The 185,655-nt window shown below is 71.1% G+C and carries 172 protein-coding genes, 2 tRNA genes and 2 pseudogenes; 97 read left to right on the forward strand and 79 right to left on the reverse strand.

The window, feature by feature from the left end:
* The first annotated feature begins 602 nt into the window (after window positions 1-602).
* Window positions 603-827 (forward strand): 50S ribosomal protein L31, encoded by a 225-nt coding sequence (rpmE, locus tag E0H26_RS18015; protein ID WP_131305033.1) that lies wholly within the window; start codon window positions 603-605, stop codon window positions 825-827.
* Between the two features lie 93 nt (window positions 828-920).
* Window positions 921-2,009 (forward strand): peptide chain release factor 1, encoded by a 1,089-nt coding sequence (prfA, locus tag E0H26_RS18020; protein WP_131305035.1) that lies wholly within the window; start codon window positions 921-923, stop codon window positions 2,007-2,009.
* 6 nt (window positions 2,010-2,015) lie between these two features.
* Here prfA and E0H26_RS18025 read toward each other — a convergent pair whose 3' ends face one another.
* Window positions 2,016-3,566 (reverse strand): GGDEF domain-containing protein, encoded by a 1,551-nt coding sequence (locus E0H26_RS18025; protein WP_131305037.1) that lies wholly within the window; start codon window positions 3,564-3,566, stop codon window positions 2,016-2,018.
* A gap of 74 nt (window positions 3,567-3,640) precedes the next feature.
* On the opposite strand from E0H26_RS18025, the gene prmC reads away from it, so the two are divergent.
* From prmC to E0H26_RS18045, 4 genes are all read left to right on the forward strand, one after another.
* Window positions 3,641-4,594, forward strand: coding sequence for a peptide chain release factor N(5)-glutamine methyltransferase (gene prmC, locus E0H26_RS18030; RefSeq protein WP_131305039.1), 954 nt, complete (start codon window positions 3,641-3,643; stop codon window positions 4,592-4,594).
* Window positions 4,594-5,238: an L-threonylcarbamoyladenylate synthase gene (locus tag E0H26_RS18035; RefSeq protein WP_131305331.1), complete on the forward strand. Its 645-nt coding sequence runs from the start codon at window positions 4,594-4,596 to the stop codon at window positions 5,236-5,238. The genes prmC and E0H26_RS18035 overlap by 1 nt, the downstream gene beginning before the upstream one ends.
* Window positions 5,239-5,850 carry an arsenate reductase/protein-tyrosine-phosphatase family protein gene (locus E0H26_RS18040; RefSeq protein WP_131305041.1) on the forward strand — a complete coding sequence of 204 codons (612 nt, stop codon included), beginning with the start codon at window positions 5,239-5,241 and terminating at the stop codon, window positions 5,848-5,850.
* A gap of 95 nt (window positions 5,851-5,945) precedes the next feature.
* The gene (locus E0H26_RS18045) at window positions 5,946-8,057 is read left to right on the forward strand and encodes a transglycosylase domain-containing protein (protein ID WP_131305043.1); all 2,112 of its coding nucleotides are present in this window, start codon (window positions 5,946-5,948) and stop codon (window positions 8,055-8,057) included.
* A gap of 58 nt (window positions 8,058-8,115) precedes the next feature.
* On the opposite strand, the gene E0H26_RS18050 is transcribed toward E0H26_RS18045, so the two are convergent.
* Entirely contained in the window at window positions 8,116-9,570 is a 1,455-nt protein-coding gene (locus tag E0H26_RS18050) for an SDR family oxidoreductase (protein ID WP_131305045.1), read from the reverse strand.
* Window positions 9,571-9,605: 35 nt separating this feature from the next.
* On the opposite strand from E0H26_RS18050, the gene E0H26_RS18055 reads away from it, so the two are divergent.
* The 14 genes from E0H26_RS18055 to E0H26_RS18120 all read left to right on the forward strand — a co-directional run bounded on the left by E0H26_RS18055 (window position 9,606) and on the right by E0H26_RS18120 (window position 21,713).
* Window positions 9,606-10,892, forward strand: a complete 1,287-nt coding sequence (locus E0H26_RS18055; protein WP_131305047.1) for a serine hydroxymethyltransferase — start codon at window positions 9,606-9,608, stop codon at window positions 10,890-10,892.
* 104 nt (window positions 10,893-10,996) lie between these two features.
* Window positions 10,997-11,467 carry a hypothetical protein gene (locus E0H26_RS18060; RefSeq protein WP_131305333.1) on the forward strand — a complete coding sequence of 157 codons (471 nt, stop codon included), beginning with the start codon at window positions 10,997-10,999 and terminating at the stop codon, window positions 11,465-11,467.
* A gap of 166 nt (window positions 11,468-11,633) precedes the next feature.
* Window positions 11,634-11,855: a hypothetical protein gene (locus E0H26_RS18065; RefSeq protein ID WP_131305049.1), complete on the forward strand. Its 222-nt coding sequence runs from the start codon at window positions 11,634-11,636 to the stop codon at window positions 11,853-11,855.
* Entirely contained in the window at window positions 11,856-12,677 is an 822-nt protein-coding gene (gene atpB / locus E0H26_RS18070) for a F0F1 ATP synthase subunit A (protein ID WP_131305051.1), read from the forward strand.
* A gap of 93 nt (window positions 12,678-12,770) precedes the next feature.
* The gene (locus tag E0H26_RS18075; protein WP_131305053.1) at window positions 12,771-12,998 is read left to right on the forward strand and encodes an ATP synthase subunit c family protein; all 228 of its coding nucleotides are present in this window, start codon (window positions 12,771-12,773) and stop codon (window positions 12,996-12,998) included.
* A gap of 31 nt (window positions 12,999-13,029) precedes the next feature.
* Window positions 13,030-13,560 (forward strand): F0F1 ATP synthase subunit B, encoded by a 531-nt coding sequence (locus tag E0H26_RS18080; protein WP_131305055.1) that lies wholly within the window; start codon window positions 13,030-13,032, stop codon window positions 13,558-13,560.
* Window positions 13,560-14,381: a F0F1 ATP synthase subunit delta gene (locus E0H26_RS18085; RefSeq protein ID WP_131305057.1), complete on the forward strand. Its 822-nt coding sequence runs from the start codon at window positions 13,560-13,562 to the stop codon at window positions 14,379-14,381. The genes E0H26_RS18080 and E0H26_RS18085 overlap by 1 nt, the downstream gene beginning before the upstream one ends.
* 92 nt (window positions 14,382-14,473) lie before the next feature.
* Complete coding sequence (gene atpA, locus E0H26_RS18090) at window positions 14,474-16,120, forward strand: F0F1 ATP synthase subunit alpha (protein ID WP_131305059.1); 1,647 nt, start codon at window positions 14,474-14,476, stop codon at window positions 16,118-16,120.
* A gap of 9 nt (window positions 16,121-16,129) precedes the next feature.
* A complete protein-coding gene (locus E0H26_RS18095; RefSeq protein ID WP_131305061.1) occupies window positions 16,130-17,068 on the forward strand; it encodes a F0F1 ATP synthase subunit gamma in 939 nt (312 codons plus the stop codon).
* Entirely contained in the window at window positions 17,068-18,504 is a 1,437-nt protein-coding gene (atpD, locus tag E0H26_RS18100) for a F0F1 ATP synthase subunit beta (RefSeq protein WP_131305062.1), read from the forward strand. The genes E0H26_RS18095 and atpD overlap by 1 nt, the downstream gene beginning before the upstream one ends.
* A gap of 222 nt (window positions 18,505-18,726) precedes the next feature.
* Entirely contained in the window at window positions 18,727-19,875 is a 1,149-nt protein-coding gene (locus E0H26_RS18105) for an LCP family protein (RefSeq protein ID WP_131305063.1), read from the forward strand.
* Window positions 19,876-19,965: 90 nt separating this feature from the next.
* A complete protein-coding gene (locus E0H26_RS18110; RefSeq protein WP_131305064.1) occupies window positions 19,966-20,250 on the forward strand; it encodes a F0F1 ATP synthase subunit epsilon in 285 nt (94 codons plus the stop codon).
* A 12-nt stretch (window positions 20,251-20,262) separates the two neighbouring features.
* A complete protein-coding gene (locus tag E0H26_RS18115; RefSeq protein WP_131305065.1) occupies window positions 20,263-20,718 on the forward strand; it encodes a DUF2550 domain-containing protein in 456 nt (151 codons plus the stop codon).
* A 410-nt stretch (window positions 20,719-21,128) separates the two neighbouring features.
* Window positions 21,129-21,713, forward strand: coding sequence for a hypothetical protein (locus E0H26_RS18120; RefSeq protein ID WP_131305066.1), 585 nt, complete (start codon window positions 21,129-21,131; stop codon window positions 21,711-21,713).
* Between the two features lie 344 nt (window positions 21,714-22,057).
* Here the strand turns inward: E0H26_RS18120 and E0H26_RS18125 are convergent, their stop codons facing one another.
* On the reverse strand, window positions 22,058-22,465 hold the full coding sequence (locus tag E0H26_RS18125) for a VOC family protein (RefSeq protein WP_206025219.1): 408 nt from the start codon (window positions 22,463-22,465) through the stop codon (window positions 22,058-22,060).
* Window positions 22,462-23,034, reverse strand: a complete 573-nt coding sequence (locus E0H26_RS18130) for a cob(I)yrinic acid a,c-diamide adenosyltransferase (protein WP_131305069.1) — start codon at window positions 23,032-23,034, stop codon at window positions 22,462-22,464. The genes E0H26_RS18125 and E0H26_RS18130 overlap by 4 nt, the downstream gene beginning before the upstream one ends.
* Between E0H26_RS18130 and murA the strand changes: the two genes are divergently transcribed.
* Window positions 23,033-24,475: a UDP-N-acetylglucosamine 1-carboxyvinyltransferase gene (murA, locus tag E0H26_RS18135; protein ID WP_131305071.1), complete on the forward strand. Its 1,443-nt coding sequence runs from the start codon at window positions 23,033-23,035 to the stop codon at window positions 24,473-24,475. The two genes, E0H26_RS18130 and murA, sit on opposite strands and share 2 nt — an antisense overlap.
* A 73-nt stretch (window positions 24,476-24,548) precedes the next feature.
* On the forward strand, window positions 24,549-25,397 hold the full coding sequence (locus E0H26_RS18140; protein ID WP_131305073.1) for a 3-hydroxyacyl-CoA dehydrogenase family protein: 849 nt from the start codon (window positions 24,549-24,551) through the stop codon (window positions 25,395-25,397).
* 418 nt (window positions 25,398-25,815) lie between these two features.
* On the opposite strand, the gene E0H26_RS18145 is transcribed toward E0H26_RS18140, so the two are convergent.
* The 5 genes from E0H26_RS18145 to E0H26_RS18165 form a co-directional block, all read right to left on the reverse strand.
* Window positions 25,816-26,661 (reverse strand): ABC transporter permease, encoded by an 846-nt coding sequence (locus E0H26_RS18145; protein ID WP_131305075.1) that lies wholly within the window; start codon window positions 26,659-26,661, stop codon window positions 25,816-25,818.
* The gene (locus E0H26_RS18150) at window positions 26,658-27,506 is read right to left on the reverse strand and encodes an ABC transporter ATP-binding protein (protein ID WP_131305077.1); all 849 of its coding nucleotides are present in this window, start codon (window positions 27,504-27,506) and stop codon (window positions 26,658-26,660) included. The genes E0H26_RS18145 and E0H26_RS18150 overlap by 4 nt, the downstream gene beginning before the upstream one ends.
* Before the next feature lie 130 nt (window positions 27,507-27,636).
* Entirely contained in the window at window positions 27,637-27,936 is a 300-nt protein-coding gene (locus E0H26_RS18155; RefSeq protein WP_131305079.1) for a DUF1540 domain-containing protein, read from the reverse strand.
* A gap of 105 nt (window positions 27,937-28,041) precedes the next feature.
* Window positions 28,042-28,968, reverse strand: a complete 927-nt coding sequence (locus E0H26_RS18160) for a polysaccharide deacetylase family protein (protein WP_240742251.1) — start codon at window positions 28,966-28,968, stop codon at window positions 28,042-28,044.
* Window positions 28,969-29,094: 126 nt separating this feature from the next.
* A complete protein-coding gene (locus E0H26_RS18165) occupies window positions 29,095-29,715 on the reverse strand; it encodes a DUF4126 domain-containing protein (RefSeq protein ID WP_131305337.1) in 621 nt (206 codons plus the stop codon).
* Between the two features lie 71 nt (window positions 29,716-29,786).
* On the opposite strand from E0H26_RS18165, the gene nucS reads away from it, so the two are divergent.
* The gene (nucS, locus tag E0H26_RS18170) at window positions 29,787-30,446 is read left to right on the forward strand and encodes an endonuclease NucS (RefSeq protein WP_131305081.1); all 660 of its coding nucleotides are present in this window, start codon (window positions 29,787-29,789) and stop codon (window positions 30,444-30,446) included.
* A 4-nt stretch (window positions 30,447-30,450) separates the two neighbouring features.
* On the opposite strand, the gene E0H26_RS18175 is transcribed toward nucS, so the two are convergent.
* Window positions 30,451-31,038, reverse strand: a complete 588-nt coding sequence (locus E0H26_RS18175; RefSeq protein WP_131305083.1) for a TetR/AcrR family transcriptional regulator — start codon at window positions 31,036-31,038, stop codon at window positions 30,451-30,453.
* Window positions 31,039-31,102: 64 nt separating this feature from the next.
* Here E0H26_RS18175 and E0H26_RS18180 point away from each other — a divergent pair, with 64 nt between their 5' ends.
* The gene (locus E0H26_RS18180; protein ID WP_131305085.1) at window positions 31,103-32,011 is read left to right on the forward strand and encodes an oxidoreductase; all 909 of its coding nucleotides are present in this window, start codon (window positions 31,103-31,105) and stop codon (window positions 32,009-32,011) included.
* Here the strand turns inward: E0H26_RS18180 and E0H26_RS18185 are convergent.
* The gene (locus E0H26_RS18185) at window positions 32,008-33,510 is read right to left on the reverse strand and encodes an aldehyde dehydrogenase family protein (RefSeq protein ID WP_131305087.1); all 1,503 of its coding nucleotides are present in this window, start codon (window positions 33,508-33,510) and stop codon (window positions 32,008-32,010) included. The two genes, E0H26_RS18180 and E0H26_RS18185, sit on opposite strands and share 4 nt — an antisense overlap.
* Before the next feature lie 256 nt (window positions 33,511-33,766).
* Here E0H26_RS18185 and E0H26_RS18190 point away from each other — a divergent pair, with 256 nt between their 5' ends.
* The 4 genes from E0H26_RS18190 (at window position 33,767) to E0H26_RS18205 (ending at window position 37,394) form a co-directional block, all read left to right on the forward strand.
* Complete coding sequence (locus E0H26_RS18190; protein ID WP_131305089.1) at window positions 33,767-34,210, forward strand: FHA domain-containing protein; 444 nt, start codon at window positions 33,767-33,769, stop codon at window positions 34,208-34,210.
* Between the two features lie 139 nt (window positions 34,211-34,349).
* A complete protein-coding gene (locus E0H26_RS18195; protein ID WP_131305091.1) occupies window positions 34,350-35,999 on the forward strand; it encodes a 3-hydroxyacyl-CoA dehydrogenase family protein in 1,650 nt (549 codons plus the stop codon).
* Window positions 36,000-36,160: 161 nt separating this feature from the next.
* The gene (locus E0H26_RS18200) at window positions 36,161-36,487 is read left to right on the forward strand and encodes a hypothetical protein (RefSeq protein WP_131305093.1); all 327 of its coding nucleotides are present in this window, start codon (window positions 36,161-36,163) and stop codon (window positions 36,485-36,487) included.
* 100 nt (window positions 36,488-36,587) lie between these two features.
* Window positions 36,588-37,394, forward strand: coding sequence for an alpha/beta hydrolase (locus E0H26_RS18205; protein WP_131305095.1), 807 nt, complete (start codon window positions 36,588-36,590; stop codon window positions 37,392-37,394).
* A 74-nt stretch (window positions 37,395-37,468) separates the two neighbouring features.
* Here E0H26_RS18205 and E0H26_RS18210 read toward each other — a convergent pair whose 3' ends face one another.
* The 3 genes from E0H26_RS18210 to E0H26_RS18225 all read right to left on the reverse strand — a co-directional run bounded on the left by E0H26_RS18210 (window position 37,469) and on the right by E0H26_RS18225 (window position 40,266).
* Window positions 37,469-38,533, reverse strand: a complete 1,065-nt coding sequence (locus E0H26_RS18210; RefSeq protein WP_131305097.1) for an AI-2E family transporter — start codon at window positions 38,531-38,533, stop codon at window positions 37,469-37,471.
* Window positions 38,534-39,292: 759 nt separating this feature from the next.
* Entirely contained in the window at window positions 39,293-39,475 is a 183-nt protein-coding gene (locus tag E0H26_RS18220; protein WP_131305099.1) for a DUF397 domain-containing protein, read from the reverse strand.
* On the reverse strand, window positions 39,466-40,266 hold the full coding sequence (locus E0H26_RS18225) for a helix-turn-helix domain-containing protein (protein WP_131305101.1): 801 nt from the start codon (window positions 40,264-40,266) through the stop codon (window positions 39,466-39,468). The genes E0H26_RS18220 and E0H26_RS18225 overlap by 10 nt, the downstream gene beginning before the upstream one ends.
* Window positions 40,267-40,930: 664 nt before the next feature.
* Between E0H26_RS18225 and E0H26_RS18230 the strand changes: the two genes are divergently transcribed.
* Entirely contained in the window at window positions 40,931-41,266 is a 336-nt protein-coding gene (locus E0H26_RS18230) for a hypothetical protein (RefSeq protein ID WP_131305103.1), read from the forward strand.
* A 204-nt stretch (window positions 41,267-41,470) separates the two neighbouring features.
* Here E0H26_RS18230 and E0H26_RS18235 read toward each other — a convergent pair whose 3' ends face one another.
* The 3 genes from E0H26_RS18235 to mce form a co-directional block, all read right to left on the reverse strand.
* On the reverse strand, window positions 41,471-43,912 hold the full coding sequence (locus tag E0H26_RS18235) for a hypothetical protein (RefSeq protein ID WP_131305105.1): 2,442 nt from the start codon (window positions 43,910-43,912) through the stop codon (window positions 41,471-41,473).
* Window positions 43,913-44,088: 176 nt separating this feature from the next.
* Window positions 44,089-45,351 (reverse strand): DivIVA domain-containing protein, encoded by a 1,263-nt coding sequence (locus tag E0H26_RS18240; protein WP_131305107.1) that lies wholly within the window; start codon window positions 45,349-45,351, stop codon window positions 44,089-44,091.
* A 381-nt stretch (window positions 45,352-45,732) separates the two neighbouring features.
* Window positions 45,733-46,212 carry a methylmalonyl-CoA epimerase gene (gene mce / locus E0H26_RS18245; RefSeq protein ID WP_131305109.1) on the reverse strand — a complete coding sequence of 160 codons (480 nt, stop codon included), beginning with the start codon at window positions 46,210-46,212 and terminating at the stop codon, window positions 45,733-45,735.
* Between the two features lie 61 nt (window positions 46,213-46,273).
* Between mce and E0H26_RS18250 the strand changes: the two genes are divergently transcribed.
* The 6 genes and pseudogenes from E0H26_RS18250 to E0H26_RS18275 all read left to right on the forward strand — a co-directional run.
* Window positions 46,274-47,473, forward strand: a complete 1,200-nt coding sequence (locus E0H26_RS18250) for an acetyl-CoA C-acetyltransferase (protein WP_131305111.1) — start codon at window positions 46,274-46,276, stop codon at window positions 47,471-47,473.
* Window positions 47,474-47,538: 65 nt separating this feature from the next.
* Entirely contained in the window at window positions 47,539-48,474 is a 936-nt protein-coding gene (gene meaB, locus E0H26_RS18255) for a methylmalonyl Co-A mutase-associated GTPase MeaB (RefSeq protein ID WP_240742259.1), read from the forward strand.
* 566 nt (window positions 48,475-49,040) lie between these two features.
* A complete protein-coding gene (locus E0H26_RS18260) occupies window positions 49,041-49,445 on the forward strand; it encodes an Asp23/Gls24 family envelope stress response protein (RefSeq protein WP_131305115.1) in 405 nt (134 codons plus the stop codon).
* Between the two features lie 103 nt (window positions 49,446-49,548).
* A complete protein-coding gene (locus tag E0H26_RS18265; protein ID WP_131305117.1) occupies window positions 49,549-51,237 on the forward strand; it encodes a coenzyme B12-dependent isobutyryl-CoA mutase large subunit in 1,689 nt (562 codons plus the stop codon).
* 123 nt (window positions 51,238-51,360) lie between these two features.
* Window positions 51,361-52,272: a tetratricopeptide repeat protein gene (locus E0H26_RS18270; protein ID WP_131305119.1), complete on the forward strand. Its 912-nt coding sequence runs from the start codon at window positions 51,361-51,363 to the stop codon at window positions 52,270-52,272.
* A 66-nt stretch (window positions 52,273-52,338) separates the two neighbouring features.
* Window positions 52,339-53,286: pseudogene (locus E0H26_RS18275) on the forward strand (arginase family protein); the annotation flags it as partial.
* 759 nt (window positions 53,287-54,045) lie between these two features.
* Here the strand turns inward: E0H26_RS18275 and E0H26_RS18280 are convergent.
* Window positions 54,046-55,998 carry a penicillin-binding transpeptidase domain-containing protein gene (locus E0H26_RS18280; RefSeq protein ID WP_131305121.1) on the reverse strand — a complete coding sequence of 651 codons (1,953 nt, stop codon included), beginning with the start codon at window positions 55,996-55,998 and terminating at the stop codon, window positions 54,046-54,048.
* Window positions 55,999-56,288: 290 nt separating this feature from the next.
* Between E0H26_RS18280 and E0H26_RS18285 the strand changes: the two genes are divergently transcribed.
* Complete coding sequence (locus E0H26_RS18285) at window positions 56,289-61,343, forward strand: NAD-glutamate dehydrogenase (protein ID WP_131305123.1); 5,055 nt, start codon at window positions 56,289-56,291, stop codon at window positions 61,341-61,343.
* Window positions 61,344-61,432: 89 nt separating this feature from the next.
* On the opposite strand, the gene E0H26_RS18290 is transcribed toward E0H26_RS18285, so the two are convergent.
* Together E0H26_RS18290 and E0H26_RS18295 are read right to left on the reverse strand one after the other, a co-directional pair.
* A complete protein-coding gene (locus tag E0H26_RS18290) occupies window positions 61,433-62,137 on the reverse strand; it encodes a class F sortase (RefSeq protein WP_131305125.1) in 705 nt (234 codons plus the stop codon).
* Between the two features lies 1 nt (window position 62,138).
* On the reverse strand, window positions 62,139-63,179 hold the full coding sequence (locus E0H26_RS18295; RefSeq protein ID WP_131305127.1) for a hypothetical protein: 1,041 nt from the start codon (window positions 63,177-63,179) through the stop codon (window positions 62,139-62,141).
* Between the two features lie 525 nt (window positions 63,180-63,704).
* On the opposite strand from E0H26_RS18295, the gene E0H26_RS18300 reads away from it, so the two are divergent.
* On the forward strand, window positions 63,705-65,486 hold the full coding sequence (locus E0H26_RS18300; RefSeq protein WP_131305129.1) for a glycoside hydrolase family 6 protein: 1,782 nt from the start codon (window positions 63,705-63,707) through the stop codon (window positions 65,484-65,486).
* A 134-nt stretch (window positions 65,487-65,620) separates the two neighbouring features.
* Here E0H26_RS18300 and E0H26_RS18305 read toward each other — a convergent pair whose 3' ends face one another.
* The 3 genes from E0H26_RS18305 to E0H26_RS18315 all read right to left on the reverse strand — a co-directional run bounded on the left by E0H26_RS18305 (window position 65,621) and on the right by E0H26_RS18315 (window position 67,691).
* Entirely contained in the window at window positions 65,621-66,001 is a 381-nt protein-coding gene (locus tag E0H26_RS18305; RefSeq protein ID WP_131305131.1) for a hypothetical protein, read from the reverse strand.
* Between the two features lie 189 nt (window positions 66,002-66,190).
* A complete protein-coding gene (locus E0H26_RS18310) occupies window positions 66,191-67,090 on the reverse strand; it encodes a hypothetical protein (RefSeq protein WP_131305133.1) in 900 nt (299 codons plus the stop codon).
* Between the two features lie 10 nt (window positions 67,091-67,100).
* Window positions 67,101-67,691, reverse strand: coding sequence for a hypothetical protein (locus tag E0H26_RS18315; protein WP_131305135.1), 591 nt, complete (start codon window positions 67,689-67,691; stop codon window positions 67,101-67,103).
* Between the two features lie 386 nt (window positions 67,692-68,077).
* Between E0H26_RS18315 and E0H26_RS18320 the strand changes: the two genes are divergently transcribed.
* The 7 genes from E0H26_RS18320 (at window position 68,078) to E0H26_RS18350 (ending at window position 77,083) form a co-directional block, all read left to right on the forward strand.
* Window positions 68,078-70,966: a sensor histidine kinase gene (locus E0H26_RS18320; RefSeq protein ID WP_131305137.1), complete on the forward strand. Its 2,889-nt coding sequence runs from the start codon at window positions 68,078-68,080 to the stop codon at window positions 70,964-70,966.
* Window positions 70,966-71,385 carry a roadblock/LC7 domain-containing protein gene (locus tag E0H26_RS18325; protein ID WP_206025220.1) on the forward strand — a complete coding sequence of 140 codons (420 nt, stop codon included), beginning with the start codon at window positions 70,966-70,968 and terminating at the stop codon, window positions 71,383-71,385. Before E0H26_RS18320 ends, E0H26_RS18325 begins: the two co-directional genes overlap by 1 nt.
* Entirely contained in the window at window positions 71,375-71,764 is a 390-nt protein-coding gene (locus tag E0H26_RS18330) for a DUF742 domain-containing protein (protein ID WP_131305141.1), read from the forward strand. The genes E0H26_RS18325 and E0H26_RS18330 overlap by 11 nt, the downstream gene beginning before the upstream one ends.
* Window positions 71,745-72,347 carry a GTP-binding protein gene (locus tag E0H26_RS18335; RefSeq protein WP_131305143.1) on the forward strand — a complete coding sequence of 201 codons (603 nt, stop codon included), beginning with the start codon at window positions 71,745-71,747 and terminating at the stop codon, window positions 72,345-72,347. Before E0H26_RS18330 ends, E0H26_RS18335 begins: the two co-directional genes overlap by 20 nt.
* A 95-nt stretch (window positions 72,348-72,442) precedes the next feature.
* Window positions 72,443-73,480 carry a lactonase family protein gene (locus E0H26_RS18340; RefSeq protein WP_131305145.1) on the forward strand — a complete coding sequence of 346 codons (1,038 nt, stop codon included), beginning with the start codon at window positions 72,443-72,445 and terminating at the stop codon, window positions 73,478-73,480.
* 145 nt (window positions 73,481-73,625) lie between these two features.
* A complete protein-coding gene (locus E0H26_RS18345) occupies window positions 73,626-75,389 on the forward strand; it encodes a substrate-binding domain-containing protein (RefSeq protein WP_131305147.1) in 1,764 nt (587 codons plus the stop codon).
* Between the two features lie 206 nt (window positions 75,390-75,595).
* A complete protein-coding gene (locus tag E0H26_RS18350) occupies window positions 75,596-77,083 on the forward strand; it encodes a sugar transferase (protein ID WP_131305149.1) in 1,488 nt (495 codons plus the stop codon).
* Between the two features lie 9 nt (window positions 77,084-77,092).
* On the opposite strand, the gene E0H26_RS18355 is transcribed toward E0H26_RS18350, so the two are convergent.
* On the reverse strand, window positions 77,093-78,220 hold the full coding sequence (locus E0H26_RS18355) for a PP2C family protein-serine/threonine phosphatase (protein WP_131305151.1): 1,128 nt from the start codon (window positions 78,218-78,220) through the stop codon (window positions 77,093-77,095).
* A 93-nt stretch (window positions 78,221-78,313) separates the two neighbouring features.
* Between E0H26_RS18355 and E0H26_RS18360 the strand changes: the two genes are divergently transcribed.
* Entirely contained in the window at window positions 78,314-78,865 is a 552-nt protein-coding gene (locus E0H26_RS18360; protein ID WP_240742252.1) for a MarR family winged helix-turn-helix transcriptional regulator, read from the forward strand.
* Between the two features lie 14 nt (window positions 78,866-78,879).
* Here the strand turns inward: E0H26_RS18360 and E0H26_RS18365 are convergent, their stop codons facing one another.
* Together E0H26_RS18365 and E0H26_RS18370 are read right to left on the reverse strand one after the other, a co-directional pair.
* Window positions 78,880-80,538: a PP2C family protein-serine/threonine phosphatase gene (locus E0H26_RS18365; RefSeq protein ID WP_206025222.1), complete on the reverse strand. Its 1,659-nt coding sequence runs from the start codon at window positions 80,536-80,538 to the stop codon at window positions 78,880-78,882.
* Window positions 80,539-80,681: 143 nt separating this feature from the next.
* Window positions 80,682-81,941 carry an ROK family transcriptional regulator gene (locus tag E0H26_RS18370; protein WP_131305153.1) on the reverse strand — a complete coding sequence of 420 codons (1,260 nt, stop codon included), beginning with the start codon at window positions 81,939-81,941 and terminating at the stop codon, window positions 80,682-80,684.
* Between the two features lie 49 nt (window positions 81,942-81,990).
* On the opposite strand from E0H26_RS18370, the gene xylA reads away from it, so the two are divergent.
* The 3 genes from xylA (at window position 81,991) to E0H26_RS18385 (ending at window position 86,200) form a co-directional block, all read left to right on the forward strand.
* Window positions 81,991-83,178, forward strand: a complete 1,188-nt coding sequence (gene xylA / locus E0H26_RS18375; protein ID WP_131305155.1) for a xylose isomerase — start codon at window positions 81,991-81,993, stop codon at window positions 83,176-83,178.
* 10 nt (window positions 83,179-83,188) lie between these two features.
* The gene (gene xylB / locus E0H26_RS18380) at window positions 83,189-84,607 is read left to right on the forward strand and encodes a xylulokinase (protein WP_131305156.1); all 1,419 of its coding nucleotides are present in this window, start codon (window positions 83,189-83,191) and stop codon (window positions 84,605-84,607) included.
* 168 nt (window positions 84,608-84,775) lie between these two features.
* A complete protein-coding gene (locus E0H26_RS18385; RefSeq protein ID WP_131305158.1) occupies window positions 84,776-86,200 on the forward strand; it encodes an MFS transporter in 1,425 nt (474 codons plus the stop codon).
* A 160-nt stretch (window positions 86,201-86,360) separates the two neighbouring features.
* On the opposite strand, the gene E0H26_RS18390 is transcribed toward E0H26_RS18385, so the two are convergent.
* The 10 genes from E0H26_RS18390 to E0H26_RS18430 form a co-directional block, all read right to left on the reverse strand.
* Window positions 86,361-88,001: a glycoside hydrolase family 13 protein gene (locus E0H26_RS18390; RefSeq protein ID WP_131305160.1), complete on the reverse strand. Its 1,641-nt coding sequence runs from the start codon at window positions 87,999-88,001 to the stop codon at window positions 86,361-86,363.
* Between the two features lie 69 nt (window positions 88,002-88,070).
* On the reverse strand, window positions 88,071-89,105 hold the full coding sequence (locus E0H26_RS18395) for a LacI family DNA-binding transcriptional regulator (protein WP_131305162.1): 1,035 nt from the start codon (window positions 89,103-89,105) through the stop codon (window positions 88,071-88,073).
* Between the two features lie 61 nt (window positions 89,106-89,166).
* Window positions 89,167-90,132 (reverse strand): carbohydrate ABC transporter permease, encoded by a 966-nt coding sequence (locus E0H26_RS18400; protein WP_131305164.1) that lies wholly within the window; start codon window positions 90,130-90,132, stop codon window positions 89,167-89,169.
* A gap of 1 nt (window position 90,133) precedes the next feature.
* Entirely contained in the window at window positions 90,134-91,186 is a 1,053-nt protein-coding gene (locus E0H26_RS18405) for a carbohydrate ABC transporter permease (RefSeq protein WP_131305166.1), read from the reverse strand.
* Between the two features lie 70 nt (window positions 91,187-91,256).
* Window positions 91,257-92,606: an ABC transporter substrate-binding protein gene (locus E0H26_RS18410; RefSeq protein WP_131305168.1), complete on the reverse strand. Its 1,350-nt coding sequence runs from the start codon at window positions 92,604-92,606 to the stop codon at window positions 91,257-91,259.
* A 257-nt stretch (window positions 92,607-92,863) separates the two neighbouring features.
* Entirely contained in the window at window positions 92,864-93,364 is a 501-nt protein-coding gene (locus E0H26_RS18415; protein ID WP_131305170.1) for a TspO/MBR family protein, read from the reverse strand.
* A 186-nt stretch (window positions 93,365-93,550) separates the two neighbouring features.
* Window positions 93,551-93,694: a GPGG-motif small membrane protein gene (locus E0H26_RS29360; protein WP_165521906.1), complete on the reverse strand. Its 144-nt coding sequence runs from the start codon at window positions 93,692-93,694 to the stop codon at window positions 93,551-93,553.
* Entirely contained in the window at window positions 93,685-94,461 is a 777-nt protein-coding gene (locus tag E0H26_RS18420; RefSeq protein WP_131305172.1) for a metallophosphoesterase family protein, read from the reverse strand. Before E0H26_RS18420 ends, E0H26_RS29360 begins: the two co-directional genes overlap by 10 nt.
* 10 nt (window positions 94,462-94,471) lie before the next feature.
* Window positions 94,472-94,747, reverse strand: coding sequence for a hypothetical protein (locus E0H26_RS18425; RefSeq protein WP_131305174.1), 276 nt, complete (start codon window positions 94,745-94,747; stop codon window positions 94,472-94,474).
* Window positions 94,744-95,589, reverse strand: a complete 846-nt coding sequence (locus E0H26_RS18430) for a nucleotidyltransferase family protein (protein ID WP_276320402.1) — start codon at window positions 95,587-95,589, stop codon at window positions 94,744-94,746. Before E0H26_RS18430 ends, E0H26_RS18425 begins: the two co-directional genes overlap by 4 nt.
* Between E0H26_RS18430 and E0H26_RS18435 the strand changes: the two genes are divergently transcribed.
* Window positions 95,525-96,253 (forward strand): dTMP kinase, encoded by a 729-nt coding sequence (locus tag E0H26_RS18435; protein ID WP_131305178.1) that lies wholly within the window; start codon window positions 95,525-95,527, stop codon window positions 96,251-96,253. The genes E0H26_RS18430 and E0H26_RS18435 overlap by 65 nt on opposite strands.
* Here E0H26_RS18435 and E0H26_RS18440 read toward each other — a convergent pair.
* The gene (locus tag E0H26_RS18440; RefSeq protein WP_131305180.1) at window positions 96,238-96,933 is read right to left on the reverse strand and encodes an SDR family NAD(P)-dependent oxidoreductase; all 696 of its coding nucleotides are present in this window, start codon (window positions 96,931-96,933) and stop codon (window positions 96,238-96,240) included. The two genes, E0H26_RS18435 and E0H26_RS18440, sit on opposite strands and share 16 nt — an antisense overlap.
* Before the next feature lie 196 nt (window positions 96,934-97,129).
* Here E0H26_RS18440 and E0H26_RS18445 point away from each other — a divergent pair, with 196 nt between their 5' ends.
* The 3 genes from E0H26_RS18445 to E0H26_RS18460 all read left to right on the forward strand — a co-directional run bounded on the left by E0H26_RS18445 (window position 97,130) and on the right by E0H26_RS18460 (window position 100,398).
* Window positions 97,130-98,044 (forward strand): MurR/RpiR family transcriptional regulator, encoded by a 915-nt coding sequence (locus E0H26_RS18445; RefSeq protein ID WP_131305182.1) that lies wholly within the window; start codon window positions 97,130-97,132, stop codon window positions 98,042-98,044.
* Complete coding sequence (gene murQ / locus E0H26_RS18450) at window positions 98,041-98,997, forward strand: N-acetylmuramic acid 6-phosphate etherase (RefSeq protein WP_131305184.1); 957 nt, start codon at window positions 98,041-98,043, stop codon at window positions 98,995-98,997. The genes E0H26_RS18445 and murQ overlap by 4 nt, the downstream gene beginning before the upstream one ends.
* 411 nt (window positions 98,998-99,408) lie before the next feature.
* Complete coding sequence (locus E0H26_RS18460; protein WP_131305342.1) at window positions 99,409-100,398, forward strand: sigma-70 family RNA polymerase sigma factor; 990 nt, start codon at window positions 99,409-99,411, stop codon at window positions 100,396-100,398.
* A 116-nt stretch (window positions 100,399-100,514) separates the two neighbouring features.
* On the opposite strand, the gene E0H26_RS18465 is transcribed toward E0H26_RS18460, so the two are convergent.
* A complete protein-coding gene (locus tag E0H26_RS18465; RefSeq protein ID WP_131305188.1) occupies window positions 100,515-101,486 on the reverse strand; it encodes a C40 family peptidase in 972 nt (323 codons plus the stop codon).
* Window positions 101,487-101,943: 457 nt separating this feature from the next.
* Between E0H26_RS18465 and E0H26_RS18470 the strand changes: the two genes are divergently transcribed.
* Window positions 101,944-102,474 (forward strand): DUF6232 family protein, encoded by a 531-nt coding sequence (locus E0H26_RS18470; protein ID WP_131305190.1) that lies wholly within the window; start codon window positions 101,944-101,946, stop codon window positions 102,472-102,474.
* Between the two features lie 69 nt (window positions 102,475-102,543).
* Here E0H26_RS18470 and E0H26_RS18475 read toward each other — a convergent pair whose 3' ends face one another.
* Window positions 102,544-102,873, reverse strand: a complete 330-nt coding sequence (locus E0H26_RS18475; protein WP_131305192.1) for a DUF3817 domain-containing protein — start codon at window positions 102,871-102,873, stop codon at window positions 102,544-102,546.
* 25 nt (window positions 102,874-102,898) lie between these two features.
* Window positions 102,899-103,399, reverse strand: coding sequence for a hypothetical protein (locus tag E0H26_RS18480; RefSeq protein ID WP_131305193.1), 501 nt, complete (start codon window positions 103,397-103,399; stop codon window positions 102,899-102,901).
* Window positions 103,400-103,523: 124 nt separating this feature from the next.
* On the opposite strand from E0H26_RS18480, the gene E0H26_RS18485 reads away from it, so the two are divergent.
* From E0H26_RS18485 to E0H26_RS18495, 3 genes are read left to right on the forward strand one after another with little or no spacing between them, the layout of a single operon-like run.
* Window positions 103,524-103,847 carry a DUF6158 family protein gene (locus E0H26_RS18485; RefSeq protein WP_131305195.1) on the forward strand — a complete coding sequence of 108 codons (324 nt, stop codon included), beginning with the start codon at window positions 103,524-103,526 and terminating at the stop codon, window positions 103,845-103,847.
* Entirely contained in the window at window positions 103,847-104,161 is a 315-nt protein-coding gene (locus tag E0H26_RS18490) for a hypothetical protein (protein ID WP_131305197.1), read from the forward strand. Before E0H26_RS18485 ends, E0H26_RS18490 begins: the two co-directional genes overlap by 1 nt.
* A 57-nt stretch (window positions 104,162-104,218) precedes the next feature.
* On the forward strand, window positions 104,219-104,755 hold the full coding sequence (locus tag E0H26_RS18495) for a DUF1360 domain-containing protein (RefSeq protein WP_131305199.1): 537 nt from the start codon (window positions 104,219-104,221) through the stop codon (window positions 104,753-104,755).
* Between the two features lie 63 nt (window positions 104,756-104,818).
* On the opposite strand, the gene E0H26_RS18500 is transcribed toward E0H26_RS18495, so the two are convergent.
* The 3 genes from E0H26_RS18500 to E0H26_RS18510 form a co-directional block, all read right to left on the reverse strand.
* On the reverse strand, window positions 104,819-105,019 hold the full coding sequence (locus tag E0H26_RS18500) for a hypothetical protein (protein WP_131305201.1): 201 nt from the start codon (window positions 105,017-105,019) through the stop codon (window positions 104,819-104,821).
* A gap of 44 nt (window positions 105,020-105,063) precedes the next feature.
* Complete coding sequence (locus tag E0H26_RS18505; RefSeq protein WP_131305344.1) at window positions 105,064-105,306, reverse strand: hypothetical protein; 243 nt, start codon at window positions 105,304-105,306, stop codon at window positions 105,064-105,066.
* Between the two features lie 283 nt (window positions 105,307-105,589).
* Window positions 105,590-106,708 carry a 3-deoxy-7-phosphoheptulonate synthase gene (locus E0H26_RS18510; protein WP_131305203.1) on the reverse strand — a complete coding sequence of 373 codons (1,119 nt, stop codon included), beginning with the start codon at window positions 106,706-106,708 and terminating at the stop codon, window positions 105,590-105,592.
* A gap of 300 nt (window positions 106,709-107,008) precedes the next feature.
* Between E0H26_RS18510 and E0H26_RS18515 the strand changes: the two genes are divergently transcribed.
* The 10 genes from E0H26_RS18515 (at window position 107,009) to E0H26_RS18555 (ending at window position 116,622) form a co-directional block, all read left to right on the forward strand.
* A complete protein-coding gene (locus E0H26_RS18515) occupies window positions 107,009-108,163 on the forward strand; it encodes an alkaline phosphatase PhoX (protein ID WP_131305205.1) in 1,155 nt (384 codons plus the stop codon).
* 104 nt (window positions 108,164-108,267) lie between these two features.
* On the forward strand, window positions 108,268-108,483 hold the full coding sequence (locus E0H26_RS18520) for a hypothetical protein (protein ID WP_131305207.1): 216 nt from the start codon (window positions 108,268-108,270) through the stop codon (window positions 108,481-108,483).
* 151 nt (window positions 108,484-108,634) lie between these two features.
* The gene (locus E0H26_RS18525) at window positions 108,635-109,927 is read left to right on the forward strand and encodes a M16 family metallopeptidase (RefSeq protein WP_131305209.1); all 1,293 of its coding nucleotides are present in this window, start codon (window positions 108,635-108,637) and stop codon (window positions 109,925-109,927) included.
* Window positions 109,924-111,276: a M16 family metallopeptidase gene (locus E0H26_RS18530; protein WP_131305211.1), complete on the forward strand. Its 1,353-nt coding sequence runs from the start codon at window positions 109,924-109,926 to the stop codon at window positions 111,274-111,276. Before E0H26_RS18525 ends, E0H26_RS18530 begins: the two co-directional genes overlap by 4 nt.
* A 13-nt stretch (window positions 111,277-111,289) precedes the next feature.
* Window positions 111,290-111,457 (forward strand): hypothetical protein, encoded by a 168-nt coding sequence (locus E0H26_RS29365; RefSeq protein ID WP_165521907.1) that lies wholly within the window; start codon window positions 111,290-111,292, stop codon window positions 111,455-111,457.
* Between the two features lie 194 nt (window positions 111,458-111,651).
* Entirely contained in the window at window positions 111,652-112,674 is a 1,023-nt protein-coding gene (locus E0H26_RS18535) for an aspartate-semialdehyde dehydrogenase (protein ID WP_131305213.1), read from the forward strand.
* 70 nt (window positions 112,675-112,744) lie between these two features.
* Window positions 112,745-113,161 (forward strand): CBS domain-containing protein, encoded by a 417-nt coding sequence (locus E0H26_RS18540; protein WP_131305214.1) that lies wholly within the window; start codon window positions 112,745-112,747, stop codon window positions 113,159-113,161.
* Between the two features lie 193 nt (window positions 113,162-113,354).
* On the forward strand, window positions 113,355-113,723 hold the full coding sequence (locus E0H26_RS18545) for an SCP2 sterol-binding domain-containing protein (RefSeq protein ID WP_131305216.1): 369 nt from the start codon (window positions 113,355-113,357) through the stop codon (window positions 113,721-113,723).
* Window positions 113,723-115,783: an amylo-alpha-1,6-glucosidase gene (locus tag E0H26_RS18550; protein WP_131305219.1), complete on the forward strand. Its 2,061-nt coding sequence runs from the start codon at window positions 113,723-113,725 to the stop codon at window positions 115,781-115,783. The genes E0H26_RS18545 and E0H26_RS18550 overlap by 1 nt, the downstream gene beginning before the upstream one ends.
* 89 nt (window positions 115,784-115,872) lie before the next feature.
* On the forward strand, window positions 115,873-116,622 hold the full coding sequence (locus tag E0H26_RS18555) for a lysophospholipid acyltransferase family protein (protein ID WP_131305221.1): 750 nt from the start codon (window positions 115,873-115,875) through the stop codon (window positions 116,620-116,622).
* Between the two features lies 1 nt (window position 116,623).
* On the opposite strand, the gene E0H26_RS18560 is transcribed toward E0H26_RS18555, so the two are convergent.
* From E0H26_RS18560 to E0H26_RS18575, 4 genes are all read right to left on the reverse strand, one after another.
* Complete coding sequence (locus E0H26_RS18560; RefSeq protein ID WP_131305222.1) at window positions 116,624-117,325, reverse strand: hypothetical protein; 702 nt, start codon at window positions 117,323-117,325, stop codon at window positions 116,624-116,626.
* 74 nt (window positions 117,326-117,399) lie between these two features.
* Entirely contained in the window at window positions 117,400-118,113 is a 714-nt protein-coding gene (locus tag E0H26_RS18565) for a response regulator transcription factor (protein ID WP_131305225.1), read from the reverse strand.
* Complete coding sequence (locus E0H26_RS18570; RefSeq protein ID WP_240742260.1) at window positions 118,086-119,246, reverse strand: hypothetical protein; 1,161 nt, start codon at window positions 119,244-119,246, stop codon at window positions 118,086-118,088. Before E0H26_RS18570 ends, E0H26_RS18565 begins: the two co-directional genes overlap by 28 nt.
* Window positions 119,247-119,277: 31 nt before the next feature.
* Window positions 119,278-120,456: a sensor histidine kinase gene (locus E0H26_RS18575; protein WP_131305229.1), complete on the reverse strand. Its 1,179-nt coding sequence runs from the start codon at window positions 120,454-120,456 to the stop codon at window positions 119,278-119,280.
* Window positions 120,457-120,790: 334 nt separating this feature from the next.
* Here E0H26_RS18575 and E0H26_RS30335 point away from each other — a divergent pair, with 334 nt between their 5' ends.
* Window positions 120,791-122,284: a PQQ-dependent sugar dehydrogenase gene (locus E0H26_RS30335; protein ID WP_131305232.1), complete on the forward strand. Its 1,494-nt coding sequence runs from the start codon at window positions 120,791-120,793 to the stop codon at window positions 122,282-122,284.
* A 335-nt stretch (window positions 122,285-122,619) separates the two neighbouring features.
* On the opposite strand, the gene E0H26_RS29370 is transcribed toward E0H26_RS30335, so the two are convergent.
* Together E0H26_RS29370 and E0H26_RS18585 are read right to left on the reverse strand one after the other, a co-directional pair.
* Window positions 122,620-122,700: transfer RNA gene (locus tag E0H26_RS29370), tRNA-OTHER, on the reverse strand.
* 462 nt (window positions 122,701-123,162) lie between these two features.
* Window positions 123,163-123,843, reverse strand: a complete 681-nt coding sequence (locus tag E0H26_RS18585; protein ID WP_131305234.1) for a hypothetical protein — start codon at window positions 123,841-123,843, stop codon at window positions 123,163-123,165.
* Window positions 123,844-124,600: 757 nt separating this feature from the next.
* Between E0H26_RS18585 and E0H26_RS18590 the strand changes: the two genes are divergently transcribed.
* Entirely contained in the window at window positions 124,601-125,164 is a 564-nt protein-coding gene (locus E0H26_RS18590) for a hypothetical protein (protein WP_131305236.1), read from the forward strand.
* Between the two features lie 167 nt (window positions 125,165-125,331).
* On the opposite strand, the gene E0H26_RS18595 is transcribed toward E0H26_RS18590, so the two are convergent.
* The 10 genes from E0H26_RS18595 to E0H26_RS18635 all read right to left on the reverse strand — a co-directional run bounded on the left by E0H26_RS18595 (window position 125,332) and on the right by E0H26_RS18635 (window position 132,871).
* The gene (locus tag E0H26_RS18595) at window positions 125,332-127,287 is read right to left on the reverse strand and encodes a DUF3987 domain-containing protein (protein ID WP_131305238.1); all 1,956 of its coding nucleotides are present in this window, start codon (window positions 127,285-127,287) and stop codon (window positions 125,332-125,334) included.
* Window positions 127,288-127,323: 36 nt separating this feature from the next.
* A complete protein-coding gene (locus E0H26_RS18600; RefSeq protein WP_131305240.1) occupies window positions 127,324-127,617 on the reverse strand; it encodes a hypothetical protein in 294 nt (97 codons plus the stop codon).
* Window positions 127,614-127,853 (reverse strand): hypothetical protein, encoded by a 240-nt coding sequence (locus E0H26_RS18605; RefSeq protein ID WP_131305242.1) that lies wholly within the window; start codon window positions 127,851-127,853, stop codon window positions 127,614-127,616. Before E0H26_RS18605 ends, E0H26_RS18600 begins: the two co-directional genes overlap by 4 nt.
* 147 nt (window positions 127,854-128,000) lie before the next feature.
* A complete protein-coding gene (locus E0H26_RS18610) occupies window positions 128,001-130,178 on the reverse strand; it encodes an FtsK/SpoIIIE domain-containing protein (protein ID WP_131305244.1) in 2,178 nt (725 codons plus the stop codon).
* Between the two features lie 96 nt (window positions 130,179-130,274).
* On the reverse strand, window positions 130,275-130,442 hold the full coding sequence (locus tag E0H26_RS29375) for a hypothetical protein (RefSeq protein WP_165521908.1): 168 nt from the start codon (window positions 130,440-130,442) through the stop codon (window positions 130,275-130,277).
* A 27-nt stretch (window positions 130,443-130,469) separates the two neighbouring features.
* On the reverse strand, window positions 130,470-130,934 hold the full coding sequence (locus E0H26_RS18615; protein WP_131305246.1) for a DUF3307 domain-containing protein: 465 nt from the start codon (window positions 130,932-130,934) through the stop codon (window positions 130,470-130,472).
* A gap of 90 nt (window positions 130,935-131,024) precedes the next feature.
* A complete protein-coding gene (locus E0H26_RS18620; RefSeq protein ID WP_131305248.1) occupies window positions 131,025-131,819 on the reverse strand; it encodes an ABC transporter permease in 795 nt (264 codons plus the stop codon).
* Window positions 131,820-131,883: 64 nt separating this feature from the next.
* Window positions 131,884-132,024 (reverse strand): hypothetical protein, encoded by a 141-nt coding sequence (locus E0H26_RS18625; protein ID WP_240742253.1) that lies wholly within the window; start codon window positions 132,022-132,024, stop codon window positions 131,884-131,886.
* A 12-nt stretch (window positions 132,025-132,036) separates the two neighbouring features.
* Window positions 132,037-132,279 (reverse strand): DUF6284 family protein, encoded by a 243-nt coding sequence (locus E0H26_RS18630; protein WP_131305250.1) that lies wholly within the window; start codon window positions 132,277-132,279, stop codon window positions 132,037-132,039.
* Window positions 132,280-132,628: 349 nt separating this feature from the next.
* Complete coding sequence (locus tag E0H26_RS18635) at window positions 132,629-132,871, reverse strand: helix-turn-helix domain-containing protein (protein ID WP_013735510.1); 243 nt, start codon at window positions 132,869-132,871, stop codon at window positions 132,629-132,631.
* Window positions 132,872-133,011: 140 nt separating this feature from the next.
* Here E0H26_RS18635 and E0H26_RS18640 point away from each other — a divergent pair, with 140 nt between their 5' ends.
* Complete coding sequence (locus E0H26_RS18640) at window positions 133,012-134,286, forward strand: hypothetical protein (RefSeq protein ID WP_240742254.1); 1,275 nt, start codon at window positions 133,012-133,014, stop codon at window positions 134,284-134,286.
* On the opposite strand, the gene E0H26_RS18645 is transcribed toward E0H26_RS18640, so the two are convergent.
* The 8 genes from E0H26_RS18645 to E0H26_RS18680 form a co-directional block, all read right to left on the reverse strand.
* Window positions 134,266-135,300 (reverse strand): NAD-dependent epimerase/dehydratase family protein, encoded by a 1,035-nt coding sequence (locus E0H26_RS18645; RefSeq protein WP_131305346.1) that lies wholly within the window; start codon window positions 135,298-135,300, stop codon window positions 134,266-134,268. The two genes, E0H26_RS18640 and E0H26_RS18645, sit on opposite strands and share 21 nt — an antisense overlap.
* Window positions 135,301-135,586: 286 nt before the next feature.
* Window positions 135,587-136,024, reverse strand: a complete 438-nt coding sequence (locus E0H26_RS18650; RefSeq protein ID WP_131305252.1) for a DUF488 domain-containing protein — start codon at window positions 136,022-136,024, stop codon at window positions 135,587-135,589.
* Window positions 136,021-136,644: a DUF488 domain-containing protein gene (locus tag E0H26_RS18655; RefSeq protein WP_131305253.1), complete on the reverse strand. Its 624-nt coding sequence runs from the start codon at window positions 136,642-136,644 to the stop codon at window positions 136,021-136,023. Before E0H26_RS18655 ends, E0H26_RS18650 begins: the two co-directional genes overlap by 4 nt.
* A 1-nt stretch (window position 136,645) precedes the next feature.
* Window positions 136,646-137,341, reverse strand: coding sequence for a dual OB domain-containing protein (locus tag E0H26_RS18660; RefSeq protein ID WP_420812858.1), 696 nt, complete (start codon window positions 137,339-137,341; stop codon window positions 136,646-136,648).
* A gap of 134 nt (window positions 137,342-137,475) precedes the next feature.
* Window positions 137,476-138,963, reverse strand: coding sequence for a tyrosine-type recombinase/integrase (locus E0H26_RS18665; protein ID WP_240742255.1), 1,488 nt, complete (start codon window positions 138,961-138,963; stop codon window positions 137,476-137,478).
* A 68-nt stretch (window positions 138,964-139,031) separates the two neighbouring features.
* Window positions 139,032-139,104, reverse strand: a tRNA-Arg gene (locus tag E0H26_RS18670).
* Window positions 139,105-139,226: 122 nt separating this feature from the next.
* Entirely contained in the window at window positions 139,227-140,294 is a 1,068-nt protein-coding gene (locus E0H26_RS18675; RefSeq protein WP_131305259.1) for an alpha/beta hydrolase, read from the reverse strand.
* A 104-nt stretch (window positions 140,295-140,398) separates the two neighbouring features.
* The gene (locus E0H26_RS18680) at window positions 140,399-140,824 is read right to left on the reverse strand and encodes an HPF/RaiA family ribosome-associated protein (RefSeq protein WP_131305261.1); all 426 of its coding nucleotides are present in this window, start codon (window positions 140,822-140,824) and stop codon (window positions 140,399-140,401) included.
* 335 nt (window positions 140,825-141,159) lie between these two features.
* Between E0H26_RS18680 and E0H26_RS29595 the strand changes: the two genes are divergently transcribed.
* The 4 genes from E0H26_RS29595 (at window position 141,160) to E0H26_RS18700 (ending at window position 145,464) form a co-directional block, all read left to right on the forward strand.
* A complete protein-coding gene (locus E0H26_RS29595) occupies window positions 141,160-141,969 on the forward strand; it encodes a single-stranded DNA-binding protein (protein ID WP_240742256.1) in 810 nt (269 codons plus the stop codon).
* Between the two features lie 178 nt (window positions 141,970-142,147).
* Window positions 142,148-143,188: a cobalamin biosynthesis protein gene (locus E0H26_RS18690; protein WP_131305263.1), complete on the forward strand. Its 1,041-nt coding sequence runs from the start codon at window positions 142,148-142,150 to the stop codon at window positions 143,186-143,188.
* Window positions 143,185-144,723, forward strand: a complete 1,539-nt coding sequence (locus E0H26_RS18695) for a cobyric acid synthase (RefSeq protein WP_131305265.1) — start codon at window positions 143,185-143,187, stop codon at window positions 144,721-144,723. Before E0H26_RS18690 ends, E0H26_RS18695 begins: the two co-directional genes overlap by 4 nt.
* Window positions 144,724-144,885: 162 nt before the next feature.
* Entirely contained in the window at window positions 144,886-145,464 is a 579-nt protein-coding gene (locus E0H26_RS18700) for a hypothetical protein (RefSeq protein ID WP_131305267.1), read from the forward strand.
* A gap of 41 nt (window positions 145,465-145,505) precedes the next feature.
* On the opposite strand, the gene E0H26_RS18705 is transcribed toward E0H26_RS18700, so the two are convergent.
* A complete protein-coding gene (locus E0H26_RS18705; protein ID WP_131305269.1) occupies window positions 145,506-145,907 on the reverse strand; it encodes a rhodanese-like domain-containing protein in 402 nt (133 codons plus the stop codon).
* 6 nt (window positions 145,908-145,913) lie between these two features.
* Between E0H26_RS18705 and E0H26_RS18710 the strand changes: the two are divergent.
* From E0H26_RS18710 to E0H26_RS18725, 4 genes and pseudogenes are all read left to right on the forward strand, one after another.
* Window positions 145,914-146,695 (forward strand): annotated as a pseudogene (locus tag E0H26_RS18710) (uridine kinase family protein); the annotation flags it as partial.
* Window positions 146,688-148,034: a dipeptidase gene (locus E0H26_RS18715; protein WP_206025224.1), complete on the forward strand. Its 1,347-nt coding sequence runs from the start codon at window positions 146,688-146,690 to the stop codon at window positions 148,032-148,034. The pseudogene E0H26_RS18710 and the gene E0H26_RS18715, both read left to right, overlap by 8 nt.
* A gap of 70 nt (window positions 148,035-148,104) precedes the next feature.
* Window positions 148,105-148,311 carry a hypothetical protein gene (locus tag E0H26_RS18720; protein ID WP_131305273.1) on the forward strand — a complete coding sequence of 69 codons (207 nt, stop codon included), beginning with the start codon at window positions 148,105-148,107 and terminating at the stop codon, window positions 148,309-148,311.
* Between the two features lie 47 nt (window positions 148,312-148,358).
* A complete protein-coding gene (locus E0H26_RS18725; protein WP_131305275.1) occupies window positions 148,359-149,966 on the forward strand; it encodes an ATP-dependent DNA ligase in 1,608 nt (535 codons plus the stop codon).
* 23 nt (window positions 149,967-149,989) lie between these two features.
* On the opposite strand, the gene E0H26_RS18730 is transcribed toward E0H26_RS18725, so the two are convergent.
* Entirely contained in the window at window positions 149,990-150,799 is an 810-nt protein-coding gene (locus tag E0H26_RS18730; protein WP_131305277.1) for an SURF1 family cytochrome oxidase biogenesis protein, read from the reverse strand.
* Between the two features lie 215 nt (window positions 150,800-151,014).
* Here E0H26_RS18730 and E0H26_RS18735 point away from each other — a divergent pair, with 215 nt between their 5' ends.
* Window positions 151,015-152,619, forward strand: a complete 1,605-nt coding sequence (locus tag E0H26_RS18735; protein ID WP_131305279.1) for a cobyrinic acid a,c-diamide synthase CobB — start codon at window positions 151,015-151,017, stop codon at window positions 152,617-152,619.
* A 66-nt stretch (window positions 152,620-152,685) separates the two neighbouring features.
* Here E0H26_RS18735 and E0H26_RS18740 read toward each other — a convergent pair whose 3' ends face one another.
* On the reverse strand, window positions 152,686-154,818 hold the full coding sequence (locus tag E0H26_RS18740) for a transglycosylase domain-containing protein (protein WP_131305281.1): 2,133 nt from the start codon (window positions 154,816-154,818) through the stop codon (window positions 152,686-152,688).
* Between the two features lie 121 nt (window positions 154,819-154,939).
* On the opposite strand from E0H26_RS18740, the gene cobC reads away from it, so the two are divergent.
* From cobC to cobA, 3 genes are read left to right on the forward strand one after another with little or no spacing between them, the layout of a single operon-like run.
* Window positions 154,940-156,043, forward strand: a complete 1,104-nt coding sequence (cobC, locus tag E0H26_RS18745) for an Rv2231c family histidinol phosphate aminotransferase CobC (protein WP_131305283.1) — start codon at window positions 154,940-154,942, stop codon at window positions 156,041-156,043.
* The gene (gene cobT / locus E0H26_RS18750) at window positions 156,043-157,143 is read left to right on the forward strand and encodes a nicotinate-nucleotide--dimethylbenzimidazole phosphoribosyltransferase (RefSeq protein WP_131305351.1); all 1,101 of its coding nucleotides are present in this window, start codon (window positions 156,043-156,045) and stop codon (window positions 157,141-157,143) included. Before cobC ends, cobT begins: the two co-directional genes overlap by 1 nt.
* Window positions 157,140-158,381, forward strand: coding sequence for a uroporphyrinogen-III C-methyltransferase (gene cobA, locus E0H26_RS18755; protein ID WP_131305285.1), 1,242 nt, complete (start codon window positions 157,140-157,142; stop codon window positions 158,379-158,381). The genes cobT and cobA overlap by 4 nt, the downstream gene beginning before the upstream one ends.
* 761 nt (window positions 158,382-159,142) lie before the next feature.
* Here cobA and E0H26_RS18760 read toward each other — a convergent pair.
* The 3 genes from E0H26_RS18760 to E0H26_RS18770 form a co-directional block, all read right to left on the reverse strand.
* Window positions 159,143-159,730: a hypothetical protein gene (locus tag E0H26_RS18760; protein ID WP_131305287.1), complete on the reverse strand. Its 588-nt coding sequence runs from the start codon at window positions 159,728-159,730 to the stop codon at window positions 159,143-159,145.
* Window positions 159,731-160,377: 647 nt separating this feature from the next.
* The gene (gene otsB / locus E0H26_RS18765; RefSeq protein ID WP_131305355.1) at window positions 160,378-162,939 is read right to left on the reverse strand and encodes a trehalose-phosphatase; all 2,562 of its coding nucleotides are present in this window, start codon (window positions 162,937-162,939) and stop codon (window positions 160,378-160,380) included.
* A 41-nt stretch (window positions 162,940-162,980) separates the two neighbouring features.
* Window positions 162,981-164,381, reverse strand: a complete 1,401-nt coding sequence (locus E0H26_RS18770; protein ID WP_131305289.1) for an alpha,alpha-trehalose-phosphate synthase (UDP-forming) — start codon at window positions 164,379-164,381, stop codon at window positions 162,981-162,983.
* Window positions 164,382-164,704: 323 nt separating this feature from the next.
* On the opposite strand from E0H26_RS18770, the gene ettA reads away from it, so the two are divergent.
* From ettA to E0H26_RS18790, 4 genes are all read left to right on the forward strand, one after another.
* Window positions 164,705-166,381, forward strand: coding sequence for an energy-dependent translational throttle protein EttA (ettA, locus tag E0H26_RS18775; protein ID WP_131305291.1), 1,677 nt, complete (start codon window positions 164,705-164,707; stop codon window positions 166,379-166,381).
* Between the two features lie 16 nt (window positions 166,382-166,397).
* A complete protein-coding gene (locus tag E0H26_RS18780) occupies window positions 166,398-166,844 on the forward strand; it encodes an acyl-CoA thioesterase (RefSeq protein ID WP_131305293.1) in 447 nt (148 codons plus the stop codon).
* On the forward strand, window positions 166,841-167,557 hold the full coding sequence (locus tag E0H26_RS18785) for a DUF8185 domain-containing protein (protein WP_131305295.1): 717 nt from the start codon (window positions 166,841-166,843) through the stop codon (window positions 167,555-167,557). Before E0H26_RS18780 ends, E0H26_RS18785 begins: the two co-directional genes overlap by 4 nt.
* 131 nt (window positions 167,558-167,688) lie before the next feature.
* Complete coding sequence (locus tag E0H26_RS18790; protein ID WP_131305297.1) at window positions 167,689-168,273, forward strand: type III secretion system chaperone family protein; 585 nt, start codon at window positions 167,689-167,691, stop codon at window positions 168,271-168,273.
* A gap of 59 nt (window positions 168,274-168,332) precedes the next feature.
* On the opposite strand, the gene E0H26_RS18795 is transcribed toward E0H26_RS18790, so the two are convergent.
* The 3 genes from E0H26_RS18795 to E0H26_RS18805 all read right to left on the reverse strand — a co-directional run bounded on the left by E0H26_RS18795 (window position 168,333) and on the right by E0H26_RS18805 (window position 171,475).
* Complete coding sequence (locus tag E0H26_RS18795) at window positions 168,333-168,758, reverse strand: globin (RefSeq protein ID WP_131305299.1); 426 nt, start codon at window positions 168,756-168,758, stop codon at window positions 168,333-168,335.
* Window positions 168,759-168,849: 91 nt separating this feature from the next.
* Entirely contained in the window at window positions 168,850-170,205 is a 1,356-nt protein-coding gene (locus tag E0H26_RS18800) for an MFS transporter (RefSeq protein WP_131305301.1), read from the reverse strand.
* A gap of 223 nt (window positions 170,206-170,428) precedes the next feature.
* Window positions 170,429-171,475, reverse strand: coding sequence for a mechanosensitive ion channel family protein (locus E0H26_RS18805; RefSeq protein WP_240742262.1), 1,047 nt, complete (start codon window positions 171,473-171,475; stop codon window positions 170,429-170,431).
* A 266-nt stretch (window positions 171,476-171,741) separates the two neighbouring features.
* Between E0H26_RS18805 and E0H26_RS18810 the strand changes: the two genes are divergently transcribed.
* Complete coding sequence (locus tag E0H26_RS18810) at window positions 171,742-172,275, forward strand: HNH endonuclease (RefSeq protein ID WP_131305305.1); 534 nt, start codon at window positions 171,742-171,744, stop codon at window positions 172,273-172,275.
* Between the two features lie 34 nt (window positions 172,276-172,309).
* On the opposite strand, the gene E0H26_RS18815 is transcribed toward E0H26_RS18810, so the two are convergent.
* The 3 genes from E0H26_RS18815 to E0H26_RS18825 all read right to left on the reverse strand — a co-directional run bounded on the left by E0H26_RS18815 (window position 172,310) and on the right by E0H26_RS18825 (window position 174,369).
* A complete protein-coding gene (locus tag E0H26_RS18815; protein ID WP_131305307.1) occupies window positions 172,310-173,146 on the reverse strand; it encodes a class F sortase in 837 nt (278 codons plus the stop codon).
* Between the two features lie 13 nt (window positions 173,147-173,159).
* Entirely contained in the window at window positions 173,160-173,690 is a 531-nt protein-coding gene (locus E0H26_RS18820; RefSeq protein ID WP_240742258.1) for a hypothetical protein, read from the reverse strand.
* Window positions 173,691-173,886: 196 nt separating this feature from the next.
* Entirely contained in the window at window positions 173,887-174,369 is a 483-nt protein-coding gene (locus tag E0H26_RS18825; protein ID WP_131305309.1) for an Lrp/AsnC family transcriptional regulator, read from the reverse strand.
* Between the two features lie 147 nt (window positions 174,370-174,516).
* Between E0H26_RS18825 and E0H26_RS18830 the strand changes: the two genes are divergently transcribed.
* The 11 genes from E0H26_RS18830 (at window position 174,517) to E0H26_RS18880 (ending at window position 185,383) form a co-directional block, all read left to right on the forward strand.
* The gene (locus tag E0H26_RS18830) at window positions 174,517-175,416 is read left to right on the forward strand and encodes a tryptophan 2,3-dioxygenase (protein ID WP_131305311.1); all 900 of its coding nucleotides are present in this window, start codon (window positions 174,517-174,519) and stop codon (window positions 175,414-175,416) included.
* Window positions 175,417-175,423: 7 nt separating this feature from the next.
* On the forward strand, window positions 175,424-176,701 hold the full coding sequence (gene kynU, locus E0H26_RS18835) for a kynureninase (protein WP_131305313.1): 1,278 nt from the start codon (window positions 175,424-175,426) through the stop codon (window positions 176,699-176,701).
* A gap of 106 nt (window positions 176,702-176,807) precedes the next feature.
* Complete coding sequence (locus tag E0H26_RS18840) at window positions 176,808-178,142, forward strand: FAD-dependent oxidoreductase (protein WP_131305315.1); 1,335 nt, start codon at window positions 176,808-176,810, stop codon at window positions 178,140-178,142.
* A gap of 20 nt (window positions 178,143-178,162) precedes the next feature.
* Window positions 178,163-179,644, forward strand: coding sequence for a 2-hydroxymuconic semialdehyde dehydrogenase (locus E0H26_RS18845; RefSeq protein WP_131305358.1), 1,482 nt, complete (start codon window positions 178,163-178,165; stop codon window positions 179,642-179,644).
* Window positions 179,641-180,432 (forward strand): 2-keto-4-pentenoate hydratase, encoded by a 792-nt coding sequence (locus E0H26_RS18850; RefSeq protein WP_131305317.1) that lies wholly within the window; start codon window positions 179,641-179,643, stop codon window positions 180,430-180,432. The genes E0H26_RS18845 and E0H26_RS18850 overlap by 4 nt, the downstream gene beginning before the upstream one ends.
* Complete coding sequence (locus E0H26_RS18855; RefSeq protein ID WP_131305319.1) at window positions 180,429-181,352, forward strand: acetaldehyde dehydrogenase (acetylating); 924 nt, start codon at window positions 180,429-180,431, stop codon at window positions 181,350-181,352. Before E0H26_RS18850 ends, E0H26_RS18855 begins: the two co-directional genes overlap by 4 nt.
* The gene (gene dmpG, locus E0H26_RS18860) at window positions 181,349-182,434 is read left to right on the forward strand and encodes a 4-hydroxy-2-oxovalerate aldolase (protein WP_131305321.1); all 1,086 of its coding nucleotides are present in this window, start codon (window positions 181,349-181,351) and stop codon (window positions 182,432-182,434) included. Before E0H26_RS18855 ends, dmpG begins: the two co-directional genes overlap by 4 nt.
* Window positions 182,431-183,204 (forward strand): 2-keto-4-pentenoate hydratase, encoded by a 774-nt coding sequence (locus tag E0H26_RS18865; protein WP_131305323.1) that lies wholly within the window; start codon window positions 182,431-182,433, stop codon window positions 183,202-183,204. Before dmpG ends, E0H26_RS18865 begins: the two co-directional genes overlap by 4 nt.
* Before the next feature lie 213 nt (window positions 183,205-183,417).
* Window positions 183,418-183,849: a RidA family protein gene (locus tag E0H26_RS18870; RefSeq protein WP_131305325.1), complete on the forward strand. Its 432-nt coding sequence runs from the start codon at window positions 183,418-183,420 to the stop codon at window positions 183,847-183,849.
* A complete protein-coding gene (locus E0H26_RS18875; RefSeq protein WP_131305327.1) occupies window positions 183,846-184,370 on the forward strand; it encodes a 3-hydroxyanthranilate 3,4-dioxygenase in 525 nt (174 codons plus the stop codon). Before E0H26_RS18870 ends, E0H26_RS18875 begins: the two co-directional genes overlap by 4 nt.
* A gap of 11 nt (window positions 184,371-184,381) precedes the next feature.
* The gene (locus tag E0H26_RS18880) at window positions 184,382-185,383 is read left to right on the forward strand and encodes an amidohydrolase family protein (protein ID WP_206025226.1); all 1,002 of its coding nucleotides are present in this window, start codon (window positions 184,382-184,384) and stop codon (window positions 185,381-185,383) included.
* Window positions 185,384-185,655 lie beyond the last annotated feature (272 nt).

Here is a 185,655-nt window from a genome sequence, read left to right on the forward strand (position 1 = left end):
CCCGCTACCCCGTCATCCGCAAGAACGCCATCCACAAGGGCAAATAACACCCCACCCCCACACCACCACGAACACACCCACACCACACCGCCAGACCACCCTGCCCACAGAACGGTCAAAACACGAGGAAGGGGGCGCGGCCAACTGGCCGCGCCCCCTTCGCGTGGACGGCTCCCCTCAGCCGACCGCCGAACGTCCCGCCGCCTCCGACCCGTACCCCTGGGGTGTGCGCCCTTTGCTCTGCTTCACCCCACGCAATGAAAACCGGCCGAAACCGATGCGCGGGTTGAAGCAGAGCAAAGGGCGCATGGGGATGGGTATCTCCGCCGAGCGACCGCGCCAGGTCGGGGCAGCGGGCCGGAGGGGCGCGAGACCGGCGGCGCTTTGGGGTGGACGGAGGAATGCTGCGCGCGGGTGGCGGGAATGCGTACGGACGGCCTGATGTTGCTACCGGCGACCAGCTGGTGCGGCCCGATTCCGGGGCACACCGAGCCTCATGGCAGACTGGTCAATCGGCCACCGGTTCCGGTTCACGCCCCATCATCGGCGCGCAGCGGCGTGCCAGGGCGACCCGGCGACCACGACGAGAGGACCGAGGCGACATGAAGCAGAACATCCACCCGGAGTACGTGACCACCGATGTCACCTGCTCCTGCGGCAACACCTTCACCACCCGCAGCACCGCCAAGGGCGGCTCGATCCACGTCGAGACCTGCAGCGCCTGCCACCCGTTCTACACCGGCAAGCAGCGCGTCCTGGACACCGCTGGTCGGGTCGCGAAGTTCCAGCAGAAGTACGCCAAGGTTCAGGCCAAGAAGGCCAAGTAGCTCCTGGTTCGACGCCCGCGTCCGGTTCCCGCCGGGCGCGGGCGTCGTCCGTCTGTTCCGGGTTCTGCCGCCGTCGAAGGAGCGATGCACAGCATGAGCAGCGAGCGCCTGGCCAGTCTCCTCGACGAGTACGCCGAGTTGGAGAAGCGGCTGGCCGACCCCGCCATCCACGCCGACCAGGGCACCGCCCGCCGGGTGGGTCGCCGGTACGCCGAGCTGGTTCCGCTGCACAAGGCCGCCGCCGAGCTGGAGCAGGCCCGGGCGGATCTAACCGCGGCGCGGGAGCTGGCCGCCGAGGATCCGTCCTTCGCGGCCGAGGCGGAGACGATCGCGGCGCAGCTGCCCGCGCTGGAGGAGCGGCTCGCCGAGCTGCTGATCCCGCGCGATCCGCACGACGCCAAGGACGTCATCGTCGAGATCAAGGCCGGCGAGGGTGGCGAGGAGTCCGCCCTGTTCGCCGGTGATCTGCTGCGGATGTACACCCGGTACGCCGAGCGACGGGGCTGGCTCACCGAGGTGATCGACGCCCAGGACTCCGACCTCGGTGGGGTGAAGGACGTCTCGTTGGCGATCAAGAGCAAGGGCGTCCCCGAGGGCGGCAACGGCGTCTGGTCCCGGTTGAAGTGGGAGGGTGGCGTGCACCGGGTGCAGCGGGTCCCGGTCACCGAATCGCAGGGGCGCATCCACACCAGCGCCGCCGGGGTGCTGGTGCTGCCGGAGGCCGAGGAGGTCGACGTCACCATCGACCCCAACGAGCTGCGCATCGACGTCTTCCGCTCGTCCGGGCCCGGCGGCCAGTCGGTGAACACCACCGACTCGGCGGTACGGATCACCCACCTGCCCACCGGCATCGTGGTGTCCTGCCAGAACGAGAAGTCCCAGTTGCAGAACCGGGAACAGGCGATGCGGATCCTGCGGGCCCGGCTGCTCGCCGCCGCGCAGGAGCAGGCCGACGCGGCCGCCTCGGACGCCCGCAAGGCCCAGGTGCGTACGGTCGACCGGTCGGAGCGCATCCGCACCTACAACTTCCCGCAGAACCGGATCACCGATCACCGGATCGGCTACACGGCGTACAACCTCGACCTGGCGCTCGCCGGGGAGCTGGACGGCGTGCTCGACGCGCTCAGCGAGGCCGACCGGGCCGCCCGGCTGGCCGGCGACCCGGAGTTGGCCCGCCGCTGACCCGACTCAGGCGCTACGCGGGCGGACCTTCGCCTGGAGCATCTCGCGGTCGGCCGCCTCGAAGGCGGCGCCGAGGGCGTCCCGCTGACCCGGGCCGCCGGCGCCGACCTCGGCGAAGCCGATGCTGACGCCGACCGGGGTGCCGGGCACCAGCGACTCCCAGTCCTCGGTGCGTACGGCGGCGTCGATGCGGCGGCCCACCTCGGCCGCCTCGGTCATCCCCGCACCCGGCAACACCACCACGAACTCGTCGCCGCCGTAGCGGGCCACGAAGTCGCCCCGGCGCATCACCCGGTTGATCACCCCGGCGACCCGCTGGAGGACCAGGTCCCCCGAGTGGTGCCCGTGCCGGGTGTTCACCGCCTTGAAGCCGTCCAGGTCGCAGACGCCGATCACCACCCGCTCGCCACGGGAGACCACCGACGCGATGTAACGCTCCAACCGGCGCCGGTTCGGTAGCCCGGTCAACGGGTCGGTGAGTGCCTCGCCCTCGAAGCGGGCCGCCTCGCGGCGCATCTCCTCGTGGTCGATGCGGGCCGCGATGCCGTCGATGTAGACGTCGCGGAGCCGGTCGTGGCGCTGGGCGGCGAGCCGGAAGGCCAACCGGTCGGCCCGGTGGGCGCCCGCGTGGTCACCGGCCCGGCCCAGCGCGATGCTGCGCAGCCGGGCCGGTTCGGCGGCACCGAGGGTCTCGGCGGATACCTGGACGGTCTCCAGCCGGGTGACCGCCTCGATCGGCCGGCCGGCGGCGATGGCCAGGCAGACCTGACCGAGTTGGCGCATGTCGCGGGCGCGGGCGCTGTCCGCCCCGTGCCCGAGCAGCCGACCCGGTTCGGCGCCGCCGCCGGTGTCGACGACGTCGCCGAGGGCGGCCCGCCGGGCCCCGGCGTAGCCGTAGGCGGCGAGGCTGCTGGGGCGCAGCCGGTCGGCGTTGCCGGCGGCGATGAACCGGTCGAGGTCGGTGGCGATGTCCCGCAGTACGCGCAGGCAGCCGTCGCCGTCGCCGGTGTGGTCCAGGGCCACCGCGTTACGCAGCCGGATGCCCGGTGCGGCGAAGGTTTCCTCCGGAATCCCGGCGGCGTTGCCGAGTTGCCGGGCGCGTTCGATCGCGCCGAGGGCGTAGCCGTGGAAGCTCAGGTAGGAGTAGGCCATGGCCAGGTCGTGCCAGCCCCAGGCGGTGTCCCGGTCCGGGTCGTCCACCGCGCCCAGGGCCCGCGCGGCCCGCACCAGGTGGGTGACGCAGCGGTCCAGTGCGCCCTGATGGTGTGCGGCCAACGCGGCCAGCGCGTTGAGATGCCCGTGCAGGTAGGGCTCGGCCAGATCGCGTACGGCCGCGGAGGCTTCCTCGATGGCCCGGGTGTACTCGGCCGTCCGGCCCAGGTTGATCAGCGCGGAGAGGCGTTGTACCAGCGCGTCCGCGCGAGCATGCGGGTCACGGGTGGTACGCAACACCCGCTCCAGGATCGCGTACGCCTCCGCGGAGCGGCTCACCTCCTGCAACGCCCGCGCCTTCGTCAGGGCGTCAACCTGGTCCTCGACCCGGTCGAGCCAGCCCACCCGCGACCTCCTGTCGGTGTGTCGCTGGATGCACCTGCTTCTGCACGTGCACCGCGACGACTCATGATTATTGCGTGACCACCGAGCCGCAACACCCGTCCGAAGGGACGAGACGACACCGTCCGTCTCCCGTGGTGGCCGTCGCCACCCGTGACCTGGCCGCCGCCGGGGTGGCGTCGGCCCGGGCGGAGGCGGAACTGCTGGCCGCGTACGTCCTCGGGGTGTCCCGGGGCCGGCTGGCCCTCGCCGACGGCTTCACCGACGGGCAACTCGACAGTTACCGCGCGTTGGTGGACCGGCGGTCGCGGCGCGAGCCACTGCAACACCTCACCGGCACCGCCGGTTTCCGGCACCTGGAGTTGGCGGTCGGGCCGGGCGTCTTCGTACCGCGTCCGGAGACCGAGCTGCTCGCCGGCTGGGGCATCGCACAGGCCCGCGACCTGGCGGGGCCGGAGTTGCTGGTGGTGGACCTGTGCAGCGGGTCCGGGGCGGTCGCGCTGTCGGTGGCCCAGGAGGTGCCGGCCGCCCGGGTGGTGGCGGTGGAACGCTCGCCCGCCGCGTTGACCTGGTTACGGCGCAACGCGGCGGCGCGGGCCGGGGCGGGGGACCGGCCGATCGAGGTGGTCGAGGCGGACGTGACCGATCCGGCCCTGCTGGCGGAGTTGGTGGGCGAGGTCGACGTGCTGCTCTGCAACCCGCCGTACGTGCCGCAGGCGGTCGCCGTACCGCCGGAGGTGGCCGGGCACGATCCGGCAGCGGCGGTGTTCGGTGGGGCGGACGGCCTCGCCGTCATCCGGCCGGTGATCGATCGGGCGGCGGCCCTGCTGCGGCCGGGTGGGGTCCTCGGCGTGGAGCACGACGACACCCACGGCAGCGTGGTGCCGGACCTGCTCGCCGCGGACGGTCGCTACACCGCGATCACCGCGCACCAGGACCTCGCCGGCCGGGCCCGTTTCGCCACCGCGTCCCGCCGAGCGGACCGCCCGGCAGCCGGTACGGCCGGCACGTGGCAGACTGGCTCCTCGTGATGCTCTACGACTGCCGGTCGCTGGCCGACCGGGACCGCGGCATCGCTGCGGCCATCGAAGCGGTCCGCAACGGCGAGTTGGTGGTGCTGCCGACGGACACGGTCTACGGGATCGGCGCGGACGCCTTCACCCCGTACGCGGTCAAGGCGTTGCTGGACGCCAAGGATGCCCCGCACACGCCGCCGCCGGTGCTGATCGGCTCCCGGCACACCCTCGACGGCCTGGTCTACTCGCTGCCTGCGGCGGCGCGGGATCTGGTGGAGGCGTTCTGGCCGGGGGCGTTGACCATCCTGGTGCAGCACTCGGCGAGCCTGCGGTGGGATCTCGGCGACGACAGCGGTGTGGTGGCGGTGCGGATGCCGCTGCATCCGGTGGCGCTGGAGGTGCTGCGGGAGACCGGCCCGATGGCGGTCGCCTCGGCCAACAAGGCCGGCCAGCCGGCCGCGCTCACCGCCGACGAGGCGCGTGACCAACTGGCCTACTCGGTGCGGGCCTACCTGGAGGCGGGGCCGGCCCTGGATCCGGTGCCCAGCACGATCGTCGACCTGACCGGTGACGAACCGGTGCTCGTCCGGGAGGGCGCCATCGGGCTGGCCAAACTGCGCGAAGTGGTGCCGGAACTGCGCGAGAGTCAGGTGGCGTAGGTGCCTCCGTTCACCGTCCTACACGTCTGCATGGGAAACATCTGCCGCTCGCCGATGGCGGAGCGGCTGCTCGTCCTCGCCGTGCGGGAGCGGCTGTCCCGGCGCGACGTCGACCCGGCCCGAGCCGAGGAACTGCTGCACAGTCACAGCGCCGGCACCGGTGGCTGGCACGCCGGTGAGGAGATGAATCCGCCGGCCGCCCGGCAGGTGACCACCCGGGGTGGCAGCACCGCCGGGTTCGCCGCGCGCAAGCTGCGCTCCGATCACATCGACGCGGCGGATCTGGTCCTCACCGCCACCGCCGACCAGCAGGAGTACGTGGTGGCGCTGCGTCCCGACGCCGCGTCGCGCACCTTCGTGCTGGGCGAGTTCGGTCGACTGCTGGCCACGCTGGATCCGGCCGTGCTGCCGTCCGCCGAGGCCACCCCGGAGGGGGTGTACGCCCGTGGGGTGGCGCTGGTCGAGGCGGCCCACTCGGCTCGCCACGGCAACTCCCTGCTGCCCACCGACGACCTCGACGACCCGTGGGGACGCGGCGACCAGTGCTTCACCCGGGTGGCCGACGAGATCGAGGAGACGGTCCAGCCGCTCGCCACGACCCTGCTGCCCTGATCGGTGAATTTCCTCCGGATTTGGAGGAAAAGACGGCAGAAGTGGTGATTGGCGCCATTCTGGGAGGGTCCTGACGGCTCCTGCGGGGAGAGCTGATGACCCGGGCGATCCTGCCGAAAGTGTTCACCGTCCTGTTGGCCGGCACGCTGGCCGGTCTGGCGCTGGCGGTGGCGGCGCTGCCCGCCGCGCTGGTGTACGGCATCGGTTTCTCGGCGCTCTCGGCGCCGTACGCGGACCTGCCCAACACCCTTCGTACGCCACCGACCGCCCAGCGGTCCAACCTGTACGCCAAGGACGGCACCACCCTGATCACCTCCTTCTACCAGGAGGACCGGGTGGACGTACCGCTGGACGAGGTGGCGCCGGTGATGCGTCAGGCGATCATCGCCGCCGAGGACGCCCGCTTCCACGAGCACAGCGGGGTCGACCTGCGCGGCATCGTGCGGGCCTTCACCGTCAACCAGCGCGACGGTGCCACCCGGCAGGGTGCCTCCACGCTGACCATGCAGTACGTGCGCAACGTACTGAGCAACGATCCCCGGCTGAGCGAGGCGCAGCGGGCGGCGGCCACCGAGGTGAGCACCGCCCGCAAGATCCAGGAGATCCGCTACGCGCTCGCCCTGGAACGGGAGCTCACCAAGGACCAGATCCTGACCCGGTACCTCAACATCGCCTACTTCGGTGCCGGCGCGTACGGCATCGCCGCCGCCAGCAAGCGCTACTTCTCGGTCTCTCCGGCCGAGCTGACGCTGGCCCAGGCGGCGCTGCTGGCCGGGCTGGTGCGCTCGCCGAACACCGACGACCCGATCAACGGTGACGCGGACAGCGCGACCGCCCGCCGGGGGTACGTCCTGGACCGGCTGGTCGAGTCGGGCCAGGTCCCGCCCGACGTGGCGGACCGGGCCCGGGCCGAGCCGCTGAACCTGCGCCCCAGCGAGACCCCGAACGACTGCACCGCCGTGCCCGAGGGGCACAACGACTGGGGCTTCTTCTGCGACTGGTTCACCCGGTGGTGGAACGACCAGCAGGCGTTCGGCAGCAGCGTCGACGAGCGGCAGCGCACCCTGCGCCGGGGCGGCTTCACCATCGTCACCTCGCTCGACCCGGCGGTGCAGCGGGCCACCAGCGAGCAGGTACGTGGGGTCTACTCCACCGCGTCCCGGTACGCGATGCCGACCGCGGTCGTGCAACCGGGCACCGGGCGGGTGCTGGCCATGGCGGTGAACCGGACCTACAGCGTGGCGGCGAACCCGCCGGGGCAGAAGAACCACCCGAACACCGTCAACCAGCTCGTCGCCGGTGGCGGCACCATCGTCGGGTACCAGGCCGGTTCCACGTTCAAGCTGTTCACCATGCTGGCCGCGCTGGAGGCCGGGCTGCCGCTGCGTACCGAGTACGACGCCCCCTCGCGGATCGTCACCGACTACCGGGTCAGTGGCGAGGCGAGTTGTGGCGGCTACTGGTGCCCGGAGAACGCCAGCGTGTCGATGAGCGGCGAGCACGACATGTGGACCGCCTTCGGCGAGTCCGTCAACACGTACTTCGTCTGGCTCACCGAGCGGATCGGCGCCGACCGGGTGGTGGAGATGGCCGAGCGGCTCGGCATCGTCCTGCGGGCCGAGGGCGATGCTCAGCTGGCCCGGCACGGCGCACGCGAGTGGGGGCCGTTCACGCTCGGCGTGGCCGCCACCACCCCGCTGGACCTGGCCGGTGCGTACGCCACCGTGGCGGCGGAGGGGACCTGGTGCGCACCCACCCCGATCACCTCGATCACCGATGCCACCGGGCGGCGGGTCAGCGCCGGGCAGCCGGACTGCCGACAGGTGCTCGACGTCGACGTGGCCCGCGCGGCGGCGGACGCGGCCCGCTGCCCGGTCGGCGACCAGTCCATGTACCGCACCTGCGACGGCGGGACGGCCAGCGCGCTGCACCGCCAACTCGGCCGCCCGGTGGGCGGCAAGACCGGCAGTTCCGAGGGGTACGGCACGGAGACCGTGGTGGCCTTCACGCCCCAGTTGGCGGTCGCCGCGATGGCGGCCAACCCGGACGATCCCCGCGACGCGGTGGGGCCCGAGGTGCAGCGCGGGCTGGTGGACTCGGTGGGGGAGATCCTCGCCTTCGCGCTGCGGGGCCAGCCGGCGCGTGACTTCGTGCCGCCCGGCGAGGCGACGGCCCTGCGGGTCACCGGGGAACGCGCCGGCAACTGACCCACCCCGTTAGGAAGGGGCCCTTCCTATGCAAAAGGCGATAACAGGGTGCCCTTCCTTACTCGGCGCGAGCGGCGATGTTGCGGACCATTCCGCCGAAGACCAGCGCGTGGAACGGTGCCACGGCGGCCCAGTACGCGTGCCCGGCGAGGCCGTGCGGCAGGAAGACGGCGCGCTGCCGGTACCGGACCGCGCCGTCGTCGCCGCGCTGCACCCGAAGTTCCAGCCAGGCCCGGCCGGGTAGCCGCATCTCGGCGCGCAGTCGCAGCAACTCGCCCGGCACGATCTCCTCCACCCGCCAGAAGTCCAGCGCCTCGCCCACCCGCAGTTGGTGCGGGTGACGCCGACCCCGGCGTAGTCCCACCCCGCCGACCAGCCGGTCCAGCCAGCCGCGCACCGACCAGGCCAGCGGGAACGAGTACCAGCCGTGCTCGCCGCCGACGCCCTCGATGACCCGCCAGAGCGCCTCCGGTGACGCCGCCACCGCCCGTTCCCGCACGTCGGTGTACGCGGTGCCGCCGCTCCACTCGGGATCGCTGGGCAGCGGCTCGGCAGGGGCGTCCGCCCCGGCCGCGGTCGACCAGCGGGTCTCCACCTGGGCGTCGCGGACCTTGGCCAGGGCCAGCTCGACGGCCCGGTCGAAGCCGGTCGGCCCGCCCGGCGGGTCGGGCAGGTAGGCCGCGATGTCGTGTTCGTGGGCGATCGCCTCGTGGATCAGGCTGGCCACCAGCGGCCGAGCCAGCGCGTTGGGTACCGGGGTGACCAGCCCGACCCAGTACGACGAGAGCGTGGGCGTCAGCGGGCGTACCGGCAGCAGCAGCCGGCGGGGCAGCCCGGCGACCCGGGCGTAGCGCTGCATCATCTCGCCGAAGGTGAGCACGTCCGGGCCGGCGATGTCGAAGCCCCGGTTGACCTCGGCCGGCAGGCCCGCGCTGCCGACCAGGTAGTGCAGCACGTCCCGTACCGCGATCGGCTGGATCCGGTTGCTGACCCAACGCGGGGTGACCATCACCGGCAGCCGCTCGGTCAGGTGGCGCAGCATCTCGAACGACGCCGAGCCGGAACCGATGATCACCGCCGCCCGCAGGACCGCCGTCGGTACCCCGCTGTCCAGCAGGATCCGCCCCACCTCGCGGCGCGAGCGCAGGTGCGCCGACGGGGCCGGGTCGTCCGGCGCGGGCTCCGGCCCGCCCAGGTAGACGATCCGGCGTACGCCGGCCGCCCGGGCCGCCGCCGCGAAGTTCCGGGCGGCCTGCCGGTCGGCGGCCTCGAAGCCGGCCTGCCCGAGCGAGTGCACCAGGTAGTAGGCCACGTCGACGCCGTCGAGCGCGGCGGGCAGCGTCTCCGGCCGGCTCAGGTCCGCCTCGGCGATTTCCACCTGCCCGGCCCAGGGCACGTCGCGTAGCCGCCCGGCCCGCCGGGCCAGGCACCGTACGTCGTGTCCGGCGGCGAGCAGACGGGGCGCCAGGCGCCCACCGATGTAACCCGTCGCGCCGGTGACCAGGCATCTCACGTTCCCCAGTCTGCGGCCCAATAGACTCTGGCGCTGTGGAGACCGCGACAGGCACCTTCTGGGGGCCGGACTTCGAGCAGCTGAGCACCGGCGATCCCGAGATCGCGGAGGTGGTGCTCGGCGAACTCGACCGGCTGCGTACCGGCTTGCAACTGATCGCCAGCGAGAACCTCACCTCACCGGCGGTGCTGGCCGCGCTGGGCTCCACGCTGACCAACAAGTACGCCGAGGGCTACCCGGGACGGCGGTACTACGGCGGCTGCGCGCAGGTGGACCGGGCCGAGGAGATCGGCATCGCCCGGGCGAAGGACCTGTTCGTCGCCGAGCACGCCAACCTCCAGCCGCACTCCGGGGCGAGCGCCAACCTGGCCGCGTACGCCGCGCTGGTGCAGCCGGGTGACACGGTGCTGGCGATGGAACTGCCGCACGGCGGGCACCTGACGCACGGCAGCCGGGTCAACTTCTCCGGCAAGTGGTTCCACACCGTCGGCTACACGGTCCGGCGGGACACCGAGCTGATCGACTACGACGAGGTACGCGACCTCGCCCTGGCCCACCGACCCAAGATGATCATCTGCGGCGCGACGGCGTACCCGCGACTGATCGACTTCGCCCTGTTCCGGGAGATCGCCGACGCGGTCGGCGCGTACCTGATGGTGGACGCGGCGCACTTCATCGGGCTGGTCGCCGGCCAGGCCATCCCGTCGCCGGTGCCGTACGCCGACGTGGTCTGCGCCACCACGCACAAGGTGCTGCGCGGACCCCGCGGCGGCATGATCCTCTGCCGGGAGTCGCTGGCCGAGCGGATCGACAAGGCGGTCTTCCCGTTCACCCAGGGTGGCCCGCTGATGCACGCCGTCGCGGCCAAGGCGGTCGCGTTGCGCGAGGCGGCCCAGCCGGAATACCGGCGCTACGCCGCGCAGGTGGTGGCCAACGCACAGGCGCTGGCCGACGGGCTGGCCGCCGAGGGGATGCGGCCGGTCTCCGGCGGCACCGACACCCACCTGGCGCTGATCGACCTTCAGGAGACCGGGGTGACCGGGGCCGAGGCCGAGGCGCGGTGCGACGCGGCGACCATCACGCTGAACAAGAACGCCATCCCGTACGACCCGCGTAAGCCGATGGTCGCCTCCGGCATCCGGGTGGGCACCCCGAGCGTCACCACCCAGGGCCTGACGGAACCACAGATGCGGCAGGTAGCGGAGTTGATCGCCCGAGCGGTACGCGCCGATCCGGCGGCCCCGGGCGGGGCCGACGAACTGGCCCGGGTCGCCGCCGACGTGGCCGAGCTGGCCGCCGAGTACCCGGCGTACCCCCGATGACCGCCTCCGGCGCCGGTGAGCCCGGCGTACCTCCGGTGCGCCCTGCCGATGACGGTGGGCCCGACGGGCCTCCGGTGAGCGCCGGTGCGTCCGGCGGATCTGCGGTGGGCGCCGCCGGTGGGGCGGCCGGGGTGTTCCCGAAGGCCGCGCCGCGGGCGGGGGAGCCCGGGGCGATCCGGGCCCGGCTGCCGCACCTGCGCCTGCCGCTGCTCGCCTGCGCGGCGCTGGCCGCGGTCGTGGTACCCGGCGCGGCCTGGCTGCGCGGCCCGACCGACGCGGCCGGGGTGGCCGCCGGCATCGTCCTGGTGATCGTCAGCTACCTCATCTCCAGCATCTCGGTGGCCTGGGCCGACGCGGTGGACCCGAAGCTGATCATGTCGGTGGGGTTGGCCACCTACGTGATGAAGGTGGTCATCCTGGGGGTGGTGATGATCGCGGTCGCGGCGACCGGCTGGCCCGGCCTGCCGGCGATGGGGGTGGCGATCATCGCGGCCGTGGTGGTGTGGACCGGAGCCCACCTGACCTGGGCTTTGCGCACGCCCCTGCCCACTGTGCAGCGTTCGGTCGAGCACTGACCGTACGGATGGCGTTTCCCGGGCGTTTCGTCGTCCTGTCTGGCTGGCCGGACAGGAGTACTCTGACCCGAGGCCTACCCGCCGGCACCCGTCGCCCGCACGCTGCTCGCAGTGTGGGGGGTGCCGCACACTCGCGAAACACTCGGCTGATAGTGTTCGCCTCGTCATGGCCGACAACCCACACCACAAGAGCCCCGGCGAGTACTCGTCCAAGGGCGCGGCGGGAGCCGTACTCGGCTACCTGTTCGCCGGCATCGTGGTGTGGGGGTTCCTCGGCTGGTTGGCGGGGGAGTTTCTGGGCCTGCCGACCGGCATCGGGATCGCCGTGGGCATGATGCTCGGCGCAGCCGGAGCGATCTACCTGATCATGAAGAGGCTCAGTGCCTGAGTGCCGGCACGCGCGGGTCTGTCGAGTGCGGAGGATGACACGGTGAGCGGACAGTTGGTCGCCGCAGAGGGCCTTCCCTGGCCCCCCAGAGTCGGAGACTTCTACCCGCCGGATCTCGCCGGCCCGTGGGTCACGAAGTTCACGCTGATGGTCTGGCTGGCCGTCGGGATTCTGATCATCTTCTTCATGGTCGCCTACCGGAACCCGAAGCTGGTGCCGAGCAAGGGCCAGTGGGTGGCGGAGTCGATCTACGGCCTGGTGCGGGACAACATCGCCCGGGAACAGATGGGCAAGGACGGGATCAAGTTCGCCCCGTACTTCACCGTGCTGTTCTGCTTCATCGCGCTGACCAACCTCTTCGGGATCACCCCCGGGTTGCAGATCTCGCCGAACTCGCACATCGCCTTCCCGATCGTGCTCGCCCTGGTCTCCTTCGTGTTGTACATCTACGCGGGCGTCCGCAAGCACGGTCTGGGTCAGTACCTCAAGCAGAGCCTGATCCTGCCGGGCGTGCCGTGGCCGATGCACATCCTGCTGATTCCGATCGAGTTTCTGCAGACGTTCATCGTCCGGCCGTTCACGCTGGCGGTGCGTCTCTTCGCCAACATGTTCGCCGGCCACCTGATCCTGCTGGTCTTCACCGTCGGTGGCTTCGTGATGCTCGCCTCGGACAGCCTCTTCATCCAGGTGTCCTCGGTTGCCGCGTTCCTGATGGCGATCCTGATGGCCTTCTTCGAGGTGCTCGTCTCGCTGCTGCAGGCGTACGTCTTCGTGATCCTGTCCGCCAACTACATCGGCAGCTCGCTGGCAGACGAGCACTGACCCACAGACCCGGCGGGCCGCCCGGCCCGACCAAGCTTCCGGCATGACCGCGTACGCGTGAACCTCACGCGTCTACTAGGAGGAATACCAGCGATGTACGTTACTGCCGCCGTCGAGGGCAGCGTCAACACCATTGGCTACGGCCTCGCCGCCATCGGTGGTGCCATCGGTGTCGCCATCATCTTCTCGGCCTACATCCAGGCCAGCGCCCGCCAGCCGGAGTCGGCCGGCTACAACCGCACCTGGCTGATCCTGGGCTTCGCCATGGCCGAGGCGCTCGCGCTGTTCGGCCTGGTGCTCGCGTTCGCAGTCGGCGGCTGACGCGCCGCACTCCTCGACCCGGAGGTCTGACATGAAACTCGCCGCCGAAGGCGTGGAGCACCACCCGCTCGTGCCGATCTGGCAGGAGCTCGTCATCGGGTCGATCGCCTTCGCCCTGCTCTGCTTCGTCCTGCTGAAGTTCGTCATGCCGCGCATGGAGACGATGTACCAGGCGCGGGTCGACGCGATCGAGGGTGGCCTCAAGCGTGCCGAGGCTGCTCAGGCCGAGGCCAACCAACTGCTGGAGCAGTACCGGGCCCAGCTCGCCGAGGTGCGTACCGAGGCGGCCCAGATTCGGGACGACGCTCGCGCCGACGCCGAGTCGATCCGTACCGAAATCCTGGCCAAGGCCCGGGAGGAGTCCGACCGGATCATCACCGCCGGCCGGGAGTCGCTGGCCGTGGAGCGGCAGACCATCGTGCGCGAGCTGCGCGCGGAGGTCGGTGGCCTCGCGGTCGACCTGGCCAGCCGGATCGTGGGCGAGTCGCTCGCCGACGAGGCCCGCCGTAAGGGCACCGTCGAGCGGTTCCTCACCGATCTTGAGAGCGCGGGGGCCCGCTGATGCAGGCCGCCAGCCGGGAGTCCTACGCCGCCGCCCGCACGCGGCTGGAGGAGTACGTCTCCGGCGCCGAACCGTCGGCGGTCGCCACTACCGGCGCCGAACTGCTCGCCGTGGCGGACCTGCTGCGGCGGGAGGTCCGGCTGCGCCGGGCGCTCTCCGACCCGGCCCGCGAGGGCGCGGATCGGGCCGGGCTGCTGACCTCGGTGCTCTCCGGCAAGGTCGGCGCGGACACGCTCGACCTGCTCGGCACGCTGGTCGCCGGCCGGTGGTCGGCGCCGTCGGAGTTGCTCGACGGTGCCGAGCGCCTCGGCGTACAGGCGCTGCTCGGCAGCGCCGACCGGGCCGGCGAGCTGAGCGAGGTCGAGGACGAGCTGTTCCGCTTCGGCCAGGTGGTCGCCGCGGACCCGCAGCTGTCCAACGCCCTGTCCGACTCGAACGCGCCGGTGGCGCAGCGGGCCGAGCTGGTCGGGATGCTCCTGACGGGCAAGGCCCGGCCGGCGACGGTGCGACTGGTCGAGGCGGGCCTGGCCGGCTTCGGCGGTCGGACGTTCTCCGCCGCGCTGTCCCAGTTGGTGGAGTTGGCGGCCGAGCGGCGTGACCGGCAGGTCGCGTACGTGACCGTCGCGGCACCGCTCACCGAGGACGAGGAACGCCGGCTGGGAGACCAGCTCTCGGCCATCTACGGCCGGGCGGTCGCCGTGAAGCTTACGGTTGACCCGACGATCCTCGGCGGAGCGAGCGTCCGGGTGGGTTCGGACCTGTACGACGGGACGATCCTGCGCCGCCTCAACGAGACCCGTAACGCGCTCGCAAAGCGCTGACCAGCACCCCGCGAAGCGCCCGGAGCAACAGTCGACCCGAGGACCGGTCGGTACTAGGTATCCCGGGCCCCTGATATTTAAGGAAGCAGAGGATGGCCGAGCTGACCATCTCGACGGAGGAGATTCGCGGCGCCCTGGAGCGCTATGTCTCCTCCTACTCGCCCGACGTCTCCCGTGAGGAGGTCGGCACCGTCGCCGACACCGGCGACGGCATCGCCCACGTCGAGGGCCTGCCCTCGACCATGACCAACGAGCTGCTGGAGTTCGAGGACGGCACGCTCGGCGTGGCGCTGAACCTCGACGTCCGGGAGATCGGTGTCGTCGTCCTCGGCGACTACAGCGGCCTTGAGGAGGGGCAGCGCGTCAAGCGCACCGGCCGGGTGCTCTCGGTGCCGGTCGGCGACGCCTTCCTCGGCCGCGTGGTGAACGCGCTCGGCCAGCCGATCGACGGCCTCGGCGAGATCGCCGACGAGGGCTACCGCGAGCTGGAGCTCCAGGCTCCGAACGTGATGGCCCGGCAGTCGGTGTCCGAGCCGCTGCAGACCGGAATCAAGGCCATCGACGCGATGACCCCGATCGGTCGGGGCCAGCGGCAGCTGATCATCGGTGACCGGAAGACCGGCAAGACCACGGTCGCCCTGGACGCCATCCTCAACCAGCGGGAGAACTGGGCCTCCGGCGACCCGAAGAAGCAGGTCCGCTGCATCTACGTCGCGATCGGCCAGAAGGCCTCCACCATCGCCTCCATCAAGGGCCAGCTGGAGGAGGCGGGCGCGATGGAGTACACCACCATCGTCGCCTCCCCGGCGTCGGACCCGGCCGGCTTCAAGTACCTCGCCCCGTACACCGGCTCGTCCATCGGGCAGCACTGGATGTACGGCGGCAAGCACGTTCTGATCGTCTTCGACGACCTGAGCAAGCAGGCCGAGGCGTACCGGGCCGTGTCGCTGCTGCTGCGTCGCCCGCCGGGCCGTGAGGCGTACCCGGGTGACGTCTTCTACCTGCACTCCCGGCTGCTGGAGCGCTGCGCGAAGCTCTCCGACGAGATGGGCGGCGGCTCGATGACCGGCCTGCCGATCATCGAGACGAAGGCCAACGACATCTCGGCCTTCATCCCGACCAACGTCATCTCGATCACCGACGGCCAGATCTTCCTGGAGACGGACCTGTTCAACCAGGGCGTCCGGCCGGCGATCAACGTCGGTACCTCGGTCTCCCGGGTCGGCGGCGCCGCGCAGGTGAAGCCGATGAAGAAGGTCTCCGGTTCGCTGCGGCTGAACCTGGCCCAGTTCCGTGAGCTGGAGGCGTTCGCCGCCTTCGCCTCCGACCTGGACAAGGCCTCCCGGGCCCAGCTCGACCGTGGTGCCCGGCTGGTGGAGCTGCTCAAGCAGCAGAACTACTCGCCGTACCCGGTGCAGGACGAGATCGTCTCGGTCTGGGCCGGCACCGAGGGCAAGCTGGACGACGTCCCGGTCGGCGACGTGCGGCGCTTCGAGACCCAGTTCCTGGAGCACCTGCGGCGCAAGCACAGCGCCACCCTGCAGGCGATCGCGGACAACAAGTGGGACGACGAGATCATCGCCGCCCTCGACGCCGCGGTCACCGAGTTCAAGCAGGGCTTCCTCGGCCGCGAGGACGAGCGCACGGTCAACGAGGCGCCGGCGGAGCCGCTGGAGGGCGAGTCCGAGCACGAGACGGTCACCCGCTACAGCGGCGGTGCTCCGGCCGAGAAGCGTTAGGGTCGGGCCATGGCGGCGCAGGTACGTGTTCTTCGTCAACGCATTCGCTCGGCGAAGGGGATGAAGAAGATCACCAAGGCGATGGAGCTCGTGGCGACGAGCCGGATCGCCAAGGCCCAGGCCCGGGTGGAGGCGTCCCTGCCGTACGCCCGAGCCATCACCGGCGTGCTCACGGCGCTGGCGTCCAACGCGCGGATCGACCACCCGATGCTGACCCCGCGCGAGCGGGTGCGGCGGGCGGGCGTGTTGCTGGTAACCGCCGACCGGGGTCTGGCCGGCGGTTACAGCTCCAACGCCATCAGGACGGCGGAGTCGCTGGTCGCGCGCCTCCAGGCCGACGGCAAGGAGCCGGTGCTCTACGTCATCGGGCGCAAGGGTGTGTCGTTCTACCGCTTCCGCAACCGGCCGATCGAGGCCAGTTGGACGGGCTTCTCGGAGCAGCCGTCGTTCAACGACGCCCGCGAGGTCGGTGAGACGCTGATCAAGGCGTTCGTCGCCGGCGCGGACGACGAAGAGGGCGGTCCGGGGGCGGACGGCGTGCACGGGGTGGACGAGTTGCACATCGTCTACACCGAGTTCAAGTCGCTGATGACCCAGAATCCGGTCACCCGGATCATCGGTCCGTTGCAGGTCGAGGAGCGGCCCCGCTCGGAGGCGGCGCCCGGCGTGCTGCCGGACTACGACTTCGAGCCGGACCCGGAGGCGCTGCTCGACGCGCTGCTGCCGAAGTACATCAACACGCGGATCTACGCGGCGTTGCTGGAGTCGGCGGCCAGCGAGTCGGCGGCCCGTCGGCGGGCGATGAAGAGCGCCACCGACAACGCCGAAGAGATGATCGACAAGTACACGCGTGAGATGAACTCGGCCCGCCAGGCCGGGATCACCCAGGAGATCAGTGAGATCGTCGGCGGCGCTAACGCGCTGGCCGCGTCGGGAAGTGAAGTGTGATGACTGCCCCAGTAGAGACCAAGACGGCCACGGGTCGCGTGGTCCGGGTCATCGGCCCGGTCGTCGACGCCGAGTTCCCGCGCGACGCCATGCCGGACCTGTTCAACGCGCTGCACGTGGACGTGAACCTTTCCGGCGGCGAGAAGACGCTGACCCTGGAGGTCGCCCAGCACCTGGGTGACAACCTGGTCCGGGCGATCTCGATGCAGCCCACCGACGGCCTGATTCGTGGTGCCGAGGTGCGCGACACCGCCTTCCCGATCCGGGTGCCGGTCGGTGACGCGGTCAAGGGCCACGTCTTCAACGCCATCGGCGAGTGCCTCAACCTCACCGAGGGCGAGACCATTCAGGCCGACGACCAGTGGGGCATCCACCGCAAGGCCCCGGCCTTCGCGGACCTGGAGCCGAAGACCGAGATGCTGGAGACCGGCATCAAGGTCATCGACCTGCTCGCCCCGTACGTCAAGGGCGGCAAGATCGGTCTGTTCGGTGGTGCCGGCGTGGGCAAGACGGTGCTCATCCAGGAGATGATCACCCGGGTTGCCCGTAACTTCGGTGGTACCTCGGTCTTCGCCGGCGTGGGTGAGCGCACCCGTGAGGGCAACGACCTCATCCACGAGATGACCGACTCCGGCGTCATCGACAAGACCGCGCTGGTCTTCGGCCAGATGGACGAGCCGCCGGGCACCCGGCTGCGGGTCGCCCTCTCCGCGCTCACCATGGCGGAGTACTTCCGGGACGTGAAGAAGCAGGAGGTGCTGCTCTTCATCGACAACATCTTCCGCTTCACCCAGGCCGGTTCCGAGGTCTCCACCCTGCTCGGCCGGATGCCGAGCGCGGTGGGTTACCAGCCGACCCTGGCCGACGAGATGGGCGAGCTCCAGGAGCGGATCACCTCCGTCCGGGGCCAGGCCATCACCTCGATGCAGGCGATCTACGTGCCGGCGGACGACTACACCGACCCCGCCCCGGCCACCACCTTCGCCCACCTGGACGCGACCACCAACCTGGAGCGGTCGATCTCCGACAAGGGCATCTACCCGGCGGTGGACCCGCTGGCGTCCTCGTCGCGGATCCTGGCCCCCGAGTTCGTCGGCCAGGAGCACTTCCAGGTGGCCAGCGAGGTCAAGCGGATCCTCCAGCGCTACAAGGACCTGCAGGACATCATCGCCATCCTCGGCATCGAGGAGCTCTCCGAGGAAGACAAGATCACGGTCCAGCGGGCCCGGCGGATCGAGCGCTTCCTGTCGCAGAACACCTACGCGGCGGAGCAGTTCACCGGTGTGCCGGGCTCGACGGTCCCGATCAAGGAGACCATCGAGGCGTTCCGGAAGATCAGCGAGGGCGAGTACGACCACTTCCCCGAGCAGGCGTTCTTCATGTGCGGTGGGCTCGACGACCTGGAGAAGAAGGCCGCCGAGCTGATGAAGGGCTGACCGCCCGTCGGTGAGAACGAAATAGGCCGCCCCGGTTAACGCCGGGGCGGCCTTTCGTTCACCTTTGGGACGTACCATCTCCGCTGCCCGGTTTACCGTGGTCGGCGATCGCGGCGTCCCCGAGATACCGTCTAGCCACGCTCATGCGCCGATGAGCGGTGATCGTATTCAACCATTCGGATGCGCGTACCCGTATCCCTGTAGGGGACGCGACGAACGGAGATGCCCGTGGGTAAGGCCGGCAGACGCGGCAAGCGTGGTGGACGGTCGTCCGTCTGGCGTGGGGTGCCGGGCTGGGCCAGGTTCTGCACCATCTTCGGTGTCGTACTGATGATGCTCAGCGGGACGTCGCTGGTCGGCGCCGAGGCGTTGATGGCCCGCTACGAGGGCGCGATCGGCAAGGCGGACCTCTTCGGCGACCAGGCCGCCGGTGCCAGCGAACCCAAGAGCGACATCAAGGGGCCGCTGAACATCCTGCTGGTCGGCATCGACCCGGTCCGGGACGACCGCCCGCCGCTGAGCGACGCCATCATGGTCCTGCACGTGCCGAAGGAGATGGACCGGGCGTACCTCTTCTCGCTGCCACGGGACCTCTACGTCGACATCCCCGCCTTCCCCAAGGCGAACTTCAACGGCACCACCACCAAGCTGAACGCGGCGATGTCGTTCGGCAGCCGGGTGCCCAACGGGAAGCCGGACCCGGCACGCGGCTTCGAACTGCTCGCCCAGACCGTCCAGCAGGTGACCGGGATCGAGCGCTTCGACGCTGGCGCGATCGTCAACTTCTCGGGCTTCCAGAAGATCGTCGACGCCATGGGCGGCGTCACCATGAACATCGAGCGGGAGGTCCGCTCCGAGCACCGCGAGCCGGACGGCACGCACCGCAAGGGCAACCCCAACGGCGAGGGCTACATCGGGCCGCAGGCGGTCTACCCGAAGGGCAAGCAGGAGCTGGAGGGCTGGCAGGCGCTGGACTACGTCCGCCAGCGGTACCCGAAGAACGGCGTACCCGACGGCGACTACGGCCGGCAGCGGCACCAGCAGCAGTTCGTCAAGGCGATGGCCGGCCAGGCGCTCAGCGCCGACGTGGTGACCAACCCGGTGAAGCTGGACCGGGTGCTTCGCGCGGCCGGCGAGTCGTTGATCTTCAGCGGCCGGGGACACAGCGTGATCGACTTCGGCCTGGCGCTCAAGGACATCCGCCCCGGCAACATCCAGATGATCAAGCTGCCGGGTGGTGGCGTCTTCGACAACGGCAGATATCTCGGCGAGCGGTTCGATCCCGAGGTGGAAGACTTCTTCGTGGCGCTGGAGCGGGAACTACTCGACCCGTTCCTCCTCGAACATCCCAAGCTGGTCAACAAGAGCTGACCAGTGGTGTAGGTCTCGGCACCCGCATGAAGAAGACGTCCGGGCCGCGACTAGACTTTCCCCAATCCGCCGCCTCAGCAAGGAGACAGCGTGGCAGAGCAGCTCAACGTCCAGCTCGTGGCCGTCGAGGAAAAGGTCTGGTCCGGCAAGGCCGAAATGGTCAGCGCCCGGACGACCGAAGGTGAGCTGGGTGTGCTGCCGGGGCACGCGCCCCTGCTCGGCCAGCTCGCCGAGCCCGGCCAGGTACGCATCAAGCTTCCCGGTGGCGAGCAGGTCACGTACGACGTGTCCGGCGGCTTCGTCTCGGTGAGCGGGCAGGGCGTCACCGTACTGGCCGAGAGCGCCGCCCCGGCCTCCGCCGCCTCCGGTAACTGAGCCGACCCGCCGATGGAGATCGTGGAAGGGATCGGAATCGGCATCGCCGTGATCCTCGGCGCGATCCTGTTCCTCTTCATCCGGCGGGCACTGGTCACCCGAAGCGGAGGCATCATCCGGCTCAGCGTCCGGACCTCCACCATGCTCGACGGCCGTGGCTGGTCACCCGGTTTCGGCCGGTTCGTCGGTGACGAACTCCGCTGGTACCGGATGTTCAGTTTCGCCGTACGCCCCAAGCGGGTGCTCTCCCGCGAAGGGCTGAACGTGGAGCGACGGCGGCTGCCGGAAGGGCAGGAACGAATGTCCATGCCGGCAGACTGGATCATTCTCCGCTGTACCAGTCGACACGCTCCGGTCGAGATCGCCATGGCACGATCCACCGTCACCGGATTCCTATCCTGGCTTGAGGCCGCCCCTCCGGGGGCGGTCTCGCCACGTGTGGCCTCCCAGGACTGGCCCGCCGCCTGAGATCCCGCTGATCCCCCCTCACCCTCACCTCACCCTCACCTTGTCCGGTCGCGGCCGGTCTGTCCGGTTCGGTGATCGACTCCGTTACGGCGGAACTGCGGTGTCGCGTACGCCCGGATGGCGCCATTACGCCGAAACGGTGCCGATCAACCGCTCGCCTGACCCGGAATGGATGGGTGGCGGGGGTCGTTGAAGACTCGTGAACGGCGGAGGAAGACGCCCGCCGAGTTCGGTGGACGGGGCGGACCCGGAATGATGGTCAGCCCATCGCCGTTACACATGGTCCGGCGCCGCGAAGCGGCCCCTGCCCCGCGCGCTGGACTTCCCTGAACCCTTGAGCGCCTGACGGTGCTTGCGTGCCCGAGCCGACCCCCATCGGCGGGTGCGCCAACCCCCGAATGGAGCTTGTCATGAACACGATCTTCCGTAAGAGCGTGCTTGGTGTTGCTGGTCTGGCCTTCGCCGGTGGCGTGTTCGCCGGTCCGGTCGCCGCCCACGCCGACGTGACCCCGGTCCGGGGTACTGCGGTGGCGGTGCAGGCGGACAAGCCGGACACGAGCAAGTTGATTCCGCATGGTGTGCAGGGCGCCCAGTCCCGCATCGACCTCGACGACGAGCAGGTCGCGAGCGCGAAGGCGATCATCGCGGCGACGAAGAAGGCCGGTATGGACGAGCGTGCCGCCGTGGTCGCGATCGCCACCTCGTTGCAGGAGTCGAAGCTGGAGAACCTGGGCCATTTGGGTGACCGTAACGACCACGACTCGCAGGGCCTGTTCCAGCAGCGCCCGTCGTCGGGTTGGGGCACGGTGGAGCAGATCACCGATCCTGAGTACTCGACCCTGGCGTTCCTGAAGGGCCTGAAGCAGGTCGACGGCTGGCAGGACATGCCGCTGACCGAGGCCGCGCAGACGGTGCAGGTGTCGGCGTACCCCGACCACTACGCCCAGTGGGAGCAGCAGGCCGCTGACCTGGTCGCCCAGTACTGGAACAGCTGACCCGACAGACGTTCCTCTACAGCGGGAGTAAGAAGCGATTGGCCGGCACCCGAACCCGGGGTGCCGGCCAACGCCGTCTCGGCCAACGCCGTCTCGGCCAACGCCGTCTCGGCCAACGCCGTCTCGGCCAACGCCGTCTCGGCCAACGCCGTCTCCGCCCAGCACCCCCAGCCTGCCCTGGGCTCGGCTCCGCCTGGCCCTGCCGTGCGCGGCCGGGCTCTGCTCTGCGCTGCCCTGCCTGCTTGCCCTACGCGAACCTGCGGCCCTGTGCCTTGCCCGGGCCGGGGTGTTAATAGGGGACCCTTCCTCTACCTCAGGCGTTAATAAGGTGCCCTTCCTTGCACCTAACCTGGCGGGTTTGCCGAGGCGACGAGCTCGATCTCGTAGCCGTGGCCGTTCGCCAGGTAGGCCGCGTAGGTGTCGGGGCCACCGGCGTACGGGTGACGGTCCGGAAAGAGCAGTTGCCAGCCGTACGCCGGAGCTTCGGCGACCAGCTGGTCCACGGCGGCGGGTGAGCCGGCGTGGAAGGCCAGGTGGTTGAGCCCGGGTGCGAGTCGGTCGTGGTGCCGGCCGGACAGCGCGGGTGACTCCTCGAAAACCAGGTACGTGGGGCCGAGCCGCCAGGAACGACCAGCCGGCCACTCCTGGTACGGGGTCCAGCCCAGTTTTCCGAGCAGCCAGCCCCAACTGTGCATTGCTGCGCCCAGGTCGGGTACCCAGACCTCCACGTGGTGCAGTGCTCCGACCGTCACCGGCCTCCGCCCGGGACCCACAGCACGTCTCCGTCCGGATTTGCCCTTCTTGACAGGATAAAGAGCAGATCCGAAAGCCGGTTGAGATACTTTGCCGGGAGACGGCTGGTCCGGTCGGGGTCGTGTGCGACGAGGGCCCACGCCGACCGCTCGGCGCGCCGGGCGATCGTCCGCGCCACGTGCAGCAGTGCCGCGCCCGCGGTGCCGCCGGGGAGGATGAAGGAGTCGAGCTTGCTCAGGCGCGCGTTGTATTCGTCGCACCAGCCCTCAAGGCGCTCGACGTACTCCTCCGTCACCCGCAGCGGCGGGTACTTGGGGTCCGGTTCGACCGGCGTGGACAGGTCGGCTCCCACGTCGAACAGGTCGTTCTGGATCTGCCCGAGCACCGAACGCAGGTCGTCGTCGAGCTGTCCCAGGGCGAGTGCCACGCCGATCGCCGCATTGCACTCGTCGACGTCGGCGTACGCCCAGATTCGCGGGTCTGTCTTCGACACCTGCTCGTTGTTGCTCAACCTGGTCATGCCGGCGTCGCCGGCCTTGGTGTAGATGCGCGTGAGGTGGACGGCCATGACGCACAGCCTACGGATACCGGACCTGACCATCCCGACGCGCCCGGAGACGGGTACGGGCTGGTCCGCCGGGGTCGGACCGGGTGACGCGGGCGACCCGGCGGTATCCGACGTCGATGTCATCCGGGTCCACGGCGCGGCCCGACTCGCCGGCACGGTGCACGTGGTCGGCGCGAAGAACTCGGCGCTGAAGTTGATGGCTGCCGCGTTGCTCGCCCCGGGCCGGAGCGTGATCACCAATGTGCCCCGGATTACCGACATCGCCATCATGGGTGAGGTGCTGCGCCGACTCGGCTGCGGCGTACGGTTCGACGCGGACGACCCGGTGGATCCGATGGTCGCGGTCGGTGGGGTGGCCCGGTCCCGCTCGGTCACCATCGACGTACCGGAGCAGCCGGGCGTGGAGGCCGACTACGACCTGGTTCGTCGGCTGCGCGCGTCGATCTGCGTACTCGGCCCGCTGCTGGCTCGGCGTGGGTACGTGCGGGTGGCCCACCCGGGCGGCGACGCGATCGGCTCGCGCGGGCTGGACATGCACATCTCCGGGCTGACCCGGATGGGCGCCGACATTTCCGGTGAGCACGGCTTCGTGATCGCCTCGGCGCCGGACGGCCTGCACGGCGCGGAGATCACCCTGGATTTTCCCAGCGTCGGGGCGACCGAGAACCTGCTCATGGCGGCGGTGCTGGCCGACGGCACCACCGTGATCGAGAACGCGGCCCGTGAGCCGGAGATCGTGGACATCTGCACCATGCTCATCCGGATGGGCGCGCTGATCGACGGTGAGGGTACGTCCACCATCACCGTCACCGGCGTACCCCGGCTGCAACCGGTCCGGCACGCGACGGTGGGGGACCGGATCGTCGCCGGGACCTGGGCCTTCGGTGCGGCGATGACCCGCGGGGACGTCACCGTCACCGGCCTCGACCCGACCTACCTGGAGATCGCGCTGGACAAGGTGGTCGCGGCCGGTGGGCTGGTGGAGACAAGGGCGGACGCCTTCCGGGTACGGATGGACGAGCGGCCCCGTTCGGTCGACGTGGTGACCCTGCCGTATCCGGGCTTCGCCACCGACCTGCTGCCGATGGCGATCGGGATGGCCGCGCTCAGCGACGGCGCCTCCCTGATCACCGAGAACATCTTCGACGGCCGGTTCATGTTCGCCAACGAGATGATGCGACTCGGTGCCGACATCAAGACCGATGGGCACCACGCGGTGGTACGCGGCCGTGAGCGGCTCTCCGGCGCCCCGGTACGCGCCACCGACATCCGGGCCGGCGCCGGGTTGATCATTGCCGGGCTGTGTGCCGACGGGGTGACCGAGGTGTCCCACGTGCACCACGTGGACCGGGGCTACCCCGACTTCGTCGCCGACCTGCGGGCGCTCGGCATCGAGGTGGAGCGGGCCACCGCGCCGGAGGAACCCGAACTGACCATCTGAGCCGCCTTAGCTGTCGTTCAGGCTCGCGACTAGGGTGCAGGCAGACACTCAAATCGCAGCGAGGGAGAGACAGATGGCGGGTCGACTCGCGGTCGTCGGTGCCGGGCTGATGGGCTCGGGGATCGCCCAGGTGGCGGCGCAGGCAGGCTGGCAGGTGACGTTGCGGGACCTGGACGACGCGGCGACCCGGCGCGGCGTGGACGGCATCCGTAAGTCGCTGGAGAGGTTCGCGGAGAAGGGGAAGATCTCCACCGACGACGTCGAGGCGGCGCTCGGACGGATCACCCCCACCACCGAGCTGGAAGCGGCAGCGGACGCGGACATCGTGGTCGAGGCGGTCTTCGAGAAGCTGGAGATCAAGCACGAGGTGTTCCGGGTGCTGGACAAGGTCTGCAAGGCGGACGCGATCCTGGCCACCAACACCTCCGCCATTCCGGTGACCCAGATCGCGGCGGTCACCGAACGGCCCGAGGCGGTCGTCGGCACCCACTTCTTCTCGCCGGTGCCGATGATGAAGCTCTGTGAGTTGGTCCGTGGCTACAAGACCAGCGACGCCACCCTCGACGCGGCCAAGTCGTTCGCTGAGGAGATCGGCAAGACCGTCGTGGTGGTCAACCGGGACATCGCCGGCTTCGTCACCACCCGACTGATCTGCGCCCTGGCCATGGAGGCGGTCAAACTGGTCGAGGCGGGCGTCATCTCCGCCGAGGATCTGGACACCGCCTGCAAGCTCGGCTTCGGGCACGCCATGGGTCCCCTCGCCACCATCGACCTGACCGGCGTCGACGTGCTGCTCAACGCCACCCGCAACATCTACACCGACACCGCCGACGAGAAGTTCTTCCCGCCGGAGCTGCTCCAGCGGATGGCCACCGCCGGCGACCTGGGCCGCAAGACCGGCCAAGGCTTCTACTCCTACTGACGGTGTAAGGAAGGGCACCTTAGAGCGACCGGCAATAGGCCGACGCGTCCTGATAGCCAGCCCGCCACCCTGGGCGGGGAAGATCTTGGTACGAATCTGCCCCTTGAGGGGCGCACTCGTACCAAGATTTCGGATGCCTTGGCGTGGCAGCGAGCCTGCCAGATGGTTGCCTGGGGTCAGTGACGGGCCCCTGGGCATGTGCCGTGTCCGCCTCCGGCCGCTCGACCTCCCGCTGCGTCACCACCACCAATTGCCGGCCGCTCTTACTAACGCCTCGTGCATAGCAAGGGCCCCCTATTAACAACCGGGCGGTGCGTCGGCGCCCGAAGGTGTTAATAAGGTGCCCTTCCTCTACCGCAGGCGTTAATAGGGTGCCCTTCCTTGCACCCAGCCGCGCAGCGTGCGCGGTTGGCGCGGCTCAGCCGTCGCGGCGGGTGGTCCAGCGGAAGGTGGTCAGGCAGAGCACCAGGCCGATCACGCACCAGGCGCCGAGCACCAGGGCGACCCGGGTCAGCTCGAAGGATCCGCCGGGCTCGTTGGCGCCGAAGCTGTCCGGCAGGAAGACGGCCCGGAGCCCCTGGCACATCCACTTGAGCGGGAAGAGGGCCGCCACCTGCTGCATCCAGCTTGGCAGGTTGGTGAAGACGAAGAAGACCCCGGAGATGAACTGGAGCACCAGTGCGATCGGGGTGACCACCGCCGAGCCGCTGCGCGCGGTGCGGGCCAGCGACGAGATGGCGATGCCGCAGAGGGTGCAGGCGGTGATGCCCAGCGCGCTGACCCAGCCGAAGGTGAGCCACGCCGAGGCGGTGCTCGGCAGGTTCAGGTCGAACAGGGCCACGGAGACGGCGAGCAGTAGGGCGGTCATCACCACGCCGATCACCAGCACCATGATCACTTTGCCGGCGAACCAGACCCATTTCGGCATCGGGGTGCCCCGGTAGCGCTTGAGTACGCCCCGGTCCCGCTCGATGGGGATCCAGATGCCGAGGTTCTGGAAGCTGACCGTCATCAGGCCGGTCGCGATCATGCCGGTGATGAAGTACTGCGTGTAGCTCACCCCGTTGCCGAGGTCGCCGTCGAAGATCGAGGCGAAGATCAGCACCATGATGATCGGGAAGCCGAGTGTGAAGACGACCGATTCCCGGCTGCGCAGGAACTGCCGGATCTCCAGTCGCCCCTGGCGCAGGGCGAGGCTGGCCGGCCCCGGCCGGCGGGCTGGCGCGGCGGCGACCGGGGCCGCCGGCTTCGTCGTGGTGGTCATTGGTGTCCGATCATCCGCAGGTAGACGTCCTCAAGGGTGGGCCGGGTGACGGTCAGGCCGGGCACTTCGCCACCGAAACGCGCGGCCAGTTCCGTCACCAGCGCCGTCGGCGTCGCGCTCTGCGCGCTCTCCAGGGTGCCTTCCGGCGTACGCCAGGAGACCGTGGCCAGCGCCTCCTGCCGGTCGCCCAGGCTGTTCGGCGGGGCCACCTCGACCAGCCGGCCACCGGCGATCACGCCGACCCGGTCGGCGAGCGCCTCGGCCTCGTCAAGGTAGTGGGTGGTGAGCACGATGGTGGTGCCGGCCGCGGAGAGGTCACGGATCAGGTCCCAGAATTCGCGTCGCGCCTCCGGGTCGAAGCCGGTGGTCGGCTCGTCGAGAAAGAGCAGTTCGGGACGGCCGATGATGCCGAGGGCGACGTCCAGTCGGCGTTTCTGCCCGCCGGAGAGGGTGTGCGTACGGGCGCGGGCCTTGCCGGCCAGGCCGACGCGCGCGATCACCTTGTCCGGGTCGTCGGCGTCCGGGTAGAAGCCGGCGAAGTGGTGCAGCACCTCGGCGACGGTCAGCTCGTCGAATTCGCCGGTGCCCTGGAGCACGATGCCCACCCGGGCCCGCCAGTGCGGGCTGGCCTCGGTCGGGTCGGCACCGAGTACCCGTACCTCACCGGCGTCGCGGTGTCGGTAGCCTTCCAGGATTTCCACGGTGGTGGTCTTGCCGGCGCCGTTCGGCCCGAGCAGGGCGAACACCTCGCCCCGGTGGACGTCCAGGTCCAGCCCGGCCACCGCGACGGTGTCGCCGTACGCCTTGCGCAGCCCGCGGACGTGGATCGCGACGTCGTCACTCATGCCGTCAAGTGTGCGGCCCGCGGGGGCCGGCTGTCCGCACCGGGGGTGGTGGTCCCCGCCACCCGCCCGAGGTGTTAACAGGGGGCCCTTCCTCTACCGGAGGCGTTAAGAAGGTGCCCTTCCTTCGCGGTCAGCGGTGGCTGTAGGTCATGCAGTCGGCCATGTCGGCGTCGGGGCCGACCCGGATCGCGGGTGCGTGGCACTCCAGTTGCTCGTTGTGCCGGCAGTCGGCGCGCTGGCAGGCGCCCACCTGGGCCTGCTGGCCGTCGGTGCCGGCCCGGACGGCGGGCATCTCGATGAAGGTGTGGCAGTGGGCGTGGTCCATGCTGCCGATCGTGATGGCGAAGGCGTGGCAGTCGCCGGTGTGGTTGTACGCGCAGGCGGCCACCACACACTCCTGAACGCGCGGCATTTCCATTGCTGCGGTCATCGCGACCTCCCATAGGCTTTTGCCTGATTTTAGGCATGTGGGAGTTATGCGCGATCAGGTTCGGATGGATTGGCCGGCCAGCGGCAGCCCGGGTCGGCGGGCAGCCTAGGCCGGCGGGGTGCCGAGCACCTCGGAGAGCAGGGCCGGTTCGAGGCCCCGTTCGGCGAGTCCGGCCAGGATGTGCGGCAACGCCTCGTCGGTCATCGGCGCGTTGGCTTCGGTCACGTGCAGCACGATCACCGACCCGGGGCGTACCCCGTCCAGCACGGCCCGCACGATCGGTTGCCAGGCCGTGGCGAAGGGGTCGCCGCTCACCACGTCGCCGTCGACGACCGTGAGGCCCAGCGGGGCGAGTTCGGTGAGCGCGGTCCGGTCGTGGCAGAGGCCCGGGAAGCGGAAGTACCGGGTCTGCCGCCCGCCGTACGCGCTGACGATGTCGAAGGTACGCGCGACGTCGGCGGTCATCTGTCGCCGGTCGATCCGGGGCAGCCCGTAGCAGTCCGCGGTGAAGGCGAGGTGCCCGTAGGTGTGGTTGGCCAACTCGAAGTGCGCCCCGGCGGCGAGTCGCCGGGTCACCTCCGGGTACTGCTCGACCCACTTGCCGGTGAGGAAGAAGGTGGCGGGGACCTCCTCCCGCTCCAGCCGGTCGATGATCTTCAGATTGGCGTACGACCGCACGGCGCCGCTGCGCAGTTGGCGCCGCATCGCGTCGGTCATGTCCGCGTCGAAGGTGAGCGCCACCTTGTTGCCGCTGCGCGGGCCGTGGTCGAGTACCGGGGGCAGCGTTCCGGGCCGGGTGGCGCCCGGCAGCGCCCCGGCCGACGGGGTGGCGGGCGCACTCGGCGGCGGTACCTCGGGCGCCCCCAGGCCCACCTCCGCCTTGTCGATCGTCGCGGCGGTGCTGGACGGCTGCACCAGGACGGCCGCGCTGTCCCGCTGCTGGAGCGGGTTCACGACGATCAGCAGGGTGACGGCGACGGCGACGGCGGTGAGCGTCGCGACGAGCGAAACGTGGGAAGTCTTCACGGGCACCGGGAGATGATGCCAACCCGCGCGGGGCCGGCAACACCACCGGTCCGGCAGCGCTGGGTAGCGGGTGCGGCGTCGGCGTCGGGCGTACCGTGCCCGGCGAGCGGGCCCGCCGACCCGCCGCCCGGGTCAGACCCGGAAGCCGGCCTCTCGGGCGGCTTGGCGTTCCCGGCGGCGGTCCGCCCGACGACGCAGGAACCAGGGCAGGAAGAGCACGAAGGCGACCAGGAACACCAGCACCAGCACCGGCAGGATGATCGCGACGAGGGACATCAACACGCTGGTGGCGTCCTCGGCGGTGCTCGCCACCGGGGCTCCGACGCCGGCCGTGGCCGCGTTGATGACCGGCCGGGCGGCGGACTTGAGCAGATGGATGGCGAGGGCGATGAACACCCCGACCAGCACCGGCAACCACTGACCCCCGTTGGCGAAGAAGCTGTCGGGGTCGCTCACGGTCACCGTCTCGGCGGCCGAGCCGGCGCCGAACGCCAGGCCGCCCGCGGTCGGCCGGACCACCGTCTGGACCACGTCGTTGACGTGATCCACCACCGGCACCTTGTCCGCGACCATCTCGACGACCAGCAGCACGGCGAGGATGCCCAGCACCCAGCCGTTGCCCAGCCACTGCCAGCCGCCGGGCAGGTCGATCACGCTGGTGTAGCGGGCCAGCACCCCCATCACCAGCAGCGGGATGTACGCGTTCAACCCCGCCGAGGCGGCCAGTCCGGTACCGGTGAGCAATTCGAGCACCATCTCAGCATCGCACCGGCACGCCAGTGGCGCTCGGCGGCGTTGCCCGGTGCCTCCGCTACCCTCGTCGGGTGCGGTTGGTGATTGCGAAGTGCTCGGTGGACTATGTCGGACGGCTCTCGGCTCACCTGCCGCCGGCCACTCGCCTGTTGATGGTCAAGGCGGACGGGTCGGTGTCGATCCACGCCGACGACCGGGCGTACAAGCCGTTGAACTGGATGAGCCCGCCCTGCCGGCTGGAGGAGGCGCCCGGCGTGTGGCGGGTGGTCAACAAGGCCGGCGAGGAGCTGCGGATCACCCTGGAGGAGATCTTCCAGGACACCTCGTACGAGCTGGGTGTCGACCCGGGACTGCGCAAGGACGGCGTCGAGGCGCACCTACAGGAGTTGCTGGCGGCCAACCCGGAGACCTTCGGCGAGGGGTACACCCTGATCCGTCGCGAGTACATGACCGCGATCGGCCCGGTGGACCTGCTCTGCCGGGACGCCAACCAGGGCACCGTCGCGGTCGAGGTGAAGCGTCGCGGTGAGATCGACGGGGTGGAGCAGCTCACCCGGTACCTCGAACTGCTCAACCGCGACCCGCTGCTCGCCCCGGTGACCGGGGTCTTCGCCGCGCAGGAGATCAAGCCGCAGGCCCGGGTGCTCGCCATGGACCGGGGTATCCGCTGCGTGGTGGTGAACTACGACCGGCTGCGCGGCATCGAGCGCGACGAGCTGACCCTGTTCTAGCCGACTACCTGCTGTGCCGCGAGCCCCGGATGAACTGGTCGACCGCAATCGCGGTGATCCCGTCGAGCAGGTGCGGCGCCAGCAGGTTGCCGTTGCTCAGTGCGGCGATGCCGTGCATCGTCGCAAAGAGCACGATCCCCACCCGCTCCGGGTCGCCGGGTTCGAGCACCCCCTCCGCCTGCCCCTGCACGATCAGGTCGTTGAGCAGCCCGAATGGTGCGGCGGCGGCCTCCATCAGCCGCTCGGCGGATTCCCCGTGCTTGCCGGCGAACATCAGCTCCAGCAGCGCGGCGTCCTCGGTGGCGAAGCGTAGGTAGGCCGCTGCCGTGGCATGTAGGCGCGGCGCGAACTCCGCCCCCGCGGCGGTGTGTGCCGCGCGCAGCTGGGCGTCCAGTCGGGCGAACCCGTCCTCGGCCAGGGCATCCAGTAACGCCTGCCGGTCGGGAAAGTGCCGGCGCGGCGCGGCGTGACTGACGCCGGCCTCGCGGGCCAGCTCGCGCAGCGAGAGCTGGTCGACGCCGTGCTGACGCAGGCTGCGTTCGGCGGCGGCGAGCAACGTCGCGCGGAGGTTGCCGTGGTGGTACGAGGACACGAGGTCACCCTAGCCGAGGATGTTGCCGTTGACATCTTTGTAGTCGGCGCCTACATTGTTTTCCATGACAACATTCACGGCAGCGGAACTGCCCGTCATGACCGGCCGCACCGTCGTCATCACCGGAGCCAACAGCGGCATCGGTCGCGCCGCCGCCCACGCCCTCGCCGCCAAGGGCGCCCGCGTCGTGCTCGCTGTTCGTGACCTCGCCAAGGGCCGCGTGGCCGCCGCGACCATGACCGGCGACCTCGACGTACGCCGGCTCGACCTGGCCGACCTCGCCTCGGTCCGGGCGTTCGCCCAGGAGTTCACCGACCCGGTCGACATCCTGATCAACAACGCCGGACTGATGATCCCGCCGCTGGGCCGCACCGCCGACGGGTTCGAGCTTCAGTTCGGCACCAACCACCTCGGGCACTTCGCCCTCACCAACCTGCTGCTGCCGCAGATCCGTGGCCGGGTGGTGACGGTCTCCTCCAACGCGCACCGGACCGGCAGGATCGGCTTCGACGACCTGAACTGGGAACGCCGCCCCTACCGGGCGATGTCCGCGTACGCCCAGTCGAAACTGGCGAATCTGCTCTTCACCGCGGAACTGCAACGCCGCCTCACCGAGGCCGGCTCGACGGTGCTCTCGACCGCCGCGCACCCCGGCCTCGCCGCCACCCACCTCGTCGACCACCTCAGCGCCGAGGGGTCCCTGCGGCGCCGACTCCAGACCCTGCTGCTCACCCCCCTCGCGCAGAGCGAGCAGGACGGCGCGTTGCCCACGCTGTTCGCGGCGGTGGCGGATGTTCCCGCCGGCGGCTACGCCGGTCCGAGCGGCTTGCTACAGGGACGCGGCGCGCCGAAGCTCGTCGGCCGGTCGAAGACCGCGCGGGACGCTGCCCTCGCCCGCCGCCTCTGGACGGTCTCCGAGGAACTGACCGGGGTGGCCTTCCCACTCGGTCAGCCGACGACGTTGACCAGCTAGGGCTTCCGGCCGTACAGCAGCTTCACCGCCTTGACCAGGCGGTCGACGTCGGCCGGGGTCCGCTCGAAGGTGGTGGACGGCAGCGGTGAGCGGGCCCGGCGGCGGGTCACCGCCTTGGCCCGGGCGAACTCCCGCAGCCCGTCCTCGCCGTGGATACGGCCGAAGCCCGACTCGCCGACCCCGCCGAACGGCAGGGTGGACATCCCGGCGAAGGTGAGCGTCGAGTTGACCGAGGCCATGCCGGAGCGCAGTCGCCGCGCGATCGCCACCGCGCGCCGCCGGCCGAAGACCGAACCGCCCAGGCCGTACGGCAGGGCGTTGGCTCGGGTGAGGGCCTCGTCGGCGTCCCGGACCCGGTTGATGGTCACGGTGGGACCGAAGGTCTCCTCGCGTACGGCGGCAGCGTCCTCCGGCACGTCCACCAGCACGGTCGGATGGGCGTATGGCGGGCGTACCGCGTCCGGGCCGCCCAGCGCGGCACGGCCACCCCGGGCCAGCGCGTCGTCGATGTGGCGGCGGATGACGTCGAGCTGGCTCGGCATGGTGATCGGGCCGACATCCGCGCCGTCCGCGCCGACGGTGAGCCGGCCGGCCCGCTCCACCACCTTGTCGACGAAGGCGTCGAAGACCGGCTCCACCGCGTAGACCCGCTCGATGCCGATGCACGTCTGGCCGGCGTTGGTCATCGCGCCCCAGACACACGCCTCGGCGGCGGCGTCCAGGTCGGCGTCGGCGTCCACGATCATCGCGTCCTTGCCGCCCGCCTCCAGCAGCACCGGGGTCAGTGACTCGGCGCAGGTCGCCATGACCTTCTTCGCGGTCGCCGTGGAGCCGGTGAAGGCCAGCTTGTCGACCCCGGCGCGGCACAGCGCGGCACCGGTGTCGCCGAGGCCGTGCACCGCGGTGAAGACCGGCCGCTCCGGCACCACCTCGGCGAAGGTGTCGACCAGCCACTGTCCGGCGACCGGGGTGTACTCGCTCGGCTTGAGGACCACCGTGTTGCCGGCCGCCAACGCGTACGCGGCGGAGCCGATCGGGGTGAAGACGGGATAGTTCCACGGGCCGATGACGCCGACCACTCCGTGCGGTTGGTACTCCAGGTGGGCGGAGAACTCCGCCAGGATGAGCCGGGAACGGACCTTGCGGGGACCGAGCACCCGGCGCGCGTTGCGGGCCGCCCAGTCGACGTGCTCCACCGCGCTGACGATCTCGACGAGGGCGTCGGCGACCGGCTTGCCGCCCTCGACGTGCACCAGTTCCGCCAGCTCCTCCATCCGCTGGGCGAGCAGCCGCCGCCAGCGCAGCAACCGGTCGCGTCGTGCGTCGAAGCCGAGTCCGGCCCACCACTGGCCGGCGGCCCGGGCCTGCTCGACGGCCCGCGCGACGTCGTCGGCGGTGGCGACCGGCAGCCGCCCGGCCTCGTCGCCGGTCGCCGGGTTGGTCGAGATCAGGTGACCGCCCTCGATCACGGGGGTGCCCGGGAGATGCACAGCCGTCATGGCGGGGAGTCTAGACCCGAGACCTACTCGTCGGTAGGGGTGTCGAGTTGGCCTTGAGCTGACCAAACTGGGCGTCGATCACGCCGTCGAATAGGCGGATCCGATTCCGCCGGGTCGCCCGGCGATCAGCGCGAGACAGCGAACACAAAGTGGCCGGGCGGTTACTCGGTGATGACCGGACGGGCGGTGGAGGTGTCCGGGCGGCGATGGCAGGCTGACCAGGGGGTGGCCGCACGGGGTGGAGGTCTGACAGTCCATGGAGGAACATCCGCAACTGCTGCCGCTGCTGACGGTGGCCACCGGCCCGATGCGTGGGGTCGGTTTCCGGCTGCGACACGAGCCGCTGGTGATCGGCCGTGACCCGGCGGTCGACATCGTCGTGCACGATCCGCACCTGAGTCGCCGGCACGCCGAGGTCCGGCTGACCGGGGACGGGGTCTCCCTGGTGGATCTCGGCTCCACGAACGGCACCTGGGTGAACGAACTGCGTACCACCGCGGTCGTCCGGCTCGCCGACGGAGACGTGATCCGGATCGGCCGTACCGAGTTGCGCTTCTTCGATCCCGGCCTGGCGCGGACCGATCCGGTGGGCCTGAGCCTCGGGTTGCCCCGACAGGAGCGGCGCACCACGCTGGTGCTGCCCGTCCCGGCCGGCCCCACGCCAGGCCAGGTCGCGTCCACCCCGGCGGTGGCCCCGTAGCAGGCTGTCCGCGCCCACCCCGCGCCGGCTGGAATTCGCCCCGCGACCGGGCGGCGGCGCGCGGCGTGGCAGACTCGCGCGCATAGCCTTAGCGGCCGTTAAAGTCCGGCCGTACGGAGCGGACAGGGGAGGCCGGTTGATGGCGCGCGAGTTCACCAGTGTGGGCGTGGTGGGGTTGGGCACCATGGGTGCCGGCATCGTCGAGGTGTTCGCCCGCAACGGCATCGACGTGCTGGCCGTGGAGATCTCCGACGCCGCCCTGGACCGCGGGCGGGCCAACCTGACCGGCTCGACCGACCGGGCGGTGGCCCGGGGCAAGCTCGCCGAGGCAGACCGGGACGCCCTGCTCGGCCGGGTCACCTTCGCCGTCGGGCTGTCCGCGCTGCACTCGGTGGACCTGGTGATCGAGGCGGTTCCGGAGCGCCTCGACCTGAAGCAGCGGCTCTTCGCCGAGTTGGACCGGGTGTGCAAGCCGGAGGCGATCCTCGCCACCAACACCTCGTCGCTGAGCGTCACCGAGATCTCGGTGGCGACCGGCCGACCCCAGCAGGTGATCGGCATCCACTTCTTCAACCCGGCGCCGGTGATGAAGCTGGTCGAGGTCGTGCGTACGGTGGTCACCTCCGCCGACGTGGTGGCCGACGTCGAGGCGCTCTGCGTGCGGCTCGGCAAGGTCGACGTGACGATCAACGATCGGGCCGGGTTCATCGCCAACGCCCTGCTGTTCGGGTATCTCAACCACGCGGTCGGCATTTTCGAGGCCCGGTACGCCAGCCGCGAGGACATCGACGCCGCGATGAAGCTCGGGTGCGGTCTGCCGATGGGCCCGCTGGCCCTGATGGACCTGATCGGCCTGGACACCGCGTACGAGATCCTCGACACCATGTACCGGCGTGGCGGGCGAGACCGTCGGCACGCCCCGGTGCCGCTGCTCCGGCAGATGGTCACCGCTGGGCTGCTCGGTCGGAAGTCCGGCCGTGGCTTCTACACCTACGAGCGGCCCGGCTCGGCCAAACTCGTACCGGACGAGCTGTCGCCGGATCCGGCGCAGTCGGCACCCGCCGACGGCGGGCGAGTCATCACCAAGGTCGGCGTGGTCGGCGCCGGGGCGAGGGCCGCCGGCCTCATCGAGGTCTTCACCGCCGCCGGCTACCAGGTCGTGTCGGGCGAGGGGAGCCCCGGCACGCTGGAACAGCTGGCCGACGTCGACCTGGTGATCGAGGCGGTGGCCGAGGACTTGGGCGTCAAGAAGGCCCTCTTCGCCACCCTGGACGAGGTCTGCAAGCCGGGCGTGGTGCTGGCCACCACCACCGCAGCGCTGCCGGTGATCGAGCTGGCGATGGCCACCCAACGCCCGGCCGACGTGGTGGGCCTGCACTTCTTCGACCCGGCCAGGCCGCTGGTGGAGATCGTCCGGACGATCCGTACCTCGGCGGAGACCGCCGACACCGCCCGCGCGGTCGCCGCCGCCCTCGGCAAGACCGGCATAGTCTGCGACGATCGGTCCGGTTTCATCGTCAACGCGCTGTTGTTCCCGTACCTCAACGACGCGGTGCGGATGCTGGAGGCCAACTACTCCAGCACGGACGACATCGACAACGCGATGAAGCTGGGCTGCGGCTACCCGACGGGCCCCTTCGAGCTGCTCGACGCGGTCGGGCTGGACCTGGCGCTGGCCATCCAGCGGGCGCTGTACCTGGAAACGCGGGAGCCCGGACTCGCCCCGGCGCCGCTGCTGGAACAACTCGTCACCGCCACCCGCACCTTCCGCACCCACCCCCGCCCCTAGCCGCACCGGCGGGCTTGCTTGGTGGAGGGGTTGGCGGTGGGGGTGGCGGTGTAAGGAAGGGCACCTTATTAACGCCTCCGGTAGAGGAAGGGCCCCTTGTTAACACCACCGGCGCCACCTCACAGCAGGTGTGCCGCCGGTACGCCCGTACGCTGGATGATGTGAGTCCCCGTCGTAACCGTCCTCGCCGCGACGACGCCGCAGCCCTGGACGCCGAGCGCGCCCGCCACGGCGTCGCGTCGGTGCAGCAGTGGCGCGACGGCGACTGGCAGGTACGCGCGATCAGCGGTGGCGCGTCGGTGAAGACGTACCGCTGCCCCGGTTGTGACCAGGAGATCCGACCTGGCGTGGCGCACCTGGTCGCGTGGCCGGCGGACGGCCGGGGCGACCTGACGGACCGGCGGCACTGGCACAGCGGTTGTTGGCGGGCTCGTGAGCGTCGAGCCCCGGCGGTCCAGCGCGGGCGGAGCGCGCCCCGCCACGGCTGACGTCGGCCCGACCCGGTGTTAATAAGGGGCCCTTCCTCTACCGGAGGCGTTAATAGGGGGCCCTTCCTTACACCGCACCCAGGCAGGGGAGACTGAAGGTATGAGTGCACCCATTCGCGCGTCCTCGATTCTGCCGGGGCACCGGGAGGACATCGAGTTGCACACCGCGGACGGGCTGCGCCTGGTCGGTGAGCTGGCCCGCCCGGTCGACCGGCCACCGGCGGCCACCCTGGTCTGCCTGCACCCGCTGCCCACCCATGGCGGGATGATGGACAGCCACGTGTTCCGCAAGGCGGCCTGGCGGCTGCCCGCGCTGGCCGACGTGGCGGTGCTCAGGTTCAACACGCGCGGCACCAGCAGTGTGCGTGGCACCAGCGAGGGGACGTTCGACTCGGCCGTCGGCGAGCGCTTCGACGTGGCCGCCGCCATCGAGTACGCCGAGTTCCACGAGCTGCCGAACGTCTGGCTGCTCGGCTGGTCGTTCGGCACCGACCTGACCCTCAGGTACGGCTGCGACCCGGCGGTGACCGGCGCGATCCTGCTCTCGCCGCCGCTGCGTTTCTCCGGCCCGGCCGACCTGGCCCAGTGGGCTGAGTCGGGCAAGCCGCTCACCGCGCTGGTGCCGGAGTTCGACGACTATCTCCGCCCCGAGCAGGCCCGTGAGCGGTTCGCGGCGGTGCCGCAGGCCGAGGTGGTCGGCGTACCGGGGGCGAAGCACCTCTGGGTCGGTGACGCCGAGACCGTGCTCGACGAGGTGGTCCGGCGGGTCAACCCGGCGGTGCCGGTGCCGCTGCCGACCACCTGGGACGGCCCGATGGAGACCGGCGACGCCAGCGCGTACGCCGACCGCACGGTGGCCGCGTTCGCCGACGTCCCGGTGACGGGCCCGGAGCAGCGTCAAGCCTGACCGGCCCGGGGCAGCGTCGAGCCTGACCGGCCCGGGGCAGCGTCGGGCCTGACCGGCCCGGAGCGAGTGAGTGGTCAGCGGGCGTCCTGACGGGGGAGTACCACCTCGCGCAGGATCAGTTGGACGGCCGCCACGGTGGGGATGGCGATGAGCGCGCCGATCACGCCCAGCAGGGACACCCCGAGTAGCGCCGCGACCAGCGCGGCGACCTCGTTGACGTGCACCGACCGGCGCATGATCTTGGGGTAGATGAGGTAGTTCTCGATCTGCTGGTAGACGACGAAGAAGACCACGCAGGCGATCCCGATGGACGGGTCGGTCGCGAAGCCGACCAGGCTGACGATCACCGCACCGAGCGTCGCGCCGATCTGCGGGATCAGGTCGGTCACCGCGACGACGACGGCCAGCGCGAACGGGTACGGCAGGCCGAGGACCAGCGCGAACACGAAGGTGGTCGCCCCGGCCAGCACCGCGATGGCGAGCGCGCCGACCATGTACGCGCCGACCTTGGTCAGGATCTCGTCGCCGATGAGCTGCACCCGCTCCCGACGGGAGCCCGGCACCAACGCGTACCCGAGGTCGCGCATCCGGTCGAAGTAGACCAGGAAGTAGATGGTCAGCACCAGCACGGTCAGCACCCGGAAGACCGTGCCGAAGACCAGCTGGGCGCCGCCGAGCACGCCGCCCAACGCCCGGCCGACCACATCCGCGTTGGCCGCCTCCTGGACCCGGCGCGTCAGGTCGAAGCGCACCACGAGGTCGTTGACGGTTTCGTTGCGGCGCAGCGCGTCCAGGTAGCTCGGCACCTGGTCGAGGAACTGCCCGGACTGGGTCACGATCGGCGGTACCAGGGCCAGCACACCGGCGCCGAGCAGCGCCAGCACGGTCAGCGTCACCGTCGCCACCGCGAGCCCGCGCGGCACACCCCAGGAGCGCAGCCGGACCACCGCCGGGTGCAGACCCACCGCGAGGAACAACGCGATGACCACCAGGACCAGGATCCCCGCCGCGTTGCGCAACCCCAGATAGACGGCGTACGCGGACAGTACGCCGAGGGCGCCGGTGAAGCCGACCAGGAAACTGTTGCGCCGCAGCGGGCGCCCCGGAATCCCGAACCTTCCGGCGTCCCCACCCACCATCCGATGTGCCGGAGCGGGCGCCGCCACCGCCCCCGGCGACGCCGGAACGGATTCCGTCGGCGGGTGCGGGGCTGTGGTGGGTGCTGGCTGGTGTGGCGCTGTGGTGGGTGCGGTCGGTTGGTGTGGCGGTGCGGTGGGCCCGGTGGGCTGGTGTGGCGCTGTGGTGGGCTGGTGTGGCGGTGTGGTGGGCGCGGTGGGTTGGTGTGGCGGTGTGGTGGGTGCGGTGGGTTGGTGTGGCGGTGTGGTGGGTGCGGTGGGTTGGTGTGGCGGTGTGGTGGGTGCGGTGGGTTGGTGTGGCGGTGTGGTGGGCGCGGTCGGTTGGTGCGGTGGTGAGGTGGGCCCGGCTGGTTGGTGCGGTGCCAGGGGGGTCGCTTCCGGGGCGCCGGGTGGTACCTCGGGTGCGGTTGTGCCATCGCCCGGCCCGGCCCCGCCGTCCGCCGATCCTGCCCGGGACTGCTTCGGCCTGTCTTGCGCCATCGGTCTCCCCGTTCACGCGCCGACGTGCATCCGTCGGCTGTCCATGCTGGCCCGGCCGGGCTGGTGGTCAAGCGGCCGGGCTGGTGGCCAAGCCCGCTTACCCCGAGGACACCGCAGTGAGCCGGGCTGCTGGCCCGGCCGGGCCAGCGGTCAAGCCCGCTTATCCGGGGGTGCCGCAGTGAGCAGGGCCGGGCTGCTGGCCCGGCCGGGCTGGCGGTCGCTGGTAATGGCCCGCCGCGCCCGGCGCGTCACCGACTCGCGGGGCGGGTGGTCGGAATGTGGTTACCGTCGCTTGACGTGGCCGATGAAGACCTGCCAGGTCTGCGGGGTGAACGCGAGCACCGGGCCCTGCCGGTCCTTGCTGTCGCGGACCGCCACCACGTCGGGCAGGTCGTCGGCCACCTCGACGCAGTCGGTGTTCCCGCTGCGGGTGGCGGTGCGCCAGGTCGCGCCGGTCAGGTCCATGACTTCGCCACTTCCTTGAGGAGTTCGATCGACTGTTGGCGGGACAGTGCCTCGTTGCGCACGGTCTCCCACCGCGCCAACAGGGTAGCCAAATCGGCCTCGCTGTCGGTCGGCCGGGCGGTCAGCTGGGCTTCCTGGCTTGCTACCCAGCCTCCGTCCACGCCTCGCGCCAGAGAGAACGGGCCGGACAGTCCGATGTGTAGCCCGACGCTGAGCGGGATGACGTGGATGCTGATGTTCGGCCGCTCGGCGCAGGCGATCAGATGCTCGACCTGGTGCACCATCAGCCCCTGGAAGCGTTCGTCCCGACGGTGCAGGATGGCCTCGTCGATGACCGCGATGAGCTGGGGCGGGTCCGGGCGGGTGAGGATGCCCTGCCGGTCCAACCGGGCTGCGGCCCGACGCTCCACTTCCTCGTCGCTGAGCAGGTCGTCGCAGCGGATCACCGCGCGGGCGTAACCCTCGGTCTGGAGCAGCGCCGGGATCAGTGTGGGCTGGAAGACCCGGAGCTGGCTGGCCAGGCGTTCGGCGTCCAGCCAGGGCAGGAACCACGAGGGCTGGCCTTCCCGCTCGGCGATCCGCAGCAGCGCCACCAGCAGGTCGCCGGAGCGCAGCACCTCGTCGGCGCGGGCGAGCAACGACCGGTCGTACGGTCGGCTGCCGGTCTCGACGGCGGAGACCATCGACGGTGAGTAGTGCACCAGCTTGCCGAACTCCTCCTGGCTCAGCCCGGCGGCGACGCGCAGCCGGCGTAACTGGGCCCGGATCAGGTCGGCGGTCGATTCCTCCACAGTGCCTCCACAATCGGGTGCCGAATATCGCTCGTCATCCCCTGGTGGTGCATGGGCTGCGCACCCACGTTACGACCAGGCTCGATGCCTTCCGACAGTAGTCGCCCGGTCACCAGACTGTCAGTCATGCCGGGCTCGTCCGCTGCCGGGAAGGGGCGCGGACGGGTCTTGGCCGGGCCGCCCCCCTTTCCCCCGGGCGGGGCGGCCCCTTCCAGCCGCTTTGGGTGCAGTTGTTGTCGCTGGAGCGGCAACAGACGTACCCACAGCTTCCTTCGCGGAGGTCGACGTGCGTGTTCGGTCGTATCGGTGCCCGACGAACGTCCTGCCACTCAGCGCGACCGGTAATAGCCACCCAAGGGCGGGGAGATCTTGGTACGAATGTGCCCCAGGAGGGGCGCACTCGTACCAAGATCTCGGGTGCCATGGCGTGGCAGCGAGGCTGCGCAGAAGGTTGGTCGGGATCAGCGGCGGATCTCTGGACCTGTTACTTCCCAGGCTGCATCCGTCTCCGGCCGCCCGACCTCCCGCTGCGTCACCATCACCAATTGCCGGTCGCTCTTGGGACCCACCGACAGATGCCGCTACTGCTGCGGGCCGAGTACCGCCGGTGCCCGGGGCGGCGGCAGAGCCTGGGCCAGCAGTGGTACTCGAACGGAGGCCGCCCATGATCACGACCCAGCTACCGACGCCGGGCCGTGGCCCCCGGTCCGAGCATCCTCGCGCGGTCGGCGCCGACGCCCCACACACCCCACTGCGCCCGATGTGGTGTTGCCGCGCAGATGGCCAGCCCTGGCCCTGTGCTCAGGCCCGGCTCCTGCTACGGGTCGAGTACGACGGGAACCCGATCGGCCTGTCGATCTACCTCGCCGGCCTGATGTACGAGGCCATGCGCGACCTCTACCGGCTCAACCCGCACGACGGCCCGGAGCCCAAGGCGCTGTTCGAGCGGTTCGTCGCCTGGGGCCCGCGTCGCCGACCGCACCCCGAGCAGACGCCGTGACCCGTCCAACCCAACGGGTGACCCGGCAGCCTGTCTCGCGTCGGCATCTGCCGACGCCGAGCCCGGCGCACCTCACACGCGAGGATCGTCCGGCCCGCACCGAGGCGCGCAAGCTGCCGGCCGGAGGCGCGCCGGGCGGAGGGCGCGTGTCGGCCGGAGGCGCCGGGTGGGCACGTGTCGGGCGGAAGGTCAGTCGGGCGGGGGTCAGTCGGAGGTGCCCCTGCTCGGTGCTGCCTCTCGCTCGGAGCTGACCTTGCTCGGTTTGGCGCTGCGCTCGTCGGTGGTCGGCTTGGTCGGCCGCTTGCCGTTTTCGCCGGTGCTGGTGATCTTGGTCGGGGTGGCGTCCCGGCCGCCCGTGCCGGGGACTGCCGCCACAGTGGGTTCGCCGTCGACGCCCGCGCTCGCGGTGCCGCCGTCGACCGTGGTCGGGTCGGCGGCCGGCTTCGTCGGTGAGGCATCCTCGACCGTGGTGACCGGCTCACCGACCGGCTTCGTCACCGGTCCGACGCCATCGCCGGCCGGGACACCACCGTCGGCGGCGGCGTTGGCCGCAGCGACACCAGAGCTGGCCGCAGCGACACCAGCGTTGGTCGCGGCGACACCAGCGTTGGTCGCGGGGACACCAGCGTTGGTCGCGGCGACACCAGAGTTGGCCGCAGGGACACCAGCGTTGGTCGCGGCGACACCAGAGTTGGCCGCAGGGACACCAGAGCTGGTCGCAGGGACACCGACGTTGTCCATGGCGGGCCGGTGGCCGTTGGTCGTCGTGTCGGCGGGAACGGCGACGGGGCCGCCGCCGTTGGCCGACGGGCCGTCCACGGTACGGGCGACGTCGGCGGGCGTCGGCGCTGCGACGGGTGCGGCCGAGCCGGCGGGGGCCGGTGACGTCGGGCCGGCGGAAGTGGTGGCCGACTCCAGCCGCAGTTCGAGCAGCTTGCGCTGCAACTCGTCGGACTCCTGCCGGGACTTCCAGGTTTCCTGGCGCAGGTCGGCGAGCTGCTGCTGAGCCTTGGCGATCTCCAGCATCACCTGGGCGAGTTGCTGCCGGCCCGCCGCCGCCTCCTGCTGGGTCGCGGCCAGGTGTTGCTGCGTGGTGGCCAGGTGTTGCTGGGTGGTGGCCGCGTACTCCTCGAACTGGCGGCGGGAGGAGGCGACGTACTCGTCGGCCTCGCGGCGGGAGGTGGTGGCGAACTCCTCGGCTTCACGTCGGGTGGTGGTCGCGTACTCCTCGGCCGCGCGGCGCTGCTCGACCGTCTCGGTCTCGGCCTGGCGCAGTAGCTCGCCGGCCTGCTCGTCGGCCCGTGCGCGGACGGCGGCGGCCTCCTCCTCGGCGGCCTGGCGGACCTGGTCCGCGCCCTGCTCGATCTCGTTGCGGCGGGCGGTGTACTCCGACTCCAACTCCGTGCGGCGAGTCTCGAACCCGGACTCCAGCTCGGCGCTGCGGGTGCGGATCTGCTCCTCCAGCTCGGCGGTGCGCGCGTCGATCCGCTGTTCCAGCTCGGCACTGCGCGCCTTGTACTGCTTCTCCAGCGCCTCGCGGCGGCTGGTGAACTCGCGTTCGGCGGTTGCCCTGCGCTGGGCCAGTTCCTTGTCCGCCGCCTCGCGCCGGCCGTTGACCTCCCGCTCCACACCGGCCCGCCAGGCACCCAACTCCTGCTGCGCCTGGGATCGCGCGTGCTGCACGTACCCCTCGGTCTCGGTGCGCATGCGTTGGGCGTACGCCTCGGTCTCGGCCCGGGTGCGCTTGGCCGCCTCGGTGGCCTGGGTGGTCAGCCGCTCGGTCTCCTGGCGGGCCTTGTTGCGGGCGGCCCGCCCGGCCTCGGCGGCGTCGTCGATGATCTGTTTGGCCTCCCGCTGGGCCTTGGCGTGCGTGGCCCGGCCGGCCTCGGTGGCCTGGTCGACCAGGCGCTTGGCCTCCTGCTGGGCCTTGGCGTGCACCTCCTTGGCCGCCTCGCGCAGCTGGGTCGCCTCCTGCTGGGCCTTGGCGTGCACCTCGCGGGCCGCCTCGCGCAGCTTGGTCGCCTCCTGCTGGGCCCGGCTGTGGATCTCCTTGGCGGCGTCCCGTAGCTGCGTGGCCTCCTGCTCGGCCTTGGCCAGCGCCTCCTGGGCGCTCTTGCGCAGCCGGGCGGCCTCCTCCTTCGCCGCCTTGCTGGCCGCCTCCGACTCGGCGCGACGAGCGGCGGCCTGCCGCTCCTCCTCGGCCCGGCGGGCGGCGAGGGCGATCTCGAAGTCCTTGAGCGCCTCGGCCGCCTCGGCCCGGGCCTCGTCGATGATGTGTTCGGCGGCGGCCCGGCGAGCCTCGATCTCCTCGTTCGCGACGGCGAGGATGTCCTCGGCCTGCTCCTCGGCCAGCGCCAGAATCTGCTCGACCCGGGGACCGAGGTGCCGGAACGCGGCCCGGTCGACCACGGCGACCTGCTTGCGTACCGCGGCCAGATCGCGCTGGAGCACCTCGACCTGGCCGGCCAGCTTGTGGATCTGGGCGAAGGCCTGTTCCCGTTCGGCCTCCAGCGCCGCGATCTCGTGCTCCGCACGAGCGACGTACTTCTCGACCTGTCGTTTGTCGTACCCCCGCAGGGCGGACTCGAAGCTGGGCTCCGTGGTCACGTCCCCGCCGAGAGCGAACAGTTCCTCGCCGTGCGACATGCTCCCATCCTCACACGCATCGGGCCCTCCTGGGGCGATACGGACGCCCCGGTTGGGAGCTACTTCACGTGCCCAGGTGGGCGGTCGTCGTAGGGGCCGCGAATGCAGGGCGGCGCGGGGTGTCACCGATCACCCGGTGTCACCCCGCGCCGTGGATCATGCCCCGGTGGTCGTGGTCAGCTGGAGGTTTCCGCGGCCACCTTTTCCTCGGCCCCGTCCGCCGTCTTGGCCGCCGGCTTGTCGGCCGCCGCGGCGTTGTTGGGGACACCCGGAACGATGCCGGCCAGGCCGGAGAGCATCTGACCGAGCTGCGAGGTGACGGCGTCCTTCTGCCGGGTGAGGTCCTCGACCTCGCGGCGGGCGGCCTGGGTGGTCAGCTCCGCCTCGGTGCGGGCCTCGTTGAGCAGGCGCTGGGATTCGGCACGGGCCTCGTTCAGCGTCCGCTCGGCCAGCGCCTTGGCCTTCTCGACCGTCTCGGTCGCGTTGCGCTCCGACTCCACCCGCCGGGCCTCGGCGCGCTGCTCGATCTCCTTGGCCCGATCCTGCGCGGCGCGGGCCCGCTGCTCGGCCTCGCCGACCAGCTTCTGGGTCTGGGCGACCTGAGCGGCGTGCCGCTCCGACTCCTCGCGCTCGGCCTTCTCCCGCCGCTCGGCGAGTTGCAGCTCCAGGGCCTGGAGGTCCTTGTCGCGCTTGTCGCGGGCGTCGGTGAGCAGCTTGGTCGCCTCGGCGCGCTTCTCCTCGGCCTCACGGGCGGCCTTGGCCCGCTGCTGGGTGATCTCCCGCTCGGCGGTGGCCCGCAGGGTGGCCACCTCCCGCTCGACCGTCGACTTCAGCTCGGCGACCTCGTGGGCGGTCACCGTACGCAGCTGCTTGGTCTCCCGGTCGGCGTCGGCGCGCAGCGTGTCGGCCTCGCGGCGGGCCTGCACCCGAACCTCGGCGGCCTCCCGCTCGGCGGTGGTGCGGACGTTGCCGGCCTCCCGCTCGGCGGTGGCCTTCATCGCCGCCGCCTCGGCGCGTGCCTTGTCGGTGATCTCGCGCGCTTCGAGGCGGGCGGCGGAGAGGATGCCCTCCGACTCGCGCTTGGCCTCGTTGCGGTGATCGTTGGCCTGCTCCTCGGCGAGCCGGAGAATCTGCTCCACCCGGGTGCCGAGGCCGGACAGCGTGGGGCGGCTGTTCTCCTCAAGCTGCTTGCTGGTGTCGGTGAGCTTCTGCTCCAGGGCGGTGAGCCGCTGCTCGGACTGGCGGAGCCGGCGCTGCGCGTCGTTGAGCGCCTGCTCGGCGTCGGCGCGGTCCTTGTTGGCCTGACTCAGCGCGGCGTTCAGCCGGCCGATGAAGTCGTCGACCTGGCCGGTGTTGTATCCGCGCAGGCCAACCGTGAAATCGGGCTGCGAGTTCGCGTTATCGAAGAACGCGAGAGGGGAGGACTGCTGCTGGGGCATTGGGACATACTGGCAGACCCCCCGGGGTGCTTCGCAAGAGCGTGCCGCCCTTTGCCGTCCTCATTACATGGTCAACTCGTAGGGTCACCGGAACCCGGTGCCGACGGGCGATCTTGCCAGCTCGGGGACGAGCCCGGCGGCACGGAGCGTGACGTGAAAAGGCGTCGTGGGGTTACGGATCCCCGTGCTTTGTTTCCATCCTGGGCGGTTCCCGCGAATGGGCGCCGGCTCGGGGTGTGGAAAGCCAATGCGGGTCACCGAATGGCCATCGGTGGCTCGTCCGTCAGGCCAGGGTCGGCGGAACCGGTTGATCGTGTTACGTCGGTCGATGAACGTGATCGCATCCGCCGACCCACCGTACGGTGGTCGCCCGCGCTCGGGTCAGGGCTCGTGGTGCGCGGCGGGCTCGACGAGCTCGACCAGGACGCCGCCGGCGTCCTTGGGGTGGACGAAGTTGATCCGTGAACCGGCGGTGCCACGCCGGGGCGCGTCGTACAGCAGCCGCAACCCACGGTCGCGCAGCGCCGCGCAGGCCGCGTCGATGTCAACCACGGTGTACGCCACCTGCTGCACGCCCGGTCCGTTGCGGTCGAGGAACCTGGCGATGGTCGACTCGGGGGTCAGCGGGGCGAGCAGTTGCAGGCAGCCGCCGTCCGTGGTCGGCCCGACCGCCAGCATCGCCTCCCGTACGCCCTGCTCGGTGTTCGTCTCGGTGTGTACGCACCGCATGCCGAACGTCCGCGCGTAGAAGTTGATCGCGGCGTCGAGGTCGGCCACCGCGATCCCGACATGATCGATGCGGAGCAGGCCAAGGTCTGTGACATAGTCGGCAGCGGGCTCGACGGGGGAGTTGTTAGGCATGACGCTAGTCTGACCGAACAATCGTTAAGGCGTACAGGTCGGCACCCCCTCGGAGGCAGGTATGGCTTCGGTGATCGTCAGCGGCGCGCGAACCCCGATGGGGCGCCTGCTCGGCAACCTCAAGGACCTACCGGCGACGAAGCTCGGTGGCATCGCCATCTCCGCCGCGCTGCAACGGGCCGGGGTCGCCCCCGATCAGGTGCAGTACGTGATCATGGGACAGGTGCTCCAGGCCGGCGCCGGGCAGATTCCGGCCCGCCAGGCGGCCGTGGAAGCGGGCATCCCGATGTCCGTACCGGCCCTGAGCATCAACAAGGTCTGCCTCTCCGGCCTGGACGCGATCGCCCTGGCCGACCAGCTCATCCGGGCCGGCGAGTTCGACGTCGTGGTGGCCGGCGGCATGGAGTCGATGACCAACGCCCCGCACCTGCTGCTCGGCCAGCGCGGTGGCTACAAGTACGGCGACGTGACGCTCAAGGACCACATGGCGCTCGACGGGCTGACCGACGCCTGGGACTGCTGCGCGATGGGCGAGTCCACCGAGCGGCACGGCAGTACGCGCGGCATCACCCGGCAGGAGCAGGACGAGTTCGCCGCGGCCAGCCATCAGCGTGCCGCCGCCGCGCAGAAGAACGGCCACTTCGCCGACGAGATCACCCCGGTGGTCATCCCGCAGCGCAAGGGCGACCCGCTGGTGATCAGCGAGGACGAGGGCATCCGGCCGGACACCACCGCCGAGTCCCTGGCCAAGCTCCGCCCGGCCTTCGCGAAGGACGGCACCATCACCGCCGGCAGCTCGTCGCCGATCTCCGACGGCGCCGCCGCGGTGGTCGTGATGAGCAAGGCGAAGGCCAACGAACTCGGCCTGACCTGGCTGGCGGAGATCGGGGCGCACGGTAACGTCGCCGGCCCGGACAATTCCCTGCACTCGCAGCCGTCCAACGCCATCCTGCACGCCCTGCGTAAGGGTGGGCTGACCGTCTCCGATCTCGACCTGATCGAGATCAACGAGGCGTTCGCGCAGGTCGGCATCCAGTCCGCCCGCGACCTCGGGGTCAGCTCGGACAAGGTCAACGTCAACGGCGGCGCGATCGCACTGGGCCACCCGATCGGCATGTCCGGCGCCCGGCTGGTGCTCACCCTCGCGCTGGAACTCAAGCGGCGTGGCGGTGGTACCGGCGCGGCGGCGCTCTGCGGCGGTGGCGGCCAGGGCGACGCCTTGATCATCCACGTCCCGGCCCAGGCCGAGGGCGGTCAGTGAACGATTCGAACGGCAAGGGGCTGGCCGGGGTGACCGGACCGGTGCGCCGTAGTCGGGACGTACCGATGCTGGTGCAGCGGGCTCGGGACGGTGACCCGCGCGCGGTCGCCCGGCTGATCACGCTGGTGGAGTCGGGCGACGAGACGCTGCCCGAGATCGCGGCGGCGCTCGCCCCGTACGGCGGCCAGGCCCAGGTGGTCGGCCTGACCGGCTCGCCCGGGGTGGGCAAGTCGACCACCACCAACGAGTTGGTACGCGCCCTGCGGGCCCGGGGCCGCCGGGTCGGGGTGCTCGCCATCGACCCGTCCAGCCCGTTCACCGGCGGGGCGATCCTCGGTGACCGGGTGCGGATGCAGGACCATGCCACCGACCCGGGCGTCTACATCCGCTCGATGTCCAGCCGGGGGCACCTCGGTGGGCTGTCGGCGGCCACGCCGCAGGCGGTGCGGGTGCTGGAGGGCGCCGGCTGCGACGTGGTGCTGGTGGAGACCGTCGGCGTCGGGCAGGCCGAGGTCGAGGTGGCCTCGCTGGCCGACACCACGCTGGTGCTGCTCGCCCCGGGCATGGGCGACGCGATCCAGGCGGTGAAGGCCGGCATCCTGGAGATCGCCGACATCTTCGTGGTCAACAAGGCCGACCGGGACGGCGCCGACGCGACCGTCCGGGACATCCAGGGCATGATCGCCCTGGGTGAGCGCGGTCCGGGCGAGTGGCGGCCGCAGGTGGTGCGCTCGGTGGCCGCCCGGGGCGAGGGGATCGACGACATCGCGGCGGCGATCGACAAGCACCGTGGCTGGCTGGTCGAGCACGACGAGCTGCGTCGGCGCCGTGAGGCGCGGGCCGCCGCCGAGATCGAGGCCATCGCGCTGGGCGCGCTGCGTGCCCGGATCGGCTCGCTGCGCGACGGTACGCACCTGCCGACGCTCGCCGCCGAGGTGGCCTCCGGTGCCACCGACCCGTACGCCGCCGCCGACACCCTGCTCGCCCAGCTCACCCGCTAGTGTCCTGACTCGCGGATCTTGTTGGTCGGAGAGGTCGGTCGAAGTTCGACGAGTCGTGCAAGGCGTGGCAGCGGGTACCGAGCATGTCGTACCTGGCCCCTTGGTCGCGCCACTGCCCGCGCCGTTGAAGCCGCGTTCGACCTGGCTGCGTTGCTCGTCCACAGCACGGTCCACCATCGCTGGTCGGCCTCCCGGCCAACACCGCCGACCCTAGCCGCGGATCTTGGTTCGGATCGGCCCCCATGGCGGCCGTCTCGTACCAAGATCCGCGAGACAGAACCTAGGCCGCCACAGCGTCCGCCCGGCCCTCACGACGCCAGCGCTCCCCGCCCCCGCCCGCCGTCGGCGTCGATCATGCACTTCTTGCCTGGGCATAAGGTGTGAAAGTGATTCTTCGGCGACCGAAACTGCATGATCAACGGTGTTCAGGGGTTGGCGGCCACGTCGGTCAACCTGGGGCGGTGGAGGGGGTGTGCGGGGTGAGGTGTCCACTGCGGAGGCAGCGGGGCGGCTAGGCTCGCACCGTCCCGCAGCGCGCGGGGGCGGTGGGAGCGCCGGGAGCGAGCATGGACCACGAGATGACGCAGGAGTTGCCGATGACGCCGGACGCGGTGGCGGGTGGTCGTACGCACATCTCCGACGAGGTGGTGGAGAAGATCGCCGTGGCCGCGGCGAAGGCGGTGCCGGGCGTGGTGGAGCTGGGTGGGGACATCGCCCGGTTCTTCAACGCGGTGCTCGACCGCGTCGGGTTGGATCAGGTGGGTGACGCCCGGCGGGGGTGCTCGGCGCACGTCACCAACGACGCGGCGGTGATCAACCTGGTGATCGTCACCGACGCCGGGCACCCGGTGCCGGAGGTGACCGCGGCGGTACGGGCCGCGGTGACCCAGGCGGTGGAGGCGTACGGGCTGCGGGTCGACGAGATCAACATCCGGGTGGACGACGTGGCCATCGAGGGCCCGGCGGTCTGATTCCGGGCAGCTCGGGTTACCCGTCGGTACGAACTTCCTTATCGATCGTTCAGGAAGGGCTCTACACTCGACGTGCAGTCGAGGACTCAGGAGGAGCCCGGAGATGAACGCCGACGAGATCGCTGCCGGACGTGCCCGCTGGCAGGCCCGCTACGATGCCGCGCGCAAGCGGGACGCGGACTTCACCACGCTCTCCGGGCTGCCCGTCGAGCCGGTCTACGGGCCCCCGGAGGGCGTCGCGTACCCGGGGTTCGACCGGATCGGCTGGCCGGGCGAGTTCCCGTACACCCGGGGTCTCTATCCGACCGGCTACCGGGGGCGGACCTGGACCATCCGGCAGTTCGCCGGCTTCGGCAACGCCCGGCAGACCAACGAGCGGTACAAGATGATCCTCGGTGCCGGTGGTGGCGGGCTCTCCGTCGCCTTCGACATGCCCACCCTGATGGGGCGCGACTCCGACGACCCGCAGTCGCTCGGCGAGGTCGGCCACTGCGGGGTGGCGGTGGACAGCGCCGCCGACATGGAGGTGCTCTTCGACGGCATCGACCTGGCCGGGGTCACCACAAGCATGACCATCTCCGGCCCGGCCGTGCCGGTGTTCTGCATGTACCTGGTCGCGGCCGAACGGCAGGGCGCCGACCTGTCGACGCTCGACGGCACCCTGCAGACCGACATCTTCAAGGAGTACATCGCGCAGAAGGAGTGGCTCTTCGACCCCGAGCCGCACCTGCGCCTGATCGGCGACCTGATGGAGTACTGCGCCCGGGAGATCCCGCGCTACAAGCCGCTGTCGGTCTCCGGCTACCACATTCGCGAGGCCGGCTCGACCGCCGCGCAGGAGTTGGCGTACACCCTGGCCGACGGCTTCGGCTACGTCGAGTTGGGGCTCTCGCGTGGGCTGGACGTCAACGTCTTCGCCCCCGGGCTGAGCTTCTTCTTCGACTCGCACGTCGACTTCTTCGAGGAGATCGCCAAGTTCCGCGCCGCCCGCCGGATCTGGGCCCGCTGGCTGCGCGACGTCTACGGCGCCACCAGCGAGAAGGCCCTCTGGCTGCGGTTCCACACGCAGACCGCCGGGGTGTCGCTGACCGCGCAGCAGCCGGTCAACAACGTGGTACGCACCGCCGTCGAGGCGCTCGCCGCGGTGCTCGGCGGCACCAACTCGCTGCACACCAACGCCCTGGACGAGACCCTCGCGCTGCCGACCGACGAGTCCGCCGAGATCGCCCTGCGTACCCAGCAGGTGCTGATGGAGGAGACCGGGGTGGTCAACGTGGCCGACCCGCTGGGCGGCTCGTGGTACGTCGAGGCGCTCACCGACCGGATCGAGGCGGAGGCGGAGGAGATCTTCGCCCGGATCCGCGCGCTCGGCGGCGAGGGCCCGCACGCCATCGGCCCGATGACCTCCGGCATCCTGCGCGGCATCGAGGACGGCTGGTTCACCGGCCAGATCGCCGAGTCGGCCTTCGTCTACCAGCAGGCGCTGGAGAAGGGCGACAAGAAGATCGTCGGGGTCAACTGCCACACCGGCACGGTCGCCAAGGACCTGGAGATCCTGCGCATCTCGCACGAGGTGGAGCTGGAGCAGCGCCGGATGCTCGCCGAGCGCAAGAACGGTCGGGACGAGGCGGCGGTACGGGCGGCGGTCGCCAGGATGGTGGCGGTGAGCCGTACCGGGGAGAACATGATCCCCGCGATGCTCGACGCCGTACGGGCCGAGGCCACCCTCGGCGAGATCTGCGATGCACTGCGCGCGGAATGGGGCGTATACCGCGAGCCCGCCCGGTTCTGACACCCGTCCCGGCGGGCGGCTGGTCAGCCGCCCTGCCGGGCCGGCTGGGCAGGGGTGACGGTGGCAACTGCCCGGGCCGCGGTTGATCTGAGTTCGGCAAATTGCGTGCGAGACTAGATAACCATGAGCGACCCACGGATCACCTCGTCGATCTTCACCCGCGGCGCGGTCGACCTCAGCGCGCTGCGCACCCCCGCACCCAGTCCCACCCCGGCACCGGCCCAGGCCGGCCCGCCTGCCGGCGTACCCGGCGGGGCCGCCGGTGGAGTCACCGTCATCGACGTGACCGAGGCGACGTTCCAGTCGGAGGTGCTGGAGCGCTCGCTGACCACCCCCGTGGTGGTGGACTTCTGGGCCGAGTGGTGCCAGCCCTGCAAGCAGCTCTCCCCGGTGCTGGAGCGGCTGGCGGTGGAGGGCGGCGGCGCCTGGGTGCTCGCCAAGGTGGACGTCGACGCCAACCCGCGGCTCGCGCAGATGTTCCGGGTGCAGGGCATCCCGATGGTGTACGCGGTGGTCGGCGGCCAGCCGGTCGACGCCTTCTCCGGTGTGGTGCCCGAGCCGCAGTTGCGTCAGTGGATCCAGGCGATCCTCAAGGCCGGCGGGGTGACCGTGGCGGCTCCGGAGGATCCCCGGCTCGACGAGGCGGACGACGCCCTGATGGACGGTGACCTGGACGCCGCCGAGCAGGCGTACCGGAAGATCCTGGCCGAGACCCCCAACGACGCCGCGGCGGAGGCGGGCCTCGCCCAGGTCGGCCTCGCCCGCCGGGTCTCCGGCGCCGACCCGCAGGCCGCGCTCGCCGCCGCCGCAGCCGCCCCCGACGACGTCGACGCCCAACTGCTGGCCGCCGACATCGAGGTGCTCAGCGGCCTGGCCGACCAGGCGTACCAACGCCTGGTCGGGCTGGTCCGGCGCACCGCCGGTGACGACCGGGACAAGGCCCGCCAGCACCTCGTCGGCCTGTTCACCATCGCCGGTCCCGAGGACCCCACGGTTGCCGCCGCCCGACGGGCCCTGGCCAGCGCCCTGTTCTGATCTGCCACGCCAGCGCGGGCCGGCGTAGCGCCGGCCCGCCCCGACACCGGAGGACGGGAGCCCACGATGCGCCGGATCGCCGTCCTCGACGCGCCGAGCAACCTCGGCCTGCGGCCACCCACGCCCACCTCGGTGCCGGGCTGTGGGAAGGCCCCCGGGGCACTACGTGACCAGGGCCTGTTGCCCCGGCTCCGGGCCCGCGACGCCGGCTGCCTGACCCCACCCCGGTACGACGCCGGCGACTGGCGTCCGGGCGACGGGGTGTGCCACGCCCGGCAGATCTCCGACTACTCGGTGGCGCTCGCCGACCGCATCGGCGCGATCATCGACCGGGGTGAGTTCCCCGTGGTCCTCGGCGGTGACTGTTCGATCCTGCTCGGCTCGGCCCTGGCCATGCACCGGCTCGGCGAGGCCGTCGGCGGCCGGATCGGCCTGGTCTTCGTCGACGGCCACTCCGACTTCCGGCACCCGGGCAACGCCTCGTACGTGGGCGCGGCGGCCGGCGAGGATCTCGCCCTGGTCACCGGGCGAGGGCAGGCCGACCTGGCGGCCATCGAGGGGCGCCGCCCGTACTTCCGGGACATCGACGTGGTGGTGCTCGGCATCCGCGCCCAGGACGAGTACCGCCTCGACCTCCAGGCCGCCGGGATCATCACCCGGCCGGTGCCGGCGCTACGCGCCGAGGGCGCGGCGCGGACCGCCCAGTGGGCGCACGAGCAACTGGCCGACTGCGCCGGCTACTGGGTACACATCGACGTGGACGTCCTCGACCCGGCCGTGATGCCGGCCGTCGACGCCCCCGACCCGGGCGGCATCGCCTTCGCCGAGCTGGAGATCCTGCTCGCCGGCCTGGTCGACACCCCACACTGCCTCGGCATCGAGCTGACCGTCTTCGACCCCGACTACGACCCGGACGGCGCGTACGCCGCCGAGATCGTCAACACCGTGGTGGCCGGCCTGCGCCCGGTCACCACGCCCGCGCCGGTCCCACCCCGATCACCTGCCGAACGAGCCGACCTGCCCAGCCGCGCCGAACGAGCCGAGTCGGGCGAGCGGGCCGAACGGGTCGAGCTGGGCGGGCGGGGCGAACGGGTTGAGCTGGGCGGGCGGGCCGAGTCGGGTGGGCGGGCTGAGCGGGGCGACCGGGCCGAGTCGGGCGAGCGGGCTGAGCGGGTCGAGCCGGGCCAGCGGGTCGAACGGGTTGAGCGGGTTGAGCGGGGCGAGCGGAATGCGCCGGCACCGCGCCGTACCACCGAACGTGGGGCGGGCCTCACCGTCGTACCGGATCCACGCGACGCCGGCTTCTCCGCCGGACCGGGCCTGCTGCGCCGCCCCGCGACGAACGACCGGGGCACCCGAACGCCCGATGACCGCGACGGGCTCGCCGCGAACGATCGTCCCGGCCCCGACCAAGACGACCAAGCCCCGGTCCCCCTGGACCTCCCCCACCCCCTGGGCAGTCCACCCGCCACCGACGACCCCGCTGCAACCGCCTGACCCGCGTGCCCGTCGGCCTGTGCCCGCGTGCGCTGGATCGCACCGTTCCGGCGGAACGGTGCGATCCAGCGAGACGGATTACCCCCGTTCCGCCGGAACGGTGCCGATCAGCCGGCCAGGCGCGGTCGCGGGGCCAGCCGGACAAGCGGATGGGTGGGCCGGGGCGGACAAGGTGGGCCAGGCGCGGACAAGGCGGGCCTGGACCGGACCTGTGGGCCGGGGCGGACAAGGCGGGCCAGGACCGGAACCCGTGGGCTGGGAGTGGTGGGCGGGTGGTTAGCGGGGGAGGGCGCGGAGGAAGCGTTCGGCGATCGGGATGGCGGTGCGGCTGCCGGAGCCGCCCTTCTCGACGAAGACCGCGAAGGCGACGTCGCCCTGCCAGCCGATGAACCAGGCGTGCGTGTTCTTGGGGTTGTCGTCGTACTCGGCGGTGCCGGTCTTGCCGTGTACCGGCCCGCCCGGTACGTCCTTCAACGCGGTGCCGGTGCCGCTGGTGACCACCGCGCGCATCATCTCGCGTACCGCCGCCACCGCTTCGGGTTTCAGCTCCGGGCCCGGTTCACCCGCCTGCTCGGGGGCCGGGTCGAGGACCAGCTTCGGCGGGGTGAAGGAGCCCTTGGCCACGGCTGCGGTCGCGGCGGCCATGGCCAGCGGGCTGACCACGGTGGTGCCCTGCCCGATCGTGGCGGCGGCCTGCTCGGTGGCACCGCCGCCGGCGGAGACCTTGCCGGTGAAGGCGTCGAGCCCCACCTGCCACTGGCCCTCCAGGCCCAGGCTGCGGCCGGTGGCGGCGAGCCCGTCGGCGCCGAGCTGTGGTGCCAGGGCGGCGAAGGCGGTGTTGCAGGACTTGGCGAAGTCGGTACGGAAGGGGACCTCGCCGAGTGCGAAGTCGTTGGAGTTCTTGAACGACCGGCCGTCCACGACGAGGGTCTTCGGGCAGTCCACGACGGTGTCCGGGGTCACCGCGCCGCGTTCCACCAGGCCCAGTGCGCTGACCATCTTGAACGTGGAGCCCGGCGGCACCTGGGCGGTGAAGGCGAGGTTCTCCCCGGCGGCGCCGGGGCCGTTCGCCGCGGCGAGCACCGCGCCGTCGCTGACCCGTACGGCGACCAGGGCGGAGCGTTGGCGCTGCCCCCGCAACGCCTGGTCGGCGGCGTTCTGGGTGGCCACGTCGAGGGCGGTCTTGACGGGCTGGCCGGGCTGCGGCTCACGCTGGAACACCTCGGTGCCGGTGGGCTCCAGCGCCCCGCCCTGCCCCGCCCGCTTGATGATCACGGTGAGGCCGGGTACGCCGCGTAGCCGGTCGTCCCACCGGCCCTGCAACCCGCCGTGGCCGACCCGGTCGCCCGGGGAGTAGCGGTCGGGGTGGTTGGCGAGATCCTCGGCGTACGCGGGGTCGACGGTGCCGAGCACCGCCCGGGCGAACTCGCGGGTGGGTGCGAGGTCCACCTTGTCGGTCGGGAACTTCGTCCCGGGCAGGTCGTAGATGCGCGATCTGATCTGTCGGTACGCCTCGTCGCGCAGGGTGACCACCTCGACGAACGCATCCGGTTTGGCGTCCTTCAGGCGCTTCGGCAGGCCCGACAGGTCGACCGGTGGGGTGATCGCGGGCCGGATGGCGCGGAACGCGGAGTCCAGCTCGCTGATCATGGCTGGGACGTCGGTGACCTCGTTGGGCTGCAAACCCACCCGGACCACGGCGCGTGGCGCCACGATCGGTTCACCGGCACCGTCGAGCACGGTGGCGCGGGGGGCCCGGTCGCGCCGTAGCCCCAACCGGTCACCCCGGGTGAGCTGTTCCTGGACGATCTGCGGCTCCCAGATCACCTGCCACTGGTCGTCGCGGCCCTGGGTCAGTCGTACCGGCCGGTCGTACGCCCAGCTCGTCTCGCCCGGCAGCGTCCACTCCACCCGGACGGTGGCGGTGGCGGCGTTCTGGACCACCTCGGGGTCGCCCTGCCGGGTCAGCTTCAGTGGGGCCTCGGCCAGTTCGCCGGAGAGCTCGCGGATCTCCTGGACGACGCTGGCGGCGGGAAGCTTGGCCCCGGTCGGATCGACGAAGCCGACCGCGTTCAGGTCGCCCTTGCGCCACCCCTCCAGGAAGGCGTCGACGGTGCGCTGTGGGCCGTCCTCGCCGGAGCAGGCGACCAGGCCGGCCGAGGCGACGAGACAGGCGAGAGCGGCGGCGAGTCGTGACCGATGGTGACGTTGCCGGTGCGACCGGTGCATCAGAGCTGATTCCTCCTGGTCTGGCTGCCCTGCACGGTAGTACGTCGGGGCAGCCCGGCACTGCCCCGGTCGCACCCGGCGGGCGAAAAGACGAGCTGGTGACGGTGTGATGAACAACATCAGCCGGGGTACTCCTGATCCGGCCGAACCTCGTACCGCAACGGGTGAAAGGACGACCGTCCCAGAACCGGAAGGCCGGCCGGAGGTCCGCCGACGGAGGAACCGGTCGGTCGGCCTAGGCTTGGCGGCTGAGTGACCCACAACGCGGTGGGTCGAGGGGAGTGGCACCGATGGACCGGCGTCCGGCGATCAAACCGGGACCCGACCTCCGGCAGGCTGACACCGGCCGGGACGACAGCTTCGACACGGCGACCGATGGGGACGGCTTCGGCCGACTCGACACAGGAGTGACCGGGATGACCGGTTCGAGCATCGACACCCTCTACGACCTGGGTCTGCCACCGGAGGCGCTGGCGGACGACGTGGAGGACGCCGAGCTCGACGAGCCGGTACCCAACGCCGAACGACTCGTGGCGCACGCGGTCGCGCTGGCTGGCGACGACCACGACGCGGCGACCCTGGTGGGGCGTTTCTGGCGGTTCGCGCCGGACGAGGAGCTGATCGGCTTCACCGCCGAGGAGATGCTCGACGCCGCCCGGGCCCACCGGGAACTCGCCGAGCAGCGGGTGCCGGGCGAGCTGAAGTTGCGGATCCACTCACCCGACGCGGAGCAGCACCACAGCGTCATCGAGATCGTCACCGACGACATGCCGTTCCTGGTCGACTCGGTGACCGCCCTGCTCAACACCCACCATCTGGACGTGCACCTGCTGGTGCACCCGCTGGTCGTGGTGCGCCGCGAGCCGCTCGGCCGGCTGGTCGAGGTGGCCGCCGACGTGGAACCGGACGATGCGATCTCCGGTGACCTGGTGGAGAGCTGGATGCGGATCGAGATCGATCCGGTCCGCGACCCGGCGGAGCGGGACAAGCTGCGCCGCGAGTTGCAGCGGGTGCTCACCGATGTGCGGGAGGCCGTCGAGGACTGGCCGAAGATGCGCCAGCGGGCCCTCGCCCTCGCCGACGACCTGGCTGCCGCGCGGACCAGCGACAACCGACCGCCGGTGCCGGAGAAGGACATCACCGACTCGGTCGAGCTGCTGCGCTGGCTGGCCCACGACCACTTCACCTTCCTCGGCTACCGGGAGTACCGGCTGGTGCCGGACTCGGAGCAGGGCGGGCCGGCCCTGGAGGCCGTGCTCGGCACCGGGCTGGGCATCCTGCGGCAGGACTCGCCGGAGGCGCGGGCGTTGTCGTCGATGACGCCGGAGGCGCACGAGAAGGTCACCGAGAAGCGCCTGTTGATCATCACCAAGGCGAACTCGCGGGCGACGGTGCACCGTTCGGCGTACCTGGACTACATCGGTTTCAAGATCTTCAACGAGAACGGCGAGGTGGTGGGCGAGCGGCGGTTCCTCGGCCTGTTCTCCACGGCCGCGTACCGCACCAGCGTGCAGGAGCTGCCGGTGGTCCGGCGCAAGGTCGCCGAGGTGCTGGACCGCTCCGGGCTGAGCCTGCGTAGCCACTCCGGCAAGGACCTGCTCCAGATCCTGGAGACCTACCCGCGCGACGAGCTGTTCCAGATCAAGACCGACGATCTCTACCACGCGGTGATCGGCGTCCTGCGGATGGCCGGCCGCCGGCAGTTGCGGGTGTTCCTGCGGCGGGACGCGTACGGGCGGTTCATCTCCTGCCTGATCTACCTGCCCCGGGACCGCTTCACCACCCAGAACCGGCTGCGGATGCAGGACATCCTGCTGCGCGAGCTGAACGGCGTCGGGGTCGACTACACCACCCGGGTCACCGAGTCGATGCTGGCCCGGGTGCACTTCATCGTGCGTACCGACCCGACCAGTCCGCCCGGTGACATCGACGCCGATCTGTTGGCTGAGGAGTTGGCCGACGCCACCCGGCTGTGGGACGACGACTACCGGCTGGTGTTGGAGCGCAAGCTCGGTGACGAGCAGGCCAAGCACCTGTTCGCCCGGTACGCCGACGCGTTCCCGGAGGGCTACAAGGACGGGCACACGCCGTACGAGGCGATGAAGGACCTGGCCAAGCTGGAGCTGCTGGAAGAGGCCGGCCAGCTGGAGATGCACCTGTTCCGCAAGCAGCTGATGCCGCGTGCCGTCGGCCGGGCGACGGACGTCGACGAGTCGATGGACGTCCGCTTCAAGGTCTACCGGTACGGCGAGCCGATGATGCTCTCGGCGGTGCTGCCGGTGCTGCACTCGCTCGGCGTACGGGTGGTCGACGAGCACCCGTACGAGGTGGAACGCGTCGACGGGCGGATCTGGCTGTACGACTTCGGGCTGCAACTGCCCGAGGGGCACCAGGAGCTGGCCGAGGTGCGCCCGCACGTGGAGAACGCCTTCGCGGCGGCCTGGCGGGGCGAGGCCGAGGTGGACGGCTTCAACGAGCTGGTGCTGCGCGCCGGGCTCACCTGGCGTCAGGTGGTGGTGCTCCGGGCGTACGCGAAGTACCTGCGCCAGACCGGCACCGTCTTCTCGCAGGACTACATGGAGTCCACCTTCATCGCGTATCCGCACCTGGCCACGCTGTTGGTGCAGCTCTTCGAGACGCGGTTCGAGCCGGGGACCCTCACCGCCGAGCAGCGTGAGCAGCGCAGTGCGGAACTGGTCGCCGAGCTTCGTGCCGCCCTGGACGACGTGGCCAGCCTCGACCAGGACCGGATCCTGCGGTCGTACCTGACCCTGATCCAGGCCACCCTGCGGACCAGCTTCTACCAGAAGCCGGTCGGCGGGCGCCCGAAGGCGTACGTGGCGTTCAAGCTGGACCCGCAGGCGATCCCGGAGCTGCCGGCACCACGGCCGAAGTTCGAGATCTTCGTGTACTCGCCGCGCTTCGAGGGCGTGCACCTGCGGTACGGCCCGGTGGCCCGGGGCGGTCTGCGCTGGTCCGACCGGCGGGAGGACTTCCGGACCGAGGTGCTCGGCCTGGTCAAGGCGCAGATGGTGAAGAACGCCGTGATCGTGCCGGTGGGTGCCAAGGGCGGCTTCGTGCTCAAGCAGAAGCCCGGCGACCGGGACGAGGCCGTCGCCTGCTACAAGGAGTTCATCTCCGCCCTGCTCGACGTCACCGACAACATCGTGGCCGGCGAGATCGTGCCGCCCGAGGACGTGGTCCGGCACGACGGCGACGACCCGTACATGGTGGTGGCGGCCGACAAGGGCACGGCGACGTTCTCCGACATCGCCAACGAGATCTCCACCGCGCACAAGTTCTGGCTGGGCGACGCCTTCGCCTCCGGTGGTTCGGCGGGCTACGACCACAAGAAGATGGGCATCACCGCCCGGGGCGCCTGGGAGTCGGTCAAGCGGCACTTCCGCGAGCTGGGCCACGACACCCAGCGCCAGGACTTCACCGTGGTCGGCGTCGGCGACATGTCCGGCGACGTGTTCGGCAACGGGATGCTGCTGTCCGAGCACATCCGGCTGATGGCGGCCTTCGACCACCGGCACATCTTCCTCGACCCGGACCCGGACGCGGCGACCTCGTACGTCGAGCGGAAGCGGCTGTTCGCGCTGTCCCGCTCGACCTGGGAGGACTACAACGCCGAGCTGATCTCCGCCGGTGGCGGGATCTATCCGCGTACGGCGAAGTCGGTGCCGGTTTCGCCGCAGGTGCGCGCGGTGCTCGGGTTGGCCGACGACGTCGAGCAGATGAGCCCGCAGGAGCTGATGAAGGCCATCCTCACCGCGCCGGTGGACCTGTTCTGGAACGGCGGCATCGGCACCTACGTCAAGGCATCCAGCCAGACCAACGCGGAGGTGGGCGACAAGTCCAACGACGCGATCCGGGTCAACGGCAAGGACCTGCGGTGCCGGGTGGTCGGCGAGGGCGGCAACCTGGGCTTCACCCAGCACGGCCGGATCGAGTACGCCCAGACGGGCGGCCGGATGTACACCGACTTCATCGACAACGCGGCTGGGGTGGACTGCTCCGACCACGAGGTGAACATCAAGATCCTGCTGAACACCGCGGTCGCCGACGGCGAACTGACCGTCCCCGAGCGGGACGAACTGCTCGCCCGGATGACCGACGAGGTCGCCGAGCTGGTGCTGCGGGACAACTACGACCAGGCCCGGGCGATCAACAACTCGCAGGCCCAGGCCGCCTCGCTGCTGCCGGTACACCGCCGGATGATCACCGAGCTGGAGCGCTCGGGGACGCTGGACCGGGCGTTGGAGGCGCTGCCGCCGGACGAGGAACTCGCGGTACGCACCGAGTCCGGGCTGACCGCGCCGGAGTTCGCGGTGGTGCTGGCGTACGTGAAGATCGCCCTGGAGAAGGAGATCCTCACCGAAGGGCTGGCCGACGAGGCGTGGACCAACGAGGTGTTGGTCAACTACTTCCCGACGCCGATGCGGGAGCGGTTCGCCGAACGGATGGGCCGACACCGGTTGCGCCGCGACATCGTGACCACGGTGCTGGTCAACGAGGCGATCAACCGGGGCGGCATCTCCTTCGTCTTCCGGGTGGTCGAGGAGACCGCGGCGCCGGCCGCGGACGTGATCCGGGCGTACGTGGTGGTCCGTGAGGTCTTCGGGCTGCGCGAACTCTGGGACGCGGTCGAGGCGCTGGACAACAAGATCGACCCGGAGTTGCAGACCAACGTCTACCTGGACACCCGGCGGCTGCTCGACCGGGCGGTGCGCTGGCTGGTGACCAACCGTCGGTCGCCGATCGACGTGCCCACGGAGATCGCCCGGCTGCGCGACGGGGTGGCCCGGTTGCTACCGCAACTGGAGACGCTGTTCTACGGCAGCGAGCGGGAGGCCATCGCGGCGCACATCGACTCGATGACCGAGCGCGGCCTGCCGCGTGAGTTGGCCGAGTTGAGCACCCGCCTGATGTACAGCTTCGGTCTGCTCGACGTGGTGGAGACCGCCACCGGCACCGGGCGCGACGTGAGCGAGGTGGCCTCGATCTACTTCGTGCTCTCCGACCGGTTCCGGGTCGACTCGCTGCTGTCGAAGATCTCGCTGCTGCCCCGCGAGGACCGGTGGCAGACCCTGGCCCGGATGGCGCTGCGCTACGACCTGTACGCCGCGCTGGCCGCGCTCACCGCGGAGGTGCTCGACTCCACGCCCGGTGATCTGCCGCCGCAGGAGCGGGTGCAGCAGTGGGAGCAGTCGAACGCCACCTCGATCCACCGGGCGGAACGGGCGATGGGCGAGTTCGACGAGTCCCGCGCCGACCTGGCGGCTTTGTCGGTCCTGCTCCGCCAGATCCGCACCCTGGTGCGCACCTCGGCCGCCAACTGACCCATCACCCGGACCACCCGGACCACCCGTGCCCCGGGTGGTCCGGGGCGTGGCCCGGCGGTGGTACCGCCGGGCCACGGGTGGTCGGGTCACTTCTGTGGTGAGGCGAAGACGATCACGTTGTCGGGGTATTCGCCGGTTGCCTCGTTGAACTGGCCACCGCAGGTCACCACCCGCAGGCCGGGTCGGTCGCTGGGGCCGTACACCTGCTCGGTGGGGAAGGCGTCCTTCGGGTGGGAGGCCACCGAGTCGACCTGGAAGTTGACCGGCCGACCGTCGGCGCGATTGACGGTGATGGTGTCGCCGGCTTGCAGGGCGCCGAGAGAGAAGAAGACGGCGGGTCCGATCGCGGCCGAGTCGACGTGTCCGACGATTACCGCGTTGCCCACCTCGCCCGGGCTCGGGCCGGGCTGGTACCACCCGGCCAGCATGGCCTGGTCCAGCGGCGGTACCTGCACGGTGCCGTCGGGATTGGTGCCCAGCGTCATGATCTCCGCGTTGACGCCGATGCGGGGGATGCTGATCGTGGTGGGTGCGGAGCGGGCGAGCCCGGCCGGCGCCCGCTCGTCGCCGTCGAGGTCGGCGTCGCCGTCGAGGTCGGCGTCGTCGACGGGGGAGGGGGTCGGCGGGGTGGCTCCCGCCCGTGCCAGCGGCTGGGGCGGGCGGACGGGTTCCGCGTTCTTGAGCGAGGCGCCGATCATTCCGGATCCCACCATGGCGAGCAGGACGACGACGGCGGCGCCGACGGCGCGCCACGGGTAACCGTGACGGCCGCCGGCCCGTCTCGTCGTCACGTCAGACCGCGAACTCATCGGTCCGACGGCGGCGCAGCAGCACCAGGCCACCAAGGGCCGCCGCACCGACCAGGCTCGCCCCGGCGGTGGCCAGGCCACTGTCGGCGGCGGCGGTCAGGCCGCCGTCACCACCGTCGACCCCGCCGTGCGGCAGGACGACCAGCTCACCCTCGCCGCAGGAGCCCTCCAGCTTGTACGTGCCGGGCTTGGCGTCCTTGGCGATCCGGGCCTCGCCGAAGTAGACGAAGTCCTTCTCGTGCTCCCAGCGGTCGTCCTTGCCCTTCTCGTCGCCCCGCCAGTCGCGCTCTTCCGCGCCGTACTCGTCGCGGTCCTTCCCGCCGTGCTCGGACTTCTCGTCGCGCTTGTCGTCCTCACGGCCCTTCCAGTCGTGGTCCCCGTCGGCGGCAGCACCCCCGCCGGCACCGTCCTGAGCAGCGTCCTCGCGGCCCTGCCACTCGCCGCGCTCCTCGTCGCCGGACTTCCAGTCCTTCTTCTCTTCGCCGCGCTCGTCGCCGGACTTCCAGTCCTTCTTGTCTTCGCCGTGCTCGTCTTCGGACTTCCAGTCCTTCTTGTCCTTGTCGTGCTCGTCTTCGGACTTCCAGTCCTTCTTGTCCTTGTCGTACTCGTCTTCGGACTTCCAGTCCTTCTTGTCCTTGTCGTACTCGTCTTCGGACTTCCAGTCCTTCTTGTCCTTGCCGTGCTCGTCTTCGGACTTCCAGTCCTTGCCGTCCTTGCCGTGCTCGTAGGAACCGTCCTCGCCCTTCCAGCCGCCGTGGTCCGATTTCTTGCCGTCGTGGGCCGGCTCGAGCTTGACCTTGCCGGTGACCTTGGACCAGACGAAGGCGTTCTCCTGCGGCTGCTCGCAGATCTCCACCAACTTGATCTCTTCGCCGGGCTTGGCGGCGTGCGGCTTGGCAAAGACCTTGCCCTCGTCCTTGTGCGGCTGGCCGTCGGCGAACGCGACCCCCGGCGCGAACACCAGGAGGGAGGCGCCGCCGAGGGCAGCACCCGCCACGACCTTCCCGAGCATCTTCTTAGCCATGACCTGTGTCACTCCATCCCTGATTTGTCCTGCGCCCGGTAGCAACCGAGCCAGAACCGACGTTAGACCGTTTCATGACTTATGCGCGGAAAGATTCGTGTTCTGGCATTAGTTCCCCTGCCGCCTCTGCAGGCCCACTCCGCCCGCCACGTGCCGGGCTGTGCGGGGTTGCCCGAGCTGCCCGCCGTGGGCAGGCTGGCCCGCGTGCGGGGGTGAGGTGGGCAGCTTGTCCGGATAGGCTTCGGAAGTATCGAACCATTGCCATGGAAGCGCTCCCATGCAAGAATCGCTGCACGCGGTTCGGGGAGCCACACCGCGTAGGCAGGGCGTCGAGGGCAGCCGGTTTGACCGGACGACCACCCGCCGAGCGACCGGGTCATCCCGGTTGTCGCACCACCACCACGCCCGTCCGGGTCGGGCGCTCCCGAAGAATCCCGTTGGCACCGGCGGTCGTCCGCGCAGGACGCCCTGGGGCCACGTGCCGGGTCGTACGCGGATCCGGTCTCGCCCAAGGAGATCAGTGGCATGAATGTGTGGAGAAAACTGTCCGGCCGCCGCCGGGCCGTCGCGCTGGCTGGCGCGAGCGCGCTGGTCGCGGGCGGTTTGGTGACGCTGCCGGTTTCGGCCGCGTACGCGGCGACGCAGTGCGACGTGTCCTACACGACGAACGACTGGCAGGGCGGGTTCACCGCCAACATCACGATCAGGAACGTCGGCGACCCGCTCAACGGGTGGACCCTCGGCTTCACCTTCCCCGACGCCAACCAGCGCGTCCAGCAGGGCTGGTCGGCGCGGTGGACCCAGTCGGGCCGCAACGTGACCGCACAGAACGAGTCCTACAACGGCTCGCTCGCCCGGGGCGGCACCGCCAGCATCGGCTTCAACGGCTCCTGGAGCGGTAGCAACCCGCGTCCGACCGCCTTCACGATCAACGGCGTGGCCTGCAACGGCGGCACCACTCCGCCGCCCACCACCCCGCCGCCGACGACCCCGCCGCCCACCACGCCTCCCCCCACCACTCCGCCGCCGACCACGCCGCCCCCCGGCAACAAGGTGGACAACCCGTACCTGAACGCCCGTGGGTACGTGAACCCGGAGTGGAAGGCCAAGGCCGAGTCGGTCAGCGGCGGCAACCGGATCTCGAACACCCCGACGGGTGTCTGGCTGGACCGGATCGCGGCGATCGAGGGCACCGACAACAGCCAGTCCAACGGCCCGATGGGTCTGCGTGACCACCTGGACGAGGCACTGCGGCAGAACGCCCAGTACATCCAGGTCGTCATCTACAACCTGCCCGGCCGGGACTGTTCGGCGCTCGCCTCCAACGGTGAGCTGAAGGCCGACGAACTGCCCAAGTACAAGGCGCAGTACATCGACCCGATCGCGGCGATCCAGGGTGACGCGAAGTACCGCAACCTGCGGATCATCAACATCATCGAGATCGACTCGCTGCCGAACCTGGTCACCAACACCACCGACCGAGACGGTGGCGTCCCGCTGTGCGACACCATGAAGGCCAACGGCGGGTACGTCCAGGGTGTCGGCTACGCCCTCGCCAAGCTGGGCGCGATCCCGAACGTCTACAACTACATCGACGCCGGCCACCACGGCTGGCTCGGCTGGGACACCAACCTCGTCCCGAGCGCGCAGATCCTGCGCGAGGCCTCGCGTGCGTCCGGCGCCACCACCGCCCACGTGCACGGCTTCATCGTCAACACCGCGAACTACTCGGCGCTGCGCGAGCCGTACGCCCGGGTCACCGACACGGTGAACGGCCAGACGGTGCGGCAGGCGAAGTGGATCGACTGGAACCAGTACAACGACGAGCTATCCTTCGCCCAGGCGTTCCGGCAGGAGCTGGTCCGGCAGGGCTTCGACAGCGGCATCGGCATGCTGATCGACACCTCCCGCAACGGCTGGGGCGGCAGCGCCCGGCCCACCGGCGCGGGCCCGACGACCAGTGTGGACGCCTACGTGGACGGTGGTCGGATCGACCGTCGTATCCACAAGGGCAACTGGTGCAACCAGGCCGGTGCCGGTCTGGGCGAGCGGCCGAAGGCCGCTCCGGAGCCGGGCATCGACGCGTACGTCTGGATCAAGCCCCCGGGTGAGTCGGACGGCTCCAGCCGGGAGATCCCGAACAACGACGGCAAGGGCTTCGACCGGATGTGCGACCCGACCTACACCGGCAACGTCCGCAACGGCAACAACCGTAGCGGTGCCCTGCCGGACGCCCCGATCTCGGGCGCCTGGTTCCCGGCCCAGCTCTCCGAGCTGATGCGCAACGCCTACCCGCCGTTGTCCTGACGGTCTGGCACACCCGCCGCCGCGGTAGGTGAGGCACTTCGGCGGCAGGTTACCCGGGCCCCTGGTCCGACCGCACCGGTCGGACCAGGGGCCCACCCCCTGTGCCGGCGAGGAATCCCCGCCGGTGGGTACGGTCAGGGCACGGTCCTCTCGATTGCCGCCCGGCCGGTCTCCGCCAGTTCCCGCCGGGCCCGCTCGATGTTCTCCGCGGTCAGATCCTGGCCCCGGGCCGCCACCAGATCCTCGGCGTCCCAGGGCTGCTCCGCCCCGGTGCGGATGTTGTCCGGGGCGGCGCCGGTACCCGTTCCGGTGGCCCCGGTGCCGGCGGCGTACGGGTCACCGATGATCTCGTCAGTCGCCCCGCCGTCGGCTTGCCCGCCCGGTTCGGCGAAGGCCGGGGTGTCCGAATCGGGGCCGCCCCCGGTCATCAGCTGGGGCACACCGCTCTCGTCGTCCACCGCCGCGGCCACCTCGGGGCGCTCCTCCAGCGGTCGTTCCCGATCGCGATCCCTCATCGTTGCTGCCCTCCTGTCCGCAGCGGAAACACCCGGCCCTTGCGGATAGCCGTCAGGAGCCGAACCACCTGCCGGGTGAATCACCTGGCCCCCTTCCGGGTACCCGTCCGGCCGGTCGCCATGCCTCTGGGCGCCAGCGCAGCGAACGGCGGGCGTCCCGCAGCGCAGGACGCCCGCCGTTCGTGTCGCTCAGCGACCGAGTACCCGGTCCAGGAAGTCGCGGTACTCGCGTACGGCCACCCGTAGCTGCTCGGTGTCGGTCGAGCCGGTCTCCTGCCAGCTGCCGAGCTTCTTCTTGTGCTCGGTCAACGCGGCGGACAGCGCCTGCATGGCCTCGTCGACCAGGGACTGGGCCTCACCGGCCGCCGCCCGGGGGTCGTCCACGAAGCGCAGTTGGACGTCGCGCCAGCGGTCCCGGAACCCCTGGGCGGTCGGCTCGTCGAACAGCGTGGCCGCCCCCGCCGGTACGGCGGTGGTGGCCCCGTTCGCGGACTGCGTGTCCGGGTCGACCATTGCCGGCGTGGCACTGCCGAAACCCGCGCCGCCAGCGGCGGCCGCCTCGGCGTCGACACCGGAGACCGCCGACCGGTCCGCGTCCACCTCGTCGGAGCGGTCGGCGGCCCGATGCGTCCCCGTGTCGCGGGCGGTCCCGTCCGACGACTCCACATCGGTGCGGTCGACGTCGCCGTGGCGGCCGTCGAACTCGGCCGTGGGGTCGGCACGCAGCCCCTCGCGCTCGCCGTCGGCGGCGCCATCGCCGGGCTGGGCGGTGCGTTCCTCACGCGGGTCGGGCTCGTCCTCCGGACGCGGGCTGGCCAACGCGGAAGCCGCCACCGCCCCGCCGACCGTGGTCGCCCCGAAGGTCGTCGGCACGGGCCCCGGCTCGTGGAATTCGGTCTGCTCGCCGTCGTCGCCCGGTCGGCCGTCCCACGGGCCGGCCCGGTCAGCGCCGGACTCGGATCGGGTGGTCTCCTCGTCGGGGCTGTCGAACTCGTCCGTCGCCTCGCGGTCGTGGTCGGTGACCGGCACCGGGGCCGACCGGACGGTCTCGGGGTGGTCGTTGTTGAGCTGCTGCTCGTCCTGCCGCATGGCGGTCTCCTCAGCGGTTGGTGGCGTCGTGGGCGGCGTCAGGCTGGCGCTGTTGCGGCGTCGTCGCCACCGGCTCCTCGCCGAGCAGGTCGGCGAAGAGGGCGCGGTAGTGGACGACGGCCTGGCGGAGGTCCTCCGTTCGCGCCTCGCCCCGGCTGTTGCGCAGGTGGATCTCGTGGGCGTCCCGGTAGTGGCCGAGCGTGCGGGCGTGCTCCACGGACAGCTGGGCGAGTTGGTCGGAGAAGTCACCGGTGGGGTATCCCCGTTCGGCGATCAGCCGGGTGACCAGTTCGTCCGCCTGACCGACGGTCTCGGTGGGGGAGTCGACGAAACGGACCTGGAGTTCCTCCCATGCCTCGGCGTACCGTGCGCGCGCGGCCGGGTCGAGGGGGACCAGTTCGAGTTCCGCGTGCCGGCGCTGGCGGTCCCGAAGCTCCCGCTCGGCCGCGCTCCGGCTGTCCTGCTCGGCGAGGACGTGGTCGTACTCCGGGCCGAAGCGCTGCCGGAGTGTCCGGCGGCGCCCGACCACGACGAGCGCCGCGGCGACGGCGGCGACGATCAGGATGACGAGGACGGTGACGACTATCTGCGTGGGCGACATGGGCTCCTCCTTCGCCTGCAGGTATTCCCTCCGTCCACTGATCGCCAATCCCGTTCCGGAGCACTTTCCTCGCCCAACTTGACCCGATGCCGACCGGTGCGCCCGGGAACCCCGAAGCGGGCCGGTCGGACGCGGCTGCCGTACGACCGCGCCACAGGGCGGTGGATAGCGGCCGGTTCAGGGCGGAATCGGACAGGATGTACACCGGCCGGACGTACGCGAACGTACCGGTAGTCTCGACGGACGGTAGTGCGGCGAGCGCGGATTACGTATCCTGCCCAAGGCGCCCGAGCCGGCGTCCCGGCGGAAAACCGGGACGCCGCACGGTGACGGTGCTGCCCGGCCGTGCCGGAGCCCTTCCAGCCACCCTTCCGGGCGAGGTCCGATTGAACACCCGCGACTGGCCGATCCGCTCCAAGCTGACCGCCCTCGTCGTCGTGCCGGTGACCGCGCTGCTGGCACTGTGGATATTCGCGACCACGCTCACCTTCGGGCCGGCGCTCGATCTGCTGGCCGCCCGGACACTCCTGTACGACCTGGGTCGGCCCGGCGAGACGGTGGTGGCCGAGTTGCAGCGCGAGCGGCGGCTGTCGGTGGTGCAGCTCGCCTCGCCCCGCTCGGGCTGCGACCGACAGTCAACCGGCTGCGCGCTGCCGGCATTGCGGGAACAGCGGGCCCGCACCGACGCGGCAGTGGCGGAGCTGCGTCGCCGGGTTTCCGGCGAGAAGCTCAGGGACGCCGCTGGTGACCTGCTCGAAGCCCGACTGGACCGGTTGCTCGGTGAGCTGGAGGCGTTGCCGCCCGGCCGCGGGTCGATCGACCGCCGGGAACTGGACCGGGTTGGCGCCGTCGCGCTCTACAGCGAGATGGTCTCGGCCGCGTTCCACACCTTCGAGGCGCTGGCGAACCTTCCCGACCAGGATCTCAACCGGGAGGCGCGGGCGCTGACGGACCTCGGCCGGTCGCGGGAACTGCTCGGGCAGACCGATGCGCTGCTGGCCGGGGCGCTGACCGGTGGGGGGTTCGCCAAGGGCGAGCACACGATGCTCGTGCAGAACATCGGTAACCAGTGGTTTCTGGCCGAGACGGCGGTGGCCGACCTGCCCGAGCCCGACCAGGCGGCGTACCACCGGCTGACCGAGCAGGAGGGGTTCGAGCGCCTGCGGGCGATGCAGGACGACCTGATCGCCGCCGGCCCCTCGGCCCGGCCCACCGTCGATGCGGCGGCGTGGCAGGCCAGCTACGACACCGTGCAGCAGTCGTTGCGGGACTTCGAGCTGACCCAGGCCGACGGGCTGGCCGACCGGTCGGTGCCGATGGCGGTACGCACCCTGGCCCGGCTGGCCGGCGCCGGGTTGCTCGGGCTGGTCGCCGTCGTGGTGTCCCTGGTGGTGGCGCTGCGGGTCGGCCGGTCGCTGGCCCAGCGGCTCACCCTGATGCGCGGGACGCTGACGGAGACCGCCGAGAAGCGCCTGCCGGACGTGGTGGCTCGGCTGCGCCGGGGCGAGCAGGTGGACGTCGCCCGGGAGACGCCGGTGGCCGATCGGGGCGCCGACGAGATCGGTCAGGTCGCCCAGGCCTTCACCGAGGTGCAGAAGGTCGCCATCGAGGCCGCCCAGGTGGAGGTCACCCTGCGCCGTGGGCTCAACGAGGTCTTCCTGAACATCGCGCGCCGCAGCCAGGGCCTGGTACACCGTCAACTCGCCCTGCTCGACCGGTTGGAGCGTGACGCGGAGGATCCGGATCACCTGGCCGAGCTGTTCCAGGTCGACCATCTCGCCACTCGACTGCGCCGGCACGCGGAAGACCTGGTCATCCTCGCCGGGGCCACCTCCGGCCGAGGCTGGCGCGACCCGGTCGCCATGGTGGACCTGATCCGTGGCGCGATCTCCGAGGTCGAGTCGTACGACCGGGTCGAGATCACCAGCTTGCAGCCCGCCGGCACCGTCGGCCGAGTGGTCGGCGACATCATCCACCTGCTCGCCGAGCTGATCGAGAACGCCACCACGTTCTCTCCGCCGGACTCGCGGGTGGAGGTCTCCGGACAGCACGTCGCCAACGGGTACGCGCTGTCCGTCTCCGACCAGGGGCTCGGCATGACCGCGGCGGCGATCGAGGAGGCCAACCGCAAGCTGGCCGAGGCGCCCGAGTTCGACCCGGCGGAAACCGCCCGGCTCGGCCTGTTCGTGGTGGCGCGGCTCGCCGCCCGGCACGGCGTGCGGGTGCGACTGCGCCGGTCGGACGGATCCGGCATGACCGCGGTGGTGCTGATCCCCACCGACCTGATCACCGCCGAGCCCTCGCCGCTGCTCGCGCTGGAGGCGTCGGGAAGCGGGGACGACACCGCCCCGGAACAGCGGCGGCTGGTGCGGGCGACGCGACTGACGACCGTTCCTCGACCACGCACCCGTTCCGCAGGGCGTTCGGCGACCTCCGGCGGCCCGCAGCCGCCTGGCGGGTCTGCCGCGAAGCTGGGTGGCCCGCGTCAGTCCTCGACCGTCGAGCCCGCCGAGTCCGACGGGTTGCCCCGCCGGATCCGCCGGCGCCCGCCAGCCGGCTCCACCACCAACGCCGTGCCCACCTCGACCACCATGGCGCCCGGATTCACCGCTGGGCCCGGCTCCACCGCCGATCTGGCACGCGGATCGACTGCCGGCTCGGTACCTGGATCGACGGCCGATCCGGCGGGCGGATCCACCGCCGATCCGGCGTCCGGATCGCCGGCCGAACTGGCGCGCGGATCGGGCGGTGCGGTCGCGATCCCGGCCGACGCGGCGCCGGCGGGACGGACGGCCCAGCCGCCGGCCGGCCGCGATCGGCCCACTGTGGACACACCGACGGTCCGGCTGCCCGCGCTGACCAGCCGGCCAGCCGGATCGACGGGGATCGACGGGCCGACCCTGCGGCAGCCGGTGGTGACGCCCCGGCGCACCCCGGGACCGGTGGGTGAGCCGACGCCACGCAGCCCGGAGGAAGCCCGCCGGTTCATGTCGGCCCTACAGTCCGGCACCGCGCGGGGCCGCCTCGCCGCCGATACGCATGTGGCCGGTGGCCCGCCCCCGGCCGCCACGTCCCCGGCTGGTGCGGAGCTGGCCGGTGGCCCGCCCACGGCCGCCACCTCCGCCGGCCGGACGGGGCCGGCCGAGCAGTCCATCGACACCCCAGCGGGTGGGCCCGCCCCAGCGAACCAGGATCCGATCAACGAGCAGGCTGGACCGCCACCCGGCGGGCCGGCCACTGTGGAATCCCCGACCGCTACTGAGAGGGACGCCTGATGCAATCGACGAGGCAGAGTGCCAATCTCGACTGGTTGCTCGACGATCTGGTGGAGCGGGTGCCCGCCGCACGGCGGGCCGTGGTGCTCTCGGCGGATGGCCTGCTGCTCGGCTCCTCCGCCGAACTGGACCGTGCCGATGCCGAACATCTCTGTGCCCTGGCTTCCGGCCTCGCCAGCCTGGCCCGGGGCGCCAGCCGGCACCTGGCCGGCGGACCGGTCCGGCAGACGGTGGTGGAGATGGAGTCGGCGTACCTGTTCGTGACCGCGGCTGGGCAGGGCACCTGCCTGGCCGTGGCGAGTGACACGGATGCGGACATCGGCCTGGTGGCGTACGAGATGGCCATGCTGGTGACCCGGGTGGGTGAAAGCCTGCAAGTTCCGGTCCGCGCGTCGGTGGGTGCCACCGATGCGGACTGACTTACCCGGGGAGCGACACGAGTGGCTCGACGACGACGCCGGGCCGGTGGTGCGGCCGTACACCCTGACCGGTGGCCGGGTGCGATCCTGTGCGGACGGGTTCGACCTGGTCGCGTACGTGTTGGCCAAGCCGAACCCGGATCTCGCCGCGTACCCGGAACTGCATCCGGAACACCGGCTGCTGGTGGAACTGGCCGGCCGGGGTACGCCGGTGGTGGAACTCGCCGCCGATCTGGACCTGGCGGTGGGTGTGGTCCGGGTGCTACTTGGTGATCTGCTGTCCCGGGGGCTGGTCGCCGTGCAACAGCCCCCACGTGCCACGTACCTGCCCGACAACGACATCCTCAAGGCGGTGGTCGATGGACTCCGTGCGTTATGACGCCGACCGGCGGGGCCGTCGGGTCCCGATCGCGCTGAAGATCCTCATTGCCGGCGGATTCGGCGCCGGCAAGACGACTCTGGTGAGCGCGTTGAGCGAGGTGCGGCCGTTGCAGACGGAGGAGATCCTGACCGGTGCCGGCGTCGACACCGACGACATCTCCGGCGTGGAGACCAAGTCGACGACCACGGTGGCGATGGACTTCGGGCGCATCACCATCAACGACGACCTCCAGCTCTACCTGTTCGGTACGCCGGGCCAGGACCGGTTCTGGTTTCTCTGGGACGAGTTGGCCTTCGGGGCGTTGGGCGCCGTGGTGCTCGCCGACACCCGCCGGCTGGCCGACTGCTTCCCCTCGATCGACTACTTCGAGCAGCGTGGCGTTCCGTTCGTGGTCGGGGTGAACTGCTTCGACGGCTCGCAGCGCTTCAGCCTGGAGGCCGTACGCCAGGCGCTGGACCTCGACCCCGACGTGCCGATGGTGCTCTGCGACGCCCGGGACCGGCAGTCCGGCAAGTCCGTGCTGATTTCCCTGGTGGAGCACGTGGCCCGGCAGCGGGGCGAGGCGGTGTCGGCGGTCTGACCACCGAAGGCCGTGACTCGTAGGTCTAACCCGGCGGTGTCGGGGGAAGGCTTCTGGTGGGATCGACGCAGCGTCCAGCGGAGAGGTGGCAACGGGTGGCAGGTCGAGGCGAGATCGTGCACATCGGCGGGTACACGGCGCACAGCGCGGGGCGGGGCACCGGGATCGTCGCCGCCCGGCGCGACCCGGACACCGGCGAGTTGACCTCGTTGGGCACGGTCGCGGTGACCGCGTCGCCGTCCTTTCTCACCCGCCATCCCGCCCGGTCCGTGCTGTACGCGGTCAACGAACTGCCGACCGGGGAGATCAGTGCCTGGCGGGTGGGAGTCGACGGTGACCTGACCGCGATCGGCTCGTGGGCCACCGGCGGGGCGGAGCCGTGTCATCTCGCGGTCGCGCCGGACGGCCGACACCTGTTCGTGGCCAACTACGGCGGCGGAAGCGTGACCGTTTTCCCGCTCGACCCGGACGGGGTGCCGGGCGAGCGCACCGATCTGGTGGAACACGAAGGCCACGGGCCCGATCCCGAGCGTCAGGAGGCGGCGCACGCGCACATGGTGTCGCCCGGACCGGACCGTCAGCCGCTGCTCGCGGTCGACCTCGGCGTCGACTCGATCTACCGGTACGACCTCGACGTGGCCTCCGGGCGGCTGGTGCCCCGGGCGCCACGGGTGCGTACGCCCGCCGGAGTCGGCCCCCGGCACCTGGCCCGCCATCCGGACGGGCGGCGCTGCTATGTCTCGGGGGAACTGGACGCGTCGGTGCTGGTCTACGAGTTCACCGAGGACGGCGCGCTGCACCAGCGCGGCCGGGTCGACGCCAGCGACCAGGCGGGACACGTCCAACCATCGGAGATCGCCGTCGGCGCGGACGGGCGCTTCCTCTATCTGGCCAACCGGGGTGTCGGCACGATTTCCGTTTTCGCGCTCGGGCCGGGTCTTCCGGAACTGGTCGAGGAGGTGGCGACCGGCGGTGAGTGGCCCCGGCACTTCGTGGTGGTCGGGGAGCATCTCTACGTCGCCGACGAGCGGGCGGACATGGTCCGTACCTTCCGGATCGACCCGGAGACCGGGGTGCCGGTGGCGATCGGTGAGCCGCTGACGACTCCCAGTCCCACCTGCGTTCTGCCCTGATCGTGGGCGTTGAGGATTGATGTATCCACATTGCGCCGTTGATTGATCACTCAAAGTTACTGAATCGCGGTAAACTGTTTCTCCTCTGTAACTTTCGTCCGAACGGCCATGGCAGTCCCTCGGTCGGGTACGGAAGATGGTCTGCGTGTCAGTAGGCCGCCATCGCATGCGTTCAGGTATTCACGGTGCCGCCGCCGCAGCCGCGGTCGGTGTGCTCGTCGTCACTGCGGGCGGGTGGGTGGGCTATCGCCAGCTCGCCGGCCCGGACTGCTCTGGCAAGATCGAGCTGTCGGTCGCCGTCTCGACCGAACTCGCGCCGGCGGTCGACGAGGCGGCCACCGAGTGGGAGGAGAAGGGCGCCGCGGTCGACGGGACCTGCATCGACGTGACGGTCGCGGCCTCCGACGCGGTCGAGGTGGCCGCGGTGGTGGCGGCCAAGCACGGCGCCACTCTGGCCGGTGTCGGCCAGGCCAGCGGCACTGCGGTGAGCCCCGACGTCTGGATCCCGGACTCCTCCACCTGGTTGTTGCGGCTGCAGACCGGCGGGGCGGCGGCCTTCGCCCCGGGTAACGGCGCTTCCATCGCGAGCAGCCCGGTGGTCGTCGCCATGCCCGAGCCGATCGCCACCCGGTTGGGTTGGCCACAGAAGGAACTCGGCTGGACCGAACTGCTGGCCCGGGTGAACAGCGACCGGCCGCTGAAGACCGGCATCGTCGAACCGACCCGGGACGCCGCTGGGCTGTCCGGGCTGCTGTCGCTGATGACGGCCGCGGCGTCGTCCGGCGGCGCCACCGCCGAGCAGGACCGCATCGGCGCACTGCGGGCACTGGCCTCGGGTGCCTCGGCGTTACGCCAGGACCTGCTCGCCAAGTTCCCCACCGCGTCGGACGGCACCACGTTGGCCAGTGCCCTCGGCGCGGCGGCACTGTCCGAAGAGGACGTCATCCAGTACAACGCCAAGCAGCCGCCGGTGCCGCTGGCCGCGCTCTACCTGAAGCCGTCGCCGTTGCCGCTGGACTACCCGTACGCGGTGCTGCCGGGCATCGAACCGGCCAAGGCCTCCGCCGCGCGGGTGCTGTTCGAGGTGCTCACCACGCCCTCGTTCAGGGACAAGCTGGCCGCACAGTCGCTGCGTGGCCCGGACGGCAACTGGGGTAGCGGCTTCGAGCCGCCGCAGGGCGCGCCGAGCCCGGCCGGCGGTGACCCCTCTGCCGCGCCGCCACCCCAGGGCGGCATCGCCGCCGGTGGCCTGGCGCCGGACGCGGTGGAACGGGCGGTTTCCAGTTGGTCCATCGCCACCCTCTCCGGCCGGATGCTCTGCATCATCGACGTCTCCGGTTCGATGAAGAAGCCGGTGCCGACCGCCAACGGGGCGACCCGGCAGCAGGTCACCGCGGAGGCGGCCCGGCGTGGCCTGAACCTCTTCGACGACTCCTGGTCGATCGGTCTGTGGGTCTTCTCCACCAACCTGGACGGCCCGCGTGACTACCGTGAGGTGGTGCCGATCGGCCCGTTGTCCCGGCAGCGCAGCACGCTGGAGCGGAGCCTGGACACGGTCGTCTCGTCGAGCGGCGACACCGGTCTGTACGACACCCTGCTGGCGGCGTACAAGGACGTGCAGCAGAACTGGGAGCCGGGCAAGGTCAACTCGATCGTGCTCTTCACGGACGGCAAGAACGAGGACAACGACGGCGTCTCGCAGCGGCAGCTGCTCGCCGAGTTGGAGCGGATCAAGGACCCGGACCAGCCGATCCAGGTGATCATCATCGGTATCGGCACCGAGGTCAGCAAGGCGGAGCTGGACACCATCGCGGAGAGCGCCGGTGGTGGCGCGTTCATCGCCGCCGACCCCACCAAGATCAGCGACATCTTCCTCCGCGCGATCGCGCTGCGGAAGGCGCCGGCCTGAGCTGTGCGCCAGAAAGGGCCTGCGGTATCGGAGAAATCGGTACCACGGGCCCTTTTCGGCTGGTCCATCAGTAGGGAAAGTGACGGCAATACGTCCGAAGCAATTGGCCGTCATAGTTGTCAGGGCAGGATGTCGTCGTGCACCGGTAGCTCCGGCTTCCCACAGGAGCCGGACCCGGGCCGTCGGCGAGCGAAGTGGGAGGGCTGGTGACCTCGGCGACGCTGTTGACCCCCGCCAGATCTTCAACACGACCGGATGGCGCGTCGTCATCGAGCCACTCGATACGCGGCGACCAGCGGGCCTACGTACGGACCCTGGTGGTGCTGGACGCCACCATCCTGACCCTGGCGGTGCTCGTCGGCTACGCGGCCCGCTTCGGTGAGGCCGCGCCGCGCGGCACCCACGTGCCGTACGTCCTGGTCGCCCCCGGGCTCGTACTGGCCTGGTTGCTGTCGCTCAAGGCGATGCGCTGCTACGACGACCGGGTGATCGGCTACGGCGCGGACGAGTACCGGCGGGTGAGCATGGCCAGCCTCCGGTTGGCCGGTGCGATCGCCATCGCCGGTTACGTCGCCGACGTGGGCGTGTCCCGGGGCTTCCTGGCGATCTCGTTCGCCGTCGGCACCATCGGCCTTGAGATCGCCCGGTTCGCCGCGCGTAAACGCCTGCACCGGGCCCGGTCGCAGGGCACCGGCTGGTCCCGGCGGGTGCTGGTGGTCGGTGACACCGCGCACGTGCTGGAGTTGGTGCACACCCTGCGCCGCGAACCGTACGCCGGCTATCAGGTGGTGGGCGCGTGCATTCCGGACGCCCTGCTGGCGCCGGTGGCCCAGCGGCTCGGCGACGTGCCGGTGGTGGGCTCGTTCCGGGGCATCCCGGAGGCCGCCGCCGCGATCGGTGCGGACACCGTCGCCGTCACCGCCAGTGGTGAACTCACCGCCACCCGCCTGCGTCGGCTCGGCTGGCAGCTGGAGGGCACCGGCATCGACCTGGTGCTGGCCCCGGCGCTGACCGATGTCGCCGGCCCGCGCATCCACACCCGTCCGGTGGCCGGACTGCCGTTGATCCACGTGGAGGCACCGGAGTTCCGGGGCGTACGCAAGCTGGTGAAGGGCTTCGTCGACCGGTCGATCTCGTTCGTGGCGCTGGCCCTGCTGCTGCCGTTGCTGGTGATCATCTCGTTGGCCGTCAAGCTGGACAGCCGGGGCCCGGTGCTGTTCCGGCAGACCCGGGTCGGGCAGGGCGGCCGGGAGTTCGGGGTCTTCAAGTTCCGCACCATGGTGGTCAACGCGGACGTGCTCCTGGCCGAGCTGGCTGCCCGCAACGAGACCGACGGTCTGATGTTCAAGATGCGTGACGACCCCCGGGTGACCCGGGTCGGCCGGCTGCTGCGCAAGTGGTCGCTGGACGAGCTTCCGCAACTGGTGAACGTCCTGCTGGGGCAGATGAGTCTGGTCGGTCCCCGGCCACCGCTGCCCTCCGAGGTCGCCCGCTACGACGGTGACGTGGCCCGCCGGCTGCTGGTCAAACCGGGGATGACCGGCCTCTGGCAGGTCAGCGGTCGGTCCGACCTGAGCTGGGAGGACGGCATCCGGCTGGATCTCTACTACGTGGAGAACTGGTCGTTGGCGGCCGACCTGACGATTCTCTGGAAGACCTTCGGTGCGGTGGTCAACAGTCGGGGCGCCTACTGACCCGCCCGGCTACGGCTGCGGGCCGAACCAGTCCAGGCAGACCACCACCGCGTCGTCGGTGAGGTCACCGGCGACGAACGCCCGCAGGTCGCCCAGGAGGGAACGGACCGCGTCGAGCGGGCTCATCGGGGTGGTACGACGCAACATCCGATCCAGCGCGCTCTCCCCGTACCGGATGTTCTGCCCGGTCGCGTCGAGCACTCCGTCGCTGATCATGAAGAGTCGGTCGCCGGGCTGTAGTTGGATGTGCTGTTCGCGATAATGCGAACCGTCGAACATGCCGAGCGGGAACTGCGCCTCCAGCGGCTGCACACTGACCTCGCCGGAGCGGAGCAGGACGAGTCGGGGCGAGCCCGCGTCGACGGCGGTCAGCAGTCCGCTGCGCAGGTCGACCTCGATCAGCAACGTGGCCAGGTACTGCTCGCCCCGGTGCAGGGCGTAGATCGCCTGGTCGGCCAGCGCGGCCTGGTCGGCCAGCGAGATGCCGGCCCGTCGGGCGTTGCGCAGGGCGCAGGTGGCCAGGGTGGTGAGCATCGACGCGGCGACGCCCTCACCCATGCCGTTGATCGTGGCGGTCCACACCCGCTCACCGTCGTCGGACCAGTCGAAGCTGTCGCCGCGTACCGCGTACGCCGGCTCCAGTTGCCCGGCCAGGCTGAAGGACGGGCGGGTCCGGCTGCGTCCGGGCAGCTGCTCCCACTGCACCTCGGCGGCGAGCGTGAGGCGCTGGGTGCGCCGGGCGGTGCGGTAGACGTCGGTCCCGGGGTCGACCGCGGTCAACTCGTGCGCCAGCGCGGTGCCGATCTCGGCCAGGTCGGTCAGGAGGGCCTCGTCGGCGACCGGGGAGACCCGGAGCACGCCCCGACGTTCGCCGCGCATGTTGACCGGGAGGTACGCCGTGCCGTCGGTGTACACCGGGCTCTGGTGGTCGAAGCAGCGCCACGCGGGATGCCCGGGTGTCGTCACCGCCTCGCCGCCGCTCAGCGGAAGCAAGGCCGCCAGCCGGTAGTCGACCTGGAGGAGTTCGACGTCCCGGATGCCGAATTCCTGGTCGAGCTGCCGCCCGATCCGACTCACCAGGAGATCCGCGGGGGCCGCGGTGAGCGCGGTGCGGGTTCGCTCGACCGGCTCACTCATGAGTATCTCCTTGATCACAAGCCCATTGACCGACAGAATCGGAGTACGCTCGGGGCCACGATGGCGGAACAGTATGGTCCAGCAGGACCCGAGATGAGTATGGCTGCCGAGCTGGATGTCGCGGCGGGCGCCCTGCTGACTGTGTGGGACGGTGCCCGCGAGCGGACAGCGAACCGGATCTCCACCGCCCAGCTGCGCGCCGTCATGCTCGTGGAACGGCAGGACGGGATCAATCTGCGGAGGCTGGCTGCCGGCCTGGACATGTTGCTCTCCTCGGCCAGCCGGCTCTGTGACCGGCTCGTCGCGGCCGGCATGCTGGAGCGCGAGCCCGGCCGGGCGGACCGGCGGGAGATCTCACTGCACCTGACCGCCGAGGCCCGCAGGCTCCTCACCGAGCTGCGCGAGGACCGCCGCCAGCATCTGGCCGCGATCCTCGCCGACATGACACCCGAGGGACGCGCGGCGCTGCTGCGTGGCTTGCAGGAGTTCGACGAGGCGGCCCGGGCGCGGGTCGTCCGGCCGGTGTCGCCGCTGGTGCCGCAGCCCAACGGGCCCGACGCCGAGCAGCTGCCGGAGATCCGCACCGTTGTCGACCCGCAGCTGAACTGGTCGGCGGGGGACGCCGCCGTGTTCCGGACGGCCTGACGCCGACGGCCGACTCAGCCAACCCCGCGTGCGGCCACCGCCAACATCGCGACGTCGTCGTGCCGCTGCCCGCCACACCACTCGTCGAGCAGGCGGAGCACCCGGTCGACCAGCGCGGCCGGAGGCAGGCCGGCCCCCGAGGAGAGGGCCTGGTGCAGCCGCCGCTCACCGAACATCTCCGACCCGTGCGGCCCACCACGAGCATCGGTCACCCCGTCGGTGTGGGCGAGCAGCACCGCGTCGGGCGCGAGCCGTAGATCGGCCGCGGTGAACCGGGCGTTCGGCAGCGCACCGACCGGCATCCCGCCGACCCGTACCGGCCGCACCGTGCCGTCGCCGTCGACCACGAGGGGCGCCGGATGTCCACCACCGGCGACCTGGATCCGCAGGCCGCCGTCGGGCTCCCGGCGCAGCGTACCGAGTAGCAGGGTGGTGAACTGGCTGCGCCGGGCGGCGTCCGGCATGTCGAGCAGGGCCCGGTCGAGTAGCCGCAGCAGCTCCAGCGGCCGCTGCTCGACCAGCCGCAGGGTCTGCAACGACTGGCGTACCCGGCCGGTGAGCACGGCCGCGCCCACGCCCTTGCCGCAGACGTCGCCCAGCGCGAACAACGCGCCGCCGTCGGCCGGTAGGACGTCGTAGAAGTCGCCGCCGATCCGCAGCGTGTCCCCGGCGGCACGGTAGCCGCCGGCGATGTCCAGCCCGGCGATCCTGGGCAGCTCCGGCGGCAGCAGGCTGTGCTGTAGCACCCGGGCCAGGTGGGCCTGCTCGTCGTACAACTCGGCCATGGTGAGGGCGGCGCCTGCCCGGGCGGCGAACTCGCGGGCGAGGTCCACGTCGCGCGGGTCGAAGCCACCTCGTCGGGCGTGCCGCAGCAGCACCAGTGCTCCCGCCGTCCGTCCGGCGCCAGGCATCGGGCTGACCAGCAGCGTCGCGTCCGGGTCGAAGCCGGCCGGGACGATCGGGTCCAGCTCGTCGGCCGTGGTCGACCACGGCCGGGGCGCGCCGGCCTCGCCGTCGAGGGCCTCGTCGAGTCCGGGCACGGCCGCGGTGAGGGTCCAGTCGGCCTCCCCGACCACCGGGGCGGGTTGGTGCTCGGTGTGCCGGATCCAGTGCGGCCGTTCGGTGGGCACCGCCGGCAGGTGTACGACCAGGGCCAGGTCGGCCAGGTAGGGCACGGGCAGCGTGGCGGCGGCGCGCCGGGCCTGATCGCGGTGCAACGCCAACCCGAGCCGGCGGCCCGCGTCGGCCAGGAAGGCGGTACAGCGACGCTCGGCCAGCAGCGCCTCGGTGTGCGCGTGTTCGTCGGTGACGTCACGGACGTACCAGACGGACTGGCCACCGGCCAACGCACGCCGCACGCCGCGCAGCCGCCGGCAGCGGTGCTCGGCCTCGAAGCCGGCTGCCCCGGTGGCGGCTGCGGTCGCCAGCTCCGGTACCGCGCAGGTGACCAGGTCGGTGCCGGGTACGAGGTCCGGCAGCAACCGCACGGCGGCCGCGTTGACCAGCACGACCAGCCCACTGCCGTCGGTGGTCAGTACCGCGTCGGTGAGCCCGTCGAGAAGCTCACCCGCCAGCTCGGCGCGCTCGGGTGCGCTCGGGCGGGGAGGCCCGGCGCGGCCGGTCCCCCCACTGCCGGCAGGGCCGGTGACCCGGCCCTCTCGGGTGCTGGTCACCGGCGGTCGCCGTGCGTCCTGAACTGTCGACCTGCGCACATTCCGGTGGTGCACTCCTCCGGGTCACGGTGGCGGTTGGTTGCCTCTGGGCAAGGGTACCGAGGTGCTCCAACGGCATGCCGGGGAGGAAGGCTGGCGGTGCCCTACAACCGGGCCAACCAGCCGGCGGGCCGGGCGATGATCCGGCGTACCACCGATCCGGCCGCGCCCACCGCGGCGGCCGTCGCCCCGAGGGTCGCCACCCGGACGGTCACCGGCGCCCAGGCGGCGGTCAGCACCCGGCGATCGATCTCGGCGAGCATCGGTGGCCGCAGCCAGGGAGCCAGCGGGGCGTAGCCACCGCCGAGCACCACGGTGTCGAGGTCGAGCAGGTTGACCACGCTGGCCACGGTCACCCCGAGCGCGGCACCGGCCTCGTGCAGGGCGTTGAGCACGGTCGCGTCGCCAGCCTCGGCGAGCTCGGCCAACCGGTTCGGCGCGGTGTCGGCCGGCAGGTCCGCCCCGGTCAGGCCGACCGCCGAGAGGATCGCCTCCTGGCCGGCGTACTGCTCCAGGCAGCCACGACCGCCGCACCGGCAGGGCGGCCCGTCGGGGCGTACCGGGATGTGGCCGATCTCCCCGCTCCAGCCCCGGGTGCCCCGGTAGAGGGCGCCGTCGAGCACGATGCCGGCACCGATGCCCACCTCGCCGGAGATGTGCAGGAAGCTGCCCGGACCGTCGCCCGCGTGCAACTCGCCCAGCGCGGCGAGGTTGGCCTCGTTGTCCACCACCAGCGGCGGTACGCCGTCGACCGTCTCGGTCAGCGGGGGATGCCCGGCCAGCAGTTCGGGCACCGGTACGTCGCGCCAGCCGAGGTTCGGTGCGAGGCGGACCCGCCCGGCTTCGTCGACCAGGCCGGGCACCCCCAGGGCGGCGCCGGCCAGGGTGAGGCCCTGCGCGTCGGCGGCGGCGCGGGCACCGGCGGCGAGCCGCACCAGCTGGCCGAGCGCATCGGCGGGGGAGACCGGCCGCAGGTCGGCGCGGTGTACCGAGTGGTGTCGGACCTCGCCAGCGAGATCGACGACGCAGGCGGCCAGATAGTCGACGTTGATCTCCAGGCCGAGTCCGGCCGGACCGTCGCCGGCAAGCACCAGACCACGGGCCGGTCGACCGGCGCCGGCGCGCGGCTGCGGCTCCGCCTCGGTGACCAACCGACCGGCGACGAGGTCTTCCACCACCGCCGAAACCGTGGCCCGGGTGAGGCCGGTCTCGGCAGCCAGCGCGGCCCGTGACGGTGGGCGGGGCGCGGCGGCGATCCGGCCGAGCACGAGGGCGAGGTTCAACTCGCGGAGGCTGCCCTGCCGCACCGCGCCAGCGGGGGCTGCGCTTGGGTTCACCCCTTGACACTGCCACACCACGGTCATTTAATTCAACCACTGAACAAATAGCGGACGACACCACCGGAGGTCTGCCATGGCACCCCGTCCCACCCCCGCCGACAAGTTCTCCTTCGGTCTCTGGACGGTCGGCTGGCAGGGCCGAGACCCGTTCGGCCACGCCACCCGAGCCGCCATCGACCCGGTGGAGTCGGTGCACCGGCTCGCCGAACTGGGCGCGTACGGCGTGACGTTCCACGACGACGACCTGATCCCGTTCGGTTCGGACGTGACCACCCGCGACGCCCACATCGCCCGGTTCCGCAAGGCGCTCGACGAGACCGGCCTGGTGGTGCCGATGGTCACCACCGACCTCTTCCAGCAGCCCGTCTTCAAGGACGGCGGTTTCACCAGCAACGACCGGGACGTGCGGCGGTACGCGCTGCGCAAGGTGCTGCGCAACATCGACCTCGCCGCCGAGTTGGGCGCCCAGACCTTCGTCATGTGGGGCGGCCGGGAAGGCGCCGAATACGACGTCGCCAAGGACGTCCAGGCCGCGCTGGAGCGCTACCGCGAGGCGGTCGACCTGCTCTGCCAGTACGTCATCGACCGTGGCTACGACCTGCGCTTCGCCCTGGAGCCCAAGCCCAACGAGCCGCGTGGCGACATCCTGCTGCCCACCGTCGGGCACGCCCTGGCGTTCATCTCCACCCTCGCCCACCCGGAGCGCGTCGGGCTGAACCCGGAGGTCGGCCACGAGCAGATGGCCGGGCTCAACTTCGCCCACGGCATCGCCCAGGCGCTCTGGCAGGGCAAGCTGTTCCACATCGACCTCAACGGCCAGCGTGGCGTCAAGTACGACCAGGACCTGGTCTTCGGCCACGGTGACCTGCTCAACTCGTTCGCCCTGGTCGACCTGCTGGAGCACGGCGGTCCGGCCGGCGCGCCCGCCTACGACGGGCCCCGCCACTTCGACTACAAGCCGTCGCGCACCGAGGACATCGACGGGGTGTGGGTCTCGGCGGCCGCGAACATGCGCACCTATCTGCTGCTCAAGGAGCGGGCCGCGGCGTTCCGGGCCGACCCGGAGGTGGCCGAGGCGCTGGCCGCGAGCAAGGTCGCCGAACTCGGCGTGCCGACCGTGGGCGACGGCGAGGGCTACGCCGGGCTGCTCGCCGACACCACCGCGTTCGAGGAGTTCGACGTCGAGGCGGTCGCCGCCCGTGGGTTCGGATTCATCCGGCTCAACCAGCTCGCCGTCGAGCACGTGCTCGGCGCACGCTGAGGCGGACGGCATGCCGCTCGTCGCGGGGGTGGACTCCTCCACCCAGTCCTGCAAGGTGGTCGTTCGGGATGCGGAGACCGGCGCCCTGGTCCGCCAGGGGCGGGCGCCGCACCCCGACGGCACCGAGGTCGACCCGTCGGCCTGGTGGGCCGCCCTGGAAACGGCGATCGAGGCCGCCGGTGGGCTGGCCGACGTCGCCGCGGTCTCCGTCGCCGGCCAGCAGCACGGCATGGTCTGCCTGGACGAGGCGGGACAGGTGATCCGGCCGGCCCTGCTGTGGAACGACACCCGCTCGGCCGACGCCGCCGCCGAACTGGTGGCCGAGGCCGGCGGCGCGGGCTTCTGGGCCGAGGCGGTGGGCAGCGTACCGGTGGCCAGCTTCACCGTCACCAAGCTGCGCTGGCTGGCCCGGCACGAGCCGGCGAACGCCGACCGGGTGGCCGCGGTCTGCCTGCCGCACGACTGGCTGACCTGGCGGCTGGCCGGTGCGCCCGGACTGGACGCGCTGCGTACCGACCGCAGCGACGCCAGCGGCACCGGCTACTGGTCGCCGGCCACCGGCGAGTACCGCCCCGACCTGCTGGAACGGGCGCTCGGCCGGGCGGTACGGGTACCCACCGTGCTCGGTCCGGCCGAGGTCGCCGGTCACCTCGACCTGCCGGGCGGCGTCCCGGCGCTCCTCGGTCCCGGGGCCGGCGACAACGCCGCCGCCGGGTTCGGGGTCGGCGCGCGGCCGGGCGACGTGGTGGTCTCGATCGGCACGTCCGGCACCGTCTTCAGCGTCGCGGACACCCCGGCCGCCGACCCGAGCGGCATCGTCGCCGGCTTCGCCGACGTGACCGGCCGGTTCCTGCCACTGGTCTGCACGCTCAACGCGGCCCGGGTGCTCGACGCCGCCGCCGGGATGCTGGGGGTCGGGCTGGACGAGCTGGCCGACCTCGCGCTCTCCGCGCCGGCCGGCGCCGACGGTTTGGTCCTGGTGCCGTACCTGGAGGGCGAACGCACCCCGAACCGGCCGCTGGCCACCGGGGCGGTGCACGGGCTGACCCTGCGTACCTCGACCCCCGCGCACCTGGCCCGGGCGGCCGTGGAGGGCATGCTCTGCGCGCTCGCCGACGGTCTCGACGCGCTGGCTGCCCAGGGCGCGGAGGTCCGCCGGGTGATCCTGGTCGGCGGCGGGGCCCGCTCCGCCGCGGTACGCCGAATCGCCGCGCAGGTCTTCGGCTGCCCGGTCGTCGTCCCGCCACCCGGCGAGTACGTCGCCGACGGTGCCGCCCGCCAAGCCGCCTGGCTGGCGCTCGGCGAAGCGGAGCCGCCCTCCTGGACGCCGTCCGGCACCGAGGAGTACGCCGCCGAACCGGTCCCCACTATCCGGGAGCGCTACGCGCAGGCCCGCGAACGCCACCTGGACCGCCCCACCCAGGATTGATCCACCGCCCGATCCCGTGATCGAGTGGTCCCCGCGGGACTGCTCCATCACGGGATCAGGCGGGCGTAGGGTCGGGTGCGCTGCCGGGTCGGGTGCGGCGCCGGTCGCGGGCGGGGGCGGGGGTGGCCCGGTGATTGGTCCGTGGTCCGGTCCTGGTTGGCTGCCGGCATGAGCTTGACCGAGGGCGGGCCGAAGCGGGTGTGGGGTGGCAGCGCCGCGCACCGGCTCTACAGCGTCGTCGTTTTCGTGCTGCTCGCCTCGCTGGACAACGTGGCGATCGGCTTGGTACCGCCGCTGTACGGCGCGATCGCGGAGTCCTTCGCGGTGCCGCAGCGGCTGCTCGGTCTGGTCACCGCGGTCAGTTTCCTGGTCAGCGCGGTGGCGGCGGTCGGCTGGGCGTACGTCGGCGACCGCACCAACCGCAAACCGCTGCTCATGATCGGCACACTGATCTGGGCCGTCGGTACCGGCGGCAGTGGCCTGGCCGGGAACTACCCGACCTTCCTGGCCGCGCAGCTGCTCGCCGCGGTCGGGCTGGGCGCGGTCGGCTCGGTCGGCTTCTCGGTGGTCACCGACCTGATCTCGCCCCGTCGGCGGGGTCTGGTGATGAGCTTCTGGGGGCTGTCCCAGGGCGCCGGCACACTCGCCGGCACGCTGGTCGGCGGACTGCTCGGGGCGGCCGACTGGCGCCGGCCGTTCCTGCTGCTCACCGCCGTCGGCCTGGTCGCCACGGCGGCGTACCTGCTCACGTACGACATCCGGCGGGGGCAGAGCGAACCGCAACTGGCCGACGCGCTCGCGACCGGTGCCGACTACGACTACCGGATCAGCCGGGCCGACCTGCCGCTCATCCTGGGGCGGCGGACCAACCGCTGGCTCATCCTGCAGGGGCTCACCGCGCAGGCGGCCTTCGGGTCACTGGTCTGGCTGCCGGTGCTGTTCGCCGAGCGGGCCCAGGACCAGGGCTACTCGATGCAGACGGCGATCGTGGTCGGTAGCGTCTTCGCCACCCTGTTCCAACTCGGCGGCGTGCTCTCGATCGTCGGCGGGCTGATCGGCGACGCGCTGCAACGGCGTACGCCCTCCGGCCGGGCCATGGTCGCCGCGGTCGGCGTGCTCGCCGCGCTGCCGTTCTACCTGGTGCTCTTCTTCGTGCCGATCCGCATCGACGTGCCCGACGGCGCCGGCACCGGCACGGTGGTGCGGGCCGTACTGGGCAGCGTCTTCACCGAACCGACCGTCGGGCTGAGCCTGCTCACCGCGTTGCTCGCGCTGGCGCTGACCTCGGCGAACTCGCCGAACTGGTTCGCCCTGATCGCCGACACGAACCCGCCCGAGCACCGGGGCACCGTCTACAGCCTGGGCAACCTGGTCAACGGGGTGGGCCGGGCGGCCGGCAACGGGCTGGTCGGGGTGGCCTTCCACGCCCTGCGGGCGGCGTTCCCACCACCGCTGAACTTCGCGGTCGGGCTGGCCGCCTTCCAGCTCTTCTTCATTCCCACCGGCATCATGTACTGGCTGGCCGCCCGCACCTCACCCAAGGACATCGCCGACGTACGCGACCTCCTCCAGTCCCGCGCCGAGAAGCTGTAGGGATGTCGCGCCGAGAAGCTGTAGGGATGTAAGGAAGGGCACCTTATTAACGCCTGGTGCATAGGAAGGGCCCCCTGTTAACACGGCACCACGTTCGAACCCGTAGCGCGGTTAACAGGGGGCCCTTCCTATACCGGAGGCGTTAAGAAGGTGCCCTTCCTTACCCCTCGACCCAGACGGTGACGTCGGTGGGGACGCGGCCGGACTCGTCGAGCGGCCCGCTGCTGTGCAGCAGCTTTCCGGGGGGCACGTCGACGGCGGCAGCGCCGAAGTTGGTCAGCACCACCACGTCGCCGTTGCGGAAGGTCAGCACCTCGTCGCCGGAGGAGAGCCACTGCAACGTGCCGCGACCCAGCCCGTGCGTACGCCGCAGGCGCAGCGCCGTGCGGTACATCTCGTACGTCGAGCCGGGCACGTCACGCTGGCGGTCCAGCGCGTACTCGGCCCAGACCGGTGGCTGCGGCAGCCAGCTCGCGTCGGTCGGCCCGAATCCGTACGAGGGGGCGTCGGCCTCCCACGGGATCGGCACCCGGCAGCCGTCCCGACCACGCTGGGTGTGTCCGCTGCGCTCCCAGGTCGGGTCCTGACGGGCCTCGTCGGGCATCGTGGTGTGCTCCGGCAACCCGAGTTCCTCGCCCTGGTAGAGGTACGCGGAGCCGGGCAGGGCGAGCATCAGCAGGGTGGCGGCCCGGGCCCGGCGCAGGCCGGTCGCCGCGTCCGGTTGCTGGTCGCCGATACCGATGCCGATCGGGCGGGGGGTGCCGACCGGCAGCCCGAGCCGCGAGGCGTGCCGCACCACGTCGTGATTGGACAGTACCCAGGTGGTGGGGGCGCCGACCGCGTCGGTGGCCTGCAACGAGCGGGTGATCACGGCGTACTGGGCCGGGGCCGTCCAGGCGGCGAGCAGGTACTCGAAGTTGAACGCCTGGTGCATCTCGTCGGGGCGGACGTACCGGGCCAGCCGCTCGGCCGGCTCCACCCACGCCTCGGCCACCAGGATCCGTTCGCCGGGGTAGCTGTCCAGCAGCCGCCGCCAGTCGCGGTAGATCGTGTGTACGCCGTCCTGGTCCCACATCGGCGGGCGCGGCTTGTCCGCCTCCTGACCGGAGAGGATCTCCTGCGGCTCCTGCCAGTCGGCCAGGTCGGCCTGCTTGATCAGGCCGTGCGCCACGTCCACCCGGAAGCCGTCCACCCCACGGTCCAGCCAGAACCGCAGTACGTCCAGGAACTCCGTGCTGACCTGCGGGTTGTCCCAGTTCAGGTCGGGCTGGGCGGTGTCGAACAGGTGCAGGTACCACTGGCCGTCGGCGACCCGGGTCCAGGCCGGCCCGCCGAAGACGCTCTGCCAGTCGTTCGGCGGCTCGGCGCCGTCGGGCCCCCGGCCGTCGCGGAAGACGTAGCGCTGCCGCTCGGTGCTGCCCGGCCCGGCGGCCAGGGCGGCCTGGAACCACTGGTGGGCCGACGAGGTGTGGTTCGGCACCAGGTCGACGATCACCCGCAGCCCGCGGGTGTGCGCCTGCGCGATGAGTTGGTCGGCGTCGGCCAGCGTGCCGAACAGCGGCTCGACGCCCCGGTAGTCGGCCACGTCGTACCCGGCGTCGGCCTGCGGCGACGGGTAGAACGGGGAGAGCCAGATCGCGTCGACCCCGAGTTCCTTCAGGTGATCCAGGCGGGCGGTGATGCCCGGCAGGTCGCCGATCCCGTCGCCGTTCGAGTCGGCGAACGAGCGCGGGTAGATCTGGTAGATCGCCGCTTCGGTCCACCAGCCGGTGGCCGCGGCGGCGGGTGTGGTCTGGGGAATCGGGTTGTCGTTCAGGGCGTACTCCCATGGTCGGAGCGGGTGGGGCGGCGGACGCCGGTGACAGGTGGTTCAGTTTGCCCGCGGTGGTGCGGTCGAGTCCCGTACGACCAGCCGAGTGGGCAGGATCACCGGTGATCCCGCCGCGTTGATGGTGGACGCGCCAGCCGGCCCGCAGAGCGGGTCGAGCAGCATCTCGGCGGCCAGCCGACCCTGTTCGGTCGCCGGCTGGGCGATCGTGCTCAGGCCGAGCACACCGGAGAGCGCGTGGTCGTCGATGCCGATCAGGCTGACGTCCTGTGGCACGCGCAGGCCGGCGTCGCGCAGCGCGGTCAGCGCGCCCATCGCCATCTCGTCGCAGGCGGCGAAGATGGCCGTCGGCGGGTCACCCCGGCGCAGTAGTTCCTCGGTGGCCCGGGTGCCACCGGCGATGTCGAACCCGGACTCCACGTCGAGACCCGGGTCCGGCCGCAGCCCGGCCGCGCGCAGCGCCTCGTGGTAGCCGTGACGGCGGTCCAGGTGCGCGGTGAAGGCGAGTTCGTCGTCGGGGTCGCCGGAGATGTGCGCGATGCGCCGGTGGCCGAGGTCCAGCAGGTGCCGGGTGGCGGTGCGGGCCGCGGCCACGTCGTCGATGCGTACGCAGGGCCAGCCCGGCACGTCGGTGCCGGAGCTGACGGTCACCCCGGGCAGGTCCAGCGCGGCCAGGGTGGTCAGGTCGGCGGGGTGCAACGGGGTGGCGACCAGCATCACGGCGTCCACCCGCTTGTGCAGGTTGGCGGTGCGCAGCAGCCGCTGCCGGTTCTGCTCCCGCCCGCCCAGGTTGTGCAGCAGCAGGTCGTAGCCGGCCTGGTGGAGGAAGTCCTCGACCGCCTCCACGACGACCCCGAAGAACCACCGGGTGATCCGGGGGACCACCACGGCGACGGCCCCGGTACGGCCGCCGGCCAGGCGCGACGCGCTCGGCGAGACGGCGTACTGCAATTGTTCGGCGGCGGCCAGCACCCGCCGCCGGGTCTGCGCCGACACGGTCGGCAGTCCGCGTAGTGCCCGGGAGACGGTGGCCGTGGAGACTCCGGCCAGCCGGGCGACATCGTCGATCCTCGTCACGTCTAACCCCGCTCACGACCCGCGTGGTGCCGCCGCCCAGGGCGGCGGCACCACGGGCGGGTCAGCCCTTGACGCTGCCGGCGAGCAGCCCTCGAACGAAGTAGCGCTGCAACGACAGGAACACGATCAGCGGTACGACGATCGAGACGAACGCACCGGCGGTCAACCGTTGCCATTCGTTGCCGCGCGTCCCGGCCAGTTCGGCCAGGCGCACGGTGAGTGGCGCGGTGACGTCGCTTCCGCCCGCGAAGATGAGCGCGACCAGCAGATCGTTCCAGACCCAGAGGAACTGGAAGATGGCGAACGCGGCCAGGGCGGGTGCGACCAGCGGCAGGACGATGGTGCGGAAGATCTTGGGGTGGGTGGCCCCGTCGACCCGGGCCGCCTCCATCAGGTCCTTGGGCAGTTGCGAGATGAAGTTGTGCAACAGGAACACGGCGAACGGCAACGCGAAACAGGTGTGTGCGAACCACACCTGGGCGAAGTTCTGTGCGCCGTCGAGGTTCCAGGCGGGCAGCAGGGTGACGCCGCCCAGGTTGACTCCGCGCGAGAAGAAGCTGAGCAGCGGCACCAGGGCCATCTGCAACGGCACGATCTGGAGCGCGAAGATGGCGATGTAGAGCCAGTCCCGGCCGCGGAAGTTGATCCACGCGAGCGCGTACGCGGCCAGGGCCGCGAACGCGAGCGGGAACAACACCGACGGCAGGGTGATCACCAGCGAGTTGACGAAGTAGTTGGCGAGCTGCCCGGATGAGGCGGACTGCCCGAACAACACGTCCTGGTAGTTCTTCAGGGTGAACTGCGGATCCTGGAAGAAGGTCCACCAGCCGGTGGTCTTCAACAGGGGCTCCGGCCGGAACGAGGAGACGAACAGGCCGAAGGTGGGGATGGTCCAGACCACCGCGATGACGATCGCGACCAGTGTCGCGGTGCGGCTGTTCAGCCGCTTGCGTACCCGCGACGCTCGGGTGGTCCCGCCGTCGGTTTGCTGGGCGCCGACCGCGGCCGGGGGAGTGGTGGTGGTCATCTCAGCCCTCCCGTCGCTGCTGACGCAGGTTACGGATCTGGAAGATCACGATCGGTACCACCAGGACGAAGAGGAAGACCGCCAGTGCGGAGCCCTGCCCGTTCTGGCCGTACCGGAACGCCTGGTTGTACATCTCGTTGGCGATCACGCTGGTGTCGTAGTTGCCGTTGGTCGTGGTTCGCACGATGTCGAAGACCTTCAGCGTGGCGATCGAGATGGTGACCACCACCACGATCAGCGCGGGCCGGATGCTCGGCATGGTGATCTGCCAGAACATCTGCCACGGGCTGACCCCGTCGAGGCGGGCCGCCTCCACGATGTCCGCCGGGATGGACTTGATCGCCGCGGAGAGCACCACCATGGCGAAACCGGCCTGGATCCACACCATGATCACGATGAGCAGCAGCGTGTTCAGTGGTGAGTCGAGCAGCCACTGCCGGGGTTCGCCGCCGAGACTGACCACGATCTGGTTGAGCAGACCGATCTGCTCCTGGTCCTCGCCCCGGTAGGCGTACACGAACCGCCAGATGATGGCGGCACCGACGAACGAGATCGCCATCGGCATGAAGATCAGCGACTTGGCCACCGCTTCCAGCCGGGCCTTGTCCACCAGTACGGCGTAGATCAGGCCGATGGCGGTCGCCGCCAGCGGGACCAGGGTCACCCAGACCAGGGTGTTCAGTAGGACCCGGACGATCGCGTCCTCGGCGAACATCCAGCGGTAGTTGTCCAGGCCGACCCAGTTCTGGCTGCTGCCGTCCATGAACGACAGCAGGGTGGTCCGGATCGCCGGGACGACCAGACCGATCAGCAGCAGTAGGACCGTCGGCATCAGGAAGAACAACGCGAAGAAACCCTCACGCTGCTTCGGCCGCCGGGGCAGCGGAGCCCCGCTGGCGGACGCGGCGACGAGTTGCGCCTCGCGGCGCCGGGCGAAGAAGGACGGCACCGCGTCGAGCACGAAGAGCAGGCCGCCGACCACCACTGCGAAGGCGACCAGCCCCCACAGCAACATCATCAGTTTCGGCGCCTGGTCGGCGAAGTCGAAGTTCATCAACCCTCCCAGGGGTTCTCAACAGAGCCGGCAGGCCGGCCCGCGTCAGCGGACCGGCCCACCGCTGGAATTACTTCCAGCTGCTCTCGATGCCCTGGAGGACGGTGGCGGTGTCCCGCCCGTTGATCCAGTCGACCATGCCCTTCCAGAAGGTCCCTTGGCCGACGGCCGCGGGCATCAGGTCGGAACCGTCGAACCGGAAGACCGAGCTGTCGTCCTGGAGGATCTCCACGGAGAGCTTGTCGATCGGGTTGCTGACGTTGGCCAGGTCGAGCTTGTTGTTCGCCGAGACCCAGTCGCCGATCTTCGCGCGGCTGTTGGCGTGCTCACCAGAGGCCAGGTAGGTCTGCACCGCCTGCACCTCGGGGCGGTCGGCGAAGGCGACGACGAACTCGCCGCCACCCAGCACCGGCTTGCCCCGGGCCGGGTCGATGGCCGGGAAGTAGAAGGCGAAGACGTCGCCGTCCTCGGCCACCCGGGTGCCCTGCGGCCACTGGTTGGCGTAGAACGACGCCTGCCGGTGCATCGCGCACTTGCCGGCCGTGATCGGCACGCCGGCCTCCTGGAACGCGGTGGTGGCGATGCTGCGCACCCCGCCGAAGCCGCCGTTGACGTACTTCTCGTTCTTCAGGATGGTGCCGGCGCGGTCCAGCGCCTCGGCGACCCGCGGGTCGTTGAACGGGATCTCGTGCGTCGTCCACTGGTCGTAGACCTCGGGGGTCTGCGTACGCAGCATGACGTCTTCGATCCAGTCGGTGGCCGGCCAGCCGGTGGCCTCACCGGACTCGATGCCGGCGCACCACGGCTTGGTGCCGCTGTCCGCGATGGTGTCGCTGAGCTTGATCATCTCGTCCCAGGTGGTCGGGACGGTCCAACCCTTCTCCTGGAACATCTTCGGCGAGTACCAGACGAACGACTTGACGTTCGAGCCGAGCGGCGCACCGTAGAAGGTGCCACCGACGGTGCTGTACTTCAGCCAGTCGGCCGGGTAGTTCTGCTCGGCCATCGCCTTGGTGTCGGCGCTGGCGGCCTTGATCTGACCCCGCTCGGCGAACCGCTCGATCAGACCGGGCTGCGGGATGAACGCGATGTCGGGCGCGTTGCCACCGTCGGCGCGTACGGGCAGCTGCGCCTCGAACTCACCGCTGCCCTCGTGGTCGACGCTGATGCCGGTGCATTCTTCGAACTGCTTCCATGACTCGTCGAGGCGGTCGGCCTCGATCTCACGGATGGACGAGTAGATGCTCACCTTCTTGCCGCTGTGCCCCTGGTACTTCTCGTACGGGGCGCACTCGGCGGAATCTGCGTTGTTGTTGCCGCTGTCGTTGCTGCTTCCGGTGCCGCACGCGGTAGCGCTGAGCGCCAGTCCGACCGCGCCAACGATCGCGAGGGCCTGGCGTGGCCTGGCAAAGATCGCCATGCCCGTCCTCCTTCCTAGCCGGCGGGGGGCCGGGTCGCATCCGGTCACCTGACGCCGGTCCGATGGGCGTTTTCACATGTAAGCGCTTGCATCCGGCTGGGTCCACCCCTGGGCGGACACGACCAAGTAACAATCCCGAAACCAGGTAGCCGCTGGTGGGTGCGCTCCCACCCGCGCCGATCACCCCCGTCGATCGACTGGAGGGTTCGGCCGAGCTGGGCGCGTCCGATCGAAGAACTTCGACGTGGGCGGGAGGGTCAGCCGTTCAACCGCCAGATCGAGTAGTTGAGCGCGGCGGCGAAGGTGACCCAGGCCCAGTAGGGCAGCAACAGGGCCGCCGCCACGGCGTGGACGCGTCGGAACAGCAGGACGGTGGCGCCGATCGCCAGCCACAGGAGCACGATCTCGGCGAATGCCAGGCCGTACCGGCCGGCGCCGAAGAAGAGCGGGGTCCAGGCGGCGTTGAGCACGAGCTGCATCGCCCAGACGATCAGGGCCGGGGCGAAACCCACCCGACGCCAGACCAGCCAACCGGCCACCGCGATCATCGCGTAGAGCACGGTCCAGACCGGCCCGAACAGCCACGACGGTGGTGCCCAGCCGGGCCGGTCGAGGGTCGCGTATTCGGCCGCGGCACCGGACACGGCCAGGTTGCCGACGGCCGCCGCGGCGATCACGGCCACCGCGAAACCGGCCAACGCCCACCACCGCCGGGCGCCGCCGGTGGACCGCCGGGTCCGCGCCGTAGTCATCCGCATGGTGACAGCTTCTCCGGGCGACCGGGCCGGCAAACCCGCCGGCCGGCGTGGGTTCGCCGGGGTACGACGGACGACGCGGACAAGCACGCCGGGGTCGCCATGGCCGGTGGCTCCCGTCGGGAGGACGGAGTTCCGGTCACGACGACCCCGGCGGGTCCGGGTACGGGCGACGCCTGTGTCGCCACGTCAATTGAAGATACTGACACCACCCGGGCCGACCAGCAGCCCGACCACGATGAGGACGATGCCCCAGAGGATCTGCCGGCGGAACAGCGCGAGAATGCCGGAGACCACCAGTACGACTGCGAGAATCCAGAGAATCAGCTCCATGGTTGCTGAGTACCCCCTGCGCCGACTGAGGAAACCTGGGCCTGATCAAGGTGATCGCCCAGATAGAAGATGCTGTACGCCTGCTTGATCACGGGGTGGGCGACGTTGCGGACCCGGACCCCACCTGGCGTGACGCCCCGCTCCGAGCCGTGGTGCGCGTGGCCGTGCAGGGCAAGTGCGGTCGGCGCGGCGTCGATGGCCTGGCCCAACTGGTAACAGCCGAGGAAGGGGTAGATCTCCAACGGCTCACCGGCGAGGGTGTCCGGCACCGGCGCGTAGTGGGTCAGCGCCACCAGCATGTCGCAGTCCAGCGACCGCAGCGCCGCCGACAGCCGGTCGGCGCTCTCGGTCGTGGTGCGGACGAAGGCCTTCATCTCCGGCTCGCCGAAGTCGCTGGCACACCGACCGGCGAACCCGCCACCGAAGCCCTTGACGCCGGCCACGCCCAACCGCCCGCCAGCGCAGTCGAGCACCACGCCGTCGCCCTCCAGCACGGTGATCCCCGCCTCCTCCAGCGCCCCGACCACCTGCGGAACCTGGTCACACTGGTGATCGTGGTTGCCGAGCACGGCGATCACCGGAACGCCCAGGCCGCCGAACTCCCGGGCCACGCAGCGCGCCTCGGCCTCGGTGCCGTGCCGGGTCAGGTCACCGGCGAGCAGCAGTACGTCGGCCCGGCCGGGCAACTCCTCCAAGGCCGGCCGGAACCGGCCGACCACGTCCTCGTCCAGATGTACGTCGCCCACGGCGGCGATCCGGATAACCATCGAACCTCCCTCAGGGCAGTTGCTCGATCTCCGTGGGCGCCTGGGTACGGATCACCCCGATGTCGCTGGTGATCGGCAGGTCCGGAAAGCGTCCGGCCACCCGGCGCAGGATCTCGTCCCGCCGGTGCGCGCTCTCCACCTCGCCGTACAGGGTGAGGCCGCGCTCCGTACGGACCACGGTGATGCCCTGCTCGGCGACGGCCGGGTCCTCGGTGAGCAGCCGATGGATCTCCGCCTCGACATACTCGTCGGGTGGCCCGGCGCCGGGATCGAGGTGCGCGGTCACGGTGTTCCCCTCCCGTCGGCCGTGCCGGCGTACGGCACGACGTCCAGCCTGTCCAGCAGCACCAGGAAACTCTCCGCGTACGGCGAGTGCTGCGTGTCCTTACGTACCCGTTCCCAGTCGATCTGCTCCCGCAGTGACCTGGCCAGCGGCAGGCCACGGGCGAAATCGCAGTAGTGCTGGGAGAAGCTGAGCAACTTGTGCACCATCAACTGGGTCGCCGACAACACCGGCATGTGAATGGCGTCGACCGGCCGTACCACCGTGTCGGTGAAGGTCTCCTCGGTCACCGGCGTCTCGATCGGGCGGTGGATCAGGTCCACCATCCGTCCCCCGTCGTAGACCTTGACCAGCCAGTCCTCCGGCGGGCGCTCGGCGGTGAAGCCAGCGGCCACGAGCGCTTCCAGAGCGCCGTCGACGTCGGCCTCCCGGATCAGGAAATCGACGTCGTGCTCGCTGGAGTGCCCGCCGTGGGCGTACACGGCGAAGCTGCCGCCGAGGGCGAACGGAATGTCGGCCTGCTTGAGCACGGCGGCGACCTTCTTGAGGGTGTGTAGAAGGGTCTCGTCGTCGCGTTCGGCCATCTCGACACTCCGTTGGCTCGTCGGGTGCACCGTTGGGGTCCCCGATCCGTACCCGGCATTCCACTCATCCACACCTGCCCGGCTTGCGGAACGCCGTGAATGTCCCTTAACCGGCACAAAGTACGCGGGATTGCTGCGCCGATCGGATAATCTGTCGAGAGTGGTCAGATCGACGGAAGTCCCTAGCTTGGGGTGGTTGTCGGCCCCGACGTTCTCCAGACGACGCCCGCCCCGACTCCGCGCCGTAGCCCTGGTCGGCATCGACGGTTCCGGCAAGACCACCCAGGCGCAGTTACTCGCCGACACACTCGGCGCTGGCGGACATTCCGCCACCTATCATCGCAATGCGGGCGGCCGACGGTGGCTGGGTCGGGCGGCCCACCGGCTGGGTCGGCCCGATGCCCAACGGCTCCTCGGGCGCGACGGCATGCTCCTGGTGGAATCCGTGTTGCGCTGGCTGGCCATCGCGATGGCGCTGCTCGGCAGCCGACTGTCGGGCCGGATCGCGGTGATGGACCGCTATGCCGCCTGCCAGTACGCCAGCCTTCGGGCCCACGGTGGGCAGCGCTGGGAGCGTGTCGTCCGGGCCGCTTACCGGCTCTTTCCGCAGCCGCAGGTGACGTTCCTGCTGGCGGTGGAGCCGGCGGAGGCGTACCGCCGGATCGAGCGGCGCGGCACCGACCAGGAGAGCCTGACCTACCTGGCCGCCGCCGACCACGCCTATCGCACCCTGCCGGAGTACCCGACGTTCGTGGTCGTCGACGCGGCCCGGCCGGCGGACGAGGTGGCCCGGGAGATCCAGCGGCACCTGGCCGGATGGCTGGCGGCCGAGGACGGCACGGCGGCCGGCGCCGACCCGGTCTGGTGTGACGTGCGACCTGCCGGCCCGGCGGCGGGCGTCGTACCGCTTCAGGCTCGACCGTAGACCGGCACGGCCGCGCCACTTGTCGGCGCCGACTCGTCGGCGGCCAGAAAACGGATCACCGAGGCGATCTCGGCCGGCTCGACCCACCGGGAGTGGTCGGCGTCCGGCATGGCGGCCCGGTTGGTCGGGGTGTCGATGACGCTTGGCAGTACGGTGTTGCAGCGCACCCCGGCCGTCTTGTACTCCACCGCGACGGCCGAGGCGAAGGCGAGCACCGCGGCCTTCGCGGTCGCGTAGCCGGCCGCACCCGGGAAGGGGGCGAGCGCCGCGCGGGACGCCACACAGACCACCGCGCCGCCACCCGCGTCGATCAGATGCGGCAGGGCCGCCCGGGTCACCAGGTGGGTGGGGCGGAGGTTGAGGGTGAGCATCCGTTCGAACTCCTCGACCGGGGTCTCGTGCACCAGGCCGTTGCTGGCGTACCCGCCGACGAGGTTGACCACGGCCCGTAGCGGTGCCTCGGGATCACCGGCGGCCACCTCGGCGACTCTTGCCACATCCGACGCGTCGGTCAGGTCCGCGACCAGCCGTACCGGCGCGTTGCGGCCCGGGTCGGGGTCCGGCGTCGGCTCGCGGCGCTGCGGCGCCACCACCCGCCAGCCCGCCTCGACGAAACTCGCGGTCACCGCGGTACCGAGCCCGCCCGTGCCTCCGGTGATCAACACACTGCGATCCGCCATGGCCCCACGCTACTGTCGCCGGCCGGTCGGCGGGTCGACCGGCCCACCCGACCGGCCGGGCCCGGCCCGGCGGGGGAGGCGACGGGCGCGTACCGGGTGGCACGCTGTACCCGTGGTGACCGGCCTCGCCGGTACGTTCGTCCGCAGCGGGGTGGCGTGGTTGACGCTCCCAGCCCTTTGAAAGTAAGTTTCATCCGTGGCGAAGGCTCCGAAGATTTCTGCGAGTGGTGAGCCGGGCGGGCTGATCGTCCACATCAGCGGCCTGCTCCCGTCGCTGTCGCCGGCCGAGCAGCGGGTGGCCCGGCTGGTGGTCGCCGATCCCGCCGACGCGGCCCGGCGGACCATCACGGACCTCGCCACCGCCGCCGAGACCTCCGAGGCGACCGTGATCCGGTTCTGCCGGTCGGTGGGCATGGACGGCTACCCACAGCTGCGGATCCGCCTCGCGGCGGAAGCGGCCCGGCGGATCGAGCCACCGGACGCCCGGGTCGTCGGCGGCGACATCCCGCCCGGCGCCGATCTGGCGCAGATCATCGCGACCATCGCCTTCAACGACGCGCGTGCGGTGGAGGAGACCGCCGAGCAACTCGACCCGGCGATCTGCGAGCAGGTGGTGGACGCGATCGTCGGCGCCGGCCGGATCGACGTCTACGGCGCGGGCGCGAGCGGCTTCGTGGCCTCGGACTTCCAGCAGAAGCTGCACCGGATCGGCCGGATCGCCTTCTACTTCCCCGACGTGCACACCGCACTGACCTCGGCCGCCCTGCTCGGACGCGGTGACGTCGCGGTCGGCATCTCGCACACCGGCACCACCTCGGACGTGATCGAGGTGCTGGAGCAGGCGCGGGCCCGGGGAGCGACGACCGTGGTGCTGACCAACTTCCCGCGTTCGCCGATCACCGAGGTCGCCGACCACGTACTCACCACCGCGGCCCGCGAGACCACCTACCGTTCCGGGGCGATGGCCAGCCGGCTCGCCCAACTCACCGTGATCGACTGCCTGTTCGTCGGCGTCGCCGCCCGCAACCGTCCCCGGGCACGCAAGGCCCTGGAGGTCACCGCCGAGGCGGTCCGGTCCCGCCGGATCGGCACCGGCCGGAGACGGGCATGACCGCTGGTGCGGTGGAGCCCGACGAGGCGGCCGTGGCGCCGACCCGCCGTCCCGCCGTCCGGGTCGGCGCGCCGACCGAGCGACGCGACCCGCTCAGCGTCGACCTGGATCTGATGTCCACCCGCGAGGTCCTGTCGGTGATCAACGAGGGGGACCGCCGGGTGCCGGCCGCCGTGGCCGCCGTCCTGGACGAGGTGGCCGAGGCGGTCGACCTGGCGGTCGCCGCGCTGCGTGCTGGGCATCGGGTGCACTACTTCGGCGCCGGCACCTCCGGGCGACTGGGCGTGCTCGACGCCGCCGAGTTGCCGCCCACCTTCAACTCGCCGCGGCACTGGTTCTGCGCGCATCTCGCCGGTGGCCCGACGGCGGTGTGGCGGGCGGTCGAGGACGCCGAGGACGACGAGGGCCGGGGCGCGACCGAGGCGGCCGACTGCGTGCACGACGGCGACCTGGTGGTGGGACTCACGGCGAGCGGGCGCACCCCGTACGTCCTCGGGGCGCTCGCCGCGTCCCGGGCGAACGGCGCCTCGACGGTGCTGCTCTGCGCGAATCCGGAGGCGTCGGCCGCAAGCCCCGTCGACGTCTTCATCGGCCTGGACACCGGGCCGGAGGTGGTGGCCGGGTCGACCCGGATGAAGGCGGGCACCGCCCAGAAGTTGGTGCTGAACAGCCTCTCCACCGCGGTCATGGTGCGCCTGGGCCGGGTCTACTCGAACCTCATGATCGACGTTGTGGCGACCAACGCGAAACTCCGCGGACGAATGCTCTCGATCCTGGTCGAGGCGACCGGCTGCTCCGAGGAGGTCGCCCGGCGGGCGCTGGACGAGGCCGACGGTGAGCTGCGGGCGGCCCTGGTCAGTCTCGTCTCCGGGGTGGCGGTGACGGCCGCCCGAGCCGCGCTGGCGCGCTCCGCGGACCAGGTCCGCGGCGCCCTCGCCCTGCTGGCCACCTGATCGTTGTCAGCGCCAAACCCGGGCATAGAAACCGGCTGCGGATTGTTCATCAGGGCGTGGGGTATTACCACCGGCGTGGATGAACCAACCGGTCCGCGTACGCGTATCTGGCAGTGACCAGGATCGCAGCACGGTGGTGACCCGGGTCGCTGTACCCGGTGGTCAGGCAGTGTTGCCATGGACCGGTACGGTCAGCGATTCGTCGATCCGTCGACCTCACGGGGTGCCTGCCGATGGAACCACCGGCAGGGTGCTGACAGCAAACATGGACCGTGCTCTCAGCTGATTATCAGGCATTCGTGACACTTTCGACCCACGACATGGAATCCCCGACACGTCTCATCTGTTGTGTAGGTGTCAGCACCTGTGGGCACAGCAGAGGTTACGGGGGAGGGGCTGATGAGCGTGGGGATGGCAAGGAACCGGGCAACCGGCGCGATTGAGGGGACCGTGGGCAACGTGGACAAGAACATCGGGATGCGAACCGACGAGGTTGCCGAGGAGCGCGACCTGGTCGGAGTCTACCTGCACGAGATCTCCCGGACGCCACTGCTGGACGCCGCCAAGGAGGTCGACCTCTCCAAGGCTATCGAGGCGGGCCTCTACGCCGAGCACCTGCTCGGCGAGGACCGCGTACCCGACGGCGCCACCCGGGAGGAGTTGTCGCGGTTGGTCGCCGAGGGAGACCGGGCCAAGGACCTGTTCATCCGGGCCAACCTGCGCCTGGTGGTGTCGATCGCCCGTCGTTACGTCCGTTCGGGAATGCCCATGCTGGATCTGATCCAGGAGGGCAACACCGGTCTGGTCCGGGCGGTCGAGAAGTTCGACTACGAGCGTGGCTACAAGTTCTCCACCTACGCGACCTGGTGGATCCGCCAGGCGATCAGCCGGGCCATCGCCCAGCAGGAACGCACCGTGCGGCTGCCGGTGCACCTGGTGGAGGACGTCAACCGGATGCGCAACGTGGCCCGTCAGCTCACCCGTGAACTGGGCAGCGACCCGGAGCCGGAGCAGATCGCGGCGGCCCTCGGGGTTACCGTCGAGCGGGTCAACGAGCTGGTCCGCTGGTCACAGGACACCGTGTCGCTGGACACGCCGGTCGGCGACGACGGTGACACCAACCTCGGTGACCTGGTCGCCGACAGCGACGCCCCGTCGCCGGAGGAGATCGTGCTCACCGGTCTGGAGCGGCAGCGGATCGAGGGTCTGCTGAACCACCTGGACGACCGTTCCGCCGGCATCATGCGGGCCCGGTACGGGCTCGAAGACGGTCGGGAGCACTCGCTGACCGAGGTCGCGTCGCGGTTCTCGCTGTCCCGCGAGCGGATCCGGCAGCTGGAGATCCAGGCGCTCGGCCGGCTCCGTGAGCTGGCCCGCGCGGAGGGTCTACAGGCGGCCTGACCTGGTAGTAATGACGACAGACGGCCGGCGTCCGATAGGGGGACGCCGGCCGTTCGTCGTTTCGCGGTGGCCCATCCCGGCCACTGCTCGGCGGTACCGACCCGAGGTGGCCGGGCTCAGCGCACCCGGCCGTAGCCGTACGGCGGCATCAGGTCCACGCTGCGCTTCTCCACGTTCCGCCCGAAGGTCGGTGCGTGGATGACCTGCCCACCGCCCACGTAGATCGCCATGTGCCCGAGGTTGCGGTAGAAGACCAGGTCGCCGGGGCGCAGTTCGCTGCGGCTGATGTGTGCCACCACCCCCCACTGCATCCGGGTGTTGTGCGGCAGTGACTTGCCCGCCGCCCGCCACGCGGCCGAGGTCAGGCCGGAACAGTCGTAGCCGTTCGGTCCGTCCTGCCCCCAGGCGTACGGCTTGCCCAGCGCGCCGTAGGCGTACCGGACGGCGACGCCGGCCTGGCCGGAGACGGCTGGCGCGTCATCGGCGCTGTTCGCCCGGTTGGCCGGGCGGTCGGTGGCCCGGCCGTACGCCTGGCGGCGCAACTCGTACAACTTGGCCAGATCCCGCTCGATCCGTCGCTTCGCGGTGCTCAGCTCCCGCGATCGGGCCGCCTGCTGGGTCAGCGTCACATCCAGCCGGGTCTTCTCGTTGACCAGCCGCTGCTGGTCGGCGGTGTAGCTGGCGATGGTCGCCTGGCGTTGCCGGGTCAGGTGGTCCAGGGTGCCGAGCCGGTCGAACACCGACGCCGAGTCGCCACCGTGCAGCAGCGCGTCGACCGCGCCGAGGTTGCCGGTCTTGTACGCGGTGGTGGCCAACTCGGTGACGTCGGCGCGGCTCTGCGCGGCCTGCCGCTCCAGTGGGCCGATCCGTTCCTGTAGCCGGCCGACGGCGGCCTGGTTGTCCTTGATCTTCTCGCGCAGCTCGTTGTGCGCCTCCACCACGGTCTCCAACTCGGTGGACGCCTTGTCGATCCGCCGGGTCAGTTCGGCGGGGGACGGTTCGGCCCGGGCCACCGTGGCGGGCGCGATCAGCGCCAGTGCGAAGGCGGTGACGGTCAGGGCGCGCAGCGTGCGTATCAGGGGCGACAAGAGCTTGCGGCTCCTCTCCCAGGGCCGGCGCGGACCAGCTGACGCTCCGCGACGGCACCGGCCCGGTGCCGTCCGGTTGGACGGCGGCCGACCAGGCCGACCCGCCCAAGGTAGTACGGGACAGGAGTCAGCCGCAGAGAAAGTCGGGACCAATGATGACGCGGAGACTGAAACGCATTCCCGTTTCAGGGCAATAGTCTGGTATACCGGAGATGCCGGAGGGATCACTCTCGGCACATGACGCCGGTTCGCTGCGCGCTATATCCGATAAGCCGGACTTGGTGCACTCTTTCCGGCGTGCCCCTGCCGCTCCGAGGACGTGACCACGGGAAACAGGCAGGTCCGAGTGGCGAGAGCGGCACACAATGAGTCGCACAGCCGGGATTCCCGTCGATCTGCGTCGACCGGGCAGGCCGGCCGGCCGACCCGGCACCACCAGCCGTGGGAGGAGGGGGCCGTGGAGCGTGAAGGTGCGACGACGCGACCGCCGCGGTCACCGGGAGGTGCCGCGCGCGGGAAACCGACGCTGCTCTACGCCCGACCCGGAATCATCGTCACGGCCGACCGGTTCACCGTCGGCAGCACCAGTTGGCAGGTCGGCGAACTGACCCACCTGCACACCACCCGGGGGCCACACGACCGGGTGGCCACCCGGGCCGTGCTCGTCTCCGCCGCGGTGATCGGGGGCATCGGGCTGGCGCTCGGCTTCACCGGCGGCCTGCAACGGCTCACCGCCGGGGCGTACCTGCTGCTCGGCGCGGTGTTCCTGGTGCCGGTGCTGCTCGCGGCGGCCGGCGACCGGTGGCGGCCACCGGCGTACGAGCTGTGGGGCCAGCGCGCGGGCGTGGCGGAGCTGTTGTTCAGCAGCGACGACGAGCACCAGTTCGGCCAGGTGAGCCGAGCCCTGCGCCGAGCCCGCGAACTGCACGGCCCCGGCGACTGGGAGGACCCGCTCGCGTCCGCCGAACTATGGCGCCCCCACCGCTGACCCGGAAAGGAAGGGCCCCCTGTTAACGCCTGGCGTAGTAAAGGGGCCCCCGGTTAACCAACCCGCCGGCTAGCTGGCTACCGGCTCCGGGGTCGGCTCGGGCTGCTCGGCGAGGACGAGGGTGCTCACCCGGCGCTCGGCCCAGAAGGACAGGAACGGCACGGTGCCGGCCAGCATCACCAGGATCATCCGCTTGAGCGGCCAGTTGACCCGCCGGGACAGGTCGAACGTGGCGACCAGGTAGACCATGTAGAGGAAGCCGTGCGCCTGGCCCACGGTCTCCACCACGATCGGCTCGTCGAAGCCGTACTTCAAGGGCATGCCGATCACGACCAGCAGGATCAGCACCACACCGACGATCCAGGCGATCACGCGGTAGCGGGTGAGGGCAGCGCGCACTTCTCGTCCGTCCTTCCGAGCCGGCTCAGCCGGGATAGTCGCCGGGCTTCGCGCCCGGGTTGGCGTTCAACCATGACAGGTAGCGGTTGTAGGCGGCCAGCTCGGCGTCGTCCGTGCCGTCGCGGTCGGCGGCGCGGACGACCCGTACCGGCCGACGGATGCCGGGCCGTGGACGGGCGGCGACCGACCCGGCGGACCGGGCCGTCTCCCCGGCGCCGGGCAACCCGGCGGGTACGGCGTCGCCGTCGTCGGGCCCACCGCTCCCGCCGGTCGTGCTGGCGTCGGCCGCTGGCGCGGGCGGGTCGGTGGCCGACCGGTTGCCCCCCAGCGCGTGGCGGACCTCACGCCACCAGACGAAGACCACGAACCCCGCGAAGATCGGCCACTCCACCGCGTAGCCCCAACTGATGGCGTTGCCGGCGGCCGCGCGGCTGACCTGCCACCAGCCCAGTGCCAGGAAGGACGTCACCAGCACGACCATGGCCACGTGGCGGGCGATCCACGCCGGGGTCCAGAGCCGCTTCATGGCACGAGGGTACCGAAACCGACGCCGCTCTCCGACGCGGTGTCGTAGTGACGGCGTTGGTTTGGCCGCCCGGGCGGTGGGCAACCGTACAGACGCCAGCCCACGACGGACTAGGGGGCATGAGATGACGGCATCGGGACGACAGGACGGATTTCCCGCCGGTGGCACCGAGGTGAGCCCCGAGCAGCGGATCCCGGAATGGGGTGACGACCGTACCCCCGCCATGGCCTTCGACGCCGACCTGCCCGGCATCGACCCGGCGGAGCTGGCCGAGGAGGACCTGATCCGCGAGATGCAGAGCCTGCACCGGACCCGGCTGGACACCCTGCGGCACGCCACCGACTCGGCGCTGGCCAACCACCTGCGGCGGACCGCCGAACTGGAGACCGAGTACCTCGCGCGGCACCCCGGGCGGGAGGTCGACCCGAGCCGGCTGCGGGACCTGTGATGGCGTACGCGGAACGGGGCATGTCGGCGCCGCCCGAGGTGGTCTACAACACCGCGACCGACCCCGACCGGATCGCCGCCTGGCTGCCCGAGCCGCTGTTGTCCGCGCCGCGCGACGCCGACCCCGACGGACTGCGGGCCCGCTGGAGCGCCCGCGACACGGACTGGTCGGCGGAGCTGCGGGTGGAGCCGGAGGACACCGGCGGTGCCCGGGCCTGGCTCGACCTGGCCGGCGATGGTCAGGCCGACCGGCTGGCCGACGAGGCGCTGGACAACCTGGCCCGAGAGGTGGCCGACAACCTCCAGGCCGGCTGACCGGCCGAATCCCCCAGAGCACCGCGACGGCTCGCGGCGTGACCAGAAGGAGTCCGGGTGAGCTTGCTGAAGCAGAAGGTGACCAGGCTGCGTCAGGCGTACGCCCCACACGAGCACCGCCCACTCGGCGGGTACCTGGTGGCGATGGGCACCTACGCCGGGGTGGCGGGAGCCATCGCCGCCCTGGTCAAGGCGACCGGGCGTACGGTGCCGGAGCGGCCGGCCACCTCCGACGTGGTGCTCCTGTCGATCGCGACCCACAAGCTCAGCCGGCTGCTCTCCAAGGACGCCGTGACCAGCCCGCTGCGGGCGCCCTTCACGCGCTACGACCGCCCGATCGGCAGCGGCGAGGTGATGGAACAGGTACGTGACTCCGGTAGCCCCACCCGGCACGCGATCGGGGAACTGCTCAGCTGCCCGTTCTGCCTGGCGGTCTGGGTGGCGACCGGGCTGACCGGCGGTCTGGTGCTGGCACCGCGACTGACCCGGCTGGTCGCCACCGCGCTGACCGCGGTGGCCGCCTCCGACTTCCTCCAGATGGCGTACGCGATGGCCCAGCAGGGCGCGGACGGCCACCACGCCAAGGAGGACTGAACACCCGACGAAGCGCCGCCGGCCCGGTTCACCGGGCCGGCGGCGTCACGACAGCCTGCGGGCTCAGCGCTGCATGCCCGACCAGCCGCGCGGCGATTCCGGTTCCCGCTCGTCGGAGTCGGCACCGGTGAGGATGTCGTCGTCCACGGCGGTACGTTCGTGTTCGTCGGCGAAATCCGCCTCGGGCAGGGTGTCCGTGCCCTCCGAGGGCTGGGCGAGCGCGGGCACCCGCTCGTGCTGATCTTCCTTGGGTTGCTGCGACATCACGGTCCTCTCCTGGTCGCCGCCGAGCCGGCTGGTGCAGGGGGTCAGCCCACCGAGCCGCCCAGCAGGTCGGTCACCTCGTCCACCGCGTACTCGCCCTGGGGCAGCGCGTTCAGCCGGGCGAGTAGCTGCGCGGGCAGCTCCGCCGCGACCGCACGGCGGTAGATGTCGACCTGGCTGATCCGCTCCTGACCGTGGTAGAGGTCGTCGAGCAGCTCGTCCAACGGCCGGGTGTCCACCTCCTCGACCTGAATCTCGTCGGGTACGGCGGCGACCGTGCCCGGCAGGTCGGTGGTGGGTGGATCGATCGCGGCGGTGTCGACCACGGGCACGTCGGCCAGCACGGCCTCGGGCAGGCGGGCCTGCGTCGTGGGCGCGGTCGGTGCCCCGGTCACGGGTACGTCGTCGGTCACGTCCGTGAGCTACCCGCGCCCCCTGCACCCAAACGCCCACCCCGCCCACCCCGGACCCGCCCCAGCTCCGTCGGTCAGGAAGTTGTCGGCGGGGAAATGCGACTTCCCGGCGACAACTTCATGATCGACCCGAGCGGGGACGGGGATGGGGTTGCGGTCAGGCGGGGGTGGGGAGGGAGTGCGGGTCGGGGCTGGGGCGGGTGGCTCGGCGGCTGCGTACGGCGGCGGCGAGCTGGGTGAGCACCTCGTCGGTGGTGTCCCAGCCGATGCAGGCGTCGGTGATCGACTGGCCGTAGGTCAGCTCCCGGGTGGGGTCGAGGTCCTGTCGTCCGGCGACGAGGAAGCTCTCCAGCATGATCCCGACGATGCCCCGCTGCCCGGCGGCGATCTGCCCGGCCACGTCGGCGGCGACCGTGGGCTGGTTGCGGTGGTCCTTGCCGCTGTTGGCGTGGCTCGCGTCCACCACCAGCCGCTCGGGCAGGCCGGCGGCTCGCAGCAGTTCCAGGGCGGCGGCCACCGACGCGGCGTCGTAGTTCGGTCGCCCGCCGCCGCCGCGCAGCACCAGGTGGCCGTCGGCGTTGCCCCGGGTGTGCATGATCGCCGGGGTGCCGGAGACGTCGATGCCGGGGAAGACGTGCGGTACGCCAGCCGCTCGGATCGCGTCGGCGGCGGTGGCGATGCTGCCGTCCGGGCGGTTCTTCATGCCGATCGGCATGGACAGGCCGGAGGCGAGCTGGCGGTGCACCTGGCTCTCCACCGTGCGGGCACCGATCGCCCCCCAGGCCACCGTGTCCGCGATGTACTGCGGGGTGATCGGGTCGAGGAACTCACAGCCGACCGGCAGCCCGAGGCGCAGTACGTCGAGCAGCAGGGCCCGAGCCCTCCGCAGGCCGGCGTTGACGTCGCCGGAACCGTCCAGCCCCGGATCGTTGATCAGGCCCTTCCAGCCGACCGTGGAGCGCGGCTTCTCGAAGTAGACCCGCATCACCACCAGCAGGTCGTCGGCGACGCGGTCGGCCGCGTCGCGCAGTCGGTGGGCGTACTCCAGGGCGGCGGCGGGGTCGTGCACCGAGCACGGGCCGACCACCACGAGCAGCCGGTCGTCGATCCGGTCGAGGACCTGTGCGGCGGCACGCCGACCGGCGACCACGGCTGCTGCCAGGTCGTCGTCCAGGGGTAGCTCGTGGTGCAGCAGCGCCGGGGTGGTCAGCGGTACGACACGGTCGATCCGCTGATCGATGACGCGACGGTTGTCCGGGGTCGTCACGGTGGGCATCCTTTCGCCGACCGCACCCGGGGCCGGTGCCCGGGACGAGCCGGCTGCTCGTAGGCAAAAGGGCAGGAAGGTAACTCCTGCCCGGCCGGCTCGAAACGGTGACGTCAGATCATGGTGAGGTCACCGGCTTGCGAGCCGGCTGCCTAAACCATCGATACGACCGCGTCACGGCGACCAGCGTACCCGACGGTGGGCGAGCGCTCACCCCCTTGTCGGCAAAGCCTCGCCTCGTGTTCACCCCCATCGATGGAACCGCCGGTAGTTTCAGCGCCACCGAACGCCATGAACCGGAGGTATCCGATGGATCGTCGTACCGTCCTGCGCGCCACCGTCGCCGGTGGCGCCGCCGCGTTCTCCGGCAGCCTGTGGGCGGGCGCCGCCGTGGCCGCACCAGCTCAGCCCGGTCCCAGCCCGTACGGGGCGCTGCGGACCGCCGACGCCAACGGCATCCAGTTGCCCGCCGGTTTCACCAGTCGGGTGATCGCCCGGTCCCGCCAGGCGGTCGCCGGTACGTCGTACGCCTGGCACGACGCGCCCGACGGCGGTGCCTGCTTCGCGGCCGGAACCGGCTGGATCTACGTCTCGAATTCCGAGATCACCCCCGGCGGTGGCGCCTCGGCGGTCCGGTTCAACGCCGACGGCAGCATCGCCTCGGCGTACCGGATCCTCTCCGGCACCAACCAGAACTGCGCCGGCGGCGCCACGCCCTGGGGCACCTGGCTCTCCTGCGAGGAGGTCAGTCGGGGATACGTCTACGAGACCTACCCGCAGGGCGGCACCGCGGCGGTACGCCGGGACGCGATGGGGCGGTTCAAGCACGAGGCCGCGGCCTGCGACCCGGACCGCAGGGTGATCTACCTGACCGAGGACGAGACCAACGGCTGCCTGTACCGCTTCCGGCCGACCACCTGGGGCAATCTGGCCAGCGGCACGTTGGAGGTGCTGGTCGCGGGCACCGCCACCAGCGGCCCGGTGAGCTGGGCGCGGGTGCCCGACCCGGCGGCGGCGAGCGCCCTGACCCGCAGCCAGGTCTCCGGGGCCAAGCGCTTCAACGGTGGTGAGGGGTGCTGGTACGCCGACGGCACCTGCTGGTTCACCACCAAGGGCGACAACCGGGTCTGGGCGTACGACGCGGTCGACGAGCGCATCGACCTGGCGTACGACGCCGCGCGGATTTCCGGCAGCGCGCCGCTGACCGGCGTGGACAACATCACCGGCGCCCGCTCCGGCGACCTGTACGTGGCCGAGGACGGCGGCAACATGGAGATCTGCGTGATCACTCCGGACGAGATCGTCGCGCCCTTCCTCCGGATCACCGGGCAGTCGTCCTCCGAGATCTGTGGGCCGGCCTTCTCGCCGGACGGCACCCGGTTCTACTTCTCCTCGCAGCGCGGCACCTCGGGATCCTCGGCGGGCGGGATCACCTACGAGGTGCGCGGCCCGTTCCGCTCCTGACCGCCGGTGGGTGTTAATAGGGGGCCCTTTTACTACGCGAGGCGTTAACAGGGGGCCCTTCCTTTCACGCGTGGGGGGTGGGGAGTGGGGGTATGGGGGCATCCATGAGTGATGCCAAGAGCGATCAGGAACGGATCGAGTCCCGGGCCCACCTGCTGCCGGAGGAGGCGGCGGCCGGCAGCGAGGATCCCGAGGCCCAGGCCGACGCGATCCTGACCGAGTCGGACATCCGCGAGGCCGACCCGAACGCCGCGCCGGACACCCTGCTGGAACGGCGTACCTCCGAGCAGACGGTGACCCCGATCGAGCCGCCGGACTGACCCGACCCGGCGTGGCGGGCGCGGGATCAGCGGCGCGACCGGGCCGCCGCGCCCGGGTCCGTTCTTCCACCGTGCCCGCCACCTGCGGAAGTCGTGGTCCCCGCCGCGTCCGCGCCGCACCACGCGCGCGAGATCGGATAGCGTCGGTGTCATGCCCGAAAGCGGTTACCCCTGGCCCATCTCCACGACCCGACTCGACAACGGCCTGCGCGTGGTGGTCAGTGCGGACCGCACCGCACCCGCGGTCGCGGTCAACCTCTGGTACGACGTCGGATCCCGGCACGAGCCGGTGGGGCAGACCGGCTTCGCGCACCTGTTCGAGCACCTGATGTTCGAGGGCTCGGTGAACGTCGCGAAGACCGAGCACATGAAGCTGGTGCAGGGTGCGGGCGGTTCGCTCAACGCCACCACCAATCCGGATCGGACGAACTACTTCGAGACGGTTCCGGCGGAGCAGTTGGAGTTGGCGCTCTGGCTGGAGGCGGACCGGATGGGCGGTCTGGTACCGGCGCTGACCCAGGAGACGCTGGACAACCAGCGGGACGTGGTGAAGAACGAGCGCCGCCAACGCTACGAGAACGTGCCGTACGGCGACGCGTGGTTGCGGTTGCTGCCGCTGCTCTACCCGCCGGGCCATCCGTACCACCACGCCACCATCGGCTCGATGGCCGACCTCAACGCCGCGGATCTGGCCACCTTCCAGGCGTTCCACCAGACCTACTACGCGCCGAACAACGCGGTGCTCACCGTGGTCGGCGACACCAGCGTGGACGAGGTCGTCGCACTCGCCGAGAAGTACTTCGGGGCCATCGCGCCCCGGCCGGAGATCCCGCCGGCACCCGACGGTCGCACGGTGCCGGCCACCGGCGTACCGGCCGTGGAGACGGTGGTCACCGACGTGCCGGCACCCCGGGTGTACGTGGCACACCGGACCTACCCGTTCGGCACCCCGGGCTACGACGTGGTGACCGTGCTGGCCACGGTGCTCGGCAGCGGTCGGGGCAGCCGGCTCTACCAGCGGCTCGCCGACGGCGAACGGCTCGCGCAGCCGGACCTCGTCGGGGCGTACGGGGTGGACCTGGCACACGCGCCGGCACCGCTGATCGCCACCGCCACCGCCCGCCCCGGCGTCACCGGCGAGCGGCTGGCCGAAGGGCTGGCCGAGGTGGTCGACGAGTTGGCCACCGTGCCGGTGACCCCGACCGAGTTGGATCGGGCGAAGGCGCTGCTGACCACCGCCTGGTGGCGACAGATGTCCACGGTGGACGGCCGGGCGGACGCGCTGGGCCGGTACGCCACCCAGTTCGGCGACCCGGCCACCGTGGCCGAGCGGCTGCCGGCCTGGCTGGCGGTGACCGCCGAGCAGATCGCCGAGGTCGCCGCCGAGGTGCTCGCCGCCGACGACCGGGTGACCCTGACCTACCGCCCCGAGGAGCAGCCATGACTCTCGTCGCCGATCGTCCCGGACCGGGCGCGGCCCGTCCGTACCGGTTCCCGCAGGTGGTTCGCCGGACCGTGGCGGGTGGCCAGGTGGTCGCCGCGCACCTGCCCGGACAGAACCTCGCCGTCGCGTTGCTGCTGCTGGACGCGGGGGCGGGCCGGGAACCGGTGGGCAAGGAGGGCCTCGGTGGGGTGCTGGCCAAGGCCCTGGAGGAGGGCACCAGCCAGCGGGACGCCACCGCGTACGCCCTGGCCATCGAGGCGCTCGGCACCGAACTGGTGACCGGGCTGGACTGGGACACCTTCCAGGCCAGCGTGCAGGTGCCGGTGGACCGGTTGGGCGCGGCCGTGGCACTGCTCGCCGAGGCGGTGCGTACCCCGAAGCTGGACCCGGACGACGTACGGCGGGTCCGCGACGACGAGGCGACCGCGCTGCGGATGGACTGGGCCAACCCCGGCCCGCGTGCCGACGCGGCGCTGCGCGCCGACCTGTTCGGTGTCGACAACCGGTGGGGCCGCCCGATGTACGGCGACCCGGACTCGGTGGCCGCGCTGGACGTGGAGGATGTCACCGTCTTCCACTCCGAGTGGTTCATCCGGCCGGGGACCCTGGTGGTCGCCGGTGACCTGGACCGGATCGACCTGGACGGGCTCGCCGCGGCGGCCTTCGCCGGCACGGGTGGCGGGCCGGTGGACCGGGGTGGAGCGATCGACGTACCGCTGCGCACCGGTCGCCGGATCATCCTGGTGGACCGGCCCGGTTCGGTGCAGTCCACGTTACGTCTGGGCCATCCCGCGCCGCACCGCGCCCACCCGGACCACGTGCCGATCGCCCTGGCCGGCACCGTGCTCGGCGGCGCCTTCACCTCCCGGCTGAACCATCTCATCCGCGAGGTACGCGGCTACACGTACGGCATCCGGGGTGACTTCGCCTCGTCCCGCCGCTTCGGCCGGTTCGCCGTCAGTTCCGGGGTGCAGACCGCGGTCACCGCACCGGCCCTGGTGGAGTCGATCGGGGAGATCGCCCGTACCCAGGCCGGTGGGGTGACCGAGGACGAGTTGGCGGTGGCCCGGTCCTGGCGGGCCGGCCAGCTCTCGGTGGAGTTGCAGAGCCCTCGGGCGATCGCCGGGGCGCTGACCACCCTGGTGGTGCACGACCTGCCCGACGACTATCACGCCCGGCTGCGCGAGTCCCTGCTCGCCGCCGACGTGGCGCAGGTGTCGGCCGCCGCCGCCACCCACCTGCACCCGGAGTCGCTGACCCTGGTGGTGGAGGGCGACGCCGCGCTGATCCGGGACGAGTTGGTCGCCACCGGTCTCGGCGAGGTCGTCGACTACGCCCCAGCAGACTGATCGTCACCGCGCGGTGCGCGGGCTGATCGCCACCGGCCGCAGCGGCGCTGGGCGCTGCGGCCGGGCGGACTACCGCTGGGCGCTCGACCTGGGCCAGCGGGAGCCGACGGAGGCGAGCCCGGCCAGCGCGCCGACCGCGATCGCCGGGCGTCGCGCGCCCCAGCGCTGCCGCCGCATGTGATGTCGGTCGCCGTGGCGGCGGGGTGGGGCTGAGATGTTGCGGCGGGAGAAGGCCCGCTGGTGCCGATCTTCCGGGCTGACGGCCGATCAGGGCGCGGCTGTTGCGGGGCGGGGCGACCCGGCCGGGCCGGTCACCGCCCCGCGCGCTGGGAAAGCGTTCCCGCTCGACCCGCTGGGCTGGGTAGCCTCGCGGGCATGAGGATCGGCATTGTGGGGGCCACCGGCCAGGTCGGTGGCGTCATGCGGCAGGTGTTGGCGGACCGGGAGTTCCCGGCGGAGCAGGTACGGCTGTTCGCCTCGGCGCGTTCGGTCGGGCGTACGCTGCCGTGGCGCGGCGGGGAGGTCGCCGTCGAGGACGCGGCCAGCGCCGACTACTCGGGGCTGGACATCGTGCTCTTCTCCGCTGGTAAGGGCACCGCGAAGGAGTTGGCGCCCCGGGTCGCCGCCGCCGGTGCGGTGGTCATCGACAACTCCTCGGCCTTCCGGATGGACCCGGAGGTGCCGCTGGTCGTCGCCGAGGTCAACCCGCACGCCGCCGGTCGTCGCCCCAAGGGCATCATCGCCAACCCCAACTGCACCACGATGGCCGCGATGCCGGTGTTGCGCCCGCTGCACGCCGAGGCGGAACTGGTCAGCCTGGTCGTCTCGACCTACCAGGCGGTCTCCGGTGCCGGCCTGTCCGGCGTCGCCGAGCTGGACGAGCAGGTCCGCAAGGTGGCCGAGGGCGCGTCCGGCCTCGCCTTCGACGGTGCCGCGGTGGAATTCCCCGCGCCCCGCTCGTTCGTCCGGCCGATCGCGTTCAACGTGCTGCCGCTCGCCGGCTCGATCGTCGACGACGGGTCGGCGGAGACCGACGAGGAGCAGAAGCTGCGCAACGAGAGCCGCAAGATCCTGGAGATCCCGGGCCTGAAGGTCTCCGGCACCTGCGTCCGGGTGCCGGTCTTCACCGGGCACTCGTTGCAGATCAACGCCCGGTTCGCCCGGCCGATCAGCCCGCAGCGCGCCGTCGAACTGCTCGATGGTGCGCCTGGTGTGGCGTTGAGTGACGTGCCGACGCCGTTGCAGGCCGCCGGACAGGATCCGACCTACGTGGGGCGGATCCGCGCCGACGAGACCGTCGAGCACGGGTTGGCGCTGTTCTGTTCGAACGACAACCTGCGCAAGGGGGCCGCACTCAACGCGGTGCAGATCGCCGAGCTGGTGGCCGCCGGGAGCTGACCTTCGGGCGCGTTACTGGTCGGGGCCCCCGGGTAGACCCATGGTTGCCCTACACCGAGAGGGAGGCACCATGACAACGGTCGGAGAGTTCATGACGACCCGGTTGGTGACCATGGACGGCAACGACACGCTCGTCGCGGCGGCCCGGGAGATGCGTGACTCCGCGATCGGCGACGTGGTGGTGACCGATGGCGACAACGTGGTCGGCATCATCACGGACCGGGACATCACGGTCCGCGGGGTGGCGGAGAACCTGGACCCGGACACCACCCGGCTCAACCAGCTCACCACCAAGGACGTGATCACGGTCAGCCAGTACGACGACGCGGTGTCCGCCGCCGACCTGATGCGGACGTACGCCGTACGGCGGCTGCCGGTGGTCGAGGACGGCCGGCTGATCGGTCTCGTGTCAATGGGTGACCTGGCCGTCGAGCGGGAACCGCAGTCGGTACTCGCCGACATCAGCGCCGACGACCCGAACAACTGACCCGCGTGCCCGCGAGGGCCGGCGCCCCGACCCCGGGGAGCCGGCCCTCGTCGTTTCCACCTCGGGCCTCACCCGATCCGGGCGAGGTTGACCTCGTACCGGGCGGGGACCCTGCTTCGAGGCGAAGGGCCGGTCGGTGTGCGGGCGCACGGCGCACCGGCCGGGGCCGGAGGCGACGGGGAGGGGAGGCCCGATGGCGGACGCGACCGTTCGGTTCTTCGAGGATCTCGACCACCGGGGATACGACCCCCTGCTGGCGAAGATCTCCGGGACTGTGCGTTTCGACCTGCACGAGGGGCCACAGAGCATGCACTGGCTGGTCCGGATCGAGCGGGGCGAGGTCCAGGTCAGCCGGGAGGACATGGAGGCGGACACGGTCGTCGGCACCAGCCCGGCACTGTTCGAGGACCTGATCACCGGGCGGGAGAACGGGCTGGCGGCGCTGCTGCGGGGCGACATGACGGTGACCGGTGACGCCCGCCTGATCGTGCAGTTGGAACGGATCTTTCCCGGCCCGCCGCACAGCGAGGGACCGCATCGCTACCGGAAGGAGATGCGCTGATGGCGCCGAGCCACACCGTGCGGATCCTGGACGGCAACACCTTCGTCGTCTCGGAGGCCACCGGGGACATCGAGGCGACGCCGACCGAGCCGACCGGGTTGTTCTCCATCGACACCCGCTTCCTGTCGAAGTGGGTGCTGACGGTCAACGGTGAGCGGCTCAACGCCCTCTCGTACGACGACCTCCAGTACTACGAGTCGCGCTTCTTCCTGGTGCCGGGCCTGGCCACGCACTACGTCGACGCCAAGCTGTCGATCATCCGTGAGCGGGCCGTCGGGGGCAGCTTCCGGGAGAGCATCACCATCCTCAACCACGACGAGAAGGCGGTCGAGCTGGAGATCCGGATGGACGCCGGCTCCGACTTCGCCGACCTGTTCGAGGTCAAGGACGAGATCCTGAACAAGAAGGGCGAGACGTACGCCGAAGTGGAGCCGGACCGGCTACGCCTGGGCTACCGGCGGGGCAACTTCCGGCGCGAGACGATCATCTCGTCCTCCGAGCCGGCGCGCTACGACCGTAACGGCTTCTCCTACACCGTCCGCCTCGAACCCAACGAGCAGTGGGACACCAACATCGACGTACACACGCAGGCGCTCGGCCCGGGTGGCCGGGACCTGCGCATCGGGCTGCGGATCCATGGCACCGAGCGGCTCGCGTTGCAGCACGACCTGGAGGAGTGGATCGCCAAGGCGCCCAAGGTGAACAGCGAACACGGTCAGGTCGCCGCGACGTACCAGCGGTGCATGGTGGACCTGGCCGCGTTGCGTTTCGCGCCGCTGTCGCTCGGCGGTCAGACGCTGCCCGCCGCCGGCCTGCCCTGGTTCATGACCATGTTCGGTCGGGACAGCATCCTGACCTGCTTGCAGACGTTGCCGTTCACGCCCGATCTGAGCGCGACCACGCTGCGGATCCTGGGTGCGCTTCAGGGCACCCGGTTCGACGACTTCCGTGAGGAGGACCCGGGCCGGATCCTGCACGAGATGCGCTACGGCGAGAGCGCGGCCTTCGAGGAACAGCCGCACTCGCCGTACTACGGCTCGGTGGATGCCACCCCGCTGTTCGTGGTGCTGCTCGACGAGTACGAGCGGTGGAGCGGCGACGTCGCGCTGGTCAAGGAGTTGGAGCAGGAGTGCCGTCGGGCCCTGCGCTGGATCGACGACTATGCCGACCTGGTCGGCAACGGCTACATCTGGTACGAGCGGCGCAACACCGACAACGGCCTGGAGAACCAGTGCTGGAAGGACTCCTGGGACTCCATCTCGTACGCCGACGGCACACTGCCGCCGTTTCCCCGGGCCACCTGCGAGGTGCAGGGGTACGCGTACGACGCGAAGATGCGCGCCGCCCGGATGGCCCGCGAGTTCTGGGGCGACCCGGCGTACGCGGAGGAGTTGGAGCGGGACGCGGCCGAGCTGAAGGAGCGTTTCAACCGGGACTGGTGGGTCGCCGACCGGGGCTACTACGCGCTCGGGCTCGACCCCGACGGGCGGCAGTGCGACGTGCTCAGCTCGAACATCGGCCACCTGCTGTGGAGCGGGATCGTCACCGACGACCGGGCCGAGCAGGTCGCCCAGCACCTGGTCGGCGATCGACTGTTCTCCGGCTGGGGGGTGCGGACGCTGGCCGAGGGGGAGGTCCGCTACAACCCCATCGGCTACCACAACGGCACGGTCTGGCCCTTCGACACCTCCTTCTGTGCCTGGGGGCTGCGTCGCTACGGCTTCGCCGAGGAGGCCGCCACGGTCGCCAACGGGATCCTGGACGCCGCGCGGTACTTCGACGGCCGGTTGCCGGAGGCGTTCGGCGGCTACCCGCGTGAGCAGACGAAGTTCCCGGTGGAGTATCCGACGGCGTGCAGCCCGCAGGCGTGGTCGACCGGGGCACCGCTGCTGCTGCTGCGCACGATGCTCGGCCTGGAGCCGCACGAGGGGCACCTGGCGGTGGAGCCGTGCCTGCCGGTGGGCATGGGCCGGATCGAGGTGCTGGACATCCCGGGCCGTTGGGGTCGCGTGGACGCCTTCGCCCGTGGCCGTCTCGACCTGCACAAACTCGCCGACTGACGAGACCGCCGACGGTGGCCGGGCGGCCGGTCGGCGGCCCGGGCCACCGTCCCTACCAGCGCGTAACCTACTCGGGGTAAAGTTGTCGGATGCCGGAACTCGTGTATCCGCCCGTGATCGCCGCTGCCAAGACCATGTTCCGGGTGCTCGACCTGAAGCTCACCGTGGACGGCGCCCACCACGTACCCCGGACCGGCGGGGCGGTGATGGCCAGCAACCACGTCAGCTACCTGGACTTCATCTTCTGCGGACTGGGTGCGCTGGAGTCGAGGCGACTGGTCCGGTTCATGGCGAAGGACTCGGTGTTCCGGCACCGGGTGTCGGGGCCGCTGATGCGCGGCATGCGGCACATCCCGGTGGACCGGCGGGCCGGCGCCGAGTCGTACGCCGCCGCACTGGCCGCCCTGCGCTCCGGTGAGGTCGTCGGCGTCTTTCCGGAGGCGACGATCAGTCGATCGTTCACCGTCAAGGACCTCAAGAGCGGCGCCACCCGGATGGCCGGCGAGGCGGCCGTCCCGGTGCTGCCGGTGGCGCTCTGGGGTACCCAGCGACTGTGGACCAAGGGCCGTCCACGCACGCTCACCCGGCGACACACCCCGATCACCATTCTGGTCGGCGAGCCGATGGACCCGGCCGCCTATCCGGACGCCGGTGCGATGAGCGTCGAGCTGAAGACGCGCTTGCGGGCGCTGGTCGACCGGGCCCAGCGGCAGTACCCGGACCGGCCCGCCGACGAGGCGGACCGGTGGTGGCTGCCGGCGCACCTCGGCGGCACCGCGCCGACGCCGGAGCAGGCCGCCGCGCTCGACGCCGAGGACCGCCAGGCCCGTACCGGCTGATCTACCGCTGGCCCGAGGCCGCGCCGTACGGCATCTGGTCGGCGTTGCGCGGCCGGTAGTAGTCGTCGCGGGAGTGGAACTCGACCGGCAACGATCCGGGCAGGATCACCCGCCCCTGGCCGGGTCGCGGTGAGACGAGGGTGAGCCGCGACAGCGCGTCCCGTTCCGGTGGGGACAGATCCACCAGCTCGGGCCGGGTCAGCCGGAACGTCGCCACCGCCCGGCGGATCTCCTGGCTCAACCGCTCGACCTGGGCGTCCGGGCCGACCATCGCCAGCGCCGGCTGTTGGATGGTACGCAGCGCGTCGCAGACCACCAGCAGCCGCGCGGGACCGCCCGCAGCGGACGGCAGCGACTCCAGCCGGGACGGCCACTGCCAGCGCACCTGGCCGCTGACAAGTGCCGAGCGCCGGGCGCCCCGGCGGTGCCGGGCACCGACCATGGCGAGTTGCGAGCCGGCGCCGACGTACACCAACCGGTGGTCGGTGATGGTCAGCGTGACCGGACCGGGCTGCGTCCAGGTGTGCCGGGCCTCGGTGGGACCGAGCAGGTAGCCGGCCACGTCCAGCTGGTGCTGGCCGAGTATCCGCTCGCCGCCGTCCGGCACCAGTTCGTGCCGCCGATCCAGGATCGGGCCGCTGTCGTCGTCCACCGCGTCGAAGCGATGCGGCGCGATGAAAAACGGGGACGCGTCCTCGTGCATCGTCACGAACCTCCGGTGCAGACGGCATCTGCGCACGAGCCTTGTCCAGCCGGAGTGCGGTGTCATGACGCCCGTTAGGGGGTCGGCCAATCGGACGCCGCCTGCGACCGGTAGATGCCGATTTCCTCCGGTCGGATGAGACCGTCCTCGATCGCCCGGGCCAGCAGGGCCGCCTTCGTGGCCGCCGGCCTGCCCGCCCGGCTGTATTTGATCCGCGCCCGGTCGACGTACTGCTTGACGGTGTGCTCGCTGATCCGCATCCGTCGAGCTACCGACGCCTTGGACATCGACTGGAACCACAGCAGCAGCGCCTCGCGCTCCTTGTCGGACAGCATCGGCCGGTCCGGCCGGGAGTCGCCGACCATCGCACCGGCCAGCGTGGGAGCCACGTACGGGCGGTCACTCGCCGCGTCCAGCACCGTCGCCACGCAGTGTTCCCGCCCCTCGTGCTTGGCGAGGAAGGCCACCGCCCCGGCGTCCAGCGCGGCGAGCATCGTCTGCGGATCCGAGTGTTCCGAGTAGACCACCACACGTCTGCCGGCGGCACTCAGCTCGGCCAGTTTGTCCAGCATCACCCGGCCATGCAACCGCAGGTCGAGCAGGACGACGTCGGCCCCGGGCGCGGCCCGCAGTACCTCGTCGGGATCGTCACCGGTGGCCAGTACGGTCAGCCGGGGCTCGCTGGCCAGCCAGGCCCGCACCCCGTCGATCACCACCGGGTGGTCGTCCACGATCGCCACGCCGACAGGCCGCCCCGGCGTCATCGACGCCAGCGCGTCTGCGTCCATCTGATCTCCCCGTCCCGTTCGTAGAGGTGCTCCACCTGCTCCTCGCCCTGCTCTGTCGGCGGCCCGATGGCGTCCGGACCGGCCCGGTCCGGGGTGACCAGGCTGACCACCACCTCGTCGGGACCGGCGACGATGGTCAGCCGGGCCCAGTCCCGCGCGTCGGCGAGCGTGGCGGTGAGCGGATCGGCCAGGCTGCGGCGGATCTGCACCGGCAGCGGTGGCGGTGTACCAATTGTGACAAGGTCAATCGGCAGCCCGTTACGCTCGGCCAGATCGGCCGCGGCCCGCAGTTCGTGCAGGAGTGGATGGGGCACGTCGTCGGATTCGGCGATCAGCCGCCGTAGCCGCCCCGCGGCCCGTACGCACCGGCGCTGCACGTCCGGATCGGACGGATCGGCCCGCCCCTGCGCCAACTCGGTCAGCACCTCGGTCGCGGCGTCGCTGGCCAGGGCCAGCCGCCCCCGCCGCTCGCCGCGCGCCCGCTCGGCGGCCTCGCGTTCGGCCGACATCGCGTTGGCCGCCGCGGCGTTGGCCGCCCGGTCACGGGAGAGCATCGCGAGCGTCAGCGCTCCGGCGAAGACCGCCACCGGCAGCGACGAGGTGCCGTAGAGCGCCATCGCGGCGCGGGCCAGATCCGCCGCCCCGGTGGCGCCGTACAGCGCGACGGCGGTCAGCGCGGTGGCCGCGTGCGCGGCCAGCAGCGCGAGCAGCCACCTGACGGGCCGGCCCCAGAGCACCACCAGGAAGAACCAGGCGAGCGTGCCCCAGACCCAGTTGGCCGGGCTGAACAGGTGCGTGCGACCCACCGCCGCGAAGACCGCCACGTCGACCGCGAGCAGCAGCCCGGCCAGCGGAGGCGCCGGCAGTGGGGTGTCCCGCAGCAGCCGGACCCCGGCGAGCACCCCGACGGCCGCCACCAGCACCCAGCCGCCGACCACCACCTGCGGTACGGCCAACTCGGTGCGGGCGCCCAGCACCGCCGGCAACCCGATCGCCAGGTGCCACACCAGCGCGATGGTGACCGCCACGATCCGGGCACCCCGGTCGGAGATGCGCGCCACCGCAGCCGCCGCCTGCCCGACGCCGACCTTCACGGCCGTGGTCGCCGCGCTGCCGTCGTACGCGGCCGGCATCGCCGCCGGTGGCAGGCGGACGGCGTCGGGTTCAGCCGACATCCGACCACTCCAGCCGGATCCGGGTGCCCGCTCCGGGCGCGGAGTCCACCTCGGCCCGTCCGCCGATCGTCGCCATCCGGCCCAGGATCGACTCGCGTAGGCCGTACCGGTGGGCGGGGACAGTGGCCGGGTCGAAGCCCGGACCCTCGTCGCGTACCTCGACCAGCACCGTGCCGCCACCGGTGCGCAGGCGCAGCGTGGTGGCCGCGCCCGGCGCGTGCCGGGCCACGTTGGACAGCGCCGCGTGCGCGCTCTCCGCGATCACCTCGGCGACGGGGGCGGGCACGGTGTACGGCGGCAGGTCGGCGTTGACCGGCAGGCCCGGTAGCCGGGCGAGCACCTCCCGCAGCCGTTCGTCCAACCGCCGGGTGGCATCCGCCGGCACCGACCGGGCCTCGGCCAGGGTGACGAGGGTACGCAGGTCAGCATCGCACCGCTCGCGCAGCGCCGCCGACGGGCCGCCGATCACACCCTGCCCGACCATGGTCAGCGTGGCCAGCACGGTGTCGTGCAGGTCCCGGTTCTGCTGGCGCTCCGCCTCCCGGGCGGTCCGGGCGACAAGTGCCGCCCGGGAGGCCCGCTGGTTGGCCACGAAGTCGGCGTCGGCCCGCGCCATGCGGCGGCGCATCACCGCGGTCAGCATCGCCGTGCAGGCGGTCTGTGCCAGCAGGGTGGCCGCGTGGGCACTCGCCTCGACGGTGTTGCCGGCGGCGTGCGCGCCCGTCGCGTACGCGGCGGCGACCAGCAGTCCCGCCGGGACGGACCAGCGTACCGGGGCGGTGGCCTGGGCATTGATCACGGTGGTGCTGGCCAGTACGGCGATCCAGCTCGCCTCGCCGGGCAGCACCTCCGGTGCGACCAGCACCGGGATCGCCAGGCAGGCGGCGACAGTGAGGGCCAGGTCCCCGGTGACCAGCGGCGCGCTGATGCCGTGGTGCCAGGCGCGGATGGCGTACCAGATCGACCAGGCGGTCAGCACGACCACCGCCGGCACGAGCAGCTCGGTGCGCACCGGCGGGGTACGCACGGCGAGCGCCACCACCGCGCAGACCAGACCGCAGGACAACCGCAGCAGCGCCGGCAACCGGGTGAAGATGAACGAGAACGCCCCGCCAGCCGGCGGTTCGACCGTGGCGGGCGACGCGGTCAGGGTGGCCAGGGCCGGCATCGGGGGAGCGTCCTTTGCGACAAACGACCCGATCCGGGTGCGCGCTGAGAGATCGACGCCGGAGAATAACATAAGGCGGCGGCGCTGGTGACGTTCGGTGTCGGGCGTGTCGCCGCTCGTACCCTCGGATTCTTCAGTGGACGTCGGTCGGGGTCGGCGCTGGTCCACGCGAAACCTCGAATGGTCGGTCGAATGTGGCCCCCCGTGGCGGCCATCGCCGCGCGCCGCGCGCTGGTCGCCTCACCCCCAGTCTGTGGGCTTCGCTGTGGCGCTCGCAAATTGCCTGAACATAGCGTAATATATATCGATCAATGTCGATTTAAGAGGGGGTTGCATGAAGATCCGACTCGCGGTCGGAACCGCACTCACTGCCGGCCTGGTCGCCGGCAGCGTCGGCCTCAGCGGGCTTGCCGGCGCGGTCCCGACCGCCGAACGTCCATCCGGTGCCGTCGCGGACGCGGCACCCGGACTGCTCGCCGTCGGCGACTTCGACTTCACCCGACCGCAAACCGTCGCCACCGGCCTCCAGGTGCCGTGGGGAATGGACTTCCTGCCCGACGGCAGCGCACTGGTGGCCCAGCGCCCCACCGGCCAGGTCGTCCGGGTCCGGCCGGGCCAGCAGCCCGAATCCATCGTCCAGATCTCCGGCGTGACCCCCACCAGCGAAGGTGGCCTGCTCGGCCTCGCCGTATCCCCGACCTACGCCCAGGACGGCTGGATCTACGTCTACTTCACCACCGCGACCGACAACCGGATCGCCCGCTTCCGGCTCACCGCCCCACAGACCCAGCAGCCGATCCTCACCGGGCTGACCAGAGCGGCGATCCACAACGGCGGCCGGATCGCCTTCGGACCGGACGGCCTGCTCTACGTCGGAGTTGGTGACGCCGGACAGACCGCCACCGCACAGAACCCGCAGAGCCGAAACGGCAAGATCCTGAGGATCCGACCGGACGGCTCGGTGCCGCCGGACAACCCGATCGCGGGCTCACCGGTCTACAGCCTCGGCCACCGACACGTGCAAGGGTTGGCCTGGGACGCCCAAGGCCGACTATATGCCACCGAGTTCGGCCAGAACACCTGGGACGAGGTCAACCTGATCGTCGCGGGCGGCAACTACGGCTGGCCCACCGTCGAGGGCCGGGCCGGCGACCCGCGCTTCCGCGACCCGCTGATCACCTGGACCCCAGGTGAGGCGTCACCGAGCGGCGCCACCATCGCCGGCAACCGGCTCTTCGTGGCCAGCCTGCGCGGCAACCGTCTGTGGAACGTGCCGCTGACCGGCACCGGGGGAGTGGGCACCCCGACCACGGAACTGCTCGGCACGTACGGCCGACTGCGCACCGTGGAGTACGGCCCCGACGGCTGGCTCTGGGTCACCACCAGCAACCGCGACGGCCGGGGCACGCCCGCCGCCAACGACGACCGCATCCTGCGCTTCCCGCCCCGCGACGGCACCACCCCGCCGCCCACCACGCCCCCGCCGACCACCCCGCCACCCACGTCCGGGCCGGCAGACTGCACGGTCAGTTGGACGGCCAACCAGTGGAACAACGGCTTCACCGCCGAGGTACGCGTCACCAACCGGGGCGCCGCCCTGAACAGCTGGGCCCTGACCTGGTCGTTCACCGGAAACCAGCAGATCACCGGCGGTTGGAACGCCCAGGTCACCCAGTCCGGCCAGAACGTGACCGCCCGCAACGTCTCCTGGAACGGCGCCCTACCGACCAACGGCACGGCCAGCTTCGGCTTCCAGGCCACCTACTCCGGCACCAACAACCGCCCCACCGACTTCCGCCTCAACAACACCCCCTGCCAACCCGCCTGACCCAGCCCGCCCCACCCCGTGAGCAACTGCGGCCCGACCGTCCCGCTGCCGGTGCCGCCGCCACTCCAATCTTGGACAGTTTCCGTTAGTCGCTAACGGAAACTGTCCAAGATTGGCTTGGTGCTACGACCTGCGGCAGCCCACGGGGCTGATCGGGGGCGCTTGGCTACGTCGGTCCGGCCAGGGTGCCGGTCGGGAAGACGTGCAGGTACCCGCAACTCCGGATCACGCCCGGCGCCATCCCGACCGGCCGGGTTTCAAACCCGGCGCGGGCGAAAGCAGCGGCGGGATCGTCGTCTCGGCCAAGCGACGCGATCAGGAGAGGGAAGTGGCTGTGCGCCCGGCAGGATTCGAACCTGCGGCCTTGGGATTAGAAGTGGTATTCACGTCTTAGTCCCAAGCTTCCCAAGCTTCGCTAGCTGCAAAAACTCTTGCGTCGAGTCGCTCGAATTTCACTGGCATCCTGTACTTCGCACCACGAATAGCTCCACGGGCGGCCAGGAAAATGGGCCGTAGGTGGCCCGTAGTTTGGTGACCGCCTGTAATCCCTGCCCGAAGAGATGCCTACGTGGTTCGCGCCTTCTGTACGTCCTTCAAGGCGGCCCGCTTCGCAGGCCACTCGCGCCGCCGAACCAGGGCCGGGCCTGCCGGCCCGCCGCCGCGCCTCTGGTCTTCGGCCGCCAGCGCGTCGGTTCCAGCCCGCCAGCGGCGCGACATACGACGAAGCCCCGGGCCGCCATGGTCGATGGCAGATCCGGGGCTTTGTGTCGAGCAGTCACAAGAGCAGTGCCTCCGGCGGGGTCCTCGGGCACTCCGGGATGGTTGGGGCCATCCCGACAACCTCCGTCCGAGCAGAGCCGGAAAAGCAATCTCCGTAGTCAATTGCCAGCTTTTGCCGCTATGAGGGTTCCGAGGATTCCCAAGACGCCGCCGATGAATGCGCCCAGGATCGCGATGGTAACGCTTGCCCTTGTGTTGCCGGATCGTGCGCGCCGCTCGTCGCGCGAGAGGGGAACGATTTTCACTCCTCCTCTTGATCGCGCGTTTCTCGGAGTTTCGTATAGCCACCATCCGATCATTGCTGCCGCTAGGCCAACTCCGATCAGTCCTGTCTCACTGTTGCCGATGGCGAAAGCGGATACGGCGAGAAGCGTGAGTAGAGAGACAACGATTAGTAGGCTGATCGCTGGAATTGGCGGGTAGATCACGGAATATCGGGTGCGGCAGCCGTTGATCAGCTCGGCGGCGTCCTCCACGAGGCGGGTCGTTGCGGCGTCATCGGTCTGTGACCAGACGCGCCCGACGTCGGGGGTTAGGAACGCCTGAACCATCGGCGAGGCCGTGGTGACTTTGATTCGCATCAAGTCTTTGTCTGAGGCCTGCCGAAAGTCGGTCGGGTCGTCGGCTTCGTACCGACCAACCTGGATGGACACAACGCCGGAGGTCCGATCAACCAACAGTTGGTGGAGATCCCGTAGGTCATCCAAATCCATTGCGACCGGACCGGCCGGCCGCGTAACAAGCCGTGGGTTGTCGGCGGTCATGGGGCGCAGCGCCATTTGTGCTCCGGCAGGTTCGAAGGGCAAGTACCAACCGAGCCGTTGCCCAGATGCGTGGGCTCGGCGGCTCGCGCTTTAGATTTTCAGGCCGCATCGTTCATGGATTGGGTGTTGCAGCAGAAGCGTACAGCGAGGGCGCGCCGCCAGGGATGGCCGTCGAGGCTGTGATGTGGTTCTGCGCCCAGCCCCTCACATCCACGACGGCCATAGCAAGATCATCGGGTACAGATCGGGTGCAACCGAGAGCAACCAACGGCGACAGGCGTTGGCAAGCGTCGGCAGATCCTGCGCTGGTCGGAGCGTCGATCGGTCTGATTGATGATGTTCGCTCGCTACCGTGGGTGCAAGGGGTTCGGATCCCCTCGGTCCCCGGCGGATTGCCCCACCAAGATCATGCCGCCGCCAGGCCGTGCGAGGTGAACCAGCGGCGACCAATGCTGACCGATGATGACTGCCCGCGTCCGAGGTAGCGCGGCGTGGCGTCCGCTTTGATCGCCGATGCCTGCCAACGAGATCAATACAACGCCAAGTGGTCCGGCTCGTCTCGTTCAGGTCGATCGCGGCTGCTTGCTAGGTCCGTCCGGTCGTGTGTCGCCTGCTAACCCTTGGCGGCCTTAGGCTCCCTCCGCTCAGCCCATCATCGGAGGCTCCGAACATGACATCGCAACCTGACAAAGGCCGGACCCGAGGTGGCTCTGACAAGGTGCCAGTAGCTGGCCACCCGCGCTGGTGGCTGTGCGCGGGTGGCGGTGGCGCCTTGCTGCTCGTGGCCGGCCTCATCGGTTTCCTAACAGGACAGGGACTCGAACGTGCCGACAAGTACGCAAGTATCATCGCGACCTTCGTTGGACTTGCTTCGCTTATCGTAGGCGGCCTTAGTCGGCTGCACTTGCGTCCCGCCTCTGCTGGTAAATCGCCATGGGGTACGGAGGACGCCGACGTTATCAACGAAGCCTGCGCCCCGTCTGCGTTGCCTGCATGGCCGGATCACCTCGACGGATACAGACTCCTACGCGAGGAGAGCGGTAGCGTTCGGGTGTTTGCCGGGCAGGGTCTAGCGACAGTTGTCGACTTCCCGGCGACCATGAACGGATGTGCTCATCAGCGCTTCTGTATCCGCTGGCGTACCCTGGGTGGTCAGTCTGTCGCTGCGTCTCTCGTCTCAATGCCAGACCTGATTACCATCGAACCGGCTGCCTACGGGCACAGCGGCTGGATGGCATCGCATGGCTGCGGGCAGCCCGCTTGGGAGCTTGTACAGGAAGACAACTCGCTGGTGGACGTCCAGATCGCCTGGCAGGTCTGGGTTCCCTCAGCATGACCTTGAGCCGATCACCCTGGTAGAGACTGCCTTACAGCACACTCTGCTACTTCGTTTGAGCAGGCAGCCGTAGCGAGTCGATGCGCGGGTGCTGGCCAAAATGGCGGGAATGGCAGAAACCCCGACTCAGCGGGGTTTCTGCCATTGCGGCCATTTAGACCAGCGGGTTACGCGGGTCTGCGGCCAGCCGTTGCGGGTAGGGCGTGGACGGTGCCGGTGGTCTGGTGGACGTCGGGGTGGACGAGGAATGCGGGCGAGGGTGGCCGTCCGGCACCCGTACGGGCTGGTGGGTCGAGTTGGCGCACGTAGCCGTGAATCTCCAGTAGTGACAGGACGGGGTCGAGGTCGGCGGCGGTGGGTATCTGACTGCGGACGGCCCGGTACAGCTCCTTCTTGGTGAACGTGGTCGAGCCGGTGCGTTCGATCCAGGCGAGCACGAGCCGGGCGTACCGGGTGCTCTTGTCGGTGCCCATGTCGTCGAACGCGGCCAGGGCGTGAGCGGCGAAGTAATCGCCGAGCAGTGCTGCCCGCTCCACCGTCTCGGCAGTGACCGGCTTGCCCCAGCCGTCGCGCAGATGTTCGGCGAGGTGGATCAGCCCGGCGATGCGGACCACTGCGCCGGTGTACTTGCTGCCCCAGTCCACGACGTGTCCCCACGCGCCGCCGGGGGCGAGGCGTGGCTCTACGGCGCGTTCGATGTCCAACACTCGTTCGTTGGCTTCCGGGGTGAGCGGAAGTACGGCGGGATCGGTCCATTCTGCGAGGGTGGCGACCAGTGCGCCGAGGTTCGCGGCGTAGGCGGTGGCGACGGCTTCGGGTACCGGGTCAGCTCCGACCTTTCGGCGGCCAACGGTGTTCACGGGCAGGCTGAACAGGATGCGGGCGAGGAGTCCTTTGCCTCGGAAGCCGGGCATGTCGGCGATGTCGCGGAGCACGTCGGGTTGTACGGCCAGGCCGAGGGTGAGCGCGGGGTGCTCGACGTGTTCGGGAGCGCGGGAGCGACGGTTGACGCGCAGCATGTCTCCGGCGTGGCCTTTGAGGAACACTTCGAGGTTGGGGGTGCCGGAGTAGCGGCCGGCGATGGTGGCGAATATGCCGCCTTCGGGGGAGAGGACGGCGAGGCGTCCGCCCTGCTCGGCGAGCAGGGATGCGGCTTCCTCGCTGGTGACGTCGTCGGCGATCAGTTGCGGCAGGACAGGCACGCTGACTGCGTCCGCGTTCATGGCGGCGGCGGTCGCTTCGGCGAGGAGGGTGTCTCGGCCGGACGCGTCGGCGTTCGCGGCGGCGATAGCGGCTTTCTCGGCCGCCTTACCGGCGACTCGGGCGGCGAGTTCGGCTTCCACGATCGCCGGTTTGACGCGCTCGACAAGGGTCTTCTCTGCGGCGAGCAGCGGCCCGGTCATGGCGGCGAACACGGCGGACTTGCGGGAGCCGGGCGGTAGGACGACGACGGTGAACAGGTTGGTCGGTTCGCGCCAGGAGCCGCGTACTTCTACTTCGGCGCGGCCTCCGGCGGCGGTCGAGAGGGCGGCGAGGGCGATGCAGCCGGCAAGGTCGACGGGGGTTTGGGTGAACTCGGCGACGGCGTAGATGTGTTCGGCGACCCAGTCGGGTAGCACGTAGGCGGGGAATTCGGGGAGGTGTCGGCGGTCGCCGAGCGGGATCAGGGGTGCCCATTGGCTGCCGGTGGCGGCGTGGTCGAGCATGGCGCGGCCGGTGGCGAGGATGTCGGCGACGTCGGTGCCCTGGTCGGCTTTCTCAGCGAAGTAGGTACCGAGGTCGGCGACCTGGCGGCGGCGGGCGTGGTCGGCGACGATCCGCGCGTAGTGCCCAGCGTTCGCTGTGGTGGGCACAGCGGCAATGAGGGTGTGCAGGTACGGAGCACCGCCGACCTTGGCCAGGTCGCCCGTCGCGGCGAGGTGGGCGGCCAGGGCGATCGGGTCGACGGGTTCGCCGGTGGCGTGCATGGCGCAGAGCGTTTCCCACAGTCGGCCGTGTGCGGGTCGGTGGAAGTCGGCCGGGGCGAGCATCGGCGCGAGGTCGGCGACGACGGTCGGGTTGAGCAGGGCAGCGCCGATCACGGCCTGCTCGGCGGCGTGGTCGTGCGCGGGCGGTCGGGTCACGATGGGGTGCTCCTGTCGTGAGTTGGGGAGGGCAAGTCAGGCGGCGGCGCGGCCAGGGCGCGGCCGGCGGGTCACGGCGGCGCGGGTCACCACATCGCGCAGTCCGGCGAGCAGGGTGCCGAGCTGGCGGCGGGCGACCGGGTCGATGTCGGCCAGGGCGACGCGTACGCGGATCTCGGCGTGTTCGCGGCCGTCGCTGGCCCGTACGCGAACGAGAACAGCGCGGGCGCGGCCGGGCAGGTCGACCAGGATCTCTGCCGAGCGGTGTTCGGCGAGGTTGCAGCGGTGGTCGCGGGCGCACCACCCGGTGTGCCCGTGTCGGGCGGTCACTGGCTGCCCGCGCGGTACTCGGTGCGGATGTAGTCGAGGAGTCGGCGGCCGATGCGGACGCGGATGCCGGTGCCGTCGCAGCGGGGGCAGTCGCGTCGGGTGCCGATGGCGGTGCGGTGGGAGCGGGCACCGTGGCAACGGCGGCAACGTTCCCATGGGGACACTGAGCACAGGATCAGGTACCACGCTGCGTAACCGAGGGTGGCGAGGCTAGCGAGCAGCAGGATGGTGGTCACGAAGTGCCTCCACAGGCCGGATCGGGGGCATAGAGGGCTCTCGCCGCTAGTTGTTAGGGCGCTGGCCAGGTATCGGGTGTGGCGCTAGCAGGGGCGCTAGGTCTAGCGGGGGGTGCCGCTAGACCTAGCACCCGAATGCTGTCCGGGTTAGGCGGCTTTGTCGCCCCGCCGCCTGTTACGCTCCGCTACCGCATCGGCGATGTGTTGACGTTCGATGCCGCGCCGGTTGGCACCCTTGCCGGTGGTGGGGTCGGTTCCCCATACCTGCCCGGTGGTGATCCCGTAGGGCTTGAGGGCGGCGGTCAACTGGTCGCGGGTGAGGTCTGCGTACGCGTCGGCGTTCAGCTCGGCCAGACGCTCGGTCAGCGTCTCGGCCCACACCTTCGGCTCCGTGGCCGGGACCACCGTGAGGATGTCGTCAAGCAGGGTGTCTCGGCGGGCAGCCGGGGTCGGCGTGGCCTGCCCGGCCGCATGACCGGTAAGCGTCCCGGCCGCTTCCCGCAGGGCGCGCGCCCGGTCGATGACCTTCTCGGCGGTGGGGCCGTCGACGTAGAAGGTGCGGACGATCTGCGCGTCGTCGGCCGCGCCCACGAGGTAGCCGACACCCTTGTCCTTCTTGGCGAACATGGTCGCCCGGATGCCGTTCTTGTAAGCGCTGGTGCCGAGGATCATGTCGTTCTCAATCTGACCCATGACCCGCAGGCAGAACCGCGTACCAGCGTTCGCGGACACCCCGGTCGGCAGACTCTTCGCGTCCGGCCGCTGGGTGGCCACCACGAGGATCACGCCCAAGGCGCGACCCAGCTTGATGATCTTCTCGGCCAGATCTCCGGCTTCCTTGCCGAACTCCGCGTGGGAGAACAGTTCCTGTACCTCGTCCAGGGCCACCACGAGCCAGTGAAGGCCGAGCTTCTTGCGCCGGGCCAGTTCGGGGGTGACCTTGTTGTCCGGGCACACCGCCTTGGGCAGGCCCTTGATGACGGCGGCGCGGCGCTGGCATTCCTTGCGCAACTCGCGCAGCGCCATCAGGCCGGATTCGGCGGTGTCGTCGTCCTGCCCGGACGCGTACCGCGCCGACACCTTCTCCAGGGGGTCAAGGCCGCCGGTGCCCTTGAAGTCGAAGCACCACAGCTCGGCGTACGGGTCGAGAGCGGCAGCGAGCATCGGCACCTGCGTCGCGGCGGTTTTGCCGTAGCCGGGAATCGACCCGATGAGCAGGTTCGTGTACGGGAGGTCGAAGGTGATGACCCGTCCGCGTGGGTCGGTGCCGAACGGCACCGGTCGGCCCAGATCGAACGCCCCGGCCGCTTTGAGTAGTGGCCACGGCTTCGGCGGGGTCGCGGCCATGTCCTGATCGCCCACCCACAGCAGCAGTCGGCCGGGGTGCACCTCCGGCTGCCCTTCCGGCCACACGCAGCCGAGCGGACGAGTGAGGCCGGCGGCGAGCCGGTCACGCCGTTCGATCACGTCCCCCGCCGTCACACCGGGCGGCAGGTCGATGTCGGCCCGCCAGCCGGGGCCGTCACGGGTGATCGGCGCGGTGAACGCGATCGCCCGCTGTCCCTGCTTGGCGATCGCCTGGCTGATACCGGAGATGCCCAGCACGGCCAGGGCGCGCACCACCACATCCGAGGTCAGCCTGGCCACGCGGGGAATGACCACAGCGGTGTCGAGCAGCGGCTTGTCGGCCGGCTGACCGAGCATCCCGCACAACGTGACCAGTAGCGCCAGCACGGCCCACCGCGCCCACTCTGGGGCCAGGGCCACCGCCACCCCACCAACCAGCGTGACGGCGAGCGTGAACGTGACGACGATGCCCCGCCACCGCACCCTGCGGTCACGCTGCTTCGACAACTTGAGGTACAGGTCCCCGTCGCGGGTCTGCGACGTCGACTGGCGCATCTGCTCGCCTTCCCAGTCGAACAGCCACCGGGCTCCACCGGACACGAGCCGGATCGCGCCGGCCGGGGCGCGCAGCACCAGCCGACCGGCGTACTTCGGGAGCCTCACCGAGTGGTAGGCAGTGGTGTGCGACAGGTGCCCGACCGCCCACCGCATCGTGTCGCGCAGCTCGGCGCGGGAGCACAGCCAGGCCGGCAGGATCGGGCGCCGCTGCCCGGCGCGTACGCCGTCGAGGGTGAACCGCGGAGTGCGCTGCGCGGCCGGGGAGTCGACCAGCATCGGACCGTCATCGTCGAAGTCGGTGGTGGTGCGGGCGGCGCGGGCCGCGTCCAGGTCGACCACGTTGGTGTCGGGGGCATCGTTGGTCAGGTCGCGTTCGGCGGCTCGCCAGTCGAACCGGTCGTCATCTTGTGGGGACGTCATGATGAGTGTTCCTCCGTATGAGGGTTGTGGCGATGGGTGAGGGCCGGCGGCGCGGCGCAGGTCGGTAGCCAGGTGGCCGCGCCGCCGGATAGGCAGTCAGCTCTTGACGGAGATGCGGTTGCCGCAGTCGCCGCAGGTGACCTGCGTGCGCTGGCTGGTCGCGGTGATGTCGCGCCAGTTCGTCTCGTTGCCGCAGGCCGGGCACCACAACTGCGTGTTGCCGCTGGTGACGCGTCCGGCGCTGCCGATCGAGATGCTTGCCATCAGTAGGGCTCCTTCGGTGGCGGGTGGTCAGGCGGCGAACAGGGCGGCGATGAACAGCCAGCCGATGTGCCAGGACTGGTCAAGGGCGTAGGCGCCGGTGCCCAAGCTCGGGTTGTCGTCGCGACCCGGCCGGGGAGCGCCGAGGGCGTAGAAGCGTGCCGAGCCGAGTGCGGCGGCGATGCGCTGAAGCGGGGTACGCCGGTCGGCGATGTAGTGGGTAATCGCCGAGATGGTCAACCCGACCGCCACACCGGACGAGTCGAGACGTAGGCCAGTGCCAGCGATCAGGAACACCAGGGCCAGACCAGCAGTGAACGTGTAGGTGGCGACGTGAGCCGCGCAGGCGACACGGCCCGCCCAGCCGGGACGGCCCTTGCAGTCGGCCTGGTGCTGGGTCTGCACCCAGTGATCGGCCACCTGATGAGCGACGTACAGGGCGACGAACACGGCAGCGAACGTGGCAGCGTGGATGCCGGTGGAATCTGCGAACATGGGTGTCTCTCCCGAGGTCGTTGGCTGAGGGGTGCAGGGCCGGCGGCGCGGCGCAGGTTGGTAGCCAGGTGGCCGCGCCGCCGGGCGGAACTAGTCGTGCGTGCGAACCAGGTGCGCCAGAGCGGCACCCATGCCGAGCACCGCCACGGGAAGGCAGGCCACGGCGGTGGTGATCCACCACGGGGCCGACGTGACGCCGGCTGCTTCCAACAGGTGGTAGGCGACCTGACCGGCCGCGCCAACCAGCAGCGACGCGATGGCGGACCACTTGGCGAACAGCCGGGCGCGGTCCGGCACCCGGCCGGACAGCCACACGTACAGGGCGTACGCGCCGTACGTCTCGACGCCGATCGGCAGGGTGATGGCCGAGTTAATGGAGAAGCTGTCCCAGATGCCCGGCAACGGGTGCACCACCCCGAACCCGGTCAGCTCACCGAGTCCCACCCACCCGGACCAGATCGCCACGAACGCCGGCAGGGCGAGCAGCACCACCGGCCACACCACCGCCCGCCGGTCATCCGCCGGGGCGGTCCGAACCGCCTCGCTCGTGATGTTGGTGCCCAGGTCTGCGACGGGTGCTGCCTGCTCCGACACGACCGGCGGCGTGTCGTCGGCGGCCGGCGGCAGATCCGCCACCGGGTCCGGGTCGCCAAGCAGGTCCGGAGCGGTGCCGGCCGGGTCCGGAGCGGGTTCGGTGGTGGCAGGCGGGGTGTCGGTGCGGGTCAGCGCGGCGAGGATCGCGTCTGCCTTCGGACCGCCCACCCGCAGTTCCTTCTTGAGACGGTTGCGCGACGGGATCTCGCCGAGTTGGTCGGCCAGGTCGCGGGCGGCAGGGATCAGGTCTTCGATCGGCCGGGGGAAGGCCGACAGCGTGGGGGCGGTCATGACAGGTGTCCCTCCGATACGTCGGTGCCGTAGATGAGCGAAAACAAGGCTTGTTGCAGGTTCACTAGGTCCGCCCCGCACCGTCGTACGGCTCGTCGATCGACGGGTAGCCGTGCGCGGCGAGCACCTGGGCTACGTCCAGCGCCAGACCGAACGTGAAGCGGGGGTCGTCAGCGGGGCGGGGGATCGGGTAACGACGGCTCATGGCGCTATCCGCCTACGCGGCCCGGCCGTCGGCCGAGCGAACGGCGAGCAGGGCACGCGCCTCACGCAGCACCCGACGCTGCGCCCGACGAAGCCGCTGCCAGTCCAACTCGGTCGGGCCGGCGTCGCCGGTCAGCACGACGATCTGCGCGTCGAGCAGCAACACCTCAGCTTCGATCAGCGGCAACTCCTGCTCGATCTGCGCCAGCTCGGCGGCGCTCGGCCCGAACTCGGGCGAGTGATTCGACTCAGTCACTTCGTGTCCCTTCTGGCTGTTCTGGCGCCCCTAGATGTGCGCCCTTGTTGCGCAACAAGGTAGCGATACGCGGGTCTGTTGCGCAAGGGGGTAGCGGTATGTTGGTCCGATGAGTGATGCGCGAGACGAACTGTCAGCAGCTACGAAGCGGTACCGGCGTACCGAAGCTGCTCATGAAGCGGCACGCCAAGTGGTGGTTGCTGCGGTGGTTGCGGCGCTCCGTGACGGCGTCGGCCCGGCTGAGGTTGAGCGGCTGTCGCCGTTCAGTGGTGCCTACGTCCGGAAGCTTGCTCGGGAGCACAGCGTCCCGCCTGCCCCTCCGGGGCCGAAGCGCGCGGCCCGGTAGCGGTCACCCGGCGGGCCGCAGCGTGTGGTTGCTGGCGTCGACCAGGCCGTACGTCAGCGCGGACGCCTCCATGTCGTCGATGGCACGCGCCGGGATCACGAAGCGTCCACGGACCTTGATCGCGGGGAACTGGCCGGCGTGAATCGCCCGGTAGAGGGTCACCTCCGACATGCCGAGGATTGCTGCGGTGTCCGCGACGGACCGGAACCGGGGGCGATCGTTCTTGGCAGCGAGGGGTTCAGCCACGGGAGTCTCCTCAGTAGTCTGTGGTCAGTGTTCCGTTCGGCTTGCTGAGACCAAGTGAAGTCGATAAAGCGCGGAGCGCCCATGCAAACCCAGTGCAACGCACGGCAATCCGATGCAATCTGCAAGCTCGGGAGACCACGGTGGCGACGGTAAACCGGTGGACAGGAAATCTCGCCTGCTCGCTGCAAGCCGCCGCCGGGATGACCAACGAGGGGTTCGCGGGGTGGCTCGGGATCGCGACAAGGACCGTCGCGTATTGGCATAGTCGACCCGATACCGTTCCTGGGAATGCCAATCAAGACGTGCTGAATGCCGCCTTGGATCGTGTATCGGATTCGGTTCGTTCCCGGTTCCTCGAAACGCTCAGCGGAGTGCGTCGGGAGGGAAATGCAGGTGGCGGTGGCAGCGTTGTTACTGTTGTGAGTGATGCTGCCGAATCGGTCGCCAATGATTCCCTGCTGATAAGCCTTGCTCTGCCGAACGACTCTATCGAGTCCTTGCAGGAAGACGTGACGTTGCTCGCCCGATCGGGAGGCATGGCAGCCTTCGACGTGTTCAGCAGTGCTCGCCGGCTGCGGGACGAGGCAAGGGCTTTGGTCGAGCGCACCCGTCGACCCGTCGAGCTGGCCGACCTCTACGTGGTCATCGGCCAGAGTGCTGCCCTGATGGCCTCCACCGCCTTCGACCTCGGGCACTGGAACGAGTCGGCGGCCCTGGCCAGAGCATCAACGCAGTACGCCGACCTAGCCGGACACGCGTCGTTGAAGGCATGGACCTACGGCCTGCAAATGACCCTCGCCAACTGGCGCAATGAGCCTGATTCCGCCCTGACTTACTTCGCTCGCGCCATGCGGACGGCACCGGAGGGCGAGCCGAGACTGAGGCTCCGCTATGTCGCTGCCCGCTCTCACGCCCTGCTCGCAGACTCCGATTCAGTCGCGGCTGTCCTGGAAGCGGCCCAGCGAGACAGGGAAGCGGCAGCGTACCGACCCGACGAACTTGCCACCGTTACCGGTGGGGAGTTCGCATTCGGCGAGGCGCGGGCGGCGGCATGTGCGGCGGCGGCATGGCTCGACCTCCGCAACGGCGAGCAGGCCGCGAGGTACGCCCGAGAGGCGTTGCAGGTGTACGAGGCGTTGCCGTCGCCCAGGCGGCCGTACTCGCAGATCAACGGGACGCAGATCGACGTTGCCGCTGCGCACCTCCACATGCGAGACAAGGACGGTGCGGCCGACGCGCTGCGTACCGTCCTGGACCTGCCGCCGCAGAAGCGCAACGTCTCGCTGACCGGTCGGCTGTCGCGGATCGAGCACATGCTGAGCCAGTCGCCGTGGGATCGCGACGCCGACGCGCGCCAGCTCGCCGAGCGCATCGCGGCGTGGCTGTCGGAGACCTCAGCCCGTCCGCTCACCTGACCGGTGCCAGGCGGCCAACACCTGCGCTTCCTTCTCCGGGCTGATGCCGATCTCGGTGGCCCGATCGTGGTTGCTGACCTCGCCGCTCTCCACCATCCACCGCCAGGTGTCGCGGACGGTCAGGGAGAGCGGCCGGCAGCGCAGGCCGGCTGCCTGCGCCTTGGTGGTGTCGACGCGCCACACGCCGTCGAATGTGCGCCAGAGCGGCAGCTCGGACCACTGCCGGACGCCTTGGCTGAGCAACACCTCATCGGGCACCCAGTCGAAGGAGGCATCGGCCTGGGTCGCGTGGGCGCAATCCGCCAGTAGTCCGCCGAAGGTCGCGCCGCCCGTCGGGGCGCAGACGTTGAATGCGCCGGAGGAACCTTCGGTGATGGTGTGGAGTGCGAACGCGGCTAGGTCGCGTACGTCGACCGGCTGAATGGTGCGGGTGGGGGAGCCGGGGGCCAGGACTTGCCCACCGGCAGCCACGCGGCGTAGCCACCACGGCAGGCGGCCGACGTACTCACGCGGGCCGAGCACGACACCGGGGCGCAGGATCGTGGTCCGGTCGGCTCCGAACGCGGCGACGGCTGCTGCCTCGCAGCCGGCTTTCTGGTAGCCGTATCGGGTCGGCCCATCCTCCGTATCGGTGCCGTATTCGGGGCCGGCGTCCGGCGGGCAGTAGAGCACCTCGGACTGCTCGCTGAGGGGCTTGAGCGGCCACTCCTGGTAGACGCTCAGCGTGGAGATGAAGACGTAGCGATCGGCGACGGGAGCGAGCGCGCGAGCCACGTCGAGAACGTTCCTAGGCACGTAGCCCGAGGTGTCGATGACGGCATCCCAGGGACCAGCGGCAGCGAGGGCGGCGACGTTATCAGGCTGGGTTCGGTCGCCTCGAAGGGGCCGTACCGCTTCCAGGAAGGGGTCTGAGGTACCCCGGTTGAAGGTCGTCACCTCCCAGCCGGCATCGATCGCAGTCGTGACGATCGCGTGTCCTACGAACCAAGTTCCGCCGAGCACCAGCAAACGCATGCGCCCTATCATGCCGATCTGGCGAGCAGCTGCCGAATCGGCTTTGCTCTCGGCCAAGGCGGCGCTCGTGCCCTCCAACGCCAAGACGTCGCCTTGGAGCCAGCCAGTCGCTATCAGGCCGGGGTCTGCAAGCGGAGCTCCCTTGCGGGTCCCTTGAGGTAATTTGTGGACTGTTTAGGAGCGGGTAGGCCGTCGCTCGATGAGATGCTGGCGTGATCTTGGCGGGGTATAGGAATTTGCGGAGCTACCCCTGTCTCATCAGCGGCTTGGTCTAGAAGGAATCTAATCAGCCAAGGTGTTGTATTTCCACCCCGCCGAAGTGGCGCGCGAAGTATTCGGCCACAAGGCGGCGGTGGCAATTCTGAGGCTTCTCTTCACTGCAAAGGAAGCAGTCGCCGTCGCGCAACTCGTCAGCCCAGCTCGCTTCTACGCGTCTTCCTTGAATCAACTCTCCAAAACGTGCTTCGTACTCACTCCAGGTGCCTGCACCCTTCTTGTAGGCATCTAGCATTTCCTGGGTAGGCGCAAGATCTAGAGCGTGCGTGTAGCGAATAGATCCGATTTTCCTGAGAAAGTATTCCAGGTCGTTTTTTTTGGCGAACCCGGCTAGCTGGGAGACATTGTTTAGCCGGACATCGACAACCCTGTTGACTTGTGCGTCGCATAGAGTGTCGAAAAACTGCGAGGCGGATTTTCGCGTGAAGCCGATAGTGTAAATTTTCATGACGAAATGCTCTCATGAATTTCGGCCCTTGGTGCGACATAGGCTATGCGCTCCTCTTGGCGCTGGTAAGCCTCTTGAATTATCTCTCTTCTGGTTCTGAATATCTCCGGCTGATGGAGGCCGGTAATGCGCAGAAGTCTATCCTCTGCATCGCGGTGGAGTTCGAAGTTGCCGTCGGAGTGGATGTGCGTTACTTCCATGCCGTCTTCGACTAAGTATCGGCTGATCAGGATTGCGCGATGGCAATTCAGTGGCTCGCCTTCGGTGCACATGATTGCAATCGGCATGCGTTGGGTTCCTTCTCGTAGCCGCTTAAGCCCTTCGCGAAAAATATCCAAACTTGCAATTCTTTCGTAACAGACGCGACCATGCTGATTTCTGACGGATGGTCCAACGCCACGTCCGCCTAACTCGCGTCCAAGGAAAGCGTAGGACATCTCAGCGCTTTTCAGTGAAGATCTCAACGCTTCGCGATTGAAATGAGGCTGGTGTCTGCTGTAGGGAGCTGACCGGACGTCGGCTATAGCGGATATCCCTGCCTTCCGCAAGATATCTATGAAGCTGGTAAGTGAGTGTGTGGAATGTCCAATGGTAAAGATTTGTATTTTATGTGCAGGCATCCTATGCTCCAATGATGGCGGCGACGAACTTGTGGCAGCGCTCGTCTGCGAATCTCTCACCAAGGCTAATCGTTAAGTAGCTAGCGCCGAGCGCATATTCGCCGATTGCTCGATCTCGGTACGCGCCTTCGATTATTGGATCCGTGACCGTAATATTATACTGCACGCCGCCGAAGTGAAAGTCGGCCTGAACTCGCCGCCTTGGATTGCCGAAATTCTCGCCGATTACGAAAACGCGCAGGTTTAGCCCGTGTCCTAAGTGGATGAGCTTTAGAGAGCCATCTGCGGCATCGGCCCTTTCTGCGGGGAGGCAATCATGTAGGCCGTTATGGGTATGCCAACCGTTCTTCCAGAGTGGGCCGGAAATGGCGGCCAGTGCTGAAATTTGACTGGGGGTAACACTTCCGGCCTTCACCCAACGGGAACTGGAATCGAGTACCCAATTCTCCTGCTGGTGTCCTCGTGGTTGAGGATAAAGTAGAGGGATATCGATAATGTCCAGCACCTGCGGTTCGCTGCCGTCTTCGTATTTCCGCTCGTCGTATGATACCGCCTCGTGGGTTCGGCTGCTTATCGGTCGGATCCATCCTGTGGCTCTAGCTCCATCTAGTTCCAGTCCTGCGATGCATCGCCCGTCCGGCTTGCGAGAATTTGCAAGGCACAAGATTCGCTTGACCGTCGTCAACTTTGCTCCCACAAGCTCGATGAGCGGGTAGAACCATGGACGTACCAAGTCTGCCCTATTTGATGTCTCTGGGGTACCGACGGGCCGTCCCTCTTGGTCTCTTAATAGCAAACTGTGCGAGCCGCAACTTAGGGCAAATTAGCAGCTCATGCACACGCGACGGTCGCTCGACGGCCCCGGGAGACACTGACCAACCCCTCTGCTGTCAGGAGGGCGACAGCACGGTGAGCGGTGCCAACGGAGACGCCATAGGCTTCCGCCAGCTCAGCAACCGCAGGAAGTTGATCCCCGACCCGGAGCATCGCGGTCGCGATTTGCTCGCGAAGCTCGGCCGCTATTGCCTGGTATGGGCTGTCTTCCGTTGTTCGCGGTGTCGGTGCGGCCGGTCGCGGCGGCATGCGGGCGGCCAACGTTCCGGCCGCGCGCTGGTCCGACTCCGACAGCCACGCCGCATAAACTCTGAGGGTGGTTGTCCCGCCGCCACCGTGACCGAGCCGGCCGGCGACGGTCCGCACGTCGACACCGGCATTAATCAGCTCAGTCGCCGAGTAGTGGCGCAGGGCGTGAATGTGGCTGGTGATGCCGAGCCGGACGGCGAGCCGGCCGTACCGCTGGGTGATGGTGTCGGGTCGGTAGCCACGGCTGTTGTCCGGCTCGGGGGAGAAGACGTGATCGGCAGGGTCGGCCTCCACGTCGAGCTGCGCCAGACGGTCGACGTACCGGCCGTGAAGCTCCCGCAGCACTTCGATCGTCTCCGGGTCGAGCGCTACCCGCCGCTGCTGGTGCGTCTTGGTGTCCTTCTCTTGCAGCTCGCCGTGTTCGTCCAGGTAGGCGCTGCGCCGCAGCGTCAGCACACCGGCAGCGAGGTCGAGATGCTGCCAGCGCAACGCGCACAGCTCACCGCGTCGGGCACCCGTCGTCATGGCGAGCCACACCAACGCGCCCCAGTCCGGATCGCGCCACGACTCGTTGATGATGCGCGCGGCGTCGGCCGGGTTCGGCGGCTGCGGATCAGGGTGCGGCGGTGCGGGTGGCTCGGCCTGTCCGGCGGGGTTGACGGCGATCCAACGCCACCGGACGGCGCGACTGAGGGCACCACTGAGAATCCAGTGGATCTGGCGCACTGACGACGCGCTGAGCGGCTTGCAGACGTGCGGCCGACACTTCGCCGTGCAGGTGTGCTCACCGTCTATGCGGTGCTTCACGTACGCCTTGCCGCCGCACCAGTCGCGGCAGCGGCGCAGGCTCGCGTAGAACGACTCCAACGTCTCAGGGTCGAGCCGGCCGACCGGCAGTTTGCCCAGCACCGGCCGTACGTGCTTGTTGAGCTTGTTCACGTACCCCATACGGGTGGTGGCCTCGATGTCGGCCACCTCAAGCCATCGGTCTAGGAACTGGTCGAGCGTGGCCCGGGTGCGCGGGTTGCGCCGCTCGTCCACCTGGGCCAGCAACCGGGTGCGCGCCTTCTCGGCTTCCTTGGCGGCGGTGCGGCCGGCGGGGATGACCTCGGTCAGGTAGTGCCGCTTCCCGCTGATCGGGTCGACACCCGCATAGACCTTCACGCGCAGTGACCCGCTGGGGAGGGTTTCGATCTCGCCGCGCTGGCGCTTGCTGCGTCCGTTCGAGGCTGCCACGGGGCCACCGTAGCGCGCTCGCACCACGAATAGCCCCACGCGAGCTGGTCAGAAGGCGAAAGTACCTGTGCGCCCGGCAGGATTCGAACCTGCGGCCTTGGGATTAGAAGTCCCCTGCTCTATCCGCTGAGCTACGGGCGCGCCGTGGTATCGCGCGAGAAGGGTACCGCCGTCCCGGCCCGGCGCGGCGGAATGGGTGGCCGGGTCAGGGTCGCACGCGTCGCGCTGCCGCGCACTTGGTTACTCGGGGCTGTCGGCCGTGCTCAGGCGGTTGCCTCCGCCGCCTCGGGGTCGGCCACCACGTCGCCGCCGGGCCCGCCGCCGGACCCGCCGTCGGCGGTCGGGCGGCGGGGGTCGGGCACGGACGGGTGGGTGGTTGTCGGTCCGGCGTCGAGGAAGGCGTCGGCCCAGCGTCCGACCTCGGTGAAGACCTTCTCGCGTACGGCGGGACCGGAGAGGGTCAGGTCGTGCAGGCCGCCGTCGAAGCGGGCCAGGGTGACGTGCTGGCCGAGGCGGGGGGCCCAGCGGACCATGTGTTCGACGTCGAGTACGGCGTCGGCGAGGGTGGCCGACTCGTGCCATCTGGTGCCCCGGAACGAGCGGGTCGAGCAGGCGAGCAGCACCGGCACCGGGATGTCGAGGCCGGAGCGTAGGCGCCGCTGGCCGGTGCGGATGGCGTCGAGCCAGCCGGCCCGCACGGGGAAGCCGGCGAGCGGCTTCCAGGCCAGGTCGTACGTCCATTCGCCGCGATGGTCGGCGTGGATGCTTTCGCCGTACACGGTGCCCAGGCCGAACGGCAGGATGCGCTGCGGCGCCCGGCGGCCCAGGCGGGCGACGGCGGCCGCGAGGGGTCGGCGCACGAACCAGGGGGCGTTGAGGTCGAAGAAGGGGCTGTTGAGGAAGATGCCGTCGACCAGGCCGGCGTCACGGCGGGCGTGCGCCCAGAGCGAGACGATCAGTCCGCCGGTGGAGTGGCCCATGGCCAGCAGGGTGTCGTGCCGGTCCTCGGCGCGGATGATCTGCGCGGCGGCGTCCAACTCGGGGAAGTAGTCACCGAGGTCGCGGCAGAAGTTGGGGGTCTGGTGCGGTAGCAGGCTGCGGCCGTACTTGCGCAGGTCGAGTGCGTAGAAGTCCCAGCCCCGGGCGACGAAGAAGTCCGCCACGTGGGTCTGGAAGAAGTAGTCGACGAAGCCGTGCACGTACAGCACGGCCCGCCGGCTCGGGCGCTCGGCCCGGCGGCGGACCAGGGTGGCGACCACCGGGCCCTCGTTGTCGCTGCCCAGGTCGATGGTGTGCCGCTCGTACGGTGAGCCCAGCAGGTCCGGTTCCACGATGCCGACGGTACGCCGACCCAGCTACCGGGTGGTAGCCCCGCCGGCCGGCACCTGGCCGGCGGGGCCGTCGACGCGCGGCCGGTTGGCTCCGGCCGGCGTGGTCACCGCTCGTCGGTCGTCGTCCCGGCCGCTGCCAGGTCCTCGGCCGACAGCTCGGCTGGCGGGCTCTGGCCGGGCGGGGTGGTGACCCGTAGGTGCTTGTTGTTGCGCGGCTCCTGCCGGGTCTTCGCGTCGTTGAGCTTGCGGCGCAGGTCGTCCCGGGCGTCGTTGAGCGCGGCGCGCAGATCCTCCTCGGACGAGGTGGTGACGATCTTCTGCCGGCCGGCGATCCAGCACTCCAGGGTGACCCGCTGGCCACGGGCCTCCCGGTCCTTGACCGAGAGTTCGAGTTCGGTGGCGTCGGCGTCGAAGGTGGCCAGGCGGGCGTCGAGCGTGGCGAACTGGGCGACGAGCCAGTCCCGGTCGGCCTGCGAGAAGCCGGCGCCGAGCCGGAGGCACTTCGCCACGGTGGCCGGGTTGGTGCTCATCGCCGCACCTCACCAGAGACGCGGGCGGAACGGCGGAGGGTCATCTTCATGATGGCTGACCTTTCGTCGACGTCGTGTCACAGGTGCGGTTGACAGATCCCTACCCCGCCGGGGTCCGTCCGGAACGTTGGTATGTCTCGATCATTGGCTGTCGGCCCGGCAGCGGGCAGGGCCGGCTGGCCTACCACACCGGGACCTTGATCAGGTTGTTGTCCACAGGCGCTCGCGCTGTCCACAGATCTTCGGCGCGGGGATGCCCGAGGGCGGACGCCGGCGCAGGCTCGGTGGCGAGTCGGCTCGCGCAGGTGAGCCCCGGAGACCCCGCTGGAGGGGCGATGTTCGATACCTATGTGACGGTGGTCGGTAACGTGCTCACCGCGCCGGAATGGCGCCGTACCACCCAGAGCAACACCCTGGTGGCCAACTTCAAGGTCGCCTCGACGGCGCGGCGCCTCGACCGGGACAGCGGCCGCTGGGTCGACGGCAACAGCCTGCGGGTACGCGTGAACTGCTGGCGCAAGCTCGCCGAGGGGGTGGCCGCCTCGGTGATGGTCGGCGATCCGGTGGTCGTCTGCGGGCGGCTCTACACCCGCGACTGGACCGACGAGGCCGGCAACCACCGCACCCTCTACGAGCTGGAGGCCGTCGCGGTCGGTCATGACCTGTCCCGGGGGCGTGGACGCTTCCTGCGCAACCGGCCGAGCCTGAGCACCAGCGCCGTCTCCGATGCCGAAGCAGAGCAGCGGGTGCACGGCGAGCCGACCGAGCCGGTGCCGGATGGCGAGGCACCCGCCCGACCCGACCATGGTGGGCTCGACGACGACTTCGAGCTGTCCGACCTGGGTTCGGACGACTACGGCGCCACCCCGGTCGACGGCACCGGAGCCACCACCGGCGTCGGGGCGTACCGGCAGGTGGGTGAGGACGAGCTGCTGCCGTCCGATCCGTTCGACGGCCAGGACGTGGCGGAAGCGGCCTCGGACGAGCTGGCCCCGGTGGGCGCCGAGGTCGCCGGGGCCGAGGTCGAGTCGCGGGGGCTGGCGGAGGAGGTGGGGTCGCTGGGGCGTCCGGAGGAATCGGGGGCGGGCGCCGAGGTGACCGGGCGCGGCCGACGCGGCCGTGGGCGACAGCCCCAGCCGGCCTGACCCAGCCGCGCTGCCGCCACCTCGGCGGCTGCTGGCCCGGCCGGTGCGGCCTCGGCTGCCGGCCTGGCCCGCCGCCTCGGCCGGTGCCGCAGCACTGACGCGAGCACGGCACGGGTGACCTGTCATCGCGGCGGTCGACGTGCCGGGCTGGGCTAGGCTGCCGGCCGGAGGTGGTGTGGTGCGGCACGCGGGTGCGGTGGCGAACGCGGCGGGACTCGTCGCCGGGTACGCCCTGGATGCACTGATCGGCGATCCGCGACGCGGGCATCCGGTCGCCGGCTTCGGTCGCGCCGCCGCCGCCCTGGAGCGTCGGCTCTACCGGCCCGACCGGCTGGCCGGTGGCGCCTTCACCGCGCTTGCCGTCGGTGGACCGGTGCTGCTCGGGGCGGCCGCCGCGTTCGCCACCCGGCGTCGGCCGGTGACCCGCGCGGCGTTGGTCGCCGCCGGCACCTGGGCGGTGCTCGGCGGACGCAGTCTGCGCCACGAAGCACAGGCGATGGGTCGGGCGCTGCGTCACGGTGACGTGCCGGCCGCCCGGCACCGGCTCGGGAACCTGTGCGGGCGTGACCCGTCGGCGCTCGACGAGCCCGAGCTGGCCCGGGCCACCGTCGAGTCGGTCGCGGAGAACACCTCGGACGCCGTGGTGGCCCCGCTGGTCTGGGGCGCGGTGGCCGGGCTGCCGGGGCTGCTCGGCTACCGGGCGGCGAACACGCTGGACGCGATGGTCGGTCACCGGTCGGCCCGCTATGCCCGGTTCGGCACGCCGGCCGCCCGCCTCGACGACCTGCTCAACCTGGTGCCAGCACGGCTGACCGGCCTGCTGACCGTCGCCCTGGCGCCGGTCGGGCGCGGTGACCGGGAGCAGGCCTGGCGGGTGTGGCGCCGGGACCGTGCCGACCACCCCAGTCCCAACGCCGGGCAGTGCGAGTCGGCGATGGCCGGGGCGCTGGGCGTACGGCTGGGCGGGCGCAATGTCTACTTCGGCCGCTCGGAGGTGCGCCCGTTCCTCGGTGACGGGCCACGTCCCGAGGCACGCCACCTGTCCCGGGCCGCCCGGATCTCCGGCGCGGTGGGGCTGGCGGCACTCGGTCTCGCGGCGGTCTACCCACTGACCGCCGGCCGGCTGACCGCAGCCGTCACCCGCCGGGCCACCCGGCTCGGGCGTGACCGGTCGGCTGCCCTAGGGTGGGGTGGTGCCGGCGCGGTGGGCGGGCGATGACCGGGGGCCTGCTGGTCGCCGGGACGACCTCGGATGCCGGCAAGAGCGTGCTGACCGCCGGCATCTGCCGGTGGCTGCACCGTCAGGGCGTGAAGGTGGCGCCGTTCAAGGCCCAGAACATGTCCAACAACTCCGCCGTCGTTGTCGGGCCGGACGGCCGGGGTGGCGAGATCGGTCGGGCGCAGGCGATGCAGGCAGCCGCTTGTGGGCTGGCCCCGGATCTGCGGTTCAATCCGGTGCTGCTCAAGCCGGGCAGCGACCTGGCCAGTCAGGTCGTGCTGCTGGGCGAGGCCATTGACACGATGACCGCCGCCACGTTCCGGTCGCTGCGGCCACGGCTGGCCGAGACGGCCTACACCGCGCTGGCGGAGCTGCGGGCGGCGTACGACGTGGTGATCTGCGAAGGAGCCGGTAGCCCCACCGAGATCAACCTGCGCGACGGCGACTACGTCAACATGGGCCTGGCCCGGCAGGCCAACCTGCCGACCATCGTGGTCGGCGACATCGACCGGGGTGGCGTGTTCGCCGCCATGTTCGGCACCCTGGCCCTGCTCGACCCCGCCGACCAGGCGCTGATCGCCGGATTCGTGGTCAACAAGTTCCGTGGCGATCGTGGCCCGCTCGAACCGGGACTGGCGATGCTGGGCCAGCTCACCGGGCGCCCCACGTACGGCGTACTGCCCTGGGCGGTGGACCTGTGGCTGGACGCGGAGGATTCGCTCGCCTACGGCCGGGTGCTCGGTCGGCCCGCCGCCCCGTACGGCACGCAGTGGCTTGACGTCGCCGTGGTGCGGTTGCCCCGGATCAGCAACGCCACCGATGTCGAGGCGTTGGCCACCGAGCCCGGGGTGCGGGTGCGGCTGACCGTCGAGCCCGCCGAACTGGCCGCCGCCGATCTGGTCGTGTTGCCCGGCTCCAAGTCGACCGTGGCGGACCTGGCCTGGCTGCGGGAAACCGGCCTCGCCGACGCGGTCGCCGCGCACGTGGCGGCGGGTCGGCCGCTGCTGGGCATCTGCGGTGGCTTCCAGATGCTCGCCCGAGCCATCCACGACCCGGTGGAGAGCCGGCACGGCAGCGTGCCCGGGCTCGGCCTGCTTCCCGTCGAGATCACGTTCGACCCGCAGAAGACAGTCCGACCGGCGGCCGGCACGGTCGCCGGTGACCTGCCGGTGCGCGGGTACGAGATCCACCACGGCTACGTCTCGGCCGCCGATCCGCAGTTGTCCCCGCTACTGCGCTACCTCGACGGCGTCGGGGAGGGGGCGGTGCACGGCACCGTGCACGGCACCCACTGGCACGGCGCCTTCGAGTCCGACGAGTTCCGCCGGTGGTTCCTCGCCCGGGTGGCCCGCCTCGCCGGGCGTACCGGGTTCCGGGTCGCCCCGCACACGTCCTTCGCCGCCGCCCGGGAACGCACCCTCGACCTGCTCGGCGACCTGGTCGAGGAGCATCTGGACACGGCCGCCCTGTGGCGACTCATCGAGGCCGGCCCACCCGCCGACCTGCCCTTCGTCCCACCCGGCGCCCCGCTCTGAAGCTCACCGGCGCTCTACTCTGACAGTCGCTGGCGCTCTGCTCTAAAGCTCACCGGGCGTCCCGCTCGGAGGCTTGCCGGGCTTATCCGTACCGGGCCGCCGTGACAGGATCTTGGCGTGACGTTTCCCCGCCGGCGACGGCGTGCCGTTGTGCTGCCGTCCGTGCTGTTTGGCGCCTTGCTGGCCGGTTGCGCCAGCACCCCGTCCGAACCGTCCGGACCGGCCTCCCCGCAGCCCTCGAACACCTATCAGTTGGTGGACGAGCTGTGCGCGGCGCTCGACCCGCAGCCGTTGATCGATCTGGATGGCGGCACCACGGCGACGCGGGAGTGGCCGCCGCGGCCGGACCGGCCGTCGCGCAAGTGCACGCTCAGTGTCAGCCAGCGGGATCCGGTCGCGGGGCACGTCCTCACCGTCACCGCGTTGCTCGCCGAATCCCCGGAGCTCGCCCGGGAAGCCGTGCCTCGGCAACCGAAACCGCAGTCCCTCGGCACCTGGTACGAACTGCCGCAACTCGGTGACGGTGCCTGGGTGTGGATCATGCCGGTCGAGAAGGGGATGGAGGTCCCCGACGTTGACGCCCCGGTGGCGTTCCGCAGGGCGATGGTGCACGTGGCGCGCGGTGACGCGTACGTCATGCTCGACCTCACGTCGATGGGGGCCAAGGTGCCCGATGATGCCGACACGGAGGCGCTGCTGGTCGCCTACACGGAGGAGACGTTGACGCTGATGACGGCCTGAGCAGGCCCGCCCGACGCCGGGGCGCCCGGACACCGGACCGGTCAGAGGCGCACGTCCGCCGGCTGATCGGAGAAGGGCAGGCCCGCCGAGCGCCAGGCATCCACTCCACCGATCATGTCGGTCGCCCGGTGCAGGCCGAGAGCGCGCAGGCTGGCCGCGGCGAGGCTCGAGCTGTAGCCCTGGCGGCACACCACGACGATGTCGATGTCGTACCCGGTGGCTTCGGGGATGCGCCAGTCACTGGCCGGGTCGAGCCGCCACTCCAGCACCGTCCGGTCGATCACGATGACGCCGGGCAGGTGGCCCTGCTCCCGTCGCTGCGCGTCGGTGCGGGTGTCGATCACGAGCGCGCCACGGGTAGCGGCCTGCACCGTCTCCTGCGGGGTCAGCCGGGTCATGCCCGCGCGGGCCTGCTCCAGCAACGCCTCGACGCCGGGACTCATCACGGAATGGGACACGGCCCGATCATCCCGCCTGGCCCGGTTGGCCACGGCCGGAAGCGGTGCGGGACAACACGATCGGTAACGTCGGTGCCCGTGGTTGCGGTCTTTGCGGCGTACGCCGAGTTGGCGCACCGGGTGTTGGCCCGGCCGGCGCGGTTGGGGCGTACCCGGCTGGTGGCGGTCGACGGGCCCAGCGGCGCCGGCAAGACGGCCTTCGCCGCGCGGCTGGCCGATGCCTTCGCCGCCAGCGGCGCGGGCCGGCCGCCGGTGGTGCACACCGACGATCTGCTCGACGGGTGGGACGACCAGTTCACCTTCTGGAGTCGCCTGGAATCGTCGGTGCTGGCGCCGGTCCGCGCCGGCCAGGCCGGTGCCCACCAGCGCTACAGCTGGGTACGACGTGGTTTCCTGCCCGACCCGGTGCCGGTGCCGGCGGCGCCGGTGCTGATCGTGGAGGGGGTCAGCGCGGCGCGGGCCGAGGCGGGCCCGGACCTGACGTTGGCGGTCTTCGTCACCGCCCCGCAGCCGCTGCGGCTGACCAGAGCGGTGGCCCGCGACGGTCCGGCGATCCTGCCGGAGCTGCGCCGCTGGCACCTCGCCGAGCAGGAACACTTCAGCGCCGACGGCACCGAGGCCCGCGCCGACCTGGTGGTCGACGGGGCACCCGCACTGCCGCACGACGCCACCCGCTACTACCTGCGAGTGCCGGCCGGGTGTGGTGATCCGGGCGTCGCCGCTGGGTAAGGCCGGAATACGATTCCGGTCATGACCACACCGATCATGACCGAGGCCGAGCTGCGGGCCGCCGTACAGCGGGAGCTGCCTGGTGTCCGGGCCGACCTGGAGCGCCTGGTCCGGATTCCCGGCATCGCCTTCGAGGGCTTCGAGCACGCGCACGTGGAACGCTCCGCCGAGGCGGTGGCCGAACTGCTGCGCGGCTGCGGCCTCGACGTGGAGATCGTGCGGGCCGGTGGGCAGCCGGCGGTGATCGGCCGGAAGGCGGCGCCGCCCGGTGCGCCCACGGTCATGCTCTACGCCCACCACGACGTGCAACCGGTCGGCGACCGGACGTTGTGGGAGTCCGACCCCTTCGAGCCGGTCGAGCGCAACGGCCGGCTGTACGGACGCGGTGCCGCCGACGACAAGGCCGGCATCATGGCGCACGTCGCCGCGCTGCGCGCGTTCGGTGACCAACTGCCGGTCGGCGTGGTGCTGTTCATCGAGGGCGAGGAGGAGTACGGCTCCGACTCGCTGGAACAACTGCTCGCCGAGCACCGCCAGGCGATCGCCTCGGACGTCATCGTGATCGCCGACTCGGCCAACTGGGACGTCGGCGTACCGGCGCTGACCACCTCGCTGCGCGGCATCGTCAACTGCTTCGTCGAGGTGCGCACCCTGGACCACGCCGTGCACAGCGGCATGTTCGGCGGTGCCGTGCCGGACGCGCTGACCACCCTGGTCCGGCTGCTGGCCACGCTGCACGACGACGCGGGCAACGTGGCGGTGGAGGGCCTGGTCGGCGGGGAGCCGGCCAGCGTCGACTACCCCGAGGGCCGGTTCCGCGCCGAGGCCGGTCTGGTCGAGGGCGTGCAGCTGATCGGTACCGGCCAGATCACCGACCGGCTCTGGACCAAGCCGGCGCTCGCCGTGCTCGGCATCGACGCCCCGGCCACCGCCGAGGCACCGAACGCGCTGGTCCCGGCCGCCAAGGCCAAGTTGAGCGTACGGCTGGCGCCGGGCGACGAGCCGAACAAGGCGTACGCGGCACTGCGCGAGCACCTCCAGCGGCACGCCCCGTGGGGCGCCCAGGTCGAGATCACCTTCGAACACGACGGCGCCCCGTGCGTCATCGACGCGACCGGCCCGGTGTTCGACGCGGCCCGGTCGGCCTTCCGGACGGCCTGGGACGGCACCGAGCCGGTGGACATCGGCGTCGGCGGCTCGATCCCGTTCATCGCCACCTTCCAGGAGATGTTCCCGCAGGCGGCGATCCTGGTGACCGGAGTGGAGGACCCGCACGCCCGGGCGCACGGGCCGAACGAGAGCCTGCACCTCGGCGAGTTCGCCCGGGTCTGCCTGGCCGAGGCGTTGTTGCTGGCCAAGGTGGCCGAGGTGGGTCGCGGCTGAACCCGTAACTTCGCGCGAATGGTGGCCGTTTCCGGTGTGTCGGACGCGGGGCTGTTGTAGCCTCTCGAACATGCGTACGAACGAGGAGATGGCCCGCCTGGAGGCCGCCGTCAGCGCTCTGGGAGACATCGACGTCTCCGCGTGGCCCGAGGACACGCTCAAGGAACAGCTCGCCGAGCTTTCCGCCGCCCTGGTCGCCCTGGACATGTCGCTGTCCCGCATCGCCGAGGGGGTCCGCGCCCGCGGCCTGCGCGTCGAGGAGCCGGTCCCGGCCTGACGCCGCGATCGGCGTGCGTTGTCGGAGGTGGCTGGCAGGATCGGGGTGTGCGATTCCTCGACCTGGCGGCCACCTCGGCGGCCGTCGGCGCCACCAGCGGCCGGCGGGCCAAGGTCGAGCTGCTCGCCGACGCGCTGCGCCAGCTCGACCCGGTCGAGGTCCCGGCGGGTGCCGGCTGGCTCGCCGGTGAGCTGCGCCAGCGGCAGACCGGTGTCGGCTGGGCCAGCCTGCGTGACCTGCCCCCGCCGGCAGCGGAGCCGACCCTGACCGTCGGCTCCGTCGACGCGGCGATCGACGAGATCGCCGCGGTCCGTGGCGCCGGGTCGCAGGCGCGTCGTCGGGCCCTGGTGCACGGCCTCTACGCCGCCGCGACCGCTGACGAGCAACGTCTGCTGACCGGGCTGTTCCTCGGCGAGCTGCGCCACGGCGCCCAGGCGGGGCTGCTCGGCGACGCCATCGCCCGGGCCGCCGGGGTGCCGGTCGCCACCGTACGCCGGGCGTTGCTGCTCGCCGGCGACCTGCGGGAGGTGGCGGTGGCCGCGCTCGCCGGTGGGGCCGCCGCGCTGGCCGCCTTCGGGCTACGGGTCGGCCGGCCACTGGCCCCGATGCTGGCCCAGAGCGCGTCGTCGGTCGACGAGGCGCTCACCGCCACCGGCACCCCCGCCGTGGTCGACGTCAAGCTCGACGGCATCCGCATCCAGGTGCACCGCAGCGGGCCGGACATCGCCGTGTTCACCCGCAGCCTGGACGACATCACCGCCCGGGTGCCCGAGGTGGTCGCCGCGGTGCGTGCCCTGCCGGCCCGGGAGCTGGTCCTCGACGGGGAGGCCATCGGGCTGGACGAGACCGGCCGGCCGCTGCCCTTCCAGCAGACCTCCAGCGCCGCCGCCCGCCGCGCCGGATCCACCTCCGCCCGGTCGGCTGAGGGCGGTCCGCCGGTCGCCCCGGCGGTACGCGCCGCCGCCGCGCACACCGGCGCGACGGTGCTCACGCCGTACTTCTTCGATCTGCTGCATCTGGACGGCACGGATCTGATCGATCTGCCCGGGCGCGAGCGGTGGGCGGCGCTCGCTGGCACCGTCGACGCCTCGCTCCTGGTCGGGCGGATGGAGGTGGACGGCGCGGAGCAGGCCGGTGTGGCGTTCGCCGCCGCGCTCGACGCCGGCCAGGAGGGCGTCGTGGTGAAGGCACCCGACGCGCCGTACGAAGCGGGCCGGCGCGGCGCGGCATGGGTCAAGGTGAAGCCCCGGCACACTCTCGACCTGGTGGTGCTCGCCGTCGAGTGGGGCACCGGCCGGCGCACCGGCTGGCTGTCCAACCTGCACCTGGGGGCGCGTGATCCGGCCACCGGCGGCTTCGTGATGCTCGGCAAGACCTTCAAGGGGCTCACCGACGAGCTGTTGCGCTGGCAGACCGAACGCTTCCTCGGCCTGGCGGTGGAGCGGGGGGACTGGGTGGTCCGGGTTCGTCCCGAGCAGGTGGTGGAGATCGCCTTCGACGGCGTGCAGACCAGCTCGCGTTATCCGGGCGGGGTGGCGCTGCGCTTCGCGCGGGTGGTGCGTTACCGCGCGGACAAGTCCGCCGCCGAGGCCGACACCATCGACGCGGTTCGCGCCATCCACGCCGGCCGCCCGCCCGCTGCGTCGTCGCAGTAACGGGTGGCGACGTCAGCGGCAGATCAGGCGGGGGAGGGGTCGGCGGCGCGGTCGCGGGGCCGGTCGTCGGTCACCCCGGCCAACCGGCGGGCCTCCCGGCGGGCGACCCAACCGAACCCGAACAGGGTCATCGCCCCGAAGATCCACCACTGTACGACGTAGCCCAGGTTCTGCCAGTTGTTGGCGTGCCCCACCGGCACCGCCTTGAACACCGGGTCGGCGGCCGGGGTCTGCTCGTCGAGCAGCACGTACGCCCCGTGCACCGGGTACGGCAGCTCCGGGGCGAGTTGGGGCAGCGAGACCCGGCGGCTCTCCAGCCGACCCTCGCGGCGGGACACCTTGGCGTCGCCGCTCTCGCTCGCGTGCACCCGGCCCTCGACGGTCACCTCGCCAGTCGGGGTGGCCGGCACCTCCGGCTGGGCGAACGCGCCACCGGGCGCGGGCGGAATCCAACCCCGGTCCACCAGTACGGCCGTGCCGTCGGCCAGCACCAGCGGGGTGACCACCTCGAAACCGACCTTGCTCTCGACCGTGCGGCCCCGGACCAGCACGATGTTGTCGGTGTCGTACCGGCCGGTCAGGGTGACCCGGGTGAAGGTCCGGTCCTCCGCCGGCGGCGGCCCGACCGTGCCGGGGCCGCCGCTCGGCGCGGGCAACGCGTCACGTAGCGGCACCGGCGCCATCCGCAGGCCGGCGTCGATCCGTTCGTTGACCGCGGTGCGGCCGTGGTAGCGATCCAGCTGCCAGTTGCCCAGCAGCACCATCACCATGGCGGCGATCACGGTCAGCGCGAAGATGCCCAGCCAGCGTGGCGTCAGCAGGAACCGGTACACGCCACGAGGCTACCCGGTGGACCATCACCACTGCGCCGCGCCGTCGGGCGGGCGGTGGCGCAGCGTACTCGCGGTATGGGCGCCGGGTGTGAGTCGGCCGGACGCCGGAACGGGAGGGGTACCGGTCGGTGCGTGCCAGTAGTCCGGTTCGGCTATCGTCACGCGGGCGGAGCGCGCCGACGGTCGGCACGCCGCCCGTTCGCGAGGAGTCGATGATGACCGTCGTGCCGCGTCTGGTGCTCAGCGCTCCCTCGTCCGGCCACGGCAAGAACGCGTTGGCCATCGGCCTGCTCGCCGCGTTCGCCGACCGGGGACTCGACGTGGCCGGGTTCAAGATCGGCCCGGATCAGGTCGACGCGGCGTACCTCGGCCTGGCCGCCGGCCGTCCCGGGCGCAACCTCGACCCGCGACTGGTCGGCACCGAACGTCTCGCGCCGCTGCTGCTGCACGGCGCCGCCGGCGCCGGCCTCGCGGTCGTGCAGGGCAGCATGGGCCTGTACGACAGCCTCACCGGCCGCTGCGAGACCGAGTCGAGCGCCGCGGTCGCCACCGCGCTGCGCAGCCCGGTCGTGTTGGTGGTCGACGTCGCCGCGATGGGGCAGTCGGTGGCGGCCCTGGTGCACGGCTTCCGGGCGTACGACGAGCAGCTGTGGATCGGTGGCGTGATCCTCAACCGGGTCGCCTCCTCCCGGCACGAGGCGCTGCTGCGCGAGGCGCTCGACGACATCGGTGTGCCGGTCTACGGTGCGCTGCGACGGCAGGATCTGCCCGCCGTGCTGCCGTCCCGGCGGCACGGGGTGGTGCCGGTGCTCACCGGTGCCGGCGAGGCCACCCGGGCGGTCCGCCGGCTGGGCGAGGCGGTGGCCGCCACCGTCGACCTGGAGCGGCTGCTCGGGCTGGCCCGCTCCGCCCCGGCGCTGGGCGTGCCGCCCTGGTCACCGCAGCCGGCGGGTGCCGACGGCGGGGCGGCGTCGCCGTCCGGGGCGCCACGACCGGTGGTCGCGGTGGCCGGTGGGCCCGGCGGCACCTTCAGCCACGTCGAGACGGTCGAGTTGCTGCGGGCGGCCGGGGCCGAGGTGGTGACGGTCAACCCGCTCACCGACGAGTCACTGCCGGCCGGTACGGGGGCGCTGGTGGTCGGTGGCGGCCTGCCCGAGTCGTACGTCGAGCAGCTCTCCGCCAACCGGCGGCTCTGCATCGCGGTCGCCGAACTGGCCCGCACCGGTCGGCCGGTGGTTGCCGAGGGCGCCGGCCTGCTCTGGCTGGCCCGGGAGGTGGACGGGCTGCCGATGTGCGGCGTGCTCGACGCCATCGGCAGCCTCCGCGACGGGATGGTCGTCGGGTACCGGGAGGCGACGGCCCAGAGCGACAGCGTGATCGCGGCCCGCGGCGAGGTGGTCGTCGGGCACAAGGAGCACCGCGGGGTGCTCGCCCCTCGGGGCGGGCCGCGACCGGCCTGGAGTTGGCCGGGCGGCGCCCCGGAGGGTTTCGTCTGGCGCGGGGTGCACGCCTCCCAGCTCGTGTCGCACTGGGCCGCGTACCCGCACATCGCGGCCCGGTTGGTGGCCGCCGCCGCGGCCGGTCCCGACGCCGTCGCGGGTGCGCCGGCCGCCGTCCCGGTGACACCGGCTCCCGTTGCGGGTGGGCCAACCTCCGTTGCGGGTGGGCCGGCTGTTGCGGTGGGACCGGCGGCTGTGCCGGGCGGGTCCGCCGCCGGCCCGGACAGCTCGGTGCCGGGCGGGCCGAACGGTGCGGGTTCGGGTCGGGAGCCGGTCGCCGACGTGCCGGCGGCCGGACCGACCGGAGGTCCGCTCAGCTGAGCGGACCTCCAGTTCACCGACGCGTCGGCACCCACCACCAGGTCGTACCCGTCGGCGCGGCGGGCGTCAGCCGACTATCCGGTCCGATGGTGGGACGAAGTCCCGCACGGGTTTGCCCTTGAGGGCGTCGCGCAGGGTGTTCGCGACCGCCGCGATCGGGATCTGCGACTGGCCGTCGCCGACCGCGTTGAACGGGTTGTCCGGGTCGGAGATGAAGCTGGCCGCCGCCAGTTCCGGGGTGTAGCCGACGAACCAGGCCGACCGGGTGCTGTCCGTGGTACCGGTCTTGCCGGCCACCGGTCGACCCACCGTGCCCCGCACACTGTCCGCCGTCGACCAGCCGCCGCAGCCGCCCTTGGCCGGGTTGTCACCGGTCGGGCAGCGGGCGGCGTCGGTGGCGGCCCGAGCGGCGTCGGCGTTGACCACCTGGCGGCAGCGTGGCTTGGCGACCTCCCGCTCGATGCCCCCGGCGGTCTTGAAGGTCGCCGGCGTCCCGTCCCGGTTGTAGATCGCGGAGACCGGAATCGCCTCGCAGTAGCGGCCGTCGGCGGCGACGGCGGCGTACGCGTTCGCCATCTCCAGCGGGGTGGCGTCGGAGACGCCCAGGGTGAACGCGCCCCACTTGTTGGCCTTGGCCGGTGAGGCGTGGTCCCGGTCCACGTCGGTACGCCAGCGCAGCCCCAACTGCTCGGCGAGCCGGACGGCCCGCTCCGCCCCGACCTGTTCCTCCAGCCACACGAAGTAGGTGTTCACCGACTTGCCGAAGCCGGACCACATGGTCTGGGTGCCGCTCATCGCGCCGCTGGCGTTGGTCGGTGCCCAACCGTCGTAGATCTGCGACTGGTACCGGTGCGGTGCGTTGAACGTCGTGTTCAGGGTCATGCCGGCGTCCAGCGCGGCCAGCATCGGGAACATCTTGAACGTCGAGCCAGCCTGGTAGCCCGGCAGGTCACCACCGCCCATCAGCGGCGCCACCGTGTTCGGGTAGTTGGCCCGTACGTTGGGTCCGGCCTCCGGGTTGGAGCTGAGCGGGTTCTCGTCCACCTGTAGCGAGTACGTCCGGTTCACCGCCATCGCCTTCACCCGTCCGGTGCCCGGTTCGGCGACCACGATGCCGTTGGCGAACGGACTGCCGGTGTTCCCCTTGGTGCCGACGTTCTCCTCGGCCGCCGCCTGGATCTTCGGATCCATGCTGAGCACGATCCGGTAGCCGCCCCGCCGCAGCTTGTCCAGCCGTTCCAGGCGGTTGTCCCCGAAGGCCGGCTGGGCGCTCCACCAGTTCTTCAGGTAGTCGCAGAGGAAGCCCCAGCTGTTCCACTTCTCCGGCACCGAGGCGCAGTCGTTCGACGGATAGGTCAGCCGGAGCCGGATCGGCTCGGTCTTCGCCGCCTGGACCGAGTCCGGTGACAGATAGCCGAGCCGGGCCATGTTGTCCAGCACGTAGTTGCGCCGTGCGGTGGCCTCCTTCTGGTCGGAGCTGGCCGGGTCGTACTGGGAGGGAGATTTCACCAGCCCGGCGAGGGTGGCCGCCTCGACCGGGGTGAGTTCCTTCGGGGTCTTGGAGAAGAAGATCTCGCTGGCGGCGTAGATGCCGTACGCCCGGTGCCCGAAGTACGCCGAGTTCAGGTAGCGCTCCAGGATCTCCTCCTTGCTCAGCTCCTTCTCCAGGTCGACCGACATGCGCATCTCCTTGACCTTGCGGATCGGGGTCTGCGCGGTGGCCTCCTGCACCTCCTTCGGGGTGACGGCGCTGTCCCGTAGGGCCATCCGGACGTACTGCATGGTCAGGGTGGAGGCGCCCTGGGAGACGCCGCTGGAGCGGGCGTTGGCCACGAAGGCGCGGGCGACGCCCTTCGGGTCGACGCCGTGGTGCTGGTAGAAGCGGTTGTCCTCGGCGGACACGATCGCCTGCTGCATGTGCGGCGAGATGTCCGACAGCTTGGTGTACTGCCGGTACTCCTCGAAGAACATGGTCAGCACGGTCTTGCCGTCGGGCGCGTAGAGGTAGGAGGTCTCGGCGGGCAGGGCGGTGGTCAGCAGCCGGGTCTTGCTCTCCACGGCGTGCGCGGTGGCCTTGGCGCCGACGCCGGTCAGGGCGACCACGGGGTACGCCACGGCGGCGACGACGATGCCGGCGATCAGTCCGGCGCGAAGGAGAGGAACGAGACGACCAGCGGCGGCAAGGGGTCGGTTGCTCACACCATTAAGTTATGACATTTCCGAATCATCCATGAGAAATACTCATGAAGTGATCGGTGGTGATGCGGCCCACCCTGCGGGTTGCTGTCCACCGTGCCGGCTTCCCGGCAGGATCGCGGTCATGCATGCTCCGCTGACCCCGGCGACGCACCGGTGGCACCCGCCGGCCGGCACCCCGGCCGAGCCGGATCTCACCCATCACGGTGACGCGGAGGTGGGTGTGGGGCTGGTCGACCTCGCCGTCAACGTACGGCGTGCCCCGATGCCGAGCTGGCTGGCCGAACCGATCACGGCGTCGCTGGCCGACCTGGCGGCGTACCCGGACCCAGGGCCGGCGCGGGCCGCCGTCGCCGCCCGGCACGGCCGGCCACCGGCCGAGGTGCTGCTGACCGCCGGTGCCGCCGAAGGGTTCGTGCTGCTCGCCCAGGCGCTGCGCGGCATCCACCGGCCGGTGGTGGTCCACCCGCAGTTCACCGAGCCGGAGGCCGCGCTGCGGGCGGCCGGGCACCAGGTGCGGCGGGTACTGCTCGACCCGGCGGACGGCTTCCGACTGCACCCGGAGCGGATCCCCGCCGACGCCGACCTGGTCATGATCGGCAACCCGACCAACCCCACGTCGGTGCTGCATCCCGCCGCCGACCTGGCCGCGCTGGCCCGGCCGGGTCGCGTGCTGGTGATCGACGAGGCGTTCGCCGACACCACCGCCGCGCCCGGCCGGCCCGGTGAGCCCGAGTCCCTCGCGGCCCGCCGGGACCTGCCCGGACTGCTCGTCGTGCGCAGCCTCACCAAGACCTGGGGGCTGGCCGGACTGCGGATCGGCTACCTGCTCGGCGAGGCGGCGCTCCTGCAACGGTTGGCGGCAGTGCAGCCCCTCTGGGCGGTCTCCACGCCGGCCCTGGCCGCCGCGACCGCATGCGCCGCTCCCACGGCGGTCCGGGCCGAGCGCGCCATCGCCGCGCAGCTCACCGCCGACCGCGAACACCTGGTCACCCGCCTGTCGGCCCTACCCGGGGTACGCGTCGCCGGACGCCCGGCCAGCGCGTTCGTCCTGATCCACCGGCCGGGTGCCGAGCGGATCCGCGCCGAACTGCGCGAGCGCGGCTGGGCGGTACGCCGAGGGGACACCTTTCCCGGGCTCGGCCCGGACTGGCTGCGAATCGCGGTCCGAGACCGGGCCTGCACCGACGCGTTCACCGAGGTACTGGCGGAGATCCTGGAGGCATGATGCTGGAGACCACGATCGCGGCGATCGGCCCGCTCGACGAGCCGGCGATGACCGCGGCGCGGCAGTTGCAGGCCCGGTTGACCAAACCGGCCGGCTCGCTCGGCACCCTGGAGGAACTCTCCGTACGCCTCGCCGGCCTGGCCCGCAGCTGTCCGCCGCCGCTGCCCGACCCGGCCGCCGTGGCCATCTTCGCCGGTGACCACGGCGTGCACGCCCAGCGGGTGACCCCCTGGCCGCAGGAGGTCACCGCCCAGATGGTCGGCAACTTCCTGGCCGGCGGCGCCGTGGTCAACGCGTTCGCCCGGCAGGCCGGCGCCACGGTCACCGTGATCGACGTCGGCGTGGCCAACCCGCTGGACACCGCACCCGACCCGAGCGGCCCAGCCGGTTCGGCGGGCTCGGACCGCGACGATGTGCCCCGGCTGGTCAGCGCCACCGTTCGGCGGGGCACCCGGGACATGACCGTCACCGCCGCGTTGACCCGCGACGAGGCGCGGGCCGCCGTCGAGGTCGGCATCCGGATCGCCGGGGAACTGATCGACGCCGGGGCGGCGATCCTGGTCACCGGCGACATGGGGATCGCCAACACCACCCCGGCCGCCGCGCTGATCGCCGCGTTCACCGGGGCCGACGCCGCCGAGGCGACCGGCCGGGGTACCGGCGTCGACGACCCGACCTACCAGCACAAGATCGAGGTGGTGGGGGCGGCACTGCGCCGGCACACCCCCGACCCGACGGATCCGCTGGGGGTGCTGGCCGCTGTGGGCGGGCTGGAGCACGCGGCACTGACCGGGCTGATCCTCGGCGCCGCCGCGCGTCGCGTACCGGTGCTGCTCGACGGGGTGATCGCGGTCTCCGCCGCGCTGGCCGCCGTGGCCTTCGCCCCGGACGCGGTCGGCGCGATGGTCGCCGGGCACCGCTCCGCCGAACCGGGCGCCACCGTCGCGCTGCGGCGACTCGGCCTCACCCCGCTGATCGACCTCGGCCTGCGGCTCGGCGAAGGCACCGGCGCGTTGCTCGCCCTGCCCGTGGTCACCGGCGCCGTCCGGGTGCTGCACGAGGTGGCCACCTTCGACTCGGCCGGGGTGGCCGAGAAGTGACCAGTCCGTACCCTCTCGGGCTCCGGCTGGCCGGCCGCCGGGTCGTCGTGGTGGGCGGGGGAGCCGTCGCCACCCGGCGCGTGCCGGCGCTGCTCGACGCGGGCGCCGACCTGCTGCTGGTGTCCCCAGAGATCACCCCGGCGCTGCGGGCCCACGCCGACGCCGGCCGGCTGCGCTGGGTTCCGCGCCGGTTCAGCCCCGACGACCTGGACGGCGCCTGGCTCGTGCACGTCGCGATCGACGACCCGGACGCCGCAGCCACCGTCAGCGCCGAAGCCGCCGCGCGCCGCATCTTCTGCGTACGCGCCGACGACCGGGAGGCGGCGACCGCCTGGACTCCGGCGGTGACCCGACACGGCCCGGTCACCGTGGCGGTCCTCGGCGGTGGCGACCCCCGCCGCGCAATGACCGTCCGCGACGCCATCCGCACCCTCCTGCATGCAAGGAAGGGCCCCCTGTTAACGGATTCGGTAGAGCAGGGGACCCCTGTTAACACCTCGACGGCTAAGCCCGGCCGAGTCGCCCTGGTGGGTGCCGGCCCGGGCGACCCGGAGCTGATCACGGTCCGGGGATGGCGGCTGCTCACCGAGGCCGACGTGGTGGTCGCCGACCGTCTGGTGCCCGGTCTGCTCCTGGACGAACTGCGCACCGGCGTGGAACTGGTGGACGCCTCGAAGATCCCGTACGGCCCGGCCCGCGCCCAGGAGGAGATCAACCGGATCCTGGTCGACCGGGCGTTGGCCGGTGCCGCCGTGGTCCGCCTCAAAGGCGGTGACCCGTACGTCTTCGGCCGCGGCGGCGAGGAACTGCTGGCCTGCGCGGCAGCGGGCGTACCGGTGACCGTGGTGCCCGGCGTGACCAGCTCCATCGCCGCCCCCGCAGCAGCCGGGATCCCCGTCACCCATCGTTCGGTGGCCCACGAGTTCACCGTGGTCTCCGGGCACGTCGCGCCCGACTCCCCGGCGTCCCTCGTACGCTGGGAGGCGCTGGCCGCGCTGCGCGGCACACTGGTGATCCTGATGGGGCTGAAGAACCTCCCGGCGATCACCGCCACCCTGCTGGAACACGGCCGGCCGGCGGACACCCCGGCGGCTGTCGTCCAAGAGGCGACCACCGGTGCGCAGCGGACCATCCGGTCGACGCTCGGCGCGGTGGCCGTAGACGTGGCGGCTGCGGGATTGCGTCCACCGGCGGTTGTCGTGGTGGGGGATGTGGTGGGGGTGCTCGGCTCGGGCTGAGCCTTCGTCGCTCTTCGTTTCGTTGCGGTGGAGGGCTGGGGGTGACCGTGCCCGGCTTCGGGCGGTCAGGCTTGATCCCTACGCCGGGCACGGTCGCCCTCAGCCCGACCTGGTTCACCTTCGCCGAGACGGTGCGGTGATCGGTGGGGGGTGATGCAAGGAAGGGCACCTTATTAACGCCTGAGGTAGAGGAAGGGGCCCCTATTAACGCCCCGGCTCGGGATCGCACGGAGCCGCGTAAGGCGCAGGGCCGCGTAAGGCGCAGGGCCGCGTGAGGCGCAAGGCAGTGCAGGCAGGGCGGCGCAGGGCAGAGCGTGGCCGCGCAGGGCTGGACTAGGTTCCGTCTCGCGGATCTTGTGTGGGGGCCTGCACGTCGGGCAGGTGCAGAGACGGGGACGGCGGGTCGGCCGATCGAAGTTCGGCGAGTCGAGCGAGGTGTGGAAGTGGGTACTGGGCATGTCGTACCTGGCCGCTTGGTCGCGTCGGTGCTTGCGCCGTTGAGGCCGCGTTCGACCTGGCTGCGTTGCTCGTCGGCGGCGCGGTCCAACATCGCTGGTCGGCCTCCCGGTCCTAGCCGCGGATCTTGGTATGGAACGGTCCCCGTGGGGGTCGTTTCGTACCAAGATCCGCGAGACAGAACCTAGGCGGAGCCGAGCCAGGGCAGGCTGGGGTGCTGGGTGGAGACGGCGTTGGCCGGCACCCGGGTTCGGGTGCCGGCCAATCGCTTCTTACTCCCCCTTGTAGAGGAAAGTTTGTGCGGGTCAGCTGTTCCAGTGCTGGGTGACCAGGTCGGCGGCCTGCTGCTCCCACTGGGCGTAGTGGTCGGGGTACGCCGACACCTGCACGGTCTGGGCGGCCTCGGTCAGCGGCATGTCCTGCCAGCCGTCGACCTGCTTGAGGCCCTTGAGGAACGCGGTGGTGGAGTACTCGGGGTCGGTGATCTGCTCGACCGTGCCCCAACCGCTGGAGGGGCGCTGCTGGAACAGGCCCTGCGAGTCGTGGTCGTTGCGGTCACCGAGGTGGCCGAGGTTCTCCAGCTTCGACTCCTGCAGGGAGGTGGCGATCGCGACCACGGCGGCACGCTCGTCCATACCGGCCTTCTTCGTCGCCGCGATGATCGCCTTCACACTCGCGACCTGCTCACCGTCGAGGTCGATACGGGACTGGGCGCCCTGCACACCATGCGGAATCAGCTTGCTCGTGTCGGGCTTGTCGGCCTGCACCGCCACAGCGGTGGTACCGGCCACCGGGGTCACGTCGGCGTGGGCGGCGACCGGGCCGGCGAACACGCCACCGGCGAACGCGACACCAGCGATACCCAGAACAGTCTTACGCAGCATCGAAGTCATGATCAAAGCTCCATTCGGGGGTAGACGCCACCCGCCACAAGGGGACGGCAAGCAACGCAAACGCCGTCAGGCGCTAAAAAGACAAGGGGAAAGAAGTCCGGCCAGCTCACGGGGCGGGGGGCCTCGCGGCGCCGGGACCATGTGTAACGACCGGCCGGGCCAGGTCATTCCCGGGGCGGGCGATCGTGGCCCGGGCCCTGGGGGCTCTTGCTTGGTCGGTCGGAGGGTATAACGCCCCGACCCCGGAGCGGATTCCATCGCTGGGCGGCCAACCGGCACCTCGGAACCGGACATCTGGTGGGTCAGGGGACAAGCCGCGCGGGAAGCCACCCTTCGCCGATGATATGTCCGGTCTATCCGGGCCAGGCCCAGTGCCCCAGCCCAGCCCAGCCCAGCCCGGCTCGGCCCAGCCCAGCTCGGCCCGGCTCGGCTCGACCCAGCCCGGCCCAGCTCGGCCCGGCCCCGCTCGGCCGGGCTGGCCGCCATGGGCTCGTTCGTCCTTGCAATCCCCATCTGGGTCGAAGGCGCCATGTCGTACCGATGGGTATGTCTGGGGGACAAAGGCCGCTTGTCCGGAAGGAGCGATATCGGCGGCGGCCGGAGACAACTGTCTCCGGCCGCCCGAGTTGCGTGGGTGGGTGTGGTGGCTACTGCTTGAGCATGTTGTCCAGCAGCAGCGCGCACCGGATCACGCCGAGGTGGCTGTACGCCTGCGGGTGGTTGCCCAGGCCGCGCTCGGCCAGCGGGTCGTACTGCTCGGGCAGCAGGCCGGTCGGACCGGCCGTGTCGACCATCTGGAGGAAGAGTTCCTCGGCATCGGTACGCCGGCCGGTGCGCAGGTACGCCTCGATCAGCCAGGACGTGCAGATGTGGAAGCCGCCCTCCCGGCCGGGCAGGCCGTCGTCCCAGTGGTAGCGGTAGACGACCGGGCCGCTGCGCAGATCCGCCTCGATCTTCAGCACGGTGGACAGGAAGCGCGGGTCGTCCCCGGGCAGCAGGCCGGACAGGCCGATCCAGAGCGAGGAGGCGTCCATGTCCTCGTCGCCGTACGCGACGCTGTACGCCTCGGCGTGCTCGTGCCAGCCGTACTCCAGCACGTTGGCGCCGATCCGGTCGCGCAGTTCCACCCACTCGGGGCGGTCCTCGCCGCCGTGCTGACGGACCACGTGCAGCGCGCGATCGACGGTCATCCAGCACATCACCTTGGAGAAGATGTGGTGCCGGGGTGGCAGGCGGGCTTCCCAGATGCCGTGGTCGGGTTCGTGCCAGCGGCGACGGACCGCCTCGACCATGTTCTCCAGCACCCGCCATTCCTCGGCGCGCACCGAGCCGCGTACGTCGGCGGTGGCCGCGATCAGGTCGGCGATCGGGCCGAAGACGTCCAACTGGAGTTGGTGGTTGGCGAGGTTGCCGACCCGTACCGGGCGGGAACCGGCGTACCCGGGCAGGGTGTCGATGACCGCTTCGGCACCCAGTTCGTAGCCGTCCACCGTGTAGAGCGGGTGCAGCCGTTCGGGGTGCCCGCCGGTGCGTTCGACGCACCCGTCGACCCAGCGTAGGAACGCCTCGGCCTCGGTGATCGAACCGAGGTCGACCAGGGCGCGAGCGGTCATCGCGGCGTCGCGCAGCCAGCAGTAGCGGTAGTCCCAGTTGCGGACGCCGCCGAGTTCCTCGGGAAGCGAGGTGGTCGCCGCGGCGAGGATCGAACCGGTCGCCTCGTGGCAGAGTCCGCGCAGCGTCAACGCGCTGCGGGCGACCAGGTCCCGGGCGGTGGTCGGCAGCCGCAGCGAGGCCACCCAGTCCTTCCAGGGGCGTTCGGCTGCGGCCTGCCGCTCGTGGATGGGCAGCCGGTGGTGTTCCAGGCTGTGCGTGCCGAAGCGCAGCTCCAGCACCACCTGCCCGCCGAGCGCGGCCAGGTCCACCACCGCCTTGGCGCTCTCGTAGCCGCCGTCGTTGCCGACCTCCCACTGCACGCCGGGGGAGTAGAGCGCGACCGGCTCGTTGGAGCCGAGCACCAGCAGACCGTCGGCGAGCGGCTGGAGCTGCACGGCGACCTGCGCGAACTCCGGCCGGGGGGCGAACTCCAGCCGGGCCCGACCGGTGCCGGTGAGCACCCGGATCAGGGTGGAGTCGCCGGAGATGATCGCCGGGCCGTCGGGGGTGGTCTTCGGGTCGGGCTTGTCGAGCCAGTCGGTGACCGTCAGCCCCGACCAGCGGGTCTCCACCGTCATGGTGCCCGAGCGGTAGCGCTGCCCCAGCGGAATGCCACCGCGTTCCGGGGCGACGCTGAAGTGCCCGGCCGGGCTGCCGCCGACCAGGTCGGCGAAGATCGCCGCCGAGTCGGGCTTGGGGTTGCACAGCCAGGTCACCTTGGCGTCGGGCGTGAGCAGTGCGACCGTACGCCCGTTGGCCAGCATCGAGTGCCGTTCGATCGGCACCGCGCGCTCGCCGAACAGCCAGTGTCGGCGGGTCTCCAGCAGTAGCCCGAGCGCCCGGGCCGCCTCGATCGGCTCGGCCACCCGGTAGTCGGCCCGGGTCTCACCGGGGCCGATCTTGATGCCGAGGTCCGGGCCGTGCAGGTTGCCGAAGGCGTTCTCGTCGGTGACGTCGTCGCCGATGAACAGCACCGCGCTGGCCGAGAGCTGGGTGCGCAGCTGGTCGACCGCGGTGCCCTTGTGGGTGGCCACCACGGACAGCTCGATGACTTCCTTGCCCTGGGTGACGGTGACGTCCGGCCAGGTGGCGGGGCCGCTGCGGACCGCCTCGATGGCCGCGGCGGCGATCTCGGGATCGACCCCACGGGTGTGTACGGCGACACTCGCCGGCTTGCGTTCGAGGCGTACGCCCGGATGGCTCGTGGCGATCTCGCGCAGCGCGTCGCGCAGTCGGGTCCGCACCGCGATCAGCTCGGGGGAGAGTCGCTCGACGAAGCCGATGTCGAACTCGGAGCCGTGGCTGCCGACCAGGTGGACCTCGCTGGGCAGCCGGGAGAGCGCGGCCAGGTCACGCAGCGCCCGGCCGGAGACCACCGCCACGGTGGTCTGCGGCAGCGCGGCCAGGGCGCGCACCGCGGCGACCGACTCCGGCAGGGGTACGGCCTTGCTGGGGTCTTCCACGATCGGCGCCAGGGTGCCGTCGTAGTCGCAGGCGACCAGCAGCTGGGGCACCCGGGCGATGCGCCCGATGGCGGACCGCAGCTCCGGGTCCATGCTGCCCGCCGTGGGCACGATGATCTCGTTGGAGGTGGCGCTCACGCCGCCTCCATGTCGGGCACACCGAGTTCGGTGAGGAAGGACTTTGCCCAGTGCCCCACGTCATGGGTGCGCAAATGGCGTTGCATTGTCCGCATACGGCGACGAGCCTCCGGCTTCTCCACATGCACGGCCCGTAGCAGAGCGTCCTTGACCGCGTCGGGGTCGTGCGGGTTGCACAGGAACGCCTGACGCAGCTCGGTGGCCGCGCCGGCGAACTCACTGAGTACGAGTGCGCCCCCGTGGTCCGCCCGGGACGCGACGTACTCCTTGGCCACCAGGTTCATACCGTCTCGCAGCGGGGTCACCATCATCACGTCGGCGGCGGCGTACATCGCAGCCAGTTCGGTCCGACTGTACGACTGATGCAGATAATGCACGGCCGGGACGCCGACCCGGCCGAATTCGCCATTAATCCGACCGACCTCGCGCTCGACCTTGACGCGAAGTGCCTGGTAGTGCTCGACGCGTTCGCGGCTCGGCGTGGCTACCTGCACCATAACAGCGTCGGGCACTGTCAACTTTCCGTCAGCCAGCAATTCGCGGAAGGCCTTGAGTCGCAACTCGATGCCCTTGGTGTAGTCGAGGCGGTCCACGCCCAGGATGATGGTGCGCGGGTTGCCCAGCTCCTCGCGGATCTCCTTGGCCCGGGCCTGGATCGCCGGGTCGGCGGCCAGCCGCTCCATCTCCTTGGTGTCGATCGAGATGGGGAAGGCGCCGGCCTTCACCTGGCGGCCGTCCACCTGGATCATCTGTCCCTCGTACCGCAGGCCGAGCAGGTGGCGGGCCAGCCGGACGAAGTTCTGCGCGGCCAGCCGCTGCTGGAACCCGACCAGGTCGGCGCCGAGCAGTCCGCGCAGGATCTCGGTGCGGAACGGCATCTGCATGAACAGTTCGATCGGCGGGAACGGGATGTGCAGGAAGAAGCCGATCCGCAGGTCGGGGCGCAGCTCGCGGAGCATCGCCGGCACCAGTTGGAGCTGGTAGTCCTGGACCCACACCGTGGCACCCTCGGCCGCGACCTCCGCCGCCGCCTCCGCGAACCGGGCGTTGACCAGCCGGTACGCCTCACGCCAGCGGCGCTTGTAGGCGGGCGTCTCGACGGCGTCGTGGTAGAGCGGCCAGATGGTGGCGTTGGACTGGCCCTCGTAGTAGCGCTCCAGTTCCTCGGCGCTCAACGGCACCGGGTGCAGCCGGATGCCCTCCAGGTCGAACGGCTCGGGCGCGGCACCGGTGCCGCCGGCCCAGCCGACCCAGGTGCCCCGGTGCTCGGCGAGTACGGGGTGCAGGGCGGTGACCAGCCCGCCGGGGCTGCGTCGCCACTGCCGTCCCTCGGGTGTGCTCACCTCGTCGACCGGTAGGCGGTTCGCCACAACGACAAAGGAGCTACGGACGGTCACGATCGGCCACCTCCGGGTTGCTGACGGGTCCACCGCGATGAGCGTACTGAGCGTAGCTGCGGCGTCTGTTGCTCAGTGCCGGAGTCACGTACCCGTCCCAGACCGACCGAACCTCGCACGTGATCATGCTGACAGGTCGCCGGCCCGGCGTCCGGGCAACCCCGCCAGCGGGCGGGGCGATGTGGGCATGGCCCGGTGGACCTGTCAGGATTGACGATGGCGTGCGCGCGGCCGGCTCCCGGTCGCGGCGGCGGGTGACGAAACGCCCCGCGCCCCGCACCACGCAAATCAGCGAACGAGTACCGACGGAGGTAGCCCGCACCGTGGCCCAGTTCATCTACGTCCTGGAAAAGGCGCGCAAGGCGCACGGCGACAAGGTCGTGCTCGACAACGTGACGCTGAACTTCCTGCCGGGGGCCAAGATCGGTGTGGTCGGCCCGAACGGTGCTGGTAAGTCCAGCCTTCTCAAGATCATGGCAGGCTGGGACCAGCCGAGCAACGGCGAGGCCCGGCTGATGCCCGGCTTCACCGTCGGCATGCTGGCCCAGGAGCCGCCGCTCAACGACGCCAAGACCGTCCTCGGCAACGTCGAGGAGGCGGTGGCGGAGACCAAGGCCAAGCTGGAGCGGTTCAACAAGATCGCCGAGCAGATGGCCACCGACTACTCCGACGAGTTGATGGAGGAGATGGGCAAGCTCCAGGAGGAGCTGGACCACGCCGACGCCTGGGACATCGACTCCAAGCTCGAACTGGCCATGGACGCCCTGCGCTGCCCGCCGCCGGACGCCGACGTCACCCAGCTCTCCGGTGGTGAGCGTCGCCGGGTCGCGCTGTGCAAGCTGCTGCTGGAGGCGCCCGACCTGCTGCTGCTCGACGAGCCCACCAACCACCTGGACGCGGAGAGTGTGCACTGGCTGGAGCAGCACCTGGCCAAGTACGCCGGCACCGTCGTCGCCATCACCCACGACCGGTACTTCCTGGACAACGTGGCCAACTGGATCCTCGAACTGGACCGGGGCCGGACCTACCCGTACGAGGGCAACTACTCCACCTACCTGGAGAAGAAGGCCGCCCGGCTGGCCGTCGAGGGGCGCCGGGACGCCAAGATGAAGAAGCGGCTGACCGAGGAGCTGGAGTGGGTCCGCTCCAACGCCAAGGCCCGGCAGACCAAGTCCAAGGCCCGCCTGGACCGGTACGACGAGATGGCCGCCGAGGCGGAGAAGACCCGCAAGCTGGACTTCGAGGAGATCCAGATCCCGCCGGGCCCGCGCCTGGGCAACACCGTCATCGAGGCGCACAACCTGACCAAGGGCTTCGGCGACCGGGTGCTGATCGACAACCTGTCGTTCTCGCTGCCGCGCAACGGCATCGTCGGCATCATCGGCCCCAACGGGGTCGGCAAGACCACCCTGTTCAAGACCATCGTCGGGCTGGAGGAGCCGACCAGCGGCTCGGTCCGGGTCGGTGAGACCGTCTCGCTGTCCTACGTCGACCAGAACCGGCAGGGTCTGGACGGCGACAAGACCGTGTGGGAGGTCGTCTCCGACGGGTTGGACCACCTCATGGTCGGCAAGGTCGAGATGCCGTCGCGGGCGTACATCGCCGCGTTCGGGTTCAAGGGCCCCGACCAGCAGAAGCCGACCAAGGTGCTCTCCGGCGGCGAGCGCAACCGGCTCAACCTGGCGCTCACGCTCAAGATCGGCGGGAACGTGATCCTGCTCGACGAGCCGACCAACGACCTGGACGTGGAGACCCTGTCCAGCCTGGAGAACGCGCTGCTGGAGTTCCCCGGCTGCGCCGTGGTGATCTCCCACGACCGGATGTTCCTGGACCGGGTCGCCACGCACATCCTGGCCTGGGAGGGCGACGACGAGGACCCGGCCAAGTGGTTCTGGTTCGAGGGCAACTTCGAGGCGTACGAGAAGAACAAGATCGACCGGCTCGGCGCCGAAGCGGCCCGGCCGCACCGGGTGACGTACCGCAAGCTGACCCGCGACTGATCGGCGGCCGATCGTCGTGGCTGACCGGTTTGTCTACCACTGCACCCTGCGGTGGTCCGACCTGGACGCGTACGGCCACGTCAACAACGCCCGCTTCCTCACCCTGTACGAGGAGGCCCGGGTGGCGTTGATGTTCGTCGGTGCCCGCGCACAGGGCGTCGACTCGTTCGCCGACGGAGTGGTGATCCGTCGGCACGAGGTCGACTACCTGCGCCCGGTCGACTACGCCCTGGGCCGGGCCACCGCCGAGGCGGCCCCCACCGTACGGATCGAACTCTGGGTGGAGCAGGTCCGCGCCGCCTCCTTCGCCATCGGTTACGAGATGTACGACGGCGAGCTGCTGGTGAGTCGGGCGCGCTCGGTCCTCGTCCCGTTCGACCTGGCCCAGCAGCTGCCCCGGCGACTCAGCGACCAGGAGCGCTCGTTCCTGCTCGGGTACGCCCCGGACGGCGGCGCGGCATGAGCGCGGGCGACGCTGCCGGCCAGCCGGATCCGGGCGCCCCGGGACACGGGATCGAGGGCATCGCCGACGCCGGGGCCTTCCTGGCCCGGCTGGTCCGGCTGGAGCCGGCCGCCCTGGTGCGGCTGCGCCCGGCCGGTGCGCCGGGGCGTACCGCCCTCTGGGCCCGGCTGCCCTGGGCGGTGCTGGCCGTGCGTACCGTCGCCGGGCCGGGAGCCGGGGACGTCACCGTCACGGCCGGAGAGTTGCTCGCCGAGCTGTCGGCGGGCCGGGCCCGGCTGCCCGCCGCGCGGGATGCCCAGTGGCGCTGGCCGCTGCCGCCGACGGCCAGCCGGCCGGTGGAGATCCTGCCGGGCGGGGAGCTGCGCCGGCTCGCCGACGCTGCCGCCGGCACCCTGCGGGAGGCCGCGACGCACGGCGTCGCCGGCCGGGCGGTGGGGCAGCGGGCGCTGCGCGACGCGCTGCTGGACCACGTCGCGGTGGTGGTCACGCCGGACGACGTGCCTGACCGTCCGGTGGAGGTGACCCAGCGGATGGTGCAGGGATTGGTCAGGATGGGGTTCCTCGGTCCCCCGGAGGGTTCGTCGGGCACCGACGAGGTGCGGGTACGGACGGCTGGTCGTTGGGTCGGGCTGGTGGGACCGTACGGAGCCGTCTGGTCGCAGAAGGCCACGGATCTTGTCGTACGGCCGTTTGCTGCTCGGCCGAAAGTATGACTACCTATCAACCTTCTGGTTTGGGGCTGGCGTTGGGGGGATGCTTCGTTCCGGCTGTCCGGGTACCGTCCATCCTCGGATCCAACCCACCGTAGGCGACTGGATCCGCTGGGGAGTGAGGTGCGCGAGCGATGCCGTGGTGGTCATGGCGCCCCGGTCCCGCCAGTGGCGGCGACCCGGGAACTCGAAGCAGGGTCACGGTGGAGGACGCCGTCCGAGTCGGGCCGCCGACGCCCCGCCAACCCGGGGACGACTGTCCGGGCGGGGAGCATCCGTTGATCGCCGACATGCCGGCGACCGTCGAACCGGTCACCCTGCGCCGCATCTGCGACGCGCTCGACCTGCTCGACGTCCGCTACCTCGCCGACGGGGACGGCAACCTGCTGGCCATGTGGGAGCGGCACGCCGTGCTGGTCACCCTGGAGGGCCCCGAGGACGAGATCCTGGTGCTCCGCGCCCGCCCGCACGCGACCGTGCCGCCGGACTGGGCCGACCGGGCCTACCGGGTGGTCAACGAGTGGAACCACACCCGGCGCTTCTGCAAGGCGTACGTGGGCGACGCCACCGAGCGGGGACAGCTGCCGATCTACGCCGAGTTGCAGGTGCCGCTCGCCGCGGGTACCCACGACGCGCTCCTGGTCGAGTTGCTGGACTGTGGAGCGGCCGTCGCCACGAGCTTCGTCGACTGGTTGCACGACGAGGGCGCCCTGCTCTGACGGGCGCCCCGGTGTACCGGGTCGTGGCCGACCCCGAGGCTGTCGGGTGGTCCGTGCGGCTACCCCGAGACGGCCGGGTCCTCCATCGCGTTCACCATGAAGTATGCCGCCCGCTCCAGGTAGTTCCAGAGTTCGGTGGCGGTCGCCGCCGGCAGGTCGAGGCTGTCGACCGCGCGGCGCATGTGGCGCAGCCAGGCGTCACGTTCGGCCCCGCCGATCCGGAACGGTGCGTGCCGCATCCGCAGCCGGGGGTGCCCCCGTTGCGCGGAGTACGTGTTCGGGCCGCCCCAGTACTGCATGAGGAACAGCCGCATCCGGTCGGCGGCCGGCCCCAGATCCTCGGGATACATCGGGCGCAGCAGCGGGTCGGTGGCGATGCCGGCGTAGAACTCGTCGACCAGCTTGCGGAACGTGGGCTCGCCGCCGACGGCGTCGTACAGCGTCACCGCCTCGCCGCGGGATTCGGACTCACCTGCGGGATTCACGCTCCCATCCTGCCAGGCGCGGCCGACCGGTGACCGGGCCGGGACGTGCCGGGCCCGGTGGTTCAGGTCACCGCGTGCCGGGGCCGGTGGTTCAGGTCACCGCGTGCCGCGGCCGGCCCCCACCGATGTTCCCCGGGCCCGGATCGTCCGGCGGAGCCGGCGGCGTGGCCGCACCCGCAGGGCTCAACTGGGCTGCTCGGACGGTGGCATCCACCGTCTGCGGGTCGGGCCAGCGTCGGGCGACGATCGCCATCAGCACCACCCCGGCGGCGCTCCACAGCCCCACCACCAGCGGGATCGGGTAGCGCTCGGCGAGCAGGCCGGTCGTCAGTACCGCCGCACCCTGGATGACCTGGATGCCGGTGGCCATCACGCCGAAGGCCCGGGCCCGGAAGCCGTGCGGCAGCGCCCGGATGAAGAGGCCGTTCGCCACCGGCAGGATGCCGGCGACCGCGAACCCGCAGGCGGCGGCGAGCAACGCCACCACCGCTGGCGGCGGATCGAGCAGCGCGGGCACCAGGACCAGCGGCGCGAGCACCGCCAGGGGACGTAGCAGGGCGAGCCGCCGGGCCGGCGCGACCGCCCGCCCCATCAGCAGCCCGCCGAGAATGAACCCCACCGGGTTGGACGCCATGATCAGGGCCTGGGCCATGCCCGCGTGCATCCCGGCGTCGGCGCGCTCGTTCGCCCAGGCCGCCGCCAGCCCTTCGGGGACGATGGAGAACAGCATGGCGCCGAAGACGAGTACCGCGATCGCCCGCAGTACCGGGGTACGGAAGACCAACCGGAACCCGTCGGCGGTCTCCCGAAGCAGATGACTGCGGTGCCCGCTGGTCATCGCCGGCGCCCGGTTACGGGTCCCGAAGCGGACGAGTACCGCCGAGACGGCGAAGGCAGCCGCGTTCATCAGCAGCGCGGCGGTGGTGTTGACGGTCGCCACCGCGGCGCCGAGCAGGTAACCGACCACCTGGGCGGCCTGCCCGACGCTGGCGTTGATCGAGAGCCCGACGACGAGTCGGTCGCCGGGCAGGATCAGCGGCATCAGCGCGGATCGCGCCGCCTGGCTCGGTGGGTTCGCCAGGGTGGTGGCGAACAGGAGGGCCAGGATCACCGGCACCGGCATCCCCGGGATGGCGATGAGCAGCATCAGCGCCATCCGGATGAGATCGCAGACCACCATGACCTGGCGGTAGCGGTGCCGTTCGGCGATCGTGGCCAGCAGTGGCCCGCCGATCAGCCAGGGCAGGTAGCTCACCGCGAAGGCAGCGGCCGAGAGCGCGACGGATTCGGTCTCCCGGTAGACGAGCAGAGTGACCGCTGCCTTGGCGACGTAGTCGCCGATCCAGGTCAACGTGTTGGCCAGGAAGATGGCTCGGTACTCACCCTGGGCGAAGACCTCACGGAAGGTGGCCGGACCTTCCGGAGGAGGCCGCTCCTCCGACACCATCGCCTCCATCGTCCGGTGGCAGGCCACTCGTGATGGCCGCCCCGAGACCATCGTCAGATCTACGAATCAGCGAGGACGTGACCACGCTCGGGGAGCGCGTGCACCGGATTCTGCCCGATCGTCTGACAACTGGCTAGGGCGAACGGTTGGATCGTCGCATCTCCGACTGAACGAACGGACGATACCCGAGGGGCTGCACGGCCGCGACCCCCCACCGTTCTGCTCAGGTGGCGCCACCCTGACCGGTCTCGTTGTCGTCCCGGTTGTACGCACCCGGCAGGACCCGACCGGCCGCGATCCGGGCGGTGATCCCCGAGTTCTCCAGCGCCTCGGCGAGCCGGCGGCGCAACTCGCGGGACACCGCGGACTGCCCGTCGGCGGTGGTCTTGGCCACCGTACGGATCACCGTGCCGTCCACCGTTATCTGCTCCACACCCAGCACCTCGGGCGGCTCGACGATCGACGGCGCCAACTCCGGATCCACCGCGACCGAGGTGGCGGCGGTACGCAGCACCGCCGTGGCCTCCTCGGTGCTGGCGAAGCCGATCGGCAGGTCGACCACCACCAGGGCCCAACCCTGGCTCTTGTTGCCCACCCGGACGACCTCGCCGTTGCGGATGTACCAGAGCACCCCCCGCCCGTCACGGACGGTGGTGACCCGTAGGCCGACCGCCTCGACCACGCCGCTCGCCTCGCCGAGGTCGACGTTGTCGCCGACCCCGTACTGGTCCTCGATCAACATGAACAACCCGGCGATCAGGTCCTTGACCAGGCTCTGCGCCCCGAAGCCGAGCGCCACACCGGCGATGCCGGCGCTGGCCAGCAGCGGTGCCAGGTCGAAACTGAACTCCTTGAGCACCATCAGTACGGCGATACCGAAGACGAACGCGGTGCTCAGGCTGCGCAGTACCGAACCGATCGCCTCGGCGCGTTGCCGGCGTCGCTCCGGAATGAACTCGCCGGGCTCGGTGGCCGCGCTCGGGATGCGTTCGCGCAGCGGGCGGAGCATGGTCGGCACGCCCGCGTCGGTGGTGGTGCGCACCAGCCGGCGGATCGTGCGTTGCACCAGCCACCGGGCGGCGATCGCCAGCAGCAGGATCAGGGTGATCCGCAGCGGCTTGATCAGAATCCAGTAGCTGCCCTCGGCGAACCACACCGAACCGGTCAGGTCGTACGCCCACTCGCAGAGGCTCAGGCTCTCTTCGATGCACTCCGGGCTGGGGGTGTCCTCCGGGCCTGGCGGGGGCGTGGCAGGGGCGGGGCTGAGCATGCTGACGGTCACCCTGTTTTCGTACCGCAACCCTCCGGTCGCCCGGCGACCGACCCACCGGCGGGTGACGGCGGCGGCCCGGCGCCGATCGCTCGCGAAAGCTTCGCCAGGTACCCAGGATTAGTGCGTGCATTCGCCGGTCCGATCAGGGACGATTGGCGCAACGGACGTCGGTGATCCGGCCGGCGTCGACGTGGTGTACGGCCGTGGCCGGCACCGGTCGGCGGTGGCGAGTGTGATAGCCGCTTGACCGGGAGGGTGACGCGATGCCTGACATACGACCCACGGTGGGCTCCGGCGCGCTGGTCCTCAACGCCACCTATGAGCCGCTGTGTGTCGTGTCGGTGCGTCGCGCCGCGATCCTCGTGCTCTCCGCGAAGGCGGTCTGTGTCGCCGACGGCGAAGGCATCCTGCACAGCGCCCGAAACGCGCTGCCGGTGCCCTCGGTCGTCCGGCTCACCCGGTTCGTCCGGGTGCCGTACCGTACCCACGTTGGTTTGTCCCGTCGGGCGATCTTCGCCCGGGACGGCTGGCGGTGCGCCTACTGTCGGGGTCCGGCCGAGACGATCGACCACGTCTTCCCGCGCAGCCGGGGCGGTCCGCACGCCTGGGAGAACGTGGTCGCCGCCTGCGCCAGGTGCAACCACACCAAAGGCGACAAGACCCCGGCCGAGCTGGGTTGGCGGCTGCACTCGCTGCCCGCCGCGCCGAAGGGAATCGCCTGGCGGGTCCTCGGCCACCGGGCACCCGACCCCCGCTGGGCCGACTGGCTCGACCTCCGCGAACCCGAAGCCGCCTGACCGCCCGGAGCGGATCGGGCTACCCGCGACCAGATCACCGAGCCTCCACCAACGAGGCGAAGACGATCACGTTGTCCGCGTAGCCGGTCTCACCCCCCACCCAACGCCCACCGCAGGTGATCAGCCGTAGCTGGGGGCGGGTGAAGTCGCCGAAGACCTCGTCGGCGGGCAGCGCCTCCTTGTCGTACCGGCCAGCGCGGTCGACCTCGAAGACCGCCACCGAGCCGTCCGAGCGGGCCACCTCGACCCGGTCGCCGGCGCGCAGCTGCCGCAGGTTCTGGAAGACCGCCGGGCCGGTGCTGGTGTCGACGTGGCCGACGATGACGGCGGGACCGTACTGCCCCGGGGTCGGGCCCTGGTCGTACCAGCCGGCCTCCTGGGCGCGTTCCGCGGTGGGCGCGGCGATGCTGCCGTCCGGGGCGACGCCCACGTTGTGCACGGGTGCGGCCAGTCGGATCTTGTTGATCTCGATGCCGACCGGTTGGCTCGCCGGCAGCACCGGAAACTTCTTCGGTGGCGGCGCCAACCCGGCGATGAAGCGGTCCGGCAGCAGACCGATCCCGGTCATCCGCTCGACCCCGAGCATCGTGATGATCAGCAGCATCAGCGTGCCGATCACCAGCACGGGCAGCCCAGGGCCGGCGCGGATGCCGTGTCGGGCCGCTGCCGACCAGGCGTGGCGCGGGCGTGGCGGCAGCGGCGCGACCGACGGGTCGGGCGTGGCGACGCTGGCCGAACCCATCTGTACGGTGATCCGGCCCAGCCGGCCCGCCGCGGCGGTCACCCTCCGCCAGACACGCGAGGTCCGGCGGGTGGCAGTCCGAGGCGGGGCCGGACGCGGCTCGGGCACCGGTACGCGGTGGCCGATCATGGCATCCGCTGGGTCAGGAGTTGGTCCGGCGTCGGCTGGTGATCAGCCCGAAGACCACCGCTGCGGCCACCACCGACGCGCCACCGAGCAGCAGCGTCGAGCCCGTGCTCCGCCCGGCGGTGCCACCGCCACCGGTCGCCGGACCCTTGGTGGGCTGCTGCATGTTCAGTACGGTCAGCGTGGTGCTGGCCGTCTGGCCGTTGTTGCAGCGCAGGTGCACCGGATAGTCCCCGGCCGCCTTGTCCCCGGGGACCGTGACGTCGCCGGTGAGGAAGCCGTTGTCCGGCCGGAGGAAGACCCGGTTGAACGCGTCCGAGTCGACCTCGGCCTGTCGGTTGTTGGCGTTGTCACAACTGGCCCGCAGGTGCACCCGGGATCCGGCCTGCACGCTGTTCGGCGTCACTTCGATGAAGGTGTTCTCGCCGGCTCGGGCGGGTGCCGCGCCGACCAGGACGAACGCCCCGATCAGTGCGAATACGCCGAGCAGTCGGACGATGGTCGAAGGCGCGTGGAGTACGCCTCCGTACGGTCGCAGACCCCGCATGATCCTCCCTCCCGGCACCGGTGCACCGGTCCTGCTGGGGCGACCCGCGGTGCTTTCCCCCTGCTCCCGCCGCTAACCCGGCGCGGCCTCCTGGCGCCGCTCGCCGTGCTCGCGCGCCGTGCTCGCCGTGCTCGCGCGCCGTGCTCGCCGTGCTCGCGCGCCGTGCGTGCCGTGGTCGCTGTGCGAGGAGCGGGTGTTAAGAAGGGGCCCTTCCTCTACCGGAGGCGTTAACAGGGGGCCCTTCCTTCACCCGCGTCAGCGGGTGCCAGGCGAGCGGGGTGGAGAGCACCATCGTGCTCGACGGCTGGCCGTACGGGGCGAGTCGGTCGATCACCCCCTCGAACTCCCCGATCGAGCCGGCCGCGACCTTCAGCACACTGCACGCGTCACCGGTGATCCGGTGGATCTCCAGGATCTCCGGCCAGTTGGCGATCTCCGGGTCGTGCAGGATGCACCGGGGGCCATAGCAGGACATCCGGATCAGCGCGACCACCGTGCGGCCCGCCCGGGTCAGGTCGACGTGAGCGTGGTAGCCGGTGATCACCCCGGTCTCCTCCAGCCGGCGTACCCGCTCGGCCACCGCAGGTGGGGAGAGGTGCACCCGGCGGGAGAGCTCGCTGAACGACAACCGTGCGTCGGCCTGCAACTCGCGGAGCAGGGCCCAATCCATCTCGTCCACCCGCCGACCTTACGTCTGACAGGGCGAACGCGGCCAGCGCCTTACGTTCGGCAGGTCAACCCCGCCGAGCCCCGTTGAAGAGGCATTCCATCCGGGGCTGACGCCGAGAGATCATGAGTCAATCGCCAGCCAGGAAGGAGTGGACGGATGGAGCAGACCGAGCTGCGCCCGGGAAACCGGACGGCGGTACGTCCGATCACCGGCCGGCAGCGCGCGGCCCGAGCCGCCCGTAACGGCGGCGAGCCGACGCTGGAGTTCGCCGAGCGGGTGCCGTACGACGCCTATGTGCAGGCCAGCACGCTGCACCGGCTGCAAACGCCGCTGAGCAGCGATCCGGGCGAGATGTCCTTCCTGATGGTCAGCCAGATCATGGAGCTGTACTTCGGGCTGACCTGCCACGAGCTGCGCGAGACGTCCCGGCTGCTGCGCGACGACCGGATCTGGGATGCGCTGGCCCCGCTGCGCCGGGCCGCGCTGCACCTGGAGGGCCTCAACGCCGCCTGGCGGGGACTGCGCTGGATGACCCCGGCCGACTTCAACCGCTTCCGCAACCTGCTCGGCGAGGGCTCCGGCTTCCAGTCGGCAATGTACCGCCACCTGGAGTTCCGGCTCGGGCTGCGGGACCCGGCGCTGATCCGGCCGTTCCGCCGGCAGACCGAGGTGCACGCCGAACTGACCGCGGCCCTGGCCACCCCGAGCGTCTGGGACGAAGTGCTCGCCCTGCTCGCCCGGCACGGGCACGACCTCCCCGCCGAACTGCTCGACCGGGACGTGACCAGCGAACACGAGCCGCACCCGGCGGTCGAGGCGGCCTGGGTACGGATCTACGGCGACCCCGGGCCGGACAACCACCTGCGGCTGCTCGGCGAGGCGTTGACCGAGGTGGCCGAGCAGTTCGGCGACTGGCGGCACCACCACATCAAGGCGGTGCAGCGCACCATGGGTGCCAAGGTCGGCAGTGGTGGTTCGGCCGGCCTGGCCTGGCTACAGCGCAGCATGGCCCGGGTGGTCTTCCCCGAGCTGTGGTCGGCCCGGACAGCGATGTGAGGTGACAATGAACGCCACGGAGCATGAGGCCCACCGCCTGGACGCCGCCGACGCCGGTCACCGGCACCTGTTCCACGTGCCGCCGGCCGACGGCGGGCGCTATCCCGAAACCGCTTACCTGGCGGGCAACTCGCTCGGCCTGCAACCGAAGGCCACCCGCACCGAGTTGCTGGCCGACCTGGACGCCTGGAGCCGACTCGGCGTCGAGGGGCACCTGGAGGCGGAACGCCCCTGGTTGCCGTACCACGAGCTGTTGACGGCGCCGGCCGCCCGACTGGTCGGCGCCCGGCCCACCGAGACCGTGGTGATGAACTCGCTGACGGTCAACCTGCACCTGCTGATGGTCAGCTTCTACCGGCCGACCGGCGCGCGGACCCGGATCGTCATCGAGGACAGCGCCTTCCCGTCGGACAGCTACGCGGTGCGCAGCCAGGCCCGGTTCCACGGGCTGGACCCCGACACCACCGTGGTCCGGCTGACCCCACGGGCCGGCGAGGAGAACCTGCGCACCGAGGACGTCACCGCGTTCCTGGCGGCGGAGGGACACACCGTCGCGCTGGTCCTGCTCGGCGGGGTCAACTACCTCACCGGCGAGCTGATGGACATCCCGACGATCACCGCCGCCGGCCGGGCCGCCGGGGCCGTCGTCGGCTGGGACCTGGCGCACGCGGCGGGCAACGTGCCGCTGTCGCTGCACGACTGGGACGTCGACTTCGCGGCCTGGTGCTCGTACAAGTACCTCAACTCCGGGCCCGGCGCGCTGGCCGGGGTCTTCGTGCACGAACGGCATCACGGCGACCCCACGCTGCCCCGGTTCGAGGGCTGGTGGAGCACGGCGGCGGCCACCCGGTTCGAGATGACCCCGATGAGCCGGCCGCCGGCCACCGTCGAGGCGTGGCAGATCTCCAACCCACCGATCTACGCGATGGGCCCGGTCCGTACCTCGCTGGAACTGTTCGACTCGGTCGGGATGCCGGCGCTGCGCGAGCGCAGTCTGCGGCTCACCGGCTACCTGGAACGGCTGCTCGACGTGGTGACCGCCGACCGGCCGTTGACCGTGGTCACCCCGCGCGATCCGCACCGGCGGGGCTGCCAGCTGTCGGTACGCATCGGCGCGGGCAGCGCCAACGAGCTGACCAAGCGGCTGCGGTACGAGCACGGGGTGATCGCCGACGCCCGGGAGCCGGACGTCGTCCGGTTCGCCCCGGTGCCGCTCTACTCGACGTACCACGACTGCTGGCGAGTCGCCGACGCGCTGGCCGCCACCGTGGAGCGGCAGGCGTGAGCGCGAGGAGTGCAGCGCAGCGGAGCCCCGCAGTCGCGAACGAAAGGCTTGTTCCGATGAGCGCGAGGCGGGCCGCACAGCCCCGACCGGAAGGCAGGCAGCGCTGATGGAGACCCGGCACGACGAGATCGCGGTGGTGGGCGCCGGCCTGGCCGGCTGTCTGCTGGCCTGCTTCCTGGCCCGGCGGGGTCATCCGGTGGCGCTCTACGAGCGGCGACCCGATCCGCGTACCGGAACCGCCGAGCGGGGCCGCTCGATCAACCTGGCGCTCTCCGAGCGGGGCCTGGACGCGCTGCGCCGCATCGGGCTCGACGAGCAGGTGATGGCCGACGCGCTGCCGATGCGCGGCCGGATGGTGCACCCGGTGGTGGGCGAGCCGGGCTTCCAGCCGTACAGCGTGGACGGTGACCGGGCGATCAACTCGATCAGCCGGGGCGCGCTGAACAACGCCCTGCTGGAGGCCGCCGCCAAGCTGCCGCAGGTGCGGATCGCCTTCGACCACCGGCTGGTCGGGCTCGACCCGGACACCGGGGCGATGACCTTCGAGACCCCGCAGGGCACGGTCACCGCGAACGCCAAGGTCGTGCTCGGCACCGACGGCGCCGGCTCGGCGGTACGCGGACAACTGCTCGCCCACGGCCTGCTCACCGAGAGCGTCGACTTCCTCGACTACGGCTACAAGGAACTCACCATCCCGCCGCTGGGTGGGGAATTCGCCCTCGACCCGGGCGCACTGCACATCTGGCCGCGCGGCACCTCGATGATGATCGCCCTGCCCAACCCCGACCGCTCCTTCACCTGCACGTTGTTCTGGCCCACCCACGGCACTGCCAGCTTCGCGTCGCTGGGCAGTGCGGCGGCGATCGAGCAGCACTTCGCCCAGCACTACCCGGACCTGCCGCCGCTGGCCCCGAACCTGGTCGACGACTACCAGCACAACCCGGTCGGCGTACTCGGCACGGTGCGGTGTGACCCGTGGCAGGTCGACGGGCGGGTGGGCCTGCTCGGCGACGCCGCGCACGCCATCGTGCCCTTCTACGGTCAGGGCGCGAACTGCGCCTTCGAGGACGTGGTCGAGCTGGACCGCTGCCTGGACGAGTGCGCCGACGACTGGGCGATGGCGCTGCCGCTGTTCCAACGACGCCGGCAGGACAATGCCGAGGCGATCGCCCAGATGGCGTTGGCCAACTTCGTGGAGATGCGCGACAAGGTCGCCTCGCCGGTGTTCCGGACCCGCAAGAAGATCGAGCACGCGCTGGAGCGGGCCCTGCCCGGCCACTACGTCTCCCAGTACGAGTTGGTCTCCTTCTCCACCGTCCCGTACGCGCAGGTGCGGCGCCGGGTCCGCCGGCAGTACCAGGTACTCGGGGCGGTGGCGGCCGGCGCGGCGGCGGTGCTGGCCGGTGCGGTGCTGGCGTTCGGACGTGGGAGGCGAGGATGACGCTCTGGGATCCCCGGCTGATGACCGGCCACGCGCCGGACGGCCCCGGGCTGCTGCGCAACTTCGTGGGCGGCGAGTTCCACGACGCCGGCAGCCGGTTCACCAAGCGCAGCCCGGTGACCGGCGAACCGGTCTTCGAGGTGGTCGAGGCGAGCTGGTCCACGGTGGACGACGCGGTGGCCGCCGCCCGCGCGGCACTGCGCGGGCCGTGGGGCCGGATGGGGGAGCGGGAGCGCGCCGAGGTGCTGCGGCGGGTCGCCGACGAGCTGGAACGCCGTTTCGACGACCTGGTGGCCGCCGAGGTCGCCGACACCGGCAAGGCCATCTCGCAGGCCCGCACCCTGGACATCCCGCGTGGCGCCGCCAACTTCCGGGCCTTCGCCGAGATCGTGGCGACCGCGCCGACCGAGTCGTTCACCACGGTCACCCCGACCGGCGGCCGGGCGCTCAACTACGCGGTCCGCAAACCGGTCGGCGTGGTAGCCGTCATCGTGCCGTGGAACCTGCCGCTGCTGCTGCTCACCTGGAAGGTCGCCCCCGCCCTGGCCTGCGGCAACGCGGTGGTGGTCAAGCCCAGCGAGGAGACCCCCGCCTCGGCCACGCTGCTCGCCGAGGTGATGGCCGCGGCCGGCGTACCCGACGGCGTGTTCAACCTGGTGCACGGCTTCGGCCCGGACTCGGCCGGGGAGTTCCTCACCCGGCATCCGGGTGTCGACGCGATCACCTTCACCGGTGAGTCCGCCACCGGCGGGGCCATCATGCGGGCCGCCGCCGACGGGGTGAAGGCGGTCAGCTTCGAACTGGGCGGCAAGAACGCCGGTCTGGTCTTCGCCGACGCCGACCTGGACGCGGCGGTCGCCGGCTCGGTGCGGTCCAGCTTCACCAACGGCGGCCAGGTGTGCCTCTGCACCGAGCGGATCTACGTGCAGCGGCCGGTGTTCGAGGAGTTCACCGCCCGGCTGGCCAAGCGGGCCGACGAGTTGGCGTACGGCTGGCCGGCCGACGAGGCGACGGTGAACATGCCGCTGATCTCGCACGCCCACCGGGACAAGGTGCTCGGTCACTACGAACTGGCCCGGACCGAGGGCGCGCAGGTGCTCGCCGGTGGTGGGACGCCCCGCTTCGGTGACGCCCGCGACGGCGGCGCGTACGTGCAGCCGACCGTGCTGACCGGGCTCGGACCGGAGGCCCGGACGAACACCGAGGAGATCTTCGGCCCGGTGGTGCACGTCGCGCCGTTCGACACCGAAGACGAGGCGTACGCGCTGGCCAACGGCACCGAGTACGGCCTGGCGGCGACGGTCTGGACCCGGGACGTGGGCCGGGCGCACCGGGCCGGACTGCGGCTGGACGCCGGCATCGTCTGGGTCAACACCTGGTTCCTGCGCGACCTGCGTACCCCGTTCGGCGGGGTGAAGGCCTCCGGCATCGGCCGCGAGGGCGGCGTGCACTCGCTCGACTTCTACTCCGAACTCACAAACGTCTGCGTGGACCTGACATGACTGACATCGCGTCGGCGGCCCAGGAACTGGCTGCGGCCCGGGAGCACGGCAAACCCTGTCCACCGTTGCGCGGGCGGCTGCTACCGGAGGGGGACGTCGAGTCCGCGTACCGGGTGCAGCAGCTCCAGGTACGCGAGTGGCTGGCCGCCGGACAGCGCCGGGTGGGCGCGAAGATCGGGCTGACCTCCCGGGCGGTGCAGGAGAACCTCGGCGTGTACGAGCCGGACTTCGGCGTACTCACCGACACGATGGCGGCGCCCGACGGCGCCGAGGTGGCGATCGACCGGCTGTTGCAGCCGCGCGTCGAGGCGGAGGTGGCGTTCGTGCTCAGCGCCGACCTGCCCGACGATCGGGTCACCACGGTCGACCTGCTGCGCGCCGTCGATCACCTGCTGCCGGCCATCGAGATCGTCGACTCGCGGGTCGCCGGCTGGGACATCTCCATCGTGGACACCGTGGCGGACAACGCCTCCAGCGGGCTGTTCGTGCTCGGTACCACGCCGCGCCGGATCGCCGACGTGGACCTGCGGCTGTGCGGGATGGTCCTGGAGCACGCCGGCGAGCCGGTGTCGGTCGGTGCCGGGGCGGCCTGCCTGGGCAACCCGTTGCACGCGCTGGCCTGGCTGGCCGGCACTATGGCCCGCGCCGGTGACCCGCTGCGCGCCGGTGACGTGGTGCTCTCCGGCGCACTGGGCCCGATGGTGCCGGTGACGCCCGGCGCGGCGTACGAGGCCCGGATCTCCGGCCTCGGCTCGGTGCGGACCTGTTTCTCCCGGGAGGCTTCATGAGCGTCGGTGTGGCGGTGATCGGGTCGGGCAACATCGGCACCGACCTGATGATCAAGGTGCTGCGGCTCAGTGAGCGGCTGCGGATGGTGGCGATGGCGGGCATCGACCCGGCCTCCGACGGCCTGGCCCGGGCCCACCGGCTCGGCGTGGCGACCACCGCGAAGGGAGTCGACGGGCTGGTGGCGATGCCCGAGTTCGCCGACGTCGAGCTGGTCTTCGACGCCACCTCGGCCGGTGCGCACCGGCACCACGACGCCGTGCTGCGCGCCCACGGTCGCCGGGTGGTCGACCTGACCCCGGCCGCCGTCGGCCCGTACGTGGTGCCACCGGTCAACCTGGACGAGCACCTGGCCGAGCCGAACGTCAACATGGTCACCTGCGGCGGCCAGGCGACCGTGCCGATCGTCGCCGCGGTCCGCCGGATCACCCCGGTGGCGTACGGCGAGATCGTCGCCTCGATCGCCTCCCGCTCGGCCGGTCCGGGCACCCGCGCCAACATCGACGAGTTCACCGAGACCACGGCCCGGGCGATCGAGGTGGTCGGCGGCGCCGACCGGGGCAAGGCCATCATCGTGCTCAACCCGGCCGAGCCGCCGCTGCTGATGCGCGACACCGTCTACTGCCTCTGCCCCGACCCGGACGCCGACCGGGCCGCCATCGCCGCCTCGGTCGCCGAGATGGTGGCCGCCGTGCAGGCGTACGTCCCGGGTTACCGGCTCAAGCAGGACGTGCAGTTCGACCGGGTGGACACGTACCTGCCGAGCCTGGGCCGGCAGCTGACCGGCCTCCAGGTCTCGGTCTTCCTGGAGGTCGCCGGCGCCGGGCACTACCTGCCCGCGTACGCCGGGAACCTGGACATCATGACCTCGGCCGCGCTGCGTACCGCGGAGCGGCTGGTTTCGGTGGGGAGGCAGCGATGACGGAGCTGTACATCCAGGACGTGACGCTGCGCGACGGCATGCACGCCATCGCCCACCGCTACACCGTCGACCAGGTCCGCACCATCGCCGCCGCGCTGGACGCCGCCGGGGTGGCCGCCATCGAGGTGGCGCACGGCGACGGCCTGGCCGGATCCAGCGTCAACTACGGCCACGGCGCGGCCAGCGACGCCGAATGGATCGCGGCGGCGGCCGAGGTGCTGACGGACGCGAAGCTGACCACCCTGCTGCTGCCCGGCATCGGCACCATCGCCGACCTGAAGGCGGCCAAGGCGCTCGGCGTGACCAGCGTCCGGATCGCCACCCACTGCACCGAGGCGGACATCTCCGCCCAGCACATCTCCTGGGCCCGGGAGAACGGCATGGACGTGGCCGGCTTCCTGATGATGTCGCACATGAACGACCCGGCCGGGCTGGCCGCGCAGGCCAAGCTGATGGAGTCGTACGGAGCACACTGCGTCTACGTCACCGACTCCGGTGGCCGGCTGCTGATGTCCGACGTGGCGCAGCGGGTCGACGCGTACCGGCAGGTGTTGGAACCGGGCACGCAGATCGGCATCCACGCCCACCACAACCTGTCCCTCGGCGTGGCCAACAGCGTGGTCGCCGTAGAACACGGCCGCATCGCCGGTGCCGGGCCGGTCGGTTCGCCGTCCGGGCGTACCGTCCGGGTGGACGCCTCACTGGCCGGGATGGGCGCCGGGGCCGGTAACGCGCCGCTGGAGGTCTTCGTCGCGGTCGCCGAACTGCACGGCTGGAAGCACGGCTGCGACGTGTTCGCGCTGATGGACGCCGCCGACGACATCGTCCGCCCGCTCCAGGACCGGCCGGTCCAGGTCGACCGGGAAACCCTCTCCCTGGGCTACGCCGGGGTCTATTCGAGCTTCCTGCGGCACGCCGAGCGTGCCTCGGCCCGGTACGGCGTGGACGTCCGCTCGATCCTGGTCGAGTTGGGTCGGCGGCGGATGGTCGGCGGCCAGGAGGACATGATCGTCGACGTGGCGCTGGACCTGGCCGGTGCCGGTGAGCCGACCGCCACCCCACGAACCGAGGAGAAGTCATGACCGGCCCAGATCTCGCGGGCCTCGCCGAGCAGTTGGGCCGGGCCGCCGACGATGTCACCGCGATCCCGCAGCTCGCCGCCGAGACCGGCCTCGACGTCGACGCCGCGTACGCGGTGCAGGCCGCGCTCGTGCAGCGTCGACTGGGCCGCGGCGAGCGGCTGGTCGGCCTGAAGATGGGGCTGACCAGCAAGGCGAAGATGGCGCAGGTCGGCGTGGACGAGGTGATCTGGGGTCGGCTCACCGACCTGATGCGGGTGCCCGACGGCGGCACGGTCGACGTGTCGCGCTTCATCCACCCCCGGGTCGAGCCCGAGGTGGCGTTCCTGCTGGACCGGCTGCCCGAGCCCGGCGAGCCGGTCGGCGACTTCACCGACGCGGTACGCGCGGTCGCCCCGGCGATCGAGCTGATCGACTCCCGGTACGCGAACTTCCGCTTCTCGCTGCCCGACGTGATCGCCGACAACACCTCGGCCGGCGCGTTCGTGGTCGGGCCGTGGTCGCCGGTGCCGGACGGGCTGGAGAACCTCGGCGTGCTGCTGGAGGTCGACGGCCGGGTGGCGCAGGTCGGCTCGACGGCGGCCATCCTCGGCGATCCGCGCCGGGCGCTGGACGAGGGCATCCGGCTGGCCGGGCGGCACGGGGTGCGGTTGCGCGAGGGCTGGGTGTTCCTGGCCGGCGCCGCCACGGCCGCGGTGCCGCTGCGTGCGGGTGCTCAGGTGCGGGCGGTCGTGGAGAAGCTGGGCAGCGCTTCGCTTCGGGCGTCGTCGTGATGGCGCGGGTCGCGGTGGTGGGGGGCGCGGTGGTGGAGGGCGCGGCGGTGGGGGTTCCGGGCAGCCCACCCGGCTCCGGGCGGTCAGGCTTGATCCCTGCGCCGGGTGGGCTGCCCGGAACCCTTGACGTGGTCGGCATCGGCGCTTCGCTGCCGGGTGGGTGGGGGTCTGATGTGGTCGGGGTCCGGGTCTGGCTGCCGGGGGTGTTGTGGCATGGGCGTTGAGGGGGCGCGGGTGGTGGCGGGGAAGGCCGTTCCTCGGGGGGCGTTCCCGCACGTCAAGGTCGCGGGCGGCTTCGTCTTCGTGTCCGGTACGTCGTCGCGGCGGCCGGACAACAGCTTCGCCGGTGTGTCGGTGGACGAGTTCGGTACGACGGACCTGGACATCCGGGTGCAGACCCGCGCGGTGATCGAGAACATCGGCGATCTGCTGCGCTCGGTCGGCGCCGAGCTGTCCGACCTGGTGCAGGTGACGTCGTACCTGGTCAACATGAACGATTTTGGTGGATACAACGAGGTGTGGGCGGAGTTCTTCGACGCCACCGGGCCGACCCGGACGACCGTGGCCGTGCACCAGTTGCCGCACCCGCACCTGCTGATCGAGATGCAGGCCGTGGCCCTGCTGTCCAGAGGAGGTCAGTCGTGAGTGAGATCGCCGAGCCGTTCAGCTTCCCGGGCTGGATCGCCGAGAACCAGCACCTGCTCAAGCCCCCGGTGGGCAACAAGGAGATGTTCCCCGGCTCCGACGACTTCATCGTGATGGTGGTCGGCGGGCCCAACCAGCGCACCGACTTCCACGTCGACCCGTACGAGGAGTTCTTCTACCAGGTCAAGGGCAACATGCACATCAACCTGATGACCCCGGAGGGTCCGCGTACGGTGCACGTACGCGAGGGACAGATGTGGATGCTGCCGCGCAACGTCCCGCACTCGCCGCAGCGGCCGGAGCCCGGCTCGATCGGCGTGGTGGTCGAGCGGGTCCGTCCGGAGGGGACGCTGGAGAAGTTCCAGTGGTACTGCCCCGAGTGCGGGCACCGGGTGCACGAGGTCGAGTTGCAGGTGCGCGACATCGCCGCCGACCTGCCCCCGGTCTTCGGCGCGTTCTACGCCGACGAGGCGGCCCGCACCTGCGACAACTGCGGCACGCTGCACCCGGGCAAGGGCTGATGGCCCAGCCGTTGCCGAGTCCCGTGGTGGACGTGCACACGCACGTCGTACCGAAGGGGTGGCCGGACCTGGCCGTCGCGTGCGGCGGGTCCGGCTGGCCCTGGCTGCGGGTCGACTCGGAGCGCGCCGCCATGATCATGGTTGGCGAGACCGAGTTCCGGCCGGTCGGCGCGCAGTGCTGGGACGCGCCGACCCGGCTGGCCGACATGGCCGCCGACGGTGTCGACGTGCAGTTGGTCTCGCCCACCCCGGTCTTCTTCGGCTACGACCGCCCAGCCGACCAGGCGGTGAAGGTGGCCCGCATCTTCAACGACCTGACCCTGGAGGTCACCGCGGCCGGCGGTGACCGGCTGCTGCCGTTCTGCCAGGTGCCGTTGCAGGACCCGGAGGCGGCCTGCGCCGAACTGGACCGCTGCCTGGCGGCCGGTCACGTCGGCGTCGAAATCGGCAACCACGTCGGCGACCGGGATCTGGACGACGCGGGCATCGTGACGTTCCTGACCCACTGCGCGCAGGTCGGCGCCCCGGTCTTCGTCCACCCGTGGGACATGCCCGGCGGCCCCCGGCTGGACCGGTGGATGGCCCGCTGGCTCACCGGAATGCCCGCCGAGACCCACCTGTCGGTGCTGTCGATGATCCTCGGTGGCGTCTTCGACCGGGTGCCCCCGACGCTGCGGATCTGCTTCGCCCACGGCGGCGGCAGCTTTCCGTTCTGGCTGGGGCGCGCCGACAACGCCTGGCACCGCCGCGGCGACCTGGTACGCGGCGCCTCCACCGCACCGCCCAGCTCCTACGTCGACCGCTTCTACGTCGACTCGGTGGTCTTCTCGCCGCCCGCGCTGCGCCTGCTGGTCGACACCATGGGCGCGGACCAGGTGCTGCTCGGCAGCGACTACCCGTACCCGCTGGGCGAGCGCCCGGTCGGCCAGGTCGTCCACGACGCCGACTTCCTCACCGACACCCAACGCACCGCCCTGCTCTCCGCCAACGCCCTGCGCTTCCTGCACGGCTGACCCCCCTACCCCAACGCCGCCCGCGCCACCCGCCCGCGCCACCCGCCCGCGCCACCCGCCCGCGCCACCCGCCCGCGCCACCCGCCCGCGCCACCCGCCCGCGCCACCCGCCCGCGCCACCCGCCCGCGCCACCCGCCCGCGCCACCCGCCCGCGTCACCCGCCCGCGTCACCCGCCCGCGTCACCCGCCCGCGTCACCCGCCCGCGTCACCCGCCCGCGTCACCCGCCCGCGTCACCCGCCCGCGTCACCCGCCCGCGTCACCCGCCCGCG

The organism is Micromonospora zingiberis (genome assembly GCF_004331455.1).
Taxonomy (GTDB): Bacteria; Actinomycetota; Actinomycetes; order Mycobacteriales; family Micromonosporaceae; genus Micromonospora; species Micromonospora zingiberis.

Coding starts and splice junctions, on each gene's coding strand:
- rpmE (WP_131305033.1), top strand. CDS start 603: ATGAAGCAGAACATCCACCCGGAGTACGTGACCACCGATGTCACCTGC.
- prfA (WP_131305035.1), top strand. CDS start 921: ATGAGCAGCGAGCGCCTGGCCAGTCTCCTCGACGAGTACGCCGAGTTG.
- E0H26_RS18035 (WP_131305331.1), top strand. CDS start 4,594: ATGCTCTACGACTGCCGGTCGCTGGCCGACCGGGACCGCGGCATCGCT.
- E0H26_RS18045 (WP_131305043.1), top strand. CDS start 5,946: ATGACCCGGGCGATCCTGCCGAAAGTGTTCACCGTCCTGTTGGCCGGC.
- E0H26_RS18065 (WP_131305049.1), top strand. CDS start 11,634: ATGGCCGACAACCCACACCACAAGAGCCCCGGCGAGTACTCGTCCAAG.
- E0H26_RS18075 (WP_131305053.1), top strand. CDS start 12,771: ATGTACGTTACTGCCGCCGTCGAGGGCAGCGTCAACACCATTGGCTAC.
- E0H26_RS18080 (WP_131305055.1), top strand. CDS start 13,030: ATGAAACTCGCCGCCGAAGGCGTGGAGCACCACCCGCTCGTGCCGATC.
- E0H26_RS18085 (WP_131305057.1), top strand. CDS start 13,560: ATGCAGGCCGCCAGCCGGGAGTCCTACGCCGCCGCCCGCACGCGGCTG.
- atpA (WP_131305059.1), top strand. CDS start 14,474: ATGGCCGAGCTGACCATCTCGACGGAGGAGATTCGCGGCGCCCTGGAG.
- E0H26_RS18095 (WP_131305061.1), top strand. CDS start 16,130: ATGGCGGCGCAGGTACGTGTTCTTCGTCAACGCATTCGCTCGGCGAAG.
- atpD (WP_131305062.1), top strand. CDS start 17,068: ATGACTGCCCCAGTAGAGACCAAGACGGCCACGGGTCGCGTGGTCCGG.
- E0H26_RS18105 (WP_131305063.1), top strand. CDS start 18,727: ATGCCCGTGGGTAAGGCCGGCAGACGCGGCAAGCGTGGTGGACGGTCG.
- E0H26_RS18115 (WP_131305065.1), top strand. CDS start 20,263: ATGGAGATCGTGGAAGGGATCGGAATCGGCATCGCCGTGATCCTCGGC.
- E0H26_RS18120 (WP_131305066.1), top strand. CDS start 21,129: ATGAACACGATCTTCCGTAAGAGCGTGCTTGGTGTTGCTGGTCTGGCC.
- murA (WP_131305071.1), top strand. CDS start 23,033: ATGACGCACAGCCTACGGATACCGGACCTGACCATCCCGACGCGCCCG.
- E0H26_RS18130 (WP_131305069.1), bottom strand. CDS start 23,034: ATGGCCGTCCACCTCACGCGCATCTACACCAAGGCCGGCGACGCCGGC.
- E0H26_RS18140 (WP_131305073.1), top strand. CDS start 24,549: ATGGCGGGTCGACTCGCGGTCGTCGGTGCCGGGCTGATGGGCTCGGGG.
- E0H26_RS18145 (WP_131305075.1), bottom strand. CDS start 26,661: ATGACCACCACGACGAAGCCGGCGGCCCCGGTCGCCGCCGCGCCAGCC.
- E0H26_RS18150 (WP_131305077.1), bottom strand. CDS start 27,506: ATGAGTGACGACGTCGCGATCCACGTCCGCGGGCTGCGCAAGGCGTAC.
- E0H26_RS18155 (WP_131305079.1), bottom strand. CDS start 27,936: ATGACCGCAGCAATGGAAATGCCGCGCGTTCAGGAGTGTGTGGTGGCC.
- E0H26_RS18180 (WP_131305085.1), top strand. CDS start 31,103: ATGACAACATTCACGGCAGCGGAACTGCCCGTCATGACCGGCCGCACC.
- E0H26_RS18185 (WP_131305087.1), bottom strand. CDS start 33,510: ATGACGGCTGTGCATCTCCCGGGCACCCCCGTGATCGAGGGCGGTCAC.
- E0H26_RS18190 (WP_131305089.1), top strand. CDS start 33,767: ATGGAGGAACATCCGCAACTGCTGCCGCTGCTGACGGTGGCCACCGGC.
- E0H26_RS18195 (WP_131305091.1), top strand. CDS start 34,350: ATGGCGCGCGAGTTCACCAGTGTGGGCGTGGTGGGGTTGGGCACCATG.
- E0H26_RS18205 (WP_131305095.1), top strand. CDS start 36,588: ATGAGTGCACCCATTCGCGCGTCCTCGATTCTGCCGGGGCACCGGGAG.
- E0H26_RS18210 (WP_131305097.1), bottom strand. CDS start 38,533: ATGGTGGGTGGGGACGCCGGAAGGTTCGGGATTCCGGGGCGCCCGCTG.
- E0H26_RS18220 (WP_131305099.1), bottom strand. CDS start 39,475: ATGGACCTGACCGGCGCGACCTGGCGCACCGCCACCCGCAGCGGGAAC.
- E0H26_RS18230 (WP_131305103.1), top strand. CDS start 40,931: ATGATCACGACCCAGCTACCGACGCCGGGCCGTGGCCCCCGGTCCGAG.
- E0H26_RS18235 (WP_131305105.1), bottom strand. CDS start 43,912: ATGTCGCACGGCGAGGAACTGTTCGCTCTCGGCGGGGACGTGACCACG.
- E0H26_RS18240 (WP_131305107.1), bottom strand. CDS start 45,351: ATGCCCCAGCAGCAGTCCTCCCCTCTCGCGTTCTTCGATAACGCGAAC.
- mce (WP_131305109.1), bottom strand. CDS start 46,212: ATGCCTAACAACTCCCCCGTCGAGCCCGCTGCCGACTATGTCACAGAC.
- E0H26_RS18250 (WP_131305111.1), top strand. CDS start 46,274: ATGGCTTCGGTGATCGTCAGCGGCGCGCGAACCCCGATGGGGCGCCTG.
- meaB (WP_240742259.1), top strand. CDS start 47,539: ATGCTGGTGCAGCGGGCTCGGGACGGTGACCCGCGCGCGGTCGCCCGG.
- E0H26_RS18260 (WP_131305115.1), top strand. CDS start 49,041: ATGGACCACGAGATGACGCAGGAGTTGCCGATGACGCCGGACGCGGTG.
- E0H26_RS18265 (WP_131305117.1), top strand. CDS start 49,549: ATGAACGCCGACGAGATCGCTGCCGGACGTGCCCGCTGGCAGGCCCGC.
- E0H26_RS18270 (WP_131305119.1), top strand. CDS start 51,361: ATGAGCGACCCACGGATCACCTCGTCGATCTTCACCCGCGGCGCGGTC.
- E0H26_RS18280 (WP_131305121.1), bottom strand. CDS start 55,998: ATGCACCGGTCGCACCGGCAACGTCACCATCGGTCACGACTCGCCGCC.
- E0H26_RS18285 (WP_131305123.1), top strand. CDS start 56,289: ATGGACCGGCGTCCGGCGATCAAACCGGGACCCGACCTCCGGCAGGCT.
- E0H26_RS18295 (WP_131305127.1), bottom strand. CDS start 63,179: ATGGCTAAGAAGATGCTCGGGAAGGTCGTGGCGGGTGCTGCCCTCGGC.
- E0H26_RS18300 (WP_131305129.1), top strand. CDS start 63,705: ATGAATGTGTGGAGAAAACTGTCCGGCCGCCGCCGGGCCGTCGCGCTG.
- E0H26_RS18305 (WP_131305131.1), bottom strand. CDS start 66,001: ATGAGGGATCGCGATCGGGAACGACCGCTGGAGGAGCGCCCCGAGGTG.
- E0H26_RS18310 (WP_131305133.1), bottom strand. CDS start 67,090: ATGCGGCAGGACGAGCAGCAGCTCAACAACGACCACCCCGAGACCGTC.
- E0H26_RS18315 (WP_131305135.1), bottom strand. CDS start 67,691: ATGTCGCCCACGCAGATAGTCGTCACCGTCCTCGTCATCCTGATCGTC.
- E0H26_RS18325 (WP_206025220.1), top strand. CDS start 70,966: ATGCAATCGACGAGGCAGAGTGCCAATCTCGACTGGTTGCTCGACGAT.
- E0H26_RS18330 (WP_131305141.1), top strand. CDS start 71,375: ATGCGGACTGACTTACCCGGGGAGCGACACGAGTGGCTCGACGACGAC.
- E0H26_RS18335 (WP_131305143.1), top strand. CDS start 71,745: ATGGACTCCGTGCGTTATGACGCCGACCGGCGGGGCCGTCGGGTCCCG.
- E0H26_RS18355 (WP_131305151.1), bottom strand. CDS start 78,220: ATGAGTGAGCCGGTCGAGCGAACCCGCACCGCGCTCACCGCGGCCCCC.
- E0H26_RS18360 (WP_240742252.1), top strand. CDS start 78,314: ATGAGTATGGCTGCCGAGCTGGATGTCGCGGCGGGCGCCCTGCTGACT.
- E0H26_RS18370 (WP_131305153.1), bottom strand. CDS start 81,941: ATGACCGTGGTGTGGCAGTGTCAAGGGGTGAACCCAAGCGCAGCCCCC.
- xylA (WP_131305155.1), top strand. CDS start 81,991: ATGGCACCCCGTCCCACCCCCGCCGACAAGTTCTCCTTCGGTCTCTGG.
- xylB (WP_131305156.1), top strand. CDS start 83,189: ATGCCGCTCGTCGCGGGGGTGGACTCCTCCACCCAGTCCTGCAAGGTG.
- E0H26_RS18385 (WP_131305158.1), top strand. CDS start 84,776: ATGAGCTTGACCGAGGGCGGGCCGAAGCGGGTGTGGGGTGGCAGCGCC.
- E0H26_RS18400 (WP_131305164.1), bottom strand. CDS start 90,132: ATGACCACCACCACTCCCCCGGCCGCGGTCGGCGCCCAGCAAACCGAC.
- E0H26_RS18405 (WP_131305166.1), bottom strand. CDS start 91,186: ATGAACTTCGACTTCGCCGACCAGGCGCCGAAACTGATGATGTTGCTG.
- E0H26_RS18410 (WP_131305168.1), bottom strand. CDS start 92,606: ATGGCGATCTTTGCCAGGCCACGCCAGGCCCTCGCGATCGTTGGCGCG.
- E0H26_RS18415 (WP_131305170.1), bottom strand. CDS start 93,364: ATGCGGATGACTACGGCGCGGACCCGGCGGTCCACCGGCGGCGCCCGG.
- E0H26_RS29360 (WP_165521906.1), bottom strand. CDS start 93,694: ATGGAGCTGATTCTCTGGATTCTCGCAGTCGTACTGGTGGTCTCCGGC.
- E0H26_RS18420 (WP_131305172.1), bottom strand. CDS start 94,461: ATGGTTATCCGGATCGCCGCCGTGGGCGACGTACATCTGGACGAGGAC.
- E0H26_RS18430 (WP_276320402.1), bottom strand. CDS start 95,589: ATGCCGACCAGGGCTACGGCGCGGAGTCGGGGCGGGCGTCGTCTGGAG.
- E0H26_RS18440 (WP_131305180.1), bottom strand. CDS start 96,933: ATGGCGGATCGCAGTGTGTTGATCACCGGAGGCACGGGCGGGCTCGGT.
- murQ (WP_131305184.1), top strand. CDS start 98,041: ATGACCGCTGGTGCGGTGGAGCCCGACGAGGCGGCCGTGGCGCCGACC.
- E0H26_RS18460 (WP_131305342.1), top strand. CDS start 99,409: ATGGCAAGGAACCGGGCAACCGGCGCGATTGAGGGGACCGTGGGCAAC.
- E0H26_RS18480 (WP_131305193.1), bottom strand. CDS start 103,399: ATGAAGCGGCTCTGGACCCCGGCGTGGATCGCCCGCCACGTGGCCATG.
- E0H26_RS18485 (WP_131305195.1), top strand. CDS start 103,524: ATGACGGCATCGGGACGACAGGACGGATTTCCCGCCGGTGGCACCGAG.
- E0H26_RS18490 (WP_131305197.1), top strand. CDS start 103,847: ATGGCGTACGCGGAACGGGGCATGTCGGCGCCGCCCGAGGTGGTCTAC.
- E0H26_RS18500 (WP_131305201.1), bottom strand. CDS start 105,019: ATGTCGCAGCAACCCAAGGAAGATCAGCACGAGCGGGTGCCCGCGCTC.
- E0H26_RS18510 (WP_131305203.1), bottom strand. CDS start 106,708: ATGCCCACCGTGACGACCCCGGACAACCGTCGCGTCATCGATCAGCGG.
- E0H26_RS18515 (WP_131305205.1), top strand. CDS start 107,009: ATGGATCGTCGTACCGTCCTGCGCGCCACCGTCGCCGGTGGCGCCGCC.
- E0H26_RS18520 (WP_131305207.1), top strand. CDS start 108,268: ATGAGTGATGCCAAGAGCGATCAGGAACGGATCGAGTCCCGGGCCCAC.
- E0H26_RS18525 (WP_131305209.1), top strand. CDS start 108,635: ATGCCCGAAAGCGGTTACCCCTGGCCCATCTCCACGACCCGACTCGAC.
- E0H26_RS18530 (WP_131305211.1), top strand. CDS start 109,924: ATGACTCTCGTCGCCGATCGTCCCGGACCGGGCGCGGCCCGTCCGTAC.
- E0H26_RS18535 (WP_131305213.1), top strand. CDS start 111,652: ATGAGGATCGGCATTGTGGGGGCCACCGGCCAGGTCGGTGGCGTCATG.
- E0H26_RS18540 (WP_131305214.1), top strand. CDS start 112,745: ATGACAACGGTCGGAGAGTTCATGACGACCCGGTTGGTGACCATGGAC.
- E0H26_RS18545 (WP_131305216.1), top strand. CDS start 113,355: ATGGCGGACGCGACCGTTCGGTTCTTCGAGGATCTCGACCACCGGGGA.
- E0H26_RS18550 (WP_131305219.1), top strand. CDS start 113,723: ATGGCGCCGAGCCACACCGTGCGGATCCTGGACGGCAACACCTTCGTC.
- E0H26_RS18555 (WP_131305221.1), top strand. CDS start 115,873: ATGCCGGAACTCGTGTATCCGCCCGTGATCGCCGCTGCCAAGACCATG.
- E0H26_RS18560 (WP_131305222.1), bottom strand. CDS start 117,325: ATGCACGAGGACGCGTCCCCGTTTTTCATCGCGCCGCATCGCTTCGAC.
- E0H26_RS18565 (WP_131305225.1), bottom strand. CDS start 118,113: ATGGACGCAGACGCGCTGGCGTCGATGACGCCGGGGCGGCCTGTCGGC.
- E0H26_RS18570 (WP_240742260.1), bottom strand. CDS start 119,246: ATGCCGGCCGCGTACGACGGCAGCGCGGCGACCACGGCCGTGAAGGTC.
- E0H26_RS18575 (WP_131305229.1), bottom strand. CDS start 120,456: ATGCCGGCCCTGGCCACCCTGACCGCGTCGCCCGCCACGGTCGAACCG.
- E0H26_RS30335 (WP_131305232.1), top strand. CDS start 120,791: ATGAAGATCCGACTCGCGGTCGGAACCGCACTCACTGCCGGCCTGGTC.
- E0H26_RS18585 (WP_131305234.1), bottom strand. CDS start 123,843: ATGGCGCTGCGCCCCATGACCGCCGACAACCCACGGCTTGTTACGCGG.
- E0H26_RS18610 (WP_131305244.1), bottom strand. CDS start 130,178: ATGACGTCCCCACAAGATGACGACCGGTTCGACTGGCGAGCCGCCGAA.
- E0H26_RS29375 (WP_165521908.1), bottom strand. CDS start 130,442: ATGGCAAGCATCTCGATCGGCAGCGCCGGACGCGTCACCAGCGGCAAC.
- E0H26_RS18615 (WP_131305246.1), bottom strand. CDS start 130,934: ATGTTCGCAGATTCCACCGGCATCCACGCTGCCACGTTCGCTGCCGTG.
- E0H26_RS18620 (WP_131305248.1), bottom strand. CDS start 131,819: ATGACCGCCCCCACGCTGTCGGCCTTCCCCCGGCCGATCGAAGACCTG.
- E0H26_RS18625 (WP_240742253.1), bottom strand. CDS start 132,024: ATGAGCCGTCGTTACCCGATCCCCCGCCCCGCTGACGACCCCCGCTTC.
- E0H26_RS18645 (WP_131305346.1), bottom strand. CDS start 135,300: ATGCGTTTGCTGGTGCTCGGCGGAACTTGGTTCGTAGGACACGCGATC.
- E0H26_RS18650 (WP_131305252.1), bottom strand. CDS start 136,024: ATGAAAATTTACACTATCGGCTTCACGCGAAAATCCGCCTCGCAGTTT.
- E0H26_RS18655 (WP_131305253.1), bottom strand. CDS start 136,644: ATGCCTGCACATAAAATACAAATCTTTACCATTGGACATTCCACACAC.
- E0H26_RS18680 (WP_131305261.1), bottom strand. CDS start 140,824: ATGAGCACCAACCCGGCCACCGTGGCGAAGTGCCTCCGGCTCGGCGCC.
- E0H26_RS29595 (WP_240742256.1), top strand. CDS start 141,160: ATGTTCGATACCTATGTGACGGTGGTCGGTAACGTGCTCACCGCGCCG.
- E0H26_RS18695 (WP_131305265.1), top strand. CDS start 143,185: ATGACCGGGGGCCTGCTGGTCGCCGGGACGACCTCGGATGCCGGCAAG.
- E0H26_RS18705 (WP_131305269.1), bottom strand. CDS start 145,907: ATGAGTCCCGGCGTCGAGGCGTTGCTGGAGCAGGCCCGCGCGGGCATG.
- E0H26_RS18715 (WP_206025224.1), top strand. CDS start 146,688: ATGACCGAGGCCGAGCTGCGGGCCGCCGTACAGCGGGAGCTGCCTGGT.
- E0H26_RS18720 (WP_131305273.1), top strand. CDS start 148,105: ATGCGTACGAACGAGGAGATGGCCCGCCTGGAGGCCGCCGTCAGCGCT.
- E0H26_RS18735 (WP_131305279.1), top strand. CDS start 151,015: ATGACCGTCGTGCCGCGTCTGGTGCTCAGCGCTCCCTCGTCCGGCCAC.
- cobC (WP_131305283.1), top strand. CDS start 154,940: ATGCATGCTCCGCTGACCCCGGCGACGCACCGGTGGCACCCGCCGGCC.
- cobT (WP_131305351.1), top strand. CDS start 156,043: ATGCTGGAGACCACGATCGCGGCGATCGGCCCGCTCGACGAGCCGGCG.
- E0H26_RS18760 (WP_131305287.1), bottom strand. CDS start 159,730: ATGACTTCGATGCTGCGTAAGACTGTTCTGGGTATCGCTGGTGTCGCG.
- otsB (WP_131305355.1), bottom strand. CDS start 162,939: ATGGACCCGGAGCTGCGGTCCGCCATCGGGCGCATCGCCCGGGTGCCC.
- E0H26_RS18785 (WP_131305295.1), top strand. CDS start 166,841: ATGAGCGCGGGCGACGCTGCCGGCCAGCCGGATCCGGGCGCCCCGGGA.
- E0H26_RS18790 (WP_131305297.1), top strand. CDS start 167,689: ATGCCGTGGTGGTCATGGCGCCCCGGTCCCGCCAGTGGCGGCGACCCG.
- E0H26_RS18800 (WP_131305301.1), bottom strand. CDS start 170,205: ATGGTGTCGGAGGAGCGGCCTCCTCCGGAAGGTCCGGCCACCTTCCGT.
- E0H26_RS18805 (WP_240742262.1), bottom strand. CDS start 171,475: ATGCTCAGCCCCGCCCCTGCCACGCCCCCGCCAGGCCCGGAGGACACC.
- E0H26_RS18810 (WP_131305305.1), top strand. CDS start 171,742: ATGCCTGACATACGACCCACGGTGGGCTCCGGCGCGCTGGTCCTCAAC.
- E0H26_RS18815 (WP_131305307.1), bottom strand. CDS start 173,146: ATGATCGGCCACCGCGTACCGGTGCCCGAGCCGCGTCCGGCCCCGCCT.
- E0H26_RS18820 (WP_240742258.1), bottom strand. CDS start 173,690: ATGCGGGGTCTGCGACCGTACGGAGGCGTACTCCACGCGCCTTCGACC.
- E0H26_RS18830 (WP_131305311.1), top strand. CDS start 174,517: ATGGAGCAGACCGAGCTGCGCCCGGGAAACCGGACGGCGGTACGTCCG.
- kynU (WP_131305313.1), top strand. CDS start 175,424: ATGAACGCCACGGAGCATGAGGCCCACCGCCTGGACGCCGCCGACGCC.
- E0H26_RS18840 (WP_131305315.1), top strand. CDS start 176,808: ATGGAGACCCGGCACGACGAGATCGCGGTGGTGGGCGCCGGCCTGGCC.
- E0H26_RS18845 (WP_131305358.1), top strand. CDS start 178,163: ATGACCGGCCACGCGCCGGACGGCCCCGGGCTGCTGCGCAACTTCGTG.
- E0H26_RS18850 (WP_131305317.1), top strand. CDS start 179,641: ATGACTGACATCGCGTCGGCGGCCCAGGAACTGGCTGCGGCCCGGGAG.
- E0H26_RS18855 (WP_131305319.1), top strand. CDS start 180,429: ATGAGCGTCGGTGTGGCGGTGATCGGGTCGGGCAACATCGGCACCGAC.
- dmpG (WP_131305321.1), top strand. CDS start 181,349: ATGACGGAGCTGTACATCCAGGACGTGACGCTGCGCGACGGCATGCAC.
- E0H26_RS18865 (WP_131305323.1), top strand. CDS start 182,431: ATGACCGGCCCAGATCTCGCGGGCCTCGCCGAGCAGTTGGGCCGGGCC.
- E0H26_RS18870 (WP_131305325.1), top strand. CDS start 183,418: ATGGGCGTTGAGGGGGCGCGGGTGGTGGCGGGGAAGGCCGTTCCTCGG.